The organism is Hoeflea sp. EC-HK425, assembly GCF_902498795.1.
GTDB lineage: Bacteria > Pseudomonadota > Alphaproteobacteria > Rhizobiales > Rhizobiaceae > Hoeflea > Hoeflea alexandrii.
The window spans coordinates 114,705-339,314 of record NZ_LR701572.1 but is presented as its reverse complement, the minus strand read 5'-3'; the positions used below and the strand labels follow the sequence as shown (position 1 = coordinate 339,314).

The 224,610-nt window shown below is 61.4% G+C and carries 215 protein-coding genes, 1 tRNA gene, 1 other RNA gene and 2 pseudogenes (2 of these 219 running past the window's edge); 108 read left to right on the top strand and 111 right to left on the bottom strand.

Annotated features, from left to right (window positions below):
• The 3 genes from SPHINGO391_RS04460 to SPHINGO391_RS04450 form a co-directional block, all read right to left on the bottom strand.
• Positions 1-326, bottom strand: the beginning of a protein-coding gene (locus tag SPHINGO391_RS04460) for an ABC transporter permease (protein WP_152007694.1). It extends 436 nt beyond the left edge of the window; the window shows 326 of its 762 coding nt (coding positions 1-326); it begins with the start codon at positions 324-326; its stop codon lies beyond the left edge, outside the window.
• Positions 323-1,249: an ABC transporter ATP-binding protein gene (locus SPHINGO391_RS04455; RefSeq protein ID WP_152007693.1), complete on the bottom strand. Its 927-nt coding sequence runs from the start codon at positions 1,247-1,249 to the stop codon at positions 323-325. Before SPHINGO391_RS04455 ends, SPHINGO391_RS04460 begins: the two co-directional genes overlap by 4 nt.
• A gap of 212 nt (positions 1,250-1,461) precedes the next feature.
• The gene (locus tag SPHINGO391_RS04450) at positions 1,462-1,926 is read right to left on the bottom strand and encodes an NUDIX domain-containing protein (protein ID WP_244615368.1); all 465 of its coding nucleotides are present in this window, start codon (positions 1,924-1,926) and stop codon (positions 1,462-1,464) included.
• 69 nt (positions 1,927-1,995) lie between these two features.
• On the opposite strand from SPHINGO391_RS04450, the gene SPHINGO391_RS04445 reads away from it, so the two are divergent.
• Positions 1,996-2,907, top strand: a complete 912-nt coding sequence (locus tag SPHINGO391_RS04445; protein WP_152007691.1) for a metallophosphoesterase — start codon at positions 1,996-1,998, stop codon at positions 2,905-2,907.
• Between the two features lie 180 nt (positions 2,908-3,087).
• Here the strand turns inward: SPHINGO391_RS04445 and SPHINGO391_RS04440 are convergent, their stop codons facing one another.
• The 3 genes from SPHINGO391_RS04440 to leuA form a co-directional block, all read right to left on the bottom strand.
• Entirely contained in the window at positions 3,088-3,813 is a 726-nt protein-coding gene (locus tag SPHINGO391_RS04440; protein ID WP_152007690.1) for a hypothetical protein, read from the bottom strand.
• A 153-nt stretch (positions 3,814-3,966) separates the two neighbouring features.
• On the bottom strand, positions 3,967-4,743 hold the full coding sequence (locus SPHINGO391_RS04435) for an alpha/beta fold hydrolase (RefSeq protein ID WP_193217185.1): 777 nt from the start codon (positions 4,741-4,743) through the stop codon (positions 3,967-3,969).
• 69 nt (positions 4,744-4,812) lie between these two features.
• Positions 4,813-6,519: a 2-isopropylmalate synthase gene (gene leuA / locus SPHINGO391_RS04430; protein WP_152007688.1), complete on the bottom strand. Its 1,707-nt coding sequence runs from the start codon at positions 6,517-6,519 to the stop codon at positions 4,813-4,815.
• 443 nt (positions 6,520-6,962) lie between these two features.
• Between leuA and SPHINGO391_RS04425 the strand changes: the two genes are divergently transcribed.
• Together SPHINGO391_RS04425 and SPHINGO391_RS04420 are read left to right on the top strand one after the other, a co-directional pair.
• Positions 6,963-7,235: a type II toxin-antitoxin system ParD family antitoxin gene (locus SPHINGO391_RS04425; protein ID WP_244615112.1), complete on the top strand. Its 273-nt coding sequence runs from the start codon at positions 6,963-6,965 to the stop codon at positions 7,233-7,235.
• Positions 7,232-7,531 (top strand): type II toxin-antitoxin system RelE/ParE family toxin, encoded by a 300-nt coding sequence (locus tag SPHINGO391_RS04420; protein WP_152007686.1) that lies wholly within the window; start codon positions 7,232-7,234, stop codon positions 7,529-7,531. The genes SPHINGO391_RS04425 and SPHINGO391_RS04420 overlap by 4 nt, the downstream gene beginning before the upstream one ends.
• Positions 7,532-7,544: 13 nt before the next feature.
• Here the strand turns inward: SPHINGO391_RS04420 and SPHINGO391_RS04415 are convergent, their stop codons facing one another.
• A complete protein-coding gene (locus SPHINGO391_RS04415) occupies positions 7,545-8,645 on the bottom strand; it encodes a hypothetical protein (RefSeq protein WP_152007685.1) in 1,101 nt (366 codons plus the stop codon).
• A 336-nt stretch (positions 8,646-8,981) separates the two neighbouring features.
• Between SPHINGO391_RS04415 and SPHINGO391_RS04410 the strand changes: the two genes are divergently transcribed.
• Together SPHINGO391_RS04410 and SPHINGO391_RS04405 are read left to right on the top strand one after the other, a co-directional pair.
• Positions 8,982-10,079 (top strand): carboxynorspermidine decarboxylase, encoded by a 1,098-nt coding sequence (locus SPHINGO391_RS04410; RefSeq protein WP_152011426.1) that lies wholly within the window; start codon positions 8,982-8,984, stop codon positions 10,077-10,079.
• 37 nt (positions 10,080-10,116) lie between these two features.
• Positions 10,117-11,358: a saccharopine dehydrogenase family protein gene (locus SPHINGO391_RS04405; RefSeq protein WP_152007684.1), complete on the top strand. Its 1,242-nt coding sequence runs from the start codon at positions 10,117-10,119 to the stop codon at positions 11,356-11,358.
• Between the two features lie 93 nt (positions 11,359-11,451).
• Here SPHINGO391_RS04405 and SPHINGO391_RS04400 read toward each other — a convergent pair whose 3' ends face one another.
• Entirely contained in the window at positions 11,452-11,946 is a 495-nt protein-coding gene (locus SPHINGO391_RS04400; RefSeq protein ID WP_280177921.1) for a GNAT family N-acetyltransferase, read from the bottom strand.
• Positions 11,947-12,130: 184 nt separating this feature from the next.
• Between SPHINGO391_RS04400 and rsgA the strand changes: the two genes are divergently transcribed.
• The gene (rsgA, locus tag SPHINGO391_RS04395; RefSeq protein WP_152011425.1) at positions 12,131-13,198 is read left to right on the top strand and encodes a ribosome small subunit-dependent GTPase A; all 1,068 of its coding nucleotides are present in this window, start codon (positions 12,131-12,133) and stop codon (positions 13,196-13,198) included.
• Positions 13,199-13,266: 68 nt separating this feature from the next.
• Here rsgA and SPHINGO391_RS04390 read toward each other — a convergent pair whose 3' ends face one another.
• From SPHINGO391_RS04390 to SPHINGO391_RS04380, 3 genes are all read right to left on the bottom strand, one after another.
• Positions 13,267-13,926 carry an ATP-dependent Clp protease proteolytic subunit gene (locus SPHINGO391_RS04390; RefSeq protein ID WP_280177935.1) on the bottom strand — a complete coding sequence of 220 codons (660 nt, stop codon included), beginning with the start codon at positions 13,924-13,926 and terminating at the stop codon, positions 13,267-13,269.
• A 102-nt stretch (positions 13,927-14,028) separates the two neighbouring features.
• On the bottom strand, positions 14,029-15,477 hold the full coding sequence (locus tag SPHINGO391_RS04385) for a DEAD/DEAH box helicase (RefSeq protein ID WP_244615111.1): 1,449 nt from the start codon (positions 15,475-15,477) through the stop codon (positions 14,029-14,031).
• A gap of 308 nt (positions 15,478-15,785) precedes the next feature.
• Complete coding sequence (locus SPHINGO391_RS04380; protein ID WP_244615110.1) at positions 15,786-16,886, bottom strand: DMT family transporter; 1,101 nt, start codon at positions 16,884-16,886, stop codon at positions 15,786-15,788.
• A gap of 163 nt (positions 16,887-17,049) precedes the next feature.
• On the opposite strand from SPHINGO391_RS04380, the gene SPHINGO391_RS04375 reads away from it, so the two are divergent.
• Positions 17,050-18,024 carry a threonine/serine dehydratase gene (locus tag SPHINGO391_RS04375; protein ID WP_152007680.1) on the top strand — a complete coding sequence of 325 codons (975 nt, stop codon included), beginning with the start codon at positions 17,050-17,052 and terminating at the stop codon, positions 18,022-18,024.
• Positions 18,025-18,080: 56 nt separating this feature from the next.
• On the opposite strand, the gene SPHINGO391_RS04370 is transcribed toward SPHINGO391_RS04375, so the two are convergent.
• From SPHINGO391_RS04370 to SPHINGO391_RS04350, 5 genes are all read right to left on the bottom strand, one after another.
• Positions 18,081-18,980: a cation diffusion facilitator family transporter gene (locus tag SPHINGO391_RS04370; RefSeq protein WP_152007679.1), complete on the bottom strand. Its 900-nt coding sequence runs from the start codon at positions 18,978-18,980 to the stop codon at positions 18,081-18,083.
• 5 nt (positions 18,981-18,985) lie between these two features.
• Positions 18,986-19,342, bottom strand: a complete 357-nt coding sequence (locus SPHINGO391_RS04365) for a cytochrome c (RefSeq protein WP_244615109.1) — start codon at positions 19,340-19,342, stop codon at positions 18,986-18,988.
• Positions 19,339-21,528: an anthranilate synthase gene (locus SPHINGO391_RS04360; protein ID WP_152007678.1), complete on the bottom strand. Its 2,190-nt coding sequence runs from the start codon at positions 21,526-21,528 to the stop codon at positions 19,339-19,341. Before SPHINGO391_RS04360 ends, SPHINGO391_RS04365 begins: the two co-directional genes overlap by 4 nt.
• Positions 21,529-21,748: 220 nt before the next feature.
• On the bottom strand, positions 21,749-22,537 hold the full coding sequence (locus SPHINGO391_RS04355) for a DUF1206 domain-containing protein (protein ID WP_152007677.1): 789 nt from the start codon (positions 22,535-22,537) through the stop codon (positions 21,749-21,751).
• The gene (locus SPHINGO391_RS04350) at positions 22,534-23,289 is read right to left on the bottom strand and encodes a phosphatase PAP2 family protein (RefSeq protein WP_244615108.1); all 756 of its coding nucleotides are present in this window, start codon (positions 23,287-23,289) and stop codon (positions 22,534-22,536) included. The genes SPHINGO391_RS04355 and SPHINGO391_RS04350 overlap by 4 nt, the downstream gene beginning before the upstream one ends.
• Before the next feature lie 186 nt (positions 23,290-23,475).
• Here SPHINGO391_RS04350 and SPHINGO391_RS04345 point away from each other — a divergent pair, with 186 nt between their 5' ends.
• From SPHINGO391_RS04345 to SPHINGO391_RS04320, 6 genes are all read left to right on the top strand, one after another.
• On the top strand, positions 23,476-24,252 hold the full coding sequence (locus tag SPHINGO391_RS04345) for a YHYH protein (RefSeq protein ID WP_152007676.1): 777 nt from the start codon (positions 23,476-23,478) through the stop codon (positions 24,250-24,252).
• Between the two features lie 164 nt (positions 24,253-24,416).
• Entirely contained in the window at positions 24,417-24,770 is a 354-nt protein-coding gene (locus SPHINGO391_RS04340; protein WP_152007675.1) for a DUF4342 domain-containing protein, read from the top strand.
• Positions 24,771-24,873: 103 nt separating this feature from the next.
• Entirely contained in the window at positions 24,874-26,403 is a 1,530-nt protein-coding gene (locus SPHINGO391_RS04335; RefSeq protein WP_193217184.1) for a pyruvate kinase, read from the top strand.
• Between the two features lie 191 nt (positions 26,404-26,594).
• Complete coding sequence (locus SPHINGO391_RS04330) at positions 26,595-27,569, top strand: L,D-transpeptidase (RefSeq protein ID WP_193217183.1); 975 nt, start codon at positions 26,595-26,597, stop codon at positions 27,567-27,569.
• A gap of 4 nt (positions 27,570-27,573) precedes the next feature.
• Positions 27,574-28,446 (top strand): extensin family protein, encoded by an 873-nt coding sequence (locus tag SPHINGO391_RS04325; protein WP_152007673.1) that lies wholly within the window; start codon positions 27,574-27,576, stop codon positions 28,444-28,446.
• Positions 28,447-28,622: 176 nt separating this feature from the next.
• Positions 28,623-30,080, top strand: a complete 1,458-nt coding sequence (locus SPHINGO391_RS04320; protein WP_152007672.1) for a hypothetical protein — start codon at positions 28,623-28,625, stop codon at positions 30,078-30,080.
• A 60-nt stretch (positions 30,081-30,140) separates the two neighbouring features.
• Here the strand turns inward: SPHINGO391_RS04320 and SPHINGO391_RS04315 are convergent, their stop codons facing one another.
• Entirely contained in the window at positions 30,141-31,820 is a 1,680-nt protein-coding gene (locus tag SPHINGO391_RS04315) for a formate--tetrahydrofolate ligase (protein WP_152007671.1), read from the bottom strand.
• A gap of 464 nt (positions 31,821-32,284) precedes the next feature.
• Between SPHINGO391_RS04315 and SPHINGO391_RS04310 the strand changes: the two genes are divergently transcribed.
• A complete protein-coding gene (locus tag SPHINGO391_RS04310) occupies positions 32,285-33,394 on the top strand; it encodes a histidine kinase dimerization/phosphoacceptor domain -containing protein (RefSeq protein ID WP_152007670.1) in 1,110 nt (369 codons plus the stop codon).
• 49 nt (positions 33,395-33,443) lie between these two features.
• On the opposite strand, the gene putA is transcribed toward SPHINGO391_RS04310, so the two are convergent.
• Positions 33,444-36,557, bottom strand: coding sequence for a bifunctional proline dehydrogenase/L-glutamate gamma-semialdehyde dehydrogenase PutA (gene putA, locus SPHINGO391_RS04305; RefSeq protein ID WP_152007669.1), 3,114 nt, complete (start codon positions 36,555-36,557; stop codon positions 33,444-33,446).
• Positions 36,558-36,670: 113 nt separating this feature from the next.
• Here putA and SPHINGO391_RS04300 point away from each other — a divergent pair, with 113 nt between their 5' ends.
• Together SPHINGO391_RS04300 and SPHINGO391_RS25330 are read left to right on the top strand one after the other, a co-directional pair.
• The gene (locus SPHINGO391_RS04300) at positions 36,671-37,132 is read left to right on the top strand and encodes an Lrp/AsnC ligand binding domain-containing protein (protein ID WP_152007668.1); all 462 of its coding nucleotides are present in this window, start codon (positions 36,671-36,673) and stop codon (positions 37,130-37,132) included.
• A 141-nt stretch (positions 37,133-37,273) separates the two neighbouring features.
• Positions 37,274-37,987 carry a LuxR family transcriptional regulator gene (locus SPHINGO391_RS25330; protein WP_152007667.1) on the top strand — a complete coding sequence of 238 codons (714 nt, stop codon included), beginning with the start codon at positions 37,274-37,276 and terminating at the stop codon, positions 37,985-37,987.
• Between the two features lie 49 nt (positions 37,988-38,036).
• On the opposite strand, the gene SPHINGO391_RS04290 is transcribed toward SPHINGO391_RS25330, so the two are convergent.
• The 7 genes from SPHINGO391_RS04290 to SPHINGO391_RS04260 form a co-directional block, all read right to left on the bottom strand.
• Entirely contained in the window at positions 38,037-39,149 is a 1,113-nt protein-coding gene (locus tag SPHINGO391_RS04290) for a DUF2333 family protein (RefSeq protein ID WP_152007666.1), read from the bottom strand.
• Positions 39,142-40,443: a DUF6638 family protein gene (locus SPHINGO391_RS04285; protein ID WP_152007665.1), complete on the bottom strand. Its 1,302-nt coding sequence runs from the start codon at positions 40,441-40,443 to the stop codon at positions 39,142-39,144. Before SPHINGO391_RS04285 ends, SPHINGO391_RS04290 begins: the two co-directional genes overlap by 8 nt.
• Positions 40,440-42,356: an AAA family ATPase gene (locus tag SPHINGO391_RS04280; protein ID WP_152007664.1), complete on the bottom strand. Its 1,917-nt coding sequence runs from the start codon at positions 42,354-42,356 to the stop codon at positions 40,440-40,442. Before SPHINGO391_RS04280 ends, SPHINGO391_RS04285 begins: the two co-directional genes overlap by 4 nt.
• Positions 42,357-42,360: 4 nt before the next feature.
• Positions 42,361-43,506 (bottom strand): hypothetical protein, encoded by a 1,146-nt coding sequence (locus SPHINGO391_RS04275; protein WP_152007663.1) that lies wholly within the window; start codon positions 43,504-43,506, stop codon positions 42,361-42,363.
• A 29-nt stretch (positions 43,507-43,535) separates the two neighbouring features.
• Complete coding sequence (locus SPHINGO391_RS04270) at positions 43,536-44,624, bottom strand: hypothetical protein (RefSeq protein ID WP_152007662.1); 1,089 nt, start codon at positions 44,622-44,624, stop codon at positions 43,536-43,538.
• A 194-nt stretch (positions 44,625-44,818) separates the two neighbouring features.
• Complete coding sequence (locus SPHINGO391_RS04265) at positions 44,819-45,217, bottom strand: cytochrome c family protein (RefSeq protein WP_210385762.1); 399 nt, start codon at positions 45,215-45,217, stop codon at positions 44,819-44,821.
• 139 nt (positions 45,218-45,356) lie between these two features.
• Positions 45,357-45,947 (bottom strand): thymidine kinase, encoded by a 591-nt coding sequence (locus SPHINGO391_RS04260; protein ID WP_152007661.1) that lies wholly within the window; start codon positions 45,945-45,947, stop codon positions 45,357-45,359.
• Positions 45,948-46,189: 242 nt separating this feature from the next.
• On the opposite strand from SPHINGO391_RS04260, the gene choX reads away from it, so the two are divergent.
• From choX to SPHINGO391_RS04220, 8 genes are all read left to right on the top strand, one after another.
• Positions 46,190-47,119: a choline ABC transporter substrate-binding protein gene (gene choX, locus SPHINGO391_RS04255; RefSeq protein ID WP_152007660.1), complete on the top strand. Its 930-nt coding sequence runs from the start codon at positions 46,190-46,192 to the stop codon at positions 47,117-47,119.
• Between the two features lie 67 nt (positions 47,120-47,186).
• Positions 47,187-48,041 (top strand): choline ABC transporter permease subunit, encoded by an 855-nt coding sequence (choW, locus tag SPHINGO391_RS04250; protein ID WP_152007659.1) that lies wholly within the window; start codon positions 47,187-47,189, stop codon positions 48,039-48,041.
• On the top strand, positions 48,038-49,099 hold the full coding sequence (choV, locus tag SPHINGO391_RS04245) for a choline ABC transporter ATP-binding protein (RefSeq protein ID WP_152007658.1): 1,062 nt from the start codon (positions 48,038-48,040) through the stop codon (positions 49,097-49,099). Before choW ends, choV begins: the two co-directional genes overlap by 4 nt.
• A 76-nt stretch (positions 49,100-49,175) precedes the next feature.
• Positions 49,176-49,937, top strand: a complete 762-nt coding sequence (locus SPHINGO391_RS04240) for an SDR family NAD(P)-dependent oxidoreductase (protein WP_152007657.1) — start codon at positions 49,176-49,178, stop codon at positions 49,935-49,937.
• A 16-nt stretch (positions 49,938-49,953) separates the two neighbouring features.
• Positions 49,954-50,700, top strand: a complete 747-nt coding sequence (locus SPHINGO391_RS04235; protein WP_152007656.1) for a DUF2470 domain-containing protein — start codon at positions 49,954-49,956, stop codon at positions 50,698-50,700.
• Positions 50,701-50,815: 115 nt separating this feature from the next.
• A complete protein-coding gene (locus tag SPHINGO391_RS04230; RefSeq protein WP_193217405.1) occupies positions 50,816-51,109 on the top strand; it encodes a metalloregulator ArsR/SmtB family transcription factor in 294 nt (97 codons plus the stop codon).
• 101 nt (positions 51,110-51,210) lie between these two features.
• On the top strand, positions 51,211-51,423 hold the full coding sequence (locus tag SPHINGO391_RS04225) for a heavy metal-associated domain-containing protein (RefSeq protein ID WP_193217182.1): 213 nt from the start codon (positions 51,211-51,213) through the stop codon (positions 51,421-51,423).
• A gap of 10 nt (positions 51,424-51,433) precedes the next feature.
• Complete coding sequence (locus SPHINGO391_RS04220; protein WP_244615107.1) at positions 51,434-53,674, top strand: heavy metal translocating P-type ATPase; 2,241 nt, start codon at positions 51,434-51,436, stop codon at positions 53,672-53,674.
• Between the two features lie 166 nt (positions 53,675-53,840).
• Here SPHINGO391_RS04220 and SPHINGO391_RS04215 read toward each other — a convergent pair whose 3' ends face one another.
• The gene (locus tag SPHINGO391_RS04215) at positions 53,841-55,793 is read right to left on the bottom strand and encodes a methyl-accepting chemotaxis protein (protein ID WP_152007653.1); all 1,953 of its coding nucleotides are present in this window, start codon (positions 55,791-55,793) and stop codon (positions 53,841-53,843) included.
• Between the two features lie 77 nt (positions 55,794-55,870).
• On the bottom strand, positions 55,871-56,476 hold the full coding sequence (locus SPHINGO391_RS04210) for a hypothetical protein (RefSeq protein ID WP_152007652.1): 606 nt from the start codon (positions 56,474-56,476) through the stop codon (positions 55,871-55,873).
• 363 nt (positions 56,477-56,839) lie between these two features.
• Between SPHINGO391_RS04210 and SPHINGO391_RS04205 the strand changes: the two genes are divergently transcribed.
• From SPHINGO391_RS04205 to SPHINGO391_RS04195, 3 genes are all read left to right on the top strand, one after another.
• Positions 56,840-57,793 (top strand): nucleoside hydrolase, encoded by a 954-nt coding sequence (locus SPHINGO391_RS04205; protein ID WP_193217181.1) that lies wholly within the window; start codon positions 56,840-56,842, stop codon positions 57,791-57,793.
• Positions 57,794-57,829: 36 nt separating this feature from the next.
• A complete protein-coding gene (locus SPHINGO391_RS04200) occupies positions 57,830-58,534 on the top strand; it encodes an SDR family NAD(P)-dependent oxidoreductase (protein WP_152007650.1) in 705 nt (234 codons plus the stop codon).
• A gap of 79 nt (positions 58,535-58,613) precedes the next feature.
• Positions 58,614-59,684: a Gfo/Idh/MocA family oxidoreductase gene (locus tag SPHINGO391_RS04195; RefSeq protein ID WP_152007649.1), complete on the top strand. Its 1,071-nt coding sequence runs from the start codon at positions 58,614-58,616 to the stop codon at positions 59,682-59,684.
• Between the two features lie 11 nt (positions 59,685-59,695).
• Here the strand turns inward: SPHINGO391_RS04195 and SPHINGO391_RS04190 are convergent, their stop codons facing one another.
• The 3 genes from SPHINGO391_RS04190 to SPHINGO391_RS04180 form a co-directional block, all read right to left on the bottom strand.
• Complete coding sequence (locus tag SPHINGO391_RS04190; protein ID WP_152007648.1) at positions 59,696-60,835, bottom strand: Gfo/Idh/MocA family oxidoreductase; 1,140 nt, start codon at positions 60,833-60,835, stop codon at positions 59,696-59,698.
• 90 nt (positions 60,836-60,925) lie between these two features.
• Complete coding sequence (locus SPHINGO391_RS04185) at positions 60,926-63,196, bottom strand: glycoside hydrolase family 9 protein (RefSeq protein ID WP_152007647.1); 2,271 nt, start codon at positions 63,194-63,196, stop codon at positions 60,926-60,928.
• Between the two features lie 133 nt (positions 63,197-63,329).
• Positions 63,330-64,166, bottom strand: a complete 837-nt coding sequence (locus SPHINGO391_RS04180; protein ID WP_152007646.1) for an alpha/beta fold hydrolase — start codon at positions 64,164-64,166, stop codon at positions 63,330-63,332.
• A gap of 203 nt (positions 64,167-64,369) precedes the next feature.
• On the opposite strand from SPHINGO391_RS04180, the gene SPHINGO391_RS04175 reads away from it, so the two are divergent.
• The 4 genes from SPHINGO391_RS04175 (at position 64,370) to SPHINGO391_RS04160 (ending at position 68,871) form a co-directional block, all read left to right on the top strand.
• A complete protein-coding gene (locus SPHINGO391_RS04175; protein WP_152007645.1) occupies positions 64,370-65,719 on the top strand; it encodes an NAD(P)-dependent oxidoreductase in 1,350 nt (449 codons plus the stop codon).
• A gap of 16 nt (positions 65,720-65,735) precedes the next feature.
• Positions 65,736-67,046 (top strand): NAD-dependent dihydropyrimidine dehydrogenase subunit PreA, encoded by a 1,311-nt coding sequence (gene preA, locus SPHINGO391_RS04170; protein ID WP_152007644.1) that lies wholly within the window; start codon positions 65,736-65,738, stop codon positions 67,044-67,046.
• Positions 67,047-67,236: 190 nt separating this feature from the next.
• Entirely contained in the window at positions 67,237-67,839 is a 603-nt protein-coding gene (locus SPHINGO391_RS04165) for a DUF2799 domain-containing protein (protein WP_152007643.1), read from the top strand.
• Positions 67,840-67,977: 138 nt separating this feature from the next.
• Positions 67,978-68,871 (top strand): YiiX/YebB-like N1pC/P60 family cysteine hydrolase, encoded by an 894-nt coding sequence (locus SPHINGO391_RS04160; RefSeq protein WP_152007642.1) that lies wholly within the window; start codon positions 67,978-67,980, stop codon positions 68,869-68,871.
• Here SPHINGO391_RS04160 and SPHINGO391_RS04155 read toward each other — a convergent pair.
• Positions 68,868-69,617, bottom strand: coding sequence for an AraC family transcriptional regulator (locus SPHINGO391_RS04155; protein WP_193217404.1), 750 nt, complete (start codon positions 69,615-69,617; stop codon positions 68,868-68,870). The two genes, SPHINGO391_RS04160 and SPHINGO391_RS04155, sit on opposite strands and share 4 nt — an antisense overlap.
• A 96-nt stretch (positions 69,618-69,713) precedes the next feature.
• Between SPHINGO391_RS04155 and SPHINGO391_RS04150 the strand changes: the two genes are divergently transcribed.
• Positions 69,714-70,250: a peroxiredoxin-like family protein gene (locus tag SPHINGO391_RS04150; RefSeq protein ID WP_152007641.1), complete on the top strand. Its 537-nt coding sequence runs from the start codon at positions 69,714-69,716 to the stop codon at positions 70,248-70,250.
• 25 nt (positions 70,251-70,275) lie between these two features.
• On the opposite strand, the gene arsH is transcribed toward SPHINGO391_RS04150, so the two are convergent.
• Together arsH and arsC are read right to left on the bottom strand one after the other, a co-directional pair.
• The gene (gene arsH / locus SPHINGO391_RS04145; RefSeq protein ID WP_152007640.1) at positions 70,276-70,992 is read right to left on the bottom strand and encodes an arsenical resistance protein ArsH; all 717 of its coding nucleotides are present in this window, start codon (positions 70,990-70,992) and stop codon (positions 70,276-70,278) included.
• Positions 70,989-71,393 (bottom strand): arsenate reductase (glutaredoxin), encoded by a 405-nt coding sequence (arsC, locus tag SPHINGO391_RS04140; RefSeq protein ID WP_152007639.1) that lies wholly within the window; start codon positions 71,391-71,393, stop codon positions 70,989-70,991. Before arsC ends, arsH begins: the two co-directional genes overlap by 4 nt.
• A gap of 238 nt (positions 71,394-71,631) precedes the next feature.
• Between arsC and SPHINGO391_RS04135 the strand changes: the two genes are divergently transcribed.
• Entirely contained in the window at positions 71,632-72,390 is a 759-nt protein-coding gene (locus SPHINGO391_RS04135; RefSeq protein ID WP_152007638.1) for an SDR family oxidoreductase, read from the top strand.
• A gap of 12 nt (positions 72,391-72,402) precedes the next feature.
• On the opposite strand, the gene SPHINGO391_RS04130 is transcribed toward SPHINGO391_RS04135, so the two are convergent.
• Positions 72,403-73,029 carry a TetR family transcriptional regulator C-terminal domain-containing protein gene (locus tag SPHINGO391_RS04130; protein ID WP_152011417.1) on the bottom strand — a complete coding sequence of 209 codons (627 nt, stop codon included), beginning with the start codon at positions 73,027-73,029 and terminating at the stop codon, positions 72,403-72,405.
• A gap of 263 nt (positions 73,030-73,292) precedes the next feature.
• Here SPHINGO391_RS04130 and SPHINGO391_RS04125 point away from each other — a divergent pair, with 263 nt between their 5' ends.
• The 13 genes from SPHINGO391_RS04125 to ade all read left to right on the top strand — a co-directional run bounded on the left by SPHINGO391_RS04125 (position 73,293) and on the right by ade (position 86,273).
• A complete protein-coding gene (locus tag SPHINGO391_RS04125; protein ID WP_152007637.1) occupies positions 73,293-74,621 on the top strand; it encodes an aspartate aminotransferase family protein in 1,329 nt (442 codons plus the stop codon).
• A gap of 2 nt (positions 74,622-74,623) precedes the next feature.
• Positions 74,624-76,114, top strand: a complete 1,491-nt coding sequence (locus SPHINGO391_RS04120) for a CoA-acylating methylmalonate-semialdehyde dehydrogenase (RefSeq protein ID WP_152007636.1) — start codon at positions 74,624-74,626, stop codon at positions 76,112-76,114.
• 14 nt (positions 76,115-76,128) lie between these two features.
• The gene (locus SPHINGO391_RS04115; RefSeq protein ID WP_152007635.1) at positions 76,129-76,416 is read left to right on the top strand and encodes a cupin domain-containing protein; all 288 of its coding nucleotides are present in this window, start codon (positions 76,129-76,131) and stop codon (positions 76,414-76,416) included.
• Positions 76,417-76,425: 9 nt separating this feature from the next.
• Positions 76,426-77,676 carry a Zn-dependent hydrolase gene (locus SPHINGO391_RS04110; protein ID WP_152007634.1) on the top strand — a complete coding sequence of 417 codons (1,251 nt, stop codon included), beginning with the start codon at positions 76,426-76,428 and terminating at the stop codon, positions 77,674-77,676.
• A gap of 49 nt (positions 77,677-77,725) precedes the next feature.
• The gene (locus SPHINGO391_RS04105; RefSeq protein ID WP_152007633.1) at positions 77,726-77,929 is read left to right on the top strand and encodes a hypothetical protein; all 204 of its coding nucleotides are present in this window, start codon (positions 77,726-77,728) and stop codon (positions 77,927-77,929) included.
• 135 nt (positions 77,930-78,064) lie between these two features.
• Complete coding sequence (locus SPHINGO391_RS04100) at positions 78,065-78,826, top strand: class II aldolase/adducin family protein (protein ID WP_152007632.1); 762 nt, start codon at positions 78,065-78,067, stop codon at positions 78,824-78,826.
• 76 nt (positions 78,827-78,902) lie between these two features.
• Positions 78,903-80,360: a dihydropyrimidinase gene (gene hydA, locus SPHINGO391_RS04095; RefSeq protein WP_152007631.1), complete on the top strand. Its 1,458-nt coding sequence runs from the start codon at positions 78,903-78,905 to the stop codon at positions 80,358-80,360.
• A 94-nt stretch (positions 80,361-80,454) separates the two neighbouring features.
• Positions 80,455-81,240, top strand: coding sequence for an ABC transporter ATP-binding protein (locus SPHINGO391_RS04090; protein ID WP_152007630.1), 786 nt, complete (start codon positions 80,455-80,457; stop codon positions 81,238-81,240).
• Between the two features lie 25 nt (positions 81,241-81,265).
• A complete protein-coding gene (locus tag SPHINGO391_RS04085; protein ID WP_193217180.1) occupies positions 81,266-81,715 on the top strand; it encodes a GNAT family N-acetyltransferase in 450 nt (149 codons plus the stop codon).
• Positions 81,712-82,599, top strand: coding sequence for an ABC transporter permease (locus SPHINGO391_RS04080; protein WP_152007628.1), 888 nt, complete (start codon positions 81,712-81,714; stop codon positions 82,597-82,599). Before SPHINGO391_RS04085 ends, SPHINGO391_RS04080 begins: the two co-directional genes overlap by 4 nt.
• The gene (locus tag SPHINGO391_RS04075; protein ID WP_152007627.1) at positions 82,596-83,465 is read left to right on the top strand and encodes an ABC transporter permease; all 870 of its coding nucleotides are present in this window, start codon (positions 82,596-82,598) and stop codon (positions 83,463-83,465) included. Before SPHINGO391_RS04080 ends, SPHINGO391_RS04075 begins: the two co-directional genes overlap by 4 nt.
• Positions 83,466-83,520: 55 nt before the next feature.
• Positions 83,521-84,489: an ABC transporter substrate-binding protein gene (locus SPHINGO391_RS04070; protein WP_244615366.1), complete on the top strand. Its 969-nt coding sequence runs from the start codon at positions 83,521-83,523 to the stop codon at positions 84,487-84,489.
• A gap of 83 nt (positions 84,490-84,572) precedes the next feature.
• Positions 84,573-86,273 (top strand): adenine deaminase, encoded by a 1,701-nt coding sequence (ade, locus tag SPHINGO391_RS04065; protein ID WP_152007625.1) that lies wholly within the window; start codon positions 84,573-84,575, stop codon positions 86,271-86,273.
• 22 nt (positions 86,274-86,295) lie between these two features.
• Here the strand turns inward: ade and SPHINGO391_RS04060 are convergent, their stop codons facing one another.
• Both SPHINGO391_RS04060 and rirA read right to left on the bottom strand, forming a co-directional pair.
• A complete protein-coding gene (locus tag SPHINGO391_RS04060; RefSeq protein WP_244615106.1) occupies positions 86,296-87,948 on the bottom strand; it encodes an alpha-glucosidase in 1,653 nt (550 codons plus the stop codon).
• 155 nt (positions 87,949-88,103) lie between these two features.
• Positions 88,104-88,562, bottom strand: a complete 459-nt coding sequence (rirA, locus tag SPHINGO391_RS04055) for an iron-responsive transcriptional regulator RirA (RefSeq protein WP_152007623.1) — start codon at positions 88,560-88,562, stop codon at positions 88,104-88,106.
• Between the two features lie 134 nt (positions 88,563-88,696).
• Here rirA and SPHINGO391_RS04050 point away from each other — a divergent pair, with 134 nt between their 5' ends.
• Complete coding sequence (locus tag SPHINGO391_RS04050; RefSeq protein ID WP_152007622.1) at positions 88,697-89,878, top strand: serine hydrolase; 1,182 nt, start codon at positions 88,697-88,699, stop codon at positions 89,876-89,878.
• A 7-nt stretch (positions 89,879-89,885) separates the two neighbouring features.
• Here SPHINGO391_RS04050 and SPHINGO391_RS04045 read toward each other — a convergent pair whose 3' ends face one another.
• From SPHINGO391_RS04045 to SPHINGO391_RS04025, 5 genes are all read right to left on the bottom strand, one after another.
• Complete coding sequence (locus tag SPHINGO391_RS04045) at positions 89,886-91,046, bottom strand: Mrp/NBP35 family ATP-binding protein (protein ID WP_152007621.1); 1,161 nt, start codon at positions 91,044-91,046, stop codon at positions 89,886-89,888.
• Positions 91,047-91,135: 89 nt separating this feature from the next.
• The gene (locus SPHINGO391_RS04040; protein ID WP_152007620.1) at positions 91,136-92,173 is read right to left on the bottom strand and encodes an AbrB family transcriptional regulator; all 1,038 of its coding nucleotides are present in this window, start codon (positions 92,171-92,173) and stop codon (positions 91,136-91,138) included.
• A 210-nt stretch (positions 92,174-92,383) separates the two neighbouring features.
• Positions 92,384-93,955, bottom strand: coding sequence for an EAL domain-containing protein (locus SPHINGO391_RS04035; protein WP_193217179.1), 1,572 nt, complete (start codon positions 93,953-93,955; stop codon positions 92,384-92,386).
• 296 nt (positions 93,956-94,251) lie between these two features.
• Positions 94,252-95,262: a glycosyltransferase family 1 protein gene (locus tag SPHINGO391_RS04030; RefSeq protein ID WP_152007618.1), complete on the bottom strand. Its 1,011-nt coding sequence runs from the start codon at positions 95,260-95,262 to the stop codon at positions 94,252-94,254.
• 87 nt (positions 95,263-95,349) lie between these two features.
• The gene (locus SPHINGO391_RS04025) at positions 95,350-97,689 is read right to left on the bottom strand and encodes a cytochrome P450/oxidoreductase (RefSeq protein WP_152007617.1); all 2,340 of its coding nucleotides are present in this window, start codon (positions 97,687-97,689) and stop codon (positions 95,350-95,352) included.
• A 109-nt stretch (positions 97,690-97,798) separates the two neighbouring features.
• On the opposite strand from SPHINGO391_RS04025, the gene SPHINGO391_RS04020 reads away from it, so the two are divergent.
• A complete protein-coding gene (locus SPHINGO391_RS04020) occupies positions 97,799-98,473 on the top strand; it encodes a helix-turn-helix domain-containing protein (RefSeq protein WP_152007616.1) in 675 nt (224 codons plus the stop codon).
• A 124-nt stretch (positions 98,474-98,597) separates the two neighbouring features.
• Here the strand turns inward: SPHINGO391_RS04020 and SPHINGO391_RS04015 are convergent, their stop codons facing one another.
• From SPHINGO391_RS04015 to SPHINGO391_RS03980, 8 genes are all read right to left on the bottom strand, one after another.
• Positions 98,598-99,284: a hypothetical protein gene (locus SPHINGO391_RS04015; RefSeq protein ID WP_152007615.1), complete on the bottom strand. Its 687-nt coding sequence runs from the start codon at positions 99,282-99,284 to the stop codon at positions 98,598-98,600.
• Entirely contained in the window at positions 99,277-100,581 is a 1,305-nt protein-coding gene (locus SPHINGO391_RS04010; RefSeq protein ID WP_210385761.1) for a glycosyltransferase, read from the bottom strand. The genes SPHINGO391_RS04015 and SPHINGO391_RS04010 overlap by 8 nt, the downstream gene beginning before the upstream one ends.
• A 93-nt stretch (positions 100,582-100,674) precedes the next feature.
• Complete coding sequence (locus SPHINGO391_RS04005; RefSeq protein ID WP_244615105.1) at positions 100,675-101,847, bottom strand: site-2 protease family protein; 1,173 nt, start codon at positions 101,845-101,847, stop codon at positions 100,675-100,677.
• Between the two features lie 99 nt (positions 101,848-101,946).
• On the bottom strand, positions 101,947-102,852 hold the full coding sequence (locus tag SPHINGO391_RS04000; RefSeq protein ID WP_210385816.1) for an NAD(P)-dependent oxidoreductase: 906 nt from the start codon (positions 102,850-102,852) through the stop codon (positions 101,947-101,949).
• A gap of 39 nt (positions 102,853-102,891) precedes the next feature.
• Complete coding sequence (locus tag SPHINGO391_RS03995) at positions 102,892-104,328, bottom strand: aldehyde dehydrogenase family protein (protein WP_152007613.1); 1,437 nt, start codon at positions 104,326-104,328, stop codon at positions 102,892-102,894.
• Between the two features lie 10 nt (positions 104,329-104,338).
• Entirely contained in the window at positions 104,339-105,889 is a 1,551-nt protein-coding gene (locus SPHINGO391_RS03990) for a trimethylamine methyltransferase family protein (protein WP_152011414.1), read from the bottom strand.
• Between the two features lie 76 nt (positions 105,890-105,965).
• Positions 105,966-108,413: an FAD-dependent oxidoreductase gene (locus SPHINGO391_RS03985; protein ID WP_152007612.1), complete on the bottom strand. Its 2,448-nt coding sequence runs from the start codon at positions 108,411-108,413 to the stop codon at positions 105,966-105,968.
• Entirely contained in the window at positions 108,410-110,857 is a 2,448-nt protein-coding gene (locus tag SPHINGO391_RS03980) for an FAD-dependent oxidoreductase (RefSeq protein WP_152007611.1), read from the bottom strand. The genes SPHINGO391_RS03985 and SPHINGO391_RS03980 overlap by 4 nt, the downstream gene beginning before the upstream one ends.
• Before the next feature lie 135 nt (positions 110,858-110,992).
• Here SPHINGO391_RS03980 and SPHINGO391_RS03975 point away from each other — a divergent pair, with 135 nt between their 5' ends.
• Positions 110,993-111,856 carry a LysR family transcriptional regulator gene (locus tag SPHINGO391_RS03975; protein WP_152007610.1) on the top strand — a complete coding sequence of 288 codons (864 nt, stop codon included), beginning with the start codon at positions 110,993-110,995 and terminating at the stop codon, positions 111,854-111,856.
• Between the two features lie 27 nt (positions 111,857-111,883).
• On the opposite strand, the gene SPHINGO391_RS03970 is transcribed toward SPHINGO391_RS03975, so the two are convergent.
• Positions 111,884-112,477, bottom strand: coding sequence for a ferric reductase-like transmembrane domain-containing protein (locus SPHINGO391_RS03970; protein ID WP_152007609.1), 594 nt, complete (start codon positions 112,475-112,477; stop codon positions 111,884-111,886).
• A gap of 196 nt (positions 112,478-112,673) precedes the next feature.
• The gene (locus tag SPHINGO391_RS03965; protein ID WP_280177920.1) at positions 112,674-113,801 is read right to left on the bottom strand and encodes an alanine:cation symporter family protein; all 1,128 of its coding nucleotides are present in this window, start codon (positions 113,799-113,801) and stop codon (positions 112,674-112,676) included.
• 100 nt (positions 113,802-113,901) lie between these two features.
• On the opposite strand from SPHINGO391_RS03965, the gene SPHINGO391_RS25075 reads away from it, so the two are divergent.
• From SPHINGO391_RS25075 to SPHINGO391_RS03950, 4 genes and pseudogenes are all read left to right on the top strand, one after another.
• Positions 113,902-113,997 (top strand): ATP-binding protein (locus SPHINGO391_RS25075; protein WP_244615365.1); only part of this gene is annotated, 96 nt, incomplete at its 5' end.
• Positions 113,998-114,141: 144 nt separating this feature from the next.
• Positions 114,142-114,270: pseudogene (locus tag SPHINGO391_RS03960) on the top strand (AlpA family phage regulatory protein); the annotation flags it as partial.
• 53 nt (positions 114,271-114,323) lie between these two features.
• On the top strand, positions 114,324-115,274 hold the full coding sequence (locus SPHINGO391_RS03955; protein WP_152007607.1) for a DNA-primase RepB domain-containing protein: 951 nt from the start codon (positions 114,324-114,326) through the stop codon (positions 115,272-115,274).
• Complete coding sequence (locus tag SPHINGO391_RS03950) at positions 115,271-116,251, top strand: AAA family ATPase (protein ID WP_152007606.1); 981 nt, start codon at positions 115,271-115,273, stop codon at positions 116,249-116,251. Before SPHINGO391_RS03955 ends, SPHINGO391_RS03950 begins: the two co-directional genes overlap by 4 nt.
• Before the next feature lie 572 nt (positions 116,252-116,823).
• Here SPHINGO391_RS03950 and SPHINGO391_RS03945 read toward each other — a convergent pair.
• Positions 116,824-117,078 carry a hypothetical protein gene (locus tag SPHINGO391_RS03945; protein WP_152007605.1) on the bottom strand — a complete coding sequence of 85 codons (255 nt, stop codon included), beginning with the start codon at positions 117,076-117,078 and terminating at the stop codon, positions 116,824-116,826.
• Positions 117,079-117,165: 87 nt separating this feature from the next.
• On the opposite strand from SPHINGO391_RS03945, the gene SPHINGO391_RS03940 reads away from it, so the two are divergent.
• The 5 genes from SPHINGO391_RS03940 (at position 117,166) to SPHINGO391_RS03920 (ending at position 121,502) form a co-directional block, all read left to right on the top strand.
• Positions 117,166-117,486 (top strand): helix-turn-helix transcriptional regulator, encoded by a 321-nt coding sequence (locus SPHINGO391_RS03940; protein ID WP_152007604.1) that lies wholly within the window; start codon positions 117,166-117,168, stop codon positions 117,484-117,486.
• A gap of 73 nt (positions 117,487-117,559) precedes the next feature.
• Entirely contained in the window at positions 117,560-117,760 is a 201-nt protein-coding gene (locus SPHINGO391_RS03935; protein ID WP_152007603.1) for a hypothetical protein, read from the top strand.
• Positions 117,761-118,304: 544 nt separating this feature from the next.
• Positions 118,305-120,272, top strand: a complete 1,968-nt coding sequence (locus SPHINGO391_RS03930) for a toll/interleukin-1 receptor domain-containing protein (protein WP_152007602.1) — start codon at positions 118,305-118,307, stop codon at positions 120,270-120,272.
• Positions 120,262-121,320, top strand: coding sequence for a hypothetical protein (locus tag SPHINGO391_RS03925; protein ID WP_152007601.1), 1,059 nt, complete (start codon positions 120,262-120,264; stop codon positions 121,318-121,320). Before SPHINGO391_RS03930 ends, SPHINGO391_RS03925 begins: the two co-directional genes overlap by 11 nt.
• The gene (locus tag SPHINGO391_RS03920) at positions 121,317-121,502 is read left to right on the top strand and encodes a hypothetical protein (protein ID WP_152007600.1); all 186 of its coding nucleotides are present in this window, start codon (positions 121,317-121,319) and stop codon (positions 121,500-121,502) included. Before SPHINGO391_RS03925 ends, SPHINGO391_RS03920 begins: the two co-directional genes overlap by 4 nt.
• A gap of 65 nt (positions 121,503-121,567) precedes the next feature.
• Here SPHINGO391_RS03920 and SPHINGO391_RS03915 read toward each other — a convergent pair whose 3' ends face one another.
• Both SPHINGO391_RS03915 and SPHINGO391_RS03910 read right to left on the bottom strand, forming a co-directional pair.
• Complete coding sequence (locus SPHINGO391_RS03915; RefSeq protein ID WP_152007599.1) at positions 121,568-123,211, bottom strand: serine protease; 1,644 nt, start codon at positions 123,209-123,211, stop codon at positions 121,568-121,570.
• A 14-nt stretch (positions 123,212-123,225) separates the two neighbouring features.
• Positions 123,226-124,113 carry a hypothetical protein gene (locus SPHINGO391_RS03910; RefSeq protein WP_152007598.1) on the bottom strand — a complete coding sequence of 296 codons (888 nt, stop codon included), beginning with the start codon at positions 124,111-124,113 and terminating at the stop codon, positions 123,226-123,228.
• A gap of 257 nt (positions 124,114-124,370) precedes the next feature.
• Between SPHINGO391_RS03910 and SPHINGO391_RS03905 the strand changes: the two genes are divergently transcribed.
• A complete protein-coding gene (locus tag SPHINGO391_RS03905) occupies positions 124,371-124,991 on the top strand; it encodes a TIR domain-containing protein (RefSeq protein ID WP_152007597.1) in 621 nt (206 codons plus the stop codon).
• Between the two features lie 198 nt (positions 124,992-125,189).
• On the opposite strand, the gene SPHINGO391_RS03900 is transcribed toward SPHINGO391_RS03905, so the two are convergent.
• Positions 125,190-125,266, bottom strand: a tRNA-Met gene (locus tag SPHINGO391_RS03900).
• A gap of 354 nt (positions 125,267-125,620) precedes the next feature.
• Here SPHINGO391_RS03900 and SPHINGO391_RS03895 point away from each other — a divergent pair.
• The gene (locus SPHINGO391_RS03895; protein WP_152007596.1) at positions 125,621-126,586 is read left to right on the top strand and encodes a Gfo/Idh/MocA family oxidoreductase; all 966 of its coding nucleotides are present in this window, start codon (positions 125,621-125,623) and stop codon (positions 126,584-126,586) included.
• 88 nt (positions 126,587-126,674) lie between these two features.
• On the opposite strand, the gene mnmA is transcribed toward SPHINGO391_RS03895, so the two are convergent.
• A complete protein-coding gene (mnmA, locus tag SPHINGO391_RS03890; protein WP_152007595.1) occupies positions 126,675-127,868 on the bottom strand; it encodes a tRNA 2-thiouridine(34) synthase MnmA in 1,194 nt (397 codons plus the stop codon).
• 249 nt (positions 127,869-128,117) lie between these two features.
• Between mnmA and SPHINGO391_RS03885 the strand changes: the two genes are divergently transcribed.
• Entirely contained in the window at positions 128,118-128,393 is a 276-nt protein-coding gene (locus SPHINGO391_RS03885) for a DUF1153 domain-containing protein (RefSeq protein WP_097105782.1), read from the top strand.
• Between the two features lie 205 nt (positions 128,394-128,598).
• On the opposite strand, the gene SPHINGO391_RS03880 is transcribed toward SPHINGO391_RS03885, so the two are convergent.
• Positions 128,599-129,057, bottom strand: coding sequence for a paraquat-inducible protein A (locus SPHINGO391_RS03880; protein WP_152007594.1), 459 nt, complete (start codon positions 129,055-129,057; stop codon positions 128,599-128,601).
• Positions 129,058-129,195: 138 nt separating this feature from the next.
• On the opposite strand from SPHINGO391_RS03880, the gene SPHINGO391_RS03875 reads away from it, so the two are divergent.
• Positions 129,196-129,474: a GNAT family N-acetyltransferase gene (locus tag SPHINGO391_RS03875; RefSeq protein WP_152007593.1), complete on the top strand. Its 279-nt coding sequence runs from the start codon at positions 129,196-129,198 to the stop codon at positions 129,472-129,474.
• 187 nt (positions 129,475-129,661) lie between these two features.
• Here SPHINGO391_RS03875 and SPHINGO391_RS03870 read toward each other — a convergent pair whose 3' ends face one another.
• Complete coding sequence (locus tag SPHINGO391_RS03870) at positions 129,662-130,018, bottom strand: flagellar export protein FliJ (RefSeq protein ID WP_152007592.1); 357 nt, start codon at positions 130,016-130,018, stop codon at positions 129,662-129,664.
• A 437-nt stretch (positions 130,019-130,455) separates the two neighbouring features.
• Here SPHINGO391_RS03870 and ctrA point away from each other — a divergent pair, with 437 nt between their 5' ends.
• Positions 130,456-131,157 carry a cell cycle two-component system response regulator CtrA gene (ctrA, locus tag SPHINGO391_RS03865; protein WP_097105788.1) on the top strand — a complete coding sequence of 234 codons (702 nt, stop codon included), beginning with the start codon at positions 130,456-130,458 and terminating at the stop codon, positions 131,155-131,157.
• A gap of 140 nt (positions 131,158-131,297) precedes the next feature.
• On the opposite strand, the gene SPHINGO391_RS03860 is transcribed toward ctrA, so the two are convergent.
• Complete coding sequence (locus SPHINGO391_RS03860) at positions 131,298-131,660, bottom strand: response regulator (RefSeq protein ID WP_193217177.1); 363 nt, start codon at positions 131,658-131,660, stop codon at positions 131,298-131,300.
• Between the two features lie 138 nt (positions 131,661-131,798).
• A complete protein-coding gene (locus SPHINGO391_RS03855; RefSeq protein ID WP_152007591.1) occupies positions 131,799-132,449 on the bottom strand; it encodes a histidine phosphotransferase family protein in 651 nt (216 codons plus the stop codon).
• A gap of 238 nt (positions 132,450-132,687) precedes the next feature.
• Here SPHINGO391_RS03855 and SPHINGO391_RS03850 point away from each other — a divergent pair, with 238 nt between their 5' ends.
• Together SPHINGO391_RS03850 and SPHINGO391_RS03845 are read left to right on the top strand one after the other, a co-directional pair.
• Positions 132,688-133,275: an EipA family protein gene (locus SPHINGO391_RS03850; protein ID WP_152007590.1), complete on the top strand. Its 588-nt coding sequence runs from the start codon at positions 132,688-132,690 to the stop codon at positions 133,273-133,275.
• A 194-nt stretch (positions 133,276-133,469) separates the two neighbouring features.
• Positions 133,470-134,834: a hypothetical protein gene (locus tag SPHINGO391_RS03845; RefSeq protein ID WP_152007589.1), complete on the top strand. Its 1,365-nt coding sequence runs from the start codon at positions 133,470-133,472 to the stop codon at positions 134,832-134,834.
• A 73-nt stretch (positions 134,835-134,907) separates the two neighbouring features.
• Here SPHINGO391_RS03845 and SPHINGO391_RS03840 read toward each other — a convergent pair whose 3' ends face one another.
• Together SPHINGO391_RS03840 and SPHINGO391_RS03835 are read right to left on the bottom strand one after the other, a co-directional pair.
• Complete coding sequence (locus SPHINGO391_RS03840; RefSeq protein ID WP_152007588.1) at positions 134,908-135,753, bottom strand: RNA methyltransferase; 846 nt, start codon at positions 135,751-135,753, stop codon at positions 134,908-134,910.
• Between the two features lie 2 nt (positions 135,754-135,755).
• Positions 135,756-136,151 (bottom strand): hypothetical protein, encoded by a 396-nt coding sequence (locus SPHINGO391_RS03835; RefSeq protein ID WP_152007587.1) that lies wholly within the window; start codon positions 136,149-136,151, stop codon positions 135,756-135,758.
• 113 nt (positions 136,152-136,264) lie between these two features.
• On the opposite strand from SPHINGO391_RS03835, the gene SPHINGO391_RS03830 reads away from it, so the two are divergent.
• Both SPHINGO391_RS03830 and rpoH read left to right on the top strand, forming a co-directional pair.
• Positions 136,265-137,248, top strand: coding sequence for an RluA family pseudouridine synthase (locus SPHINGO391_RS03830; RefSeq protein ID WP_244615364.1), 984 nt, complete (start codon positions 136,265-136,267; stop codon positions 137,246-137,248).
• Between the two features lie 165 nt (positions 137,249-137,413).
• Entirely contained in the window at positions 137,414-138,316 is a 903-nt protein-coding gene (gene rpoH, locus SPHINGO391_RS03825) for an RNA polymerase sigma factor RpoH (protein ID WP_152007585.1), read from the top strand.
• 1,085 nt (positions 138,317-139,401) lie between these two features.
• Here rpoH and SPHINGO391_RS03820 read toward each other — a convergent pair.
• Entirely contained in the window at positions 139,402-140,181 is a 780-nt protein-coding gene (locus SPHINGO391_RS03820; protein ID WP_152007584.1) for an ion channel, read from the bottom strand.
• Positions 140,182-140,270: 89 nt separating this feature from the next.
• Complete coding sequence (locus SPHINGO391_RS03815) at positions 140,271-141,170, bottom strand: AraC family transcriptional regulator (RefSeq protein WP_152007583.1); 900 nt, start codon at positions 141,168-141,170, stop codon at positions 140,271-140,273.
• A gap of 184 nt (positions 141,171-141,354) precedes the next feature.
• Here SPHINGO391_RS03815 and SPHINGO391_RS03810 point away from each other — a divergent pair, with 184 nt between their 5' ends.
• Together SPHINGO391_RS03810 and SPHINGO391_RS03805 are read left to right on the top strand one after the other, a co-directional pair.
• Positions 141,355-141,774, top strand: coding sequence for a hypothetical protein (locus tag SPHINGO391_RS03810; RefSeq protein WP_152007582.1), 420 nt, complete (start codon positions 141,355-141,357; stop codon positions 141,772-141,774).
• Between the two features lie 298 nt (positions 141,775-142,072).
• The gene (locus SPHINGO391_RS03805) at positions 142,073-143,134 is read left to right on the top strand and encodes an aminopeptidase (RefSeq protein ID WP_152007581.1); all 1,062 of its coding nucleotides are present in this window, start codon (positions 142,073-142,075) and stop codon (positions 143,132-143,134) included.
• Between the two features lie 314 nt (positions 143,135-143,448).
• Here the strand turns inward: SPHINGO391_RS03805 and SPHINGO391_RS03800 are convergent, their stop codons facing one another.
• Both SPHINGO391_RS03800 and SPHINGO391_RS03795 read right to left on the bottom strand, forming a co-directional pair.
• A complete protein-coding gene (locus SPHINGO391_RS03800; RefSeq protein ID WP_152007580.1) occupies positions 143,449-145,194 on the bottom strand; it encodes a hypothetical protein in 1,746 nt (581 codons plus the stop codon).
• A gap of 54 nt (positions 145,195-145,248) precedes the next feature.
• The gene (locus tag SPHINGO391_RS03795) at positions 145,249-146,547 is read right to left on the bottom strand and encodes an adenylosuccinate synthase (RefSeq protein ID WP_152007579.1); all 1,299 of its coding nucleotides are present in this window, start codon (positions 146,545-146,547) and stop codon (positions 145,249-145,251) included.
• 261 nt (positions 146,548-146,808) lie between these two features.
• On the opposite strand from SPHINGO391_RS03795, the gene SPHINGO391_RS03790 reads away from it, so the two are divergent.
• Complete coding sequence (locus tag SPHINGO391_RS03790; RefSeq protein ID WP_152007578.1) at positions 146,809-147,684, top strand: DMT family transporter; 876 nt, start codon at positions 146,809-146,811, stop codon at positions 147,682-147,684.
• A 675-nt stretch (positions 147,685-148,359) separates the two neighbouring features.
• Entirely contained in the window at positions 148,360-149,205 is an 846-nt protein-coding gene (locus SPHINGO391_RS03785; RefSeq protein ID WP_152007577.1) for an FRG domain-containing protein, read from the top strand.
• A gap of 163 nt (positions 149,206-149,368) precedes the next feature.
• Here SPHINGO391_RS03785 and SPHINGO391_RS03780 read toward each other — a convergent pair.
• Both SPHINGO391_RS03780 and SPHINGO391_RS03775 read right to left on the bottom strand, forming a co-directional pair.
• A pseudogene (locus tag SPHINGO391_RS03780) lies at positions 149,369-149,612 on the bottom strand (phosphoglycerate dehydrogenase); the annotation flags it as partial.
• A gap of 38 nt (positions 149,613-149,650) precedes the next feature.
• On the bottom strand, positions 149,651-150,559 hold the full coding sequence (locus tag SPHINGO391_RS03775; RefSeq protein ID WP_152007576.1) for a LysR family transcriptional regulator: 909 nt from the start codon (positions 150,557-150,559) through the stop codon (positions 149,651-149,653).
• A gap of 98 nt (positions 150,560-150,657) precedes the next feature.
• On the opposite strand from SPHINGO391_RS03775, the gene SPHINGO391_RS03770 reads away from it, so the two are divergent.
• Both SPHINGO391_RS03770 and SPHINGO391_RS03765 read left to right on the top strand, forming a co-directional pair.
• Positions 150,658-151,359 carry a DUF4386 family protein gene (locus SPHINGO391_RS03770; protein WP_152007575.1) on the top strand — a complete coding sequence of 234 codons (702 nt, stop codon included), beginning with the start codon at positions 150,658-150,660 and terminating at the stop codon, positions 151,357-151,359.
• Between the two features lies 1 nt (position 151,360).
• A complete protein-coding gene (locus SPHINGO391_RS03765) occupies positions 151,361-152,263 on the top strand; it encodes an NAD-dependent epimerase/dehydratase family protein (RefSeq protein WP_152007574.1) in 903 nt (300 codons plus the stop codon).
• Between the two features lie 105 nt (positions 152,264-152,368).
• Here SPHINGO391_RS03765 and serA read toward each other — a convergent pair whose 3' ends face one another.
• From serA to ybgC, 15 genes are all read right to left on the bottom strand, one after another.
• The gene (serA, locus tag SPHINGO391_RS03760; protein ID WP_152007573.1) at positions 152,369-153,964 is read right to left on the bottom strand and encodes a phosphoglycerate dehydrogenase; all 1,596 of its coding nucleotides are present in this window, start codon (positions 153,962-153,964) and stop codon (positions 152,369-152,371) included.
• A gap of 87 nt (positions 153,965-154,051) precedes the next feature.
• Positions 154,052-155,227, bottom strand: coding sequence for a phosphoserine transaminase (locus tag SPHINGO391_RS03755; protein ID WP_152007572.1), 1,176 nt, complete (start codon positions 155,225-155,227; stop codon positions 154,052-154,054).
• Between the two features lie 160 nt (positions 155,228-155,387).
• Positions 155,388-156,227 (bottom strand): outer membrane beta-barrel protein, encoded by an 840-nt coding sequence (locus SPHINGO391_RS03750; RefSeq protein ID WP_244615104.1) that lies wholly within the window; start codon positions 156,225-156,227, stop codon positions 155,388-155,390.
• Between the two features lie 232 nt (positions 156,228-156,459).
• Positions 156,460-157,311 carry an outer membrane protein gene (locus tag SPHINGO391_RS03745; protein WP_193217176.1) on the bottom strand — a complete coding sequence of 284 codons (852 nt, stop codon included), beginning with the start codon at positions 157,309-157,311 and terminating at the stop codon, positions 156,460-156,462.
• Between the two features lie 209 nt (positions 157,312-157,520).
• Entirely contained in the window at positions 157,521-158,873 is a 1,353-nt protein-coding gene (glmM, locus tag SPHINGO391_RS03740) for a phosphoglucosamine mutase (RefSeq protein ID WP_152007569.1), read from the bottom strand.
• Between the two features lie 173 nt (positions 158,874-159,046).
• Positions 159,047-160,984, bottom strand: coding sequence for an ATP-dependent zinc metalloprotease FtsH (gene ftsH, locus SPHINGO391_RS03735; RefSeq protein WP_152007568.1), 1,938 nt, complete (start codon positions 160,982-160,984; stop codon positions 159,047-159,049).
• 112 nt (positions 160,985-161,096) lie between these two features.
• Positions 161,097-162,344, bottom strand: coding sequence for a tRNA lysidine(34) synthetase TilS (gene tilS, locus SPHINGO391_RS03730; protein ID WP_193217175.1), 1,248 nt, complete (start codon positions 162,342-162,344; stop codon positions 161,097-161,099).
• Positions 162,345-162,468: 124 nt separating this feature from the next.
• The gene (ybgF, locus tag SPHINGO391_RS03725; RefSeq protein ID WP_152007566.1) at positions 162,469-163,371 is read right to left on the bottom strand and encodes a tol-pal system protein YbgF; all 903 of its coding nucleotides are present in this window, start codon (positions 163,369-163,371) and stop codon (positions 162,469-162,471) included.
• 166 nt (positions 163,372-163,537) lie between these two features.
• Positions 163,538-164,044 carry a peptidoglycan-associated lipoprotein Pal gene (pal, locus tag SPHINGO391_RS03720; RefSeq protein WP_152007565.1) on the bottom strand — a complete coding sequence of 169 codons (507 nt, stop codon included), beginning with the start codon at positions 164,042-164,044 and terminating at the stop codon, positions 163,538-163,540.
• A 166-nt stretch (positions 164,045-164,210) separates the two neighbouring features.
• A complete protein-coding gene (gene tolB, locus SPHINGO391_RS03715; protein ID WP_193217174.1) occupies positions 164,211-165,524 on the bottom strand; it encodes a Tol-Pal system beta propeller repeat protein TolB in 1,314 nt (437 codons plus the stop codon).
• Between the two features lie 18 nt (positions 165,525-165,542).
• Entirely contained in the window at positions 165,543-166,598 is a 1,056-nt protein-coding gene (locus tag SPHINGO391_RS03710; RefSeq protein WP_152007564.1) for a hypothetical protein, read from the bottom strand.
• 10 nt (positions 166,599-166,608) lie between these two features.
• Positions 166,609-167,061: a protein TolR gene (tolR, locus tag SPHINGO391_RS03705; protein ID WP_152007563.1), complete on the bottom strand. Its 453-nt coding sequence runs from the start codon at positions 167,059-167,061 to the stop codon at positions 166,609-166,611.
• A gap of 10 nt (positions 167,062-167,071) precedes the next feature.
• A complete protein-coding gene (gene tolQ / locus SPHINGO391_RS03700) occupies positions 167,072-167,788 on the bottom strand; it encodes a protein TolQ (protein WP_152007562.1) in 717 nt (238 codons plus the stop codon).
• Between the two features lie 243 nt (positions 167,789-168,031).
• Positions 168,032-168,790, bottom strand: a complete 759-nt coding sequence (gene map, locus SPHINGO391_RS03695; RefSeq protein WP_152007561.1) for a type I methionyl aminopeptidase — start codon at positions 168,788-168,790, stop codon at positions 168,032-168,034.
• Complete coding sequence (ybgC, locus tag SPHINGO391_RS03690; protein ID WP_152007560.1) at positions 168,790-169,263, bottom strand: tol-pal system-associated acyl-CoA thioesterase; 474 nt, start codon at positions 169,261-169,263, stop codon at positions 168,790-168,792. Before ybgC ends, map begins: the two co-directional genes overlap by 1 nt.
• Positions 169,264-169,388: 125 nt before the next feature.
• On the opposite strand from ybgC, the gene SPHINGO391_RS03685 reads away from it, so the two are divergent.
• Genes SPHINGO391_RS03685 through SPHINGO391_RS03675 form a run of 3 tightly spaced genes read left to right on the top strand, consistent with a single transcriptional unit; the run spans position 169,389 to position 172,362 of the window.
• Positions 169,389-170,609 (top strand): NAD-dependent epimerase/dehydratase family protein, encoded by a 1,221-nt coding sequence (locus tag SPHINGO391_RS03685; protein WP_152007559.1) that lies wholly within the window; start codon positions 169,389-169,391, stop codon positions 170,607-170,609.
• A complete protein-coding gene (locus SPHINGO391_RS03680; RefSeq protein WP_152007558.1) occupies positions 170,606-171,478 on the top strand; it encodes a glycosyltransferase in 873 nt (290 codons plus the stop codon). Before SPHINGO391_RS03685 ends, SPHINGO391_RS03680 begins: the two co-directional genes overlap by 4 nt.
• Positions 171,475-172,362, top strand: a complete 888-nt coding sequence (locus SPHINGO391_RS03675) for an NAD(P)-dependent oxidoreductase (RefSeq protein ID WP_152007557.1) — start codon at positions 171,475-171,477, stop codon at positions 172,360-172,362. The genes SPHINGO391_RS03680 and SPHINGO391_RS03675 overlap by 4 nt, the downstream gene beginning before the upstream one ends.
• 83 nt (positions 172,363-172,445) lie before the next feature.
• Here the strand turns inward: SPHINGO391_RS03675 and SPHINGO391_RS03670 are convergent, their stop codons facing one another.
• Positions 172,446-172,751: a hypothetical protein gene (locus SPHINGO391_RS03670; RefSeq protein WP_152007556.1), complete on the bottom strand. Its 306-nt coding sequence runs from the start codon at positions 172,749-172,751 to the stop codon at positions 172,446-172,448.
• A gap of 110 nt (positions 172,752-172,861) precedes the next feature.
• On the opposite strand from SPHINGO391_RS03670, the gene SPHINGO391_RS03665 reads away from it, so the two are divergent.
• Positions 172,862-173,470: a TetR/AcrR family transcriptional regulator gene (locus tag SPHINGO391_RS03665; RefSeq protein ID WP_152007555.1), complete on the top strand. Its 609-nt coding sequence runs from the start codon at positions 172,862-172,864 to the stop codon at positions 173,468-173,470.
• A gap of 90 nt (positions 173,471-173,560) precedes the next feature.
• Here SPHINGO391_RS03665 and SPHINGO391_RS03660 read toward each other — a convergent pair whose 3' ends face one another.
• The 8 genes from SPHINGO391_RS03660 to ruvC all read right to left on the bottom strand — a co-directional run bounded on the left by SPHINGO391_RS03660 (position 173,561) and on the right by ruvC (position 177,690).
• Positions 173,561-174,070, bottom strand: coding sequence for an NUDIX hydrolase (locus tag SPHINGO391_RS03660; RefSeq protein ID WP_152007554.1), 510 nt, complete (start codon positions 174,068-174,070; stop codon positions 173,561-173,563).
• Positions 174,067-175,104, bottom strand: a complete 1,038-nt coding sequence (gene ruvB, locus SPHINGO391_RS03655; RefSeq protein WP_152007553.1) for a Holliday junction branch migration DNA helicase RuvB — start codon at positions 175,102-175,104, stop codon at positions 174,067-174,069. Before ruvB ends, SPHINGO391_RS03660 begins: the two co-directional genes overlap by 4 nt.
• Positions 175,101-175,499, bottom strand: a complete 399-nt coding sequence (locus tag SPHINGO391_RS03650; RefSeq protein ID WP_152007552.1) for a type II toxin-antitoxin system VapC family toxin — start codon at positions 175,497-175,499, stop codon at positions 175,101-175,103. The genes ruvB and SPHINGO391_RS03650 overlap by 4 nt, the downstream gene beginning before the upstream one ends.
• Positions 175,486-175,752, bottom strand: coding sequence for a type II toxin-antitoxin system PrlF family antitoxin (locus SPHINGO391_RS03645; RefSeq protein ID WP_152007551.1), 267 nt, complete (start codon positions 175,750-175,752; stop codon positions 175,486-175,488). Before SPHINGO391_RS03645 ends, SPHINGO391_RS03650 begins: the two co-directional genes overlap by 14 nt.
• A 69-nt stretch (positions 175,753-175,821) precedes the next feature.
• Entirely contained in the window at positions 175,822-176,439 is a 618-nt protein-coding gene (gene ruvA, locus SPHINGO391_RS03640; RefSeq protein WP_152007550.1) for a Holliday junction branch migration protein RuvA, read from the bottom strand.
• A 7-nt stretch (positions 176,440-176,446) separates the two neighbouring features.
• Positions 176,447-176,857 carry a type II toxin-antitoxin system VapC family toxin gene (locus tag SPHINGO391_RS03635; protein ID WP_152007549.1) on the bottom strand — a complete coding sequence of 137 codons (411 nt, stop codon included), beginning with the start codon at positions 176,855-176,857 and terminating at the stop codon, positions 176,447-176,449.
• Positions 176,858-176,860: 3 nt separating this feature from the next.
• Positions 176,861-177,112, bottom strand: coding sequence for an AbrB/MazE/SpoVT family DNA-binding domain-containing protein (locus SPHINGO391_RS03630; protein ID WP_152007548.1), 252 nt, complete (start codon positions 177,110-177,112; stop codon positions 176,861-176,863).
• A gap of 71 nt (positions 177,113-177,183) precedes the next feature.
• A complete protein-coding gene (gene ruvC / locus SPHINGO391_RS03625; RefSeq protein WP_152007547.1) occupies positions 177,184-177,690 on the bottom strand; it encodes a crossover junction endodeoxyribonuclease RuvC in 507 nt (168 codons plus the stop codon).
• A gap of 144 nt (positions 177,691-177,834) precedes the next feature.
• On the opposite strand from ruvC, the gene SPHINGO391_RS03620 reads away from it, so the two are divergent.
• Positions 177,835-178,821, top strand: coding sequence for an LLM class flavin-dependent oxidoreductase (locus SPHINGO391_RS03620; protein WP_152007546.1), 987 nt, complete (start codon positions 177,835-177,837; stop codon positions 178,819-178,821).
• A 60-nt stretch (positions 178,822-178,881) separates the two neighbouring features.
• On the opposite strand, the gene SPHINGO391_RS03615 is transcribed toward SPHINGO391_RS03620, so the two are convergent.
• Entirely contained in the window at positions 178,882-179,628 is a 747-nt protein-coding gene (locus SPHINGO391_RS03615) for a YebC/PmpR family DNA-binding transcriptional regulator (protein WP_152007545.1), read from the bottom strand.
• A gap of 80 nt (positions 179,629-179,708) precedes the next feature.
• On the opposite strand from SPHINGO391_RS03615, the gene SPHINGO391_RS03610 reads away from it, so the two are divergent.
• The 4 genes from SPHINGO391_RS03610 (at position 179,709) to SPHINGO391_RS03595 (ending at position 182,266) form a co-directional block, all read left to right on the top strand.
• Positions 179,709-180,185 carry a GFA family protein gene (locus SPHINGO391_RS03610; protein WP_152007544.1) on the top strand — a complete coding sequence of 159 codons (477 nt, stop codon included), beginning with the start codon at positions 179,709-179,711 and terminating at the stop codon, positions 180,183-180,185.
• Positions 180,186-180,279: 94 nt separating this feature from the next.
• Positions 180,280-181,113 carry an MBL fold metallo-hydrolase gene (locus tag SPHINGO391_RS03605; protein WP_152007543.1) on the top strand — a complete coding sequence of 278 codons (834 nt, stop codon included), beginning with the start codon at positions 180,280-180,282 and terminating at the stop codon, positions 181,111-181,113.
• Positions 181,113-181,691, top strand: a complete 579-nt coding sequence (locus tag SPHINGO391_RS03600; protein WP_152007542.1) for a hypothetical protein — start codon at positions 181,113-181,115, stop codon at positions 181,689-181,691. Before SPHINGO391_RS03605 ends, SPHINGO391_RS03600 begins: the two co-directional genes overlap by 1 nt.
• 107 nt (positions 181,692-181,798) lie before the next feature.
• Positions 181,799-182,266 (top strand): DM13 domain-containing protein, encoded by a 468-nt coding sequence (locus tag SPHINGO391_RS03595; RefSeq protein WP_152007541.1) that lies wholly within the window; start codon positions 181,799-181,801, stop codon positions 182,264-182,266.
• A 63-nt stretch (positions 182,267-182,329) separates the two neighbouring features.
• Here the strand turns inward: SPHINGO391_RS03595 and SPHINGO391_RS03590 are convergent, their stop codons facing one another.
• Both SPHINGO391_RS03590 and SPHINGO391_RS03585 read right to left on the bottom strand, forming a co-directional pair.
• The gene (locus tag SPHINGO391_RS03590) at positions 182,330-183,154 is read right to left on the bottom strand and encodes a TIGR00282 family metallophosphoesterase (protein ID WP_152007540.1); all 825 of its coding nucleotides are present in this window, start codon (positions 183,152-183,154) and stop codon (positions 182,330-182,332) included.
• A 7-nt stretch (positions 183,155-183,161) separates the two neighbouring features.
• Positions 183,162-183,734 carry a 5-formyltetrahydrofolate cyclo-ligase gene (locus SPHINGO391_RS03585; protein WP_152007539.1) on the bottom strand — a complete coding sequence of 191 codons (573 nt, stop codon included), beginning with the start codon at positions 183,732-183,734 and terminating at the stop codon, positions 183,162-183,164.
• 242 nt (positions 183,735-183,976) lie between these two features.
• Here SPHINGO391_RS03585 and SPHINGO391_RS03580 point away from each other — a divergent pair, with 242 nt between their 5' ends.
• A complete protein-coding gene (locus SPHINGO391_RS03580) occupies positions 183,977-184,186 on the top strand; it encodes a hypothetical protein (protein WP_152007538.1) in 210 nt (69 codons plus the stop codon).
• 64 nt (positions 184,187-184,250) lie between these two features.
• On the opposite strand, the gene ssrS is transcribed toward SPHINGO391_RS03580, so the two are convergent.
• The 3 genes from ssrS to SPHINGO391_RS03565 form a co-directional block, all read right to left on the bottom strand.
• A non-coding RNA gene (gene ssrS, locus SPHINGO391_RS03575) (6S RNA) lies at positions 184,251-184,407 on the bottom strand.
• Between the two features lie 195 nt (positions 184,408-184,602).
• Positions 184,603-184,965: a cell division protein ZapA gene (locus SPHINGO391_RS03570; RefSeq protein ID WP_152007537.1), complete on the bottom strand. Its 363-nt coding sequence runs from the start codon at positions 184,963-184,965 to the stop codon at positions 184,603-184,605.
• Between the two features lie 66 nt (positions 184,966-185,031).
• Positions 185,032-185,304 carry a DUF4164 domain-containing protein gene (locus tag SPHINGO391_RS03565; protein ID WP_152011411.1) on the bottom strand — a complete coding sequence of 91 codons (273 nt, stop codon included), beginning with the start codon at positions 185,302-185,304 and terminating at the stop codon, positions 185,032-185,034.
• Between the two features lie 235 nt (positions 185,305-185,539).
• On the opposite strand from SPHINGO391_RS03565, the gene tkt reads away from it, so the two are divergent.
• From tkt to SPHINGO391_RS03530, 7 genes are all read left to right on the top strand, one after another.
• On the top strand, positions 185,540-187,531 hold the full coding sequence (gene tkt, locus SPHINGO391_RS03560; RefSeq protein ID WP_152007536.1) for a transketolase: 1,992 nt from the start codon (positions 185,540-185,542) through the stop codon (positions 187,529-187,531).
• Between the two features lie 47 nt (positions 187,532-187,578).
• The gene (gene gap, locus SPHINGO391_RS03555; protein WP_152007535.1) at positions 187,579-188,589 is read left to right on the top strand and encodes a type I glyceraldehyde-3-phosphate dehydrogenase; all 1,011 of its coding nucleotides are present in this window, start codon (positions 187,579-187,581) and stop codon (positions 188,587-188,589) included.
• A gap of 231 nt (positions 188,590-188,820) precedes the next feature.
• Complete coding sequence (locus SPHINGO391_RS03550) at positions 188,821-190,620, top strand: potassium/proton antiporter (protein ID WP_152007534.1); 1,800 nt, start codon at positions 188,821-188,823, stop codon at positions 190,618-190,620.
• 110 nt (positions 190,621-190,730) lie between these two features.
• On the top strand, positions 190,731-191,927 hold the full coding sequence (locus SPHINGO391_RS03545) for a phosphoglycerate kinase (protein ID WP_152007533.1): 1,197 nt from the start codon (positions 190,731-190,733) through the stop codon (positions 191,925-191,927).
• A 163-nt stretch (positions 191,928-192,090) separates the two neighbouring features.
• Complete coding sequence (locus SPHINGO391_RS03540) at positions 192,091-192,984, top strand: fructose bisphosphate aldolase (protein ID WP_152007532.1); 894 nt, start codon at positions 192,091-192,093, stop codon at positions 192,982-192,984.
• Positions 192,985-193,115: 131 nt separating this feature from the next.
• Positions 193,116-193,865: an SGNH/GDSL hydrolase family protein gene (locus SPHINGO391_RS03535; protein WP_152007531.1), complete on the top strand. Its 750-nt coding sequence runs from the start codon at positions 193,116-193,118 to the stop codon at positions 193,863-193,865.
• A 241-nt stretch (positions 193,866-194,106) separates the two neighbouring features.
• Positions 194,107-195,345 (top strand): MFS transporter, encoded by a 1,239-nt coding sequence (locus SPHINGO391_RS03530; protein ID WP_152007530.1) that lies wholly within the window; start codon positions 194,107-194,109, stop codon positions 195,343-195,345.
• Positions 195,346-195,395: 50 nt separating this feature from the next.
• On the opposite strand, the gene SPHINGO391_RS03525 is transcribed toward SPHINGO391_RS03530, so the two are convergent.
• On the bottom strand, positions 195,396-196,376 hold the full coding sequence (locus SPHINGO391_RS03525) for an NAD(P)H-quinone oxidoreductase (protein ID WP_152011410.1): 981 nt from the start codon (positions 196,374-196,376) through the stop codon (positions 195,396-195,398).
• A gap of 152 nt (positions 196,377-196,528) precedes the next feature.
• On the opposite strand from SPHINGO391_RS03525, the gene SPHINGO391_RS03520 reads away from it, so the two are divergent.
• Both SPHINGO391_RS03520 and SPHINGO391_RS03515 read left to right on the top strand, forming a co-directional pair.
• Positions 196,529-196,720, top strand: a complete 192-nt coding sequence (locus SPHINGO391_RS03520) for a DUF1192 domain-containing protein (RefSeq protein ID WP_152007529.1) — start codon at positions 196,529-196,531, stop codon at positions 196,718-196,720.
• Positions 196,721-197,180: 460 nt separating this feature from the next.
• Complete coding sequence (locus SPHINGO391_RS03515) at positions 197,181-197,699, top strand: DUF1465 family protein (protein ID WP_152007528.1); 519 nt, start codon at positions 197,181-197,183, stop codon at positions 197,697-197,699.
• A 153-nt stretch (positions 197,700-197,852) separates the two neighbouring features.
• On the opposite strand, the gene rpmE is transcribed toward SPHINGO391_RS03515, so the two are convergent.
• Entirely contained in the window at positions 197,853-198,074 is a 222-nt protein-coding gene (gene rpmE, locus SPHINGO391_RS03510) for a 50S ribosomal protein L31 (protein WP_152007527.1), read from the bottom strand.
• 203 nt (positions 198,075-198,277) lie between these two features.
• On the opposite strand from rpmE, the gene SPHINGO391_RS03505 reads away from it, so the two are divergent.
• From SPHINGO391_RS03505 to SPHINGO391_RS03495, 3 genes are all read left to right on the top strand, one after another.
• Positions 198,278-200,107 carry an ABC transporter transmembrane domain-containing protein gene (locus SPHINGO391_RS03505; protein WP_152007526.1) on the top strand — a complete coding sequence of 610 codons (1,830 nt, stop codon included), beginning with the start codon at positions 198,278-198,280 and terminating at the stop codon, positions 200,105-200,107.
• A gap of 128 nt (positions 200,108-200,235) precedes the next feature.
• The gene (locus SPHINGO391_RS03500; protein WP_152007525.1) at positions 200,236-201,144 is read left to right on the top strand and encodes a fatty acid desaturase; all 909 of its coding nucleotides are present in this window, start codon (positions 200,236-200,238) and stop codon (positions 201,142-201,144) included.
• 29 nt (positions 201,145-201,173) lie between these two features.
• A complete protein-coding gene (locus SPHINGO391_RS03495; protein ID WP_152007524.1) occupies positions 201,174-201,959 on the top strand; it encodes a PhnD/SsuA/transferrin family substrate-binding protein in 786 nt (261 codons plus the stop codon).
• Between the two features lie 48 nt (positions 201,960-202,007).
• Here the strand turns inward: SPHINGO391_RS03495 and SPHINGO391_RS03490 are convergent, their stop codons facing one another.
• The 6 genes from SPHINGO391_RS03490 to SPHINGO391_RS03465 form a co-directional block, all read right to left on the bottom strand.
• Positions 202,008-203,039 (bottom strand): peptidoglycan -binding protein, encoded by a 1,032-nt coding sequence (locus SPHINGO391_RS03490; RefSeq protein ID WP_152007523.1) that lies wholly within the window; start codon positions 203,037-203,039, stop codon positions 202,008-202,010.
• A 3-nt stretch (positions 203,040-203,042) separates the two neighbouring features.
• The gene (locus SPHINGO391_RS03485; protein ID WP_152007522.1) at positions 203,043-204,065 is read right to left on the bottom strand and encodes a MotA/TolQ/ExbB proton channel family protein; all 1,023 of its coding nucleotides are present in this window, start codon (positions 204,063-204,065) and stop codon (positions 203,043-203,045) included.
• Positions 204,066-204,173: 108 nt separating this feature from the next.
• On the bottom strand, positions 204,174-204,974 hold the full coding sequence (locus tag SPHINGO391_RS03480) for an inositol monophosphatase family protein (protein ID WP_152007521.1): 801 nt from the start codon (positions 204,972-204,974) through the stop codon (positions 204,174-204,176).
• 91 nt (positions 204,975-205,065) lie between these two features.
• Positions 205,066-205,629, bottom strand: coding sequence for an elongation factor P (efp, locus tag SPHINGO391_RS03475; protein WP_152007520.1), 564 nt, complete (start codon positions 205,627-205,629; stop codon positions 205,066-205,068).
• A gap of 121 nt (positions 205,630-205,750) precedes the next feature.
• Entirely contained in the window at positions 205,751-206,758 is a 1,008-nt protein-coding gene (locus SPHINGO391_RS03470; RefSeq protein ID WP_244615103.1) for a tetratricopeptide repeat protein, read from the bottom strand.
• A 50-nt stretch (positions 206,759-206,808) separates the two neighbouring features.
• Positions 206,809-207,462, bottom strand: coding sequence for a thiamine phosphate synthase (locus tag SPHINGO391_RS03465; RefSeq protein WP_152007518.1), 654 nt, complete (start codon positions 207,460-207,462; stop codon positions 206,809-206,811).
• A 92-nt stretch (positions 207,463-207,554) separates the two neighbouring features.
• Here SPHINGO391_RS03465 and SPHINGO391_RS03460 point away from each other — a divergent pair, with 92 nt between their 5' ends.
• The 3 genes from SPHINGO391_RS03460 to SPHINGO391_RS03450 all read left to right on the top strand — a co-directional run bounded on the left by SPHINGO391_RS03460 (position 207,555) and on the right by SPHINGO391_RS03450 (position 210,467).
• The gene (locus SPHINGO391_RS03460) at positions 207,555-208,331 is read left to right on the top strand and encodes a sulfite exporter TauE/SafE family protein (RefSeq protein WP_152007517.1); all 777 of its coding nucleotides are present in this window, start codon (positions 207,555-207,557) and stop codon (positions 208,329-208,331) included.
• A gap of 48 nt (positions 208,332-208,379) precedes the next feature.
• Positions 208,380-210,050 carry an acyl-CoA synthetase gene (locus SPHINGO391_RS03455; protein WP_152007516.1) on the top strand — a complete coding sequence of 557 codons (1,671 nt, stop codon included), beginning with the start codon at positions 208,380-208,382 and terminating at the stop codon, positions 210,048-210,050.
• A 159-nt stretch (positions 210,051-210,209) separates the two neighbouring features.
• A complete protein-coding gene (locus SPHINGO391_RS03450) occupies positions 210,210-210,467 on the top strand; it encodes a metalloregulator ArsR/SmtB family transcription factor (protein WP_152007515.1) in 258 nt (85 codons plus the stop codon).
• Between the two features lie 161 nt (positions 210,468-210,628).
• Here the strand turns inward: SPHINGO391_RS03450 and SPHINGO391_RS03445 are convergent, their stop codons facing one another.
• Entirely contained in the window at positions 210,629-210,805 is a 177-nt protein-coding gene (locus SPHINGO391_RS03445; RefSeq protein WP_152007514.1) for a DUF465 domain-containing protein, read from the bottom strand.
• A 212-nt stretch (positions 210,806-211,017) separates the two neighbouring features.
• On the opposite strand from SPHINGO391_RS03445, the gene SPHINGO391_RS03440 reads away from it, so the two are divergent.
• From SPHINGO391_RS03440 to SPHINGO391_RS03415, 6 genes are all read left to right on the top strand, one after another.
• Entirely contained in the window at positions 211,018-211,221 is a 204-nt protein-coding gene (locus SPHINGO391_RS03440) for a DUF465 domain-containing protein (RefSeq protein WP_152007513.1), read from the top strand.
• Between the two features lie 14 nt (positions 211,222-211,235).
• Complete coding sequence (purE, locus tag SPHINGO391_RS03435) at positions 211,236-211,736, top strand: 5-(carboxyamino)imidazole ribonucleotide mutase (protein WP_152007512.1); 501 nt, start codon at positions 211,236-211,238, stop codon at positions 211,734-211,736.
• Positions 211,733-212,830 carry a 5-(carboxyamino)imidazole ribonucleotide synthase gene (locus tag SPHINGO391_RS03430; protein WP_152007511.1) on the top strand — a complete coding sequence of 366 codons (1,098 nt, stop codon included), beginning with the start codon at positions 211,733-211,735 and terminating at the stop codon, positions 212,828-212,830. The genes purE and SPHINGO391_RS03430 overlap by 4 nt, the downstream gene beginning before the upstream one ends.
• A gap of 150 nt (positions 212,831-212,980) precedes the next feature.
• The gene (ykgO, locus tag SPHINGO391_RS03425; protein WP_003497670.1) at positions 212,981-213,106 is read left to right on the top strand and encodes a type B 50S ribosomal protein L36; all 126 of its coding nucleotides are present in this window, start codon (positions 212,981-212,983) and stop codon (positions 213,104-213,106) included.
• A 70-nt stretch (positions 213,107-213,176) separates the two neighbouring features.
• Entirely contained in the window at positions 213,177-213,782 is a 606-nt protein-coding gene (locus tag SPHINGO391_RS03420; RefSeq protein WP_152007510.1) for a hypothetical protein, read from the top strand.
• Between the two features lie 106 nt (positions 213,783-213,888).
• Positions 213,889-214,902 carry an alpha/beta hydrolase gene (locus SPHINGO391_RS03415; protein WP_152007509.1) on the top strand — a complete coding sequence of 338 codons (1,014 nt, stop codon included), beginning with the start codon at positions 213,889-213,891 and terminating at the stop codon, positions 214,900-214,902.
• Between the two features lie 39 nt (positions 214,903-214,941).
• Here SPHINGO391_RS03415 and pyk read toward each other — a convergent pair whose 3' ends face one another.
• A complete protein-coding gene (pyk, locus tag SPHINGO391_RS03410; RefSeq protein WP_152007508.1) occupies positions 214,942-216,381 on the bottom strand; it encodes a pyruvate kinase in 1,440 nt (479 codons plus the stop codon).
• Positions 216,381-216,776, bottom strand: a complete 396-nt coding sequence (locus tag SPHINGO391_RS03405; RefSeq protein ID WP_152011409.1) for a DUF1036 domain-containing protein — start codon at positions 216,774-216,776, stop codon at positions 216,381-216,383. Before SPHINGO391_RS03405 ends, pyk begins: the two co-directional genes overlap by 1 nt.
• 300 nt (positions 216,777-217,076) lie before the next feature.
• Between SPHINGO391_RS03405 and SPHINGO391_RS03400 the strand changes: the two genes are divergently transcribed.
• Entirely contained in the window at positions 217,077-217,859 is a 783-nt protein-coding gene (locus SPHINGO391_RS03400; RefSeq protein ID WP_152007507.1) for an N-formylglutamate amidohydrolase, read from the top strand.
• Positions 217,860-217,985: 126 nt separating this feature from the next.
• Positions 217,986-218,252: a DUF2312 domain-containing protein gene (locus tag SPHINGO391_RS03395; RefSeq protein WP_152007506.1), complete on the top strand. Its 267-nt coding sequence runs from the start codon at positions 217,986-217,988 to the stop codon at positions 218,250-218,252.
• 184 nt (positions 218,253-218,436) lie between these two features.
• Here the strand turns inward: SPHINGO391_RS03395 and SPHINGO391_RS03390 are convergent, their stop codons facing one another.
• Together SPHINGO391_RS03390 and SPHINGO391_RS03385 are read right to left on the bottom strand one after the other, a co-directional pair.
• Positions 218,437-220,221 carry a DUF882 domain-containing protein gene (locus SPHINGO391_RS03390; RefSeq protein WP_244615102.1) on the bottom strand — a complete coding sequence of 595 codons (1,785 nt, stop codon included), beginning with the start codon at positions 220,219-220,221 and terminating at the stop codon, positions 218,437-218,439.
• Between the two features lie 235 nt (positions 220,222-220,456).
• Positions 220,457-221,995 (bottom strand): sigma-54 dependent transcriptional regulator, encoded by a 1,539-nt coding sequence (locus tag SPHINGO391_RS03385; protein WP_193217173.1) that lies wholly within the window; start codon positions 221,993-221,995, stop codon positions 220,457-220,459.
• 203 nt (positions 221,996-222,198) lie between these two features.
• Between SPHINGO391_RS03385 and SPHINGO391_RS03380 the strand changes: the two genes are divergently transcribed.
• Positions 222,199-224,046, top strand: coding sequence for a M3 family oligoendopeptidase (locus SPHINGO391_RS03380; RefSeq protein WP_152007504.1), 1,848 nt, complete (start codon positions 222,199-222,201; stop codon positions 224,044-224,046).
• Between the two features lie 93 nt (positions 224,047-224,139).
• Positions 224,140-224,610, top strand: the start of a protein-coding gene (locus SPHINGO391_RS03375) for a homospermidine synthase (RefSeq protein ID WP_152007503.1). Its footprint extends 981 nt past the window's final position; only the first 471 of its 1,452 coding nucleotides appear in the window; the start codon lies at positions 224,140-224,142; its stop codon lies beyond the right edge, outside the window.

The following is a 224,610-nucleotide window of genomic DNA, read 5'->3' as shown; positions in this document are numbered from 1 at the left end:
GCCCCGACATAACCAAGCACGATCTCGACGAACGACACCGGGGCGGTATGCAGCTCGTAGATTGAGCCGAGGAACTTCGGGAAGTAGATCCCGAAGGAGGCGTTGGAAATGCTCTGGGTCAGCACCGAGAGCATGATCAGCCCCGGCACGATGAAGGCGCCGTAGCTGACGCCGTCGATCTCGTCGATGCGCGAGCCGATCGCGGCGCCAAAGACGATGAAATAGAGCGAGGTCGACAGCACCGGAGAAATCAGGCTCTGCGACAGGGTGCGGAAGAACCGCGCCATTTCGAACGAGTAGATGGATCTGACCGCCTGGAAATTCATGCCTTGTCCTCCACCAGTCCGACGAAGATGTCTTCGAGCGAGCTTTGCTTCGTTTCGATATCCCGCAGGACGATCCCGGCCTTGCTCAGATCGGCAAACAGCGACGCGATGCCCGTGCGCTCGCCATTGGCCTCGTAGGAATAGATCAGTGTCTGGCTGTCGGCGGCATACTCAAGATCATACCGGCTCAAGGCTTCCGGAATGGCGTCGAGAGCCTGCATCAGCTCGACCCGCAACTGGCGCTGGCCCATCCGCTGCATCAGCCTTTCCTTCTCTTCCACCAGCAGCAGTTCGCCGCCACGGATCACGCCGACCCGGTCGGCAATCGCCTCGGCTTCCTCGATGTAATGGGTAGTCAGGATGATGGTCACGCCGTCCTGCTTGAGCTGCCGGACGACGTCCCACATCTCCTTGCGCAATTCCACGTCGACCCCCGCAGTCGGCTCGTCGAGGAACAGCACTCGCGGCTCGTGGCACAAGGCCTTGGCGATCAGCACCCGGCGCTTCATGCCGCCCGACAACTCCATCGTCTTGGCGTCCTTCTTGTCCCACAGCGACAGTTTTTCGAGAATCGACTGCAGCAGCGCCGGATCGTTGCGCTTGCCGAACAGCCCGCGGGTGAAGCGCAGCGCGTCGATCACCGTCTGGAAAGGCTCGAGCGCGATCTCCTGCGGCACCAGGCCGATCAGCGAGCGCGCCTGCCGGAAGTCGCCCACCACGTCAAAGCCGCCGACCTTCGCGGTTCCGGAACTGGCGTTGACAAGGCCGCAGATGATCGAGATCAGCGTGGTCTTGCCCGCCCCGTTGGGCCCGAGCAGGGCCAGGATCTCGCCCTCGTCGATCTCGAGATTGACATTCTTCAGCGCCTGGAAGCCGCCGTCATACTGCTTGGATAAGTTCTGCACCGAAAGAATGGCTGCCATGATCTTCTTCTCAAAAAATGGAAATGAACGGCCGCTGCGAATTCTGCAGCATTGGCGGCGCAATAGACGAAAGTCGAGGTCGCTCACAATTAAGCGCTAAACCCGGGTGTTCAAGAGCGATGGGGCAAAGTCACGTCAAATCCTGTCAGCAGCTTTCGCCGGACAAGCAGTTTTTTGAGACCGGATCGTCCGGTTTCCGACATCAGGCCGCTTCACCAGGTTTCGCTGACCGGTATCCGTCCCGCAAGCTCCTCAAGCCGCCGCCGTGTCGCGGGCGTCACCCCGTCGGGCAGCGCATCGAGCGCAAAGAAGCCACTTTCGATGATCTCCCTGTCCGGACGTTTCGGCGCGGTTTGAGTAACGGTGCAGCGATAGAAGGCGACGTGATCGCGGCGGCTGGTGCCCTTGTTGAAATAGACCGCGAACAGCTCCGCCTGGCCGATCATCTCGAGATTGCCTTCCTCGCGGAGTTCCTTGACCAGCGCATCCTTGAGCGTTTCGCCGCGCTCGACACCGCCGCCAGGCATGTGCCAGCCCGGCACATAGGAATGACGCACCAGGAACACGCGGCCCCCTTCGTCGAACGCCGCGGCGCGGACGCCCAGCGTCATTCCGCGGGCAAGAGCGAACCAGCTGTGCACCACCCTGGTGACCAGCCGCGCCCGCAAGTTGCGCATTTCCGGTGGCCGCGATGCTTTTTCATCCGCGGCTTGCGGCGCTCTGGCAGGATCGCTATTGCTCACATCATGTTCCGACTTGCTCATATTTCCGACATCCATCTCGGCCCGCTGCCGCGGGTCACGCTGGCAGAACTCGCATCCAAGCGGATTACCGGTTATGTGAACTGGCATCGCAATCGCCGCAAGCACCTTTTTGGCAACACGCTGGAGAATGTGCTGACCGGCTTGCGCGAGGCTGCGCCCGACCATGTGGCGATCACCGGCGATCTGGTCAACCTCGCGACCCGGACGGAAATCGAGGTCGCCCGGCTCTGGCTCGAGACCCATTTCGATCCGCTCAAGACCACCCTGGTGCCCGGCAATCACGATGCCTATGTGCCCGGCGCCCTTGCCAGGGTGACCAGCCAGTGGCGGCCCTGGCTGCTCTCGGACACCTATGCGCCGGATCAACCGCTGTTCCCGAGTTATCGCCGCCGTGGCCCGGTGGCGCTGATCGGGCTGTCGACGGCCAATGCCACGCTGCCGTTCATGGCCACCGGCGACTTTGGCCACAAGCAAGCGCGCGCCGCCGGCAAGTTGCTCGAGCAGGCCCGTGAGGACCGGCTCTACCGGATCGTGCTGATCCACCACCCGCCGGTTCGTGGCGCAGCCCCCGCGCACAAGCGGATGCGCGGTATCTCCCGCTTTGCCAAGATGCTCAGGAAGCATGGCGCCGAACTGGTGCTGCACGGCCATACCCATCTCGACACGCTGCATTACCTCAAGGGCCGTGATGGCGAGGTGCCGGTGGTCGGCATAGCCTCGGCAAGCCAGGGACCGGGCGGGCGCAAGCCGCTCGCCGGCTTCAACATCTTCGAAATCGACGGCGGCCCGGGCGATTGGGAGACCATCCATCGCCGCATGCAGCTGGGCGAAGACGGCCCCGGCTTCGCGGAAAACCCGGCAAGCGTCATTGCCCTCGAAGAACGCCTCAGCTGATCAGGCTGCAGCCGCACCTGCGAAAGCCGGAACCCGTGTTGCGCAAGGAATTTCTCCGGAACGATCAGATAGCGCATTTGCGGCGAGTGTGTTTTCGAAGCAGAGGCTCTGGCCCGCAGCACAGCCAGCTGCACGCGCAGATGCCACTCCGTCACCTTTGATTTCAGGCCATGATCGGCTTCAGCCGATCATGGCTGAAATCCGGTCCCAGAAGGCCACGACCAGCGCGGCCGCACCGGCCACACAGCCGAGAATGAACCAGGACGTGCCAAGCACCAGGCCGGCTCCGCCGGTGCGCGCAGGTACGGAAGTTTCGGTCGGCCTGGTCTGGTCAGCCCTGGCCGCTTGCGGCGCAGCTTCGCTTGCCTGCGGCGTCGCAGGCTTGCGCAAGGTCTCGACGTCATTGTCAGGTTCGGTCCGGGGCATGGCGGGAGCGTCTGAGGCGGCTTCATCCGCGCTCTTGTGCCCGGCGGCACCGGCCTTCAGTTCCTCGAAATCACCCGCCAGGATCCGTTCCCGCTCGATCACCCGTTCGGCGATATAGCGGCTGACCGCATCCGCCGTCGCTGCCATGTCGCTGGTATCGGACATGATCACCCGGCCAAGCCGCGTGTCGCGGACAAAGCGGAACACCCTGCGGTCATGGCCCATGTGGACATGCGCCACCGCATCGATCCACAGCCGTGGCTGCAGCCCCTTGGAAAGGCCGAAGTCGAAGCGGTCGTCGTCAGGATCGATGTCGGCCAGTACCGGCCGGATTTCCTCGGCCAGCAGTTCCAGCCGGGCGCGGTCGGCATCACGCATGTCGACCACCACATCGGTGCGGTCGGCGGCAGAGATTTTCACGTCGCGAACGATATCCGACAGGCGGCGGTCATTCGATGGCGTCTTGGGTCGGTCGGTCATGGCATGGATCCAGGCGGAATCGGGGCTGGGAATTGGTTAACAACTCCTTACCACAGACCGGCATTGATGGCGACAATGCGGCAGCGCCCGATTGTGGACGTGGTAAAGACGCCAAATCCTGCTTTTCCGGCGTTTTCAAACCCCTCGGGGTCCTCAACCCTCGCCGCCGACCGCCTCCGTCAGCACCCGCACCACCGCATCCGGCGCTTCCTCGGGCAGCATGTGGCCAAGACCGGGCAGCACGTTGAAGGCAAACGACGCCGGCAGCGCCGATGGCTTCGGGCACGGCAGCACTGTGTCGCCGGTGCCCCAGATCACCGCAACCGGCATCGTGAGCGCCGCCAGCGCCTCGCCCGGCAGCACCCCCTGCCCCTGTTCCGGCCCGTCGGGGAACATCGCCCGGTAGGTCTCATCGAGCGCCTCGGTCTGGCCCGGTTTCGCGCGTGCCGCAGTGAAATGATCGATCACCGCCTCGGGTGTCACGAAATCCGGCGCCGACATCTCGTCGAGACAGCCGCGGATCTCGGCCTCCGTCGTGGCCTTGGCGTAACGCGCCAGCAGATCCGCATTGATCTCTTTTGCAATGCCGCCCGGCGCCACCAGCGTCAGCGACTTGACCCGGTCGGGCGCCCGCATGGCGATCAGCGCCGACACCGCCCCGCCCATCGAGTGACCTGCCAGATGGAACGCCATGACACCCGCAGCCTCAAGCCCCGCCAGGATCGCCTTCGCCATCCGCCCGGCGCCGCCGCGGCCATCGGAATTCAGCGAGCCGCCATGGCCGGGCAGATCGACCGTGATCACCCGCACCGTGTCGGGCAGTTCCGCCTTCACCGCATCCCAGGCCGATCCGTCGCCGCCAAAGCCGTGCAGCAGCACCAGCGGCGTGCCGGTGTCAGGCCCTGAAAAGTCCATGTGAAGTCCGGTCACGGCGCGTTCCTCCTCGATCATCGAAAAACCGCCGCGCCTCTCCAAGCGCAGCGGTCAATGGGTTCCATCTCAGCCCTTGGCTGCCAGCGCCCGGTTGGCCGCCGACATCACCGCCTCGAGCGATGCCGCCACGATGTTGGTGTTGACGCCCGCGCCATAGAGCTTGCCCGCCGGCGTTTCCATCTGCATGTAGCAGATCGCCGCCGCATTCGAGCCGTGCTGCATCGAGTGCTCGGAATAGTTCGCCACTGTCAGCTCGATGCCGAGATAGGTCGCAAGCGCGTTGACGAAGCCGTCGATGGGCCCGGTGCCGCGGCCTTCGATCCGCCTGGTTTCGCCATTGTCGGTGATCTCCGCCGAGACAACCCTGATCCCCTTGTTGTTGGGGTCCGTGTGGGTGTGGTGATCGACGAAGCCGAGCCGCGCGCCGGGCTGGTTGACATAGAGCTCCATGAAGCTCTCATAGATCCGCTTTGGCGGCAGCTCCACGCCCTCCTCGTCGGTAATCCGCTGGATCTCCTCGCGGAACTCCACCTGCAATGCCCGCGGCAGGTCGAGCCCGTAATCCTCCTTCAGGATATAGGCGATGCCGCCCTTGCCCGACTGCGAGTTGATGCGGATGATCGCCTCGTAGGAGCGGCCGACATCCTGCGGGTCGATCGGCAGGTAGGGCACTTCCCAGTCCGGCTTGTTGGCCTTGCGGATCGCCTTCATGCCCTTGTTGATGGCGTCCTGGTGCGAGCCCGAAAACGCGGTGTAGACCAGTTCACCGACGTAAGGGTGCCGCTCGCCGATCTTCATCTCGTTGGAATATTCAAACACCGCCTTGATCCGCTCGATGTCCGAACAGTCGAGTTCAGGGTCCACCCCTTGCGTGAACATGTTGAGCGCCAGCGCCACCACGTCGACATTGCCGGTGCGCTCGCCATTGCCGAACAGCGTGCCCTCGACCCGGTCGGCGCCCGCCATCAACCCCAGTTCCGTGGCGGCAATGCCGGTGCCGCGGTCATTGTGCGGATGCAGCGACACCAGCACGTTCTCGCGATTGTCGATGTTGCGGCACATCCACTCGATCTGGTCGGCATAGATGTTCGGCGTCGACATCTCCACCGTCGATGGCAGGTTCAGGATCAGCTTGTTGTCGGGGGTCGGCTGCATCACCTCGACCACGGCGTTGCAGATCTCCAGCGCCACTTCCAGCTCGGTGCCGGTAAAGCTCTCGGGGGAATACTCGAACCGGTATCCGCCGCCTGCCTTCTCCGCCATCTCCCTGACCATCTTCGCCGCATCGACGGCGATCTGCTTGATGCCGGCGACGTCCTTTTCGAACACCACCCGGCGCTGCAGCTCCGACGTCGAATTGTAAAAATGCACGATCGGCCGTGTGGCGCCTTCCAGCGCCTCGAAGGTCCGCGTGATCAGTTCCGGCCGGCACTGCACCAGCACCTGCAGCGACACGTCATCGGGCACCCCGCCCTGTTCGACGCACCAGCGGGCAAAATCGAAATCGGTCTGCGAGGCCGAGGGAAACCCGATCTCGATTTCCTTGAAGCCCATGTCCAGGAGCAGCTGGAACATCCGCGCCTTGCGGTCATGCCCCATCGGGTTGATCAGCGACTGGTTGCCGTCGCGCAGGTCGACCGAGCACCAGATCGGCGCCTTGGTGATCTGCTTGGACGGCCAGGTCCGGTCGGAAAGGTCCACCTGCGGGTAGGCGTGGTACTTTTGGGCTGCCTTCGGCATGCCCTTCGGTCCGGATGCGGTATGTGCGGTCATTGGTATCTCTCGTTTCCTGGCCCAATCCCGGGAGCCGCGTGTAGCGCGACATCGACCGGCCTCAGGCCGTCATGTTGCATTCAGGAAAAAATGTAAAGTCGAGAGAGGAGCAGGAGTGCCACGCGGCGGTTTCGACCGCCGGACGCTCCTCAACGAGCCCGGCGATCGCCGCTAAGCGCGAGAAGAAGAAGACCGCCGAGACGCGCATGCGAGAACGCCGCCGCCGCAAAGCGGGCGAAAGAGGTCTCGGAGGGGCGCGGGGTCGTGTTCATGGGCGGAGTGATACAGCGGGCGGGGCGGGATGGCAAGGGGGATGGAGCCGCGAGGTAACTTGCTGATGCGGTGTCGCCTGCCAAGACTGTAGTTTTTTCATTCCGCTGCTCATGAGTGCGTGGTATGATTTAGTCATACCGTGCGGTGTCCCATCGAAAGAAAGATCAATCTTGGACAAGCGAACGATCAGCCTGCCCGACGAGCATGCGGACTACATCGACCAGAAGGTTCGATCCGGCGACTACGCCTCGGCAAGCGAGGTGGTTCGCGCGGGACTTCGCGCTCTGCAGGAGCGAGACCGCGCCGTTGAAGACTGGTTGCGCAACCAGGTAGCGCCAACCTACGACGCCATGCTTGCCGACCCGTCGCGCGGCATTCCCGCGAAGTCCGTCTTTGACGATATCCGGGCCCTGCACGCCCGAAAGACAAATGGCTCCGAGTGAAGACGCGCGACGTCGTCTTTGCGCCGGAAGCTCGGGCGGATCTATTGGCGCTCTATGAATGGATCAATGCCAAAGCAAGCCCCGATGTCGCGATGGCCTACATCAACCGAATTGAACGGTATTGCCGCGAATTCGATCTCGCGTCCGAGCGCGGTCATCTCCGTGACGACATTCGAACGGGTCTTCGCATCATCGGCTTCGAAAGACGCATAACCATCGCCTTCATGGTCACAGATCAAGCCGTTACCATTCTCCGCCTGTTTTACGGCGGACAGAATTGGGAGAACGACATGTGACAGGAATCCATCCTCACGGCGCCGCCAACCGGAAACTCTCCACCGCCGCGCGGATGCGTTTTTCGCCCTTGGCGTCGCCGAGGAAGTGGTAGCCGACGACGGTGAAGCCGCGCTTCTTGTTCACCACATAGGCCGCGACGCTGCGCACTGTGGCGCCGTTGATCTCGCCCTGGTACTCGCGCATGATCCCCGGCGTCTTGGCCACGCCCACGCCCGGATGGTCCTTCTGCGGAACCGCAAGGCGGTCCTTCATGAAGAAGATCTTGTCGGCCAGCACCAGTTCCCAGGCGTTGGCGTACTCCTTCACCTTCGACGTCTTGTTCATGTCGACCACGAAGACGATGACGCCCTCGACCCGGTCTGGATGCTGCATGTCGACGGAATAGGGCTCGGACTGATCGGCCTTGTTCGACCAGATCGACGGCACAGCGATCCAGAAGTCGCGATCGGTGTTGTGCCGCCAGATCAGCGTCTCCTCGCTGCCCGGAGCCACGGCGTCAGGAACCTCGGTATCCTGGGCTTGACCCTCCGGAGCAGCGGGCGGCTGGGGGGCGGGTTGCTCGGGCGCGGGCTGTGACGAAACCGGCGGCGCGGCCGCGCCCGCGGCTTCGATCTGCAGTGTCGCCGAGCAGTTCTGGAACACCCGCATTTCCCGGTCGAAGCTCTCGTCGGGCGCCGAATACGACATTAGCAGGAAGGCGCGCGGCGTGGTTACCACCATCTGGATATGCCGGAAAGCGCGCTGTGTGTCCGCCGTGTCCAGCGCCGTGTAGCCGGCGACGAGATACGGCACCTGCTGTCCGGCAATCGGAGCGGTCCCCTCGTTCAGGATCCGGCCGTCAGGGGCGCGGAGAAGCTGTTGTTTGAGCGCTTCAAGCTGCCCGGCCACTGTCTTTTCCGCAGCCTTGTCCTGCTCGATCACCTGGATGATGATGGTCGCGTCCGGAGCCTTCGCACTGGTGAAGATCCGGTCGAAATTACGCGCCTGATCGAAGTCCCAGTCCGACGGAAACTCGCAGGAGAACCCGGCGACATCCTTGTAGGTCCGGAATGTCACGTCCTGGGCCATGCCGGCCTGCGCGCCGGCGATCACCAAAAGCGCCGCCATCAGCAAGCGCCAAACCATGTCCTTGCCTTGTGTACGCATCAGCGTCGACCCTCAAATTGCAGCTTTGCTATATTAGCAAGACAGAAAGGATCTCGGCATTGACCGAGGTCAATACATTCGCCACCAGCTTAGGACCCGTCACAGGAATATCGGCAGACCCGGCCCGCGCCGCCATGTTCAACCTTTGCCAACGCAGAGAAAACCTGGCTTTTTCGCCAAATTCCCGTTTCGGCCTTGCGTGTGACACCGGATTTTCCTAATTGCCCCTGACGCCCGGGCCTGCACGCCCGCGCGCAGACGCCCTTTCCCGTGAAGCCAGGATGCCCCAGGATGGACGAGACCGTGATCCAGACCCCCTATTATCTGATCGACAAGTCGAAGCTCCAGATCAACATGGAGAAGATCGCCCGGCTGCGCGAACTCTCCGGCGCAAAGGCGTTGCTGGCGCTGAAATGCTTCGCCACCTGGGGCGTGTTTGATTTCATGGCCGACTACATGGACGGCACCACCTCGTCGTCGCTCAACGAGGTGCGCCTTGGCCGCGAGCGTTTCGGCAAGGAGACACACGCCTACTCGGTCGCCTATGCCGATCACGAGATCGACGAAGTGGTCTCCCACGCCGACAAGATCATCTTCAATTCCATAAGTCAGCTGACTCGCTTTTCGGATCAGTCGTCCGGCATCATCCGCGGCTTGCGGCTCAATCCCGGCGTCTCGTCCTCGACATTCGATCTGGCCGATCCGGCCCGGCCCTTCTCACGGCTCGGCGAGTGGGATCTCAAAAAGGTCGAGCCGGTGATGCAGATGATCTCCGGCTTCATGATCCACAACAATTGCGAGAACGGCGATTTCGCCCTGTTCGACCAGATGCTCGGCGACATCGAGCAAAAATTCGGGCCCCTGCTGAAGAAGGCCGAATGGGTCAGCCTCGGCGGCGGCATCCATTTCACCGGCGCGGATTATCCGCTCGAACAGTTTGCCGAACGGCTCAAGCGCTTTGCCGGCGAGTATGGCGTGCAGATCTATCTCGAGCCCGGCGAGGCCTCGATCACCAAATCGACGACGCTGGAAGTCACCGTGCTCGACACGCTGTTCAACGGCAAGAACCTGGCCATCGTCGACTCCTCGATCGAGGCCCACATGCTCGACCTGCTGATCTACCGCGAAACCGCCAAGATCGAACCCAACAAGGGCGCTCACCGCACCATGATCTGCGGCAAGTCCTGCCTGGCCGGCGATATCTTCGGCGAGTTCGATTTCCCCGAGGAAGTGAAGATCGGCGACCGGATCTCGGTCCAGGACGCCGCCGGTTATACAATGGTCAAGAAGAACTGGTTTAACGGCGTGCAAATGCCGTCAATCGCCATCCGCGAACTGGATGGCAGCATCAGAACGGTCCGTGAGTTTGACTACGCGGATTTCGAACACAGCCTCTCCTGAGGCATCTGACGATTGGACACAGGAGTTAGTCCCCATCATGAAGAAGAACGTCCTCATCATCGGCGCCGGCGGCGTCGCGCAAGTTGTCGCCCACAAATGTGCCCAGAACAATGACGTGCTCGGCGACATCAACATCGCTTCGCGCACCAAGGCCAAGTGCGACGCCATTATCGCCTCGGTTCACGAGAAGAACGCCCTGAAGCAGGAAGGCGTGCTGGCGGGCCATGCACTCGACGCCATGGACATCGAGGCCACCAAGGCGCTGATCAAGTCGACCAACTCCGAGATCGTCATCAATGTCGGCACCGCCTTCCTCAACATGTCGGTGATGCGCGCCTGTCTCGACACGGGTACTGCCTATATCGACACCGCCATCCATGAAGAGCCAGGCAAGATCTGCGAGACCCCGCCCTGGTACGGCAATTACGAGTGGACCCGCGCCGACGAGGCCGCCGAAAAGGGCGTTACCGTCATCCTCGGCGCCGGCTTCGATCCCGGCGTCGTCAACGCCTATGCCGCACTGGCCAAGAACGACTATTTCGACAAGGTCACGGATGTCGACATCGTCGACATCAATGCCGGCAGCCATGGCAAGTACTTTGCCACCAATTTCGACCCGGAGATCAATTTCCGCGAATTCACCGGAGTGGTCTATTCCTGGCAGAACGGCGAATGGCAGACCAACAAGATGTTCGAGATCGGCAAGACCTACGACCTGCCCGTCGTTGGCCCGTCGAAGGCCTATCTTTGCGGCCATGACGAGGTCCACTCGCTGGCCAAGAACATGGATGGCGCCGATGTGCGCTTCTGGATGGGCTTTGGCGATCACTACATCAACGTCTTCACCGTGCTGAAATCCATCGGCCTCCTGTCCGAACAGCCGGTCAAGCTGGCCAATGGCGATGAAGTCGTGCCGCTCAAAGTGGTCAAGGCCTGCCTGCCCGACCCGGCATCGCTGGCGCCCGAATACACCGGCAAGACCTGCATCGGCGATTTCGTCAAGGGCACCAAGGATGGCAAGGAACGCGAGGTCTTCATCTACAACGTTGCCGACCACAAGGATGCCTACAATGAAGTGGGCAGCCAGGGCATTTCCTACACCGCCGGCGTTCCCCCGGTCGCAGCCGCCATGCTGGTCGCCACCGGCGAGTGGGATGTCAAGAAGATGGCCAATGTCGAGGAACTCGACCCGAAACCGTTCCTCAACATCTTGAACCACAACGGCCTGCCGACCCGCATCAAGGACGAGAACGGCGACCGCGCGCTGGATTTCTCGTAAATCAAGCTATCGGCTGCACCTTAGTCACCTGATATCAGGCGCAAGTTAAGCCCCCGTTGGTAATTCCGGCGGGGGCTTTTTTTCATGAAGCCGTTACCGCATGTGGCGGTAGACCAGCACCTCCGGCCCTGGGCGGTCCGGATCGAGTTCCAGCACGGCACCGAGCCGCTCGGCCAGCTTGCGCGAGCGGTGATTGCCGGGATCGATGTGGCTGACCAGCGTTTCAAGCCCGCGGACGGTGAAAGCCCAGCGGCGCATGGCTTCGGCCGCCTCGAAGGCATACCCCCTGCCCTCGGCACCCGGATAGACCATCCAGCCGAGCTCGTGCTCAGGAAACAGCGGTCCGTGATTGATGCCGACCTGACCCAGGCATTCCCCGGTTTCCCGGTCGTCGATCATCAGCGCGCCGCAGCCCAGGAGCGGCCATTGCGCCAGGTCGTGGCAGAACAGCCCCCAGGCCTCGGCCATCGTGTGCGGGCCTTCCATGTGGACCGCCCGGTCCGACATCATCAGGTTCGCATAGGCCGGCCAGTCCTGCATGGTCTGCACTCTCAGCCGCAGCCGTTCGGTCTCAAGTGTGGGGATCAAGAAGCAGGCCTCGCTTTTGTCTGCTGTTTTCCGCATGACGGAATCGTTTCCGCATCGATAGCATGGAATGCTATGATGAAAGCCTGTAGAGAGCGCCAGGCGCCGCAATGCAAGGCAGAACAAGCGCTGCAGCTGATATTCCGCATTCGAGTTTCAGGACCCGTGAGCATGAAAGCCATTCTTGATGACGCGTGACGCCACGCCGCCTGCCGGCAAGGGCGAAAGCCCCGTACAACAGGTCACGCCGCTCAAAAGCCTCGGCTGGCAGAATGTCTTCGCCCAGCAAATCAGTGTCGATGACATGCACGCGACGCCGCCGGTCCGAGTCACCGAGGTGCATCGCAGTGGATTGCGCGTGCTCGGCGAAGGCATCGACATGATGGTCCCGCCCCGTGCGGATGCCACCGTTGGCGACTGGCTGCTGCTCGATTACAATCTGCCAAGCGCAAGCCTGCTGCTGGAACGCAAGAGCCTGATCAAGCGCCGCGCCGCCGGTCACGACCGCTCGGTCCAGCTGATCGCCGCCAACATCGACACCGCCTTCATCGTCACCTCCTGCAACCTCGATTTCAACGTCGCCCGGCTCGAGCGCTACGTCGCACTCGCCTTCGACGCAGGCGTGACGCCGGTGATCCTCTTGACCAAATCCGATCTCTGCGATGACCCGGCGCCTTACATCACGGATGCCGAGGCGATTTCCGCCGATGTTGCGGTGCTGACGCTCAACGCCAAGAGCGACGAACCGGCATCGAAACTGGCACCCTGGTGCAAACCCGGCCAGACCATCGCCTTCCTCGGCTCCTCCGGCGTTGGCAAGTCAACGCTGACAAATTCGCTGTCTGTCAGCGAGGTCGCTGCCACGCAGGCGATCCGCGAGGACGACGCCAAGGGCCGCCACACCACCTCGCACCGCCAGCTCCACATCCTGCCCAATGGCTGCGCAGTGCTCGATACGCCGGGCGTTCGTGAGCTGCAATTGACCGATGCGGAAGAAGGCGTCGCGGAGGTCTTTTCAGATCTCGACGATCTGTCCACCCAGTGCCGCTTCAACGACTGCAGGCACGCGAGCGAACCCGGCTGCGCCATCCTCGCCGCACTTGAACGTGGTGATATCGACGAAGCGCGCCTGAGCCGCTGGCGCAAGCTGGTGGCCGAAGACCAGCACAACACCGCAAGCCTCGCCCAGCGCCGTTCGAAAGACAAGGCCTTCGGCAAGATGGTCAAGCAGGCCAAGAAGCTCAAATCGAAGTAAGGCCATCAACGCAAAAGCCCCGCCGGCTTGCACCGGCGGGGCTTGATAAGTCAGTCAGCGGACTCAGTTCAGATTTCGCTCTGATTGGTGATGATCTTGCCCACCAGGCCGTATTCCTTGGCGTCCTCTGCCGACAGCCAGTAATCGCGGTCGGTGTCGGCGGCGATCTTTTCGATCTTCTGGCCGGTGGCCTTGGCGAAGATCTTGTTGAGCCGCTCGTTCATCTTGATGATTTCGCGCGCCTGGATTTCGATGTCAGAGACCATGCCGCGGGTGCCGCCGGACGGTTGATGCAGCAGGAAGCGGGTATTGGGCAGGCAAAGCCGCTGCTCCTTGGGCACCGACACATAGATCAGCGCACCGGCGGAAGCGACCCAGCCGGTTCCGATGATCCAGACCTTGGGCTTGATGAAGCCGATCATGTCATGGATCGAATCGCCCGATTCGACATGGCCGCCCGGCGAATTGACGAAGATGCGGATATCGTCATCGCTGGCCGCGGCAAGCGCTGCAAGCTGGGCGCAGACCTTGTGCGCCAGTTCCTGCGTGATGCCACCGTAAATGAAGATCGAGCGCGATTTGAACAGGTTTGCTTCCGCTTCCTTGCCCAGCGGCAGTTCGGTCGTCTTTTCGTCTTCGTCGCTCATAAGCAGTCTCCGTGTGTTTGCATGTCTCGCAGATAGTACGATCCGGGCCACGAAACAATGGCAGAGCCGCGAATGGATCATCAACATGCAAACGGCGCCGCGAAAAATCGCGACGCCGTCCGGTTCTGGTTTGGAAGACGCCGATCCCACATCAGCGCCGGTCAAGGCTCAGGCGCGGCCCTGTCAGCCCTGCGCAACGGCCTTGTTGCCGCCCTGCTCGGGGCGCGGACGACGGTCACCGCTGCGACGGCGGCGGCGCGACTTGGCTGCCGGCTGGTCGCCGTTCTGGTTGGCTGCTGCGGCAGGTTGATGCCGGTTGGCGCCCGGCTTGCCGGCCTGCTGACCATTGGCAGGCTTTCCGCCCTGACCCTGGGCCTGCCGCCCACCCGGCTTGCGGCCCTGGCCCTGCGGCTTGGCGGCTCCCTGTGGCCGTGCACCCTGGCGCGGACGCTGGGTGCGGTTGAGCGGGGCAAAATCCCCATCCGGATCGGCCAATGCGTCGACATAGGTGCCTTCCGGCGCCTTTTCGACCGGGATCTCGGTCTTCAGCATCTTTTCGATATCGCGCAGCAGCGAACGTTCGTCCGGTGCACAGAAGGTCACGGCAGTGCCTTCGGCGCCGGCACGCGCGGTGCGGCCGATGCGGTGGACGTAGACTTCCGGAACATTCGGCAGTTCGTAATTGACCACCAGGCTGACGCCCGGCACGTCGATGCCGCGGGCGGCAATGTCGGTGGCGATCAGCACCGGCACGGTGCCGGCGCGGAAGCCTGCAAGCGCACGCTCGCGCTGGCCCTGCGACTTGTTGCCGTGAATGGCTGCAGCCGAGATGCCGTCGGCTTCAAGCCGCTTGGCGGCCTTGTCGGCGCCGCGCTTGGTGCGCGTGAACACGATCACCCGTTCGCCCTTGCGATCGCGGATCAGCGATGCGAGCGCGCCCATCTTCTGGGGCGTCTGGATGTGCATGACGGTATGCTCGACCCGGTCGGCGGTCTTCTTCGCCGGGATCACCGACACTTCCTTCGGGTTCTTCAGGTGGCGCGAGGACAGTTCGCGGATTTCCTTGGGCATGGTTGCCGAAAACAGAAGCGTCTGCCGGGTGTTCGGCGTCATCGCCAGGATGCGCTTGATCGCCGGCATGAAGCCGATGTCGAGCATCTGGTCGGCCTCGTCGAGGACAACGACTTCGATCTCGTTGAGCGACACCGCGCGCTGCTCGATGAGATCCATCAGCCGGCCAGGGGTGGCGATCAGAATGTCGACACCGGAAGCCAGCGCCTTGATCTGCGGACGGATCGACACGCCGCCGACCACGACAGTCGAGGTCAGGTGCAGCCTGCGGCCGTAATCCTTGACGCTGCGGGCGATCTGGGCGGAGAGTTCGCGGGTCGGCGCCAGGATCAGCGCACGGGCCTTCTTCGGCGCGGCCTTCTTGCCGGGCGCCAACCGGTGCAGGATCGGCAGCGAAAACGCCGCGGTCTTGCCGGTGCCGGTCTGCGCCAGGCCGATGACGTCGCCGCCCTCGAGCACAAGCGGAATGGCCTGCATCTGGATCGGTGTCGGCTTGGTCAGGTGAAGACCTTCAAGCGTATCGAGAAGGGCCTTGGAGAGGCCGAGTTCGGAAAACAACATGATATAACTTTCGAATTTTGGGCAATACGTCGGGGAGCGCCTGTGCGCTGCCATTCGCGGACCATGCCCGATAACAAATACCCGCCGTCTGCGATCAAACCGCAATCGGTGGAGTTCGGGTTGGGCGCATCGCCGCTGGCCGACGCGAAAATTTCAAGATGGATGTTAGGGGAAGTCAGAACACGCTCATCTCTAGGGAGGCGTGCAGCGGCCGAATGGGCCCCTATCCAGTTGGGTCTCTTAGGCCTGACAAATGCGGCCATGTCAAGGCGTGGCGCGGGATTTTCGCTGCGACGCAGCAAACAGGCTTAACGATTTGAACGCTTCTCACCTTTGACAGCGATGTTGGCCGCCACGCTGCGAATGGACTTGCCAGGTGTCAGCGCAATCGCCGCAATAACGATGGCGCAGGCGATCCACTGGGGAATTCCGACAGGTTCTGCAAAGGCGAACCAGCCGACCAGGAACATCGTCGGCAATTCGAAACTGCCGGCGATCGCCGTGCGGGCAGTACCGATGACGGGGGCAGCGACGGTGTAGAGCAATTGCGGAATGAGGGCGGACCCAAACGCAATGCCCGCGACCAGCCACCAGCCTGATACCGTGCCCGGCACGAGTGCCGCGACCGGGGTCGCTGCCATTAGCGGCAGAAGACCCATGACCGAGCCCAGACTGACCGCGGCAATCCGGGCCAAGGGATCGAGCACCGTGAGCTTGTGGACCAGTACATTGATTCCGAACCCGAACCCCAGCGGCGCGGCAAGGGACAGGATCAGCGCCGGCGCCTGTTCGGTCGCCACCGCTTCTGGAGACGTGGCCAGAGCCGCCGCCATCACGATCATCAGCGACGCCACGATGGCCCGCCTGCCGGGCGCATCCCCAAACACCAGCCAGGCGATCAGCAGCGTGAACACGGGATAGGTCATGTAGAGAATACCGGCGGTCGACACCGGCACGATTTCCACCGCACGAACATAGCCGACCCACCCGACGCCCATGCCGAGCCCCGCAAACAATCCCCAAGCGAGCGCTTTCCATCTTGCCCGGACGCGCCAGACAAACGGCAACAGCACGATGGCAGCAAAGGCATAGCGGAAAAACGCAATCGCATGCGGAGCCATGCCCTCCGCCGTCAGCGTCCGGGCAAAATAAGGAACCAGCCCGAAACCGACCGACGCCGCAATCACGCCCAGCGTAGCAAGTCCCGGTCCGAGCAGATGCGGATGGTCGGTGTTTTCGACGCTCATGCAGGTTGAGTAGCAGCCTGTTCCTGCCTGGGCAATCGCCTGCTCAGCGAGGCTCCGGTGCTGGTCGTCATCATCGAGCCGATTGCCCATCTCGCCGTCCTGGCCATCGCCAAGAACGTCTCCGGCATCGCCGGCAACCCGATGTTCAACAGCCGGCTGCACGGCCCCCCGCCGCCTGATACCGGCTTTCAAAGTGTCAACTCATCACGCCGCGCGGGAGCACCTTCCGCGCGGCGTTTTCATGTGAGTAGCAATCCAATTCGCTTGGAGAATCAGGCCTGCTGCCTATACGCTGCCGGCTTTCAGGGATAACGGGAAGTCTGACATGAACATCGAGATGATCCGCGCCGCGCGCGACCGGCTGGACGGTCATGTCCGCCGCACGCCGCTGCTCAATTCCCCGTTTCTCGACGAGATCGCCGGACGTCGGGTCTGGGTCAAGCCCGAATGCCTGCAGCACACCGGAAGCTTCAAGTTCCGCGGCGGCTGGTCTGCGGTCTCGGCCCTGTCACCTGAAGACCGGGCTCGCGGCGTCATCGCCTTTTCCAGCGGCAACCACGGCCAGGGCGTGGCTCTTGCAGCCGCCCGGCATGGCGCGCCTGCCGTCATCGTCATGCCGTCGGATGCGCCGAAGATGAAGATCGACAACACGGGCGCACTGGGCGCCGAAGTGGTTCTCTACGACCGGGCCACGGAAAACCGCGACGAAATCACCACGCGCCTTGCTGGCGAGCGCGGCCTGACCCTGATCAAGCCCTTCGATGAGCCTCTGGTCATTGCAGGCCAGGGCACCTGCGGCCTGGAGATCGCCGAACAGGCAGAGGAGAAAGGCATCGCCGGCGCCGATGTGCTGGTCTGCTGCGGTGGCGGCGGTCTCGCGTCGGGCGTCGCCCTGGCGCTCGAAGCCGAGGCGCCAGGCCTGCGCGTACGACCCGCGGAACCGGAAAGGTTCGACGACATGGCCCGCAGCCTTCGCTCGGGCAGGATCGAGCGCAACAGCGAGCTGTCGGGCTCACTCTGCGACGCCATCCTGACGCCGCAACCCGGTGAGCTAACGTTTCCGATCCTCAGACGTCTGGCCGGCCCGGGCATCGTCGTCACCGAGGACGAAGCGCAGCACGCCATGGCGCTGGCCTTTTCAAGGTTGAAGATCGTGGCTGAACCGGGAGGCGCGGTCGCACTGGCTGCTGCACTTTTTCACGGCGGCGAGATCGAAGGTGAGGACGTGATCGTCACGGTCTCAGGCGGCAATGTCGATGCAGAGGTGTTTCGCCTGGCGCTCGAGCGGTTTGGCAGCTAGTCGGGGCCGGCCCTCTTGCCGAAAACTCACGCACGCCCCGCCCCTGCCGAGATCGCTCAGCCCAGCACGACACCCTCGTCCTTGGCCTTGTGTCCCGGCTCGACATGGATGATCACCCGAATGCCTTCGACCTCGGTGCGAAGCGCCGTTTCCAGCCGGTCGCAGATCCGGTGCGATTCCTCCACGCTCATCGCGCCATCGACGACCAGGTGAAACTCGACAAAGGAGGCGCGGCCCGCCATCCGGGTGCGGATGTCGTGCGCCTCGATCGCGCCATGGGCCTCAGCCTTGATGATCTCCTGGATGCGCTGCTCATCGACCGGATCGATCGCCCGGTCCATCAGCCCGTCGACGGAGGACGCAATCACCTTCCAGCCCTGCCAGAGCACGTTGATGGCAACGATCAGCGCCAGCAGCGGATCAAGCCGCGGCTGATCGAAGGCCAGCGCCAGACCCAGGCCGAAGATGACGCCAACCGATGTGACTACGTCCGACAGGATGTGGTGGCCATCTGCCTGCAGTGCCGGCGACCGGTAACGGCGGCCAAAGCGCAGCAGCACCGCTGCCCAGATCCCGTTGATGACGGCAGCGCTTGCATTGACGGCCAAGCCAAGCACCGGCGCCTCGATCCGGCGCGGTTCCAGAAGCCCGCCGATTGCTTCATGGACAATCAGCAGCGCCGCCACGACAATCAGCACACCTTCGAGAACGGCGGAGAAGTACTCCGCCTTGTGGTGGCCGTAAGGGTGCGAGATATCGGCAGGTTTCTGCGCGTAACCGATGGCGATGAAGGCCGCCGTCGCGGCAATCACATTGACGATCGATTCAAGCGCATCGGAGTAAAGCGCGATTGAACCGGTCAGGTACCAGGCGACGAATTTGAGCCCCATCACCCCGAACGCAAGCGGAATGGACCAGAACGCCAGCTGGCGGATGGTTCGTGATGAGTGGGGCATGACGGCTAGTCCTGCAGGGACGCGATATAGGCGATGATGGCATCCATCTGTTCGGGTGTTGCGATGAACTCCGGCATGTCCGGGTGACCCGAATAGATCCGGCCGTCGGAGAAAGCTTCCTCCAGCGCGTCCATCGGAAACATGTCCGACAGTTTGCGGAAGGGCGGCGCCCCCTCATGCGGGCTGGCATCGGCTTCACCCACCGCATGACACTTGCCGCAATTGACCTCGACCAGTTGCCGGCCCTGATCGATCCCGTCGCCGGACTGGGCCCGCGCCGGTTCGCCCGGCAGCAGCAAGAGCATCGACGCCCCAAGCACCGCTGCCGCCACCAGCCTGTTCACGCCGCGTGCATCGATCATGCTGCCTCCACCTTTTTCCGCCGCGCCAGATGCGCGACCACGTTCTCGATCATCCTCATGCCGGCATCCTGGCCCAGCGTCATGATCGATTCAGGGTGAAACTGCACCGCCGCGATTGGCAGGCTTTCATGCTCGAACGCCATGATCACCCCGTCATCGGTCTCTGCTGTAACACGGAATTCCTTCGGCAATGTCGCGTAATCGGCGAAAATCGAATGATAGCGCCCGACCGTCACTTCCTTCGCCAGACCGGAGAAAATCACCCCGCTCGACGATACCCTGATGCGCGACGGTTTGCCATGCACAGGCACTGCCAGTTCGCGCAGGCTGCCGCCAAAGCTCTCCGCAAGCGCCTGCAGGCCAAGGCAGACACCGAAGACCGGCAGCTCGCGCGCCCGGATTTTCTTGATCGTGGCAGCACAATCGAAATCCTTCGGACTTCCCGGTCCCGGCGACAGCACCACCAGATCCGGCGCCACCCGGTCAAACACCTCGTCGGACACCGGCGAGCGCACTGTGGTCACCTTGGCCCCTGTCTGGCGGAAGTAGTTTGCCAGGGTGTGGACGAAGGAATCCTCGTGGTCGACAAGCAGGATCGAGGTGCCCTCGCCCACCTTTGCCGTTTCGCGGGTTCCCGAACCGGCATTGCCGAGCCGTGCATCGCGGATCGCCGAGAGCATCGCCGATGCCTTCAGTTCGGTTTCGGCTTCCTCTTCCTCGGGATTGGAATCAAACAGCAGTGTGGCCCCGGCGCGCACCTCGGCAATGCCGTCCTTGATGCGGATGGTGCGAAGCGTCAGGCCGGTGTTCATGTCGCCGTTGAAACTGACCATGCCAACCGCGCCGCCATACCAGGCACGCGGGCTCTTCTCGTTGTTTTCCAGAAACCGCATCGCCCAGAGTTTCGGCGCACCGGTCACCGTCACCGCCCAGGCGTGGCTCAGGAAGCCGTCGAACGCATCCATGCCATCGCGCAACCGACCCTCGATATGGTCGACCGTGTGGATCAGCCGCGAATACATCTCGATCTGACGGCGGCCGATGACCTTCACGGATCCCGGCTCGCACACCCGGCTCTTGTCGTTGCGATCGACATCCGAACACATGGTCAGCTCCGACTCGTCCTTCTTCGAATTGAGCAGCTTGAGGATCTGCTCGGAATCCGCGATCGCATCCTCGCCGCGCTTGATGGTGCCGGAGATCGGACAGGTCTCGATCCGCCGTCCATTGACCCGCACGAACATCTCCGGCGATGCGCCGACCAGGTATTCCTGGTTGCCCAGGTTGATGAAGAAGGAATAGGGCGACGGATTGATCGCCTTGAGCCGCCGGCTGATTTCCGATGGCCGCGCCTCGCAGCGCTCGAAAAAGGTCTGCCCCGGCACAACCTCGAACAGGTCGCCGCGCCGGAAACTCTCCTTGGCGCGCTTGACCAGCTCGGCATATTCGCCCGGCGTATGATCGCCGCGCGGTGGCATCCGGTCGGCGGGCTTGAAGGCTTCGGGCGCGATCTCTGCATCACGGCCTTCCGTGGTCATGCCGTCGAAGCTGAAATCATAGCGGTCGATCCAGGCCTTGGCGGCGTGGTGGTCGACGATCAGGATCTCGTCGGGCAGGAACAAGAGCAGGTCGCGCTGATCCTCGGGCCGTGTCAGCTTCGGCGCCACCGGGTCGAACTGGAACGCCAGATCATAGCCGAAGGCTCCGTAAAAGCCGATATTGCCGTCTTCGGCCGAATGGAACAGATCGACAATCACCCGTAGCACTGAAAACACAGTCGGTGCGCGCGAGCGTTCTTCCTCGGAGAAGACCCGGTCAGGCCTCGCGATCTCGATCTCGATCTTACGCGCGTCCTTGCCGGTGATTGCAAATTCCGCGTGCCCCTCGAGCCCCCCGGCCAGAATGGAAATCAGCGCCTCGCCACGGCCGTTATAGGCCTCGATTGTCAGCTTGCGCTCCCGCGACGAGATCCCGAGCGGCGGATCGACGATCGCCGTATCCCACCGGGTGTAACGTCCCGGATATTCGTAGTTTGACGAGAACACCGCGCCGCGGCGGCTGTCGAGCGCATCGATATAGCCCGATATGGCATCCGCGTAAGGGGTTTCACGCCGCCGCCGCGTGACCAAAACCCCGCCGCGCGTCTGGTAGTGCGCAGCCTTGTCCGAAAGTTCCGTCGTGCCCATGTTCAAGCTCCGTTTGAACCGGCCGGAACTCTCTTGGCCAGCGGGTCAAACAAAAAGCCGCCGGACCTTGAGGTCCCGGGCGGCTTGTTGATCTCTAACGCGCATGCGTGGTCAAGGCCGCCTAGAAGCGAACCCACCACCAATTCTTCTGTGCCACGTGCATCGTCATGAGGAAGTTCTTACCGCAGGCTTTATGCCGCTTCAAGTGGAGATACACAGCTCATGCATCTTCGACGTTGATGCGCCGCCAGATGCCCTCCGAAAAGGAATAGAGCGAAAACAGCAGGAAGCCCGTTCCGGTTGCCCCAAGCAGCCATGCACCAAGGGGAAGGCCGGCAATAAAATCAAGCGCGTCCGCCAGGCTGGCCCGTCCTTCCTGCCCGGCAAGACCATGGCGGAACAGCAGGAAGGCGATAACGAGGAAGATGATACCGCGGGCGCAAAGACCGCCGATCGCGGCAATGTCGATCCACCTCTTTGCCTCCGCCGAAGCCTCAATGTGGTCGCGGTACTTGCGGCTGACCGCCTTCCAGATATGCGCCCCGCCGACAACGACGAATATCGAGCTCAGGATCAGGGATACAGGTCCGGCCCCGATGAAGCCGGCAACCGTGCGCGCAAACCCGCCGCCGGATCCGTCTTGAGACGAAAACATCCCTCCCCACCACAGGGACAGGGCGTAGAGCATGAGCAGGCCATAGGTCGCAGCCGATCCCAGCAGACCGGCACGCACAGCCAGGCCGGAAGGCTTTACGCCGTGATCATCGGTATCGAAGACAGCCTGCACGATGCGCCACAGGCAATAGCCGGCAAGACTGACAATGAGCAGCGGCGCGAGGATGGCACTTGCCGTGGACTGTGTGAGGAACCTCACCGCATCCTTCGAATCGCCGCCGCTGCCGGTTGTCATGGCAGCGCTGACGATGAAGAAGGCGAGCACCAGGTAAACCAGACCTCGGGCGCCGTAGCCAAGACGTGCGAACGGCTTGAACCAGTCATGCCAGCTCATCGTGCATCCTCCGTTTGGCGCAGCGGCAGTGCCCTTGCCCTGCGTCTTTGCAAGACATGCACGATGAGCCAGGAAAAACTCGCCCAGGCAACACCGAGCGCCCAGCCGGCGGCCACGTCGCTCGGCCAGTGCACGCCGAGATAGACCCGGCTGACGCCAACCATCACGGCAACCAGCACGGCAACAAAAAGCACATAGACCCGGGCCCGCGCACTCTCGAGATAACCGATGACGATGGCGGCCAGTGTCAGATAGGCGACCGTCGTCACCAGCGCATGCCCGCTGGGGAAACTGGCTGTGTGAACCGCATCGAGATGATCCACAAGATCGGGCCGCGGACGACCGTAATACTGCTTGAGCGTCTGGCTCAACAGCGCACCGGATCCCACCGCCAGCACGGCATAAAGCGCCGCACCATGGCGCTTGGTGACGATGAAGAAGCCGGAAACCGCAGCCAGGGTCAGGATTATCAGCGGGTAGCCGCCGATCGAGGTGATCTCCAGCGCCGTCTCCTGCAACCAGGCTGGCCCCAGCGGTCGCGATGGGTCGGTCGCCTCCCGCATCATCAGGAACAGCATTTCATCCAGCTGCCGGATTTCGCCTTCAGCCATCTCGTCGGCAATTTCGATGAAGGCGTAGACGCCAAGCGTAACAACACCAAGCAGCATCACCGGCATGCGGTTGGCGTTGCCATTCTTGAGCCCGCGGACAAGCCATTCCCGCGCTGTTTGAACAATCGATTTTTCAGTCACTCACGCCCACCCCGGGATCTTTCTGTCGGGATCAACAACCCGCAAGCCGATGTTTCGTTCCACGAATTGCAGCATTCGCGCCCAAAACCTTACCGACACGTAACTTTCTCGCCACCGCGTGGAAAGGTTGGGGAGTTCATCTTCACCAGGTCCAGACCGGGACGCCAGATCAAAAAGGAGACCAGCATGGACCGTCCGTTATCCTATCTCGTCATCGCCGGTGTCACCATCATTGGTATTGTCGCAAGCGCCGTCGCGGCCGGGGCCGCATCCGGATCCGTTTCAATCACGAAAAGCCGTGGCAAGATCTGTATGACCTCGAACGGGTTGCCGGATCACGCCACCGGCAGATTTCCCAACCCGGGCAACCCGCACCGGATAGCGGCGCAATTCATCGAGGTCTGCGTTCCCGAGAACCCTGTCAAAACCTCCCGCGCCACCCAGCTCCGCGGCTCGACCGGCTTTGCACTCAACGGTGTCATCATCCGCCCCGGGACCGCCGATTATTACGATCCATCCTCGCGGCGCGGTTTCAGCCGAAATCCGGCCTCGGGCTGGAAACTCGACGGCAAGGGCGCGGGCGCCATGCTTGGCCTCGACCAGAACAATGCCCATGTCGATCACCGCGGGCTCTACCACTACCATGCCATGCCAACGGGCCTGCTCAAGGGCAACACCTCGACCCTGGTCGGCTTCGCAGCCGACGGGTTTGAAATCCACTATGTCGGCTCGAAAGCGAAATCCGGGTTCACGCTCAAACCCGGAAACCGCAGCGGTGGACCCGGAGGCCGTCACGACGGCACCTATCTGCAGGACTGGCAGTTCACCGGCGGAACCGGGACGCTCGACCAATGCAACGGCGGAAGGCTCGACGGCAGGTTCGTCTACTTCGTCACCGACAGCTACCCATACTTCCCCCATTGCGCCTGGGGCGAGATCAGTCGCGATTTCGCCAGGCCCTGAGGGCCGGCCGCGGCTGTCATGATGCCTTGTTGTCGTCGGGCTACAACTTCTTCGCTATTCCGGATGGCAGCTTCAGCCGATTGATCCCCATCAAGGCTCTCACTGAAGCAACCGTCTAAGGAAAAACAGTCTCAATCACCTTCAGGCTCACCAAGGAGAAATCCATGAACACGCAGGACGGCAAGGGAAAGAGAACATTCACCGAAGAAATCGAGGTGCTGGGCGACCAGCTTGTGCAACAGGTCAAGGATTTGCTCAACGAAGGCAATGTCCGGCAATTGCGGATCAGGGCGTCCGATGGTGATATCGTGCTGGAAACGCCGCTGACCTTCGGCGTCGTCGCCGGTGGCGCGGTGGCACTCGCCGCCCCGTGGCTGGCAATCCTGGGCGCCATCGCCGCCTTCGTGACACACGTCCAGATCGAGGTGGTCCGCGAAGTCGAAGAAGCCGATGCAGAAACGGCCGACACGGCGGATGAAGCGGCAGATCAACCGGCCGACAAGTCCGGCGGCGCCTGAGGCGGCAACCCTGTCGTCCCGGTGAAATCCTATGCCGTTGCCCCCCCGGGGCAAGGCATCCCATCAGAAAACCGTCGCCTCCCACCGGCCAGGAAAGACCGTCGTGACCGAACAAGCCAGCCTTTCACAGCAACCCGGTCCTGCAAGCGGACCAACAGCCGGAACTTCCGCCATCAAGGACTGTCGCTGCCTGCTGGCTGAATGCATCGAAAGGATCGAAACTGACAGCACTGCGATCTTCAAGGATTGGGAAAGTGAAATCGCGCGTCCGGTTTTCCGGCCGGGCGCGGAAAACCTCGCCTTCTACCTGGCCGCCCGCCAGTACGATCTGACGGGTCTTCAATCAAACCTTTCCGTGCTCGGCCTGTCATCGCTCGGACGCTCGGAATCCCATCTGCGCAAGTCTCTCGCCGCCGTCAGCGCAACGCTTGACGGGCTGTCCGGACTGCCCGCGACTTGGCCCGAACCGGCAGTTCTCGACGCAGGACTGGTGCAGATCACCAATGATCAGGCACGGTTTTTCGGCGACTATCCCGGCGGGCGCAATACCCGCATCATGGTGACAATGCCGCCACAGGGTGCCACCGACCAAGACTTTGTCGAACGGCTTATCGACGCGGGCGCCAGTTGCTTCCGCATCAATTGCGCCCATGACGGACCCGAAGTATGGGCGGCGATGATCGCCAACATTCGCGCCGCTGCAGCCAAGGCCCGAAGAACCTGCCCCGTGCTCATGGACATCGCCGGGCCGAAATGCAGGATCGAAAGCATTACGCCGCCAAAGGCAAAGCGCCTGTTTCGCGGCGACCGGTTCAGGTTGCTGGCCAGGCCGCCAGCGACGCCCGGCCGGCTGCCCGCGATCACCATCACCTTTCCGGAGATTGCCGCCAGGCTGCAGCCGGGACTGCAGGTCTGGATCGATGACGGCAAGATCGGCGCCCGGGTCGTTGAACTGCTTGAAGACGGCGCCGTGCTGGAAGTCACGGTGGTGGCCGACAAGGGCAAGAAGCTCAAGCTCGAGAAGGGGATCAACTTCCCTGCCATCGATCTCGAGATCGAGCATCTGACCGCAACGGACCTTGCCAACCTTCCGTTTGTTGCGGCCAATGCCGATATCGTCGGCTGTTCCTTCGTCCAGCGCCCCGAAGACGTTCGCGGCATGATGGCGGCGCTCAGGCAGCATCGCGGCGAGCGCCCGCCACAACCGCTGCTGCTGAAGATCGAGACCGGACTCGCAGTCCGCAATCTGCCCCGGCTGATTGTCCAGGCCGGGTCACATCATCCCGTCGCGGTGATGATCGCCCGCGGCGACCTGGCCATGGAAGTCGGCACCGAGCGCCTGTCTGAAGCCCAGGAGGAAATCCTCTGGCTCTGCGAAGCGGCGCACATTCCCGTGGTATGGGCGACGCAGGTGCTTGAAACGCTGTTGAAGACCGGCGCGCCTTCACGCGCCGAAGTCACCGACGCCGCCATGGGCCAGCGGGCAGAGTGCATCATGCTCAACAAGGGCCCCTATATAGCCGAGACGATCCGTTTTCTCGCCGGCATCCTGCGGCGCATGGACCGCCACCAGTTCAAGAAGACCGCGCGACTTTCGGCGCTGACATCCTGGCGCGGTCCGCAACCGCTGTGAGCCGGCTGCTTTTGCCGGGCCTCGCTCCCGTTCCCTCGTTTTCCCTCACCTGAACCAGGGGCACGGCGGATCACTTTGAAGCCTGCTTATCCCCACATGCATCTTTCTCGCCCTTCGTGCGTTGTAGCCATGTGACAGGCTTCGAGCATTTCCGACGACACGCCGTCACAGTCGCAACGGGAACACTGACGATGGACAGATTTCAGGTCATCCTGGCAATTGCCGCCGCCACATTTGCGGCGGCAGTGACATTCGCCAAGGCAAACGCCGCGCCCATGGATCCGGTGGCGATCAACGCCGCGACGTTTGCCGGTGAACAATTGCCCGAAGGCCAGAGCCCGCTGGCGGCAAAGTTGCAGATCCTGCTTGATCGGGCCGGGGCTTCGCCTGGGGTGATCGACGGCTATGCCGGTGACAATGTCGAGAAGGCGATCCGTGGCTTCCAACAGGTCAACCGGCTTCCTGCCGACGGCCTTATCGATGAGATGACGTGGAACACCCTGCAGGCCATGGGCAACGAAGTGATCGTCAGCTACACCATAACCGGCGCCGACGTCTCCGGCATTTCAGAACCCTTGCCGGACGACTATGCGAGGCTCGCCAGACTCGAGCATCTCGGCTATACCAGCGTCCAGGAAAAGCTTGCCGAACGTTTCCATATGGACATGGAATTCATAGCCGAGCTCAACCCCAACGCGGCATTCAGCGCCGGCGAAACCATTTTCGTCGCAGACCCCGGCAGCGACCAGAAGGCTGATATCGCCAGCCTTGTCGCCGACAAGAGCCAAGCGCGGCTTTTAGCATACGATGCCTCGCAAACTCTGGTCGCGATCTATCCGGTCACGATCGGCAGTGCGAGCACGCCATCGCCCAGCGGGACCCACACGGTCAACGCCATCGCCATTGACCCGACCTACAGCTACAATCCGGAAAACTTCGTCCAGGGCGACAACACCGAGCCGCTGACGCTTCCGCCCGGACCGAACGGACCGGTTGGCAATGTCTGGATCGATCTGTCAGAACCGACCTACGGCATTCACGGTACTCCGGAACCCTCGAAGATCGACAAGACCAGCAGTCACGGCTGCGTCCGCATGACCAACTGGGATGCCAACGAGCTTGCGCATCTGGTCAGCAAAGGTGTGACCGTCGAGTTCCGGGACTGAGAACATGCGCCGAGTGTTTTTGCTGCCCCTGATCGTGACGCTGTCCACGGGCGTAAAACTGCCGGAGACCGGCCCGGTTCCGGTTGAGAGCCCGCGCGGTGAGACCGCGAAGGGGAAAGCCGTCGCGGTTCCCGCGGTCTCGGCTCCTACAGTCCCGGTTCCCGAAGCAAAGCCCGATGGTGACACGTCAACGGCCAAACCACCCCTCGGCGCATTCGAGGAAAATCCCGACCAGTCCGGTCAAGCCGGATCCGCCGGGCAAGAAGCCGAAGAATCGGAAAACGCTGACAAGCTTCCCGTCATCAGTGCGCCGCCGGTCGATGAGGCCGCACTCGCCAGCTGCGAGGCCGAGTTGCGCAAGCTTGGTGCGGTCTTCGACAGGCAGGATCCGATCCGCGGCGAGAACGGCTGCGGCATTGAGGCCCCCTACAGCATCGAACAGATCGTCCCCGGCGTTTCCCTCTCACCCGCCTCGCAACTGCGGTGCCCGACCGCCCTCGCCCTGGCGCGCTGGATGGAGGGTGTTGTCGTTCCTGCGACCGAAGCCCTGCCGGCCGCTGTCACCCTTGCCCGGCTCAATCACGGCTCGACCTATGTCTGCCGGCGCCGCAACAACTCCGCCACCGGCAAGATGTCGGAACACGCCATCGGCAATGCCATCGACATCATGAGCTTCGAGTTCAAGGGACGAGACCCTATCCCGGTGTCGCCGCGCGCCGGCGACGGCACGGTGGAAGAAGCTTTCCAGCGTGCCGTGCGCGGCGGCGCCTGCCTGCATTTCACCACCGTCCTCGGCCCCGGCACCAATGCCAGCCACGCCGACCACCTGCATCTCGACATCATTAAGCGAAACCGCGGCTACAGGCTGTGTGAATAAGCGCGGCCAATGGGAGGGATTGCCCGCCAAATCTCCGTTTAACGCGGGCTTTCGATCCCGCCAATATGATTGAGAGGACGTTCCCAACATTGAAAATCATACACGTAATGGTAGCATTTTAGAAACGGTTGCGACATAGGCTGCGCCGACATCAAACCGCGCAATAGGAGACCGCCGTGAAGTGGGTCGCGATAATTTTATCAATCACCATACCGGCGTCGATTGTAGGATTTTTGAATCCCGATATTATTATTATCCTAATGTTCACCGGCATAGGAATACCGATAGCGCTTCTAATTATTGCAGCCCCCACAATATCTATATATACTATAATTTCTATTTGGATTTCCGTATTAATTAATTCCGAACGCACCAAGAAGATAACAATATCAATAATTTCTACAATAATTATATTATTTACGTTGCCAACAGCAATGAACCTAATAACCAAATCTTCTGCAACCACGGAATATATTTCGGGCGACTTCAACGACATTGCGCAGCCAATGAGTGCATACACAATTGCGGTTCGCCAGGACGTCGGAATTTACCCGGTGAAGGAAATCAAATGCGACGGGTTTTGTCTGCATGCGCTGTTGACCGGCGTCGCAGATAGAATTTTGATGTTGCCCACCAAACATCCCTTTGCTGATATCGATCCGGAATTGGAATTGCTCAGTTACCGTTTCGAAAAACGGGACAGCTGTCCCATCGTCAATATCAATCCAAACTCCTCCCAATTTTCATTGCCAAGAAAACCGGGAGACAATCGAAAACAGAAAAATGCTGCAGAAGAGGCCAGGCTTCGGATCAGCGAAGGTCAATGCCTTATCGAGGAGAAAGCCAGGCTGTCGGATGCCGACATCATTCTGTCGAGAGGACAATTGCACAGCGCAGATACCCGGAAAATCTACTCGTACTCGCTGACCGCAGATACATTTTCAGTTCATCGAATTACCGCACACATTCCTAACGTAAAAGGTGAGTTTGAACTGGTGTTCAGAAGCACGACGGGCCGATACATGCCTCTGTTCGCACCATTGATCCCGACATTTGTGAGCTCAGGACAGCTTAAGGTTAAACCAGGGTGGCTGAGAACCAAAGAAAGCCTGAAAGCTCCCCGTCAGGGAGCGCAGACTTCCGACTGGGTTTATTTTCTAACCGCCACTCTAGGCTTGGACCTGGAGCTGAAAACTGACGATCTAAATAAAAGATATCGCCAACTTATCAATGTGATTCTCGATAATATAAATCCGCCCAGCGCGGCAGACGTAAGCACAATCGAGTCCTATTTTCGTCAGCTTAACACCTGGAAGAAGCCCGGAATGGGTAAAGCCGACCATGATCTGATCTCCCGTATCATGGATAGGCCTGATTTCCCACCTCCGCCAAAATTGTATGCCGTTACCCGCAGGTTGATCGATGGCGGTGATCGTCAGCAGATGAACAATTGGGTTACGAAAATGATTGATCGCTATGAGTCTGGGCAGACATGGTCCGGTGACCTTCCAGTCAACTGGACCATGGGGATTGAGCGGATTCACGGTGGTCTGAAAGAAACTCCAGCCAACCATATGAAAGCATATTCTGACCAGCTTGCGAAACTGGCGTCCGAATTGGACATGCAAAAATAGACACTCGACATAGGCAGCGATTGCAAGTTGACCGGGCGGACACGCCGCCCGGAAACTCGTCTAGAACAGCCCTTCGATCTGGCCTTTGTCATTGAGCCGGATCTTTTCTGACGATGGCGTTCTTGGCAGGCCGGGCATGGTCATGATCTCGCCGGTGATAACGACGATGAAACCAGCGCCGGCCGACAGCCGTACCTCGCGGACAGGGACGGTGTGACCCGAGGGCGCGCCACGCAGATTGGGGTCGGTCGAGAACGAATACTGTGTTTTCGCCATGCAGATCGGCAGCTTGCCATAGCCCTGCGATTCCCATTGCCTGAGCTGCTCGCGCACGGATTTCTCGGCAATCACCTCGCCGGCGTGATAGATCGACTTGGCGATGGTTTCGATCTTGTCGAACAGCGGCATCTCGTCGGGATAAAGCGGCGCGAACTGCGCCTGGCCGGATTCGGCAAGTTCGACCACCTTGTGCGCCAGATCCTCGATGCCGGCTGAGCCCTGCGCCCAGTGCTTGCACAGGATCGCCTCGGCGCCGAGCGTCGCAACATAGTCCTTGACCGCCTGCACCTCGGCTTCGGTGTCGGTGACAAAATGATTGATCGCCACCACCACCGGAACGCCGAATTTTTTCACGTTCTGCACATGGCGGCCCAGATTGGCGCAGCCCTTCTCCACCGCTGCGACATTCTCCGGCCCGAGATCGTCCTTCTTGATGCCGCCGTTCATCTTCATCGCCCGCACGGTGGCGACGATCACCGCCGCATCGGGTTTCAGGCCGGCCTTGCGGCACTTGATGTCGAAGAATTTCTCTGCTCCAAGATCGGCGCCGAAACCGGCTTCGGTAACGACATAATCGGCAAGCTTGAGCGCCGTTGTGGTCGCCACCACCGAGTTGCAGCCATGGGCGATATTGGCAAACGGCCCGCCATGCACGAAGGCGGGATTGTTTTCCATCGTTTGCACCAGATTGGGCTGCATCGCGTCTTTCAGCAGCACCGTCATCGCACCATCGGCCTTGATGTCGCGGCAATAGATCGGCGTCTTGTCGCGGCGGTAGGCCACCACGATCGACCCCAGCCGCTGCTGCAGATCCTCGAGATCCCTGGCCAGGCACAGGATCGCCATCACTTCAGACGCCACCGTGATGTCGAACCCGGTCTGGCGCGGAAACCCGTTGGCAACGCCGCCGAGATTGACCACGATGTCTCTGAGCGCCCGGTCGTTCATGTCCATCACCCGGCGCCAGACGATGCGGCGCGCATCGATTTCAAGCTCGTTGCCCCAGTAGATGTGGTTGTCGATCATCGCCGAAAGCAGATTGTGGGCGCTGGTGATGGCGTGGAAATCACCGGTGAAATGCAGGTTCATCTCTTCCATCGGCACCACTTGCGCCATGCCGCCACCCGCGGCCCCGCCCTTCATGCCGAAATTCGGCCCCAGCGAAGCCTCCCGGATGCAGATCATCGCCTTCTTGCCGATGCGGTTGAGCCCGTCGCCAAGTCCCACCGTGGTGGTGGTCTTGCCCTCGCCCGCGGGCGTCGGATTGATCGCGGTGACGAGGATCAGCTTTCCATCCGCCCTGTCTTTCTGCCGCGCGATGAAGTCGGCGGAGATCTTCGCCTTGTCATGGCCGTAGGGAACGAGATCCTCAAGCGGAATGCCAAGCTTCTCGCCGATCTGCTGGATCGGCTTCTTGTTCGCCGCGCGGGCGATCTCGATATCGGTTTTGTACTCAGCCATGGTGTCGTTGTCCTCTTCCCGACCCGGCCACATCTCCCGTGCGGCCTTGGCCATGAATAGAAACCGAAAGCAGGCTTCATGCTTGCATGAAACGGGACGCGCAATGCGCCAATTGCGACACCGGTGGCCCCCACCGCCGGATCCGCGGCATCAAGGCGGCAAAAACCACCACATCAGGCTCCGCGCCCTGTCTTCAAGCAGCGCGCTTATCCGTCAGCCATTAATCCTGCAAACACAATGCAGGTTAAAGAACGTCGGACACAGATCGTGTATCACTCCCACCATTCGCACATTTGCCCCGAGGCTTGCATGAGAGTCCACCCGGCAGCGTGCTGCTGTCTCAACAGCGAAATCGGCACCACCCGGATACCGGCTGTAAGACATTGCCATTTGCGTCATTCATCACGTGAGCAGAAGCGGCACGCTTTCTGACCGAACTCGAGAATTTGAAAAAGGTATAAGTTATGAAGGCTCCCCTGCACCCCCGCCAGGCCGAACGATTGCAGGCGCTGCATGCCTACGAAATGCTCGACAGCAATCCCGAAAAGGATTTCGATGACATCGTGCAACTGGCGTCCTCCATCTGTGGAACGCCGATCTCCCTGATGAGCCTGGTCGATTCCGAACGGCAATGGTTCAAGGCATCGGTCGGCCTCGACATCAGCGAAACACCGATCGAGAACGCGATGTGTGCCCATGCCATTCTCGAAGAGGAATTTCTCGAGATCGAGGATACGCTGGGTGATGAGCGGATGAACGACAATCCGCTGTGCACCTCGGATCCGGATCTCAGATTCTATGCCGCGGCCCTGCTCAAGACACCTGACGGTCTGCCGATTGGCACCTTGTGCGTGCTTGACCGCAAGCCACGCAGCCTGACGCCGCTCCAGCGCGACACGATCAAGGTGCTGGCACGTCAGGTGATGGCTCAGCTGGAAATGCGAAAGGCGCTCGCAACCGCCGCCACCATGCGTCAGGAGGTCGACCACCGGGTGAAGAACTCGCTGCAGTCGCTTTCCGCCTTCGTCCGGATACAGGAGCGTCGGCTGCAAACGGAGGAAGCCCGGGTGGCTGTCTCCAAGATCATGACCCGTATCGATGCGGTCTCGACGCTGCACGAGTATCTCTACAAGACCGATGCCGGATCGAATGTAGATCTGGGCGTCTATCTCGAGAAGATCGTCGACTATTTGAGAGAAACCGCTCCGGCCAATGTCGAGATGGAATTCACGCCCGTTTCAATCACCGTCGGCTCGCAGCAGGCGGTCTCCGTCGGCACCCTGGTCAACGAATTTGTCGCCAACTCCTTCAAGCATGCATTTCCCGACCAGCGGAGAGGCGCTGTCAGCATCGCATTAGCAAAAACCGCATCGGGCGCGGTTTCTGTCACCTGTTCCGACAATGGCACCGGCATGACGCCGGATATCCCCAGCCAGTCTGGCGGCCTGGGCATGAAGATCGCCGAAATCGCCTGCATGGAGTTGAGGTGCGAGCTTGACCTGAAGATCTCCAATCAGGGCGTCACCGCCTCGATCGAGTTCACGCCCGAACCACGCCCCCAATACCGCAGCTGACTTCCCACCGCGCGGGGTTCCCCGACGCGGCCTCTCTTGGCGAGAACGGCTACCCGTCACCCATGGCGATCAACCCGGCATTGCCGCCGGCCGCTGCGGTATTGACCGAGACCGCCTGCTCGACCGCGAACCGCATCAGGTAGTGCGGACCGCCGGCCTTGAAACCGGTGCCCGACAGGCCTGATCCGCCGAAGGGTTGCGTGCCGACCACGGCGCCGATCATGTTGCGGTTGATGTAGACATTGCCGGTATCGAGCCGGTCGATGACCTTGCGGACCGTCGCCTCGATTCGGGAATGCACGCCGAGCGTCAGGCCGAAACCGGTGGCGTCGATCGCGTCAAGCACGGCGTCGAGCTTCTTCGCCTTGTAGCGAACCACATGCAGCACCGGACCGAAGATCTCGCGGTCGAGGGCTGCCGCATCCTTGAGTTCGACAATATGCGGCGCAAAGAACAAACCCTGGTTAGGCGCATCTCCGGCATAAACCAGTTTCTGGGTTTTCGAGATCGTTGCGATGTGGTCCGCGAGCATCTGGCGCTGGGCTTCGTCGATCACCGGGCCGACATCGGTCGACGGTTTCGACGGATCACCGAGCTTGAGTTCGCGCGCGGCCCCCTCGATCATCTCGATCATGTGATCGGCAACATCATCCTGCACGAACAGGAGCCTCAGCGCCGAGCAGCGCTGTCCGGCGGAGCGGAACGCCGACATCACCACGTCGTCGGCCACCTGTTCAGCGAGCGCCGTGGCGTCGACGATCATCGCATTGAGCCCGCCGGTTTCGGCGATGAACGGCACGATCGGACCGTCCTTGGCGGCAAGCGTGCGATTGATGGCGCGCGCCGTTTCGGTCGAGCCGGTAAAGGCCACGCCGCCGATCTTCGGATGCGAGGTCAGCGCCGCGCCCACATCGCCTTCGCCCGGCAGACACAGCAGCACGTCCTTCGGCACGCCCGCCTCATGCATGAGGCAGATCGCTTCATTGGCGATCAGCGGCGTCTGTTCGGCCGGCTTGGCGATCACCGCATTGCCGGCGGCAAGCCCTGCCGAGACCTGGCCAAGAAAAATTGCCAGCGGAAAATTCCACGGCGAGATGCAGACGAAGACACCGCGGCCGCGCCAGCCAAGCCGGTTTTCTTCGCCGGTCGGGCCGGGCATCGGCTGCATCTTCGCAAACATGTCGCGCGAGCGTGCCGCGTAGTAACGCAGGAAATCGACAGCTTCGCGGATTTCGGCAATGCCGTCATCGAGCGTCTTGCCAGCTTCGTTCGACAGCAGGGCCATGAACCGGTCGCGCCTGTCTTCAAGCAGATCGGCCGCCCGGTCGAGCGCCGCCGCACGGACACCCGAGTCTGTTCGCGACCAGCTCTTGAAGCCTTTCAATGCGGTGTTGACCGCCGTGTCGACATCCTTGGGATCCGTGAAACGCACCGTGCCTGCAACCGTTGACGGATCGGATGGCGAGCGAATCTCCTGCGCCGCACCACCTTTCAGCCCCGGTGCCAGCGGTCCGGCATCCACTGTACCGGCGGAGCGCCCCATGCCTTCGATGAGCGAGGTGAGCTGGAAGCGGTCACCGAACTCGACACCACGCGAATTCGGCCGGTCAGGATAGATCGCAAGCGGCAGCGGAATCTGACTGTTGCGGGCCGACTGTCCCCTGGAGATACCGAGCTTGGAGTCCGGCCGTTCCAGCAGCGATTCGATCGAAATGTTCCTGTCGCCGGCCACCGCCACGAAGGACGAGTTGGCACCGTTTTCAAGCAGCCGGCGGACGAGGTAAGCCAGCAGGTCACGATAACCGCCAACCGGGGCATAGATCCGGCACGGCACCCGGTCATTGCTCTTGCTCAGGCTCTCATAGACAACCTCACCCATGCCGTGCAGGCGCTGGAACTCGAAGCCACTGCGATCCTCCGCCATCTCCACGATGGTGGCGACGGTGAGCGCATTGTGGGTGGCGAACTGCGGATAGATCACATCGCGCAGATCGAGCAGCTGCCGCGAGCAGGCGAGATAGGACAGGTCCGTTGCAGCCTTCCGGGTATAGACCGCGTAGCCTTCGAGCCCGCGTTCCTGCGCCCGCTTGATCTCGGTGTCCCAGTAGGCGCCCTTGACCAGCCGCACCATCATCCGGCGGCCATGCTTGCGGCACAGACCGGCGATATGGTCGATCACCTGCGGCGCGCGCTTCTGGTAGGCCTGGATGGCGAGGCCGAACCCGTCCCAGCCGGCAAGCGACGGATCGGAGAAGGCGCGGTCGATCACGTCGAGCGACAGTTCGAGCCGGTCGACCTCTTCCGCGTCGACGGTGAAATTGAGGTCATGCGCCTTGGCCATCTGGGCGAGCTTGACAAGGTCCGGCACCAGTTCTTCCAGCACCTGCTCGCGGTGGGTGGCGAGATAGCGCGGATGCAGCGCCGAGAGCTTGACCGAAATGCCCGGACGGTCCGGCAGCTTGCGCCCGGCGGACACCTTGTCGGCAGATTTTCCGATGGCCGCGATGGCATCGGCGTAGGACTTGAAATAGCGCTTGGCGTCGGCGCGGGTCCGCGCCCCTTCGCCGAGCATGTCATAGGAATGGCGGAAACCCCGCGCCTCGTTCTTGGCGGCGCGGTTGAGCGCCTCGCCGATGGTTTCACCGAGCACGAAATGGTGCCCCAGGAACCGCATCGCCTGCCGCGTCGCCGTCCGCACCGTCGGCATGCCCATACGCTTGACCAGCCCGCGCATCACCCCTTCCGGCGTCTCGCCCGGCTTGATCACCCGCGCCGACATTCCGAGCGCCCAGGCGGAGGCGGACACAAACCAGGTATCGCCATGGCCTTCATGTTCGCTCCAGCCGCCTTCCTTGAGCTTGTCTTCGATCAGCCGGTCCTGGGTCAGCGCATCCGGCACCCTGAGCAGCGCCTCTGCCAGCACCATCAACGCCAGGCCCTCGCGGGTCGACAACCCGTATTCGCGCAGGAAGTCCTCAACCCCGCCCATCTGGCCTGAATCGGTGCGGATCGCCTGGATCAGCTTCGTTGCGCGCGCATCGATTGCCCTCTCCTGGGTACTTGTGAACGCCAGACGTTCACTGAATTCGCGGATCAGACGATCATCGTCTGGCGCGTGGGCGGCATGAAATGCGGTGAGAGCGGGCGCGGCAGTAGCGGTCATGGCATTTTCTCCGTGGATGCCGCAGCATAACGCTTGATGACTAGCGTTTCTCTCTATATTTAAGTCCAAGATACAATTTATTCTCTAGAAATTTGACGTATCAGGGGGACTAAATGAAGGAACTGGATCGCATCGACCGGAAGATCCTTCGCGCCATGCAGGACAATGGCAGATTGACCAATCTCGAGCTCGCCGACAAGATCAGCCTCTCACCCACCGCCACGGCCGAGCGCCTCAAGCGTCTTACCCGTGACGGCTACATCCAGGGCTACACCGCAAAGCTGTCCGCCGAAAAGCTTGACAGGGGCATGCTGGTCTTTGTCGAGGTCAAGCTTGACCGCACCACTCCGGATGTCTTCGACGCGTTTTCACAGGCAGTGCAGAAGTCCGACGACGTGATGGAATGTCACATGGTCGCTGGCGGCTTCGATTACCTGGTCAAGGCCCGGGTCAAGGGCATGGATGCCTATCGCAGCTTTCTGTCAGACGTCATTTTGTCCCTGCCCGGCGTTCGCGAAACCCACACATACCCCGTCATGGAAGAAGTAAAAAACACGGGCAAGCTGCCAGTCTGATTGAACCGTTACTTCATTCATAATAACATCGCCCGATGAATTCCCGGCAAAATAACGGAAAACCAGACCCCGCATGAACAGCCCGAAGGAACACTGGATCACTCATGTCGCGATTTGCGGTTCTGCGACGGCCGGGTTCTGATGTCCGACCACAACCACCTGCTGCAGGAATTGAGCACGATACGTACAGAAAGCGAATTGGTGTCCTTTCTGCGGGAGTTGTCGAGACACTTCGATTTTTCAGGCTTCATCCTTTTTACCATTCCAGCCGCAACCGACAAAGCCCTTAAGGGCCGCATCGAGCTCGCCGATTTGCCGCGCGGCATGATCGAGACCTACGACCAGCTCGGCCTGTTGAAGAGCTCGAAGATATTTCAGATGCTGCGTCGGGCAACCATCCCGCTCACGCTCGACACGCTGACATCACACGACACCCGGACAGCCGCAGAAGCGCAGACCGCAGCCGATTTCTTTAGAAGCTACAGCATCACCACCGCCGCCTTCTTTCCGGTCCACGGCCCGGGAGGCGCAAGGGCGGCTTTCAGCTTTCTGGGCGACCGCAATCAGCTCACCCATGCCGAACTTGGCGAAATGGGCATGTTCACCGCCCACGCCTACAACGTTTTCGCAAACCTCAGGAATGCTTCAAAGGCGCCTGAAGATCTGCTGTCGCCGCGCGAACTCGAAGCGGTGCACTGGGTGGCGAACGGCAAGACCTCCAGCGAGATCGCCTCCATCCTCTCGCTGTCCGAACACACGGTCAACACCTACATCAACAACGCCATCCGCAAACTCGACTGCGTCAACCGGACCCAGCTTGTCGCCAAGGCACTCAGGCTGCACCTGATCCACTAGAGCCGCATACCCCGACCTGGTTCAGGCGATCGGCTTGAATCCGCACCACTCAGCGATCGAGAATATCGCGCATTTCCACCAGGTTCGAACGCACCCGCAACAGGTAGAATCCCATCGTCGCCAGGTGCGACGGCATGATCCAGCTCGCTTCGTTGCCGTTCGAGATGATGAACGGCGTCATGTCCAGCGCCTGGCGAAGCTGCTCTCTGGCAACATTCCAGACAGTGCCGATGCGACGGTCGGCGAAAACCTCGCTGAAATCGGATTCCGTCGCGATCAGGATGCCGTAATAGGCATAAAGCTGGCCGTAGGTGAACCAGAACCTGTCATCAGCCCGTGTATCGAACCACCCCATGTCGCTCGCTTCCATCTGGCCGCGCAGGATATCGGAGGTGGAACCGATGTCGCCGGTAACCCGGTCGAGAAACTGCAGGAGATTGTCCGTTCGCGCATCGAACTGGCCGCTGCAATCAGCCATTTCCTTGTTGAAGGCGTCCAGCGATTCAATCGCTGTACGATGCCGTTCCGGCGTCGATGGTTGAATGAAGGGCGCCGAGAAGGTCAGCCACCAAGCATCTTCATTGTACGACATCGCCTCCTTGGCGTCCTGAAGATTCTGGTTGATCTGCGATGTGCCGCGCACCCGGCCAAGCCTGTCAGCCAGCTCGATCGTGGTCCGGCGGATGACCGTGTTGATACCGAGCTGGAAGGCGGCCTTGTTGTCCATGAAGGGTGTGTTCTTCCACGGCACACCGAAAAAACCGGCCTTTGACAGCGGATGCGAAGGAATCCATGTGTTCTGGTTGACGTTGAAATCAATCAGGCCCTTGGTCACTTCGACGATCTGCGAAGTCACGCAGCTGTTCGGGTTGGCGGCATCGACCGGCTCCCCGACAGTACCTGTCTTGACGCCTGCCTCATACTGCGCCGGATAGTCCGGGTTCCAGTTCACCCAGCGCTCCGCCACCCAGAGGAACTGTGCATAGCCGAAGACGATCGCCAGCAGCCCGATGATGATCGGCACACGGATCAGCCAGTTGCGCTGCCGGTACCATCGCCCGATCGCCACGAATGGCCAGAGCAGCGTCGAGACAACGACACCGATGCCACGGCCAATGGCGTGAAACACACGCTCGAAGAAGGCGATCACGGGATCAAGCATCGTCTTGGTATCCTTCCAGTCCGTAAAGCCGCGCCCTCAGCGCCGCCTTGTTGTTCAGATAGGTTTTCCCGAGCACATCCACAACATGAGTACGATAGCTTTCGGAATAGCCTTCATAAGCTTCGTAAAATCCCTGCTTGTCAAAGACGAAGCGGCTGACAAAGTCAAACGGCGCCAGCCTGGCCAGAAGCCGGTTGATTAGCCACTGGTCCGGATGCTCGGGCACTGCACGGCACAGCATCAGTCTCCTGTCCGCCCGTACCTCCCGCATTTTCACCTGCCCGGTGGAGGCAACCTCCCGCATTGCTTCCTGCAGGAACGGATAGATTCCCTCCTCGGCTATCAGCGAGGAATTGCGGTGCATCCATGTCTGCAGCCAGATCCTGTCGGTGCCGGCAAGATCGACCGACGGATCGGCGCGGCGAATGAGATCGTCTATTGCCATTTCCGCCCGGTGCACAAAAAAGCCCGATGGCTCGACCCAGGACGCCCGCGGCAATTGCAACCGCTCCGATTTCGACAGGTACTCGAAGATCCGGGCATGGTCGCGAATGTCGATATAGCTCACTTCCCACGGCCGCGAGCGCCGGAACCCCGGCGCGTGACTGTCGCAGATAACGGTGGTGGTCCGGTCATCTCGAAAGATGAAGACGCCACCGAAATGATTAGCCCAGTAGGATGTGTGCGGAAACACCAGCCTGTCCGGCACCAGAGCGTTCTGCCTGATGTCGCCGGTCTCGCGGGCAAGCTCGACCATCCTGTTGAGCATCACATCGTCGCGCCAGCCGTCCCGCGACGTCTTGAGCCGGTCGACAAGTCCGCGCAGTTCCGCGGCCTTGCCGAGCATGTTTTCCGCCGACATCACCCGGAAGCGAACCTGGTCGATCGACAGAAGGTCCTCCACCCCGGTGACCTGATCGACCGGCTCTTCGATCTCTCCGAACAGCGCGTCCTTGATCGTCACCGCGTGCACGGCGCGGCGATTGCCGTCGAAGAACTCGTGCATCAGGCCGGCGGTGTTGGAGAACTGCGTGTGGACCACCGGCAGGTTTTCCTGCTCCGGGGTCAGCACCACGAACCGCCGGTTGACGCCGTTCGGGTCAAGATACTGCACGTCGCCGAGCTCATCGGCGATTTCCGGCGAAAACCCGGTCATGTCGATGCGGAACTTTTCGAGCTTGGTTTCCGGCAGTCCGAACGCGGTGAGCGCCTTGTTGTAGCGCGCCACGAGATGCGGCTCCTCGACCGGCAGCAACCGTCCATAGATCAGTTCGTTTTCGACGAGCCGCTTCATTGTTGCCAGCGCCCGTCCCGCTTCATCTCCTCGATCTCGCGGATCGCGCGTTCGCGCTGACGCTCACGCCGGATGATGTCATCCACCGCGGTGGCGTCGGAGCGGTCGGTGTAGCGGAATTCGGAATCGGCGTAGCGGTTGATCTCCTGCAGCACCATGTCGATGGTGAACGGCTTGCGCAGTTCCGAAATCATCGCGACCTTCTCATCATAGGATTTGTGCATGAAGGCTTCCGGTGTCGCAAACCATTCGTCGGGCAGATCGATGTCCATCGCCCGCATCTTGATGGCGTCTGTGATGTTCTTGATCGCCCGGCCGGTAAAACGCGGTTCGGCCAGCTTGATGCGGTGCAGATAGGCGCCGATATCAGCGATGGTGCTGACCTTCCCCTGCTCGCTTTCGAACCGCTCCCAGACCGCAAGCAACCCCTCCTCCTGCGGCCGGTCATGGCCGTCGTAGGATCGCGCCACTGCCTGCTTTATTTCCTGGTTGGCGAAGAGGTCGTGCGATCCCAGCGGGATCGAATGGTTCTTGCCCGCCAGCAGCGCGAAGATGTCGATGTAGTCCTCAAGCGATTGCGGCCCGTCGACCAGCCAGCGCGCGCCGGCGCGCTGTCTCAAGGCATCGTCGACATTCTCCGGATAGTTGGAGAACATGCCGAAGCTGCAATTGCCGCGCACCACGGTCGAGGCACCGGCGAAGGCCTCCATCAGCACCGCGGTGACTTCCTGCTGGCCTGCCGACGCGCGGTCGTCCGAACGCTTGGCGGCAACCTGGTCGATGTCGTCTATGGTTCCGAAACCGATCGCCCGCGGGTTGAGCACATTGTCGACAAACGCCTTGCAGTTCTGCCCCGACTTGCCCTGGTAGGAGGAAATCTGGTCGACGCCGAAATTCTCGTAGTGGAACGGATAGCCCGCAACCTCGCAGTAATCATTGATCATGCCGGCCAGCATCTGGATCAGGATGGTCTTGCCGGTGCCCGGTGCGCCGTCGCCCATGAAGGTGAACAGAAAGCCGCCGAGTTCGACGAACGGATTGAGCTTTCGGTCGAAATCATAGGCCACGATCATCCGCGCCAGCCGCATCGCCTGGTGCTTGGCGAGATGGTTGCCGATGATCTCACCCGGTTTCTTGAAACTCATCACCAGCGGCTTGCGCCGCTGTCCCGGCGCCACATCGAAGCCGTCGAGGGTGAAGTTGTCGCTTTCCAGCCTGAGATGCGTCTGCGCGAAACTGCTCAACGCATCAAAGCGTGCCCTGCGGCTGATCAGGCCCTCGATCGCAACCCGGGCCAGAGCCCGGGCCCGGGCAATCATCGCAACCTCGTCCGGTGCACCCGAGATGGCCTCGTCCAGCGCCGCGACAATGGATTTCAGCGCATCCTGCGGCGTATCGAACTGGAAATCGGGCTCCTCGGTGTCGTTGGCCGGTTCGCTTTCGCCATCGACCGTCTGCAGGATGTAGGCCGCAAGTGTAAAAGCAGCCACGTAGGCCGAGGCGGACAGCAAGCGCTTGAAGCGCTCCGCCTCCTCGCCTTGCAGCGGCGCACCGGCATTGCGCGACTGCAGGCTTTCGAGATCAGTCTGCCGTGAGAACATCTCCGCCACCGCCAGCGCCACCGCAATCCCGCGCCGGGTGCGGTAAAGCAGCATGTGCTGCGGAATCGACAGCATCTGGTCATTGGCCCGGACAGATTGAATGGTCTTGCCGAACTCGATCTCCCGGGTGCGGCGCATGCCGCTGGTCGACACCGTTGAAACGAACCGCCTGTTGGTCCCCGCGAGCGGCGTCGACGAAGATCCGTCCTGCGCGACCAGCACGACAACGCGCGTCACCATCGACTGCGCCACCGACTGGTGCCGCGCGATGTCTTCCTCGGAAAGTGTCGTCAGCCCCGTTGTCTGGCTCATGATCTCATACCTCGCTGATGACCTGGTTGCCCGAAATCACATGCACGGTGAAGCCCGCGAAGATGGTTTCGGCCTCGCCCGACGCATACAGCGCCTGGTAGGCCTCGTGCGGAACCAGCGCATGCTTCTGGTAGGCGCTGACACCCTGACGTGTTGCCTCCAGATCGTCGGTTTCGATGTGATACTCGTCGCGCGCCGGCTCCGAACTCCACAGCCCGCGCTTGGCCGGGCGCTCCGCCTTGGAAAAGACCTCCTGCATGGTCCAAGTCAGCAGCCAGGCGTTTTCGTCCTTGCGCACCTTCGACAGGATCGTCGAGATCAGGTCGCTGTTCTCCGTCACCCCTGCCGAATAGAACGGCCCGAGCACGAAGCGGCGCAACTGCTTGGGATGCAGGTGTTCGAAATCGGCATCGAGATTCTGGGCGATCGTCACCGGCGACAGCGAATAGGCGCCGTTGCGTTCAGCCGAGGCGTCAAAGGCGCGGGCGAATTCGGGATTGAGCAGGCCGCCGACAGGAAGCGGGATATCGACATCGGGGTTGAGCTTGCCGTCCCTGGTCACCAGCATCTTCGAGATCGATTCGCTCGAATCCTCGATCGTTGCCATGTAGACCATCGGCAACGTCTGACTGCCATCGAACACACCCCAATGCACCACGTAGAAGGGGCGGCCGTTTCTCGGATTGACCGAGACCCTGATTGTCTCCGGAAGGATGAACGGCGCAAACACCGCATCCTTGCCGATGTCTTCCAGATAGAGCCGTTCGGCAATCTGTTCCTGAAGAGCCGCGGGAAATTCCTTGTGGCGGAGGATAAAGTCGGCCATCTCGGCTTTCAGCGTCTCGACGTCCGGGATCGCCGCCAGCCGTTCTTCCGCCGTCGCCCGGTCGTTCTCCAGCGTCAGCACGTTCTGGAACATCGGAAAGCCGCTGTCGGCCCGGCTGATGCGAAAGCGTTCGATGAACCCGACCCGGTTTTCCCAGGCCGAGAAGGTCGCTTCCAGCCGGTCGATATAGGGAAGCACCACCTGGCCGATCAGTCTGTGGGCGTAGAGCGGAGAATCGGCATCTGCAAGGTAGACCCGCAGCCCCTTAAGGGCCGCATGCATCGATCGGAAATAGGCGCCGGCGGCGCCGGTATCAGCCCGCATGACCGGCTCCCGGTTTCATCAAGGCGCGCTTAGGATTTCACGTAGTTGGCCGAATTGTGCTTTTCCAGAACTTCCGAGAAGCGCCGGGCGAAGGCATCGTCGGCAAGCTGCTTGCGGCGCTGGATATCCTGCGTCGACAGCATGTTTTTCTCATGCATCTCAAGAAGGTCGCCGATATGGCTCTGCGCCGCGGCACCGATACCGGCCATGGTCTCTTCCGCCGCGGTGTCGACGCGGCTTCCCAGCGTATTGATCTTGTGCGCAACATCCTGCTGGGCCGCGGTTTTCAGCGAATCCTCCAGCGCCTTGTAGAGCACGATGCGCTGTTCGGTATCGATGGTCAGCTTGTTGATCAGCGTGTTCTGGGCCGCGATCTGGTTGTTGAGCGAATCCACGAAGGTCTGGAACATCGAGGTGTAGCGCTCCAGCGTCTGGCTTTCGGCCAGCAGTTCCTGTTCCTTGGCCTGACGTTCATTGTATTCGGTGGCGAGCCTCGACCGCTCGCTTTCAAGATTGGTACGCGCTTTCTGATCCGTCGATGCCGCGATCTGGTTTTCGATGTCCATCAGCAGCGGATTGAGTTCCTCTATCCGTTGCTGCGTGGTTTCGAGATTGGCCATGGTCACCTTGCGGCGCTCGATCACCTTGATCAGGCTGGCCTCGGAAGTCTTGTAGCGGCTGTCGAGGATGTCCTTCTGGTCCTTCAGAATACCGGTAATCGTGTCGGATTTCTGCAACAGCTCCTGCAGATTGCCCGCAAGCGACATGTTGCGCACGCGGTCCGATCGCATCCGCTGCGCCCGCGCCTTGGAGAAGACCGCAACGAAGCGCTCCATCCCCGAAAAGCCCTTCATGCTTTCGAACTCGGCGCCGAACACATTGGTCGCATCCTCGAGCCCGATGATCAGGTCGGCAATGTTCGTCTCCATCATCCGCTGCTGGCGCAGGACGTCCTGGATACGGGCATTTTCGATGTCGAACTGGGGGTCGCCAAGTTTCGCATCCGCGTCCGAGAGCCTCTCCAGCACTTCGCCGGACACCTCGATCTTCGACCGCATGTCGTTGACGACGGATTTGGTCTTTTCGATTTCCGCGTCGAGCGCCTTGATACTGGCCATGTCCAATTCCCCTGTTTTCGCGCCCGTGAACCAAGGGCACCTGCAACCCGTCCAGTAGCGCCGGACACCATGGCTTTAGTAGCACCGGTTTGGTGCTCCGCAAACCTTAACCAGTCAGAACCTAAGTATTGTGAAGGCGAAAAAAAAGACCGTTCCCGAAGGAACGGTCTTTGATCTTTAAATTGCGGGGTGTCTTATTCCGCAGCAGACGGATCCTTGAGGTAAGCAATCACGTTTGCGACCTCATCATCCTTCTTCAGACCGGCAAAGGCCATCTTGGTGCCCTTCACCACGCCGCGCGGGTCGCGCAGATACGCGTCGAGTGCTTCCTCGGTCCAGGTCGGAACTTCCGCCGCGTGCTCGGTCATGGCTTTCGAATACTTGTAGTCTTCGACCGAAGCCATCGGGCGGTCAACGATGCCGACCAGGTGCGGGCCGACCCTGTTCTTGGCTTCGGTGGCCACGTGGCAGGCGGCGCACTTCTTGAACACCTTGGCTCCCGCAACTGCGTCACCATCGGCAAACGCCGCAGAAGGAGCCGCGAGGCCTACGGCAACAAGGGCGCCAAACATCATGGAAAGGGAAATGCGCATAAGACAGTCTCCGTTCGTTTCACTCAGGTCGCAGTGTTTATAGTGCAGATGGCGGCAAGAACAATCCTCTCCGCCGGCACTTCGGCCCGCAACCGGCCGGTTTCAGGCCGAAGCGAGACACTGAAACGCCATTATGGCGCTATTTGGGTACATCCGGATTCATCACGTCGTCCCAGTGACGGCGACAATAAGACACATACTTCTCGTTGCCTCCGACCTCGATCTGGGCACCTTCGCGGATCACCTTGCCGTTCTCATCGGTTCTTACAACCATGGTGGCCTTGCGCCCGCAATGGCAGATGGTGCGGACTTCGCGCAATTCATCGGCCAACGCCAGAAGCGCCTGGGAGCCCGGAAACAGTTGCCCGCGGAAGTCTGTTCGGAGCCCATAGGCCATCACCGGGATCTTCAGGCGATCGGCGACGCGCGCCAGCTGCCACACCTGGGCCTCTGTGAGGAACTGCGCCTCGTCGACAAAAGCGCAAGCGATTTCACCATCCGCCATGAGCCGCTTGAGGGTCTCGTAAAGATCATCCTCGGGCCGGAACGCGTGCGCCTCGCTGTCCAGTCCGATCCGGGATGCGATGCGTCCAACCCCGGCGCGATCGTCGAAGGCCGCGATGAACAGCACTGTCCGCATCCCGCGTTCACGGTAGTTGTAGGACGCCTGTAGAAGCAGCGTCGACTTGCCGGCATTCATGGTCGAATAGCTGAAGTAGAGCTTGGCCAAGATGAACTCCCGAAAACGTTCCCGACACCTGAGGCGCACCGGTTTGACGCCCGGAACCGCCAGGCTGAACGCTGGCCACCGGGGCTTTAATCTCTTGCCGGTCGGCGCGGCCGAATTCCACCCCTCAAGACCCGCTTTCAACAGCCCTTTTGCCCAGTCCTCAAAGATTTGAAGCCATTGCGGCTTGAGTTCCCGGTCCATAAGTGGTTGTTTCTGCGCTGGGAACACCGGAGAAACATATCATGAAAAAAACACTGACACTGTCATTCGCCGCAATTCTGCTGGCCGGAACTGCGACCGTTCAGGCCTCTGACGCCGAATCCTGCAAGAATGTTCGTTTCGCGGATGTCGGCTGGACCGACATCCAGGCCACCACCGCCGTCGCTGGCGTCGTGCTTGACGCCCTGGGATATACCCAGGAAGTTCAGGTGCTTAGCGTGCCTGTGACCTACCAGTCGCTGAAGAACAAGGACATGGACGTCTTCCTTGGCAACTGGATGCCCTCGATGGCCGCCGATGTGCAGCCATTCCTTGACGACGGTTCCGTTGAAACCGTGGCCCAGAACCTCGATGGCGCCGGTTACGGTCTCGTCGTCCCGACCTATGCTGCCGAGGGCGGGGTCAAGAGCCTGACCGACATCGGCAAGTTCAAGGACAAGTTCGACGGCAAGATCTACGGCATTGAGCCAGGCAATGACGGCAATCGCATCGTTCTCGAAATGATCGAGGATCCGGCCAATGGCCTCGATGGTTTCGAACTGGTCGAGAGCTCCGAAGCCGGCATGCTGTCGCAAGCGGAAAAGGCGCTGAAGAACGAGGAATGGATCGCATTTCTCGGCTGGACGCCACATCCGATCATGGGCGAGATGTCGATCGCCTATCTTGACGGCATGGGCGATTCAGGGTTCGGCGCAGCAACCGTCCACACCAACGTGCGTGCCGGCTTCATCGAAGAGTGCCCGAATGTCGGCAAGCTGGTCAAGAACCTCAACTTTTCGCTGTCGATGGAAAACCAGATCATGGACGCGATCCTCAAGGGTGAAGATGCCAATGATGCCGGCCTCGCCTGGCTCAAGGCAAATCCCGGTGCGGTCACGCCATGGCTCGACGGCGTGACCACCTTCGATGGTGGTGATGCCGCTGCGGCTGTCGCGGCAAAGCTGGGCATGTAAGACTGCTATCACGGCCCGGGACTGCCGCGCGCGGTCCCGGGCCGTGACTTATGTCGGGGGACAAGACATGGACGGAATGGCGGACTTCATCACCGCGTGGAAAATCCCGGTCGGGAAATGGGGCAGGAGCTTCTTCAACTTCCTCACCGACAATTTCGAATTTGTCTTTGATGCCATCGCCGACTCCCTGAAGTTCTTTCTTGATTCAATGATCGACGGCCTGCTTTGGCTGCCACCGTTGGTACTCGTCCTGGCAATCGCTCTGATCGGCTGGCGCATCCAGAAGTCATGGAGACTGGCGCTCGGGATCGTGCTCGGGCTGGTCTTCATCATCAACCAGGGCCTTTGGAAGGAAACCGTCGAAACCCTGGTTCTGGTGATTTCCGCCGCCTTCATGTCGATGCTCATCGGCGTGCCGATCGGTATCTGGCTGGCGCACCGTCCGCGGCTTTACACCTATGTCCAGCCGATCCTCGACCTGATGCAGACGATGCCCACATTCGTCTATCTCATCCCGGTTCTGATCCTGTTCGGCCTCGGCCTGGCACCCGGCCTCCTGGTGACCATCATCTTTGCCTCGCCGGCGCCGATCCGGCTGACCTATCTCGGCATCACGTCCGTCCCCAAGCCTATGGTCGAGGCGGGCCTCGCCTTCGGCGCATCGAAGCAGCAGCTTCTCAGGAAGGTCGAATTGCCCGCCGCCCTGCCGACCATCATGGCAGGTCTGACGCAATGCATCATGCTGTCACTGTCGATGGTTGTCATCGCCGCGCTGATCGGCGCCAACGGACTGGGCAAGCCGGTGGTGCGGGCGCTCAACACCGTCAACATTCCGCTCGGTCTTGAAGCCGGCATCGCCATCGTCATTCTCGCCATCATCCTCGACCGCATCTGCCGGGTACGCATCGGAGCCACATCATGAGTATCGATGCTGCGCGCGGTTCGGTCCGCATTGAGAATGTTTCCATCATCTTCGGTGACAACACCGCCGAGAGCCTGGCGCTTGCCGATGCCGGCAAGTCGCGCACCGAGATCCAGGAAGTGACCGGCGACGTGCTTGGCGTGCATGATTGCAGCGTCGACATCAACGAGGGCGAGATCCTCGTGCTGATGGGGCTTTCGGGATCCGGAAAGTCCACGCTTCTGCGCGCCGTCAACCGGCTCAATCCGATCAGCCGCGGCAAACTGACCGTTCACTGCGGCGAGGAGACTTTTGACGTCGGCGCCTGCGACGACAGGCAGCTCAAGCAATTGCGCATGGACACCGTATCCATGGTGTTCCAGCAATTCGGCCTGCTGCCGTGGCGCTCGGTCGCCGACAATGTCGGCTTCGGCCTCGATATCGCCGGCGTCGCCAAATCCGAGCGCGATGCGCGCGTGACCGAGCAACTGGCGCTGGTCGGGCTTTCCGACTGGGCCGACCGCATGGTCGCCGAGCTCTCCGGCGGCATGCAGCAGCGCGTCGGCCTCGCCCGCGCCTTTGCCACCGGTGCGCCGATCCTTTTGATGGACGAGCCGTTCTCTGCTCTCGACCCGCTGATCCGCAGCCGGCTGCAGGATGAGCTGCTTGAGCTGCAGTCGCGTCTCGGCAAGACCATCATCTTTGTCAGCCATGACCTCGACGAGGCCATGAAGCTTGGCAACCGCATTGCCATCATGGAAGGCGGCCGCATCATCCAGTGCGGCACGCCGCGCGAGATCGTCAATTCGCCCGTCAACAAATATGTTGCCGATTTCGTCGCCAACATGAACCCGATTGCGATGCTTACCGCCCGCGATGTCATGGCAGCCGGCAAGCCCGACGGCACGCGCGGCCAATCGCCGCTGTCCGCATCGGTCACTCCCGATACCCCGCTGTCTGACGTCATGGATGCACTCGCAAGGCGCGATGGGACCATCGGCGTGATTGACAAGGGCGTCGTGACAGGGTCCATCACTGCCGACGACATCGTCCGCGGCTTGACCCGGCATCGGCGTTGACCGCCTGACCCGGACGAGGTTCCACGGACAAGGCGACACGGATACATCACATCAGTCAAGTCAAGGAGACCAGAGTATGGAAGTGAAGGGCAAAGCCGCCATCGTGACAGGTGGAGGATCGGGTCTTGGTGCGGCAACCGCGCGGGCACTGGCAAAGGCCGGGGCAAAGGTCTCGCTGCTCGACGTCAATCTCGCACAGGCCGAGAAAGTGGCCGCCGAGATCGGTGGCAAGGCGATCGCCTGCGACGTTTCCAACGCGGCGGCTGCAGAAGCGGCACTCGCCGAAGCTGCCGAAGCCCACGGCGAAGCCCGCATCCTGATCAATTGCGCCGGGATTGCGCCCGCTGTCCGGGTCGCCGGACGCGACGGCCCGCATGATCTTGACCTGTTTCGCAAGGTCGTCGAGGTCAACCTCGTCGGCAGCTTCAACATGCTGCGGCTGTTCGCAGACCGTGCTTCCAAGCTCGAGCCGCTGGCTGATGGCGAACGCGGCGTGGTCATCTCGACCGCTTCCGTTGCAGCCTTCGACGGCCAGATCGGCCAGGCTGCCTATTCCGCCTCCAAGGGTGGCGTCCATGCCATGGCCCTGCCGATCGCACGCGAACTGGCCCGCTTCGGCATCCGCATCATGACCATCGCGCCGGGTATCTTCGCCACCCCGATGCTGCTCGGCATGCCGCAGGAAGTCCAGGACAGCCTGGGCGCCTCGGTGCCGTTCCCGTCCCGCCTGGGACAGCCCGAGGAATATGCCAGCCTCGCCATGCACATCATCGACAACGCCATGCTCAACGGCGAGACGATCCGCCTCGACGGCGCTATCCGGATGGCACCCAAGTAAAGGAAATCCGGTGACGATGAAGGAGCCCGTCAAAACCATTCGCGACACCGACGAGGAGGCGCGCCGCCTGGCGCGTCGCCTTGTCCGGGGGGCTCGGTTCGGCGCCATCGGCGTCCTTGAGCCGGAGACCGGATTTCCCTTCGCCAGCCGGGTGCTGACCGGCACCGACATCGATGGCGTTCCGGTGATACTGGTCTCTGCGCTATCGGTGCACACCGGCGCACTGACGGCCGATCCGCGCGCATCCCTGCTGTTCGGGGAACCGAAAAAAGGCGATCCCCTCGCCCATCCGCGGATCACCGTTCGCACCCGCGCCGAGCGCCTCGCCCGCGAGGATGTCGCCCATGGACGCCTGCGCGCACGTTTCATTGCCAGGCACCCCAAGGCCGCTCTCTACGCGGACTTTCCCGATTTCAGCTTTTTCAGGATGGTGCCCGAATCAGCCAGCCTCAATGGTGGCTTCGGAAGGGCCTTCCACCTCGACGCTTCCGACCTTTTGATCGCGTCACCGGCAGTCGAGGGGATCGCCGGGATCGAATCCGACGCCATTTCCCACATGAATGACGATCATCCCGACGCCGTTGATTCCTATGCCAGAATTCACGGAAAATCGAAAAAAACCGGGTGGAAAGTGTGTGGAATCGATTGTGCGGGGCTGGATCTCGCCCTCGGTGACGAGCTTTTGCGGGTCGAGTATGACGTTCCGCTCACAGACGCATCAAACTTGCGCTTCAAGCTTGCCGAACTCTCGCGTACGCTATGAAAAAATAGGGGTGTACATTAACCATTTTATGGTTGAAGTATGGTTGTCGAACTTTTTTGAGCATTTGCAGAATTTATTGAGACCGTCTTGAGCGGAGGGATTAGAGATAGCCATGATTGATACGCACCGTTTGGAAACCTACTCCGAAGAAGCAGCCGACCTTCTGGCGGCAATGGGCAATCAGAAGCGGATGATGATCCTTTGCAATCTGGCCAATGGCGAGATGCAGGTTGGTACGCTTGCAGAGAAGGTCGACCTGAGCCAGTCCGCGCTTTCCCAGCACCTGGCGAAATTGCGCACCCGGCAGCTGGTCAAGACCCGTCGCGAGGCGCAGGCGGTCTACTACTCGATCAATTCGGAGCCGGTCCTGCAGATGCTCAGGACACTGACCAGAATCTATTGCAACTGAGCTCACGAGTCTGATCCCGGAGTCGGTGCGCCGTTCGTTGCGGACGGCGCTTGACGATCCTGCATGCCGCGCCCCATATGAGGCGGGAAAGGATCTCCCTCATGACTATCTCACTACAGATCGACGGCATGCACTGCGACGGATGTGTCGGGTCCGTCAAAAAGGCGGCGGCGTCAGTGGACGGTGTTTCCAACCTCTCCTTGGATCTGGAGAGTGGAAAACTCACGGCTGACATTGCGCGGCCGGAGCTTGCCGAAACGCTCAGGCGCGTGATCGAGGATTGCGGGTTCGACGTGACCGGTGTGGCAGGCTGAGACCGGCCGGGTGACCGCCAAGCCTGACCATCTGACCTTCGACATTTCAGGCATGACCTGCGCAAGCTGTTCTGCCCGGGTGGAGAAGGTCTTGAGCCGCCAGCCGGGCGTTTCCGGGGCTCGCGTCAATCTGGCGCTGGAACGCGCCGATATCGAAGGCAGCGACCTCGATCCTTCCAGTCTCGCTGACGCCATCGGCAGGGCCGGGTTCGGCGCCGTGCTGCGCCGGGATGATTTCACCGCGCACCGCGATGCCGACGAGGCCCAGGCAGCGCTGCGGCGTGCCGATGAACGACAGACATTGCTGCGTCTGGTCACCTCCGCCCTGCTGACACTGCCCATCGTGATCGGCATGTTGCCGATGATGACAGGGCTTGGCGAGGCCTGGATCTCTCCCGCCTGGCAGGCATTGCTCGCAACCGGCGTGATGGCCATATCCGGAAGCCGGTTCTGGCGCGAGGCCTTTGGCGCGCTGCGCGGCGGGTCCGCCAACATGGCCGTGCTGGTAAGCCTTGGAACCGGTGCGGCCTACCTCTGGTCGCTGTGGGTGATGGTCGGCACTTGGGCCGATCCGCATGCGGGCCATGGCGATACGATGGCCTCGCATCTTCACTTTGAAGCGGCAGCCGTCGTTCTGACCCTCATCATGCTGGGCAAGTATCTCGAAGCGCGGGCCAAGTCAGGCGCTGCCGGCGCATTGCGCGCGCTCGGCCGGTTGCAGCCCGACACTGCAGATCTCAGGACCCCTGGCGGATCGATCAGCACGATTCCGGTCGAGCGCCTCGCCGCCGGCGATGTCATCGTGATCCGGCCGGGGATGAGGGTGGCCGCCGATGGCGTCATCCTGACCGGTCATTCCTCTCTCGATGAAGCCATGGTCACCGGCGAAAGCATGCCTGTCTCGCGCGGACCGGGAGACCCGGTCATCACCGGAACCACGAACAGCGAGGGCGTGCTCGAAGTCGAGGTCCGCGCGGTGGGATCCGACACCCGCCTTGCCCGGATGACCCGTCTGGTTGAGGACGCCCAGACCGGCCACGCTCCCGTTCAGAAACTCGTTGACCGGATCTCGGCGGTGTTCGTCCCCGTCATTCTTATCATCGCCCTGATCACCCTTGCCGGCTGGATGCTTGCGGGTGCGGGTTTTGAAGCGGCCATGGTGGCGGCCGTGGCGGTGCTGGTCATTGCCTGCCCCTGCGCGCTCGGCCTCGCCACGCCGACTGCACTGGTTGCCGGCACCGGCGCCGCTGCCCGGGCGGGTATCCTGATCAGGGACATCGAGACACTCGAGCGCGCCACCGATATTCGCCTGGTCGCCTTCGACAAGACCGGAACCCTGACCATGGGCACGCCCGAAGTGGCCGGGCTCAGTCCTGCAGAGGGCGCAAGCGAGGCGGAACTGCTGCAGCTTGCCGCATCGGTGGAGACCGGCAGCGAGCACCCGCTCGGCCGCGCCATCCTGAGCCATGCCGGGCAGCAAGGGGTCGTCATTTCCCAGGCAGACAACATCCGCGCTGTGCCCGGCCACGGGCTGGAAGGCACCGTTGACGGCCGGCTCGTCCGGGTTGGCTCCGAACGTTACCTCTCCGAAGCGGGCATCAAGACAGGCCGCGCCGGCAAAACCTTGGGGCAGGACCAGGCAGGAACCCTCGCCTGGGTCTCTTGCGGCGACCGGCTCGTCGGCGTGATCCGCCTGGCTGACAGGATCCGGCCGCAGACCCGAGAGGCTCTGGCGGAACTCTCATCGCGGGGTCTGGCCAGCGTCATGCTGACCGGCGACAATCAGGCCACAGCCCGGGCCATTGCCGCCGAGGCCGGAGTGAGCGATGTCCGCGCCGGTCTGCTGCCCGCTGAAAAACTCGATGTCATCCGCGAACTCGCCAGCAGCACCGGCGGGCATGTGGCATTTGTCGGAGATGGCCTGAACGATGCACCGGCGCTTGCCGCAGCCGATCTCGGAATAGCCATGGCCAGCGGATCGGACGCCGCCCGCGAGGCCGCCGCCATCACGCTGATGCGTCCGGACCTGCGCCTGGTGCCCGCGGCCCTCGATGTGGCTGCCAGGACCCGGCGCACCATCAGGCAGAATCTCGGCTGGGCCTTTGTCTACAATCTGATCGGAATCCCGCTGGCGGCATTTGGAATCCTGCCGCCCGTATTCGCCGGGGCGGCGATGGCCTTCTCTTCGGTCAGCGTCGTCACGAATTCGGCCCTGATGGCACGCTGGCGGCCGGGCTTTACAGACAACTGAGCGCCCGGTTCTCGGCTTGATTTTGCAGGACGCGGCAATTGCGCGACCAACGCCAGGCAATCACACTGATGTCCCGAGCAAGGCCAGTCATGGGATAAACAGCAAAAGACCCGCCTCCTGGAAGGCGGGTCTTTTTATGCTTGCTAGCTGATGCTGTGGGTCTTGATCAGAACTCTTCCCACTCGTCCTGTGCCACCGCGGCATTGCCCTGGCTGCGCATCTGGGGACGGGCCTGGCTGGACGCGGCAGCCGCAGGCTGACGCACTTGCGGCTGAGACGGCTGCGCCATCATCCTGGCTGTCTGATGCAGGGCTGCGGACTGGGCACTCGCCGATCCGTCGATCTTGAACTGGGAAATCAGCTCGCGAAGTTTTCCAGCCTCGGCCGCCAGTTCCGACGATGCGGCGTTGGACTGTTCCACCATCGCGGCGTTCTGCTGGGTGGTCTGGTCCATCGAGTTGACCGCCTGGTTGACCTCGGACAGTCCGGTCGACTGCTCCTTTGCCGATATCGCGATCGCGTCCATGTGCGTGTTCATGTCGGTAATGAAGCCGCCGATGGTGCGGAGCGCCTCGCTTGCCCGGCGCACCAGGTCGACACCGCTGGAAACCTCGGTAGAGGAGTTCTGAATGAGTTCCTTGATCTCCTTGGCCGCGTTGGCCGAGCGTTGCGCCAGTTCCCGCACTTCCTGGGCGACGACGGCAAAACCCTTGCCGGCTTCACCGGCACGTGCGGCCTCGACACCGGCGTTCAACGCAAGAAGGTTGGTCTGGAACGCAATCTCGTCGATGACCCCGATGATGTTGGAAATCTGCTTCGAGCTTTCCTCGATCCGGCGCATTGCGTCTTCTGCCTGACCGACCACTTCGGAAGACTGGTTGGCCGAGGAATTGGCCTGGGAGGCAACACCGCGGGCCTCTTCGGTGCGCTTGGTCGAGTTGACCACATTGGCGGTGATTTCCTCGACGGCAGCCGCGGTTTCCTCGAGTGCTGCGGCCTGGCGTTCGGTACGCTTGGACAGGTCGTCGGTGCCGTTGGCGATTTCGCGCGTTCCGGTTTCCATCATCGACACGCTGTCGGTGATGGATGCCATCGTCGTGCTCAACTGCTTGACCGACTGGTTGAAGTCGTGGCGCAGCGCTTCGAAGTCCGGTGCGAATGCCTCTTCGAGCTGGAAGGAAAGGTCGCCTGCAGCAAGTCTCTGCAAACCGGTTGCCAGACCGGACGTCGCGACTTTCAGGCGCGCGGCGGCATCGGCCTCGGCGCGTTCCTGCGCTGCGATGCGGTCGGCCTCGGCCTGCTTGCGGTTTGCTTCGGCTTCCGACTGCAAACGCTGGTTGGCAATACCGGCTTCGCGGAAGACCTGCATGGCTTCCGCCATCTTGCCGATCTCGTCCTTGCCGCCCTTTTCGATCTCTACATCAAGATCACCATTGGCGAGCTTCGCCGTGGCGTCGGCAAGACGGCCCAGCGGACGCGACACCAGCTGGAAGTTCATGAAACCCATGCCGGCGGCCATCAAGGCCACGAAGATCGAGGCCGCGAGGCTGATGAACTCGACAGCGCCAAGGGCCGACATCTGGTCACTTGAGGCAACAGCGCTTTTCTGTTGGATCGTGCTCACCAATCCACCAACCTTTGTGCCGAATTCGCCCAGAAGTTCCGAGCCTTCGCCGGTCAGTTCCAGCACGCGTGCCAGTTCGACGGTCATCGGATCACGCATCAGGCTGATCTGCCGTTCAACCACGGTCGTGCGCCATTCGTTGAGAACGGTTGCGGCTTCGCCGAGCACCGCCGTTTCACTGCTGGCATGCTCGGCGTAAAGTCCGTCGAGCTTGGTGAACTGTGCGTCGATCGCAGCACTGGTTTCCTGGTACGCGCTGACGAATTCGCGGTTGCCGGTCAGCAGGAAGTTCTTCACATGAAGATTGGCCTTGTTCACCTGGGTATTGAGGCCTGCCGTTTCCGCCAGCAGCTCACTCATCGTCTGGCTGTGCTTAACCAGCTCGTTCGCGGTCAGGGCCCGCATGTAGATCAGGCTGGAAGCGCCGATCGCGATGAACGCAAGGATGGCGAAAGCCGCAAATCCCTTCGTGCTGACGGAGATGTTCTTGAGCATGTTAAACGTCCTGTTGGGTCTGGGGTGGCGCGGCTTGAAGTGTCAGAAATGTGATGACGCTTCGTACCCGTGCTTGGTCACGCGCCGGCGGCGACACGCCGCTGGAGTTCTGTCAGATTGACTTCCATTGTCACGGCCCCGATGGATTCGCCGTTGTCGGTGATCGTGAAGCTGACCTGGCCGCGCCAGATCTTGTTCCCGTCATCCCACTCAGGTTCATCGATAAACAATGCATCACTGGAAACGTCATAGGTTTTCTGGAACTTGGCCTCGTCACCCTGCCAGAAGTCACCCGTGATCGAGCTCTGACCGACATTCAGGCCGTTGTGGTCCATGACGAAGATTTCGGCATACAAACCAAGCGATTGTCCCTGCAGCCGGGTGAGGTACACCGACAGCGGATTGGACAGCGTGGCGGCGATCAGCGGCTTGTCATCGCTCTCGCGCTCTTCGCGCCATTGGGTATCAAGAGCGTCAATCTGGTCCTGCGGAAGCTTCTTGAGACGCTCATTCTGCGCACCGATCGAAATTCGCACGATATCCGTCTCTATCCAGCTGCGCATCTCGTCCACCACTGAAGCGGTAATGAGGCTGTTTATATCTGGTTTGGCGGGTTCCGCGGATGCGGGCGAGATCAGCGCACAAATGGCGGCTGCGGCAAGTATACTTCTCGAAAAGCCCATGATTGTCTCCTTTTGTACAACTTCTGGACCAACTCCTTTAAAACATGGTTAAGCACTAATTTTTTTATTAGAGATTCATGAAAAGACAAACATGGCCGGCTTCGTGATCCGCAGCTGTGATATCGCGGCCAACCGGGCAGACACGCGACCGCTCATGCGAACAACGCATCCGGACCGACAGACAGACGGGCGTTATCCGGCGAGAATAACGCCCGTCAAGCGACGGCAGGGAATCCCTGCCATGCCGCCGGTCGCTGGGGAAAATGACCACCCAATCTTGCACCGGCCTTACCTTGCAGACGACCACACTTGTCGTGGCGCGCACACCGTGCCAATGGAAGGCGCATGCGAGAAGGACTTTCCATGAAGCACAAGATCATAATCGACACAGATCCAGGCATCGACGATGCCATGGCGATTGCCTACGCCGTGGCCCACCCCGACCTTGAGCTTGTGGCGCTGACCACCATTTTCGGCAATGTCCGGACCCACGAGGCGACCCGCAACGCCCTGGCCCTGCTCGACCACTGGGGTGTTGCAGCCGACGTGGCAGAAGGGGAGCACGCACCGGTTTCCATGCCTGCCAATGAACCAAGCTATCTGGTGCACGGCCGCAACGGCTTTGGCGAGGTTGATATCCCGGCCTCCAGCCGCAGCAAGCATGCCCTTGATGCCGTCGATTACATCATAGAGGCAACCAAACGACATCCGGGCGAGATCTCGATCTGCGCCGTCGGACCCCTGACCAACCTCGCCCGGCTGCTCGAGCGTGATCCGGGCGTAGTATCGCGCGTCAAGTCCGTTATCGTGATGGGTGGTGCCGTGCATCGCAAGGGCAATGTCACGCCCATGGCCGAAGCCAACTTCTGGAATGACCCGGACGCGGCAGATGCAGTCCTGGCGGCATCCTGGCCGCTGGTCCTTGCCCCGCTTGACTGCACCATGCCGGTGGTGTTCACGCCCGATTTCATGCAGGCCCTGGCAAGGGAAAACCCGACACTGGGAAAACCGCTCGCAGCCATGGCCGAATTCTATGCCCGGTTCTACCGGTCGCATCTGGGTATCGGCGGCTGTGTACCGCATGATGTCATGGCCCTGTCCTGGCTGACGGTTCCCGGCGCCTTCCGGCTGCAAAAGGGCGCGCTCGCCGTCATCACCGAAGGCCCCGCCATTGGCCAGACCCTGTTCCAGGCTGCAGGCACCCAAAGCCGCGCCCGTTGCTTTGATGGAAGACCGAACCATATGGTGATGGTCGACACGGACCCGGAAATGTTCATGGCCGACTACATGATGGTGATGACGCGCCACGCCGGCTGAATCCGTTCCGGTCGGCTGCGCCAGAGGAGCAGCGATTTGGACAGTTGGAAAAGCGATGGTCTGGCCGTGGTCGTCGGCAGCAGCGGCGGCATCGGCGCTGCGGTGATCGACGCCTTGCGCCAAAGCGGCGGCTTCGCCGAAATCGTGGGGTTTTCCCGCGGATCCCAGCCAGGACTTGATCTGCTCGATGAGCAGAGCATCTTCGAGGCGGCGAACACCATCAAGGCAAGGCAATCCGAACTTCGGCTGGTCTTCGATGCCACCGGTTTCCTGCATGGTGACGGGCTGTCTCCGGAAAAGGCGCTAAGCGCCGTCACGCCCGATCATCTGGCGCATGCCTTTGCGGTCAACACCATCGGGCCCGCACTGCTGATGAAGCACTTCCTGCCGCTGTTGCCCAGGCAGGGAAAATCGGTGTTTGCAAGCCTTTCCGCCAAGGTCGGATCGATCGGCGACAACCAGCTCGGCGGCTGGTACAGCTACCGCGCCTCCAAGGCGGCACTCAACCAGCTGGTCCACACCGCCGCGATCGAGCTGGCGCGGCGCAGACCCGAAGCCGTCTGCGTGGCGCTGCATCCCGGCACGGTCGATACCGGATTGTCGTCCGATTTCGCCAAGTCCGGGCTGAGCGTGCAGCAACCGGCAGACGCTGCCGCCCGCCTTCTGAGCGTCCTCGATCGCCTGACGGCTGCCGACACCGGCGGTTTCTTCGATTACCGGGGCGATCCGCTGCCCTGGTGATCGCCGGGTTTGGCCGACTGCATCGCCAGTCGGATCCGGCCTTTACCCGGTTTTCACCAGCCTTGGCCTATAAGCGGGCATGACCGAGAACACGACCATCCGCTGGGGCATTGCCGGCACCGGAACAATTGCCACGCAATTCGCCTCCGACATCGGCTTTGCCAGGGGGGCAACCTTGTCCGCCGTCTGCTCGCGCGATCTGGCGAAGGCACGGCAATTCGCCGTTCGTCATTCCGGCGTGGCTTCATTCGGCTCCCTGCAATCGATGATCAGTTCGGGCGAAATCGATGCGGTCTACATCGCCACCCCGAACGCGGTCCATCTCGCCCAGACGCTCGAATGCATTGCGGCGGGCATCCCGGTCCTGGTCGAAAAACCCCTGACCGCCAGCCTCGGCGAAGCCCTGGAGATCGAGAAGGCGGCCCGGGCTGCCGGAAGCTTCGTCATGGAGGCCTTGTGGAGCCGCTACCTTCCAGCCATCACCAATCTGCGCAGAGCCTTGCGCGATGGCCGGATCGGCACCATCCGCAAGCTCGAAGCGGATCTGGCCTGGAAGCACGACTACGATCCCGAAAGCCGCTTCTTCGACAAGTCCCAGGGCGGCGGCGCGCTTCACGACCTGGGGATCTACGCGATCTCACTGGCACGGTATCTTCTCGGCGACCCTGTAAGCGCCGACGCATCCTGGCGCGCCGCGCCCTCGGGTGTCGACATCGCATCGACCCTGCACATGCGCTTTTCAGGCGCCGAAGCCGAGATCCGCTGCGGTTTTAACCGACAGGGCTCGAACCGGCTCCTCATCGAGGGCGACAAGGGCGTGGTGGTGATCGCCGCTCCCTTCATCAAGGCAGAACGCTTTACGGTCTACCCCTCGCGCCGTCTCGCTGATCTGCTTGAACCCGGCGGCAACAGCTTGCCTGAAAAGCTGCGCCGCAAAATCTTCACCCGCTTGCCGCTGCCGGGCGTGGAGCGGCATGTTCACGGCTTTCAAGGCTCAGGTCTGCAGTTCGAAATCGAAGCCGCGTCCAGCGCCATCCGCCAGGGCCTCGGCGAGGAACCCGACAACCGCCTCGAGGACGCCATTGCCGCGCTGCGCGTCATCGACGCCGTGTTGGCCAAGCCCCCAGCGGCGCAAGACACCGCTGCCTGATTTCAAGGCCGCTAGAAATCGGAGCGCGGCCTGAAGTGACCCGCACCTTCGTTCAGTGTCAGCGCCAGTTCCGTCAGGTGCAGGGCTCGTCGGCCTGAAAAGAACGGCACCTGCCCGTTCGCAAGATCCGCCGCCATGGCGGCAATGCCCCGGGCAAAATCGATCTGCGAGGGAAACGAGGCAAGCTTGCCCGCCCTTGCCGGAGCCGGATAGGCAACAGGGCGCCCATGGGTCAGCCGCAACGGCAACACCCGTCCGCGTTTGCGTTCGAACCTGCCCGCAAGCCTTTGCAGCAGTGGCCGTTTTTCGTCAAAGCGGCTGAGATGCACCGGCGAGCGGTCATCCCACAGGTCCCGGACCACGATGGTCCCCTGCTCGCCGACAATGGTCAGCGACCGGTCGCGCGGTGCCGCAAGGCCGCAGGTCAGGCGCGCGGTCACGCCGGAGCGAAACGACAGGCACCCAACGGCGAAATCCGGGGCCATCGCGATGCCCGCGGCTCCCGGCCCCTTGTCCGGGAATGTCAATGCGGAGAAGGCCTGGCCTTCCTCAACGGCGCCGAACAGCGACACCAGCCAGGACAGGCCATAGCCCGCGTGCTCGAGCGTGCAGCCGACTTCGAACTCGTGCAGACCCGGCCATTTTGCCCCAGACAACGAGCGCCACTCCGTCCAGTTGTCCTTGAACACCGGCCCGTCTTCCATCTCCGCATAGGCCAGCCGTGGCTGACCGATGCGCCCGTCGGCAATCAGGCCCGCGACAATCTGCTGTGCATCGGAAAGCCCGTTGGCCGGAGCGCCGCAGACCGTCAACCCCAGGCGCTCGGCAAGCTCGATAACTTCGCGGGCTTCCTCGAACGTCATGCCCAGCGGTTTTTCGCAATAGACATGCTTGCCCGCATTCAGCGCCGCGCAGTTCAGCGCGAAATGGCTTTCGGGTGTGGTCAGATTGACGATGATCGCGGTCTCGCCATCGCGCAGGCATTCGTCCAGCGAACCGTAAGCCCTGACATCGTGAAAACGGCAGAATTCGGCAAGCCGCGGCGCATCGTGATCCCAGACCCCGGCAAGGCCGAGCTCGGGATGGTTGGCAAGCGTCGTCATGTAGTAGTCGGCGACGAAGCCGGCGCCGACAAGTGCAATCTTGGTCATGGGTCCCCAGGTCCCGGCCTGCTGTCGCCACCAGGCTAGCAAGGCCGCGTTAAGATGCGGTTGCCTTCATTTCTGTCGAAACTGCAAAGCTCATGGAGCATCGGCCAGAAAGGATGCGATCCAGGCCAGCGGCGCATTCCAGTTGATGGCGATTTCGTTGGTTGAAAACGACCGTGAATCATCGACATAACAGGCCTGTGGCGCACATCCGGAGAGTTTGCGGATGGCATAGTCATCGGCGAGCCCGCTGTTGGGTCCGCCCGCCAGCGCTCCCTTCGGAACAGCCGGATAGGATGGATCGACGGAGGCGGCAAACATGTTGGAATACTGCCGCTGGGCATAGAGCGTGCCGTAGCCGGTCACGTAGGAAATCCCCAGCGCGTTGCGCCCGAGAATGTAATCCATGCTTTCGCGCACCGCCTGCAGATAGCGCCGGTCGCCGGTGATGTCATAGGCCGTGGCGACAACAATCATGTTCTGGATCACCGACTGGTTCGAGCCCCAGCCAAATCGCTCGGGAGCGTACATAAAGCCGAAGGCTTCCTTGCGCTGGTCCCTCATGGAGGCTTCCGCCGCGTCCCGGACGGAAACCTGGACCGCCTTGAGATCCCGCTTCGGCAGCGCGGAGGGCACCGACGCAAGCTGCAGGCGCGCAAGAGCGGCCACCGAACGCCAGTCGAAGCCGTGCTCCTGGAACAGCGGCCCCGACCAGTGCGGCGACGCCTTGGCGCGCTCGAGCCAGACCGGATCGCCGGTGCTCAGGTACAGCTCCACGGCGGCCCAGTAGAATTCGTCGGAGACATCATCATCCTGGTAATCGCCGCCACCGAAGCTGCCGTCGGTGTAGGGCGCATAAAGCGCCGGATTTGCTTCCGCGGCGCGGTAGGCGCGAACCGCGGCGGCAAGCAGTGTTTCCGCGTATGGGCGATCAAATCCGGCAAACAGCCGCGCCCCTTGTGCCGCAGCGGCCGCCAGGTTGAGAGTGGCGGCTGTCGATGGCCGGTGCAACACCCGGAGCTCGCGGTCGCGGTGCGGCAGGACCGGCCCCACCGTCCAGCGGTTGCCGTGCACCTTGTGATGCGCCATGCCCGCCTGAGGCTCGCCCTCGGGAACCGTCATCGACAGCAGGAAATCAAGCTCCCAGCGCGCCTCATCGAGGATGTCCGGAACACTGTTTCCCGCTTCGGGTATGAGGGCCAGCCCGTCCGCAAGCGCCGGGGACGAGGCACGGCTGTGATGAAGCGCCCGCTCATAGGTTCCAAGCAGCTGCGCTGCGGCGATACCGCCATTGACCACATATTTGCCGAAGTCGCCTGCGTCATACCAGCCGCCGGCGACATTGAGCTTGTAGCCGCAGCTCCACGCCTCGCCGTAGACCTTGCGCGCCGTGCGGGTATCGACGCAGCCCACCGACGTGTCGCCCCGGTTGGGCGCCTTGCCCAGGTGCCCCGCCGGACGGCCATAGCCCTGCCCGGCCAGTTCCTCGCGGATTTCGATGCCGCTGCGCACCTTGTAGAAATAGCCGAGCGCATCGCGGCGCAGCTGGCCATAGGCCGTATCCGAAACCGAGAACGGCGGGCTGACGTCGTCGCCGACCACCAGCCGGTAGCCGTCGCCAGGGGTCCTCATGCCGCTGAAATCGATGATGTGCACATCAAGGCCCGAGGAGGGATTGCGGCCTTCGGGCCTGCTGAACCCGGATGCGACGGTCTCGCCAGAGGCGGCAATCATCCGCCATTCGACCCGCGCCTTGTCCTTGCGCACCAGGGTGGCGTGCTTGGGGCCGTCAGGGAAATAGGCGAACTGGTTGACGCGGATCGCAGACAGCGCGCCCGAAGCTGTGTCGGCCTCCGGCTCCTGGCCGGACTGCAGCGAGGCCGCGTGCAGACAGAACCGCCACGGCGTATCCGACCCACCGAGCTGAAAGACCAGCTGGGCGCTTGCATGGCTCTCGGCAGCGGTGAAGTCTTCGCTCAGCGTCTGCTGGCCACCGCGAATGCTGCGCGTGATCTCGCCTTCCGCGGTCCATGGCTCCTCGGCCTTCTGCGCCAGCGCGCGCATCGGCCCGCCCGGATCGCCCGACACCGTGATCGACAGACGGTACCGCTCGCCCTTTGTCAGGCTGAGCCCGTTGAACCCGAGGATCGCATCCCAGGGCTGGGCTGCCCCGCCGGCCACCTGACCGCACAGCGAACCGGGCCGGTACTCGGCCTTTACGTTCGGAGTGGCCCACCATTCGCCGGCAAGCGTCGATTGGCCAAAGGCCGGATCAGGCAGCATTTCATCGGCTGCAGCATGTGCGGGAATGGCGGGGACCGCCAGCAAAGCAAGGAGGCCCGTCATGGCCCTGAGGTGCGTCATCGCTGTTTCCGGATTTTTTGATCGGAAAATGTGGCTGCCCTGATGGCCGCCATGGCTAAGCTCTTGCAACAAAATTAGGGTGTTGCCGTGAACAAAGGCTTAATTGCGCTCCCTCCCCCGACTTTCCATGCTTTCAGCCCTCCAGTCCGAGAAAGGCACGGCAGAGCGGATGCTCCGGATCGGAGAGCCCGTCAATCACGTCGAAATGGTGCTTGCCGGCTTCTTCGCAGATCTGCATCGGGGTCTCGAACCCGCGCCACATTTCGTAAAGCGCCCGGTTCTGCCGGACGAATTCCGGCCGCTCGTCGGCCCCCACCCAGGCCATCACCGGGATCGGCGCCAGCGGAGCGAGCAGCACCGGGCTTTCCGTTTGTGCTTCGGCCGCATCGGTATTCAGGATGTCGTTCATCTCGGTGCGCATCAGCGGACGCAGATCGTGAACGCCGGAGATCGAGGTGACTCCAACGATGCGGCTGAGGACTTCCGCTGGCAGCAAGGGGGTTCCGCTGATCATCCGGGTCACAAGCTGGCCGCCGGCGGAATGGCCGGTAAGCCGGATCGGGCCGGTCACCTCCTGTGCCGCTGCACCGATGGCCGCGGCAATTTCCCTGGCAATCCCGGAAATGCTGTTGTCCGGGCAGAGCGTATAGCTCGGCATCGCCACCGCATACCCATGCGCCAGCGGCCCCGAGGCCAGATGCGACCAGACCGACTTGTCAAACGCTTTCCAGTAGCCGCCATGGACAAACACCGCCAGGCCCTTGGGCGTGCCTTCAGGCAGAAACAGGTCGAAACGATTGCGCGAAGCCGGCCCGTAGGCGAGATCCAGTCGCGCCCTCCCCGCATTTTTCAATTCGTCCCGAAAGCTCTCCGCCATCGCCGTCCAACGAGGTGGAAAATCAGCTGCACCGGGGATATGGGCTCCATTCGCATAGGCATCGTCGTAGTCCGTAATTGGGTAATCAGTCACTTCAGGCTCCTTGGTTCTCAGCATATTTACCGGGCTTCAGCCGAAGCGCAATGTTGACAGTAAAAGTCAAATTTTGATCAATTGATAAAAAATTTGACCTTTTGATAAAACCGTTTCATTCTTTCAAAACTGCGGCGGCAAGGGCACCGGTGAGTTGCCCAAAAAAGACCGCAGACGAGGTTCTCGCAACGAGAGGGGTTCTGATGACTGTGTCCGAGACGAGCGATGTGAAGGCGAACCGGCTTTCCAGCGCCGAATATGCCGACAATTTTTCCGACATCCATCCTCCATTGACGCCGCACGAGGCGCTCGTGGAAGCCGACAGATGCTATTTCTGTTACGATGCGCCGTGCATGACCGCCTGCCCGACGTCCATCGACATTCCGATGTTCATCCGCAAGATCCAGGCCGGCAATCCGGTCGGCTCCGCAAAGACCATCTTCGAGCAGAACATCATGGGCGGCATGTGCGCCCGGGTCTGCCCGACCGAAACCCTTTGCGAAGAAGTCTGCGTGCGCGAGACCGCTGAAGGCAAGCCGGTCAAGATCGGTCTGCTGCAGCGCTACGCGACCGATACCTTCATGGAACGCGAACAGTCCCATCCCTTCACCCGGGCAACCCCGACGGGCAGGAAGATCGCCGTCATCGGCGCCGGCCCCGCGGGCCTGTCCTGTGCGCACCGGCTGGCAACACTCGGCCACGACGTCACCGTCTACGAGGCCCGAGAGAAAGCCGGCGGCCTCAACGAGTACGGCATCGCCTCCTACAAGACCACCAATGACTTTGCCCAGGACGAGGTCGACTTCATCCTCCAGATCGGCGGCATCACCATCGAGAATGGCAAGGCGCTCGGCCGCGATGTCACGCTCGAGCAGCTGACCGCGGATTTCGACGCGGTGTTTCTCGGCGTGGGATTGCCCGGCGTCAATGCGCTCGGCGTTGACGGCGACGACGCGGCCGGCGTGATCGACGCCGTCGATTTCATCGGTGTCCTGCGCCAGGCAGATGATCTTTCACTGCTCGAGGTCGGCCGCAGGGTCGTTGTCATCGGCGGCGGCATGACCGCGATCGATGCCGCCATGCAGGCCAAGCTGCTGGGAGCCGAGGAGGTCACTGTCACCTACCGCCGCGGCCAAGAGCACATGAATGCCTCGCTCTACGAGCAGGAACTGGCCCAGACCCACGGTATCGCCATCCGCCACTGGCTGATGCCGAAGAGCCTTGAAGTTTCGGGTGGCGCTGTCTCGGCGATCACGCTTGAAAAGACTGCGCTCGATGCATCAGGCAAGCTTGCCGGCACCGGCGAGACCGTCACCATCCAGGCCGACCAGGTCTTCAAGGCCATCGGCCAGACCCCGGATGCCGGCCCCCTTGCAGGCGTTTCGATCACCCTCGAGAAAGGCCGCATCAGCGTCGATGAAAACCGGCGGACCTCGCATCAGAAGATCTGGGCCGGCGGCGACTGCGTCGCCGGAGGCGAAGATCTCACCGTGGTCTCCGTCGAAGACGGCAAGATCGCCGCTGAAAGCATTCACAAAGCCCTGATGGCTTGAGGAAGGAAAAGATATCATGGCTGACCTTTCCACCAATTTTCTCGGTATCAAATCACCCAACCCTTTCTGGCTGGCTTCTGCGCCGCCGACCGACAAGGCCTACAATGTCGAGCGCGCCTTTGAAGCCGGCTGGGGCGGCGTCGTCTGGAAGACGCTCGGAGAAGCCGGCCCGCCGGTCGTCAATGTCAACGGCCCGCGCTACGGCGCGATCTGGGGACCGGATCGCCGTCTGCTGGGTCTCAACAACATCGAGCTGATCACCGACCGCGATCTCGAGATCAATCTGCGCGAGATCACGGAGGTCAAGAAGCGCTGGCCCGACCGGGCGATGATCGTGTCGATCATGGTGCCGTGCGAGGAGGCAAGCTGGAAGGCCATTCTTCCGCGCGTCGAGGACACCGGCGCCGATGGCATCGAGCTCAATTTCGGCTGTCCGCACGGTATGAGCGAACGCGGCATGGGTGCGGCCGTCGGCCAGGTGCCCGAATACATCCAGATGGTCGCCGAATGGTGCAAGCAATATTCGAAAATGCCGGTGATCGTGAAGCTGACGCCCAACATCACCGACATCCGCTATCCGGCGCGCGCTGCAAAGGCAGGTGGTGCCGACGCGGTATCGCTGATCAACACCATCTCCTCCATCGTTTCGGTCGATCTCGACAATTTCGCGCCGATGCCGACGATCGACGGCAAGGGCTCGCATGGCGGTTATTGCGGTCCTGCGGTCAAGCCGATCGCCCTCAACATGGTGGCCGAGATTGCCCGTGACGCCGAAACCCGCGGCCTGCCGATCTCAGGCATTGGCGGCGTCCAGACATGGCGTGATGCGGCGGAGTTCATTGCGCTCGGTTGCGGCACGGTTCAGGTCTGCACCGCAGCGATGACCTACGGCTTCAAGATTGTCCAGGAAATGGCCCAGGGCCTGTCCGACTGGATGGACGAGAAGGGCTATGAGACCATTGCCGACTTCCAGGGCCGCGCGGTACCGAATGTCACCGACTGGCAGTATCTCAACCTCAACTACATCACCAAGGCGAAGATCGACCAGGACCTGTGCATCAAGTGCGGCCGCTGCCACATCGCCTGCGAGGACACCTCGCACCAGGCAATCACCTCGATGGTCGATGGCGTCCGGCATTTCGAGGTGATGGACGACGAGTGCGTCGGCTGCAATCTCTGCGTCAATGTCTGCCCTGTCGATGATTGCATCACCATGGTGCAGATGACCGAGGGATCGGACCCGCGGACCGGCCAGTCGATCAACAATGACTACGCCAACTGGACCACACACCCCAACAACCCGATGGCAAAGCAGGCAGCCGAATAGCGCCTGCCATTCCAGTTGCTCACGAAAAGCAGACCGGCCGGGAACAACGGCCGGTCTTTTTTGTGAAGTAATGCCGGTGCATCCGGCCGTTCGACGTCGGTGCAGGTGATAAAACCACCTGATTGGTTGTCTGGAAGTCAGCCAGTTGCTAACAAAGTTCCAGGGACTGTCTACTGCCTTGGGGATAATCATGAGACTGTATTCTGTACTTGCTCTTCTTGCCTGTCTGGTGCTGGCCTCATGCCAGACCATGTCCAAGGAGGAGTGTGCGGTTGCCGACTGGCGCGTGATCGGCGAACAGGATGGTGCCGCCGGCTATAATCCGCAGGATCGCTTTGCGCGGCACGTCAAGGCCTGCACCAGAGCCGGTGTCGCTGCCGACCAGACCGCCTGGTATCAGGGTTATCAGCAGGGCCTGCCCCGCTACTGCACACCGCTCAACGGCTTGAGTGTCGGCAGCCAGGGCAAGACCTACGCCAATGTCTGCCCCGTCAATCTCGAGACAGGCTTCCGCGAAGGCTACGAACTCGGACGTCTGCACCATGAGAAGAAGCGCGAGATCTCCAGTCGGGAATCGCGCATCCGCAGCCTTGAGCAATCCATCCGCGACGATGAGAAACTGTTGGCTGAAGGCACCGAGGACCGCCGCGCGGTGGAACGGCGGATAGATGACAACCGCCGCACCATCCGGGATCTCGATCGCGACATCGGCCGGATGGAATCCGATCTGCGCCGCATCGAGGACGACATGGAGGATTTCCGTTACCGCGTGGTACCGTTCTCGCAAGGCTAGGACCTGCCGCCTTGTCTCCGTATTCTCTTTCACATGGGTTTTCGCTCCGCGCGATGGCGCCTGCCGGCTGACCGGAACCCCAACTGCTCGGCACGTCGTTGTGGCGCTGCACAAAACACATGATTACCGGGTCTGCGTATGCGTAACACTGACACTCTGCCGACGGTTCGCCGGATCACCCTGGCACTGCTTCTCATCCTTGGATCACTGCTGCAGGGATGCACGGGAATCGGGACTACCGACAAAGGTGTGAAACCCGCCAGGGCAAGCCTTCAGGCCTGCTGCACCAGCATGGAAGACTATCCGCGCTGGTATGTGGACATGGCGCGCACCGTCGCCCCGGCGCTCGGCACCGTGTTGAGCCATGTGTCCTGGCGCAGCGGCTATCTCAGGTCAAAGCAGGCCGCGCAGGAAGCGGTCATGGACGTCCTGCAGCCGCTCGACATCGTTCTGGTCAGTTCCAAGGGAAAACGCTCGGGCCAGATGATTCCGGGACTCTTCGGCCATGCCGCGATCTATCTCGGCACCGAACAGGAACTGCGGCACCTTGGCATCTGGTCTGCGCCGGAAGTTGAACCGCACCATGCGAAGATCCGCGCCGGTCATGTCTTCATCGAGGCAGATGCCGAGGGCGTGCATCTGTCGAGACCCTCCATCGTCCTCAATACCGATGCGGTCGCAGTCCTGAGGCCGCGAATTGCCAATATTGAGCGGCGCCGCAGGACAGCGGTCGATTTCTTCGCGGCCATGGGGATGAAGTTCGACTTCCTGTTCGACGTCGATTCCCCCGACTGCACCTTCTGCACCGAACTCATCCACAGGACCATGCCGCAGCTCGACCTGCCGATCATGGAAATCTACGGCGTCCGGACCATCATGCCCGACAGTGTCGCCGTTGCAGCCATCCGCAGGCGCGGCGGCACCCTCGCCTTTGTCGGATATGTCAAAGCCGACCGCTCCAAATGGAAGCAGGGCTCGATCCGTGAACTGGCAAACGACATCGGCAGCCATTGGGCCGATCGCCAGCGTTAGACTGTGGCCGGCTGCTCGCCCGCGATGCCGCGCATCGCCAACGGTTTCTGCCCGTAGTGCTGCCGAAAGGCCCTGGCAAAACCCTCCGGGGACCGGTAGCCGTAGCGCCGCGCGACAGCCTCGACCCGGTCTCCCTTCTGTAGGTCCTGCCGGGCCAGCGTCAGCCGCCAGCGCCTGAGATAGGCCGCCGGTGTTTCGCCGACCACCGCAACAAAGGTCTCGGCGAAACGGCTGAGCGAGAGCCCCGCGATGACCGCGAGATCGTCATTGCGCCAGTCCCGTCCGGGATTGCCGTGAATGGCGACGATCGCCCGGTTCAACCTTGCATCCGAAAGCCCCGAGAGCAGACCCGGCCGTGTCGAGCCAGCTTCGATTTGCGCCCGCAGCAGCCGGACCACCATGACTTCGCCAAGCCGGTTGACGACCGAAGCGGACCCGCAACGCGCCGCCGCGAGTTCCGAGTGCATCAGCCGGACGAGACTGAACGCTTCCGCATCCGCGGAGAGGTCAAAGCAGATCCTGTCGGGCAGTGCCGACAGCAGCGGATTTGACGCTCCGCCCCACGCGACGGCGGCAGCGAACAGGACCGTGTCCGGGTCAAGGTCAGCCCCGACGCCGGCACCACCAAACCAGACAACACCGGGAGTGCCGTCTTCGCGGCCGGTTACCACCATCGTTGCCGCGGCCAGGGCCACGGGCTTCACTTCCAGCGTGAAGCGCTCCATCAGCGTTGTCAGTCTGTCCATTTGGCTCATGTCGGCGTTTCGGTCAGTTTAATCGGATTTTTTTGACTTTATTTCCGCTATGCTGAAATCACAACCCCGATGTGAAAGGCTTTACCCATGCTGCTTCCCCGCCAGAAAACCCCGGATCTTAAACTCCCGACGCTCGATCACGGCGAATTCGACCTGACCACCGATGCGTCGGATCGTGGCACGGTGATCTGCTTTTACCGCGGGCTGCACTGCCCGATCTGCGCCACCTACCTCACCGAGTTTCAGAAACGGGTTGCAGATTTTGCCGAGCGCGGCGTGGCCACGATCGCCATCAGTTCCGACGGCGAGGAACGCACCCGCCAGATGGCTGAGAAGATTGGTGCCGACACGCTCCGGTTCGGCTACGACCTGCCCTTGGCCAAGGCGCGCGAATGGGGGCTCTACATTTCCACTTCGCGCGGCAAGACTTCGATCGGCATCAAGGAGCCTGCGTTGTTCTCCGAACCCGGCCTGTTCATGGTCACCCCGCAGCAGACGCTGTACTACGGCTCCGTGCAAACCATGCCGTTCGTCCGCCCGCATTTCTCGGAACTGGTCGGCGCACTCGATTTCGCCATCAAGAACGACTACCCGGCGCGCGGCGAATACACCGGCGCGGTATAATCCCGTCCAGGGATGAATGACGGCGCTAGATCGAGCGCTGGTTGACCCGCAGGGAAAGCGCCTCGGCGCTTTCCACCCGTTCGGAGTAGCGGTCGACGAGATATTCCGACCGTCCGCGCGTCAGCAGGGTGAACTTCATCAGTTCCTCCATGACATCGACCATGCGGTTGTAGAACGGTGACGCTTTCATCCGCCCTTCCTCGTCGAATTCCGCGAACGCCTTGGGCACCGATGACTGGTTCGGGATGGTGATCATCCGCATCCAGCGGCCCAGAACCCGCATCTGGTTGAGCGTGTTGAAGCTCTGCGATCCGCCGCTGACCTGCATCAGTGCCAAAGTCCGCCCCTGAGTTGGCCGCACGCCGCCGATCGGCGCCAGTGGCAACCAGTCGATCTGCGTCTTCATCACCCCGGTCATCGCACCGTGCCGCTCCGGCGAACACCAGACCTGGGCTTCCGACCACAGCGACAGCTCGCGCAGTTCCAGGACCTTGGGATGGCCTTCCGCCTCGTCGGAGACGAGAGGCAACCCGGCGGGATCAAATATTTTGACCTCGGCGCCGAGTGCTTCGAGCACGCGCTTGGCTTCCAGTGTCAGGAACCGTGAATAGGATCGCCCCCTGAGCGACCCGTAAAGCATCAGCACCCGCGGCGGGTGGCCGGGCTCGCCCGGCAGTGAAAGCGTATCCAGGTCCGGACGCTGAAAGCTGTCCGGCTCGATGTTCGGCAGGTCCTTGGTCATGGGGCGGTAATCACCTCTCCGTCTTCCTTGGTGTAGGTGGCGCCGGGCGCGACATCGAGAAGCGCAAAGACCGCCTCCGATGGACGGCAAAGCGCTACCCCCTTCCGCGTGCAGACGATCGGTCGGTTGACCAGAACCGGATGCTCGAGCATTGCATCCAGGATCACCTCATCGCTGACCGTCGGATCGGTCAATCCCAGCTCCTCCGCCGGAGACTTCGACACCCTCAGCGCCTCACGCGGGGTCAGGCCGGCGGCGGCAAACAGGGCCTGCAATTGCCCGCGGGTCCAGCCGGTCTTGAGATATTCGATGACCACTGGTTCGCCGGCAAACGCCCTGATGATTTCAAGCACGTTGCGCGACGTCCCGCATCCGGGATTGTGGTAGATGACAATGCTCATGATCGGCTCCTGCACCATTGGCGTTGATCGGGTCGCCTTAGCGCATGCGGCGGGACAATGCCAGACTTATATCAAGCATTCTTGATAGCTCAATCGCGGGCAGCCCCCTGTCCGGACCGCCTGTCCCGATTTTCCAGGCGCCGGGGATCCCGGCAACTGATCGCGCAGGAACCCGGCCCGGCATCTTGATTACCCGCGCCATCAATTGCACAAGGTTGACCGGACAAAGGAGACCATCATGAGCATTGATCTGACCGGCAAGACTGCATTGATCACCGGCGCCAGCCGCGGCATTGGCGAGGCAGCGGCCCGCATTCTCGCAGGCTATGGCGCCAATGTCGTTCTCGCGGCGCGGTCGAGTTCCGACACCGCCCGGATTGCGGCCGACCTTGGCGAAAGGGCGCTTGCCGTAACCTGCGACGTGGCAGATTACGGCGATCTCGACGCCGCGGTGTCAAAGGCGGTGGACCGTTTCGGCAGCCTCGACATCCTTGTCAACAATGCCGGCGTGATCGACCCCATCGCCCGGATCGAGGAGTCCGACCCTGAAGCCTGGGACCAGGTCGTCGATATCAATTTCAAGGGCGTCTACCATGGTCTCCGGGCTGCGATCCCGGTGATGAAGCGTGGGGGCGGCGGCGTCATCATCAACATCTCCTCGGGAGCTGCCACCGGTGCGCTTGAAGGCTGGAGCCATTATTGCGCCACCAAGGCCGGGGTCCTTTCGCTCACCCGCTGCGCCCATGTGGAATGCGCGGCCGACAATATCCGTGTGGTCGGCCTCTCGCCGGGCACCGTGGCCACCGACATGCAGCGCTCGATCAAGGACTCCGGCGTCAATCCCGTGAGCCAGCTCGACTGGTCCACGCACATCTCGCCCGAATGGGTCGGCGAAGCCATCGCCTGGCTCACCACGGACGCGGCGCGCCCATATGATGGCGATGATTTCTCGTTGAAGACCGAAGAGGGACGCCGCGCTGTCGGGCTGATCGACTGACTGCCTCCAGCCTCAGCCTTCGAGTGGTCGCGGTGCTGCGACCGTCTTTTCATTCGGTCGCAGCCCCTCGAGAAACAGCGTCTCGAGATAGCGCGCAGCATCCTCGAACCGGCCCGCGGCACCGCGGTCCGGGCCGAGGATGACCTGAACCTGGACATCGAAATCGGCATAATGCTGCGTGGTTGACCAGATCGAGAAAATCAGGTGGCGGGGGTCGACCGGATTGATCTTTCCGGCCTTCATCCAGCCCTTGAGCACTTCCGCTTTTTCATCGACCAGCGGCTTGAGTTCGCTTTCCAGGAGCCGCTTGATCCGCGGTGCACCCTGCAGAATCTCGTTGGCAAACAGACGGCTTTCGCGCGGGAAATCACGCGCCATCTCGAGCTTGCGGCGGATGTAGGATTGCAGTTCCGGCAAAGGATCGCCAACCGCATCAAGCTCCTGCAGCGGCTCGAGCCATTTGACCAGAAGACGGGCGATCAGCGACTCGTAGATGTCCTGCTTGCGCCGGAAGTAATAGAGCAGGTTGGGCTTGGACATGCCGGCATGTTCTGCGATCCGGTCGATCGTCGCACCCCGAAATCCATGCACCGAGAACTCTTCAAGAGCGGCGTCGAGGATGCGCTCCTCGTTCTCCATCTGAATGCGGGTCTTGCGTTGGGTTTCGGTGGCCCTTGCCTTCAAGTCATGTGCTCCATTTCATTCTCACGACTGGCGGCAATCCGTTGCACCGAAGCTGTTGCGCACAACGCCGAATTTGCCTTGACCGGGTGATTGACCCTGATAGAGTTTTATCAAACAGTCAATATTTCGCAACAAAGCACTGTCGGCGGATACAAGCCACGTGAAGTGGCACTTGACTGAAGGATCGGGAACCCCACGCGTCAGGAGGCGCACCAGCCATGTCAAACCGGCTCAACACAACCCCCAATGATCTGCGTGCGTTCTGGATGCCGTTCACCGCCAACCGCCAGTTCAAGCAGAACCCGCGGATGCTGGTCGGCGCAAAGGACATGCATTTTACCGCCTCCGATGGCCGCAAGATCCTCGATGGCACGGCGGGGCTGTGGTGTGTCAACGCAGGCCATTGCCGCCCGAAGATCACCGAGGCGATTGCCCAGCAGGCAGGCGAACTGGACTACGCGCCCGCTTTCCAGATGGGCCATCCGAAGGCTTTTGAGCTGGCCAACCGCCTGGTCGATATCGCCCCCGATGGCATGGACCATGTGCTTTTCACCAATTCCGGCTCTGAGTCGGTCGAAACCGCACTGAAGGTGGCGCTCGCCTACCACCGGGTGAAGGGCAACGGCTCCCGCACCCGGCTGATCGGCCGCGAGCGCGGCTATCACGGCGTCAATTTCGGCGGCATCTCGGTTGGCGGCATCGTTACCAACCGCAAGATGTTCGGCACGCTGCTGACCGGCGTAGATCACATGCCGCACACCCATCTGCCTGCGCAGAACGCCTTCACCAAGGGGCAGCCCGAACATGGCGGCGACCTGGCGAGCGAACTTGAGCGCATCGTCACCCTGCACGATGCCTCGACCATTGCCGCCGTCATCGTCGAGCCGGTGGCGGGCTCCACCGGCGTGCTGATCCCGCCGAAGGGCTACCTCAAGAAGCTGCGCGAGATCTGCACAAAGCACGGCATCCTCTTGATCTTCGACGAGGTTATCACCGGCTTCGGCCGCCTCGGCTCGCCGTTTGCTGCCCAGCACTACGATGTCATGCCGGACATGATCACATCCGCCAAGGGCCTGACCAACGGCGTCATCCCGATGGGCGCAGTCTTCGTCACCTCCGAGATCCACGACGCCTTCATGCAGGGCCCGGAGCACATGATCGAGTTCTTCCACGGCTACACCTATTCGGGCAACCCGATCGCATCCGCCGCAGCGCTCGCAACGCTCGACACCTACAAGGAAGAAGGCCTGCTGACCCGCGCTGCCGAACTGTCCCCCTACTGGGAGGAGCAACTGCATTCGCTGAAAGACTGCCCGCATGTCATCGACATCCGCAACACCGGCCTGATCGGCGCTATCGAGCTCGATCCGATTGCCGGCGAGCCGACCAAGCGCGCCTTCTCGGCCTTTCTCAAGGCCTATGACGACGGCTTGCTGATCCGCACCACCGGCGACATCATCGCGCTCTCCCCGCCCCTGATCATCTCGAAGGATCAGATCGACGAATTGTTTGAAAAACTGCGCACAGTGCTCAAAGGGGTCGCGTAACCATGCAGATCATTGAAAACGCCATCGGCGGCAAGCTGACGATTTCCGGCTCGGACCGCAGGTCCCCCGTCTTCAACCCGGCGACCGGCGAACAGATCGCCGAACTGCCGCTCTCGACGGTCGAGGAAATCAACGCGGCCGTGGCCAACGCCAAGGCGGCCCAGCCGGCCTGGGGCGCGATGCCACCATTGAAGCGCGCCCGATTCATGTTCAAGTTCAAGGAACTACTTGACCGCCACGCGAGCGACATCGCCCGCGAGATCAGCCGCGAGCACGGCAAGACCCATGACGATGCACTCGGTGAAGTCACCCGCGGCATCGAGGTGGTGGAATTTGCCTGCGGCATCCCCAATCTGCTCAAGGGGGACTTCTCCCGCAATGTCGGCCCGGGCGTCGATTCCATCGCCGACCGCCAGCCGCTCGGTGTCGTCGCCGGCATCACCCCGTTCAACTTCCCGGCCATGGTGCCGATGTGGATGTATCCGATCGCGGTCGCCTGCGGGAATACCTTTGTCCTCAAGCCCTCCGAGCGCGATCCCTCCGCGCCGATGCTGGCCTGGAAACTGTTCCAGGAAGCAGGCTTTCCCGAAGGCGTGCTCAACATCGTCCATGGCGACAAGCTTGCCGTCGATACGCTGCTCGATCACCCCGATGTCAAGGCCATCAGCTTCGTCGGCTCTACCCCGATCGCCCAGTATGTCTATTCGCGCGGCACCGCCAACGGCAAGCGCGTGCAGGCGCTTGGCGGTGCCAAGAACCACATGGTGATCATGCCCGACGCCGACATGGACCAGGCCGCCGACGCGCTGATGGGCGCAGGCTACGGCTCCGCCGGCGAGCGCTGCATGGCGATCTCGGTCGCGGTTCCCGTGGGCGAGAAGACCGCCGACGCGCTGGTTGCCAAGCTCAAGCCCCGTGTCGAGGCGCTCAAGATCGGGCCTGCCACCGACGAGACGGCCGAAATGGGCCCGGTGGTGACCAAGATGCATCAGGAAAAGGTGCTGGGCTACATCGACCAGGGGGTCAGCGAAGGCGCCGAACTGGTGGTCGATGGCCGCGGCTTCTCGCTGCAGGGCTACGAGAACGGCTACTTCGTCGGCGGCACGCTGTTTGACCGCGTCACCACCGACATGACCATCTACAAGGAAGAGATCTTCGGCCCGGTGCTCTCGGTCGTCCGCGCCGGCAGCTTCGACGACGCCGTCAAGATGATCAACGACCACGAATACGGCAACGGCACCGCGATCTTCACCCGCGACGGCGACGCCGCCCGCGCCTTCTCAGATTCCATCGAGGTCGGCATGGTCGGCGTCAACGTGCCGATCCCGGTGCCGGTCGCCTACCACTCCTTCGGCGGCTGGAAGCGCTCGCTGTTCGGCGATCACTCGATCTACGGCCCTGAAGGCGTCCGCTTCTACACCCGCCTGAAAACCATCACATCGCGCTGGCCCAACGGCATCAAGTCCGGCGCGGTCTTCACTTTCCCGAGCTGAGCCCGAGCTGAACCATGACACGCGAACCTGCCAACGCAACAACCCTGGTCGATGACGACCGCGTCCGCGTGACGCGCTTCGATTTCGCCCCCGGGGCGGAGACCGGCTGGCATGTTCACGGTCATGATTATGTCGTCACCCCGGTGACCGAATGCGTGATGCTGCTCGAGGAGCCGGGCGGTGGCACCCGTGAAGTGACCATGGCGCCGGGCGAGGCCTATCGCCGTCCGCTCGGTGTCGAGCACAATGTGATAAATGCCGGAACAAGGCCGATGAGCTTTGTCGAAGTCGAACTGAAATAGGAGACCACCATGTCCGCACCCGCAGCAAACCTCCGCATCAACCCCGACCGGCTGTGGGACTCGCTCATGGAGATGGCCAAGATCGGACCGGGCGTCGCCGGCGGCAACAACCGCCAGACCCTGACCGACGAGGACGGTGAAGGCCGCCACCTGTTCCGCAAGTGGTGCGAACAGGCGGGGCTCACCATGGGTGTGGACACCATGGGCAACATGTTCATGACACGGCCCGGCACCGATCCCGATGCGCTGCCGGTCTATGTCGGCTCTCACCTCGACACACAGCCCACTGGCGGCAAGTATGACGGCGTGCTCGGCGTTCTGGCCGGCCTCGAGCTGGTGCGCACGCTCAACGATCTCGACATCAAGACCAGGCACCCGATCGTAGTGGTCAACTGGACCAACGAGGAAGGCACCCGCTTTGCCCCTGCCATGCTGGCCTCGGGCGTATTCGCCGGCGTGCACGAGCAGGACTGGGCCTATGACCGGGTCGACGCCAAGGGCAAGCGCTTCGGCGACGAGCTCGAGCGCATCGGCTGGAAGGGCGACGAGGAGGTGGGCGCGCGAAAGATGCATGCGCTGTTCGAGCTGCACATCGAGCAGGGCCCGATCCTCGAGGCCAAGGGCAAGGATATCGGTGTCGTCACCCACGGCCAGGGCCTGCGCTGGGTCCAGTGCACCGTTACCGGCAAGGAAAGCCACACTGGCTCGACCCCGATGCCGATGCGGCTGAACGCCGGCCGCGGCCTCGCCCAGATCACCGAGCTGGTGCACCAGATCGCCATGGACAATGCGCCCAACGCGGTGGGCGCCATCGGCCACATCGACATCTACCCCAACTCCCGCAACATCATTCCGGGCAAGGCGGTCTTCACTATCGATTTCCGCAGCCATGAACTCGATACGCTCAATGGAATGGTCGACCGGCTGATGGCCGAAGCGCCGAAACTCTGCGATGCCCTGGGCGTCGGATTCGAGGCCGAGATCGTCGGCCAGTTCGACCCGCCGGAATTCGACCATGGCTGCGTCAAGGCGATCCGCGACGCCGCCGAGCGGCTTGGCTATTCCCACATGGACATCATCTCCGGCGCCGGCCATGACGCCTGCTGGATTAACCGCGTGGCGCCCACCGCAATGGTCATGTGCCCCTGCGTCGACGGCTTGTCGCACAACGAGGCCGAGGAAATCACCAAGGAATGGGCCGGTGCGGGCTGCGATGTTCTCATGCATGCGGTGGTGGAAACCGCCGGGGTGGTGGAATAGCGCAAATGGCCTTATATTGGGACATCCTCAACCGACTGGAGCCACGGCCATGTCGCCGTCAACTGAAGACCTTGTGCTTGAGCATCTTCGCGCCATTCGCGCGACTCAGGACAAGCACTCGGAAGACCTGCGGGAAATCAAAGGTCGGCTCGGCATTATCGAAATGCAATACGCAAACCTGTCGAACCGGCTCGACCGGATGGGTGAACGCGTTTCCCGTATTGAAATGCGGCTTGGCCTCATTGAGGTCTGAGACATCCCAAGGCCAGACGTCCCATCCTTCAGTCGCGCTGATCCTCTCTCCTCTACATTCGAGCAGTCCCCCTACCCCTGACCTTACCCCTCAAGGGGGATGGGGAATGGCTAATCCACAGCCCGAGGTAATGTCATGAACACATCAGCCAAAGTCGTGTCCCTCGAGAACTCCGAAGAGACTCAGCTTCGCATAGACCTTGCAGCCGCTCTTCGGCTCGCTGCCTATTATGACTGGCACGAAGGCGTCGCCAACCATTTCTCGGCCGCAGTCTCGCCCGACGGGAAAAAGTTCCTGATGAACCCGCGCTGGAAGCATTTCTCGATGGCCAAGGCCAGCGAAATGCTTCTGATCGACGCTGATGATCCCGACACCATGAAGCGTCCCGATGCGCCCGATCCGTCGGCCTGGTCGATCCACGGCGCCATCCATCGCCGCGTGCCGCACGCCCGCGTGGCGCTGCATCTTCATCCGCCGCACGCTACCGCGCTCGCGGGCCTGAAAGATCCCTCGATCAAGCCGATCGACCAGACCACGGCCCGGTTCTTCAACCGGCTGGCGATGGACATGGATTTTGGCGGCATCGCCAATGACGAGGCGGAAGGCGAACGCATCGCAGCCACCATCGGCAATCATTCCAACGTCATGATGGCCAACCACGGCGTCACCACGGTCGCCCGCACCGTGGCCGAGGCCTTCGACGCCATGTACCATCTCGAGCGCGCCGCCCGCACCATGGTGCTGGCCTACTCGACCGGCCAGCCGCTCAACGTGATGAACGACGAGTTGGCTGAATCCGTGGCGCGCGAATGGGAGGTCTACAAGGACGCCGAATTCTCGCATTTCGAGGAAATGAAACGCGTGCTCGACCGGGAAAACCCCGGCTATGCCGACTAGACGATCAGCATCTTGAGAAGGCCGCATCAAGACGGCTGATCAACACACGAATTGGAACAGCAAGAGGACGTGCATCATGAGCACCACCGTCATCAAGAACGGAACCATCGTCACCGCCGATCTGACCTACAAGGCGGACGTGATGATCGAAGGCGGCGTCATCACCGCCATCGGCCCCAACCTGGTGGGCGACAAGTCGCTCGACGCCACCGGCTGCTATGTCATGCCCGGCGGCATCGACCCGCACACCCATCTCGAAATGCCGTTCATGGGCACCTACTCCGCCGATGATTTCGAAAGCGGCACGCGCGCGGCGCTGTCCGGCGGCACCACCATGGTCATCGATTTCGCGCTCCCCTCGCCCGGCCAGTCGCTTCTCGAAGCGCTGACCATGTGGGACAACAAGTCGACCCGCGCCAATTGCGATTACTCCTTCCACATGGCGATCACCTGGTGGGGCGAGCAGGTGTTCAACGAGATGGAAGCGGTGGTCAGGGATCGCGGCATCACAACCTTCAAGCACTTCATGGCCTACAAGGGCGCGCTGATGGTCGATGACGATGAAATGTACTCCTCGTTCCAGCGCATCGGTGAACTGGGCGGCATCGCCATGGTCCACGCCGAGAACGGTGACGTGGTGGCCCAGTTGCAGCAGAAACTGCTCGCCGAAGGCAACAACGGCCCGGAAGCACACGCCTATTCGCGGCCGGCGGAAGTCGAGGGCGAGGCCACCAACCGCGCCATCATGATCGCCGACATGGCCGGCACACCGCTCTATGTCGTGCACACATCCTGCGAGCAGAGCCACGAGGCCATCCGCCGCGCCCGTCAGAAGGGCATGCGGGTCTGGGGCGAGCCGCTGATCCAGCATCTCACGCTGGATGAGAGCGAATACGCCCATCCCGACTGGGATCATGCGGCCCGCCGGGTGATGAGCCCGCCCTTCCGCAACAAGATGCACCAGGATAGTCTCTGGGCCGGCCTGTCGGCGGGCTCGCTGCAGGTGGTCGCCACCGACCATTGCGCCTTCACCACCGAGCAGAAGCGCTACGGCGTCGGCGATTTCACCAAGATCCCCAACGGCACCGGCGGTCTCGAGGACCGCATGCCGATGCTCTGGACCTACGGTGTCGCCACCGGACGGCTGACCATGAACGAGTTCGTTGCCGTCACCTCGACAAATATTGCCAAGATCCTCAACTGCTACCCGAAAAAGGGCGCGGTGCTGGTCGGAGCGGATGCCGATCTGGTGGTCTGGGATCCGGAGAAGTCCAAGACCATCACGGCCGGCGCCCAGCAGTCGGCGATCGACTACAACGTCTTCGAGGGCAAGCACGTCAAGGGCCTGCCACGCTACACGCTGACCCGCGGTCACGTCGCTGTCCATGATGGCGAAATCCGGACCCAGGAAGGCCACGGCAAGTTCGTCGCCCGCGAACCGGTCACCCCGGTCAACAAGGCGCTGTCCTCCTGGAAGGAACTCACCTCGCCGCGCAAGGTCGAACGCTCGGGCATCCCGGCGACCGGGGTATAATGGCATGGTCCTTGCCAGCATCACCTTTGGCGCTGGCAAGGACTGACACAAGGCAATTCTCGGGGGAATGCAATGAAACAAAAAGCGGCAACTCATGCCTGAGACAGTGATATCTGCCCAAAAACTGGACCTCACCTTCGAGACCAATGACGGCCCGGTGCATGCGCTCAAGGATATCACGCTCGATATCACTGAGGGCGAGTTTGTTTCGCTGATCGGCCCGTCGGGCTGCGGCAAGACCACCCTGCTCCGGGTTATTGCCGATCTCGAGCAGCCGACCGGCGGATCGGTTTCGGTCAATGGCCTGACGCCGGAGCAGGCCCGCCTCGCCCGCGCCTATGGCTATGTGTTCCAGCAGGCAGCACTGCTGCCCTGGCGCACCATCGAGGACAACATCGCCCTGCCGCTGGAAGTGATGGGCCTTGATGCCGCCACCCGCACGTCGCGCATCAAGTCCAACCTGGAACTGGTCAACCTGTCCGGTTTCGAGAAGAAGTTCCCCTGGCAGCTGTCGGGCGGCATGCAGCAGCGCGCCTCCATCGCCCGCGCGCTCGCCGTCGAACCGGACATGCTGTTGATGGACGAGCCGTTTGGCGCGCTCGACGAGATCGTCCGCGATCATCTGAACGAGCAGTTGCTCAAGCTCTGGGCGAAGACGAAAAAGACGGTGGTCTTCGTCACCCACTCGATCCCGGAAGCGGTGTTCCTCTCGACCAAGATCGTGGTCATGAGCCCCCGTCCGGGCCGCATCTACGAGATCATCGATTGCAGCGCACTGGGCACGGAACGGTCGCTCGATATCCGCGAAACGCCGGAGTTCCTCAAGATCGCCCATCAGGTTCGCGAAGGTCTCAAGGCAGGGCACAGCTATGATGACTAGCGCTGTCCGAAGCCGGGGTAGAGAGATGTCGCTACGCTACGCCACCGTGGCCGATCTTCCGGTCTGCGCGGCCATTATCAATGACTATATCGACGCGACGGAATGGCTTCCGCGCACGATTGATCACGCGGCTGTCGAGGCGCTGTTCGTTCCGGCCTTGCTGGAGACCCGCACCCTGTTCGTGGCGGCGGAAGATGGCGAGATCCTTGGCTACCTCTCCATGAGCAATGACGGCTTTGTCCCGGCGCTTTACTTGCGCCCCGATGCGCGCGGAAAAGGCGTTGGCAAGATGCTGCTCGACGCGGCCAAGGCGGCACACCCGGAGGGACTCGAGCTCACCGTGTTCGAACGCAACACCCAGGCGCTGCGTTTTTATGAACGGGAAGGCTTCCAGGAGGATTTCACCCGTCGTGACACCGCCACCGAGGAAGGCATTCCGACGCTGTGGATGCGCTGGCCGGGAGAGGCTGCATGAGTGAGCACAGCCTTCTCCACGACAAGATCCTGCCCATCGGCACCGTGGTGCTCGCCATCATCGCGCTCTGGTATGCGGCGGCCGTCTTCCTCAATACCCCCTTCGAGCGCGACCAGGCGCAACGTGCGGGAAACACCATCAGCTTTTCTGAGATCCTGCCGCGCACCATGGCCCAGGAACGCCCGGTGCTGCCGGCTCCTCACCAGGTCTTTGCGGAACTGTGGGACACCACGGTGGGCAAGAGCATCACCTCGAAGCGCAGCCTCGTCTACCATTCCTGGATCACCCTGTCCTCGACCCTGCTCGGCTTCCTGATGGGCACCGTGCTCGGCGTGGCGCTTGCCGTCGGTATCGTCCATTACCAGACGCTTGACCGCTCGCTGATGCCGTGGATCATTACCTCGCAGACGATCCCCATCCTGGCGATTGCGCCGATGATCATCGTTGTGCTCAATGCCGTAGGCATCTCGGGTCTGCTGCCGAAGGCCACGATCTCGATGTATCTCTCGTTCTTCCCGATTGCGGTCGGAATGACCAAGGGACTGCGTTCGCCGGAAGTCATGCATCTCGACCTGATGCGCACCTATTCGGCCACCGCTTCCCAGACCTTCTGGAAGCTTCGCCTGCCCGCCGCTGTGCCGTTTCTTGTCACCTCGATGAAGGTGGCGATCTCGATTGCACTGGTCGGCGCCATTGTCGGTGAACTGCCGACCGGCGCCGTTGCCGGCCTCGGCGCACGCCTGCTGGCCGGTTCCTACTACGGCCAGACCGTACAGATCTGGTCGGCTTTGCTGATGGCCGCCGCACTTGCCGGGATCCTGGTCATGACCGTCGACATCATCGGAGCCTGGGTCAATCGGCGCATGGGAGTGAAGCCGGCATGAATGGTCCCTTTCTCACGGCAATCGCGTTCTGGCTCGCGGCCTGGGCAGTCAACATCTGGCTCGCCCGGCTCAAACCCTCGAGCCCGACGGTCGCAAACCTCGTCAATGTCCTCATCCCGGTGCTCTTCGGTGCCGCGCTGATCGCGCTGTGGGAAGGCGTCACCCGCGGCTTCAACGTGCCGAGCGTGCTGCTGCCCGCCCCGTCGATGATCTGGGGGCGCATCCTGACTTCCACCCACATCCTCTGGGCGGATTTCCAGCAGACCTATCTCAAGGCGGTGATCGCCGGTTACGTCATGGGATGCGGCATCGGTTTTCTCACCGCCATCCTGGTCGATCGCAGCCCGTTCCTGCGCAAGGGCGTCATTCCGGTCGGAAACCTGGTCGCCGCCCTGCCGATCGTCGGCGTTGCGCCGATCATGGTGATGTGGTTCGGCTTCGACTGGCAGTCCAAGGCCGCCGTCGTCGTCGTGATGACCTTCTTCCCGATGCTGGTCAACACGGTGGCGGGCCTTGCTGCCACCGGCTCGATGGAGCGCGACCTGATGCGAACCTATGCCGCAACACGCTGGCAGACACTGTTCAAACTGCGGCTTCCCGCAGCAATGCCTTTCATATTCAATGCACTCAAGATCAACTCGACTCTGGCGCTAATCGGGGCCATTGTCGCGGAGTTCTTCGGCACCCCGATTGTCGGCATGGGCTTCCGGATTTCCACCGAAGTCGGGCGCATGAATGTGGATATGGTCTGGGCCACGATCTTTGTCGCGGCACTGGCCGGGTCGCTTTCCTACGGGCTGATTGCGCTCGCGGAAAGGGCCGTAACTTTCTGGCATCCGTCCTACCGGCGCAGAGCCGGTGCATAACAAGACGGAGCCTCAACCAGAGGAGAATGGCATGAAAAAGACGATCTCAATCACAATGGGTCTGGCGCTTTCGCTGATGGCCGGATCGGCGCTCGCTGCCGACAAGCTGACGCTGCAGCTCAAATGGGTCACCCAGGCACAGTTCGCCGGCTACTACGTCGCCAAGGACAAGGGCATGTATGAAGCGGCCGGCCTCGATGTCGAAATCAAGCCGGGCGGTCCCGACATCGCTCCTCCGCAGGTCATCGCCGGTGGCGGCGCTGACGTCATCGTCGACTGGATGCCTTCGGCGCTTGCCAGCCGCGAGAAGGGTGTACCGCTGGTCAACATCGCCCAGCCGTTCAAGTCCTCGGGCATGATGCTGACCTGCCTCAAGGAAACCGGCATCACCTCGCCTGCCGACTTCAAGGGCAAGACGCTGGGCGTCTGGTTCTTCGGCAACGAGTACCCGTTCCTGTCCTGGATGAGCCAGCTCGGCATCCCGACCCAGGGCGGCGATGACGGCGTCGAAGTGCTCAAGCAGGGCTTCAACGTCGACCCGCTGATCCAGAAGCAGGCCGACTGCGTCTCGACCATGACCTACAACGAATACTGGCAGGTCATCGACGCCGGGATTTCGGCTGACGATCTCATCACCTTCAAATACGAAGAAGAAGGCGTCGCCACCCTTGAGGACGGCCTCTACGTTCTCGAGTCGAGCCTCGAAGATCCGGCCATGGTCGACAAGCTTGCCCGCTTCGTCAAAGCCTCGATGGAAGGCTGGAAATGGGCCGAGGAAAACCCGGACGAAGCGGCCGAGATCGTGCTCGAGAACGACGCCAGCGGCGCCCAGACCGAAAAGCACCAGAAGCGCATGATGGGCGAGATCGCCAAGCTGACCGCCGGCTCCGACGGCACGCTTGACGAAGCCGACTACCGGCGCACGGTCGACAGCCTGCTGTCGGGCGGTTCCGACCCGGTCATCACCAAGGAACCGGAAGGCGCATGGACCTCCGCTGTCACCGACAAGATGAAGTCCATGTAATCACCCGTTTCGGGTAAACTGGACCGGCCGGCTGCAAAGCCGGCCGGTTTTTGATTCGGACCACTCGACAAGAGGAACCAGCAATGAGCAGCACACTTGGCGACATGATTGACCAGGGTCAGGGCAAGGCACCGGCCGACATCGTGCTCAAGGGCGGCAAGCTGTTCGACCTGACCATCGGGGCTTTGCGCGAAGGCGACATCGCCATATGTGGTGACCGCATTGTTGGCACGCTGGAAACCTATTCGGGGGTAGAGGAAATCGACATCTCCGGCAGAATCGTGGTGCCGGGCTTCATCGACACCCATCTGCATATCGAAAGTTCGCTCGTCACCCCTCACGAGTTCGACCGCTGCGTCTTGCCGCGCGGCATCACCACCGCGATCTGCGATCCCCACGAGATCGCCAATGTAATCGGCGCCACCGGCATCCGCTATTTTCTCGACTGCTCGGAACAGACGATCATGGACATAAGGGTGCAGCTCTCGAGCTGCGTTCCCGCCACCCATCTCGAAACAGCCGGCGCGCGCCTCGACATCGAGGACCTGCTGCCGTTCCGCGACCACCCCAAGGTGATCGGTCTCGCGGAGTTCATGAATTTCCCTGGCGTCCTCTCGAAAGACCCCGCCTGCATGGCCAAGCTCGAGGCCTTCCAGGGCGGCCATATCGACGGCCATGCGCCGCTCTTGCGCGGGCTTGGGCTGAACGGCTATCTCGCCGCCGGCATCCGGACCGAGCACGAATCCACCACCGCCGAGGAAGCGCTGGAGAAGATGTCCAAGGGCATGCATGTGCTGGTGCGTGAAGGCTCCGTGTCGCGCGATCTCGACGCGCTGATCCCGATCATCACCGAGCGCAATTCGGCTTTCCTGGCGCTCTGCACCGACGACCGCAACCCGCTCGACATCGCCGAGCACGGCCATCTCGACTACATGATCCGCCATGCCATCGCCAAGGGCGTGGAACCGCTGGCGATCTACCGCGCCGCCTCGATTTCCGCCGCCCGCGCCTTCGGGTTGCGCGACCGCGGCCTGGTCGCACCGGGCTGGCGCGCCGACCTCGTGGTCCTCGACAGCCTGGAAGATTGCAACGCGCAAATGGTGTTCTCCGCAGGTCGACTTGTCACCGACGCGCTGTTCGCCACGCGCGCCACGACCGAACCGGTCGGCACCGACAGTGTGCGAGCACCAAAGGTTGAGGCCGCCTCCTTCACGGTGCGCAAGAACAGAAGTTCGACACCGGTCATCGGCATTGTGCCCGGCAAGATCATCACCGAACGGCGCGACCTCGATCTGGTCATCGACAATGGCGAGAAGCAGATCGATCTCGCGCGCGATATCCTCAAGATCGCCGTGATCGAGCGTCACGGCAAGAACGGAAACATCGCCACCGGCTTCGTTCAGGGTTTTGGCCTCAAACGCGGCGCCATCGCCTCGACCATCGGCCATGACAGCCACAATATCTGCGTGGTCGGTGCATCGGAGGCCGACATGGCCGCAGCCGCCAACCGGTTGAGCGAAATTCGCGGCGGCTTCGTCGTCGCTGAAGGCGGCAAGGTGGTTGCCGAAATCGCCCTTCCGGTAGCGGGCCTGATGAGCGACCAGCCCTATGAAACCGTGCGCGAGACCCTGATCCCGCTACGCAAGGCGGCGAAATCGCTCGGCGGCACGCTCGACGAGCCCTTCCTGCAGCTGGCCTTCCTGCCGCTGCCGGTTATCCCGCATCTCAAGATCTCCGACCGCGGCATGATCGATGTCGACGCCTTCGAGATCATTGACCCGTAACCGGCCCGGTCCGAAGGATGGATCAGACCAGCCGGGCGCAGAATACGTCGAGGCCTTCGAGCATCACGGTGCCGCCTTCATGGCCCGGCGCAAATCCCGGCATCCTGAGGATTTCGGCAATCTGCAGGTCCGAAGATGGCGTCCACTCGACCGGTTCACGGCCCAGATTGAAGACGAACAGCAATCGCTCGTGTCCTTCGCCCCTGATGAAGGCAAGCACATCCCCATTGGTTTCGAGAAAAGCCATCGGCCCGTCGACAAGGCAGGTGTGTGACTTCCGGAAGGCCAGCGTCTGGCGGTAATGGTTGAGCAGCGAACCGCTTAGATGGTCCTGCTGGTCGACCGCCTGCCTGAGATGGCTTTCCGGGACGGGCAGCCAGGTGCGCGGAGCATCGGAAAACCCGGCATGGGCGGCGTCCTTCTCCCAGACCATCGGTGTGCGGCAGCCGTCGCGCCCCTTGTAGGCCGGCCAGAAGCGGATCCCGTAGGGATCGGTCAGATCCTCGAAGGCGATCTGGGCTTCTTCCAGCCCCAGCTCCTCGCCCTGGTAAAGGCAGATCGATCCGCGGAATGAGGACAGCATGCTGATCGCAAATCGGGCCAGATGCTCCGGGTCGTCGCTATCCCGCATCCAGCGCGACACGTGCCGCTCCACATCATGGTTGGAGAAGGCCCAGCACACCCAGCCGTCCTGCACCACCGACTGGAAATTGGCGATGCTGCGGCGGAAATGGTCGGCGGAAAACTCTCCACCCAGCATGTCGAACGTGTAGCACATGTGCAGCTTGTCGCCGCCATTGGTGTAGGCGGCAACCGTCTTCAGCGACCGGCGGCCATCCCCCACCTCACCCACCGTCGTCCGGCCTTCGTATTCGTTGAGCAGCGCGCGCAGCCGCTGCAGGAAGACGATGTTTTCAGGCTGGGACTTGTCATAGAGGTGGTCCTGGAAGCCGTAGGGATTGGTGTCGGGCGCATCGACCCCCATGAAGTTGCCGTCTTCCGCGTTCTTGGACAAGGGCGGGTTGTCGCGCAGATGCTTGTCATGGACATAGAAATTGACCGTGTCGAGACGGAAACCGTCAACGCCGCGGTCCAGCCAGAACCGCACCGTGTCGAGAATCGCATTCTGCAGATCAGGATTGTGAAAGTTCAGATCCGGCTGCGAGGCCAGGAAATTGTGCATGTAGTATTGCCGCCGGACCGTGTCCCACTCCCAGGCCGGTCCACCGAAGATCGACAGCCAGTTGTTGGGCGCAGTGCCATCGGGCTTGGGATCGGCCCAGATGTACCAGTCGGCCTTGGCGTTGTCCCGGCTCGACCGGCTTTCCCTGAACCAGGAATGCTGGTCGGAGGAGTGCGAGATCACCTGGTCGATGATGATTTTGAGCCCGCGGGCATGGGCCAGTTCCACCAGCTCGTCAAAATCCGAAAGCGTGCCGAACATCGGATCAACATCGCAGAAATCCGAAACGTCATAGCCGAAATCGGCCATCGGTGACTTGAAGAACGGAGACAGCCAGATCGCATCCACACCCAGCGACGCAATGTGATCGAGCCTCCTGATGACGCCGCGAAGGTCGCCGATGCCGTCGCCCGATGTGTCCTGATAGGATCGAGGATAGACCTGATAGATGACACAGCCGCGCCACCAGTCCGCTAAAATTGTCTCGCTCACGGTCTGCTCCCTTCCGGGACGCGGGCCCCTGCGGGTGATCATTCTTCTAATCGTTTAAAACAGCGGATTTGCGCTGACAAGGTCCCGGGCAAAGGACCGCGGGAAAAGACCGGTGCCCGTTAAAACCGTCCGGGAAAGGGCAAGGCAGAAGGTGATCAGGCTGCCGGTACGGCCGATTTTTCCTCGAGGCCGAGCAGGAAGTTGATCGACGGACGCGATTTGACCAGATCATCGATGGAATAGCCTGCCAGCACCTCGAAGAAAGCTCCCAGAGCCTTTCTCAGTGCAGCATTCAGACCGCACGAATCCACCAGAGGGCATTCGGTTGCGTCGTTCTCGAAGCACTCCGCCATGGCAAAATTGTCTTCCGTCACCTTCACCACATCGAGCAGCGAGATCTTTGCGGCTTCCCGGCCAAGCCGAATTCCACCATTGCGTCCACGCACTGATTCCACCAATCCTGATTTGGTCAGCGGCTGCAGGATCTTGAACAGGAAAAGCTCGGAGACCGAGTAGGCCTTGGCAATGTCGCCAATCCGGCTCAGCGGCGCATCATTGGCGGCACAATACATCAGGATCCGCACCGCGTAATTGGTTTGGCGTGTCAACCGCATTTTCCGACTCCAGTCATCAGGCTCCGCTTCCAATCGGAAGAGTTAGCAGTTTAGAATGCTTCCAGAAAAAGGAAACCCTTTCATTCAAGTTTTTGTCGCTTGCCGGCAGAAAGTCGTAAAACAAGAGGATACGCATGGCGAATGCAGCACAATTCGAGATATTGAACGGTTTTGCGCGTGAAACGATAACTCTGGCCAACTGGCGCACCCGTCCCTACAGCTTCTGGGCGTTTCGAAATGTGGCGGAAATGGTCCGCTCCGCCCGGATCAGGACCAACAGCCCCGCGCTTCTGCCGCCGGTCGCGGAAAACCCGGAGCTGCTGGCGCGCCCGGCAAGCCTTGGTGCAAGCCAGTCGGTTGCCGATCTGCTCACCGGCAGCCAGGCCGACAGTTTCCTGCTTTCCCGGGACGGTCGCCTGATCTGCGAATGGCACGCGGACGGGGTTGATCGCAGCGATCCGCATCTGGTGTTCTCGATCTCCAAGTCGATCACCGCGCTGGTCGCCGGCATCCTTGAAGACCAGGGCCTGCTTGATCCCTCCACACCCGTCGGCAAGCTGGTGCCGGAGGCGGGCAACAGCGCCTATGCGGACGCCACCGTGCAGCATCTGCTCGACATGCGCGTCAGTCTCGATTTTGACGAATCCTACCTCTCAGAGCTGGACTATGCCCGCTACCGCCGCGCCATGTCCTGGAATCCGCCCTCACCCGAGGGCGGCGACGAGGCCATGCTTTCGTTCCTATGCAGCCTTAAAAAGGCGCCGGGTGAGCATGGCGGCGACCACACCTATCTCTCGCCCAACTCGGATATGCTCGGCATCGTGCTGGAACGGGTGACCGGCGAGCGCTTCCCGGATCTCTGCTCCCGGCTGCTCTGGCAGCCGCTCGGCGCGACGGCCGATGCCTTCATAACGGTTGATCCCGAAGGCGCGCCGCGCACCGCCGGCGGCGTTTCCTGCCGGCCACATGATCTCCTGGCGCTTGGACAGATGCTGGTCGATGGCGGCAGCGCGAACGGACGCCAGATAGTCTCTGAACGCTGGATCGCCGACATGCAGCAGAACGGCGATGCCGATGCATGGATGCGCGGCACCCAGGCCAGTTTCCTCAAAAAAGGCCGCTACCGCAACAACTGGTACCAGGTCGGTGGCGGATCGAACGCATTTCTCGCCGCGGGCATCCACGGCCAGTTTCTCTATTGCGATCCGGACACCGGCACGGTGATCGCCTGCACCTCGTCACAGCACGAACCGCAGACCGACGGGCTCGACCAGGCCCTGCTTGCGATGTTTGCACATCTCTGCCGGGAGCCTTAAACCGGTTTTACTCGAAAACGATCTCGGGCATCTCCCGCCCGCCTGCGCCCGAAAGTTCGTCAAGGCGGGCACGAACCTTGGCCGCGATCTCGAGGTAGACCTTGGCGTGCGGCCCGTCTGGCGCCGTGGCCACCACCGGGCGGCCCGCGTCAGAGGTCTCGCGGATCGGCATAGACAGCGGAACCTCTCCCAGGAACGGCGTGCCGATCCGGGCCGCCTCGTCACGGGCGCCGCCATGGCCGAAGATGTCATGCCGGCCGCCGCAATCGGGGCAGACGAAATAGCTCATGTTCTCGACGATGCCGAGCACGGGCACGCTGACCTTGTTGAACATGTTGAGCCCCTTGCGCGCATCGATCAGCGCAAGATCCTGCGGCGTCGAAACGATGACCGCGCCGGCCAGCGGTACATTCTGCGCCATCGAAAGCTGGGCGTCGCCGGTGCCCGGCGGCATGTCGACAACCAGCACGTCGAGCTCGCCCCAGGCCACTTCGCGCAGCATCTGGTTGAGCGCCGACATCACCATCGGCCCACGCCAGATCATCGGCGTGTCTTCCTCGACGAGGAAGCCCATCGACATGACCTTCAGGCCGTAATTTTCCATCGGCTTGAGCATCCGGCCTTCGAGCTGCTCGGGACGTCCATTGATTCCCAGCAGCCGCGGCATCGAGGGGCCGTAGATATCGGCATCGAGAACGCCGACCTTGAGGCCGGTCGCCTGAAGGCCCAGCGCCAGGTTGACTGCGGTCGTCGACTTGCCGACACCGCCCTTGCCCGAGGCAACGGCGATGATGGTGCCAATCCCCGGAACCCCCGCCTTGGCTCGCCCTTGTGGCTGCGCTGGCTGTGCGGGCGCATGCGAATGCGAATGCGCTGCCCTCTGCGGTGCGGGTGGAGGCGTCGACGGTCCGGATCCCGGTTCGCGGCTGGCGGTCAGGGCCACCATGGCACCCTTGACGCCCGGCACCGTCTTGGTGGCGCGTTCGGCGGCCTCACGCAGCGGTTCGAGTTCCTGCGCGCGCGCGGCCGGAACGGTGAGTGAGAAATAGACCTTGTCATCGGCGACGAAGATCTCCGACACCAGTCCGAGATCCACTATGTTGCTCTCGAGATCAGGCCCCTTGACCGATTTCAGCTTCGCCAGAACCTCTTCTTTGGTCACGCTCACCTTGCACTCCAATGTTTGTCGTTACAGACCACTCCCACATAATGCGGATGGTCTCGCAATAAAATGGCGCGACGCCGAAAAAACCGGACTCAGTCCTCATCCCGCCGGGCGCGCAGGACAAAGATGGGGACAATCGCCGTCAGCATCAAAAGCCGCGCCACGTGGTGGCTGGCCACGAAGGTCGGATCGATGCCGAGGATCACCGACATTGCTGCCATGGTTTCAAGTCCTCCCGGCGCAAAGGCGATCAGAATGGCAATCAGGTCCATGCCGGTGATCCAGTGGGCAATGACCGCAAAGACCGCGGCGAGAGCAACACTGAGCACCGTGACCAGAACACCTGCACCCAGCGACCGGCGCAATTGCGGCCAGGTGACGCCGGAAAATCGCGACCCGATAAGACCTCCGAGCGAGACGAAGGCTGCGGCCGCCAGCCAGTAATGCATAACGCCGCTGACCAGCCCCGTAGCATGCCCGAGCACCGACACCAGCATTCCGCCGATCAGATAGGCAGCCGGCAATCGAAACCGCGCAAGGACATATCCGGCAAGCGCGGCGGCAATGATCATTGCAAGAAGCGGCACCGCTGCGGTTTCAGGCGGAATGTCCGGCGGCTGATCCGGCATCTCTCCGCTGAGGGATACAACCACCGGCGCCAGCAGCGTCAGAGCCAGAACCCGGATCGACTGCACGATGCTGACCATCTTGAGATCCGCCTTGGCGCCTTCGCTCAGACCGAGCACATAGCTCAGATGGCCGGGTGAAGAACACAGAAATGCCGTCGTGCCATCCATCCCCCAGAACCGCACAAGCAGCGCTGGCGTAAGCCAGATGATCGCAAGCAGGCTGGCAGCCAGCGCCGCAAGCGTGACCGGCCAGGCCTGCATCGCGTCGAACACGTCCGGCGTAACGCCCTGTCCGATTGTCAGCCCGAGGATGATGAACACCACATCGCGCGCACTCTGCGGAGGAGCGGCTGTCCTGATGCCCGCCAGCCCGGCAAGCGTGACCGCAATTGCCGGACCGGTGAGGAACGGAGCGGGAAAAGACAGGGCGTAGGTAAGCGCCGCGCCGACTGCCGCGATTCCGAAAGTCAGCAATGGAATCCGCCAGGCTTCCGCCGTCATCCGCCTCAATTCCTGTCAGGGTTGCGTTCATCCCAATGCATGTCGCGTTCAAACGGATCCGTTCACACGACAACGTACATGCATTCGATCAAAGTGTTACAGCGTTCTTTGCGCATCCAATCGGGTGCGCAAAGAACGCTGTAACCGCTCCGGCAGAACCATGATGCTCAGCCTGAGCATGGTTGGCAAACAGCCCCGGGGCCAGCCCGCTCAGGCAACCCGCGAGTTTTCAGCATCGGCCGCAGGCTTGTTGCTGTAGTCCAGCCGCTCACGCGCAATGCTCTCGAGAAACACCGGTTTTCCAAAATAGTAGCCCTGGAAACGGTCACATCCTGCGGCGTTCGCGCGCAACAGGTCGTCCTCGGTCTCGATGCCCTCGGCGACGACATTCTTGCCGGACCGCCGCGCGATTTCCACCACGGCGCTCACAAATACATCTGTGACGTGGTCCGTCCCGAGCGCGCAGATATAGCTCTTGTCGATCTTGATGACATCATAGGGAAGCGCGCGCAACTGGTTGAACTCGGAGTAGCCCATGCCGAAGTCATCGAGCGCGATGCGGAAGCCCGCATCCTGCAAGGCCGAAATCTGGCTTGCGATCCGCTCATTAGCTGCCAGCGATGCACTCTCGGTGATCTCGAGCACGATCCGGCGCGGATCAGTTCCGGTTTCAGCGAGGATAGACAGCATCTTCTCCTGGAGAGCCGGCATTGCGATCTGGTTGGCCGAAAGGTTGACGCTGACCTTGACGTCCGGCAGCCTGGGGAGGTCTTCGCAGACCTGCCGCAGCACGTAGTTGCCGATCTCGCCAATCATCAGCGCCCGCTCCGCAACCGGGATGAACACATCCGGCGGAATGACACCCCTGAGCGCATGCCGCCAGCGCAGCAGCGCCTCGAACCCGATCAACCGGCCATTGACATCAACGATCGGCTGATACGCCACCCGCAGATGCCTCAGCAACATTGCTGCCCGCAATTCGCGAACCAGCGCCTTCTCGTTGCGGATGTCGGTCAGCATGTTTTCCTCAAACAGCGTCGAACAGGCGCGGCCGCCCTTCTTCGAGGCATAAAGCGCCATGTCCGCATTGATCACCAGCGAGCTCCAGGTTTTGCCATGGTCCGGGGCAAGCGCGATCCCGATCGATGACGAGACGGAGATTCGTTGCGCACCGATGTCTACTTTCGCGGCCAATCCGGCCGCGAACTTGGAACAGGCTTCATGTGCCCATTTGGCCGTTATCGGATCCGAGTGCTCGATCAACACCGCAAACTCGTCACCGCCCAGGCGGCCCACCCGGGCGCTTGGAAAATGGGCCCGGAGTGTCTCTGCAACGAAGATCAGCACCCGGTCCCCTGAAGGGTGACCGTGGGTGTCGTTGACCTGCTTGAAATGGTCGACGTCCACGAGGAAAAGCGCAAAAAACCTGCTCTTGGCACGTGCCTCCAGCGCCTGCTTGGCTTCGGAAACGAATGTCTCACGGTTGAGAACATTGGTCAGAACATCCCGCTCGGACTGTGCGAGAAGATTGTGGTAGCGCCTTCCAAGCGTGCGGATCTTGCCCCTCAGGTCGACATGCGCAATTGCAAGGTAGATGATGACAAGAGAAAGCGCACCGATGATGGCCGCATCGAAGTTTTTGGTGAAGAACTCGTATGTGTAGTCCGCATTCCGGAAAAAGAACTCAAAAACCACGACAAGTGCAAAAAGTCCGAAAACAATTGCTGAAAAACTGACCTCGGTACTCCAGTCAAACCACCTCTTTTGCAACTTTCTAGACATATGAACAGCTCCGCCGCCGAATGGGTGCCGGACGCAATATGCCCGGCACATAAAGTCAGTTAACAGGGAGCCCTGGCGCAAGAATCCGGGCGAAAAGTGCGCACCGGTCCAGCAATAGCAGGGCTGTCCCCAAATCCATGTCCGCATCATGCGCTGCAACAGACTATCCGACGCCTGTTAACGGAGAACGAACAAACGCTTGCAATTGTTGAAAAATCTTCAGTCAGTGCCTGCAATCAAGTCCGCAGGAGTTTGCGCCATTCATCCGATCCAGACCGAACTATGATGCACAGCCGCTAGCGCTTGACACCGTAGCTTTCGTAGGTGGCATCCAGAAACTGTCGGGCACAGGCCGCCCAGGAAAATTCGAGCGCCCGGGCGCGGGCGTCGTCTTTGGAAAGATCGAGGCACGCCATGGCCGCCTTGTGCAGATCCGTGTCGACCTCACCCGCGCCGCTTTGGCCGATAATGTCCTTCGGTCCGGTGACCGGATAGGCCGCAACCGGCACGCCGGACGCCAGCGCTTCCAGCACCACCAGACCGAACGTATCGGTCAGCGACGGAAACACGAAAACGTCGCCCATGGCATACAGAGCCGCCAGTTCGGGTCCTGACTTGGCGCCGGTGAAGGTGACCTCGGGATATCGCGCCTTGAAGTCCGCAAGCATCGGACCGTCGCCAACCACCAGCTTGCTTCCCGGTAGATCCATGGCGAGAAACGTCTCGACGTTCTTTTCGACCGCCATCCGCCCCACGTGGACGAACACCGGCCGGGGCAGATCGAGAGGCTTGGGATAGCCCGGATGGAACAGCTCCGTGTCCACGCCCCGCGACCAGATATGGAGGTTGGTAAATCCCTTTGCCGCGAGCTCGGCGCGCAGGCTTTCGGTCGCCACCATGCAGCCGCGCCCGGCATTGTGAAACCAGCGCATGAAACGGTAGAGCCAGCTTTCGGGGATCGGATACCGGGCCGAGACATATTCGGGAAACCGTGTGTGGTAGCTCGAGGTGAAGCCGTTGCGTTTGAGCGCTGCCCGTCTGCCGAGCAGCCCCAGCGGCCCTTCGGTCGCGATCTGGATGAAATCCGGATTGGACGCCTCGATCCGGCGGGCAACACGGCCGGGTGTTGCCAGCGCCAGCCTGATTTCAGGATAACCCGGCAAGGGAACGGTGTGGAATTCCGCCGGCGAGAGAATGTCGATCTCGATGTCGAACTGCTCGAGGTCCCGCACCAGGTTCTCGATCGACCGCACCACCCCGTTGATCTGCGGGCGCCAGGCATCGGTGACTATCAGCAGTTTGGGCATCACCGTTCCGCCTGGTCGATTGGACTGTATGAAGCGTTCACCCCCTGATAGTCGCGCCGCTGCCTCCGCGCAACATCGGCGGAGAAATCAGAGCGCCAGCCGCAGCTTCTGTCCCTTGGCCCGCGAGCAGCAGGCCATCATTCGTCCGCCCTCGGCGCGCTCGGAAGCCGACAGCACCCGGTCGCGATGATCGACCCCGCCTTCCAGCACCCGAACCTCGCAACTGCCGCACAATCCCTCTTCGCAATCGCTCGGCACGTCGATGCCCGCGGCACGCACCACCTCGAGCAATGTCTGCCCGGCAGGCACCGTGAGATTGAGATCCGAATCCTCGAGCTCGATCTCGAACGCCACATCGCCGGGCTGCGCCGCGCCGGAAGCCTCGCTGACGAACAGCTCGCTCCGCAACGTGCCGTCCGGCAGATCCGCGCACAGTTCGCCGAGGGCATCGAGCAGCCGGGCCGGACCACAGGCGTGAATGCGCGCCCCGGTATCAGTGCATTCCGCGACGACCCCGGCGAGATCGGCCCGGCTTCCCTCCTCCGAGACATGCAGCAACGCCCGCACTCCATGCTCTGCTAGCAGACGTTCGGCAAAAGCCATCGCCGTGCGCTTTCGTCCGCAATAATGCACCGTGTAGTCCCGCCCGAGCTGCTTGAGCCGGTCGGCCATGGCAATGATCGGCGTGATGCCGATACCGCCCGCGATCAGCACGTGACGGTCCGCCTGCTCCTCGAGCCGGAAATAGTTCTTCGGTCCGCGCAGCCGCAGCGTCATGCCCTTCGTGACATTGTCATGGATGAAGCGCGAACCGCCGCGGCCCTGATCTTCCCGCAGCACGGCTATCGTGTAGCCGGGGTCGGACGGATTACCGCAAAGCGAGTATTTGCGGGAGAAGTCTCCCGCGATCAGATCCACATGCGCACCCGGGCTCCAGGCCGGCAGGGCAAGCCCGTCCGGATCTTCCAGATGCAGGATCTTGATCCCCTCCGCCGCCTCCGTGATATCGGCGACGCGAACGGTCCGCGCGATCTCCTTGCTCGACGGCGCCCCGATGGGAAACGAGACCCGGCGACCCTTGATCGACGGATCGGACCGTTCCGGATTGAGTGACGGATCCCATTCGACCAGGAGCTGTTGCGGGCCCCGGAAGGCAAGGTTTGGCAGATAGCTGAATGTCTGGTCATCCACGAGGCGCATGTGCGGCAGGCGCCGGGACAATTCCTCGATGAAGATCCGCATCTCCAGCCGGGCGAAGTTCTTGCCCATGCACTGGTGGCTGCCGTAACCGAAGGTCAGGTGCTCGGCGGCGCTGTCGCGGTAGATGTCGAGGAAGTCGCCATTCTCGAAATGCCGGGAATCATGGTTGGCCGAGGCGCTGACGATCAGCAGCTTGGCTTCGGCGGGAATCGCCACGCCGGCGATCTCGGTGTCGCGCGTCGCTCTCCGGCGCCAGGCAACAACCGAGCCCTCGAGCCGCAGGCATTCCTCGATCGCGTTCGGGATCAGCTCCGGATTTTTGCAGATCCGCTCCCAGACCAGCCGGTCCGACAGCAGCAGCTTGAGCGCATTGGTGCTGGCGAGCGACGTGGTTTCATGCCCGGCGACAATGATCGCCATCATCATCGAATGAAGGTAGGAATCGGTGACCACCTCCGGAATTTCGGCATTCATCCGGATGGCATGATGCATCCAGCCGGTGCCATCCGGTTCCCTGCGCATCTTCTCGAGCACGGTCCCGGCATATTGCCAGAACCGGCCGACCGCATCGGCAACCTTCAGCTGCTGTTCCGGCGACGGCTTGCCCCAGGTGTTGACCGTATGCGCAACCGAGAATTCCTTCAGCGCATCCATGTCCTCTTTCGGAACGCCGAGAAAATGCAGCGCCACCGTCAGCGGGATCTCCCACAGCATCGCCTCGACAAGGTCTACCCGCCCCGCATCGACGAAGGCGTCGACCTTCTCGCGGGTCAGTTCCCGGATCATCTCTTCCTTGGCGGCAAGGTTCTCGGGCAGGAAATGCTCCATCAGCACCCGCCGCCGCTCCATATGCGCCGGCTCGTCCTCGTTCACCAGGGTCCGGTTCATCTGGTAATTGTAGCGCTTGAGCGTCTCCATCGCCTCGTCGCTCGGCGGCACCACCCGTTCAAGCGCGATCGAGGGCGAGAAGGTGACGTTGTCACGGAACACCGCCTTGACGTCCTCGTAGCGGCTGACCACCCAGTAGCCGAGCTGCGGGCTGAAAAACACCGGCTCCTGGTCCCGCGACCATTGCAGCGCCGCGGCCGGGTTCGCCAGGTACTCGGCGGCAAACGGATCGAAAGCCTGCGCCTGCGTCGAGACCGGGCATCCGCCTGGAGCGGCGTGGACCGGACAGCCTGACGGTGTCTGCAAATTGCTTTCTGTTCCGGCCAGACGATCCGTCATGCCTTGCTCCGTTTACTAATAGTGCACATTATGTTCTATATTTGTAACTCACCAATTGTCCCGTGGTCAACAAACCCCCTGGTCAACGCGCCCGAAGGCAGGAGATCGAATGAGCACTTTGCAAACCCTGTCCCGCGGGCTCCAGGTTCTGGAGATCGTCTCCCGTTCCTCCACCGGCCTTTCAATTGCCGAGATCGCGCAGGTGCTGGGCGTCCACCGGGCGATTGCCTATCGCCTTGTCTCAACCCTCGAAGAGCACTTGCTGGTCGTGCGCGACGGTGAGGGCCGCATTGGCATTGGCGGCGGGGTCGTGGCACTCAGCGAGCGCTATCAGCCGCAACTGCGCGCCGCGGCGCAGCCGGTTCTCAGATCCCTGGCCGAGGCAAGCGGCGGAACGGCTTTTCTCTGCATCGCCCAGGGCGATGAATGCGTGGCCATCGAGGTGGCCGAACCGGAAACACCATTTTTGAAGGTGTCCTACCGCGTCGGCAGCCGGCACCCGGTAACCAGAGGGGCAGCAGGCCTGGCCATTGCCATGCAGCGCGCGCCACGGCGCACCGACACTGAAGACCTCCAGGCCGCAAGGCGCGACGGCTTCGCGCTCACACACGGACAATTGCAGCAAGGCGCCATCGGCGTGGCGGCACCACTTGCGCGCACCGGCCGCACCGGCCTCAGTGCCGAAGCCTGCATCGGCGTTGTCGCCCTGCACGCGCTCGATACCGAACAGGCAGCATCTGCTGTGCTCCAACACCGCGACCGGCTTCTGGCCGCCTTGTCCTAGAGCAGTTTCAGCGAAAGCGGGAACCGGTTTCGCGTCCGGAATTGCACAAAACGATAGGTTCGGGCATCTCCGGTGATTCCGTTTTCACCCGCAATGATCTGGACTCCGCAAGCTTGGCAGCCGCTCAGTCGTGCGGCATCCCGGGAAGCAGCTCGTGGGCTTGCCGCTCGACCGCATCCATCGCCTGGCGCACGATCTCTTCCATCGGCATGGCGCCACCCTCGTCCACCTTGTGATCCAGCTCGATCCTGTCCCCGACAGCAACCGCAACCCGGGAAAACGGCAAAGGCAGTTCCTGCTTGTCCCAACGGGATCTCATCACGATCTTGCGCGAACTCGCCACCCCGATAGGCGCCAGCACCACGCCGTGAACGGCACTGAGCGTAAGCGCACCCGAACGGATGCGGTGAAGCGGGCCGATGGGGCCGTCAAGCGCCAGGGCAATCAGGCTGGCGTGTCCCTTGACCTGGGCCACCAGCGCCGGGAATCCATGAGCGTTGACATCGGCCGGAAGCAGAACCGGCCGGTAGCCGAACCGCTTGCAGATCTCGCCGATCACCCTGCCGCGAAACGAGTCGATGGTAATGACCACTGCATGCTTGCCTTTCGCCAGCGGGAACAGCGGCAGGTATTTGCCGTGCCAGAACACCGCAAGCACCTGTCGGCCATCGGCCATGTAAAGGTCCAACCTCTCGAGTTGTGACGTCTGTTTGCGAAGCGTCGTGCTCCAGACCCGCAGGATGGCGACCATGACCCCGGCGACCAGACCCACCGCCATGGCAGTCGCGATCTGCCGCCAGCGCTCACCCATCCTTCGTGCCCGCCATGCCGTCCTCGCCCGGCATCACGGCATCGGCAGCCGCATGGGCAAGATTGCCGATGATATCCATTTCCTTTGCAAGCGCCCGCCTGACGCGCGCCCAGAGGCTGTCTTCATGAACGGCACGGACCTGAGTGCGCTTGAGCACCTCCAGGTAATAGTCCCGGGTTCGCGCCACGGTCCGTTCGATCGTGTAAGCCGCTGCGGTCTCCCGCGCGGCCTGTTTCAGGGTCTGAAAGTCTCGCGATCCTGCAGTGCCTGCAACGTCCCAAAGCGCAACGGCAAACCCGGACGCAGAGGTCCCCGCATCAAGCAGCCGGCCATTGACACGGTCGGTGACAACATCACGTGCGCCTGGCGCATCCAGCGCAACCACCGGGCACCCGGCGGTCATCGCCTCGACCAGCACCAGACCCTGGGTTTCCGACAGCGACGAGAACGCAAAGACATCCATCGCCGCATAGGCGTCTGCCAGCGCATTGCCCCTGAGCACTCCGGCAAAATGGGCCCGGTCCTTCATTGCCGCCCGTTCGAACGCCTCCGCCATGCTTCGCCGCGACGGACCGTCCCCGACGACGAGCACATGCGCCTGAGGCGTTCGCCGAAGGAACTGCAAAAGCGCATCGGTCAGAAAACCGAGATTTTTCTCGGGCGCCAGCCGGCCGACATGGCCAACCGCGAAGGCCTGCTGCGGTATCGCCAGATCGACGCGGCCACGGCTTGCCACGCCGCTGCCGAAAGCACGCGCATCGACCCCGGTCGGCACCACGCTGACCGGGGCGGCGACACCGTGCTCGGCCAGGAAATCTGCAATGCTGGCGCTCGGCGCGATCACCCCGTCGCAGAGATCGCAATAGCCAAGCGAAAGATTCAGCGCCAGGCGCTTCAGGAGGTCCGAATCCTGGGCGACATAGTGCCCATAAAGTTCGTAACGCGTGTGATGAGTAAACACGACCGGGACATTGAGATAGCTTGCGGCGCGCAGCGCCGTGTCCCCCAGGAGAAACGGGTGATGGCTGTGAATGATATCCGGATTGAAAGCCTCCGCCGCCTTTGCAAGGCCGGGTGACAGCGGCAAGGGCACGGAAAAATCACTCCCCGCGAAGTGCTGCACCGCCGGCATCCGAAGCACCCCGGCTTCCTCGCACGGCATGTTTTCGAATTCCGGCGCCACCACCATAACCTCGTCACCGGCTTGCCGCAGGCCTGCCGCCAGTTCGCTGACGCTGCGCGCCACGCCGCCGACATGCGGCGTGTAGGTGTTGGTGAACATCAGTATCTTCATCATCCACCCTTCATTGGCCGGCGGCAGAGCGGTCCCCTCGCCAGATCCGTGCCACCGTCCGGCAATCCGGCACCGCCATGATACTGCGCTCGGCTCTCAAGCCTTTAGCCTGGTGCCGATCTCCTGTTCCAGCGCCATATGATGCATCAGGTCCGAAAGCGAGATCACACCGACCAGCCGCCTGCCCTCGACAACCATGAGCTTGCGTCGCGAGCTTTTCATCATGAACTTGAAGACTTCGTTGAGAGGCGTGTCGGCGGCTACCGTGTTCTCGGCTTCCGCCGGCACCAGGATGTCACGCACAGGCCGCCCGCCCCATTCCTCTCTCTCGAACCTGCGCACACCGGATGTATCGGCGTATCCGATCAGCGTCTCGCCGGAAAGCACCGGCACGAAGCTGACACCGTGACGCAGCATCACATCGTCGACAAGCTCGGCGATTGTGGCCTCGGCATCGATTGTGTGAAGCGTCTCGCTCATAAGCTGTTTCGCGGTCTTGCCGCGCAGCGCTGCCTTGACCAGCAGGTTCTGATAGCTGCCATTGGAGGCATTGAGAATAAAGAAGCCGATCAGGATCTGCCAGAACCCGCCGATACCGCCACCGGAAAACACGGCGAGCGCGCCGGTCAGCATCAGGAACAGCCCGAACACCGTGCCGATGCGGCTGGAAATGCGGGTGGCCTGCAACAGATCTTGTGTCACCCCCCAGATCAGAGCCCTGAGCACCCTCCCGCCATCGAGCGGAAATGCCGGGATCATGTTGAACACCGCAAGCACCAGGTTGATCAGCGCCAGGTAGCCGAACACGGCGCCGGCGTAACTGCTTCCTGTCTGGGGTGCGGCAAGCGTCGCGGCGCCGTAAAACAGCGCCGCGAGAAACAGGCTCATCAGCGGCCCGGCAATGGCAATCAGGAATTCCGACTTGGGATCGTGCGGCTCTTCCTCAAGCTCCGCCACACCCCCGAAGATGAACAGCGTGATCCCGCCAACTTTCAGCCCATAGGATCTTGCCACCAGCGAGTGCGACAGCTCGTGCAGGATCAGCGAGATGAACATGCCGAGCATCGCGATGATGCCGAGCGCCGTGTAGAACGTCGCCGTCTCGCCCGGCAGGGCCGGCGGGAAGTAGGACGTCGAAAGGCTCCAGACAATCAGCGCTGCGATCAGGAGCCAACTCGGATCAACCTTGAGCTTGAAGCCGAAAATCTCGAACAGCTGCACCGCATTCTTGAACATGATGTCTCCCGCCTGAGCGCTTGTCAGGGTCATCATGCCTCATCGGAGACGGTGGCGAATTGATCGACATCATACCGGCCCGACGATTGCGTCGAAGCTGCAGGGGCGCAGGACGGCCGAAGGCCCCTGCGGCTATTCCAGTTTGGCGGGAAACCCCGGCGCGCGCAGGTCGGTGCCCAGACGGTCTTCGAGCAGCTTGGCGATCATCGGCGACTGGGCGTTTCCGCCATAGGCCGCCTTGGCCTCGACATAGGTCTGTTCGGTCATCGAGGCGAGTTCCAGCGGCACACCGAACTCCCGCCCGAACTCCATGGCGAAGCCGAGATCCTTGAGCGCAAGGTCGATGTTGAAGGCAATATCGTAGGAACCGTTCAGGATCAGCGCACCCTCGGTCTCGTGCACGAAGGAATTGCCCGACGATGCCTTGATCGCCGCCCAGGCCTGGCCGAGGTCGAGGCCACCGCGCTTGGCCAGCATCAGCGCCTCACCGCAGGCCTTGAGATGAATGAAAGCCAGCATGTTGGTGATCACCTTGATGATCGAGGAATTGCCCAGCGGCCCCATGTGGAAGATCTGGTTGCCCATTGCTTCGAGCGCCGGCAGGTGCAGGTCGAACAGGTCCTTGTCGCCGCCCGCCAGCATGGTGATCTGGCCCTGGGCTGCCAGATGCACCCCGCCGGTCACCGGCAGTTCCATGGTGCGAACACCCTTTTCGGCGGCGATTTCCCCGAGCCGCAGGATCTCATCCCGGCCGAGCGTCGACATCTCGATCCAGGTGGCGCCGGATTTTGCGGTGGTCAGCACCTCCATGAGAACCTTTTCCGACACTGCCGGCGACGGCAGGCAGGTGACGATGGCGTCGCAGTCGCGCGCCAGTTCGGCCGGGCTGTCCGCCCAGACGCCGCCCATCTCGACATGCCGCTTGCCGAGCGATGGATCGAGATCGTTGACCGTGACCTTGAAGCCTGCCTTGAGCAGGCTCACCGCCAGATGCCCGCCAAGATTGCCCAAGCCGATGAAACCATAGCGCATGGTGATACTCCTGAGAATTTGTGTGAGATGAGGGGATAAGCCGCCCTAGCCGTGGCCGATCAGCGCCTTGGTTTCGAGGTAATCACGCATGCCCCAGTCAGCATATTCGCGGCCGTTGCCGGACTGCTTGTAGCCGCCGAACGGCGCAAACAGATCCCAGTCGGGCGAGTTGATGTGGACCTGGCCGGCCCGCATCTGCCGGGCGATGGCCCGCGCATGCTCAAGCTCGCCCGATTGCACGTAGGCGGCAAGCCCGTAGACCGTGTCGTTGGCAATTTCCACAGCTTGTTCTTCACTGTCATAGGGCATGATCGAAAGCACCGGCCCGAAGATTTCCTCGCGCGCGATCCGCATGTCGGGCGTCACCCCGCCGAACACCGTCGGCCTGACATAGTAGCCCTGGCTCAAACCCTCCGGCCGGTCTCGCCCGCCGGTGACCAGGATGGCGCCATCCTGGATGCCCGAGGCGATCAGCGCCTGGATCTTGTCATACTGGACCTGGCTGATCACCGGTCCGAGATTGGTGGCGGGATCGCGCGGATCCCCGGTCACCAGCTTCTCCGCAGTCTCTTTCGCAATGGCCAGGGCCTCGTCGTGCCGCTCCCGCGGCACCAGCATGCGCGTCGGCGCATCGCAGGACTGGCCGCTGTTGGCAAAACAGCCTTCGACGCCGCCGGCTACTGCGGACGCCAAGTCGGCGTCTGCCAGGATGAGATTGGGCGATTTGCCGCCGAGCTCCTGCGCCACCCGCTTGACCGTATCGGCCGCGGATTTGGCCACCAAGATTCCCGCCCGTGTTGATCCGGTGAATGAGACGATGTCGATATCCGGATGGGAACTCAGCACCTGGCCGACACCCGGCCCGTCGCCGTTGACCAGGTTGAACACGCCTGCCGGCACTCCGGCCTCATGCAGGATCTCGGCAAACAATATGCCGCTCAATGGCGCGATCTCGCTCGGCTTGAGCACCACCGTGCAGCCCGCCGCCAGAGCTGGCGCCACCTTGCAGGCGATCTGGTTCATCGGCCAGTTCCACGGCGTGATCAGACCCGCAACCCCGATGGCCTCATGCACGATCAGTGTCGAACCGCGCTGTTCCTCGAAGCTGAACGCCTTGAGCGCGGTCATTGTCGCCTCGATATGGCCCAGTCCTGACCAGGCCTGGTCGGATTTCGCCATGGCCAGCGGCGCGCCCATTTCCGTGCTGATCGCCTCCGCGATCTCGTCAAGCCGGGATTCATAGACGTCGCGGATCCGCCCCAGGAGCGCCAGCCTGTCGGCAGCACTCCACCCGCTGAAGCACGGGAACGCCGCCCGCGCGGCGGCGATCGCTTTTTCCGCATCTGCGGATGTGCCGAGCGGCACCTTGGCGACGCTCTGTTCCGTCGCCGGATTGATCACGTCGATCAGCGTTGCGCCTTGAGAGGGAGCAACCCACTCGCCGTTGATGTAGAACCGTCCGAGATTGCCGTAATCGGCCATCGTTCAAACCTCACACATAGATTTTGAAGGCCGCCCGGATTGCCGCGTCGGTGGCAGGATCGAACAAAGGCCCCGTGGACTGCGAAAGAATCCGATTCTTCCGCTCGATTGCCTTTTGTACCAGATCCGGCTTGCCGATTTCAGCCCATTCCTTCGGGCTGGTGCGGTCGGCGACCGCCGGGTAGACATATTCGGTCTGCATCACGTTCAGCGTCTGGGGGTGGCCGAGGTAGTGTCCGGGGCCTTCCAGGCACACTTCCCGCATCGCTTCCAGGCTGACGCTGTCCTCGGTAACATCGATGCCGCGCACGCATCTGAGCACCTGGCCCAGCAGATCGTCGCCGAGCACCAGCGATTCCAAGCAGAACCCCAGCAGCGAGGCATGCATGCCGACCGCTTCATAGACCATGTTGAGACCGCTGAGACCCGCCATCGTGTTGGAGATTGCCTGCTCCCAGCCCGCCTGCATGTCGGGCAGCTTGGAATCCGCAATCCCTGCCGCAGCCCCACCGGGCAGACCGTAAAAGCGGTGCATCTGGGCGCAACCCGCCGTCAGCAGCGCCTGCTCGCCCGACCCGCCCGACATCGCGCCCGAGCGAAGATCGGAGACGAACGGCCAGGTGCCGAACACCGCCGGATGACCCGGCGCCATGGCGTTGACATAGACAACGCCTGCCAGGCATTCGGCCACGGCCTGCACGATTGCGGTGGCGAGCGGCGCCGGCGCCGTGGCGCCCGCCTGCCCGGCTGACAGGAGCAGCACCGGCATGCCGGCGCGAATGCATTTCTCCATGGTGATGCAGCTCTCTTCCGCGAACTTCATCGGCGGAACCACGAAGCAGTTGGAATTGGAGACGAACGGACGCGCCCGCCAGGCTTCCTCGCCGCCGGAGATCATGTGAATGAGATCCATGCAGCCTTCGAAATGCGATGGATCCGAGAAGCTGGTGCCGACATGCTTGGTGGTTCCGGCACAGCAGGCATAGAGCGTGTTGACGTCCATCTCGAAATTGTCGACCACGTCACGGCAGACCATGGCGCGCTGGAAGAAATGCACATTGTCGAGCGCGTGGGTCAGCCGCGCCGCGTCATAGAGATCCTGCGCGGTGGATTCGCGGTAGTTCCGGTTCTCGATATCGACCACATGCACCGCCGCACCTGCCGTGCCGAAATGCACCCTGGTTCCCGACAGGTCGAGATCGAATTTCGGGTCCCGGCCAAACAGCACCAGATCCTTCTTGGCCAGCGCCAGCATGTCCTCGACCAGCGCGCGCGGAAACCGGATCCGCCCGTCATCTCCGAGGATGGCCCCGGCCTTGGTCATGATCTCGACGCCCGATGGCGGAGCCTGCGACAGGCCGATGGTTTCCAGCGCATCGAGTGCGGCTTCGTGGATGCGAAGCACATTGGCGTCGGTCAGCGGCGAATACTGCCCGCCGCTCATGCCCGGCCGGATCGGCCTCAGGTTTTCGGCCAGTGGCGCCGTCCTGACGGCGACGCGCCCGGCACGGCCACCCGAGCGGCGACCCTGCCTTTCGAGAACCGGCGGTTCGATCGGCATTTCTGCCAGGGTTTCAATTGCGGGTTCGATTACAGGTTCCATCGCGGTCTCCAGGAGGTCCGAAGTAAAGGTCAATTCACATCCGGACGCGGAGCGCGCCGGGGTCGTACAGGGGCTTGAGGGACGCAATCGCGGAGTGGCGTTCCCCGGCGATCTCGATTTCGTAGGTTGAGGCGAGCACATCCTCGGCGCTCTCGCCCGCGCACGGTACGTAGCCGAGCCCGATGGCGCCGCCGAGATGGTGGCCGTAATTGCCCGAGGTGATGATTGAAACGATCTCGCCGTCGCGCACGATCACCTCGTTGTGGAACAGCAGCGGTTCGGGATTCTTGAGCTGGAATTGCACCAGTCTCCGGGCAAGCCCCTGCTCGCGCTTGGAAAGCACCGCGTCGCGGCCGATAAAGGCGCCCTTGTTGGTCTTTACCGCGAAGCCGAGCCCGGCCTCGAGCACGTGGTCCTCGTCGGTGATGTCATGGCCGAAATGCCGGAACGCCTTTTCGATCCGGCAGGAATCGAGCGTGTGCAGCCCGCAGAGCTTGAGCCCGTGACCGCTTCCCGCGTCAGCCAGCGCCTCGAACACATGCGCGGTCTGGTCGGAAGAGACGTAAAGCTCCCAGCCCAGTTCGCCGACATAGGTGACCCGGTGCGCACGGGCGAGCCCCATGCCGATCTCAATCTCGCGCGCCGTACCGAACGGATGCGCCTCGTTGGAAAAATCATTCGGGCTGACCGCCTGGAGCAGAGACCGGGCATTCGGCCCCATCACGCAGAGCACGGATTCCGCAGCCGTGATGTCGGTGATCACCACGAACTCGTCGCCGAGGTGCCGCCGGAGCCAGCTGAGATCACGCTGCAGCGTCGCGCCCGGCACCACCAGCAGGAACGCCGTCTCCGACAACCGCGTCACGGTCAGGTCGCACTCGATGCCGCCTCTTGTGTTGAGCATCTGGGTGTAGACGATCCGCCCCGGCTCGACATCCATGTCGTTGGCGCAGAGCCGTTGCAGATAGGCAGCCGCATCCCGCCCCTCGACCCGGATCTTGCCGAACGAGGTCATGTCGAACAGCCCGACCGCCTCGCGCACAGCCAGATGCTCGCGCTTCTGGTTCTCGAACCAGTTCTGCCGCTTCCAGGAGTACTGGTACTCCCGCGCCTGACCTTCATCCGCGAACCAGTTGGCCCGCTCCCAGCCGGCGACTTCGCCAAACACCGCACCGCGCGCCTTCAATTGCTCATGGATCGGCGAGCGCCGAACACCGCGCGCCGTCGCCATCTGCCGGTAGGGATAGTGATCTGCGTAAAGCAGGCCGAGCGTTTCGGTGACGCGGCTCTGCAAATAATGCCGGTTTTTCTGGAACGGCTGTGCCCGGCGGATGTCGACTTCCCACAGGTCGAACGGCGGCTCGCCGTCATTTATCCATTGCGCCAGCGCAAAGCCTGCGCCGCCCGAGGAGACGATGCCGATGGAATTATATCCGGCGGCAACCCAGTAGCCTTTGATCTCCGGCGCTTCGCCGAGATAGTAGCGGTCATCCGGAGTGAAGCTCTCCGGCCCGTTGAAGAAGGTGTGGATTCCGGCGGTGGCGAGAAGCGGCAGCCGGTTCACCGCCTGTTCGAGGATCGGCTCGAAGTGATCGAAATCCTCCGGCAACTGGTCGAAACAGAAATCCTCACTGATCCCATTCATGCCCCAGGGCTTGGCCACCGGCTCGAAGGCGCCGAGCAGCATCTTGCCGGCGTCTTCCTTGTAGTAGGCGCATTCGTCCGGCACCCGCAGCACCGGCAGCCGCGGCAGACCCTCGATCGCCTCGGTGACAATGTAGAAATGCTCGCAGGCATGCAGCGGAAGCGTCACGCCGGATTGGGCGGCGAGATCGCGGCCCCACATGCCGCCGCAATTGACCACAAGGTCGGCAGCAATCGTGCCGCTCTCCTCACCCTGCTGCCAGTCGACGCCGGTGACCTTGCCCCCTGCGGTGTTAACCGAAGTGACCTTCACCCCCTCGATGATGCGCGCCCCGTTCTGGCGCGCGCCCTTGGCCAGCGCCATGGCGATGTTGGCCGGATCGCATTGCCCGTCGAGCGGCAGGTGAACCGCGGCGGTGACGTCGGAAATATTGAGATGCGGATACATCTTCAGCACCTCGTCGGGGCTGATTTCCTGCACGTCGATATCGAACGCTCGCGCCAGCGAGGCCTGGCGGTAGATCTCTTCCTTGCGCGCTTCCGTCAGCGCCACGGTTATCGAGCCGCATTGGCGCATGCCGGTGGCAACACCGGTTTCCGCCTCGAGCTTGACGTAGAGGTCAGCCGAGTACTTGGCGAGCCGTGTCATGTTGAGTGAAGCCCGCAACTGCCCGATCAGCCCGGCGGCGTGCCAGGTGGTGCCGCAGGTCAGCTGCTTGCGCTCCAGAAGCACGATGTCGGTCCAGCCGAGCTTGGCCAGGTGATAGGCCACAGAGCAGCCGGATACCCCGCCGCCGACGATGACCACGCGCGCGGTTTGAGGAACAGACACACTCATGCCCGCAGTCTTTCATTGTTGGGATCCCACAGAGGCTCGTCTGCCTGTACCGTGGCGGCAAAGCGTTCGCCGAAGATCTCGACTTCGAGCCGTGTGCCGGGCGCGGCGAGATCCGCGCGTACCATGCCGAGTGCGATCGATTTGCCGATCCGGTGCCCCCAGCCGCCCGACGTGGTTTCGCCCACCACAATGCCGTCATGCCACAGCGTCGACATGTAGGGCGCGTCGCAGTCCCCGGCCTCGATGATCAGCGTGACGAACCGCTTGGAGACACCCTGCTGCCTTTCGGCCTCAAGCGCCGGCTTGCCGAGGAACTCCGGCTTGTCCCATTTGACGAAGCGGTCGAGGCCGCCCTGCAGCACGGTGTAATCGGTCGAAAGATCGCCCTTCCAGGCGCGGTAGCCCTTCTCGAGCCTGAGCGAATTGAGCGCGAACATGCCAAAGGGCTTCAGACCATGCGGTTCGCCGGCCTTCATTACCGCATCGAAGATCTTCGGCGTATCCTCGACCTTGGAATGGATCTCCCAGCCGAGCTCACCGGCAAAAGACACCCGCACCAGCTGGCACCAGATGCCATCGACCTGCGCCGACTGATGCGTAAGCCAACCCTTACTCAAATCCGCATCGGTCACGGCGGACAGGATCTCGCGCGATTTCGGACCGGTCAGGATCTGGCAGGAGAACGCTTCGGTGACATCCTCGACCGCGATGCCGGAACTCGCGGGAAGGTGCTTCGTCAGCCATTCAAAATCATGCAGCTGCGCTGTCGCCGCGGTAATCAGGAAGAAGAAATCCTCGTCCAGCGCCATCAGCGACATCTCGGTGACGATGCGGCCCTTGGCATCGGCGAAATAGCCAAGTCCTATCCGGCCCCGTTTCGGCGCCATGCCGGTGATCAGCGAATTGAGCCAGTCGCGCGCGCCGGGTCCCTGCACCCTGAACCGCGAGAATCCGGGCAGGTCGAGAATGCCGGCCGCATTGCGCACCGCCAGGCATTCCTCGCGCACCGCCCCGAACCATGAGCCCTCGCGCGCCCAGGTCTGCGTCGCCTCTTCGCTTGTGTCGTCGCCGGACCGCGCATACCAGTTGGCGCGCTCCCAGCCATTGTAGGCGCCGAACTGGGCACCGAGCGCTGCCACCCGGTCATGCACCGGCGAGAGCTTCTTGTTGCGGCCCGCCGGCCAGGCATGATGCGGGAAATGCATGCCGTATTCGTGGCCATAGACCTCCATGCCCTTGGCGATGGTGTAGTCCTGGTCACAGAACGAGGTGAAACGGCGTGGGTCGCACGACCACATGTCCCACTCGGTCTCGCCCTCCATCACCCATTCCGCCAGCACCTTGCCGGCGCCGCCACCCTGGCAGATGCCGAAGGTGAAGACACAGGCCTCGAACGCATTGGGCACACCCGGCATCGGCCCGATCAGCGGGTTGCCGTCCGGCGTATAGGGGATCGGCCCGTTGATGTTCTTGGTTAGCCCGGCCGTACCCAGCAGCGGCACCCGCTCGCAGGCGTCGTTGATGTACCATTCCAGCCGCTCGAGATCGTCCGGATAGAGCTGGAATGAGAAATCCTCGGGCATCGGGTCGTCGGGCGTGACCCAGTGCGCCTTGCAGTTGCGCTCGTAGGGGCCGAGGTTGAAGCCGTTCTTCTCCTGCCTCAGATAGTAGGAGCTGTCGACATCGCGCATCAGCGGCAGCTTGTGCCCGGCTTCCGCCGTCCAGGCGGCCACTTCCGGCACTTCGTCAAACAGCATGTACTGATGGCTCATCACCATCATCGGCACATCCCGGCCGAACCATTTGCCGACTTCGCGGGCATAATAGCCCGCGGCGTTGACCACGTATTCGCAGCGGATCTCGCCCTTCTCGGTCGAAATTACCCATTCGTCGTTTTCACGGCGCGCGCCGGTGGCCGGGCAGAAGCGGTAGATCTTGGCACCGAGATCCCGCGCTCCCTTGGCCAGCGCCTGGGTCAGCTGTGCCGGATCGATGTCGCCATCATTGGGGTCGTAAAGCGCCCCGGTGAGATCATGGGTCTCGGCAAAGGGGTAGCGTGACTTGATCTCGCCGGGCGAGAGAATGTCGAGATCCATGCCCTGGTAACGGCCCATGCCGACCACCCGCTGGAACTCCCTGAGCCGCTCCTTCGAATGACCGAGCCGGATCGAGCCGGTGACGTGGTAGTTCATCGGGTAGTCGACCGCCGCCGCCAGCCCACGGTAGAGCTCGGCCGAATAGCGCTGCATGTTCATGATCGACCAGGAGGAGGAGAATGTGGGCACATTGCCCGCCGCATGCCAGGTGGAGCCAGCCGTCAGCTCGTTCTTCTCCAGCAGCACGCAGTCGGTCCAGCCGGCCTTGGCCAGATGGTAGAGCGCCGAGACGCCAACCACGCCGCCACCGATGATGACAACCCGTGCATGCCCTGCGATCTCGCTCACCCGTCTTCTCCCTCAGTTCGATCGGTCCGGAGCGAGTATCAAGCCCGAATTTTGAGTTCGCAATCAGGCCCGAACAGCATTATTAATCGACAAACTCGATTAGGGTGCAGGGCAACAATTTCCGGGAGGCAAGCCATGCAGATCGAATTGCTGGAGACGTTTCTCGATCTCATGGAGACAAAAAGCTTCAACCGCACTGCGGACCGGTTGAACCTGAAGCAGTCCACCGTGTCGGCCCGGATCAACACGCTCGAGGCCATGCTCGGCAAGAAGCTGTTCACCCGCAGCCGCGCCGGCACCCAGCCGACGCCTGCCGGACACCGGCTGCTCGACCATGCCCGCGCGCTGCGCCATCAGTGGAACGAGGCCCGACGCTCGGTGGCAAGCACCGGCAATTTCGACCAGTCGATGCGGATCGGCATCCAGCATGACCTTGCCTCCAACCACATTGCCGATTGGGTCGCGGGGTTTCGCACCATCCTGCCGAAGGCCGCCTTCTACATCGATCTCGATTTCTCCAACCAGATGAGCGTCGACCTGCTGGCCGGGGAACTCGATCTGTCCATTCTCTACACCCCGAAGAACCTGCCGGACCTTCATAACGAACTCATTGGCGAGGTCGGTTACCGGCTGATCAGCTCCAAGGCCCGGCGGATCGCGGAGATAGAACCAGCCAGCTATATCTTCACACGCTTCTCCCCGGCCTTCGAGAAGGTGCACAACCCGATGATGGCCGATCTTGCCGAGGCGCCGCTGTCGAGCGGCCAGAACATCACCGTCTGCGGCCTGCTTTCATCGCTTGGCGGCTCGGCCTATGTGCTCGAGGAATCCGCCAGCGAGATGGTGGCGTCGCAGGGCTTCGACTATGTCGACGACGCGCCGCGTATCCCCCAGGGCGTCTATTGCGCCATGCATCTGCGCAACCGTCATTCGCATGTCCACCGGCGCCTGCTCGAAAGCGTGCGCCGGCAACTGGCAGCCGACCCCGGGCGGGGTTGAACAAATGCCCCACCAGACTGGGCCAGGCTAGGCAGCAACGCCCTGCGCGGTGCGGCCCGAAAGGTTCTTCCAGATCCGCCAGGCTTCCAGCGCCGCCAGCGGCAGGAAGTTGACCAGCGCCGGCCCGAGATTGTCGTGCACGAAGATCCAGTGCACGAGCGTCAGCACCGCCGCCGGATAGACGAACCGCTGCAGCGTCTTCCATTTCTTGAGCAGCCAGCGCTGTGAAATGTTGTTGCTGGTCAGGCCGAGCGGCACGAAGATCGCGAATGCCAGCCAGCCGGTCCAGATTCCCAGTTCCATGAACTCGGCCAGCATCGGCGCCAGCGCGCCCTTTTCCATCACGTAGACAACCAGGTGAAGCACGGCGTAGAGAAAGGCCGCCACGCCCAGCGCGCGGCGCCGGCGCATCAGCCAGTTGAGCCAGCCGGCCTTGGGAAAGATCATTCTGAGTGGCGTGATCATCATCGCGATGATCATGAAACGGGCGGAAAATTCGCCGGTAGGATGCAGCAAACCCTCGGCCGCGCCCGGATCCGAAGACAGCGTTATCATCATCGGCAGCGCCGGCAGGGCGAGCAGCGCCCAGAAGAAGTATCGTGAGGAGAGTATGCTTTTCACGGTTCGAGTCCTTTCCGATCTGTCTCCCAATCCATTTCCTGCCTTACCCCCGTACGCAGACCGCTCCAAGTTAAACTCCTGTAACAAAACGCCGTGAACCATCCGCCGAAGACAAAACGGCGCCAGCGCTGCTGCGCTGACGCCGCGAGATGAAAGGGATGCGTCTCCGCACCCCTCGCTGTGGCAATCATGCCATCTAGTGCTTGAACTTCTTGATCTCGCCTGCGCTCAGCCGTGAGGCATAGGAACGCAGTTCCTTTTTCACCAGGCCCATCAGGAAGTAGAGGCAGAAGATGTTGACCACGGCCATGGCAAAGATCGCCGCATCGGAGAAGTCGATGACCGGCCCAAGGCTGGCTGCAGCCCCGATGACAATGAACACGCAGAAGATGATCTTGAAGGTCAGCTCCGAGTTCTTGCCTTCCCCGAACAGGTAGGTCCAGCTCTTCAGCCCGTAATAGGACCAGGAGATCATCGTCGAGAAGGCAAAAAGCACCACGGCGATGGCCAGCACGTAGGGGAACCAGCTGATGGCCGAACCGAAAGCCGCCGAGGTCAGGGCCACGCCGCTCACATCCCCCACGGTGGCGATTGCGGATCCGGCTTCGTTGAGCTGGTAGAGCCCGGTCGCCGGATCGACGATCAGCTGCTGCGAGATGGTGATGACCAGCGCGGTCATCGTGCAGATCACCACCGTATCGATGAGCGGTTCGAGCAAGGACACGAAGCCTTCGGTGATCGGCTCCTTGGTTCTGACCGCCGAGTGGGCGATCGCCGCGGAGCCGACACCGGCCTCGTTGGAGAACGCCGCCCGCTTGAAGCCCTGGATAAGCGCGCCGACGAAACCACCCGCCACACCCAGTCCCGTAAACGCGCCGGCAAAGATCTGGCCGAACGCCCAGCCGATCTTGTCATAGTTCACCAGCAGGATGATCAGTGCCGCGCCGACATAGAGAATGCCCATGAACGGCACGATCTTCTCGGTCACATTTGCAATCGACTTGATGCCGCCGACAATCACCGCGAACACAACCGCCGCAAACACCAGCCCGGTTATCCAGCCCGGATAGTCGCCGACAATGCCCGAAATCTGCGCATGCGCCTGGTTGGCCTGGAACATGTTGCCGCCACCGAACGCACCGAGAATGCAGAAGATCGAAAACAGCACCGCGAGGATCTTGCCGCCGGGAAGACCCAACTCGCTGAAACCCTTGGAGATATAGTACATCGGACCGCCCGAAACCGTGCCGTCCTCGTACTCGTTGCGATACTTGACCCCGAGCGTGCACTCGGTGATGAGAGCGGCGGTGCAAAAGTCGGCCATGGTAGCGGCGGAATAGTCCGGCCGCGGGCGGAGTAAAATCCGGCCACCTATTTTCCTTCTGCGACGAATGCAGGAGGGCTTGGGGATCTACACCGTGGANGCACTGCTGGATCGTATTACCCACCACGTCAGCATCCTCGAGATGAACGGCGACAGCTATCGTCTCGCCCAAAGCCGAGCCCGAAAGGCCGGCTGAAACCCTCCGGAAATCGCCGCGCGCGCATGAGACCCCCACTCGGGCTACGCCCTCGCGGCAGCCTCATGCGCGCACAAAGAGTGGCCGATTTTTGCGCCGCCGCCTGGCCGGGTTTTACTCCGCCGTTGACACAGGTGGGAGCACGCAGGCCGCTTTCCGCGCCGTATTCGTATGGCAGGAACCAGCGTCGCCTGGCTCAAATCCGAGATCGAAGCGTGGATCAGTGAGCGTGCTGTCGAGCGCGCCCATCACCACTACGCCGATCCCTACTAATCGAGGGGCCTAAGCGCCCCTCACACTTCCAAGATTTTGAAGAGGATACGAACATGCGTAAACGCGTGAACGATAACGCACGCCCTCGCAAAGGGCACCCCTACGCCTTCAAGGACTACGATGACGATGGCAATATCCATCAGAGCATGGTGGGCTTTCTGGAAAACATCTGGAAAGGAGCACGCAGCGATAGCTGCTTCTTTCTCGCAACCACTAATCCCGAAGGTTATAAATGGCGCGACTATGTCGTCCATGGCGACAACATCACGGTCGGCTTGAACAGATTCTTCCGTCAATATTCGCGTTGGGATCACAATCTCTATTTCTGCCCCAATCCATTCTCTAAGGATCGCAGAAAGAAGGAATTCGCGCGGCCCACACGGCTTGGCTGGTGCGATATGGACGATAGCGATCCCTACGCCTACCGGCCTGAGGCGAGCTTGGTCTGGGAGACATCGCCCAAGCGCTATCAAGGAATATGGCTATGGGACGGCTGGCATAACGTCGAAGAAGCTGAAGGTTACTCACGCTCTCTTGCTAATCGGCATGGTGGCGACGATGGCTGGACGATCACCAAGATGGTGCGTGTGCCCGGCTCGGTAAACCACAAACCCCAATATGAGGAGCCGTTCGTTCAGTTAGTTCATCGCAACTGGAACAGGCTCGCGGGTCGCCCACCTTTGCCTGAAATTGCTAACGCAATGGAGGCCGGCAAGTTCGTCAACCCTGATGTGCATGACGCCAAGCAGGTGCTCGACAAATACAAGAGCAAGCTGCACGCAAAACCGCGGTCATTGATCAGGCACACACGCGTGATGGAGAAGGATCGCTCATCCTGCATCCATCTTGTGATAGCGAGCCTGCACGAAGCCGGTGCGTCACCTGACGAGATCGCCAGCATCATGTGGAATAGTCCCTACTTCACCGAGAAGCACGGCTACCACATTGATCGGCTCGATGGCGAAATCTCGCGCATCACATCAAAGCTGGAGGTCTCGAAATGACCAGAAAGATCTCCACAAAACGGCGCAATACTCGATCCCCAAAGAAGAAGCCGGTGCGATCTCTGGCATCCACAGGGTTGCAGACTTTCACGGCGAATGACCTGCAAACGATGGACTTTCCTCCCCTCAACTTTTTCGTCGAGGGGTTGATCCCCGAGGGTTTAACATTGCTGGCTGGCAAGCCAAAAATGGGCAAGTCATGGATGGCGCTGGATTTGGCAATGTCGATTGCGAGCGGCACCAAAGCGCTGGGGGAGCGAACGACAAAGAAAGGTACCACACTCTACTGCGCACTTGAAGACAACCAAAGGCGCTTGCAACGACGTATACGCCATAACTATGGAAACCAAGACGCATGGCCGTCAAACTTTCATATGGCAACCCAATTGAACAAGTTTGATCAGGGTGGACTTGAGCAGCTTGAAGAGTGGATTGACGAACATCGTCCCAGCTTGGTCATCATTGACACATTGGTTTGCATCAAGCCCAAATCGGACAAAGGAAACGGGTACGACGCTGACTATGGAGCGCTCGCGCCCCTGCAAGAACTCGCAGGCGAGTATGGCATCGCCATCGTCGTCATTCATCATCTACGCAAACTGAGGGGTGATGACCCATTGGACATGGTGTCGGGAACCACAGGATTAACTGGGGCCGCTGACAGCATTCTTGTTCTTGATCGTAAAAGCCACGGCACGACCCTTTATGGTCGTGGTCGGGAAATGGAAGACATAGACATCGCCATGCAGCTCGAAGATGGACTTTGGCAAATCTTGGGTGACAGCGACGCCGTGAAAATCTCGAGTGAGCGTAAAGCGATTATTGAGGTGTTGGAAAACGCCGAGAAACCGATGGGGCCTAAAGCCATTGCAGAAGCGTTGGATCAGCCCGAAGACAATGTGCGTCAACTACTGACAAGCATGGCAAGGGATGGCGAAGTCAAAAAGGAGGGGCGCGGAAAATACATCACGCCATAATTTGAGCATGTGCGATCACTTCGATCACTAAATCACTTTGGCGACTTGATGTGATGATGTGATCGAAGTGATCGGCAACGAGCGCATTAGCAAAAATCGGCTAGCAGTCCAAAACCTTGGCAGTCTAAATGCCTGCTTGTCCGCGCTCGGGGAGGTCGCGAATAAAAAAACGCCCTCCCCCATCCCCCTTGTGGCCGAATGTTTTGCAGTCCGCCGATTGGAGCCGGTCATGGGCATAGAGACCGACACGCTGACATATGATCAGCCTATCGGACACACGCCCAGCGCCAAATACACAATCCAATCAACAGCTCCATTTCTCCCTTCACCTGTGGCTGCTCTTGCTGGGTGACAGGTGGGCATCATTTCTGGATTTTGGAATGCGTATTGGTGTCGTTCTGCCCGCGAATGCGACGACAACACGCCGAGGCGCACAATTGAGCCAGGACGCGCGTTTCAGTCGTCGCCGGTAGTGACCCTCGGTAAATCACGCCACCGGCGCCACTGGCTCATTGCAACGCCGCCGCGTACGCGATTGTCTGCGTAGAGTGCCGGTTAGTTACAGGTGGTCCTCAGCGTTCCGTTTTCTCAGCTTGATCTAGCGTAAGCCTCGGCTGACGGTCCGTTTGCTCTATGTGCCCGTCAACGGGCGTGAGGGCGATGAAGTCCGCATCCGCTCTGTCCGCCGATCTCCGGCGATGGCGTGTCAGCAGGTGAATGATGCCAAGCACGAATACGGTTGGCGTAAGGATGATCACCGTCTTGATGTAGTCGGACGACGACTGAAACGTGTCGAGCAAATCGGCGAGAAAATTGTAGTCATCCATGGCAGAACCTTGAACCACGATTTGTCGGTAGTAAGCACGCCAGATTGTACATAGACGTGTGGTTATTGTCAGGAACATTTTGTTCGCATGGACTCATTTGCGAATAACCTGCGAACACGCGCCGAGCAACTCGGCATATCGAACGCTGAAGCTGCGCGGCGCGCCAACCTCAGCGAACGCCGATATGGGAATTATGTCAGCGGTCGCCGCGAACCCGATCTTGCGACGCTGGTGCGTATTGCTCAGGTGTTGGAAACCACACCCAACATGCTGCTGGGCTTTGATACAGCACCAAGCGCGGACACCTTGCGCTCAAAAATCAATTCAGCTGTATCGGCGTTGGAGGAAAGCGACAAAGAAGTCGTTGCAGCATGCGCCGAGGCCATCGTGAAATTGCGCTCTCGTTGATCCAGGATTTTCCCTGACAACCTCTTTGTGGTCGTCTTATTGGATAGATCGTCCAACCACAAAGGAGACGATCATGTCCGACATCATCACCCTCAAGCAGCTCTGTGCTGAACTGAAGATTGACCCACGCGAAGCCCGCGAACGCCTGCGTGCTGCGGCTCGGGATGCGAAGAAGCACCCCGAATTGGCGAAGCTGCATAAGCCCAGAGCACCTTGGAGCTGGATCAAAGGTTCGGCCGGGGAGAAAGAGGCGAGGACAATTCTAAAGCCATGAAATCCTGGCTATCACACTGATCCAAAATTGCCTTCAGAAATGCGTTGCTGGCAAACCTTACTTTCCACGCATTTTTTGCCGCGCATTTTGCCTTAAGCAGCAACCTCTCAATTAGCATTTATCGCATCGCTGGTCCCTGCAATGCACAAGACAATCACTCGTCCGGCCCGCGCCTGACAGGCAGCGGTTCGCAAGTGTCGCAGCGCAGCTCTGATATACCGGACTTAAACCGAGACTGTTGCAGTTTATCGGGTTGTATTTCTGAGATCGTAACAATAATATAGGTATCTAGAAAAGTCGATTTAACCCTCGATTTTATTGAACGAAAATGGAATAGCATCAAATAAAAACGACTACTGAGCCCACGATCCTGAAGTTGTATGTTACATTGTCGAACGCACACATCCAACTCATCAGGCAGAATTAATGGCGACGTTACAGTAATGTATAATTTTGAGCGCCCATTCAATAAATATTGATCACTATGTTTGTATATTCAGCCAATTTGAAGAATCTCTCCATCGATTAAGAGAGTATTAAATCAATGAAATACTGGGGCTTCATCTCATACAGTCATGCCGACAATCACGCCAAAAATCGGAATTGGGCATCGTGGATACATAAGGAAATTGAACGGTACGAAATCCCAACCGATTTGGTTGGAAGCAAGAACAAGTACGATGAAATAATTCCCAAGAAAATTTATCCCATCTTTCTCGACAATTCTGAATTGTCCACAGATATCAGCCTCGATCAATCGATCCGATCAGCCCTTGATGCTTCACGAAACATGATTGTTTTGTGTTCCCCACATGCAACGAAGAGTCGTCACGTCGTCGCGGAGATTGACTATTTCATTTCGTTGGATCGAAAAGAGAGAATCGTTCCAGTTGTCCTTGCCGGTCACCCTGAACGGCAAACATGTTTTCCGTCACCGTTGTTGGACGGCCCGAATGACGAGCCGTTGGCAGCAGATTTCAGGACCACCGACGGTTCGCAAGGCTTTACCTCGCTTGCAGCATACCGAGAAAGCCTCGCGCAAGACAAAGCAGTCCCAGCGTCGGAAATCACGCGGGCTGCTGAGGAATACGAGCAAAGGTCCGAACAAGCCAAGCTAAGGATCATCTCGGCCATTCTTGGCGTTTCCTTCGAACAATTAGCCCAAAGGGATAGGAATTATCGGATCCAGGTCGAAAGGCGAAAAGCCCGTGTGTTGCGCAGATGGGTCAGCTTAGTGTCCGTACTAGGTATTGTTGCGATTGCGGCTGCAGGTATCGCCAACGACAGACGCATCGAGGCAAACCACGCCCGGTCCGATGCCGAGGATCTTGTCGAGTTCCTGCAAAACGACGCGCATAGCGAACTGTCAAAGCTGGGACGCCTCGACATTATGGAGTTGCTCAACCGCAGGGTTTTCAAATATCTCGACAATAACGACGCTACTCTTTCGGGATTTCAGCAGCGAGTAAAGGCTACGGCTGAATATCAATTGGGTATGGATGCTCTGGCGCTAGGCAAGGCCGAAGTCGCTCAGGAGCACCTGCGGCTTGCAATTTCTGCCTCTCAACACGCCGCGGAATTGGATCAGCGCGTCGATTGGCTGGATATCGCCGCGATAGCAAACTGGCGTTCGGCATCGATCGACTACCAATACGGTCGCTTGGACAGCGCCATCACGAAGCTAAACGCTGCTAGCAAATATGCGGATCGGGTTCTGGCTCTTGACCCAGACAATACTCGTGCGCTGGAAGCATGGTACGGGCACGCTTACGAATTTGCCGCCATCAAGTCAGATCAAGGCGACCAGGAAGCGGCGTTGGTGGATCTTCGGGAGTTGATCGCCTGGTTCGAAAACCGTCGCATGGAAAACGACCGAGCAACAGAGCCTGACCATGTAAACCTCTATGTAAAAGTCAGCAGAGTATCCGACATTGCCGGTTTGCGGCAGGAAGCATTCGAGGCCGCAGTAAGCGCCGTGCAACTAGCTGCACAACTGGGTGTTGGAGACGCCGCAGATGCAGTCAAAGCCGAAGCAAATATGCAATTGGCGCGTATGCATGAATTAAGCAACAACACGTCTGCTGCCAGTAAGCAGCTAAATCGAGCGTTTTCCACAGTGACTCTCCGCCTAAAACGAGCGCCAGACTCGATGCAAGCATTAATCCAGGCAATTGAAGTGAAGCGACTTCTTGCGACTATCCAGCAAAAGGACGGTGCCATTCGCCAAGCGTTGCAGACCCTGGCTCAAAGATCGGAATACGCTCGCCGTTTGCACCAATTGGATAGCCTCGCGCCATATGGTATTCTAATTTTGGTTGAGTGTTTAACCTTCGAAGCATCCCTTTTGGATGCAGAGAACCAGATGGAAGAGGCCACGCGCTTACGCCGAGAAGCTTATGCAATGCTGCAGTACGCCATCAACGCCGACATTTCGGATCCTGCCGAAGTTTCGTGGCAAGCCAAAATCGACGCTTTGACGAAACTTCTGGAAGGGTCTTCAAATGGTTTCTAATAGTAGCGTATTGAAATCCACCGCCTTTTGCATTCTCGTTTCTTGCGGGTTGACGTTTGGGTTACCAGCTGTCGCTCAGTCAGGAAATGTTCCCAACATCGAAGATATTGAAATGCGGCCCGTTCTCAAAGGGAAGAAAAATGACTTTCCATGGTTCAATGAAAGGTTCGGACTCTCCTGGTTTGAGCTAGAATCTGCATACTCAGAGCAGGAGATAGATGCCTTCCTAGCGCGTTGGCGGTCGACCTTTCCAGACGACCCAGAGGCATGGATCAGTTCGGCCAATTGGAATTGGCGGAAATCGCAAGTCGAAATGATGTTCCAAGCCAATCCTCAAGGGGGCTTTTTTGTCACCGAGGAAACGATAGACGACGAGACATTCGGCATAAGAAGAGCTGATGGCGGGGAAGGCGATCAGTCAAGTTTCGTCACAGGAGGAATCTCCACCGATAAGAACCGGTACGCTCATGCTTTGGCCCTCTACGTTGAAGGCCTAAAAAAATTTCCGAATCGTGTCGACCTGCACGAGATCATCGCAAATTTTCATATCCATTTCGGCAATTATGCTGAGTTGATCAACCATCTAGAACTTATGCCATCCAAATTGCGAAACACTGAAATTCCGTTGGAACAAGCGAACTATCAGCCCGTACAGCGAAACAAGGACGAGATCATTGCCGGGATCTTTCACAGGGTTATCATTGAGCTGATGGAAATCGGGGAAGCGAAGAGCATAGAAACGTTTTTGGAAACGGCGCAACTGATGACTCGAGCAGTACCAAAGAATCCGGTCGCGTGGACGAACCTCGTCAATGCCCAGTACTTCATGGGCAATAAGCGCGGCGCATATAGTGCAGCGCAGCGCGCTCACGCGCTCGCACCCGAAGACGAGATCATCGTCTGGAATCTTGCTACACTTAGTCTCGACTTGGGTTTACGAGCCGAAGCGATCGAGCACAACAATTGGCTCATAAACAACGCGAGCGATCCAAATCTTTTGGAGCGTGCGCAGGCGGAACTTGAATTGATGAGTGTTGGATCGAAATGAACCAAAATGAAACTGCTGAGCTATCCGATATGTTCATCTTGCAGGGCATTCCTGCGCATATTCGTTCCGACAACAGCCAGGAATCCATGACCAAGGCTCATGGGGGACTCGATGGTGCCAGTCGGTTTCAAGACAGCTTACATCATGCCGGGCAGCCCGTGGTGGATGAATGGCTTTGCTGACCATCACAACACACACCATATTTGCTCTACTTATTTAACACTTATCACATTGGCGGGCGGCATTCTTATTTGTTGTTATCCTTTTCGATGGCCCGTCGAATAGACTCAATCCAAATACCTTCATTGGCTGCATAGGTGCCCAATTTCCCATTGAGCTGACGCATCTCATTCGAACCAGAATGATGCAATCCAATCGCCTTCCAGTTTCCATTGAATACCGGACTACCTGAACTCCCTCGCTCGGTTGGGGTACGATAATGAACCATTCCCGGCCCAGCATTTGAATCATCGCCATAGACAACCAAATCGTAATCGAGCAGTTCATTATCCTCGAACGAAAAACTGATCTCATTCCCGCCCGGATGCCCAATAATGTAGACCCGGTTTTTCTTGTCCTCGCCTAACTCAGGCAATGCTTTGGTGAAGCCGATTTGTTTCATTTCCCCAGGCAGAGGCTTGCTCAGCTTTAGAATGGCGGCATCGTGTTGATTGCTTGGTGATTGCCAAACAACATTTTCTACATCCACACCAGTCGTTCTAAGGTCATCTTCTTGAGCCAATTCAAAGCGAACTTTCGCGTCGGATGGACCAATTGCTCCTGGTTCCGGCGGTTCACTAACTACATGGGCATTAGTCAGCACATAAAGCTCATCACCCCAATCTTTATTAAAGTCGCTGCCCTTAATCAGGAATCCCGTACCGATCCCCCGCCCACCGGTCGATATTAGTGCAACAGATTTAGCGGCATTGATGCCCATTTGCAGCCAACCATACGTTTTTGCACCAATGTCACCGAGAACCTTTTCAAATTCGACTTGCGGAACTGACGACATTAATTGAAGCGCTGCATTTGAAACGGTCAGGTTGCCACCGGGCAAACTCAGCAGTTGTGCGCTCAGGGGTGCCAGAATATTTTGGCCTTCGGGCGTTCGATCGAGCCCATACATTGTAGCCAGTTGCCGCACAGTTCCCGCAAGAGCGAACGAATCGATGTCAGCCCGCGCAACGTACATCTGAAACCAAACTGCAGCGTCATCCAACCTACCGTCTGCAACCAGAGCCTCCCCCGCTGTGGCTATGTCCCAAGTGGGTCTGGTGTCCTCTGGAGTTGCTTTTATTGCTGAGAAGATTGAACTGGCTGATTCAAGCGCTGAGCGCCTTTCACTATCCTCAAGGGCAAATCCCCTGTCCCAATAGGCAACAGCCACACGATTGATGCCTTGATAGTAGGCATCAGGATGTTCACGGTACACTCCCGCGTAGCTTTCATAGCTCTGAACGATCGCTTCGCGAGCTTCGACATCACGAGTGCCGCGAGCAGCTACAGCGATGTCCTTCCAGGCCCGTCCGAGAACACCGCGTGCATCCAACTGCTCCTTTTCCTCAATGTCTGCCCTAGCAGTTAACTTTTCCAAAACGCCAATAGCCGCAGTAGGAGCGCCAGCTTCGATTAGTGCTTGGGCATACTGTCGGTAAACCTGCGCATCGTGACAACCATCCAAAATGATGCCTTGTGCGGCGCGAAGCAAATGTGAAAAGCGGCGATGACGCCTTAGACAGGCAAGAGCTTTTCTCGCTGGAGATGCTTCAATTGATCCTGGTTGCCGCGCCAGTTCGGATACAAAGCGGTCGATAGCCCTGTCTAAAACTTTAATGTCATCAAGTGCCGAGGCGCTGCAAAGATCATCAATGAGGGAACCAAGTGGCATTTTCCATGCCCCCGTTACTCAAGCAAAGCCTGAATTGCGCCACACACATGCTCGCCCCGCATATACCCCCCGATATCATGCGGAGTTCGTCCATTGTTTCGCTGCTTAGTATCCTCGATGACTGGGACACCATGGTTCCGGTAATCGCTTGCAAGGTAGGGATCTAGGCGAGAAACAACATCAAACGGATCAAAGAAATTCATCCAGTTCCCTTTTAGTCTGTCCGAAGGGAACCCATCGTCTCGAGTCCATTCTGGATGAAGCCTGTCTTGCACCTCGTCGATACCCAGCGGACTGCCGAGCGTGATAAAGTGATCCACCGATGGGCAATTGGGAACGCGTTTTAGACAGTCATAAGCGATAACAGTCCCCATGCTGTGCGAGACAACAATATGCGGTCCGCTCTTTTGCTTTCCTACTTCAAGCGCTTTCACAAAACGCTTTCGGATTTCAGCCTGAACCCTGTACGTTACACCGGAACGCGGAGAAAATTCTTCATTAAAGAGATAGTGATGGACGTCCCTTAGGAAGGCTTCCATAAAGGTCTTCTTGATTGGCCATGGCAGCGGAATACGCTCTAACTCGTGGGCCATGGTGCCATTAACCGCATCAAATCCTTCGTCGCCTAAAGTCAGATTTCCGTCTTCTTCTACTCCCAAACGCTGCCTGAAGGCAGCAAGCCAAGCCCGCTCCTCAGCAGTCGTTGCTCGCGATGCTGGTATCCGGAATTCACCTTCAGGAGCGAACTCAAGCGCTTGTTCCTCAGGAGCTGCAGACTCGTGCATTGTGATGGGATCTGGCGTTTCATAGAGAACGTCAGCCCAATAAACCATATCGCAGCTTACACCGGCGGCATCTAGATCAAACGGACTAGAAGCACTCGCGAGCGCCGACTTCCACATACGTAAGAGCTCTTCCTTCGGAGGCTTGTTCAAGATTCCATGTATGAACGTCACGTGCGGCACAACTAACTCCACTTATTAGGCAAACATCAACTATTGCGCGAACATGTGAAAATGTCTATCCATTTTCGAATGCGTTTGAGCATCCTAGGTGCATGACTGCATGGAGTAGTTTGCACCGAAGATTGGACCAGCAGATATTAATGCTGGCTTCCGACCAATGCCAAATTGCAATTCGAATATTGGGAACATACCGCATGACCAAAGCCTTTGTAAGCTTTCACCACGGGAATGATCGGCCCTACAAGGAACATATCTGTTGGCTAGCGAGCGAGTATGGTGCGTTCGAAGACCTATCTGTGGAAGTTGGAGACATCAATGAAAACCTTCCAAATCAGACAATTCGGCAAATAATCCGAGATGAATATCTGCGTGACAGCGAGGTCACCATTCTACTTTGCGGAACTGAAACGAGGTACCGGAAACACATTGACTGGGAACTTAAGTCCAGCATGATTGACGGCAGGATAAACCGGCGATCCGGCATTCTGGTCATAGATTTGCCAACAACTTCGACAACAAGTTGGCATGCAGGACTTCCCGGAGAAAAGGAAGCTATCTACCCTGAATACAAAGGCGGCTGGACTTCACTGGAAACGAAATCTGACTACCAAACTCGATACCCCTATTTATCCGAACGAATTATCGACAATTTGATGAACCCAAATGTGCAAATGTCAGTCGTCCCGTGGAGCAAAATTGAAAACAACCCTAGTGCATTACGCTTTCTCGTAGACACATCAGCTGCGGTTGCAGCAAGCAATAAATATGACCTAAGCTTACCAATGCGGATGCGTGATCATAATCCCTTTGCATGAGAAGCCTCGAATTTAGCATAACCCCAAACCGCTTCGACCTACCGCCGATTAAAGTGAATCCGAATGGACTAACAAATTACCCCACGCCATCGCATTCAAGCGCACGCGTTTGTCACCCAGAATGACACCCCGGGCGCTCCACGCGCCAGAATGCCCACCGGGCGCGAGACCTAACCAACTGCAATTTTTAGGAAAACTTGGTAGCGGGAGAGGGACTCGAACCCCCGACACGCGGATTATGATTCCGCTGCTCTAACCAGCTGAGCTACCCCGCCGCCAGCGGCCGATTGTTATCGGGCCGGACGGGCGGCATATAAGGTGCGGCCTGCTCCGGTGTCAAGCGCCGTTCGGGCTTTTCTTGCCTTCTCGCTGATCTCACCGCAGGCAGGGCCAGCCGCGGCTAGTTTAATGCGGATTTGCCGTTGGCCTTGCAGGGCTGAACCGGCGCCTCAGGACACCGTGCCGTGCCGCTGCGGGGCGGACGCTTGTCCGCTCTGCCCCACATTGCCGAAGCTCGCCCACCTCGCCCCCTTGCCTCGTCTTGCCCCACCTCGTCTTGCCTTGTTTCGCCATCGGGTCTAATCCCCTCAGCCAAGGACCTCGAGAAAGAAAACAGGAAACGCCCTGCCATGCAAAGCGCCCCCGCCCCCAGGATCGCCGTCGTCGGATGTGGTTACTGGGGCACCAACCATGCCCGTACCTTTGCCGAACTCGGCGCGCTTGATGCCGTCTGCGACCGTCATCCCGACCGGGCCGGCCAGCTTGCCGGCGTCCATTCGGTCAGGGCCATGACCATCGAGGAGGTTCTCGCCGATCCCGAGATCGACGGCGTGGTGCTGGCCTTGCCGCCGCAATATCATGCCGACCAGGCCATTGCAGTGCTGGAAGCCGGCAAGCATGTGCTTGTGGAAAAACCCATCGCGCTGTCGGTCGCCGATGCACGGCGTGTCGTTGATGCGGCTTCGAAGTCCGGCCTGGTGGCCATGACCGGCCACGTGCTGCGCTTCCATCCCGCTTTCGAGGCGCTTGAGGCGATGATCCGGGCCGGAGAGCTCGGCGCCGTGCGCTACATCCATTCCCACCGGGTAGGCCTGGGCAAGTTTCACGCCGAGAACGACGCGCTTTGGGACATCGCCCCGCATGATCTGTCGCTGATCCTGGCGCTGACCGGGGAAAAACCGATCAGTGTGCGCGGCGTCGGCTCGGCCATGCTCAACCGGCTGTCGGATTTCGCCCATCTGCACCTGCAGTTCGCCAGCGGCGTGCGCAGCCACGTCTTTGCCTCCCGGCTCAATCCCTACCGCGAACGCCGTCTCACCGTCATCGGTTCCAAGGCCATGGCGGTGTTCGACGATGTGGCGCCTTGGAACCAGAAGCTCGCAGTCTATCGCCACAAGCTGTGGGAGGACGACAATGGCTGGCAGTCGGAAATGGTCGATCCCGACTATGTCGATCTTCCCGACGGAATGCCGCTGACGCGCGAATGCGCCCATTTCCTCGACTGCATCCGCACTGGGGAGGAGCCCCGCACGCCGGTCGCCGACGGTCTGGCGGTCATCGAGATCCTGTCGGAAGGCACAGTGCGCCACGACTGAGGCTTGCAGCGGCGGCAACACCCCCCGCAGGAAAATGGCAGCAGGCGATTTTCCTGGGTTCGCTGCGACCAGCCTCAGGCGCCAACCCTCAGGCGGCGGGCTGCAACAGGCTCGACAGCATTGCCTCGGCCGCCGCTGAGCGCTCCGAGTGATCGATGAATCCGCCGCCGAACACCCGCGCCTCGTCACCCGGGCCCGAATAGAGCACGCAGGCCTGCCCCGGGGCCACGCCGGCCTCGCCTTCAACCAGCTCGACCGAAACCTCTCCAGTCTCGCCAAGCCGGACAATCGCCGGCCGCGGCGGGCGCGTCGAGCGCACCTTGGCAAAGCAGGAGAGCCCCTCGGGGCCGGTCTCGGCAAGCGGCATGTCGCCAAGCCAGTTCACATCGCGCAGGATCAGCCGGCGCGTATCGAGCGCTTCACGCGGGCCGACGATCACCCGCCGCGAACGGGCATCGAGATGCACCACGTAAAGCGGATCGCCGGTGGCCACGCCCAGGCCCTTGCGCTGGCCGATCGTGTAATGAACGATGCCGGGATGCTCGCCGAGCACCCGCCCGTCGATATGGACGATGTCGCCGGCCAGCGCTGCATTCGGCTTCAGCTTGGTGATCACATTGGCATATTTGCCCTGCGGTACGAAACAGATGTCCTGGCTGTCGGCCTTGTCGGCGACGATCAGCCCCATTTCCTCGGCCAGTTCCCGGGTCCTGATTTTTGGAAGTTCGCCGAGCGGAAAGCGGACATAATCGAGCTGCTCCTGGGTCGTGGCGAACAGGAAATAGCTCTGGTCGCGGTCAGAATCGACCGGCCGGTACAGCGCCCGCCGGCCGGGATTCTCCGGCGACGGGTTGGCGCGCGAGCGGATATAGTGACCGGTCGCCAGCGCGTCCGCTCCCAGATCCCGCGCGGTGGCCAGCAGATCGGCGAACTTGACCGTCTGGTTGCAGGCAACGCAGGGGATCGGCGTTTCGCCAGCCACATAGCTTTCGGCAAACGGGTTGATCACCGCTTCCTGGAAACGTTTTTCGTAGTCGAGAACGTAGTGCGGAATGCCGAGCGTTTCGCAGACGCGCCTGGCATCATCAATGTCCTGGCCGGCGCAGCAGGCGCCGGCACGGTGCACCGCCGCACCATGGTCATAGAGCTGCAGCGTCACGCCAAGCACATCATAGCCCTCGCGGGCCAGAAGCCCCGCGACGACCGAGCTGTCAACGCCGCCGGACATGGCGACCACCACCCGCGTATCGCGCGGGTCCTTATCAAAATCGAGACTGTTCACTGTCTTCCCCGGCATTCAACAGCGTTCAAGGCGCTGATCAAGCGGTTGCAAAAACGTCCCTGGGGACCTTCCCATTATAGTGTCTGCAGCCGCGCTCAACAAGGTGCCTGCCCAACCGCGCGCAATTCGGCCGGACCGCGCAGACCGCCTGTGCCAAAACTTACCAAAACCTTGCCGGCCCCTTAGCCAATTTTTAAATCCCCGCCTGTAGTCTCTGCTCGATAGGTCTTGAGTGTGTAAGAGAGTCCAATGACCGAAATGGTTCGACCACGTGTCAAATATGTCATCGGCCCCGATGGGAGTCCGCTGACAATCGCCGATCTGCCTCCTGCCAACACCCGCCGATGGGTGATCCGCAGAAAGGCCGAGGTAGTGGCTGCAGTTCGCGGCGGCCTTCTCAGTCTCGAGGAGGCCTGCGAGCGCTATACCCTGACAGTTGAGGAGTTCCTCTCCTGGCAGTCATCGATCAGCGATCATGGCCTCGCCGGCCTGCGCACGACGCGCATCCAGCAATACCGGCATTGACCAGGCCCGGCCACGGCCGGGCAGCCTGACCGGCAACGCGTGAGCGCAACAGCATATCCCCTGCCCCAGGCGCGGCCCGACAGGGCTGCGACAGGCACCGCTTGTGCTCGACCGCGGCGCCGGCCGGGCGCTCCACCTCAAAATCTGCCCCCCATCGACAACACCGTTGATGATCGCTCTTGCGCGGCGCCGGACAGCCACCATGTCAGGCCCTGTCCGGCCCACCTGCCCGACCGGCCAGGCTGTGGGCGATGGCCGCCAGCAATGCCGATCCGCCATAAAACCACAGTCCCGGCTGCGAAAACGCCTCGGCTAGTCCGCCGGTCTTGGCTGCCACGATCACCAGCGCCACCAGCACCACGTCCATCAGCGACCAGCGGCTCAGATGCGGCAGCAACCGCATGGCAAGGCCTGAGCCGCGCGCAAGCCCGACGGCCTCGGCGGAAATCGCCACCAGCTTGACCACCGGAAACACCACCGAAACCAGCCCGACCACCACCGCCAGGACCGGGTCATCGCCGGTCCACAGCGTCGCGATGACGCCGAGCAGCGATGGCGACTGGTTGAAGAAGTACAGCGTCTCGAACCGCATCAGCGGAAGCACGATCCCCAGTCCGAAACACAGCGGTGCAAGCACCAGCGTCAGGGCAAGCAGCAGTCGCATGCACTCGTTCTCCTGTTCAACCCCGGTCCCGCCGGATCCCGAATTTGGTTCCCTGGCGGGCTGCCATGCATTAGCCTGTGCCGACCGTACCGGTCCTGCTTAAAGGACTGCGGCCGGGATTGGCAATCAGGAGCGCACATGCAGATCACCGAGGAAAATGGCCCCACCGGCGGGCGCTACATTGCCAGGCTGGAAGGGACAGAGGCGGAAATGACCTTTTCGCGCGCCTCGCCCACGCTCATCATCATCGATCACACCGGCGTACCTGACGCGTTGCGCGGCAAGGGCGTCGGCCAGGCCCTGGCGCTTCACGCCGTCGAGGCGGCACGCGCCGGCGGCTGGAAGATCATCCCGCTCTGCCCGTTCTTCAAGGCCCAGGCCCAACGCAACCCGGACTGGCGGGATGTGATTTCATGAACCGGCATAAGCTTGCCGGCTGAAACAGGTCAGCACATCGACAGGATGAGCGGGCTCGAACGCGCATCTTGCACCTAGCCCTGCAGAGCGGCCGCAGCCACCCCCAACACAAACGAAAGGCGCGGGCAAGCACCCGCGCCAGGCCTGACGGCCATTCTCGATAAAACCGGCCGTGACAGCCGGAGGATCAGACCGCGCGGTTCGAACGGTGCCCGGCGTCGCGCACTTCCAGTGCGGCTGCCTTGTCGTATTCGGCCTGCGCTTCCTCGAGCGCCAGTTCGGCCGCATCAAGCTGCACCTTCAATTCCTTGATGGAAGTCTGCAGATTGTCGGACCGCTGGCGCGCGGCTTTTGCAAATGTTGGATAGGCGAAATGGGAAGGATCGGTAATGCCCGCCTTCTTTTCCTCGGCGGTGATCTGGTACTCCAGCTCGGCTGCCATTTTTTCCATTTCAGCCATCATCAGCTGGATCTGCCCAAGCTGACGGGTTTTCTCGTTGACCTGAAATTGCTTCAGGCGAACATGGCTCTCACGCGACTTCATACGCAATACTCCCGTGATGCGAGATCCCGGTTAATGAAACTCGTTACACTGGCCACATGCCAGTCCCGATGTGCAAATAATGACCACGACGTTAACTTTTTGCCCGTCGCGGTAACCATTCGTTTACGGGCATCGTTAATACTAACTCTCATGGTTTAAGGCGGGGTAAACGGAAAGCATGATTTTTTCACCCGCCATTCCGGAGTCCTTTGAATCACTTGGAGCCATTTCTTGATGTGTTGAATCAAGAAATTCTGAGAGTTTTTTTGGAATGAAATCAGGAGTCTGCCAGTGATAATTAACATTGTGATAGTGGTTGCCTAACCTGATCAGAATTTGTTAACCATTCCATGGCAGCCTCCAAATCAGGCAACGACTGGATCCGTATCGCGTAAGTGGATCTCAAAAACCTTGCGGCGGCGGAAAAGGGGATAAATATGCGGGTTCTACTGATCGAGGATGACAGCGCCACAGCTCAGAGCATCGAGTTGATGCTGAAGTCTGAAAGCTTCAACGTGTACACCACGGATCTGGGCGAAGAGGGCGTCGATCTCGGCAAACTTTACGACTACGACATCATTCTGCTCGACCTCAATCTTCCGGACATGTCCGGATACGAAGTCCTGCGGACCTTGCGGCTTTCCAAGGTCAAGACACCGATCCTGATCCTCTCCGGCATGGCCGGCATCGAGGACAAGGTTCGCGGTCTCGGGTTTGGCGCCGATGACTACATGACCAAGCCGTTCCACAAGGACGAATTGGTGGCACGCATCCATGCGATCGTGCGCCGTTCCAAGGGACACGCCCAGTCGGTCATCACCACCGGCGACCTGGTGGTCAACCTCGATGCCAAGACCGTCGAGGTGGGATCGCAGCGTGTGCACCTGACCGGCAAGGAATACCAGATGCTGGAGCTGCTTTCGCTCCGCAAGGGCACGACCCTGACCAAGGAAATGTTCCTCAACCACCTTTATGGCGGCATGGACGAGCCGGAGCTGAAGATCATCGACGTCTTCATCTGCAAGCTGCGCAAGAAGCTTGCGACATCCGCCGGCGGCAAGAACTACATCGAAACCGTATGGGGCCGGGGCTACGTTCTCCGCGAACCCGACGAGAACGAGATCCTCGAAAGCGCCTGATCTTCCCTCCCCTTAACGGGATTGGGCCTTGAAACAAAAAACCCGCCGGACCGGCGGGTTTTTTGCTGTCTGCCGAACTGGTCGACAGCTCGGGAATACGAACGGTTCTTCTTGCTCTCTTTGCGAATTCTGTGGATCGGTCAGGCAGCCGCCGCGTAGGGCGCAAAAGCTTCCGTCAGGCTGCGCCGGTCGAATGGCTTGAGCAGGAAATCATCGGCTCCGGCTCGCTTGCCCGCCATCATCTGCTTGAATTCCTTTTCGATCATCAGATAGAAAATGCGCACATCCTTGCCGCCTTCCATCTGACGAACCGACGAGATCAGGTCCAGCGCACCGGTCATGCCTGCATCGACGCAGAGGATATCGGGAAGCTGCGCATCACACATGATCATCGCCTCTCCGGCGTTCGACGCTTCGATCACGAGATAATCAAGCCCGGTCAGGATGCGCTTGGCAACCTTGCAAATCACGGCGGAATCATCGGCGATCATAAAGCGGCGCATGGCACGTCTCCTCTGGCGTCTTTGGGACGCACCGATTTGCCGGTGCGTCCTCATTACCCAGGAGACTAGCCGAAACCAGCGAAGATTTCGTAATCAGACAGGCTTAACGGAGCGTTGCCGCCCGTTCGGCTGCCTGTGTCAGCCCGCGGCCTTCGGCTCGGCGGTGAACACCACCTCGTCCGCATTGGCCGAGCAGGACAGGGTCAGCCCTGCCTCGTCTGCGAGCAGCACCGTGTAATAGGGCTGGATCGAATGGGCATCGATCGCCTCTTCGATGTTGCCTGAATAGATCTCGAGAAACTTTGGCGGCACCCGCACCATCTTGCCCCTGCTGACCAGCCGGAAACGCGGCTCGGTCTCCGGCGTCTCGATCGTGACGTGGATCTGGCCGCCGCGCGGAATCGCGCCGTAAGCGACGAGAAACAGGTTGAGCAGCAGCTTGACCTGGTTCTTCGGAATGATCGCCCGCGGACCGCTCCAGCTGACTTCGGTCTTCTTGTCGGCCGACACATAGTCGATCACCGCCTTCTCGGCCTCTCCGGTATCGATCGATGCTCCGACGGAGCCCGAAGCGCCAAAGGCAAGCCGGGCAAACTTGAGCCGCACCGAGGCGTTGAGCGCGCTGGTACGGATCAGGTCCATGGCATCGGCGTCCGCACCCCCCTCGTCGAGCAGCTCCAGCCCGTTGTTGATCGCGCCGACTGGCGAGATGATGTCGTGGCAGACACGGCTGCAAAGCAGCGCAGCTAGGTCAGGACCTGCCAGGGTCAGGTTGTGATTTTTCGACATCAAGAATCTCCTCTTTGTGCCCCGCGCGTCGAATCGGCTGGGCAGCAAAATCGCACCGGGTGCAGTTGTTCGCAAGCGCTTGAGGCAAGAAGCCGGTTATTGGCCGCTTGCCGCAAGGCGCCTGAACGATCTCGCCCTAAAGACACCACATTTGGTAAACTGCTTATTAAGATCGCCGCGCCACAATGTGCTCAATCTTTCCTGCGGTATATACCGGCCAATCAACGGAGTGGACCTCATGATCGCGTCCCGCCTTTGCCTTCGCGCATTCGCCACTTTTTTCCTCGCAGCCCTGGTCATCGCCGGAACGGTGTCCGGCACCCGGGCCCAGTCGGCAAATTCCTCGCAGTACGACATGCAGGAGATCATCGACGCCGGCCATGGCTTCTTCGGCTCCACCTCCGGAGGCCTCGCCAAGCTTGTCGAGAAGGTGTTCCAGTCCTACGGCCTGCCGAACGGCTATGTGCTTGGCCAGGAAGCCTCCGGCGCCCTGATCGGCGGATTGACCTATGGCGAAGGCCAGCTTTACACCAAGAACGCCGGACAGCACGACGTGTTCTGGCAGGGGCCTTCGCTCGGCTGGGACTATGGTGGCGAGGGCAACCGCACCATGATGCTGGTCTACAACCTGCCCAGCGTGGAAGGCGTCTATGGCCGTTTCGGCGGCGTTTCGGGCTCGGCCTATGCGGTTGCCGGCCTCGGCATGACCGTCCTCAAGCGCGGCGGCATTCTCGTGGTTCCGATCAGAACCGGCGTCGGCGCAAGGCTCGGCATCAATATTGGCTACCTGAAGATGACACCGACACCGACCTGGAATCCGTTCTAGACAGGTTGAACCGGAAACTGGACTCAAGCGGCTGGAGACGGCCGCTTTTTCTTGAAATGATCTTCCATACACTGCGCCAGCCATGAGCTCATTCTGCGCTTGACGCTTGCCGATCGGGCGCCGCCATGCTTAATGCTTTTGCAAGTTTTGGCCGGAGGCGTCTTGAGCCCGGCATGTGACTGTGTGGATACGGTGTGATCGAGTTTGTCCTGTTATTTGCGCTGGGTTTTCTGGCTGCCGCTCTCGTTGCGCTGATCGTCGCGCCGATCATCCACCGGCGCGTGGTCAGCCTGACCGAGCGCCGCATTCGCGCCAGCGTGCCACTGTCGGTGGCCGAGATCCGCGCCGAAAAGGACATGGCGAGAGCCGCCTATGCTGCCGAAAATGCCCGCCTTTCCGTCGATCTCAAGCACAATCGCGACCAACTCACCGAAAGTGTCGCGCGCGGGACCCGGCTGAGCAACGAGCTGGTTGCCATCCGGGCCGAGAAACTCGACGCGGTGAAAACAATTGAGGAGCAGGAATCCAGCATCCGCGACCTCAATGCCCAGATGCATGATCGCGACGCGAAGATCACCACCCTGACCGGAAATTTTTCCGACGCCGCGCGGCTCGCCGAGGCCCGCAAGCACGAAATCGCCATGCGCGACGATCAGATCAACCGCCTTGGCTCCGAAATCGAGGAACTCCGCATCGATCTGGTCACACTCGACACGGAAGCGGAAAATTTCAAATCCCAGATCCGCGAACTCCGAACCGAGCGCAACCAGTTGCGCGAAGCCCTCAAGGACGCCGAGGCAACCAGCCGCGATCTTGAAAACCGGCTGAAGAGCAATGACGAGCGGCTGACGCAGAACGACGAAAAGCTCGCCAAGACCATCACCGCGCTGACCGATCGCGAGAATGCGCTCGAGCGGCGGATTGCCGAAGTCGACCGGTTCAAGAAGAAGAACCGCGAATTGTCCGACGAGTTGCGGGCCACCAAATCGGCGCTGAAGGAAGCCAACAGCCAGGCCAAGAAGGCAGCCGCTGGAACCAGAAGCCAGCCGGTGACGCCGGCAAGCCCCAGCGCTGAGGCCGCAGGCAGCGAGGAGGCGGCCGCAAGCGAACCAGCCGAGGAAACCGCAGCTTCGGCACATGAACCCGCAACCGTTACCGCCGCGGCCCGGCCGAGCGCCGAGATCCACGAGATCGTCCGCGAAAAGCCTGACGGAACCGCCAGGCCAGCGGCAGCGCAGGCTGCGGCGAAACCATCTGCCCCCCCCGCCGCCGAGCAGGCCGACACCCTCAGCGACGATGAAAAGGTCGATCGCCTTCGCGCCCGCCAGGCAGCCCTGATCGAGCGACTGCTGAAGGCCGACAAGGGCGACAACGACGCCGCTTTACGCCGCGAAATCGCGATGGTTGCGGCCATGATGGTGGAACTGACCGCAAGCAGGGATGGCGGCGCATCGCCGATCCACAACATCCTCAAGGGCAGCGAAGACGCTTCGCAAACCCAAGGCGACGACCCGAGCCTCGCCGCCCGCTCAAGGGAACTGCTGTTCGGAAACCGCTAGAACTGCGACGTTGACCGGACCTGGTCCGCGGCAACATCCCAGCCAGCACTGCAGCCTGACATGAAGAAGGCTTCTAGGCGCTCGTCCGGCCCATCCGCGTGGCCGCATGCCACAGCGCAATGCCGCTCGCCGTCGCCACGTTGAGGCTGTCCATACCCGGCGCCTGCTCGATCCTGAGCGTCCGGATCCGGCTGACAAGGTCTGCGGGCAGTCCCTCCCCTTCCGTTCCGGCAAGCAAGGCCAGCCGTCGGCCCGGCTCAAAGCTGCTCAGCGCCCCGGTTCCGCGCGGCGACAGCCCGGCAACTTCGAAACCGTGCGCGGAGAGCGCCGACACCATCTCCCCGATCGAACCGGCCCGGCAGAACGGAACCCTGAGCGCCGCCCCGACCGAAACCCGGATCGCCTTGCGGTAGAGCGGATCGCAGCAGGAGCTATCCAGCACCACGCCGTCAGCGCCAAACACCCCGGCATTGCGGAAGATACCGCCGATATTGTCATGATTGGCAATGCCGCAGGCAGCCACCAGCAAAGCCTTTTCCGGCAGGCCCGACAGGAATTCCTCGAACGAGCTTGCCGGCAGATGCCGCCCGACAGCCAGGATGCCGCGATGCATGGCAAAGCCGACGGCGGCATCGAGCACCTCGCGGCCCGCAACATAGACCGGGCATGCGGGATCGATCCGGCCGAGAACGTCGCCAAGCCCGTCGACGCGGTTTTCAAGGATCAGCGCCTTCTCGAGCACGAACCGCCTGGACCCGGCCTCGGCATCCATGAGCGCCTGCAGCACCACCCGGCCTTCGGCGATGAAGCGGTCGCCGCGCCCGGCCAGGTCACGGTCGCGCATCGCGGTGAACTCGGCAATGCGCGGATCCAACGGATCCTCGATCCTGATCAGCCGGGCCGGGCTTTCGGAATGCATGATCAGCGGGTGATCACGACGATGTCGCTGACAATCCGCCCGACCGCAATGTCGTGAACGATAACGCGCCGCGAACCGTCGGCGGCCCGGCCGAAAAAGCCGATCCGGTTGCCGTCGAGCGACACGCTTTCGACGACGAACCCGGCCGGCAGCGCCGCCACGCCCTCCACCGGCGCATCGGAGGGAACGCTGCCTGCCGAGCCTGCCACCTGCGCGGTACCCGCCGCCGGGTCGTCGGCCTGCGTGAATTTATAGACAATCGCGCCCAGCACGGTCATAAGACCGATGAACATGATGCCGATCGACACGGCCAGCAGCCGGACCATCTTGCGCCGGACTTTTTCCATCTCTGGATCAAGCGGCTTCTCGTCGAGATCGTCCTCGTTGATTTTCGACATTTCCATTCCTTGCCGGGCGGACCCTGATAGTGAAGAACGCGACATCGTTTACCGAAGCCGACAGCGATAGGGAAGCCCAAGATGCCGATCAGGGCCAGCCGGGCGCCCAGACCCTGGTCGCCGGCGAAGATGCCGAGGGCCGGCTCGATGCCTGGCTCGCAGCCGAACTCGAGCCGGACCTGTCGCGCAGCCGCATCAAGGCGCTGATCGAGGCGGGGGCTGTGACCGTCAACGGCGTGACTGCCAGGCAGGCCAAGCACAAGATCCATCCCGGAGACCGGGTCGAACTCGAGATGCCCGAACCGGAAGATCCCGATCCCGTCGGCGAGGACATTCCGCTCGAAATCCTTTATGAGGACGACGACCTCATCGTCATCAACAAGCAGGCGGGGCTGGTGGTCCATCCCGGCGCCGGCAACTGGACCGGAACGCTGGTCAATGCGCTGATCCATCATTGCGGCGACAGCCTTTCGGGCATCGGCGGCGTACGCAGGCCCGGCATCGTCCACCGGCTCGACCGCGACACCACCGGGGTGATGGTGGTGGCCAAGAACGATCTCGCCCACCGCCACCTGGCCGAGCAGTTTGCCGACCACGGGCTGACAGGGCCGCTCGAACGCGCCTACCAGGCCATCGTCTGGGGCAAGCCGCAGGGGCTCAAGGGCACCATCAATGCCAGCCTCGGCCGCGCTCGGGACCGCATCCGACGCGCCGTGCGCACCGACCACGGCGACGATGTCCGCCACGCGGTCACCCACTATCTGGTCTGCGAGCGTTACGAGGAAAAACCCGACGGCACCTGCGCGGCGACGCTGGTGGAATGCCGGCTCGAGACCGGCCGCACCCACCAGATCCGCGTCCACATGGCCCATATCGGCCATCCGCTGATCGGCGACCTCGACTATGGCGGTGCCTTCCGCACCAAGGCCAACCGGCTGCCCGAGGAAGTCCGCAACGTCGTCAACGCCTTCCCGCGCCAGGCGCTGCATGCCTTCCTGCTGGTGTTCGAACACCCGACCAGCGGCGAAACCCTGCGTTTCGAGGCCCCGCTTCCCGCCGACATGGAAGCCTTGCGTGCGAGCCTTGCAAGCCTCTGAGAGCGGTCGCCCGCCTCGGATCACATCACCGTGATACCGGTTGCACCTTGAACCCGGCTTTCGCCACAATTAAATGCCATGTCAGGGCAGTTCGGGTGCGATGTTCGGTCCGAACCTGCCGGCTTGCCGCAAGGAAGCCGAAAATCGGGATAAGGGGGTGCTGTCATGGCCCAAGTCAAATTGCCGTCCATTTCCGCGGGCGAAAACGGTCTCAATCGCTATCTTGCCGAAATCCGCAAGTTCCCGATGCTGGAACCGCAGGAAGAATACATGCTGGCCAAGCGTTTCCTCGAGCACGAGGACACCAAGGCCGCCCACAAGCTCGTCACCAGCCATCTGCGCCTGGTCGCCAAGATCGCCATGGGCTATCGCGGCTACGGCCTGCCGATCGGGGAAGTGATCTCCGAGGGCAATGTCGGGCTGATGCAGGCTGTCAAGAAATTCGATCCGGAGCGCGGCTTCCGGCTGGCGACCTACGCCATGTGGTGGATCAAGGCCTCGATCCAGGAATACATCCTCAGGTCCTGGTCGCTCGTCAAGATGGGCACCACCGCCAACCAGAAGCGGCTGTTCTTCAACCTGCGCAAGGTCAAGAGCCGCATCCAGGCCGTCGAGGACGGAGACCTCAGGCCCGACCAGGTGGCCGAGATCGCGACCAAGCTTAACGTCAGCGAGGAGGAGGTCATCTCGATGAACCGCCGCCTCTCCGGCGATGCCTCGCTCAACTCGCCGATCCGCGCCAGCGAGGGCGAGTCCGGCCAGTGGCAGGACTGGCTGGTCGATGAATCCGACAGCCAGGAAGACATGCTGGTCGAGCAGGATGAGCTCGAAACCCGCCGCGCCATGCTCAAGAGCGCGCTCGGCGTACTCAACGAGCGCGAAAAGCGCATCTTCGAGGCCCGCCGCCTGCGCGACGACCCGATCACGCTGGAGGATCTCTCCACCGAGTTCGACATTTCCCGCGAGCGCGTCCGCCAGATCGAGGTCCGGGCTTTCGAGAAGGTCCAGGACGCCGTCCAGAAGGCTGCCGCCGCCCGCGAAAAGGCGCTGGTCACCGTCGAGGACTGAGGCTCGCTGCATGGCGAAACATTCAAGACCCCGGACGCGGAGACGCTTTCGGGGTTTTTTGTGTGTGCTCCAAAGTCGTCGTCCCTTCCACTGCCCCCTCACCAACAAAATCTGCGACTTATCTGCGCTAAGACGGCGATTTTGTATCCTCTCCCACGAGGGGCGAGGAGAGGGACACGCGCTGTCTGCGATCCTCCCTCTCCCCTTCGTGGGAGAGGAAGTAATTTCAGCATCTTAGCGCAAGCTAAGTGCTAGAAATTGCAGGTGAGGGGGTTGGCGCCCTTCCCTGCCCCTCCATCCCACGGCAAAATCCCGCGCGCGAAAAACTTCGCCGGCGGCATGGGAGCAGTCTCGGTTTCCGGAACTTGTCCGGACTCGTGGGGCGCGGGCAACGGCCCGTGGTGGTTGGAAGAATGTGGCTTGGCGCGTTCACCCGCGCCCCACCGGCAAGGGATGCCCGCGCCTTCCGGGCGCGAGGCCGGCCCTCCTTCCCGCAAAGCATCCCGCAAGCCCTGGGCGGTCTCGTCACGTTCGGCCCTTCGGGGACCGAACCCGCCCTCTCCCACCCGCGCCGCGGAAAAACTCCACCCGGCGCGGCAGGGACGTGTCAGGCCAGCGTCGGGGGTGACGCCGCATCGGCCCGGGGGCCCGGCCGGCCCTCAAAACCATGCGGATCGGACGCCGCCGGCTGCACTCCAATCCAGAAGGCAACCGGTTCCGGCCATTCGCGCGAAACGCCCTTGCGTCCATCCACCCCGATGGAACAGGCGCCCGCGCTGGCCGGGGCAAAGCTTCGCAAGCTTCCGGCCCGCAGGTACGGCTCCCGCCAACCGGAACTCACCGCCTCCCGCCGGCCCGGGCTCCGTGGGCCCCGGCCATCCGTTCAGGACGGAAGGCACGACAAGTGTGGCACGGGGCGGGAGGGTGTGGAAAAAATCTCCGGTTTCGCCCGGAACGTTCGGGCCGAGAGGCGACAACGGGCGAACAGCCGATATCCTTGCAATAGGCTTGATAGCCCATCGCGGGAAAAGAGCGGACCGTCACATCCCATGCAGCGGCGCTCAGGACCGGGGCATGCAGACCCCTCACATCCCGGTTTCGCCTTCCGTCTCGATCTTCAGCGGCTCACCGCAATGCTTGCAGTGGATCGCATCCGGTTCGTGCCGGTTCAGGCCGCATTCCGGGCAATCATACTTGACCTTGGACGGCTGGAAGATCGCACGCGCCAGCTGCACGAAAAGCGCCACGCCCACGACCATGATGAACACCGACAACAGCTTGCCGCCCGGCGTTGTCATGGTGATGTCGCCGAAGCCCGTCGTCGTCAGCGTCGCCACGGTGAAATAGAGCGCATCGATATAGCCCGCGACACCGGCCTGCTCGTCGAAAGCCAGAACGAAAACCAGCGACGTGATCACGAAGATGAAGACGAACAGGTTGACCGCGGCGAGGACCGCGTCCTCGTGACGGCGAAAGAACAGGCTCTCGCGCCTGAGGTCTCGCAGCAGATGATAGGCGTGGATCAGGCGCAAGCCGCGCAGCACCCGCAGGAAAGCCAGATTCTCGGCAAGCAGCGGTCCGAGCAGCAGCGACGCGACCACGACGAGATCCGCAAGCGTGTAGATCCGCGCAAGCTCCCGCCGCCGGTTGTCCGATATCCAGAACCGGGCCGCGAGGTCCAGGAGAATGAGCACGCCGAGACCGGCGTTCACCGCCATCATCATAGGCGTCATTGGCAATGCAGCGGTTGCGATGAAATAGGCGATCGTCAGCGCGTCGAAGACGACGAGCCCGTAGCGAAACCGCCGCGCGCCCTGGCTTCGGCCGGTGTAGAGCAACCTGATCGTTCTGTGCAATTCTTCCATGTTTTCAACATGCCACACCTTGCCGGCGGGAACCAAGTGCCGGAAACCGGCATGGGTGCGGACAAGTCCGGAGCCAAACTCGCACCTTTCTAGTGTTTACTCAGGCTTGCTGGCTCCGCAGCCTTTCGCAGACGCGGCGGATGACCGAACTCGCGCGAAAATTCGCGGCTGAACTGCGTCGCGCTCTGATAACCGACGTCGAGAGCGACGTCGGTCACGGTCTTGTTTCCTCGCTCCAGCAATCGGCGCGCTTCGAGGATACGAAGGATTTTCTGGTATTGAAGCGGCGAATGTCCCGTCACGGTCTTGAACTGTTGATGGAAGGCCGAAAGGCTCATGGCTGATAATGCTGCAAGCTCACTGACAACCAAACGCTCGCGGTAATGGTCCTGAATGTGGCGGACTGCGTGGGCGATGCGCCCGGCGTAGCCATCGAAACGCAGTACCTCTCGGAGCATCCCGCCATGATGCGACTGCAGCAGTCGAAAAACGATCTCGCGATGTATCAGGGGCCCCAACACCTTCGCTTCGAGCGAACGCTTGCGAATGGCCAGCAATCGTTGCATCGCCTCAATCAGCGCTTCATCCGCCTCTCCAGCGTCGATGCAGCTTGTCGTTGAGGCTGGCGCAAGCTCATGCGCGACTTCCACGTAAAGACTTTGGATCGCGGCAATATCGAGCCGCGTCACCAGAGCCAGGTAAGGGTGCTGTTGTGTCCCCTCCACGACCCTGGTCGTCACCGGGACGTCGTGGCTGACGATCAAGGCGCTGCCAGGCCGCATCTCGATGCGTCTCGGTCCGATGACAATTTCCTTGCGGCCCTGCAGCACAAGGCAAAACAGGGGTTCATAGACCTGCCTATCCACACTGTCGGATGCCTGATCGCACACGATTGCAAGGTTGAGCCCCTGGATCAGATTGATCGACGATCCGGGATCAAGTTCCGAAAGCGCACGGTAAGTATCTGATATTAAGTGATCCAGAGACATGGCAGTGGGTTCCTTAGCGCCGTCTGATCATATGAGAGCAATTGCTCTGGTTCTACAGAAATCCTCAAGCATGGAGAATCGGGCAGAACATCAGGATAAATAGGCATGCTCCCGGTGATGGCGATCTTGTACAACAATCGTATTCGCCTTTCCCGTTACTTTTTCCCGCACGTGAGAGCCCGCCATGCAAAAGCTGACCGATTTGAAATTCCTGTTCCTGGCGGTTGCCATACTGGAGTTCTTCTATTTCGCCGCCGCAATGATGCCGCCGTCCATCATCCCCGTGCTGACGGGCTGGAACTTGAGCCCGGACGGACATTGGATTGTAAAGATCACGGGACTTGCTCTCGGCACCATGGGATACTTTGCATGGATATTCCGGCACGACCCGCATCTCGGTGTCGCGAAAGGCCTGGCTTTTTATCAGATGGCGAGTGCGACGGCGGACTGGGTCATGTGGCTGGTGATGCGAGACCAGGGAATTTTTGACAATGGCCTGGCGCAAACGACGGTGACCGCTGCGATCGTGTCACACTACTTTTTTGGAGTTTGCCTCATCCTGGCAATCAGGAAAAGCCAGGGCGGCGCAAGAGTATCGCAGTAACAGCGGGAGGCACATGGCGCCGATACATTTGTTGCCCGCTTGGCTTGAACGCGCCCGCAGCCCGGCTTTGACGCCGCAACGAAACCGGCAATGGCGGGCTGCATCCCTCCCTTGGGTGACAATGCTGAATGGCCGCTGAGCGCCCAAAGCGCCAGCGGCCCGCCGCACCATCCTGAACTGACCGAGGCCCGCCCGGCCACTTGCCCAAACCCGCCCGCCGCTTTACCAATGACCCGTCACCGCCAGCCTCTCGCGCCACCGGCGCCGGGGGGCATGAAAACAACCCGCCGGGCATACCGTGAAGCGCAGCCTCTTACTCCCCCTGCTCCTGACCGCCCTTGCGCTGGCCCTCTCCGGCTGCATCGGGCCCGGCTATTATGCAGAATCGCTCAACGGGCATCTCAATCTCATGGCGGCGCGCAAGGATGTGGCGCGGCTGATTGCCGATCCGGCGACGCCCGGCGCCCTGCGCGGACGGATGCAGACGGCAAGCGCGATCAGGCAGTTCGCCAGCGACGAGCTCGATCTGCCCGACAATGCGAGCTACCGCTCCTATGTCGATCTCGGCCGGGACTATGTCACCATCGCGGTGTTCGCGGCGCCCGAATTCGCGTTGGCGCCTCTGGTCAAGTGCTTTCCGGTGTTCGGCTGCGTGCCCTACCAGGCCTTCTTCTCGCTCGACACCGCGCGCAAGACCGCCTCAGGGCTCCGCGAGGACGGCCTTGATGTGCATGTCTCGGGCGTCACCGCCTATTCGACGCTGGGCTTTACCGCCGACCCGCTGCTCTCCACCATGTTCCGCGATGACGACGCCTACCTGGCGGCGCTGATCTTTCACGAGCTCGCCCATCAGCGCCTCTACGTGAAGGACGACAGCGCCTTCAACGAGGCCTTCGCCGTGGCCGTGGAAACCAGCGGCGTGCGCAGATGGCTGCGCGCGGCGGACGATGGCGAGGGCTTGCGCCGCTACGAGGCCGCCCGCGCGCGCAATGCCGATTTCCTTTCCCTGATCGCGCAAGCGCGCGAGGAGCTGCACGCGGTCTATGGCGGCCCGGGCACCGCTTCCGAAAAACGCGCAGGCAAGCAAGCCGCGATCGAGCGGCTGCGCCAGCGCCACCGGCAGATGCGGGACACGCGCTGGGGCGGTTATGACGGCTATGATGCCTGGTTCGAGGCGCCGATCAACAACGCCAAGCTCGCCGCCACCTCGGTCTACAACGACCTGGTGCCGGCCTTCCTGCGCCTGTTCGACCTGTGCGGGGGCGACTACCCGCGCTTCTACACGGCAGTGAAGCGGCTGGGCGCGCTCGACAGGTCGGAACGAGCTCAAGCGCTTGAGGCAGCAAAGGCGTGTGAGTGACGGGCAAGCAGGCGGTCAAGCAGCGTGCGAGCCAGGCTCTGAAAGCCCCTTCCCCAAATCCCTCGTCACAAAACAGGAGGAGCTTGACCCGGCCTCGCCAGCTTGCCCGATTTCGGACGTTCAACCTGCAAAGATGTAAGCGTTGGGGGCACGGGATCAGCGGCACACCCGGCCCCTCCCTCTTGTGTGGAGGGGTCTAGATCCACGTTTGGACCCGGCCGGTTATCCGGATCTGCAAATTGCAGTGTCCTTGGAGATCGATCGGCAGCCCTCCGATCTCCCCGCAAACGGGGAGACCGGCGGCAGCGCTACCCTCAGTTCTGCGGTTCGGCGCGCGCCCAGGCGTCGAGCGCCTGGTTGAACACCTCGGTGCCCGAAGTGCCCTTTTCCAGCGTGATCAGCGCCTGGCGGCCATTGGCGTAGACCACCGGGATGTCGATCCAGCTGCGGTCGCGCAAGAGCTCCACATTGGTGCTCCGGGCTTCCTCGAGATCGTTGAGCGCCACCATGTAGAAATCCTGGGTGATCTTGGCCGGCACCGCGATCAGCGGCGTGCCCTGGTCGGCCTCGGTCTGCTTCAGCGCGATACGCTGCAGCTGGTCGATCGAGCCGCCGTCGAACTCCGCCGGCAGGGCGAAGACGATTTCGACCAGGTGGCTGGCGGGCAGCGACGGATCGGTGTTGCGCTTGATCGTCAAGAGCGCGGAAAGCCCCTTTTCCGGATTGTTGATCTCGCCGCGGATCACCTGCTCGTCAGGCCCGTCGCCCGACGGCTCGCTGACCAGGGTCCAGACCACGGTGCCCGGCTTGACCTCGAGCTGCTGCTGGCCGAGACGCTCCTCGTAAAGGATCATCTTCTGCTGAACGCCGAGCGGCTGGGCATCGGGCGCGGTGGCGTCTTCCGGTGCCACGGCCGCATCGGCGGTGGCGGCCTCGGCAACGCCTTCATCTGCAGGCGCCGGATCGGTCAGCTCGGCCACCGAGCGGCCCTCGACGGCATCGCTGCCGGCCGGGCCGGGCGCGGGACCGGCATCGGTTTCGCTACCGTCCGGGTTGAGCCGCTGGGTGAACTTGCCGTCCTCCGCGGGAACCGCCTCTTCGGTCAGCGCGGTTTCGACCGGCGCCGTCTCCTGCGCCGGTGCGGGAGTCTCGGCCGCGGTTTCCTCGGCCGCAGGCTCGGCATCCTCGCTGGCAACCGGCGTCTCCGCCGTGGTCGAGCCGAACAGCGCCAGAACCGTGTCCTTGTAGAGGAAGCCGCCGGCGGCAACCGCGGCTGCGAAGATCACGATGAGAAGGATCGCCAGCAGGCTGCCCCCCCTGCCGGACTTGCCGCTCGCGCGTCCGGCCGAGGCAGGCGCGTCGCGCCGCGGGGAATCATCGAGTCCGAACACCTCGTCATGCGCCTCGTCGACCAGGTCCGCCGGGCGGCGGGCAGGTTCCGGCGCGGGCACATAGGCTGGCTCGGGCGTATAGGCTGGCTCGCGCGCATAGACCGGTTCCGGTTCCGGCGGCGGGCCGGGCTCAAGCTCCGGATAGGGCTCGTTCAGCGGATCATAGGCCGGCGCATCCTCATAGGACCGCGAAGGCTCCGCCCGGTCGGGATAGATCTCGTCTTCGGGCTCGTGCACCGGCGGCGCGACAGGCTCCGGTTCCGGCGCGACAGGCTCCGGTTCCGGCGCGACCGGCGGTGGCGGTGGCGGTGGCGCGACCGGCTGCGGCGCAGGCTTCGGTTCGGGTTTCGGCGCAGGTGCTGGCTTGGGTTCGGGCTCGGTGACGACGGGGCTTTTCTCCACCATCGATTCAAGCTCGGCCATCAGCGCGTCGGCTTCGTTCTCGTCGGCGGGCAGCGCCTCGGCGTGCTCGCTTTCGACCTCGTCGATGGCCGCACCGAGCTTGTCGAGCTGGCGGGCGATCACCTCGTCCGATGGCGGCGGGTTGATCGCTTCCAGCTGGCGGCGGATGGCGGCCCGCGCCTTGTCATAGACCTTGGCCCGGTTCTCCGGCGTATTGCTGGGCAGGCTATCGACCGCCTTCCGGATGACTGCTACAAAATCCGCCATGCTCTACCCTGGTTTGATCTCACAAAGCGCTCCAAATCACGCGAGTGCGCTAACCTAGTCTTCAAACGGGTCCGTCACAAGTATGGTGTCGTCCCGCTCGGGACTTGTGGACAGAAGCGCCACCGGCGCACCGATCAGCTCCTCGATGCGGCGGACATACTTGATCGCCTGCGCCGGCAGGTCGGCCCAGCTGCGCGCGCCGACGGTGGTGCCCTTCCAGCCCTCGATGGTCTCGTAGACCGGGGTGACGCGGGCCTGCGCGCCCTGGCTGGCCGGCAGGTGATCGATCTGCGTGCCGTCAAGCTCGTATCCGACGCAGATTTTCAGCTCTTCGAGGCCATCAAGCACGTCGAGCTTGGTCAGCGCGATGCCGGTGATGCCGTTGACGGCGACTGACTGCCTGACCAGCGCCGCGTCGAACCAGCCACAGCGGCGCTTGCGGCCGGTCACCGTGCCGAATTCATGGCCGCGCTCGCCCAGGAACTGCCCGGTCTCGTCGTGAAGCTCGGTCGGGAACGGCCCCTCGCCCACCCGCGTGGTGTAGGCCTTGGTGATGCCCAGCACATAGCTCAGCGACCCCGGGCCCATGCCCGAGCCCGCCGCCGCCTGGCCGGAAATCGTGTTCGAGGAGGTGACGAAAGGATAGGTGCCGTGGTCGACATCGAGCAGCGTGCCCTGCGCGCCCTCGAACAGGATGCGGGCCCCGGCGCGGCGCTTCTTGTCGAGCAGCAGCCACACGGTCTCGCGGAACGGCAGGATGCGGCTTGCCACCGAGGTCAGCTCCTCGAGGATGGTCTCGACCGAGAATTCCGGCTGGCCCAGCCCGCGGCGCAGCGCGTTGTGATGGGTGAGCAGACGGTCGACCTTGGCCGGCAGCGTCTCGAGATTGGCGAGGTCCATCACCCGGATGGCGCGGCGGCCGACCTTGTCCTCGTAGGCAGGCCCGATGCCGCGCCGCGTGGTGCCGATCTTGGTGCCGGAATTGGACGCCGCATCCTCGCGCAGCGCGTCGAGCTCGCGGTGCAGCGACAGGATCAGCGTGGCGTTGTCGGCAATACGGAGGTTCTCGCCGTCGATGACGACGCCCTGTTCGGCCAGCCGGTCAATCTCGCTCACCAGCGCATGCGGATCGATCACCACGCCATTGCCGATGACGGCGAGCTTGCCCGGACGCACCACGCCCGAGGGCAGCAGCGAGAGCTTGTAGACCTTGCCGTCGATGACCAGCGTGTGGCCGGCATTGTGGCCGCCCTGGAAGCGGACCACCACGTCGGCGCGCTCCGACAGCCAGTCGACGATCTTGCCCTTACCCTCGTCACCCCATTGCGACCCGACGACAACCACGTTGGCCATGAAAACCCCTTGGAAAATGGCCTCTCGCACGAGGCCCGGAAAACAAAACCCGCGCATGCATACAGAACTGGGCCGGCAAAATCGACCCTTGGACACACAGTTCAGGCTTTTTTGCGTGACAATTTCCCCGCATCCCGGCAATCAGGGGCGGCGGCATTCCACAACCCGTCCTTTTTGCCGCGCAATCGGCTGCGAGCCGGCCGGTTCCGGCCCTGAAACCGGTCGTGGCAGCCCCTGCCCGGCAAACCCGAAAGAGCCATCTTGATCCTGCGCGCCTACCTGTTCCTGATCATCACGGCCTTGTCCTGGGGCGGCAACGCGGTGGCGGGCAAGATGGCCGTCGGCCACATCTCGCCGATGCTGCTGACCTCGGTGCGCTGGGGGCTGGCGCTGACGATCCTGCTCGCGTTCACGCTGCCGCAGGTGCGCCGCGACATCAAGGTGATCCGCGCCAACCTGCCCCTGCTTGTCGGTTACGGCGCGGTCGGCTTCACTTCGTTCAACATCCTGCTCTACTCGGCGCTGGAATACACCACGGCGATCAACGTCGCCATCGAGCAGGCGGGCATGCCGATGGTGATCTTTCTCGCCAATTTCATCCTGTTCCGCATCCGCGTGACCCCGGCCCAGATCGTGGGCTTCATGCTCACGCTCGCGGGCGTCGCCATCACCGCCTCGAGCGGCAGCCTGACGCGCCTGATCGGGCTCGAGCTCAACCGCGGCGACGCGCTGATGCTGCTCGCGGTGCTGTGCTATGGCGGCTACACCGTGGCGCTGCGCTACAAGCCGCAGCTGCACTGGCAGTCGATGATCACGGTGATGGCGGCCTCGGCCTTCCTCACCTCGCTGCCGTTCTCAGCCTCCGAGGTCATGCGCGAGACGGTGATCTGGCCCGACACCACCGGCTGGCTGGTCGCAGCCTTTACCGCGATCTTCCCCTCGCTCGTCGCCCAGGTGCTGTTCATCAGGGGCAACGAGATCATCGGCTCCAACCGCGCCGGCATCTTCATCAACCTGGTGCCGATCTTCGGCACGCTGCTCTCGGTGATGATCCTCGGCGAGATGCTGCATCTGTATCACGTCGTCGCGCTGGGCCTGGTGCTGGGCGGGATCTGGCTGTCGGAGCGGGGGAAGTGAGTGGGGTGGGTGCAGATTTCCCTACATATTGGCAATCCAAATGTTCAGAGAACAAATCCATATTAACGATGCTCCGCATCAATTAGGAGGTACGATCCATGAAATGCGCTATAGGAGTACTTGCCTTAACGTTGCTTACATCGTCGGCACATGCGACCCCATGCGAGGTAGCCAACATCTTGTTCGGGCCAATTAAGTTCGACATCATCAAATACGATGGATACGAGACGGCCGTAGTTCGGTCTGCCACCTTTGACGATCCTAGTAAAAACTTCAGAGCGATACTGGGAGAAATCACCGTAGACAGAGGGTCATTTGCGGTTCGGAACACTGAACATGTCGTTGTCGGCGCGATATCTCCCGAACTTCGAATTGAGAGTTTGGATGACACTTGTGACAAATCCGCTGTCATCGAATTCGTAAAAGCAAAGAGAAACACCTATATAATTTTGAATGGCGACACTCCAGTCGGCACTATGGAGGGTAGATTTCCGATTAATAGCTTTGGAGTAGATTAATCAAAAAAACTCCAAACTCAGTACATTTTATAGAATCGATCACATTTTCATTTCCACTATGATCTGATGATGTTATATTTTCTATTCAAACGAAATTCGTCATACCAACAAACGAGATGCTATAACGATAAACCTATAATTGGGGAACCTTCTTGCTATGCCAAAAAATACACTAGAAGCTGGAAGTGTGACTACGTATCTTGAGAAGGTTTTTGAGCTTCGCAAAATGACGGGGGGGGCTCGATGCTATAGAGGTGAATCTGACGCAACTTGGCAATTAAAACCGTCCATCTTGCGGGGCGTGCGCTCCGATGCAGAAAGCCATATTTTTAGCGAGCTGATGCTTGAAGCGCCGACCGAGTTCAGCAACGATAGGATGATGTTCGATAAGCTGGTGCGTGCCCAACACTACGGCTTACCGACACGTCTATTAGACGTATCCCTAAACCCACTAGTCGGACTATACTTCGCTTGCAACGAGAAGCAACACCATGACAAGGACGGCACAGTCAGAATATTCAGTTTTATTGACAAGCGCGTAAAGTTTGCTGATAGCGACACGATAAGCTTGATTTGCAATCTCGCACGTCTTTCGGATGCTGAGCGTAGCGAAATTTCAAAGGCCAAAATACGACATAATGATGACGTTGAAGCATTCCGCAGTATCCCTGCCATTGAGCGGCTATTGCAATTCGTAAGAGTGGAAAAACCATACTTCGTCAACCTAATCGAACCGAGTGACCTTTTCCGGTACTTTTTTGTCCACCCGGTCAAGAATAACCGTCGCGTCATAGCTCAGTCGGGGGCTTTCATTGCCGCCGGACTACTCAAGTACAAGTCACCTTCCAGTTCTGTGAGTTACAAACTCAATACAATCAAAATAAAATCTACAGAAAAGGGTAAAATTCTTAATGAGCTTGATTTAATAAACATAAACTCAAGGACGATGTTCACGGAAGTCGAATTCGTATCAAAATACATTAAGAACAAATGGACTTTATAGATATTATATATTTCAATGATAATAAATAATGATATTGAAATATGCCGCCAAATACAGTAACGTGGAGTTTAAACGCAAGACGAATTATCCCTACTTCTTACTATTCCCCCCTAAACCCTCAGGCTCCGGGAGGCGGCCAATTCATTCATGCATTCGCGTCGTCTCAGTCCACGTTGAACACCAGCGGCTTCGCCTGCTTGATGGCGTGGTGAGCGGTGAGCTTGGCGAGCACGTCCTGGCTGACCAGTTCGTCGACAGAAAGCAGCGCGATGGCGTTGCCGCTTTCCTTTTCGCGGCCGAGCTGGAAGTTGGCGATGTTGACGCCGGCGTCGCCGAGCGTCGAGCCCATGAAGCCGATCATGCCGGGCACTGTTGGCGATGTAGATCATGTGCTGGCCGACTTCCGCGTTCCTTCTCGCGGTCAGCAGGGCTTCGCCGCCACCCCTCACCCCATCTGTGCCTTCAGCTCGGCGCTCAGGTGCGTGGCGATGTGGTCGTAGGCGCGGCGGACGCGGGTGCTGGTCTTGAGTTCGCTGTGGCAGGTCAGCCAGACCGGGAGCGTGAAGCTGGGTGTATCGGGCAGCACCCGCACGAGATCGGGCCGCGAGCGGCCCTGGAGGAGCTGCGCGACGCCGATGCCGCAGCCGGCGGTGAGCAGCTGCCAGGCGGTGAAACGGTCGTCGCAGCGGTAGCGCAGGCTTTCCCGGTCGGTATCGAGGCCGAGCGTTTGCAGCCCCTTCAGCACCTGGCCGTCGGCGTCGCCGCCGATCAGGTCGTGAGCGGCGAGATCGGCGACTGATGCGGGCGTTCCGCGCCGGTCGAGATAGGCGCGCGTGGCATAGAGCCCGAAGCCCAGCTCGCCGAGCTTGCGGGCGATCAGGTTGGACTGGGTGGGCCGGAACATGCGAACCGCGATATCGGCTTCGCGCAGCAGCAAATTGGCCTCGGCGTCGCTCGGGACCAGTTCGAAATCGATCTCCGGCTCTTCCCTGGCAAGCCGCTCCATCACTCTTGGCAGCAGGAACCCCGACACGCCTTTTGAGGCGGTGATGCGCACGGTGCCGACGATCGCCTGGTCGCGCCCCGCCGCGACCGAGGCGAAGCGGTGCGCCGCCTTCGTCAGATCGGCCGCATGCGCAAAGAGCGCAACCCCGGTCTCGGTCAGCGACAGCCCGTCGCCGCGCCGCACGAATAGGGTGACGCCGAGCTCGGCCTCGAGCGTCGAGATGTGACGGCTCAGGGTGGCGGGACTGCCGCCGAGCGCCTTCACGGTTGCGGCCAGCGACCCGTGTTCGGCCACCTGTGCAAAGGACTGGATCAGCTGCAGTTTCGGCAGGCGCTCGTGTCTTTTCATTTCAAAAATGGAAGTCTCTGTTCCGATATCCGCGATATCGTTCTGATTTTGATACTGCTAGCAAGGATCAGATGCAATTGATTTGATCGGAGCATGCCATGACGACTTCCAGGTCCCTGTTCATTGTCGGCGGTCTCGTCGTCGCCGAAGCTGCACTTCTGTTCGTGCCGCTCGCCATTCTCGGCGCGGCGATCAGCTGGCCCGACAGCCTCGATTTCGCCCCGTCCGAGGCGCTGCCGCTGATCTTCGATCAGATCGGCCAGGTGCGGCTCGGCTACGGCATCTACCTCGTCTATTCGCTCGCCTGGGCCCTGATCGGCCCGGCGATCGCCTGGATGGCGCTTGGCAGGAACAGGCAGATGGGGCCGCTGTTTGTCACCGCGGTCGCCCTGATCTGCGTCTCGGCGCTGGCGCGCGCGATCGGCATCATCCGCTGGCTCACCGCCTCGACGCTGCTGGCCGAAAGCTATGGCGCGGCAACGCCCGAGCTGCGCCAGACGATCGACGTGATCCAGTCCGCGGTCAATGCCTGGGGCGGCGCCATCGGCGAGATCCTCGGCGTCTCGCTGTTCACCGTCGGCTGGCTGATCGCCGTCTCGCTGATCATCCTGCGCAATGACGGGCTGCCGAAAATCCTCGGCTGGGCCGGCCTGATCGTCGCGCCGGTGCTGGCCTCGCCGGTGGTCGAGCTGTTCGGCATGGAGGCCAGCATTGCCCTCTCGACGACATCGATCCATCTCTGGCTTTTCGCCACCGGTTTCACCATGATCGGCATGGCTCTGTTCGGAAAGGGACACTGACATGGGATATCATGCGGTTCTTGGCGGCGATGGCGCCATCGGCGGCGCCACGCTTCAGGCGATCAAGGCAAGGGGGCTCGACGGCAAGGCGCTGACACGCGCCGACGCCAACGCCATGAAGGCCGATGAGCTGGTCAGGGTTCTCGACGGTACGGACGTGGTCTACAACTGCGTCGGGCTGCCCTACAATTCCGCGCTCTGGACCACGGGCTTTCCGGCGATCTCCAATGCCCTGGTCACGGCCTGCGAGAAGGTCGGCGCGAAAATCGTCTATTTCGACAATGTCTATCTCTACGGCCCGGCGCCTTTGCCGGTGCCCTTTGATGAGGAGACATCGCGCAACCCGCCGTCGCGAAAGGGCAAGGCCCGCAAGACCGCCGTCGAGATCGTCATGGCCGCCCATCGCGCCGGCCGGGTCAAGGCGACAGTCGGACGTGCGGCGGATTTCTACGGCCCCGGCGCGCTCAACTCACCCTTCTACATCAGCTTCCTCGAAAACATGCTGAAGGGCAGGCCGCCGCAAGTCGCCATGCCGGAAGGCCCGGTTCACACCTATGCCTATACCGGCGACATGGGACGCGGACTGGTCGAACTGGCGCTCGACGAGGGCGCCTGTGGCGAGGAATTCCACTTGCCCGTCGGCCCGGCCGTGAAGGTGTCGGAGATGGCGGCGCTGTTCAACAGGGAGCTCGGCACCGCGCTCAAGGTGACCCATATCCCCGACATCGTCCTGCGCGGCCTGTCCCTGTTCAAGCCGCTGATCCGGGAGGTTCATGAAATGAGCTACCAGTTCAAGACCGACTATATCATGTCGGACGGAAAGTTCCGGCAGCGCTATCCCGAATTTGCTTCGACGTCATACGAAGACGGCGTTGCCGCGATGGTCGCGCATTTCCGGGCATGAGCCTTGTGCCCGTAGTGCCACCCGAAGCATGGCTGGACACAAAACCGCCCCCCGGAACACTTAGTCCCGGGAGGCGGCCTGTCCGGTCCCAGAGTGCCGGCCGTCTCAGTCCACGTTGAACACCAGCGGCTTGGCCTGCTTGATGGCGTGGTGGGCGGTGAGCTTGTCGAGCACGTCCTGGCTGACCAGTTCGTCGACATAGAGAAGGGCGATGGCGTTGCCGCTTTCCTTCTCGCGGCCAAGCTGGAAGTTGGCGATGTTGACGCCGGCGTCGCCCAGCGTCGAGCCCATGAAGCCGATCATGCCCGGCACGTCGGTGTTGGCGATGTAGATCATGTGCTGGCCGACTTCCGCGTCCATGTTGATGCCCTTGATCTGGATGAAGCGCGGCTTGCCGTCGGAGAACACGGTGCCCGCGACCGAACGGGTCTGCCGTTCGGTGGTCACGGTCAGCTTGATGTAGCCGTCATAGACGCCGGTCTTGTCGCGTTTGACCTCGGAGAGCACGATGCCCTTCTCCTTGATCATGATCGGGGCCGAAACCATGTTGACGTCGGCCACCTGGTTGCGGATCAGGCCGGCGAGCAGCGCGGACGTCAGCGCCTTGGTGTTCATGCCCGCGGTGACGCCGTCATAGAGGATCTCGATTTCCTTGATCGGGCTTTCGGTGACCTGGCCGGCAAACGAGCCGAGCACATCGGCAAGCCGGATGAAGGGTTTGAGGATCGGGGCTTCTTCCGCCGTAATAGACGGCATGTTGATGGCGTTGGAAACCGCGCCGCGGACGAGATAGTCCGACATCTGCTCGGCCACCTGCAGCGCCACGTTTTCCTGCGCTTCCGTGGTGGAGGCGCCCAGGTGCGGGGTGCAGACGACGTTGTCGAGGCCAAACAGCGGGCTTTCGGTGGCGGGCTCGGTCTCGAACACGTCGAAGCCGGCGCCGGCGACATGGCCGGATTTGATCGCTTCCGCCAGGGCCGCCTCGTCGACCAGGCCGCCGCGGGCGCAGTTGATGATGCGCACGCCGGGCTTGGTCTTGGCCAGCGCCTCCGCATTGAGGATGCCGCGGGTCTTGTCGGTCATCGGAACATGCAGCGTGATGAAATCGGCGCGTGCCAGGAGCTCATCGAGCTCGACCTTGGTCACGCCCATTTCCTCGGCCCGCTCCTTCGACAGGAACGGATCATAGGCCAGCACATGCATGCCGAGCCCGATGGCCTTCTTGCAGACGATGCCGCCGATATTGCCCGCGCCGATGACGCCAAGCGTCTTGCCGGTGATCTCGACGCCCATGAATTTCGACTTTTCCCACTTGCCGGCCTGGGTCGAGGCGTCGGCGGCGGGCAGCTGGCGGGCGACGGCGAACATCAGCGCAATCGCGTGCTCGGCGGTGGTGATCGAATTGCCGAAGGGCGTGTTCATGACGATGATGCCGCGGCGCGAGGCAGCCGGGATATCGACATTGTCGACGCCGATGCCGGCGCGGCCGATCACCTTGAGATTGTCGGCGGCAGCGATCAGCTTTTCGGTCGCCTTGGTCGCCGAGCGGATCGCCAGGCCGTCATACTGGCCGATGATTTCGAGCAGCTTTTCCTTGTCCTTGCCGAGCTTCGGCATGAAGTCGACTTCGACGCCGCGATCGCGGAAGATCTGGACGGCTGTTTCCGACAGGGCATCGGATACGAGTACGCGAGGTGCCATGATGGCCTCCATTGAGAGTAACTGAAGAAGGGAGTTGGGCAGCCGGACCGCACCGGGGACAGCCGGTGCGGTCACGAGGGCGTTGGATCAGGCGGCCTGCCTGAGCGCGGCCTTTTCCTGGGCGAAGGCCCAGGAAAGCCACGGCATCAGCGCCTCGAGATCGGAAGTCTCGACGGTGGCACCGCACCAGATCCGAAGACCGGCGGGGGCATCGCGATAGGCGCCGATATCGAGCGCCACACCTTCCTTGTCGAGACGCGAGACCAGCGCCTTGGCGAACGCCGCCTGCGCGTCGGCGGGCAGTGCGGTAATCTCTGGGTCGGCAATCACCAGGCATACCGAGGTGTTGGAGCGGGTTTCGTCGACCTTGGCGAGGTTGTCGATCCAGTCGTTGTCAGCCACGAAGCGGTGCAGCACATCGGCGTTCGCATCGGCGCGCGCCATCAGGCCCTTGAGGCCGCCAACGCTCTGAGCCCAGGTAAGCGCGTCGATATAATCCTCGACGCAGAGCATCGACGGCGTGTTGATGGTTTCGCCGACAAAGATGCCCTCGATCAGCTTGCCGCCCTTGGTCATGCGGAAGATCTTCGGCAGCGGCCAGGCAGGAACGTAGCTTTCCAGCCGCTCGACGGCGCGGGGGCTGAGGATCAGCACGCCATGGCCGCCCTCGCCGCCCAGCACCTTCTGCCAGGAGAAGGTAACGACATCGAGCTTGGCGAAATCGAGATGCTGCGCAAACGCCGCGGAAGTTGCGTCGCAGATGGTCAGGCCCTGGCGGTCGGCGGGGATGAAATCGGCATTCGGGACGCGCACGCCCGAGGTGGTGCCGTTCCAGGTGAAGACCACGTCGCGGTCGAAATCGATCGTCGAAAGATCCGGCAGCTCGCCATAGGGCGCGGTGATCTTGCGCACGTCATCGAGCTTGAGCTGCTTGACCACGTCGGTGATCCAGCCTTCGCCGAAGCTCTCCCAGGCCACCATGTCGGTGCCGCGGGCGCCGAGCATCGACCACATCGCCATCTCGACGGCGCCGGTGTCCGAGGCCGGCACGATGCCGATGCGGTAGTCATCGGGCACGCCAAGGACCTCGCGGGTCAGGTCGATAGCCTGTTTGAGTTTGGATTTGCCGATCTTGGCCCGGTGCGAGCGGCCCAGAGCCGCGTCAAGGAGCGCTTCGGGCGTCCAACCGGGACGCTTCGCGCAGGGACCAGAAGAAAAACGGGGATTGGCCGGACGCAGGTCCGGCGTGGGTAGGTTCGTCATAATGGCTATCCTTCCAGATAGTGGCCCCTCGTTGGGGAGGGGTGGCCCACTGACCGGGTTAGTCCCGAGCCGATCCGAAGTCAAGCGGCATTATGCGGCGCACCATATGAAAAAGGGCGGAGATGATCCGCCCTTCTGGATGTCTGTGGAGCCACTGCGCCTACCAGAGCGAGTAGCGCAAACCGACCCGGACCTCGTGCTTGGCAAAGCCCTTGTCGACAACCTGGTAGCCTGCGGCACCGGCTGCGATATTGGTTGAATCGAAAGCCGCCTGGTTGCCGGAACCGATCTTTGAGTACTTGTAGCCCATGTCGAGCTTGATGTTGCGCGAGACATCATAGGAGACGCCGGCCATTAGCGCGTAGGTGAAGCGCCAGCTGTCGGCACCGATGCGGGTTCTGTCGGTGGCGGGGGTAGCGCCACACACATTACCGACAGCCGAGACACAGCTCACGTCATTGTTGTACAGCTCCCAGGCGACCCGGGTCACACCGGCGCCGGCACCTACATAGGGAGTGAAGCCGACAAAGGTGCCCAGATCCACATAGCCGTTCGCCATGAAGCCGTACTGATCAAAACCCTGTGTATCGGCGCTGGCGCATTGCCCGGTCGCCTTGCCGGCGCAGGCGGCTGTCGAACTCGTCGCGCCGGAAAACGTGCCCTTGGTGAAATCGAAGGTCAGGTCGCCACGAAGATAATCCGTGAAATTGTAGCCGACACCCAGGGACCCGGACCAGTCGCTGTCGAGACTTGAGGAATCATACGCTGTGCTTGTGTAGGTGGACGGAGGACCGGCGCTGAACACCGAATAGCTTGTCGCCGGGCCACGGGTCTGGACCGAGTAGCCGAGATCGCCACGGAGATACCAACCCGACCCAATCTCGACCGGCTTGGTCACCGGCAGTTCCTTGGCATAGAGGATCTCATCGAGATCCGCCGCATGGGCAGGTGCTGCAAGCCCCATCAACGTAGCAAGTGCGGTTCCAACAGCAAGTCGCATGAACATAGCCAAAATCCCTTCAATTGATCCGGCCCCGCTCGAATGCGTCCCGAATACGTGTGAAGGTCACTATGGCCACGACTGGTTAAGTCTCGGTTAAGCATGTTTATTAAGCATGTCTGTTAACCGGTTTTCCGGGCCGTGCCGGCATTTCTGCAGGCAACGAAAAACCGCCCGGCTGGAAGGCCGGGCGGTTTGAAGCTGATGGACTACGAACCGGTTGCCTGGAGGCTTACTTGTAGACCGCCGGCATGATCGGTGCAGGCTCGATGTAGACTTCCTGCTCGGCGCAGCCGCCGAAGCCGTAACGAAGACCGCCGCGCACCTCGTGCGAGGAGATGCTCTTGTGGTAGCCTTGGTAGCCCTGGCTGGTCAGGCTCTTGAACATCGCGCCGCTTGCCATGTTGCGGTAACGGTAGCCGACATCGCCCTTCAGGTTGCAGGTGATGTCAACCGAGGCACCCGCCATGAGAGCATAGGTGAAGCGCCATCCCTTTGCGCCGCCGTGGTTGAAGGACGGATCGCAATTGCTGGAGTTGCCGGTCTGGCAGGAGGTGTTGTTGAGGTCGTCCCACTTCACGTGGGTACCACCGACACCGGCACCAGCGTAGAAGGTGAAGCGGCCCTTCTTGTAGAGGTCGACATAGGCGTTTGCCAAAAGACCGAAACCGGAAATGCCGGACAGGTCGGTCGAAGTACAGGCCGTCGCCACACCACAGCTGCCGGTGGTCGAGCCCCGGAACTTGGCCTTGGAGAAGTAATCCAGCGTCACGTCCGTGCGCAGCCGCTGATTGATCTGGTAACCGACACCGCCGCCAATGCTGTAGGATGTGCGAAGCGACGCGGTGGTGAACGGCGCATAGGTGCCCAGGCCGCCCTGCAGGAAGTCGACGCCCCGGAGCTTGTTCCACGAGTAGCCGACGTCGCCGCGCAGGTACCATCCGCCAGACGACTCGACCGGATGTGAAACCGGCGATTCATAGATCGGCGCGTCGATGATCGGGGGAGGCAGCACGTCAGCCGCACCAGCTACGCCTACACCGGCTAGCACCATGGCCGCGCCGGCCAGGAAAATCTTTCTCATGATTGGCTCCATCGTCGAGACATGCGCTGTCGCCGGTTCTGGTGACAACACTCTTGTTGGTTCGTGATGGAGAATGAAGCAGAAAGGTTAAAGCGCGCTTAACCACATCTATTTACCAAGAATCGCCAAAATACAGAAAAAAACGTCCCCACGACAGTTCCCGCAAGAACTGTCGCCGGCCTGCCGGACGAATACTGCCTGAGCAAAGGTCAGGCGGCGTTGCGCACACCGGAAATCACATTGATCAGCTGGTCGACAACGGTTTCGATCATCTCGCGGTCGTCGCCTTCGGCCATGACCCGGATCAGCGGTTCCGTGCCGGAAGGCCGGATCACCAGGCGGGCGGAGCTTCCCAGTGTCGCTTCGGCTTCGGCAATGGCCGACTTCACCACTGCGTCGTTGAGCGGATTGCCGCCCGAATGCCGGACGTTCTTGAGCACCTGCGGCACCGGTTCGAACCTGCGGCAGACTTCTGAAACCGGCCGCCCCATCCGCTGCACGCAGGCCATCACCTGCAGAGCAGCAACCAGGCCGTCTCCGGTGGTGGCGAAATCCGAAAGCACGATATGCCCCGACTGCTCGCCACCGACGTTGAAATCATGCTTGCGCATATGCTCGACCACGTAGCGGTCGCCGACCTTGGTGCGCGCCAGCGACATGCCGTTGCCTTCAAGGAAGCGCTCGAGGCCAAGATTGGACATCACCGTGGCGACGATGCCGTTGCCGCGCAGCAGACCGTCAGCAGCCCAGGATTCGGCAATCAGCGCCATCAGCTGGTCGCCGTCCACCACCGCGCCGGTCTCGTCGACGATCAGCACCCGGTCCGCGTCTCCATCCAGCGCAATGCCGATATCGGCGCGCACTTCGTGCACCTTGCGCGACAGCGCAACCGGATGGGTCGAGCCGCAATTGAGATTGATGTTGGTGCCGTTCGGCTCCTCGCCGATGGCGATCACATCCGCACCCAGTTCCCACAGGGCTGCCGGTGCCACCTTGTAGCCGGCGCCATTGGCGCAATCGATGACGACGCGCATGCCCGCAAGCGTGATGTCCTTGGGCAGGGTGCGCTTGGCGAATTCGATGTAGCGGTCATGCACACCGTCGACGCGTTTGGCGCGTCCGATCGCATCGGGGCGCGCGAGCTGCAGATGGATGTCCTCATCCATCAGCTCCTCGATCCGGTGCTCCAGATCATCCGACAGCTTGAAGCCATCGGGACCGAACAGCTTGATGCCGTTGTCCTGATAGGGATTGTGCGAGGCCGAGATCATCACGCCGATATCGGCGCGCAGCGAGCGGGTCAGCATGGCCACGGCGGGTGTTGGAATTGGCCCGAGCAGGAACACATCGAGGCCGGCCGCGGTAAAGCCGGCCACCAGCGCGTTTTCGATCATGTAGCCCGACAGCCGGGTGTCCTTGCCGATCACCACGCGGTGCCGGTGATCGCCGCGCCGGAACAGGTTTCCGACCGCAATGCCCACCCGCATTGCCAGATCCGGCGTCATGGGCGCCTTGTTTGCCTGGCCACGAATACCATCCGTGCCGAAATATCGCCTGCTCATGGAAAGCCCCCGGTAGTGTCCCGACTGTTTGTTTTTGTATCCCGCTTGATCCAACACATCGGCACAAGAATACAATCAGATTTTGTTACAGATCGTTGCAATACACACAAAACAGCCGCCAAACGGCGGCTGTCAACACATCTCGGGGGTTATGGTTTACGCCACGAGCGCCTTTACTGCGGCTGCGGCTCGAGCCCGGCATCGGGCTCATCACCCTTCTTGCCGGCCCCGCCCTTCTTTGCACCGGCGGTCGGCACGGCCGTTCCACGGGTCGGCGGCGTATCGTCGCCGATGTCGCGGGAGGGCTTCTCGCCGCGGATCAACGCCTGGATTTCATCGCCGGTAAGCGTTTCGTATTCGAGCAACCCTTCGGCGATGGCGATGAAACCCTTCTTCTTCTTGGTCAGGATTTCCCGGGCTTCATTGTAGGCCTGATCGATAAGACGGCGGATTTCGCTGTCGATCTTCTGCGCCGTGGATTCCGAGACATTCTTCTGCTGGGCAACGGAATGGCCGAGGAACACTTCCTGCTGGTTTTCGCCATAGGCGACCTGGCCGAGTTCATCGGAGAAGCCCCACTCGGTTACCATTGCACGGGCAAGCTTGGTTGCCTGGACAATATCGGACGAAGCGCCGGAGGTGATGTTTTCCTTGCCGAAGGTCAGTTCCTCGGCGACACGGCCGCCCATCATGATGGCGAGGCGCGAAACCATCCACTTGTAGCTCATCGAGTAGCGATCGGCCTCGGGAAGCTGCATCACCATGCCCAGCGCACGGCCGCGCGGGATGATCGTCGCCTTGTGCACCGGATCGGCCGCGGCAACGTTGAGCGCCACGATGGCATGCCCGGCTTCGTGATAGGCCGTCAGCTTCTTTTCTTCCTGGGTCATGGCTGTCGAGCGCCGCTCGGCACCCATCATCACCTTGTCCTTGGCATCTTCGAACTCGGCCATGGTCACAAGCCGCTTGTTGCGGCGGGCAGCAAGCAGCGCGCCCTCGTTGACCAGGTTCATCAGATCCGCGCCGGAGAACCCGGGCGTGCCGCGGGCCAGAACCTTGAGATCGACATTCGGCGCCATCGGCACGTTGCGCACATGCACCTTGAGGATCTTCTCGCGGCCGTTGACGTCAGGCAGCGGCACAACGACCTGGCGGTCGAAGCGGCCCGGACGCATCAGCGCCGGGTCGAGCACGTCCGGACGGTTCGTGGCCGCAATCAGGATGATGCCTTCATTGGCTTCAAAGCCGTCCATCTCGACGAGCAACTGGTTGAGAGTCTGCTCGCGCTCGTCATTGCCGCCGCCAAGGCCTGCGCCACGATGGCGGCCGACAGCGTCGATTTCGTCGATGAAGATGATGCACGGCGCATTCTTCTTGGCCTGCTCGAACATGTCGCGGACACGGCTGGCGCCAACGCCCACGAACATTTCGACAAAGTCGGAACCGGAAATGGTGAAGAAGGGAACATTGGCTTCGCCGGCGACGGCGCGCGCTGTCAGCGTCTTGCCGGTGCCGGGAGGGCCCACAAGCAGAACGCCGCGCGGGATCTTGCCGCCGAGCCGCTGGAATTTCTGCGGATCACGCAGGAACTCGACGATTTCCTCGAGGTCCTGCTTGGCTTCATCGACGCCGGCCACGTCGGCAAAGGTCACCCGGCCATGTGCCTCGGTCAGAAGCTTCGCCTTCGACTTGCCAAATCCCATGGCGCCGCGGGAGCCGCCCTGCATCTGCCGCATGAAGAAGATCCAGACACCGAGGATGAGCAGGATCGGCAGCCAGGAAATCAGGTACCCGACGAGTGTGTTGGAGCTGTCGACCTCAGGCCGCGCAGTGATCGACACGTTGCGTTCGTTCAGGCGGTCGATGAGACCGGAATCTCCGGGCGAGTAGGTCTGAAACCCGGTCGCGGAGTCGGTATAATTGCCCGAGATCCGCTCGCCGACGATCGTCACGTCACGGACCCGCCCCGCATCAACATCCTTGAGGAACTGCGAATAGGCGATGTCACGCCCTGCAGTGCGCTCGCTCGGACTCTGGAACATGTTGAACAATGCGATCAACAGGAGCGCGATGATTGCCCAAAGGGCAAAATTGCGGAAGTTGGGATTCATGCTCTTCCTCGGGATCAAGGTCTGCAGCCACCGGCGCGAGACCGAATTAAGAATAGTCAATCTACAACATAGGAGCCTGAGGGTGTCTTGCCAAGGCTGGCAGCGGCGTTTGTCATTCCGCTTTCGTCGTCTCGCCGACAGCTTGCTTCATCGCGGCAGGCCACGGACACGCCGGAAATGGCCTCAACCCGGCCAATCGCGCCACTGCCTGTGCCACCGGCAGCTGGTAGACCGGCAGGATGCGCGATGCGCGACCGGCCAGCGCCTGACAGATATAGCCACCAACGACGCCCTCTTCGATAGTCAGGATACGCTGTGAGGCGCCATTATCGCGGCCAAAACAAGGCATGATCCCATGTTCTCCGCCACCGGCCACCTTGAGCGCCGTGCTCCGCGAGAGATTGCGGATCTCAAAGCGCCTGTCCCAGATGCCGGTCTCCCCCGGCTCCAGCACCAGCTTGCCGATGTCGCGGTTTTCACGCCGCAACACAAGGTGGCCATTCAACCGCCGGATCAGCACCCGCCCGAGATTGGTCGCGGCCCCCTCCCCGCCCTTGGCTCCTGAAGCGATGAAGCTTGCAAGCGTCGCTTTGCCGCGCCTGTCGAGCGGTCGCGCCGCCCCGCCGAGCCAGTCAATCAGGGCTTCGAGGGCCGCCATGGCGGGATCGGACGGATCATGCGCCTCGCATCGCATCCGGAGCAGCCCCGCCGCATCGACATGACACCGCTCGTCGATCAGACCGGCTGCCTGCCGCGCAAGACGCGACCGCCGGGCCGCGATGTCCGCCCCGTCCGATCCTTGCCGCAGCGCTGGATGGTCCGCAAGCCGGGCCCGAACCCGGACCCTTTCAAACCGCGGATCCTGATTGGAGGGATCCTCGATCCAGTCAGCCGCGCCGGCTTCGCGCAGGAACTGGCGTACCTGCTCCCGGTGACAGTCGAGCAGTGGCCGCAGGACCCACATGCGTCCGTCAAACAGCGTGGCCGGCGGGATGCCCGCAAGGCCGGGCGCTTTTTCCGAGGTGCTTCGGGCCTGCCGCATCACCAGCGTCTCGTTCTGGTCGTCGCGCGTGTGCGCTGTCACCATCGCCGAAAGACCAAGCCTTTCGCACGCCTCCGCAAGCAGACCGTACCGGGCGGCACGGGCCGCCGCCTGCAGCCCCGTCACCGGCTGGCCGCTTTGCCACCTGAGCGTTTCATGCCGGATACCGAGCCGCCGGCAGCGGGCCTTGACCCGCCGCGCCTCCTCTGCCGATCCGGCCCGCAATCCGTGATCCACGGTCAGTGCGACCAGTTTTTCAGGGCGCATGACCGCGGCGAGCCCGATCAGCAGACCCAGCGAATCCGATCCGCCGGACACGGCGACGCCAAGCGGCCGGCGGTCAGTCAGGCTTGCACAAAAACGTCTCAGAAGCTCAAGATATGCGGGCGGCTGTGCCGCGGTGTCTCCCGAAAGATCTGACTTTGCGGGATCGGACAAGAATTCAGCAGCTCGCCAGCTGCTGTTCTTCGCTGACCTTGGCGCGAACCGCTGCGGAAGCGCCCGGATAGCGGATCAGCACCTCGCGCAGTGTCGCACAGGCCGTCTCGCGATTGTCGAGCTTGGCCAGCGACATGCCCAGCTTGAGCAGGGCGTCGGGACCCTTGTCGGCGCGGGGAAACTGCTTGTGTGCGTCGAGAAAGGTTTTGGCCGAATCCTGATAATGGCCTTGCGAATACTGCGCCTCGCCCAGCCAGAACATTGCATCCGCGGCCCGGGGATCTTCCGGATTGTTCGCCAGATAGTCCGCGAAAACCTGCTCGGCAAGCGCGTAATCGCCGGCCAGCATATGATTGTAGCCGGCCTGGTACATGTCTTCGGGAGAAGACAGCGAAGCCGTTTCGCTGCCGCCATCCATCGGTTCGATGATGCCGCCGATAAGGTCGCCATTGTCATTGAACCGGATGGTTCCGAGATCCGTCGCAGGCGCACCAGGCCCCTGGGTGTCCGGGGTGGTCGACGCGGTGCTCGACTGCTCGATCCCCGGCTGGGTGACCGCCGGGCCGGCATCTCCACGCTGATTGCCGGTCTTCTCAAGCTCCTGGAAGCGGAACTCGTTGTCCTGCTGCATCTGGCGCATCTGCTCCTGCATCTGCAAGAGCTGGAATCCCAGCTCCTCGATGCGGCCATTCAGCCCGCGGACCTGCTCCTCGAGCTGTCCGATCCGGAAGACCGGATCTCCGCTCTGCGCCAGGATCACCGGCGCGCGGAGCGTCTCCGGAGCATCGATGGACGCCGGCGGCACCGGTGCTTGTTGCGAAAATGCGGAAAGCAGCGGCGCGGCACCCACGGGATATGCAAGTGCGCTGATCGCCGCCGCAGCTAGTAGTCTGGAAATGGATTTCATCGGCCTGACCTCATGACGCGGGACATGTGCCCGGACAACTCGAATAACGCATGGCAGGACCCCAAATCAACGCACAAACCGGCCAAACTATGGTGAAAAGCACCTGACACAAAAAAGATGGCGGCCCTGAGACCGCCATCCTGCATTCAACGTCCGCTATCTGCGGTCAGCTTCCGGCGCCGCCGAGAACAGTGACTGCACGCCGGTTCTGCGACCAGCAGGAGATGTCATCGCAGACCGCGACCGGACGCTCCTTGCCGAACGATATCGTGTTGATGCGGTTTGCAGCCACGCCACGGGTCGAGAGATACTGCCGTGTGGCAGCGGCGCGGCGCGCACCGAGCGCGAGGTTGTATTCGCGGGTGCCGCGTTCGTCGGCATGGCCTTCAACGGTGATCTGATAGTTCGGATACTGGTTGAGCCACTGCGCCTGACGATCAAGCGTCGCCGCAGCATCAGCGCGGATGACCGAAGAGTCGGTGTCGAAGAAGATCCGGTCACCGACATTGACGGTGAAATCCTGCTGCGTGCCCGGGGCTGCGTTCCCCGCAAGGCCGAGATCGGCGGCATTGTTGGGCAGATTGTTCTTTTTCGATGCGCAGCCTGTCAGCATGAGCGCAGCAAAAAGCGCGATCATCGCCGGGTTGCGGGCAAGTTCTTGCATGCGGCGCATGGCCGGACTCCTTGGAAGTGTTTGGTTGACCGTTTGTAACCGGTCGCGGTTAATCGGCGTTGAACAAAGACAGTTAATTTTTCATCATTTTCGTTCCTGATTGCAGCGTTTGAACGCACAATGAGGCGCAAAGACGGCGAAATCCTGCCGTTTTCAGGATCTACCCCTACTCCAGCAAGGGCGACCAGGCCGGGTCCGACGCATAGCTCGGCGTGCTGACCAGTTGCTCGTTGTAGCCGGTCAGGTCGATCGAGTAGATCTGCGGACCGCCAGCCCCCGCGGGCTGGCGAAAGAACATCAGCACCCGCCCGTTGGGGCTCCATGTCGGCCCCTCATTGTGAAAGCCGGTGGTCAGGATGCGTTCGCCGGACCCGTCGGTCTTCATCACGCCGATCGAGAACTTGCCGCCCGACTGCTTGGTGAAGGCGATCAGGTCACCGCGCGGCGACCAGACCGGCGTTGAATAGGATCCGTCCCCGAATGAGACACGCCGCTGGTTGGAGCCGTCAGCACCCATGATGTACAGCTGCTGGCGTCCGCCGCGGTCGCTCTCAAAAACGATCTGGTTGCCATCGGGCGAGTAGGACGGCGAGGTGTCGATGGCGGCGGTGTTGGTCAGCCGCGTCGTCTGCCGCGAGCGCAGATCCATGGTGTAGATATTGGCGTTGCCATCCTGCTGAAGGCTCATGATCACCTTCTGCCCATCCGGCGAGAACCGCGGCGAGAAGGTCATTCCCGGGAAGTTGCCGACCAGTTCGCGCTGACCGGTTTCCAGCTGCAGCAGGTAGACCCGCGGCTGGCCGCCCTCGAACGACATGTAGGTGATTTCCTGCCGGCTTGGCGAGAACCTTGGCGTCAGCACGATGTCATTGGCATTGGTCAGCATGCGCAGATTGGCGCCATCCTGGTCCATGATCGCCAGTTGCTTCTGGCGCGCGGTCTTCGGACCACTTTCCGATACGAACACGACCCGGCTGTCGAAATAGCCCTTCTCGCCGGTCAGCCGCTCGTAAATGGAATCGGCGATGATGTGCGCCACGCGCCGCCAGTTCTCGGGCCGCGTGAAGAACTGCTCGCCCGAAAGCTGCTGGTTCGCAAAAGTGTCCCACAGCCGGAACTCGGCCCGCAACCGTCCATCGGCCTCCCGCGCCAGCCGGCCCGTGACAAGCGCCTGCGCATTGATCACCCGCCAGTCCTGGAACCGCGGCGCTGCATCTGGATTGGAAATCTTCTCGATGAAGGCGGCCTTGTCGATCGGCGCAAACAGCCCCGACCGCTTCAGGTCGGCCGAAACAACCGCTGCGATCTGCGCACCCAGCTCGTCGTTCGAAATGAAATCGGTAATGGCGATCGGCAGCGGCTCGACATTGGCGCGATTGATGTCGATTTCCACCACGGCGCGCGCCGGCCCGGCCGTGAGCAGCAGCAGTGCTGCAACCATGGCCAGGGGAACGCCAAGAATGTGATTGATCATTTTCATAATGCAGCCTTTCAGCGCTTAGAACATCTGGCTGGGATCGAAGTTGACGATCACTTCCGCCCATGAATCATACTTCTCTTTCGGCAACTGGTAGGGCTGCGCCCTGAGAACCGCGCGACGGGCGCTGCCCGACAGCGTACCACGGGTTCCAGCCGAACCGCCGCTGGCCGATACATCCGGTTCACCGATGATGTTGCCGGCCGGATCAAGCCTCATCTTTACCGTCACCCGCACATCGCCGCCATCGGCCATGCCCGGAATGATGTTCCAGTACTTCTGGATCTGTCCGCGCAGCGCATCCATCTCGCTCTGGCTGAGCGTGTTGCCCCGGGTTGTCCGGGTGCCGCCAAGCGAAGCGGTTTCGGTCGACCGCTTCGCGCCGCCACCCGCGGCATCCTGCTTGTTGAGCAGCGCTGCCACCTGATCGGCATTGAAATCGCTCTCCTTCGACGAGGCGGTTTCCTGCGCGGGCTTCGGTGCAGCCTCCCTTGCCGGCTCCGGACGGGTTTGCGGCACCGGTCCGGCACTCGGCAAGGCAGCAAATTGCGGTTCGGCCGGAGCCGCCTCGGTGATCGCTTCAGCCACCGGATCAGGCGTCGTCTCGGCCGGCAGCGCCGCGACATCGACCGGAGCCGGTGTCGGTTCCGCCGGCTTTTCAGCCGCGGCCTCTGGCACTGGGTCGGGTGCCGGCGTCGGCTCGGCCACCGGTTCCGGCACTTCTGGTGCAGGCTTCGGGGCCGGCTGTTCTGCAGGTTTGGGCGGCGCTTCCGAAACCACTTCCCTGGGGCTGGGCGTGGCCGCCGCGCTGGACGTCAGATCAACCGAATTGTCTCCGGCGTTTTCCGCGTCCGGCACCGGGTCGGGACGTGACGTCGGCGTTGGCGCAGCCCTCTCGGCGATGGGCGCGGTTTTCTCACCCTGCTGGATCTGGGTGATCTCCTCGACCGGCACGATGCTGACGGGAAACGATTCCACATCCGCGACCTCAAGCGTCCGCGGCGCGGTGAAGGACGACAGCGCAGCCCCGAGCACCAGCACATGCAAAACCGTAGATGTCGCCAGACTTCCCTTCATCAGCGCGCCGTCAACTGTCCTGTTCCTGCAGCGTCACCAGGCCGAGGTTCTTGAACCCGGCCGCGGAAATACGCGCCATCACCTTCATGACGGTGCCGTAATCCGCATTGGTATCGCCGCGCACATAAATCCGTTCATCATAACCGGTGGTGGCAATCGCCTCGAGCTTGGCCACCACTTCGTCAACTGCGATCTCGGTTTCCTGCAGGAACACCTGACCCGACGAATTGACCGAAACCGTGATCGGCTGGGTCTCGGAATTCAGCGCCCTGGCCTCGGTCTCCGGCAGGTCGATCGGCACGCCCACGGTCAGAAGCGGCGCGGCCACCATGAAGATGATCAAGAGCACAAGCATCACGTCGACGAATGGCGTGACGTTGATTTCGCTCAGAAGCTGCTTGCGACGGCCACGTCTGCCGCGACGCGAACCGCCGCCCTGGCCGCCTGATACGGACATGCCCATTCCGCCCCCCCTATTCCGCGGCCTGACGGGCGTTCATCCGCTCGTCGATCTGCCGCGACAGGATTCCGGAAAACTCGTCGGCAAAACCTTCCATCCGCGCGGACAGCTTGCCCGCATCGGAGGAAAACTTGTTGTAGGCGATCACCGCCGGAATCGCCGCAAGCAGACCGATCGCGGTGGCAAGCAGTGCTTCGGCAATGCCCGGCGCCACCACGGCAAGATTGGTGGATTTCGATCCGGCGATGGCCTGGAACGAGGTCATGATGCCGACCACGGTGCCGAACAGCCCGATGAATGGCGCGGCCGATCCGATCGACGCCAGCGAGCCGAGCCGGGATTCCAGAGCTTCCGCCTCTCGCGCCAGCGCCACATCCATTGCCTTGTCGATCCGCATCTGCAGACCGATTGGCGACTTGGCGCCGCGCTCGAAAGACTTTTTCCACTCGCGCATGGCCGAGACGAAGATCGCACTCATGCCCGACGATTTCCGGTCCGACAGGGTCCGGTACAATTCCTCAAGCGACTGCCCCGACCAGAACACCTGCTCGAACTGGTCGAGCTGGCGCCGGAACTTGCCGAACGAGATCCATTTGTCCGCGACAATGGCCCAGGTCCATATCGATGCACCGATCAGTCCAAGCATCACCAGCTTGACCACAAAACCAGCCTGCATGAAGAGCGACCAGAGCGTTACGTCGCTGGTTGCTGCAAGTCCAACCTGTTCCATTCAATTAACCCTCGAATCCAAACGCCCGGCTTCATTACCGGGCGGCCAAGACGTCACTTTTACCGGGAGACCAGAAGTGAGCGATTGCCGCCTAACCACTTTCATTGTCTTCTCGCGGTCAAATTTGGTCAAAGGATGGCGCACGCGATCCGCGCAATCCTAATGATTTCTCTAATAGATTATTATGGTTAAGGCTTGGTTAGGATTCGGATCCGGTTGCGAGGCAGCCTCCGGCGCCTTCCATCAGTCCGGAAGCGTGAGGATGATCGGGCCGTTGCGGCTTGCGACAACGGTGTGTTCGAACTGAACCGTCAGCGCGCGTGGGAGGGAGTAGAGCGTCCAGGCGTCATTTTCATTGTCGCCGTCTTCGGCCAGCGTTGCTCCGAAGGACAGGAACGGTTCTATGGTGAACACCTGTCCATCCTGTATCAGGCGCTTCTCGCGACGGTCCGGCCAGGTGGCAATCTCCTCGGGCTCGTCGTGCAGGGACAGGCCAACACCGTGGCTCGCAAGGTTGCGGATCAAGGTATAGCCGTTCTTCTTTGCAAACCTGCCGACGGAGTCGCCGATCGCCGCATAGCGCGCGCCACTCTTCACCTGGGTGAGACCAGCGGAGAGTGCTCTTTTACCATCCCGCAGCAAACGCTGGGTCTTGTTGGCCACCGGTTCGATGCCGAAGGATGCGCCGGTGTCGCCGAAATAGCCGTCCTTGAGCGCGGAGACATCGATGTTGATCAGGTCCCCGGCCGCGATCACACGGTCCCCCGGAATGCCGTGAGCGACCTCTTCATTGATCGAGATGCAGGTCGCACCGGGAAAATCATAGCAGAATTCCGGTGCCGATTGCGCCCCGTGAGACTCGAGGTACCGTCTTCCGATCCCGTCGAGTTCACGTGTCGTCATGCCCGGCTCCATTGCCTTTGCCATGACCTGTATCGTATTGGCGCAAATCTTCCCGATCTCGCGAAGCTTTCCGAGTTCATCGTCCGAGGAAACAATCACTATGCCTGCTCCTCGGCTGGCTTGTCCTCCGGACCGGAGCCGGCCAACCGCTGCATCAGCGTTTCCGGCAGCCGTCGCGCCCGGCCGAAACCGTTGATCACCGCCACAGTCACCTCTGCAGACGCCAGCACTTCATCCTCACGCCTGATCACCTGGCTGAGCAGCATCCGTGCCCCCCGCACTTCTGCCGGCGTCGTCTCGATGGTCAGCACATCGTCCATCCGCGCCGGAGTCCTGAAATCGATCTCCATCCGCCGGACCACGAAGGCAACCACATCCGCGGGATCGCTCTGCGCATGCAATTGCCCCTGCGAAACCCCGAGAAGCCGGATGAAGTCCGTGCGGCCGCGCTCGAAGAAATGCAGATAGCGGGCATGATAGACGAAACCGGAAAAATCCGTGTCCTCGTAATAGACACGCTGCGTCAGCCGGTGGCTGCCGTCCTGCATCTGTCCCGAAAGCGATATGTCCATGTTTCCGGCCTGCCCGATCCTCTGCGCACTTGTCCACAACCCGAAGATGGGTTTGAGACAATCGTGTTTCTGTCATAAAACCGATCTATCAGGATGAAAACCATGCAGGCACAGGAGAATCATCGATGAAGATTGCAATCATGGGCGGCGACGGGTTCGTCGGCTGGCCGACATCACTGCATCTTTCCAATGCCGGGCATGAGATCCACATCATCGACAACCTGTCGCGACGCTGGATCGACACCGAACTCGGAGTACAGTCGCTCACCCCGATGGATTCGATCCAGGAGCGCACCCGCATCTGGCACGCCGAGACCGGCCGCAAGATCCATTTTCACCTGATCGACATGGCACGCGACTATGACGTGCTGAAAAACTGGCTCGCCAAAGAGCGCCCCGACGCGATCGTGCATTTCGCCGAACAGCGCGCCGCGCCCTATTCGATGAAGACCGACCGGCACAAGAACTACACCGTCAACAACAACGTCAACGCCACCCACAATCTGCTCAATGCGATGGTGGAGCTCGATCTCGATGCGCATCTGGTACATCTGGGTACCATGGGCGTCTACGGTTACTCGACAGTTGGCGCGGCGATCCCCGAAGGTTATCTGCCGGTCGGCATCGACACGATGGCCGGCGAGACGGTGAAGCAGGATATCCTTTATCCATCCAATCCCGGCTCGATCTACCACATGACCAAGTGCCTCGATCAGCTGATCTTCCAGTTCTACGCCAAGAACGACAATCTGCGCATCACCGACCTGCATCAGGGCATCGTCTGGGGCACCCATACCGATCAGACCAGGCGTCACGAGCAACTGGTCAACCGCTTTGACTATGACGGCGACTACGGCACCGTGCTCAACCGCTTTCTTATTCAGGCCGCCATCGGCTATCCGCTCACCGTGCACGGCACCGGCGGCCAGACACGCGCCTTTATCCATATCCAGGATTCCGTGCGCTGCATCGAGATCGCGCTTGAGAACCCGCCGGAGCGCGGCGCCAAGGTCGAGATATTCAACCAGATGACCGAAACCCACCGGGTCCGCGATCTGGCCAAGATGATCTCCGGAATGACCGGTGCCGACATTGCCTGGCTGCCGAACCCGCGCAAGGAAGCTGCCGAAAACGATCTTGTTGTCCGCAACGAGAAGTTTCTCGGCCTCGGACTTGAGCCGACGACACTGAAGGAAGGCTTGCTGGAAGAAGTCGTCGACGTGGCGAAGAAATTCGCCTACCGCGTCGACCGTTCGCGTGTACCGGCGGTGTCGGCCTGGACCCGGGATATAGCCAATACGATCAACCGCGACCCGGAAGGCAAGGCGCTCAAATCCGTTTCATGAGCACCGAAAGCCCCCTGCCTTCGGGCCTGACTGCGAACAAACCGGCCGCAAGCGACCGGGCCTATGTAACGCTCATCACCAACGCGGACTACGCCATGGGCGCGCTGGCGCTTGCCCGGTCGATCCGGCACACCGGTACGGATGCCGACATCATGGTTCTGCACACCGGCGGCGTCGATGCTTCGGCGCTGGAACCACTGTCGGAACTCGGCTGCCGCCTGGTCCGGACCGAGCTGCTAGACACATCCGATGGCTTCAATGAGCGACATGCCCGTGGCAGGCTGCACGCCGATGCGCCCTTCACCAAGGGGCGCAAACCGGCGTTTCACTCGCCGCTCGACAATTTCTGCAAGCTCAGGCTCTGGCAGCTGACGGACTATCGGTCCTGCGTCTTCATCGATGCCGATGCACTGGTGCTCAAGAACATCGACAAGCTGTTCGACTATCCCGAATTCTCCGCTGCCCCCAATGTCTACGAGACCTTGCGGGATTTCCACCGGATGAATTCCGGCGTCTTCGTTGCCAAGCCGTCGCTCGAGACCTTCGCCGCCATGTTCGAGATGCTGGACCAGCCTGACGTGTTCTGGCGGCGCACCGACCAGACATTTCTCGAGACCTTCTTTCCCGACTGGCACGGGCTGCCCGTCACCATGAACATGCTGCAATATGTCTGGTTCAACCTGCCGGACTTATGGGACTGGAAACAGATCGGCGTGCTGCACTACCAGTATGAAAAACCCTGGGAGGCCGACCATCCCAAGGCCGACAGGCTGCGGCCGCTGATCGATCTCTGGCATGCATTTCACGAGGGCAAGGCAATCCCCGAGATCGCATCGCTGCAGAATCCTTCCGGTTTGGACGAGACATGAAGGTCCTGGTTACCGGCGGCACGGGTCTGGTCGGGCGTTACATCGTCGAGACACTGCTTGATGCTGGTTACGATGTGACGGTTGCGGGCAGGACGCCGCCTGCCAATGACCTGTTCCCCAAGGCCGTCGCCTTCCGCCCCGCCACGCTCGATCCGGAAGCCTTCGACCAACATCTCTGTGCCGGGATCGATGCCGTTGTCCATGCCGCCTTCGACCACCTGCCCGGACGCTATCGCGGCGGAGAGGGCGATGATCCGGACCGCTTCCGCCGGCTCAATCTCGATGGCAGCATCCGGCTGTTCGAAGCCGCGAAGAACACCGGTGTACAGCGCGTGGTGTTCCTCTCAAGCCGCGCGGTCTATGACGGTGTGGCGCCGGGTACGCCACTGACGGAAGACCTGAACTTGAAGCCCGCTTCGCTCTACGGAGACATCAAGCTTCTGGGGGAACAGGCGCTCGCGGCCCTGAATGCGCCGGACTTCACCACCTCGAGCCTGCGCCTCACCGGCGTCTATGGTGATCTCAGACCGAACAAGTGGGACGACCTGTTTGCTGACTACCTGGCCGGACGCCCGGTCGAGGTTCGCGCCGGAACCGAAGTGCACGGCCGTGACGCCGGGCAAGCCGTGAGGCTGATGCTGGAGACGGATGCAGACAAGGTCGGCGGACAGAGCTTCAATGTCTCGGACATCGTCACCGACACGCACAAGATCCTCGCCTGTGTGAAAGCGGAAAACGGATGCGATGTGCCGCTACCCGCCCCCGCGGCCCGCGAGGACGTTGCAGCGATGACGACGGACAAGATCCGCGCTCTCGGCTGGCAACCGGGCGGACAGCCACTGCTCGCCGCGAGCATTGCCGAACTGGCTGCCCGATTCCGTTAGAACTTGGCCGTCCACAGGATCCAGGCACCCCAGGCGGCGACGGGCAGCGTGACCGGGAATTCCAAAAACCATGTCGCCACTGCTCAGAACTTCAACTGTTCGGCGACTTCGATGGTTCCGCCAAGCGAGAAGATCGGATTGCGGCCTGCGATTTCCAGCGCCGCCTCGATATCGGCGGCTTCGACCACGGTGTAGCCGGACAGAGGATTTCCCGCGGTTTCCTCCTGTCCCGGGCCCGTCAGAAAACGGGACTTGCCGAGGCCCGCGCCCGGGTCAACAAGCGCGTCCCCCAACTCGCCCATCCAGGTATTCCAGGCCTCCATCATTTTCGCTCCCTCTTCGGGTGATTTCGGCATGCCGCCGCGAAACGCAAGCAAGTACTGGCTCATATCGTGATTACTCCCTGTTGCTTTACAGCCAGGATGGCGGGCTCCAGAATATGTTCAAGAACATATTTTGATTCCGTGCTTTTTGTGCCGGGAACACAGGAGACTGCGCGATGCCCTACCCCAGTGACCACAAGCAGAAGACGCGCCAGCGGATTGTCGAAGCCGCAAGGGTGATGTTTAACCGGCGTGGTTACGACCAGGTCAGCATTGATGAGATCATGGCCGAGGCCCAGCTTACCCGCGGCGGCTTCTACGCTCATTTCCGCAGCAAGGAGGAGCTCTTCGCGGAAGCAACCATCAGCTTCCTGGGCGGACGCGGCGCTGAGTGGCGCCGGGAAGCCGGGATCAATCCCGCCGTGCGCGAAGCGCTCAATGCGCGCCGTATGGTGGATGCCTATCTTTCGCGCGAGCATCTGGAGGACAATGACGGCCAATGCCCGTTGATCGCCTACGCCACCGATGTCGCCCGTGCCGGGCCGCAGGTTCGTCAAAGCTATCAACGACTGGCGGAGGCCATGACTGGCCTCTTCGAGATGAATCTCGACGGCGAAGAGGATGAGCGCAGGCGCCGGGCATTGTCGATGACGGCCCTGTGCGTGGGAGGCATGATTCTCTCACGCGCCCTCAAGGACACCCACATCGGCGAGGACATCCGGGCAGCGGCGCATCAAGCGGCGACGGATATCTGGCACGACGGCGCCGCCGTTGCAGCGGAATGAAACCAGTGCGGAGGCACTGCAGCATTGCCGGCAGGTTCTGGTCCGAAGCTCGCACGCATCATGTCGCCAAGCATGCTCAATGCCACGGGTTCAGAGCACGCCGTCGTCCCAGACGACATGCTCCGTGGTGTCCGGCAGGACCTCGATCCGGTCCGCCAGGAACACCGGCGGCAATGGCAGCGCCGCGAGGCTATCGCGAGTCGCCGACACCCATTTGAATTCGAGCCGGTTCTTGCCGTCGACAATCTCGTGGATGATCCTTCCATCCGTCGAAAACGGGAAGTCATGCGGCAGGTCCATCAGGTAGTACCAGCCGATCTCGTGCCAGGCACGGCCTTCGAAATCGAAGAAATTCTCCACCAGGAAAACCAGCCGTCCGACGCTGACCTCGATGCCGAGCTCTTCGCGCATCTCGCGTACGAGCGTCGCCCGGCTGTCTTCGCCAAGTTCCGCGGTTCCGCCGGGAATGGTCCAGAACGGCTCGTGCACGGCACGGTGGATCAACAGCTGGCCGTCGCGCAGCGCCAGTCCGGCGACGCGGGCATTGAAGCGCCGGCCCTCGTCGTTAAACCGGATCGTACGGCGTGTTGGCTGTGTCATTCGTCTTCGAACAGGCTGGCCTGGGTGGCGGCAAGGTCCTTTGGCGGATTGAGCCCCATATGCCCCCATGCCCGCGCGGTCAGCACCCGGCCACGCGGCGTGCGCTGCAGGAATCCCTGCTGGATCAGATAGGGCTCGATGATGTCCTCGATGGCATCGCGTGGCTCAGACAATCCGGCGGCAATCGTCTCGATTCCCACCGGCCCGCCACCGAAATTGCGCACGATCATGTCGAGATAACGCCGGTCGAGCTGGTCGAGCCCGATGCTGTCGACCGACAGCCGGGTCAGCGCCTCGTCGGCGATCTGACGGGTCACGGCTTCCGCCTTGGCCACTTCCGCGAAATCGCGCACCCGCCTGAGCAGACGCCCGGCGATACGCGGCGTGCCGCGTGCCCGGCGGGCAATTTCCAGCGCACCGTCATCGGTCATGCCGAGCCCCATGATCCGCGCCCCGCGCCGTACGATAAGCTCGAGCTCCTCGACCGTGTAGAACTGCAGCCGCACCGGAATGCCGAACCGGTCGCGAAGTGGCGTGGTCAAAAGCCCCAGCCGCGTGGTCGCCGCCACCAGAGTGAACCGCGACAGATCAATCTTGACCGAGCGCGCCGCAGGCCCCTCGCCGATGATCAGGTCGAGCTGAAAATCCTCCATCGCCGGATAGAGGATTTCCTCGACCGCCGGATTGAGCCGGTGGATCTCGTCGATGAACAGAACGTCACGGTCTTCGAGGTTGGTCAGCAGCGCCGCGAGATCCCCGGCCTTGGCGATCACCGGACCCGACGTCGAGCGGAAATTGACGCCCAGTTCCTTGGCCATGATCTGCGCCAGCGTGGTCTTGCCAAGCCCGGGAGGCCCGACAAACAGCACATGGTCCAGCGCCTCGGCCCGTCCCTTGGCCGCTTCGATGAACACTTTCAGGTTGGCGCGCGCCTCGGCCTGGCCGGTGAATTCATCCAGAGTTTGAGGCCGCAGGGTCGTATCGACATCCTCGCCGCGCTTGTCCGGGGAGATCAGGCGATCGGGCTCGCTCATGCCAGAAGCTCCATACCAGGGACAGATTGGGCGGCCTTGCGGTCGAACGTCATCGTCGTTTCACATCCATTCGCGCTGTTGAGTCCGGCAATGATGACATCAGAGAAGTCCGGATGCGGCGATTTCAGCCACTCGCTCCAGCCGTCCATCTGCATAGTCTCCGGCACCTTGATTTCCACTGTGTCGAGCAGCCCAGCCACTTGCTTTCGGGCCGTCGCCCGGTCGGTCTTGTAGATTCGCTCGAGCACCCAGATGGTTTCGGCAACCACAATCGGATTGACAAACAGCGGCCTGTCGGGACCGCTGGCCTTCACCAGCCGGACCGCAGCGTCGAACTGTTCGGGATCATCCCGCGTCAAGAGCCGGACGATGACATTGGTGTCAATCCCGATCATGCGACCGCTCGTATCGGTCGGAGACAGACTCGCCGATTGCCTCGTTCATGGCTTCGACGGACACCTGTTCGCGGTCTGGTTCAAAAAGGACACCTGCGAAATCGAGGGCGCTCCGGTTCTTCGGCACCAGCACCACCTTACCGTCGACGAATTCATAGCCGATGCGATCGCCCGCCCCAACTTTCAGATATTCACGAACCTCGATCGGGATCGTTGTCTGGCCTTTGGTGGTAATCTTTGACTCCACCCCCATGTCCTTGCACTCCCATTGAATCCTTACATTTTAAAATAGTAAGGCCCTCCCCAAAAAGCAAGGAATTCGCTACCGTGCCAGTTCCTTCAACCCCAGCCTGATCAGCTTGGCTGAATCCGGATCGTCGCCGGCCAGCTTCATGGCTGCAGCCACGGCATTGGCGGCCTGGTCGCGCGAATAACCGAGATTGGACAACGCCGAGACGGCATCGGCCACCGGCGCGGAGGCAACGCCCTCGCCCAGTTCCTGCTTCAGCCCCATGGCTCCGCCGGCATCGCCGCCAAGCGCCGGCGCCTTGTTCTTCAGTTCGGCAACGATCCGCTGCGCCACCTTCGGCCCGATGCCCGGCGCCCGCGCCACCGTCGCCTTGTCCTGCAGCGCGATCGCATTGGCGAGTTCGGATGCCGTCAGCGTCGACAACACAGCCAGCGCCACCTTGGCGCCGACGCCCTGGACGCTCTGCAGCAGCCGGAACCATTCCCGCTCCAGCGCGCTCTCGAAGCCGAACAGCCTCAGCTGGTCCTCGCGTACATAGGTCTCGATGAACAGCACCGCCGCCTCGCCAACCGAGCCCAGCCGCGACAGCGTCCGCGAAGAGCAGAACGCCACGTAGCAGACGCCGTGCACGTCGATCAGCACATGATCCTCGCCGATTTCCTCGATGCTGCCCTTGAGCTTGCCAATCATTGAACTCTCACGAATGGGTGTCTGGCGCGATCACGTCGACACCGGGAAAATAGGTTCTGTAACCACGAGGATCACGCGTCAGGACCGAATAGCCGCGCACGGCGGCATGGGCGCCAATGAGAAAGTCTGGAAGCACTTTCTCCTTCTCTCCGCCCCGCAGCCGGTAGAGCCGGAAGGCCTGGCCAGCAGCATAAGCCGCCTCCCAAGGCAGGTTTTCCCGCTGGAACTCTTCGAAATCCAATGCATCCATAGCCGCATCGTAGGTCTCGTAGCGGACACTGAACTCGGAAAAAACGATCGGGTTGATCACCAGTCCCCGTTCAAAGGCTTGCATCAATGCCGTCCGCGACCATTGCGCCCAGTCCGGATCGCTGACCGCCACATCCACCAGTACATTGGTGTCGACCAGCACCCGCATGTCTCACCGGTCCCGTGTTATCTGCATCAATTGATCGGCGTTGATCGATTGATCCCCGGTTCCTTCGAGTTTGCGCAATGCCTGCATGAAACGCTCCAACCTCGCCCGGTTGGCCTTTTCCGCCTGCCGGTCGGCTGCCGCGATGATCAGCCTTCCTCCATCAAAATCCACCGTCACCTCGGAATTCGGAGCAATCCCGGCCCGTTCCCTTAGGTGTTTGGGGATTGTGATCTGGCCCTTTTCCGACACACGCATGATATTCACTCGGTTAGAATTTATCAGAAATTGTCAGAATTGAGTGAACAAGTCAAGAACATGACGCTGACTCACTCAGCCGCCATCCGCCACTCCGGCGATGTGCGGTGATGCGCATGACAGATCGCGATCGCCAGAGCATCGGCGGCATGATCGCTGTCGAAGGTGGCTTTCGGGATCAGCATCTTGACCATCATCAGGATCTGCTTCTTGTCGCCATGCCCGACGCCGATCACCGCCTTCTTGACCGCGTTCGGCGCATATTCTGCAACCCTCAGCCCGGCGCGCGCCGGTGCCAGCATGGCAATGCCGCGCGCCTGCCCGAGCTTCAGCGTCGCGGTGGCATCCTTGTTGACGAACGTGTTCTCGACCGCCGCCTCGAACGGCTGGAACTGGTGCAGCACCGTCTCCAGTCCATCGTAGAGCTGGTTCAGCCGCGAGGCGAGATCGAGCTTGTTGTCGGACTTGACCGTACCCGAGGCGACAAAGCGAAGCGAGTTGCCCAGACTGTCGATCACGCCCCAGCCGGTGTTCCTCAGCCCGGGATCAATCCCGATTATCCGAATCGCTTCTTTCATGAAAAAACCCTAGCTTCATGCGTCAGACCATTCCATCGAAATGTGAACAAACCAAAAACAAACGTCCTCTGGCGAAATCGCTTTGGCAATGCGGGCACGACTTCCTACATTGGGCCGACAGTGCACCGGAACCGAAAGACATTCATGACCGCCTTTTCCATTCTCGATCTCTGCCCCATCGTCGAGGGCGGCACCACAAGAGACGCACTCGCCAGCACGCGGCATATGGCCAAGCAGGCGGAGGATGCAGGCTATACCCGTTTCTGGCTGGCCGAACATCATGGCATGAAGGGCATCGCCAGCGCCGCCACGTCTTTGGTCATAGCCGAGGCCGGCAATGCCACAACCACCATCCGCATCGGTTCGGGTGGCATCATGCTGCCCAATCACGCGCCGCTGGTCATCGCCGAGCAGTTCGGCACGCTCGAGGCGCTGTTCCCGGGCCGTGTCGACCTCGGCCTTGGCCGTGCGCCGGGTACCGACATGAACACCGCCCGCGCGCTGCGCCGCAACCTGGAAGCAGGAGCCAACAGCTTCCCCGACGATATCATCGAGTTGCAATACTATCTGGGCGAACCCGATGAACGCATGCTTCTCGCCGTACCCGGCGCCGGTTCGCACGTGCCGCTCTGGATCCTCGGATCCAGCATCTACAGCGCCCATCTCGCGGCCGCGCTGGGGCTGCCCTATGCCTTTGCCTCGCATTTCGCACCCGACATGCTGATGGAAGCGCTCGACATCTACAGGAGCAAGTTCACCCCGTCGGCGCAACTCGACGCGCCTTACGTCATGGCTGCAACCATGGGCGTGATGGCGGATACCGATGCGGAGGCCAACCACCTGTTCACGACGCTGCAGCAGACTTTCGTCAACATGCGCCGCAATGCCCGTGGCAAGATGCCGAGGCCAATCGACACGATGGACGGCTTCTGGAGCGAGATGGAACAGATCGCCGTCGAACACACCTTGCGCTACGCCGTGGTCGGCGGCCCGGAAACCGCGTCGCGCAAGATGCAGGATTTCATCGCCGCCACCAAGGCCGACGAGATCATGATCTCCATGCCGATCCATTCCATCGAGGCCCGATTGCAATCCGTGGAGCTGTTCGGCGCCATGCGGTCCGCCCTTTGACCCATGAAAAAACCGCCGGTCGCAAAACCGGCGGTTCAAGATTGGCAGCGACAGGCCCGGTCAGGCGGACAGTTTCGCCATGACCTCGTCGGAAACCTCGAAATTGGCATAGACGTTCTGCACGTCGTCGTCGTCATCCAGCGTCGCGATCAGCTTGAGCACGGAGAGCGCCTTGTCTTCATCGACAGGAGCCGACGTCTGCGGCTTCCACACCGCCTTGACCGATTGCGCTTCGCCAAGCGCCTCCTCGAGCGCAGTCGACACCTCGCCGATATCCTCGAACGCGCAGAGAATGACGTGCTCCTCTTCTCCGCTGGTCACATCCTCTGCGCCGGCCATGATCGCGGCTTCCATGATCGCGTCGGCATCGCCCGCGTCCACCGGATAGATGATTTCGCCCACGCGCGAGAACATGAAACCGACCGATCCGGTCTCGCCAAGCGCGCCGCCGGACTTGGTGAACGCCGCGCGCACGCTCGATGCGGTGCGGTTGCGGTTGTCAGTCAGCGCCTCGACGATAACGGCCACGCCGCCGGGGCCGTAGCCCTCGTAGCGCACTTCCTCGTAGTTCTCGCTGTCGCCGCCGGTAGCCTTGTTGATGGCGCGCTGGATGTTGTCCTTGGGCATCGACTGTGACTTGGCATTCTGGATTGCCAGTCTCAACCGCGGGTTCATCGCCGGATCCGGCGAGCCCATCTTCGCAGCGACAGTGATTTCGCGCGCGAGCTTGGAGAACATCTTGGAACGGACGGCATCCTGCCGTCCCTTGCGGTGCATGATGTTTTTAAATTGTGAATGGCCGGCCATAACGCCTCTGTTCTTTGCTCTGGAATCTGGTTTGGCGCGTTATAAGGTCCTTACCCCGTTTCGTCCAGAAGGTTCAGACCATGCAGAAAACCGCCATACCACCCCTGCCTCTGACCGGTGGATGCCAGTGCGGCCGCATCCGCTACCGGATGCTCGCAGCTCCTCTGGTGTTCTATCTCTGCCATTGCACCGAGTGCCAGCGGCACACTTCCTCGGCCTTCGGCGAAAGCCTCCGGTTCAGGCGTGAAGACATGGAGGTCGATCCCGGGCTGGTCAGCGTCAGCCGCATGAGTGAATCCGGCAAGGAGCGCCAGGGATGGTTCTGCCCCGACTGCGGCGTGCGGATCTGGCATGGCACCAATGGCTCGCCGGAGATCAACATCAAGGCCGGCACGCTCGACGACACGTCCTGGCTGGTTCCGGCCGGGCATATCTGGTGCCGGTCTCGCCAACCGTTCATGAGGATAGCCGAAGATGAACTCAGTTACGACGCCCAGCCAACCGACGGCTATGAAGCGCTGAAGCTGCGCTGGGGCGAGATGACAGGCGCGCTTTGACCATGCTTGGGGTATGGCGCATCGAATTGCCCCTTTACCTTGGTTGGCCGCGCTCTAAACTCCTAGTGTGAGACTGTTTCACGGAGCCGCCGTCATGCACCGTTTCAAGGCCTTCATTCTCGTCGCCGCAGCGTTCCTTCTTGCCTCACCGGCGAGCGCGCAGGAAAGCCAACGCCCCTTCAGCCAGTGCCTGGCAGTGGCGCAAAGCCTGCCCGGCGTGACTTACGCCAACCTCACCCCCGAGGATCTCGACCTGAAGCCAGACCGGGCCGCGGCCGGAACGGGAGAAGTCGAGATCAGCTTCGCCGGCCACTCGACCTATGTCATCACCACACCCGGCGGCATCACCATCGCGACGGACTACAACGGATGGGCGGGCAACGTCGCTGTCCCGGACGTCGTCACCATGAACAAGGCGCATTCCTCGCATTTCACCCTGTCGCCGGACGAGCGGATCGGGCATGTGCTGCGCGGCTGGAATTTCGACGGCACACCGGCCGATCACGATGTGGTGGTTGATGATGTCTATATCCGCAACGTCACCACGGACATCCGCAATTTCGGCGCCATGGAGCCCGATGGCAATTCCATCTTCATCTTCGAGGTCGCGGATCTGTGCATCGGGCATCTCGGCCACCTGCATCACCCGCTGGAAGACCGGCACTTCGCCCAGATCGGCCGCCTCGACATCGTCATGGTCCCGGTGGATGGCGGCCTGACATTGAGCCACACGGCAATGACCGGAATTGCCCAGCGTCTGCAATCCTCGATCCTTCTGCCGATGCACCGCCGTGGCGCGCCCCTGTCGAGCTTCATCGAGATGATGGGCGACAAGTTCGCAACCGACTTCGTCAATGACACCGGCTTTACCATTTCGGCCCGCACATTGCCGCGCCAGCCGACAATTCTTGTTCTCAGGGGCGTTTGATGCTCGACCGCCGGCGTTTTTTGATCACGGCCACAGGTTTCCTTTCGATCGCGGCGGCCCCCTCCGTGCGGGCCGAGACCTCCAGTGAACGCGCCAGGCTGTTTGCGGCGCTGAAAGCTGCAGAAACCGAGCGCGAGGGACGTCTCGCAGAGAGCGCGATATGGCAATGGTGGTTCGACCAGGCGCCCACGATCGACGTCCACGAGGCAATAGACTTCGGCATGAAACGACGCAGCAGCTACGACTACGAGGCGGCCGAAGAGGCCTTCGACAAGGCCATCGACCTCGCGCCCCAGTATGCCGAGGGCTGGAACCAGCGCGCTTTTGTCCGGTTTCTGCGTGACAATCCGGACGGCGCCCTGTCGGATCTGGAAAAGGCGGTCGCGCTTGAACCCGATCATTTTGGCGCCTGGTCGGGAATGTACCATGTCCTGATGCGCATGGGCCGCACCGAGGTCGCCGTCTCCGCTCTGACGCGCGCGGTGACAATCCATCCATGGATCCAGGAACGCGGACTTCTGCCTCCGGATCCGGATGCCAAGAGGCCTGTTGTGAAGGGCAAGCAACAGGAGCTGTGAAGCGATCCTCGAGCCTGCCCGCAAACCGCGGGTGGCTTTGGCTGATTGACATGCCCGGAAGCTAACCGCTATCGCTTTGACAGCAAACCTGCCGGGAGGGAAATACCATGCGTTGGATCGTTCTGGCCGCAACCCACGGCTTCATGCTGGCGGCAGGTTTTGCGCTCGGGATCTATCTCCTGCCGATCATCACAGCCCCGCCTTCGCCGGACCAGGCCATGCTCGAAGAGAGTGCGGCCTCCGCGCTTTATACCGCGGAATTCAGCCGCGATCTCAGGGGAAGCGATTTTCTGCACTGGGGCGAAGGCACGGTCAGCGTTTCACCCGAGCGGATCACCCACCGCGGAAGCCTGGCGCCCGGCCCGGACTACAAGCTTTACCTTGTGCCTGAGTTCGTCGAGGATGAAGCCCAGTTCGAGGCCATCAGGAACGAAGCGGTCCGCATCGGCGACATCAAGACCTTCGACGGGTTCCTGGTCGATATCCCGCCGACGGTCGACATCGAATCCTACACCACCGTCCTGGTCTGGTGTGAAACCTTCGGCGAGTTCATCAGCGCTGCCAGATACCGCTGAGCGCAAGCGAGCCGACGGAGAAACCTCCGTTGCCTCCTTGACCGGCGATGTGACCGGCCGGCTCTAGCTCCAGAACTCCGGGTATGTTTCGGCTAGGCGCGGCCCGATCCTGAGCGGCGCGATCTTTTCGGCCAGCCCGGTCCGATCGGAAATCTCGACGGCGACGCCGCAGATCGTTGCCGGTCCCGAAGCCACCTCGAACCGGCCCTTCGGGATCTTGGAGACGAACCGGTTGACCGGTTCTTCCTTGTCCATGCCGATGGAGGAATCATAGTCGCCGCACATGCCGGCATCGGTCAGATAGGCTGTGCCGCCATTCAATATCTGTGCGTCGGCGGTCGGCACATGCGTGTGGGTTCCCACCACGAAGCTCGCCCGCCCGTCGACGAAATGCGCAAAGCAGAGCTTCTCGCTGGTGGCTTCCGCGTGAAAGTCGAACACCACCGCATCGGCCACTTCGCCCAGCGGGCACGCGGCGAGGATAGCTTCGCCGGCGGCGAACGGATCGTCGAGATCGGGATGCATGAACACCCGGCCCATGATGTTTGCGACCAGCACGCGCGCGCCGTTGCGCGCGATGTAGAGGTTGGAACCCCGTCCCGGCGTTCCGGCGGGATAGTTCGCCGGCCTGAGGAAACGGTCGTGCCGGTCGGCATAGACCAGCGCCTCGCGCTGATCCCAGACATGATTGCCGGTGGTCACAACATCGGCGCCGGCATTGAGAGTTTCGAGGAAGATTTCCTCGGTGATGCCGAAACCGCCCGCGGCGTTCTCACCATTGACGATGACGAAATCCAGCTTGTAATCGCGGATCAGGCCGGGAAGGCGGTTCCAGACCGCGGTGCGGCCGGATCGTCCGACCAGATCTCCAAGAAACAAAAGACGCATTCGCCCTCTATAGAGGTTGCGAAAACGAGCGCAAGCCTTGCTCTGTCAGGATCATGTCGAGGGCCACGTCATGATCATCCGCCGGCAGCGCCTCGACCTCCTGGACCGAGAAGGCGGCTCCGATCAGCGCGGGCGACTTGCCTTTGGCCCTGAGCCTTGCAATTGCCCTGTCATAATGACCGGCACCGTAGCCCAGGCGGTTGCCACGCGCATCGAAGGATGACAGCGGCATCAGCAGCAAGTCCGGATCGATCACCTCGGCCTCCTCGCCCGGACCGGATGTGCCGAAGCCGGTCTTGACGAGATCCGCGCCCCGGACGAAATCGCGGAAAACGATCGTCTCCCGGTCCAGCACCACCGGCAGGCAAAGCCGGGCGCCGCGCTCGCGCAGACGCGACAGCAACGGCCGGAGATCAGGTTCCGACCGGATCGGCAGGTATCCGGCAATCACGGCTCCCGGATCGAAGGAGAGCGTTTCCGCGACATCCACCATCGCAAGGCTCATCTCGATCCGCTGTTCCGGTGCCAGCGCATCCCGCCTGGCCAGAACCTTTGCCCGTATGCTTGCCTTGCTGTCCATCACCTGCTCCGTCGAAACCCAACCGCGGGCGGCGTAGGCTGCGCGCTGCCGCACGTCAATGGCTTCCGGCCATCCGGTCGCCCCGCGGCAGTCGATAGCATTTTAAGGATGCACTTCATCCCCCGTATACGACATCTGCGCTTTTCAATTGCCGTCGCAGGCGAGACAAGGCTATTCCCGGACTGCTGCTCGACAGCAGCTATGCTCATATTTTATTTGAACAATTTGTTTTACGGACAAAGATGACGGACTCCACGGATAGATTGACCCATTCCGAGAGAGCGTGCCTGCAATCGGTGGCACGGGGACTGGACCCCGAGGCAACGATTGACCCGGATGGCAGCCAGGCAGGAAGCGCCCGCAAGCATCTCGAATCCGCGCGCCGGAAGCTGATGGCAAGCACAACCATCGAAGCGGTGGCGCGCGCCCTGAAGATGGGACTGATCGAATAGGCAGGAAGTGTGCAGCCGTTGCAGAAACGCCCCGGTTTCCGAGCCGTCAGACCGTCAGGTGAAGGTGCGATCCACGGCAACCGATGGATTTATTGATCCTGGGAACCTACAACGTAGGTGGGCGCCATATGTCCGGACCCACGGGTCCGGTCAGGGACAGCTCCCTTTGGATCAATTAAGGCCCCAGGGATTACGTATCCTGTCGAGAGGCGCAGACCGCTTCCGCTATATAGGTCATGCCGGGCCCAACTCCAATCGGCAAATTGCGGCCCGGAGCATTAAACCGCTGATGTGATGAAGACGGCCTGGCCGCAAGCACTTCAAGACCCTTGCCGGCATGGCGATGCACCTGAAGACCGCTCCTCACAAGATACGTGCGGTTGATCGGTTTCAGGCACAGACCCCGGCTCAGCCCCTCAGGCGCGTCCGGAGAGTTTTCCCGCGATCTGCTCGATCTTGCCGGTCACCTCCGAAAGCGCCTCGGCCAGATCGTGGTCTGTCTTGTCGACCTGGCTCAGCGCGTTGTCCCTGGTCTTTTTCAGGGTGTCGACCTCCGCCTCAAGCCCGCGCATCCGGCGCTGCAGCTCGTGCAACTCATCCATCACCATGATCCCCGCCATCACCGTGATCCGCAAATCGCCAATTTCGCCGAACTGGTTCTTCAGATGCCCGACATAACGGTCAAACCGCCCGGCGAGATCGCTCAGGTGCTCTTCCTGCCCCTCTTCGCATGCCATCCGGTAGGTCTTGTTGTCGATGGTAACCGTTACCTGCGCCATTCAACACGTCCTGTTCTTGCACGGCCTTGCGGGATCGAAGGCTGATGAAAATTGATAAACTATGCCTTAGCGATCCAGAACCGCCCTGATCGTTTCCATGGCAGTCACCAGACGGCGGGAGACTTCGCGGTTGGCTTCCTCGAGGCGGTTGGCCCTGTCCTGGGACTGGTCAAGTTCCAGCGCTATGCGTGTGCGATCCTCGATCATCCGGTCCAGTTCAGCCGCCGCCTCTGTCGAACTTCGGCTCGCTTCAACCTGCCTGTCAACCTCATTATCGAGCTGATTCAAGGCATTTTTCAGTGCCTCAAGTGCGGATTGTACTGTCTTTTCAACCGGCATCATCAGCTTCCCTGGATCTGGACTACAAGCCGAATCGCTTGAATTCCGGATACTTGTGAGCACGAGTTTACGCATCAGCCGAACAGGGCGTCAACAAAACCGCCTTTTGCATCCCCAGCCGTTTGCGGCCAAGCCATTTGTTGACTCCGGCGAAGCAACTGCTATGTGTGCGCGGCCTTCGGTCCGGACTAGTTCAAGCCCGGACCTGACATGAACGCGACCAGGCGGAACCATCATGATTTCACGCGAAAAACACGACCGGATGGCGAATGCAATCCGGTTTTTGTCTATGGATGCTGTAGAGAAAGCCAAATCCGGGCATCCCGGCTTGCCGATGGGCGCTGCCGATATCGCCACGGTGCTGTTTTCCCGCTATCTGACCTTCGATCCGAAAAAGCCCGACTGGCCCGACCGCGACCGCTTCGTACTGTCCGCCGGCCACGGTTCTATGCTGATCTATTCGCTGCTCTACCTGCTCGGATACGACGACATCACGCTCGACGACATCAAGAATTTCCGCCAGCTGGGTTCGCCCACCGCCGGCCATCCGGAATATGGCCACGCCGCCGGTATCGAAACCACCACCGGCCCGCTCGGCCAGGGCATCGGCAATGCTGTCGGCATGGCCATGGCAGAGCGCAAGCTTGCCGACGAGTTCGGCTCCGACCTGGTTGAGCACTACACCTATGCGCTTGCCGGCGACGGCTGCCTGATGGAAGGCATCAGCCAGGAAGCGATTTCGCTGGCGGGCCATCTCAAGCTCAACAAGCTCATCGTCTTCTGGGACAACAATTCGATCTCCATCGACGGTCCGGTATCGCTGACCGACTCGACCGACCAGCTGGCCCGTTTCGCGGCCTCCGGCTGGAACACACTCGACATCGACGGCCACGACCCCGACGCGATCGCACAAGCCATCGAGGCCGCGCAGAAATCGGACCGGCCGACACTCATCGCCGCAAAGACCGTGATCGGTTTTGGCGCTCCCAACAAGGCCGGAACCAGCGGTGCCCATGGCTCGCCGCTTGGCGACAAGGAAATCGCCGGCACGCGCAAGGCGCTCGGCTGGGCCGAAGAGCCTTTCGTCGTTCCCTCCGACATCCTTGACGCATGGCGACTTGCCGGTCTGCGTTCGGTCAAGGACCGGAAGGCCTGGGAATCCCGCCTTGCCGAGGCGGAAAATGATGTCCGCCTGGCCTTCGAACGCCGGATGAACGGTGAACTGCCTGGCGAATTCGAGCCGGCGATCACTGCCTACAAGAAGAAGCTCGCCGAAGACCTGCCGACCGTCGCCACGCGCAAGGCATCGGAGATGGCGCTGGAAGTGATCAACGGAGTGGTTCCCGAGACCATCGGCGGGTCCGCCGACCTGACCGGGTCCAACAACACCCGCACCAGCCAGACCAAGGCGATTACCCCGGATGACTTCTCGGGCCGCTACATCCATTACGGCATCCGTGAGCACGGCATGGCCGCGATCATGAACGGCATTGCGCTGCATGGCGGCCTGATCCCCTATTCCGGCGGCTTCCTGATCTTTTCCGATTACTGCCGTCCGTCGATCCGTCTGGCGGCACTGATGGGCATTCGTGTGATTCACGTTCTGACCCATGATTCCATCGGCCTTGGCGAGGACGGACCGACCCACCAGCCGGTTGAACACATGGCGGCGTTGCGCGCCATTCCGAACCTGCTGATGTTCCGCCCCGCCGACGCCGTCGAAACGGCGGAATGCTGGGAAATCGCGCTCGAGCAGGCAAAACGTCCCAGCGGCATTGCCCTGACCCGACAGAACCTGCCGACCGTCCGGACCGATTTCACCGAGGAAAACCTCTGTGCCTATGGCGCCTATGACCTGGTTTCGGCCAGCGATGCCGAGGTGACGATCTTCGCCACCGGTTCCGAAATTGAGATCGCGCTGGAAGCCCGGCAGATGCTTGAGGCGAATGGTCACACCACCCGCGTGGTCTCGGTGCCCTGCTTCGAGTTGTTCGAAGAGCAGAGCATGGAGTATAAAAAGGCCGTTATCGGGGATTCCAGGGTCAAGATCGCTATCGAGGCGGGCATCCGCCAGGGATGGGACCGTTTCATCGGTTCCGACGGCCTGTTCATCGGCATGAGCGGCTTCGGCGCATCGGCACCTTACAAGGAACTCTACGAGCATTTCGGCATCACCGCCGCGGCCGCAGTGGCTGCGGTCGAAGCCCGCTTACATGACGAAGCCTGATCCCTTGCAGGGACAGGCGTACTCGGACCCCAGGACGGAGAACTAACATGAAGACCAGGATTGCCATCAACGGATTTGGCCGTATCGGCCGCAATGTTGTGCGGGCCATTTACGAATCCGGCCGTACCGATATCGACATCGTGGCGATCAACGATCTCGGTCCGGTTGAAACCAACGCCCACCTGATGCGCTGGGATTCGGTGCACGGAAAGTTCCCCAAGACCGTTGAGGTTGACGGCGACACGATCCGCATCGAAGGCGGCGACTCGTTCAAGGTGTTTGCGGAGCGCGATCCGAAGAACCTGCCCTGGGGCGATCTCGGTATCGACATCGTCATGGAATGCACCGGGATTTTCACGGCACGGGAAAAGGCTGCCTTCCATCTGGAAGCCGGCGCCAAGCGCGTCCTGGTCTCGGCCCCGTCCGCGGGCGCCGACAAGACCATCGTCTACGGCGTCAACCATGATGTGCTGACCAAGGACGACCTCGTCGTCTCCAATGCGTCGTGCACCACCAACTGCCTGGCGCCCGTCGCCCACGTCCTGCACAATGCCATCGGCATCGACAAGGGCATGATGACGACGATCCATTCCTACACCGGCGACCAGCCAACGCTCGACACCATGCACAAGGATCTCTACCGCGCCCGCGCTGCCGCCATGTCGATGATCCCGACCTCGACGGGCGCCGCCAAGGCCGTCGGCCTGGTGCTGCCGGACCTCAACGGCAAGCTCGACGGCATGTCGATCCGCGTCCCGACCCCGAATGTCTCCGTGGTCGACCTGAAGTTCATCGCCAAGCGCGACACCTCGGTGGAGGAAATCAACAAGGCCATCCGTGAAGCTGCTGACGGCGCTCTCAAGGGCGTACTGGGCTACACCGACGAGCCCAATGTCTCGATCGACTTCAACCACAACCCGCATTCCTCGGTCTTCCACATGGACCAGACCAAGGTCATGGACGGCAACATGTGCTCGATCCTGACCTGGTATGACAACGAGTGGGGTTTCTCCAACCGCATGGGCGACACCGCGGTTGCAATGGCGAAGCTGATCTGACGACCCTCTGCCGGGTCACGCGGCAACGCAGGCCCGGCCAAACACCTGAACATACTGGCGCCACCGTTCGAAGGGACGGTGGCGCTGGTGATTCAACACCATGGATGACTTGAGCCGGATGTCACGGCAGCCATGCGTGAAGGATCATTGATCGGCCCGGTCCGTGCCTCCATACTTGTTGGCAGAACAAAGACCTGACCGCAGCAATCAATCACGGACAAGGGGTGACGGTTGGACGCTTTCTATCTGGTGACGCTTGCCTCGATGGCGCTCATTCTCATTGCTGCCTTTTCCAGCCTGCTGGCGGAACGCTTCGGAGCACCGTTGCTGTTGCTCTTCCTTCTCATCGGCCTGCTTGCCGGTGTCGACGGGCTGGGCATCGACTTCTCCAACAACTCCGCCGCCTACATGCTGGGGTCGATTGCCCTGGCAATCATCCTGTTTGACTCCGGCTACGGCACATCGCTGCACTCCTTCAGACAGGCCTCCGCCCCGGCGCTGACGATGGCGACCATCGGCGTATTGTTGACTGCGGTTCTGTTCGGCATCGCCGCTCGATTTCTGCTCGGGTTCACCTGGCTTGAGGGCCTGCTGATCGGCTCCATCGTTGCCTCAACGGATGCGGCGGCCGTATTCTTCCTGCTGCGCACCGGCGGCATCAACATCCGTGACCGGGTCCGTTCCACGCTGGAAGTGGAATCCGGCACCAATGATCCGATGGCGATCTTTCTTACCAGCGCGCTGGTCGGCATCATGGCCAGCGGCGAGGACCTCGGTGGAGCCGGGCTTGAGTTACTGGTTCTGTTCATCGAGCAGATCGGTCTGGGTCTTGTCGTCGGCCTCGCCGGCGGCGTTCTCATCGTCCAGATCATCCGTCGGGTTCCGGTCGAGCGCGGACTGGCTCCGATATTCGTACTGGCGCTGGCGCTGCTGGTCTTTGCCGCCACGTCGGCAATCGGAGGCAGTGGTTTCCTGGCGGTCTACGTCGCCGGGATCTACGCAGGCAACAAGAAGATCCAGCCCAAGGCATCGATCATGCGCTTTCAGGAGGGTATGACCTGGCTGGCCCAGATCGTCATGTTCCTGGTTCTCGGGCTGCTTGCGACACCGTCCCAGTTCCCGCAGATCATCCTGCCCGCCATCGGGCTTGCGGTGTTTTTGGTCTTCATTGCCCGCCCGCTTGCCGTCTGGGCATGTCTGCTGCCCTTTGACTTCACCCAGCGAGAGACCGGGTTTGTCGCCTGGGTGGGTCTGCGCGGCGCGGTTTCGATCCTCCTCGCCATCCTGCCCATCCTCGGCAATCTCGAGAACGGCCAGCTCTATTTCAACACAACCTTCATCGTGGTGATGGTATCGCTCGCCATCCAGGGCTGGACGATCAAGCCGATGGCCCACAGGCTCGGCCTGATTGTCCCTCCACAAATCGGCGCCATCGACAAGCTCGAGCTTGATCTCCCCGGCACCGCCAGTCACGAGCTGCTTGCCTACAGGGTGGTGGCGGACAGCCCGGTCCTGCGCGGCGAAAGAATCCCCCGCTGGGCCCGCCCGTCACTGGTCATCCGCGACGGCAAGTCGATGCGCTATCAGTATGCCGGGCGGCTGCGCGAAAACGACCAGGTCTACCTGTTCATCGCCCCTGGCTTTTCCCGTCTGCTCGACCGGCTGTTCGCCTCCAAACTCGCCGTTAGCGAAAATGACAACGAGTTTTTCGGCACCTTCACAATCGATCCGTCAGGAAAGTGTGAGGAACTCGATGCCGCCTACGGGCCGGGTCTTCTTGCCGAGGCTGAGAAATCGCTGACCATTGCCGAACTGATGGAACAGCGGCTTGGCGGCAAGCCGGACTACGCCGACCGGGTCAAGATCGGGCGCATCGTTCTCATCGTGCGCGACACCCAGGAGAACGGCCTGATCAAGACCGTTGGCATCTCGCTCGAACCGGTGGCACCCGCAACACGGCTGCCGCTGTTCCTCAATTTTCGTGAAATCCTGCAAATGGCCCGGGATTTTGCCGGAAGGCGAAAGGGTTGAGGCAGGAAGCCGCGACGGGTATTTGCGTCCCCGGCTTGCGTCGTGACACATCCGGTGTAATCTCCGCGCCGAAATCCCGCCAGACCCCAACTTGACGATCGGAATATGCAATGACCACTTTCAAGACACTCGATGATCTGGCCGATCTTTCCGGCAAGCGCATTCTCCTGCGCGTCGATCTCAATGTCCCGGTCAAGGACGGCAAGGTCACCGACACGACCCGCATCGAACGTGTCGCTCCCACGATCATGGAACTGTCCCGCAAGGGCGCCCGCGTGATCCTGCTTGCGCATTTCGGCCGTCCAAAGGGCGAGGCCGTGCCGTCGATGTCGCTCGGCCCGATTGCCGGCATCGTCGAGAACGTTCTCGATCACCGGGTCCATTTTGCCGCCGACTGCATCGGCGAAGCCGCCCAAAAGGCAGTGGAAGCAATGGTCGATGGCGATGTGCTTCTGCTTGAGAACACGCGCTTTCATGCCGGCGAAGAAAAGAACAACCCCGAGTTCGCCAAGGCGCTGGCTGAAAATGGCGACATCTTCGTCAACGACGCCTTTTCAGCGGCCCATCGCGCCCACGCCTCGACCGAGGGCCTGGCCCACCTGCTGCCAGCCTTTGCCGGCCGGACCATGGAAGCGGAACTGGTCGCGCTTGAGAAGGGTCTCGGCAAACCGGCACGGCCGGTTGTCGCCATTGTTGGTGGCGCCAAGGTTTCCACCAAGATCGACCTCTTGCAGAACCTGGTCAAGAAGGTCGATGCGCTGGTGATAGGGGGTGGCATGGCCAACACCTTCCTTGCCGCTCGCGGCATCGATGTCGGCAAGTCGCTGTGCGAACACGATCTCGCAGAAACCGCCAAGACCATCGAAGCCGAAGCATCCAAGGCCGGATGCGCAATCGTCCTGCCGATAGACGGCGTTGTCGCGCGTGAGTTCAAGGCCGGCGCCGACAACGAGACGGTCGACGTCTCCGCAATCCCCGCTGATGCCATGATGCTCGACGTCGGCCCCAAGTCCGTCGAGGCCATCAACGCCTGGATCACAAAGGCTGACACGCTTGTCTGGAACGGTCCGCTCGGTGCCTTCGAGATCCCGCCCTTCGACGCCGCGACCGTATCTGCGGCGCAGCATGCCGCCCGCCGCACCCGGGAAGGCCTGCTGGTCTCCGTTGCGGGCGGCGGCGACACAGTGTCCGCACTCAATCACGCGGGTGTGGCTGCAGACTTCACCTATGTCTCGACTGCCGGCGGGGCATTTCTCGAATGGATGGAAGGCAAACCGCTTCCCGGTGTTGATGTGCTGAAAGTCTGAGGAGGGTCAACCGGCCTCGCCCGCGTTAACTCTGGTTGGCTTTCCCCAACCCATTTAAACGATTGAATTTTTTTCAATCGATTCAAGCTGCATCCAGGCTATTTTCTCTCTGTCGCGGCATCTGATAAAGGAGCCGCGAGACAGAGACAAACAGGGGTAAGGCATGATGAACTCGACCATGGCGAAACAGATGGCGGAGAAGGACGGCTTCATTGCCGCGCTCGACCAGTCGGGCGGCTCCACGCCAAAGGCGCTGAAACTCTACGGGGTTGCGGAAGACGCCTACGCCAATGACGAGGAAATGTTCGCGGCTATCCATGCCATGCGGGCCCGCATCATCAAGTCGCCTGCCTTCACCGGCGAGAAGGTCATCGGCGCAATCCTGTTCGAGCGCACCATGGACGGCGAGATCGACGGCGTACCAACCGCCGATTATCTCTGGAACAAGCGCGGCATTGTACCGTTCCTCAAGGTCGACAAGGGCCTGCTCGACGACCAGAACGGTGTCCAGCTGATGAAGCCTATGGACGGCCTCGACGCGCTGCTCGACCGCGCCGCGGCCAAGAACATCTTCGGCACCAAGATGCGTTCGGTGATCAATGCAGCCGACAAGGACGGCATCGAGGCGATTGTCGCCCAGCAGTTCGAGATCGGAGCGCAGATCCTCGGCCACGGGCTGATGCCGATCATCGAACCCGAGGTCAACATCAAGATCGCCGACAAGGCCGAGGCCGAAGAATTGCTGCTGGCCTCGATCCTCCGTCATCTCGACCAGGCGCCCGCCGGACAGCAGATCATGCTGAAACTGTCCCTGCCGACAGTTGCCAACCTCTACAAGCCGCTGGTCGACGACCCGCGTGTGATGCGTGTCGTGGCATTGTCGGGCGGCTACTCCCGCGATGACGCCAACCGTCTTCTGAGCACCAATGACGGTGTGATCGCATCCTTCTCGCGCGCGCTGACCGAAGGCCTGTCGCATGGCCAGACGGATGCCGACTTCGACGCCACGCTCGCCGCAACCATCGACAGCATCTTCGAGGCCTCGCGCAAGGCCTGAACACCAGACTGAGAAAACCCTCGTCAAATGGCTGGGTTTCAACCCGCCGCGGCAACGCGGCGGGTTGCATTTTGCAGTGATCCCATTGTCTAAGGCTGTATGCTGAAGCCATGGGAGACACGACCAGAACCATGAACACTTTCCTTGCAGGTCTCGTCAGTTGGGTGCTGGTGCCGGTCGCCGTGGCCAAGGGTCTTGGCGTACGCAGAATCGTGCCGCGGCTGCCACCACCCCGCGGCCGTCCGATGGGACAGGTCGGCCAGGGCAGCGCGGAGATCAGGATTCTGGTGGTTGGCGATTCTTCCGCCGCCGGTGTGGGCGCCGACCGGATCGAGGATACGCTCGGTCCGCAGCTCGCCGCGATCCTCGGCAAATCAACCGGCAAGACCGTTGCCTGGCGCAATGCCGGGGCCAATTCCGCGATTGCCGCCCAGGTGCGCGATCATATGGTCCCGCATATCGAAGAGCGTGATTTTACCCATGTGATCCTGGCTGTCGGCACCAATGACGCGAAGAACTTTGTCACCAGGTCCGCCTTCAAGAAAGGGTTCGGCGGCTTGCTTTATGCACTCCATGCCCGCTGGCCGGAAGCCAGCGTCTACTGGTCACCGGTTGTTGCGATGGCGGATGTGCCTGCGTTGCCGCCGTCTCTCGCATATATCCTCGGTCTGCGCGCACAGATTATAAACGCCATCGGCACGCAGCTTTGTCGCGAGCGAACAGCCACCCCACTGGATCCTCTTCCTATCGAAGGGGCCGAAGGCTTCGCGATAGACGGCTTCCATGCCAACGCACTGGGCTACAGGCACTGGGCCGAGCACATTGCCCGGATCATTCTGGCCGAAACACCAGCGCCATCATCATCGCAAAAATCAGAATAAGCGCGATTTTCCACACATCGCTGCGCCGTTTGAGGCCGGGAAGACCGAACGGCTTGATCAAATGCAGGGACATGGCCACGAGAACCAGGACCAGCAGGATTTTTGTCGACATTCATTCCGCCTTTTTCACTTAAGCCATACACCTGTCATGATCCTGGTCAATCAGCTAGGCTTGACGAATGCGGGGCAATGATTCCCGGTTCATCGCAATCCCGAAACACTTTTTGCAAACCGGATTACCATGCGCAGCAATCTCCTTCCCGTTCTCTCGTTGCTTCTGGGCACGGCCTTTCTACTGGCAGGCAATGGTCTTCACGGCCTGCTGCTGCCAATGCGCGGATCGGCGGAGGGCTTCTCGCCGACATCGCTCGGTCTTCTGGGTACCGCCTGGGCAACCGGCTTTGTTCTGGGCTGCATCTTCTCGCAGCGGCTGGTCAGGCGTATCGGCCATGTGCGCGCATTCTCGGCCTTTTCGGCGACTATTGCCATCATTGCGCTCCTCACAGGCCTGCTGGTCGATCCGGTAAGCTGGATCCTGCTGCGTGTCGTCACCGGCTTCTCCCTGGCCGCGGCCTTCATGATCATCGAGAGCTGGCTCAATGAACGCGCCACCAACGAGACCCGCGGTCTCATCTTCTCGCTCTACATGACGGTGACCTATGTCGCCATCGTCGCCGGCCAGATGAGCGTCGCTTTCGGCGATGTCACGCAGACGACGTTCTTCATCATTGCAGGCATACTTTACTGCCTGGCGCTTCTGCCGACGGCCGTATCGACGGCATCGAGCCCGGCACCGCTGAAGGAGGTCAAGCTCGATCTGGGCATGATTTACCGGAACTCACCGGTCTCGTTCATCGCGATCCTGCTGATCGGCGTCGCCAACGGCGCTTTCGGCACGCTCGCGCCGGTCTTCGGTGCCGATGTCGGGCTGAGCACCTTCACCATCGCCACGATGATGTCGATCACGATATTTTCCGGAGCCGTCATGCAGGTTCCCGCCGGCCGCGTCTCCGACCGGATGGACCGGCGCTATGTCCTGGCGGGCCTCGCAGCCATTGCCGGTTTTTCAGGCCTCGCCATCACCCTCATCAAGCCTGATGGTCTCACCATCCTGTTTGGGCTGATTTCGCTTTACGGGGCGATGTCCTACACCCTCTATTCCATCACCGTGGCGCACGCCAACGACTTTGCCCCCAGCGACAAGTTCGTGACCGTATCCGGCGGATTGCTACTGCTCTACGGTGTCGGCACCATCATCGGGCCGCTTCTCGCCGGCCTTGCGATGGCCACGGAGCCACATCTTCTCTTCGTCGTCACCGCTGTCGCGCATCTCGGCGTTGCCGGCTACGCCCTGTTCCGGACCCGGGTGCGCGCGGCCATTCCAGTCGAAGAGCGCGAGAACTTCACCTCGACACCTTCCGCCCGCGCCGCCACGCCTGAATCGATCAATCTCGATCCGCGCGCCACGCCGGACGCCTAAGCTGGCAGGCGCTGGGGTCTGTCGATTGCCTGGCCTGTTCGGGACCAGCTTCAGCTCATGTCGAGCACGATCTTGCCGATATGGTCGCCATCCTCCATCCGCCGGTGGGCGGCAGACGCCTGATCCAGCGGAAAGATCGAATCCATCACCGGCAGCACTTTCCGCTCGCTCAGCAGCGGCCAGACATGCTTGCGCAGTTCCCTGGCGATCTCTGCCTTGAAGGCTACGTCGCGGGCCCGGAGCGTCGACCCGGTATGGGTCAGGCGCTTCGTCATCAGCAGGGCAAAATCTGCTTCCGCCTTGCGGCCACGCAGGAAGGCAATCTGAACGATACGCCCCTCGACTGCCGCAGCCTGGTAATTCCGGGTGATATAGTCACCGCCGACCATATCCAGAATGAGATCGACGCCCTTGCCGCCCGTGGCCTCCTTGACCGCCTCGACAAAATCCGTTTCGCGATAATTGATCGCAACATCGGCCCCCAGCTCCCGCATCGCCGTGCACTTGGCCTCGGAACCAGCCGTTGCCAGCACCGTTGCGCCAAACGATTTCGCGAGCTGGATGGCGGTCGTGCCGATGCCGGAGGTTCCACCGTGCACCAGGAAGGTTTCCCCCGATTTGAGCCCGCCGCGCTGAAACACGTTGTGCCAGACGGTGAAGAAGGTTTCGGGGATTGCCGCCGCCTCGGTCATGGTCAGCGCCGCGGGGGCCAGGAGCGCATTCGCCTGATCAACCGTGCAATACTCAGCATAGCCTCCACCCGCCACCAGCGCACAGACCTGATCACCAGGCTTGAAGCCGTCAACGGAAGCACCGACCGCCTCAACCTCGCCAGCAATCTCCAGCCCCGGAATATCGGAAGCACCCGGCGGCGGCGGATAAGCCCCTTGCCGCTGGAGGCAGTCAGGGCGGTTCACCCCGGCGGCGGCAACCTTGATCAACAGTTCGGTCTCACCGTGCGCGGGCTTGTCGCGCGTTGTCAGTGTAAGAACCTCGGGGCCACCCGGTTCCCGGATTTCGATTGCACGCATCACGTCATTCTCCTGCTCACACTTTTCCACAACTTAGGCACGGGCTAGGATGACGGCAATGCCATTGGATGATGTGGATCGGAACAATACACGGGAAATCCCGGATTGTGCGTATACGGTCCACGCGAGCACCAGAACGGGAGAACAGAACCATGTTTGCAGACGACGAGAGTCCCAAACCGAAGCAGCGGCATGAAATCGGCTGTGACCTCAGCTTCCTGTCGGCTGGTGAACTGGAGGAGCGAATCGGCCTCCTTGAGGATGAAATCGAGAGGCTGAAAGCAGAAAAAGCGTCGAAAACATCAAGCCGGAGCGCTGCCGAGAGCTTTTTCAAGTCAAAATAGGCCATATGAAGCAAGGCCTTAGAAAATTAGTACTGGCTGTTAAGCTTCGGTTAAGCTTTACAAGTCTTTACTATACACATCCAGGCTTCCTGGATTTGACAGTCTGACTTGAGGTCACACTGTTTGACGCCTCCCTGTTAAACTCTTGAGAGCCGCTGATGCGGCTCTTTTTTTGCCTTGATACTGGCCGGCAATCGCTCCTATGGTGAAGCCGTATCACGCCTATGGTTTGCGCGGGCGGCCTTCCCGGCCCGCCGCGAAGACTGCGGATCGCGCTCAAAAGTGGCGTATCCCGGTCCGCAACACAGGTGTTTTTACCGCCATTTTGGCGTTAACCTTTTCTTAAGAATAGACTTGCCGGAAGCGGGCCTGCGGTCCATTCTATTCCGGCAAGACAGAGAGTTCTCTGCCCCTGTACAAGCCGCCTACCCAGTATTTTGTAATCAGGAATTTCCGGCCCATGTCTGAAACCAGCCTCAACACCGTCAATCTCGCCGATCACATGGCCAATTCGGCCCAGTTCAAGGCGCTCTATGCCGAAGGAATGGGACTGGTTGAGGAAACCGCGAACTATCTTGACGGCCCCGGCCGCGCGGCCTCGAAGGGCCTGCCACGCCTGGCAGGCGTTCTGTATGCGGCGGAATCCATGCGGCTGACCACCCGCCTGATGCAGATGGCGTCATGGCTGCTGCTGCAGCGGGCCGTCAACAATGGCGAGATGAACCGCGACCAGGTTCTCGCCGAGAAGAACAAGGTGCGCCTGGATAGCTTCAATTGCGACCGCACTGCCCAGGGCTGGAGCGACCTGCCGGACGCATTCAAGGATCTCGTCGAGCGCTCGCTGCGCATTCAGAACCGGGTGGCGCTGCTCGACCGCGAAATCTACCGCCCGGCGGAAGCCGCGGCGCTGAAGCCGGACAACGAAAACTCCGTCCAGGCCCAGCAACACTTGCTTCAGACGGTCTTCAGCAAGCGCTGAAGCCAGTCGTCAGCACCGATGTTACCTGCAAAGCCCGCGGCACGGTCTGCGGGCTTTTTGCATGCGCATGGCAGTGATCGGCCGGATTGAAATCCGGACAACAAAAAACCCGCCGGGACCGGCGGGTTCTGTTGTCGGCAATTGCCGTACGTCTTAGAGGCTGAGGCCTTCGAAACGCTTCTTGAACTTCGAAAGACGGCCGCCACGGTCCAGCATCTGCTGGTTGCCGCCGGTCCATGCCGGATGCGACTTCGGGTCGATTTCGAGGTTCATGGTGTCGCCTTCGGCACCCCAGGTGGACTGGGTCATGTATTCGGTGCCGTCGGTCATGACCACCTTGATCATGTGATAATCGGGATGGATGTTCGCCTTCATCTTCTTTGTCCTGCCGTTGGGAGGCCCCTGCGCAGCGATGCTTGCGGCATTTTGGCCAAACACATAAATGAAGCCGGTGTCCCTAGGAACAACGACTTCCCAATTCGATGGCGAGCCTATACATGAAGGCATTGGCGATAACAAGGGCCGTGTCCGTTTTTGCAGGTCAGCCAATAAGGTGAGTACGCATACCAGGAGCAGACGTGGCTGAACAAACCGATACACCCAAGACGGCTCGCCTGTCGGTGCGGCCACTCGCCCGGCTCTTTCCCTACATCACCCGGTATCCGCATCTGGTTGTCGGCGCGCTCGTCTTCCTGCTGCTGGCCGCGGTGACGACCCTGACCCTGCCGATGGCCGTGCGCCGGATGATAGACCATGGCTTTTCCGCCCAGGATGCGGGCTTCATCAACACCTACTTCTCGATGCTCGCAGCCATTGCCATCATGCTGGCGCTGGCCTCGGCCTGCCGCTACTATTTCGTCATCACCCTGGGCGAGCGCGTTGTGTCCGACATCCGCCGCGATGTTTTCGATCACGTCACCCAGCTGTCCGCGGCCTTCTACGATGCCAACCGCTCGGGCGAAATCGTCTCGCGGCTGACCGCGGACACCACCCAGATCAAGTCCACGGTCGGAGCCACCGCGTCGCTGGCCCTGCGCAACACGATCCTGTGCATCGGTGCCGGCGTGATGATGTTCATCACCTCGCCAAAACTGTCCGCGCTGGTTCTGGTAGCCATACCCGTTATCGTCTTCCCGATGGTCGGCTTCGGACGCAAGGTTCGCAAACGCTCCCGTCTCGCCCAGGACAGCCTCGCCGAGGCCATGACCTTTGCCGGCGAAGCCATCGGTGCAACCCGCACCGTGCAGGCATTCAACACCGAAGCCCGGGCCCGCACCCGTTTCAGCCAGGCCGTCGAAGCCGCTTTCTCGGCAGCGCGCCAGTCCATTCTCGCCCGCTCGATTCTCACCGGCTTCGCCATTGCCATGGCGTTCGGCTCCGTGGTGGCCGTGCTATGGTACGGCGCACAGTCGGTGCTCTCGGGTGAACTCTCACCCGGTACGTTGGGCCAGTTCCTGCTCTACTCGGTCTTTGCCGCGGGAAGCCTTGGCGCCCTGTCGGAAGTCTGGGGAGAATTGTCCCAGGCTGCAGGAGCCGCCGAACGCCTGAGCGAACTGCTTGATGAGGTGCCTGAAATCCGTGCGCCGCAGGCACCCAAACCCCTTCCCTCGCCGGCCATCGGCGACATCCGCTTCGATGACGTGCATTTCGCCTATCCGTCCCGGCCTGACACGTCAGCACTCACCGGAGCGAGCTTCCACGTCCGACCCGGAGAAACGGTCGCGGTGGTCGGCGCATCCGGCGCCGGCAAGTCGACCTTGTTCTCGCTCATCCTGCGCTTCTACGACACCAGCGCCGGAACCGTGCTTGTCGACAATGTCGATGTCCGCGAAGCCGACCCGGCCGACGTGCGCTCCCGCATCGCCCTGGTCCCCCAGGACGTGACGATTTTTGCAGGCAGCGTTGGTGATAACATCGCCTTCGGCAGGTCGGACGCGAGCCAGGCCGACATCGAGGCCGCGGCCGAGGCAGCCCAGGCGCACGAGTTCATCATGGCGCTCGACCAGGGATACGACACGCCGGTCGGCGAACGCGGAATCACGCTGTCGGGCGGCCAGCGCCAGCGGGTGGCAATTGCCCGTGCGATCCTGCGCGATGCCCCGATCCTGCTGCTTGACGAGGCGACCTCCGCGCTCGATGCGGAAAACGAGAAACTGGTGCAGAAGGCCCTTGAAGGGCTCATGCTTGACCGCACCACGATTGTCATTGCCCACCGTCTGGCGACAGTGCTGCGGGCCGACCGCATTCTGGTCATGGACAAGGGCCGGATTGTCGAGGAAGGCACCCACGCTGAGCTTGTTGCCCGCGGCGGGCTCTACGCCCGTCTGGCCAGGCTGCAGTTCGAGCATGGCGCCGAAGCCCTGACAAGCGACGCTGCTCTGACGCTCGAATCGACAGCCGGCAAATAAATAGCCGGCGGCATTCTTGTGAAACCCGTCAAATCAGGATAATTCTCTGGCGTTCGTCTGGAAGCCACGCGGAGGAAGGGACCTCTGTCCGCGGGCTATAACGGGAACATTCAGAAGGTGTATCCACAATGCGGAATGACGCGGAGTGGCGGACCCTGCTGTTGGCAGGAGTTTGCTATGCTGTGTGGTTGTTGCTGGCGTTCGGATGGGCTGACCTGCCGGACATTCTTCGTATCCTGCTGCTGATCCCCGTGATCACGCTGCATTCCTCGCTGCAACATGAATTTTTGCACGGTCATCCATTCAGGAACCAGAAGTTAAACGATCTCTTGATCTCACCGCCAATTGGAGTGCTGGTACCCTACCTGCGCTTCAAGTCCTGCCATCTCACCCATCACATCAATGAAAACATCACCGATCCCTATGATGACCCGGAGAGCTACTATCTCGACCGGGACATCTGGGCGACGATACCCAAATGGGTCCGGGGCCTGCTCATTGCCAACAATACCCTTGTCGGCAGGATTACCATCGGACCGGCGCTTGCCACGGTCGGCTTTCTGCGCAGCGAATTCGTTCGCACCCGGGCCGGGGACACCCTCATCCCTAAGGTATGGCTGCGTCATTTTCTGGCAGTAGCCTTGCTGTTCTGGCTGATCGGCACCTATGGCAGCCTTCACCCGGCGGGCTATTTCATCGCCGCCTATTTCGGTATGGGCCTGTTGATGGTGCGCTCCTTCATCGAGCACCAGGCGGTGGAGAAAGCCAACCAGCGCTCGGTCATCATCGAGACCCGGGGACCGCTGAGCCTCTTGTTTCTCAACAACAACTTCCATTCGGTGCATCACGCCTATCCGTCGCTCGCCTGGTACCGGATTCCCGCGTTCTTCCGGGAGAACCGGGCGCGGTTCCTGCGCATGAACGGCGGCTATCGCTACCAGAGCTACTGGGAGGTCTTCCGCCGCTTCGGCTTTCGGCCCAAGGAGCCTGTGGCCTGGCCGATAGAGCCCCGCAAGCGGCGGGACGGCGGCACTTGAATGGCTCACCAACAGCAGGAGGCAGCTCTTTGACAGGTGCTGTCTCCCTGCCCATGTATGACTGGCCGGAGGTCCGTGAGGCGACTGACCGCCTCTGGGTGACCATCCAACGGGAATTGACGGAACGCGGCATCGACGCGCCCGAGTCTCTATTGCGCTGCGCCGATCCGGAAGCGCTGTGGACCGACCCTGCCCTGCTGCTGTCCCAGACCTGCGGCTACCCCTACGCCACAATGCTGGCCGGCAAGGTGGCGCTCATTGGCACCCCGGCGCATGCCGTCACCGGCGCAGCCCCCGGAAGGTATTTCAGCGTGCTCGTCGCCCGGAAGGGTGAAGCGCCGCGCGATGCCGGCAAACTCGGAGAAAGGCGCTTCGCCTACAACATGGCTCAGTCCCAGTCCGGTTTCGCTGCACCTGCCAGGCTGCTTGCCGCAACTGGTCACGCATCCCTGCCGGAACCACTTGAAACCGGCGCCCACCGGGCCTCCATTTGTGCCGTGGCTGAGGCCCGGGCCGACTGGGCGGCAATCGATGCCGTCACCTGGGAACTGGCCAAACGCCATGAACCAGCCGCAAGCGATCTGGTTGTCTTTGCAACAACGCCACAAACACCGGCCTTGCCGTTGATCACCGGCTCGAGGAATTCAGAGAAAGCCGGGGCCATCGCCGATGCAGTGGAGGCGGCCATCGCGGCGCTGGAAACTGAGGTTCGCAATACGCTGTTCATCACCGGACTGACGCGTTTCAGGCCGGCGGACTATGCGCCGCTTTCAGCACCCGTGCCGGCGCGCCAGGCATTTCCGAACCTTGCATGAAACCCGCTGTAGATTGAACGTCGCTGGGACAGGCCCCGAGCAACACGATCAACGTTCGGTCAGCTTGAGCTCGATGCGGCGGTTGGTGGCGCGGTCCTGGTCGGTATCGCCTTCGGCAATCGGCTGGAACTCGCCAAATCCGGCAGCCACCAGACGGTTGGCCGGCACGCCCTGGGTGATCAGGAATTTCACCACCGACGTTGCGCGCGCGCTGGAAAGCTCCCAGTTGTCGGCATAGCGGCCATTGCCCGACAACGGCACATTGTCGGTATGGCCGTCTACCCGCAATACCCAGTTGATTTCATCGGGGATCTCGCGGGCAAGCTCGATGATCGCCTCCGCCAGCTTGGCCATCTGCTCCGTCCCGGCCGGGTTGAGCTCACTGCCACCCGACGGAAACAGCACCTCCGACTGGAAAACGAACCGGTCGCCAACCACCCGCACATCTTCGCGGCTCGCCAGGATCTCGCGCAAGCGGCCGAAGAAATCGGACCGGTAGCGGTTGAGCTCCTGCACCCGCTGCGCCAGCGCGACATTCAGGCGACGTCCGAGGTCGGCGATCTTTGCCTGGGTTTCGCGGTCCTTGGTTTCGGACACTTCCAGCGCGTCTTCAAGCGCGCCGAGCTGGGTTCTGAGGGCTGCAATCTGCTGGTTGAGCAGATCGACCTGGTTGAGCGCCCGCTGCGAAACCTGCTTCTCCGCGTCCAGCGTTTCCGTCAGCGTCCCGATCCGGGCTTCTGCCGCTTCACTTGCCCCCGATCCGCTCGCCAGCAGTTCCTGCAGTCGAGAGCGGTCGGACTCCGATTCCGAAAGCGAAGCCTGAAGGTTGGCCAGCGTATCCTCCAGATCCTGCTTGCCCGAACGCTCCAGCGCCAGCAGCTGAGTCAGTTCGTTGATCTGGCTGTTGAGCCGGTTGAGCACCTGGTCCCGGCCGGATATCTCGCGCGACAGGAAAAACTGCGCCAGAACGAACACGGTGAGCAGAAACATGATGGCAAGCAGCAGCGTCGACAGCGCGTCGACAAAGCCCGGCCAGTAATCGACCGTGCGCTCGCGCCGCCGGTTTCGTGCCAGCGCCATGGCCTATTTTTCCCCGATCTTGTCGGACAGCTTGTCGAGGGTCTCGCGCATCCGCCGCGATTCCACCTGTTGCGCCTCGATCCAGTCGCGGAGCATCTGCTGCTCGTTGCGCATGTTCTTGACCAGTCCCTGGATGCCTTCCGCAAGGCTCGCCATCGCCGCCGTGGTGCGTGGGGTCATGCCGGATTCCTGCGACATCTTCTGCATCCGCTCCGACAGCATCCGGATCTCTTCGGTGGTTCCGGCGCTTTCAGCCGGCATCACCATGCCCGAATCGAGATCCGTCATCGTCGACAGCCAGTTTTCAAGCTCGGTGTAGAAGCGGTTCTGCGCCCGGCCCGCCTGCAGGTCCAGAAAGCCCAGGATCAGCGACCCGGCCAGACCGAACAGCGAGGACGAAAACGCTGTTCCCATGCCGTCGAGCGGCGCCGACAGGCCGCTCTTGAGCGTCGACAGAACGTCCTCGGTACCGCCGCTCCCTGGATCCAGCGACTGGATCACCTGGTTGATCGAACCGATCGTGCCAAGCAGGCCCCAGAACGTGCCGAGCAGCCCGAGGAACACCAGAAGACCGATCAGATACCGCGAGGTGTCGCGGGATTCGTCAAGCCTCGTGCCGATCGAATCGAGGATCGAGCGCAGCGAGGACGTCGACAGCGCCATTTCCTGGCGACGACCAATCAGCGCCCGCATCGGCGCCAGCAGCACCGGGTCGCGCCCGACCTTTTCCGCGTCACCGGTGGCCCGCAACGAATTGACCCAGCGCACTTCCGGACGCAGCCTGAGCACGTGGGTGAACACCAGAAGCACACCGACGGCGAGAACCCCGACAATCAGCCCGTTGAGGCCCGGATTGGCGAGAAAAGCCGTCTGGATCTGCCGGTAGAGAATGGCGGCAACAAATCCGGAGAGGATCAGAAAGATCATCATGCTCCAGAAGAAAACCAGCGGGCTGGAAAGCTTGTGCGGATCCGCTCCGCTGCCGTCTTCGGAGATACCCCATCCAGACAATGTCAGTTTCGCCATGCGCTGTCCGTCCCGGCCCTTGCACCAAATCAGAAGATCAGGCGGAGACTAACCGATATTATGGCGGAAATGAAAGCACGCTTTCAAAACAACGCTGTGACGAAGCCGTCAGGCCTTCGGAACGGGTCTTTGAACCAGGTCCAGAACGCCCTTGAGGATGTACTCGTTGCCCGCAGCCACGGATCTTGAGCCGAACATGTCTGTTCCGCCCGCGGTATCGGCGACAAATCCGCCCGCTTCCCGGATCAGGATAATGCCCGCCGCCATGTCCCATGGCTCAAGCGGGGATTCCCAAAAGCCGTCCAGCCGGCCGGCGGCGACATAGGCCAGATCCAGCGCCGCGGCACCCATCCGGCGGATGCCCGCGCATTCGCCCATGACATGGCGCAGCTCGACCAGGAACTTGCCGTGATGGCCGCGGCCAAGATGCGGAACCCCGGTGCCAATCACCGCATCCGACATCGCCTTGCGTCCGGCAACCCTGAGGCGGCGGTCGTTTAGAAATGCCCCGCCCCCGCGCTCGGCCGTGTAGAGCTCGTCCGTGGAGGGGTTGTAGACGACGCCCGCGACGATCTCGCCGTTGCGCTCGAGCGCGATCGAGACCGCGAAATGCGGCATGCCGTGCAGAAAGTTGGTGGTGCCGTCCAGCGGGTCGACAATCCAGCGGTGAGCCCCGTCGGTGCCTTTTTCCTCAACGCTTTCCTCGCCCATGAAGCCATAGGTAGGACGCGCGCGCATCAGTTCGGTCTTGATGATGTTTTCGGCCTTGCGGTCGGCCTGGCTGACATAATCGCCAGGCCCCTTGAGCGAGACCTGCAGGTTCTGCACCTCGCCGAAATCGCGCGCGAGCGAGCGACCGGCCTTGAGCGCCGACTGGACCATCACATTGAGAAGGGCTGAACGCGCCATCTGTCTTATTCCTTGGTGTCGGCAAAGCGCGGATTGATCGCGCCATGGACCGTTGTCTCAGGGCTCAAGGGAGCAGTGACCTGTGACCGGCTCAGTCGGCGCGGCGCAGATAGGTCAGTTCGTTGGTGTCAACGACCACCCGTTCCCCGGCGGAAATGAACGGCGGCACCAGAATGCGCACACCATTCTCGAGCGTTGCCGGCTTGTAGGACGATGCCGCGGTCTGTCCCTTGACGACGGGATCGGCCTCGGCAATCTGCAGCGTCACGTGATCCGGCAGGGCGATGCCGATCGGGCGCTCTTCATGCAGCTCGACGGTCACCATCATGCCGTCCTGCAGGAAGGCGCGGCGGTCGCCGACAAAGTCCTTCTGCAGTTCAAGCTGCTCATAGCTTTCCAGATCCATGAACACCAGTGCTTCACCCTGCTCGAAAAGGAACTGGAAGTCCTTCTGTTCCAGCCGGATGCGCTCGACGGTCTCGGAAGCCCTGAACCGCTCGTTGAGCTTGGTGCCGTCGATGAGGTTCTTCATCTCGACCTGGTTGAAGGCGCCACCCTTGCCGGGCTTGACGGCATTGGTCTTCACAACCGCCCACAGGCCGCCATTGTGCTCAAGCACGTTGCCGGGGCGAATTTCATTTCCGTTGATTTTCATGAGAGCGTTCCGCGTCGAGCTTTGTCCGGGCCCGGTTTTCGGCCCCGCTTGGCGGCTTCAAGACCACAAAAAGCGCAGCTTTTCAAGTCTGCCCCTTGGCAGGCGGACTGATTGGGCGAAATCAGCGCTTGCTGAACTTGTTCGCCGCCTCGATCGCCTGTTTCTGCTCTTCTTCGGTCAGCCCCTGATAGAAGTCATCAAGTCCCCGGTCATTGAAGCCGGCGCGACGCGAAATGATGTACCATTTTGCCGCTTCGATAGGGTCGCCCCTGGTCCCGATCGCGTTGATGTGCAGCACCGCCATCCGGTTCTGCGCAACCACATTGCCGCGCATGGCAGCCACCTGCATCCAGCGGAAGCCGGCCTCGTAGTCCTTCGGACCGCCAACGCCGTCAATCAGCCAGATCGCGTAGTCCAGCTGTGCGGTCTCATAGCCGGCTCGTGCCGCCTTTTCCATGAACGCCCGCGCACGCGCGCGTTTTTCGTCCGGAACGCCTTCGGTGTTGCTGTAGATCTGGGCCAGAGCGTACTGCGCATCGGCAATACCTTGCTCGGCAGCCTGCTCGAAGTAGGGCAGTGCCTCGAGCACACCTGCATCGCCGGGCTTTTCCGAAACCAGTATCTGTGCATGATTGAACTGGGCGAAAGCATTCCCGGCATCCGCGGCCTTCTTCATCAACTCTTCGGCCTTGGCCCGGTCCGCCTCAACATACTTGCCCTCGAGCAGCATCACCCCATACTTGAACTGCGCGGAAGCATCGCCAGCTTCGGCGGCCTGCCTGTACCAGAAGGCCGCATCATCCATGCTCCGCGCCACGCCCAGCCCGGCGGCGAACAGTTCCGCAAGCAGGGTCTGCGCAGCCGGGTCCCCGAGTTGGGCCCGCGGCAGCGCCAGTTCCATTGCTGTCAGATAATACCCGCGCTGAAAGGCGCCGAACGCGCGGGAAGTGGCGTCGGTCGCAGGCTTGGTCTCCTGGCCATTCCCTTCCTGCGCGGTCTCGGCCTCCACCGCGGCCTCTGCCTCGGTTTCTGAAGGAGCCTCATTGCCCGCAGTCTGGGCAGCCGAAGGCCCGCCGACAAGTGCCAGCATCAGGACCAGGGACAGCAGACGAAACAATTGCGGGATCATGGCATTCAGCTTGCGTAAGGCACTATTGCCGGGGTCGGACATCCTCGCCATTATGGGCCGAACCGTGGCGCTTTTTCGTCAAGGACGGCATTGATTTCGGCGACAATCCGCGCGGCATTGGCCGGATCATGGAAAACGGCTTTGGAAAAGGCGATGAACTCGGCTCTGGTTTGCGCCATCTCGTCCACGAACGCGATGCTGGTCCCTCCCATCAACAGGCAGGGGATCTCGATCATGTCGGCCCACCATTCCGCAAGCGCGCTGTTCTTGGAATGCGGTTCCGGTTTGATATCGCCATCGATTGATCCGAAAATCACATAATCGGGCTGCGCCTCGCCGATGGAAAGCGCGGAATGGCGCTCGCGCGCATTGCCGCCGCCGACAATCAGCCCTGGCGCGTATTTCTGAACCGCTTCGGCCATCGCCGTGGGCCCAACCTCGATATGCAACCCGTCGGTCCGCACCCGCCCGGCAACCCGGGAATCTCCAGCGACAAGGGCTGCCGCACCTGCAGCCTGGATCACCGGAACAAGGGCCTCGCACCGCTTCTGGAAGCTCTTTTCGTCCAGATCGTGCTGCGGAATGATGACGGAAGCCACATCGCCGCCACGCAGTGCATCCCCCGTCAGCCTCGCCAGTTCGGCGGCATCGGCAATGTCGGGTGTCACAAGGACGAGACGGCAGCGGTCGATCTTGTCGGTCATGGGAATTCCTGTTTGGGCCGGCGCTTGAAGCCGATATGGCCAATTTGCTCCAAACGGGATAGACCGGCGCGACACAAGGATCAACTGCCCCGATGATGACAGACCCGTACTTCTACGCCGCCGCCATTCCGGCGGTGATCATGGTAGGCCTGTCCAAGGGTGGCTTCGGCGGCGCCATGGCATTGCTTGGAGTCCCGCTGATGGCACTGGCGATTTCGCCAGTCCAGGCCGCCGCCATTCTGCTCCCGATCCTGATTGTCATGGACATCGTCTCTTTATGGACCTGGCGCGGCAACAGCGACAACAAGACCCTTGTCATCATGCTTCCAGGCGCCTTGCTCGGCATCGCCATCGGATGGGCGACTGCCGCCTGGGTCACCGCACCGATGGTCCGGCTGATCGTCGGCACCGTGGCACTGTGGTTCGTCATGCGTTACGTGGCGCAGAAATTTGCGGCCGCCCGCAATGGCGGCACCCCGCTCCCGCGGGGGCACCGGCCGGTCGAGGGCACGCTGTGGGGAACGCTTGCCGGGTTTACGAGTTTCGTTTCCCACGCTGGCGGTCCACCTTACCAGATCTACACATTGCCGCTTCGCCAGGACCCAAAGATCTACACGGGAACGAGTGTCCGCTTCTTTGCCATCATCAACGCCATCAAGCTGGTGCCCTATTTCGCGCTCGGCCAGTTCGACATGACCAATCTCTCCACCTCGCTGGTGCTGGCGCCGCTGGCACCGGTGGCAACGCTGGCAGGTGCTTTCATCGTCAGGCGCATGAAACCCGACATTTTCTACCCGTTCATGTACGTGATGGTATTCCTTACCGCGCTCAAACTGATCTGGGACGGCACCGCTCATCTATTGGCCTGATGACAAGCCCGCATTCTGATGATTTGATGCCGCCCTGTCCCGGACACGATGCATTGGAACCTGACCTTGAGCGCCAATCCCTACGAAACCGATCTTGACCGCAACCCGGCCAACTACCAGCCACTGACGCCGCTGGCACATCTTGAACGCGCTGCGCTGATCCATCCCGATCACCTGGCCATCATTCATGGTACGATGCGCGTCACCTACCGACGCTTCCTCGAGCGCTCGCGACAACTGGCCAATGCATTGACCGATCTCGGAATTTCAAAGGGCGACACCGTCTCGGTGATGCTCTCGAACACACCGGCCATGCTTGAAGCCCATCACGGCGTGCCGATGATCGGAGCCGTGCTGCACTCCATCAACACCCGGCTTGATGCCCAGGCCATTGCGTTTCAGCTTGATCACGCCGAGTGCAGGGTTCTGATCGTCGATCGCGAGTTTTCGGCCGTCATGGCCGAAGCGATCGCCCTGGCCCAGGTCAACCCGGTGGTCATCGATTATGACGACACCGAGTACCCCGAGGATGCACCCTTCCCGAAAGGCGCCCGCATCGGCTCGCATGACTATGAGGAGTTCGTCCTCGCCGCGTCCCCCGAGTTCACGCGGACCCTGCCCGCCGATGAATGGGAGGCCGTTTCGCTGAACTACACGTCCGGCACCACCGGCAATCCCAAGGGCGTTGTCTACCATCACCGCGGGGCCGCCATGATGGGGTATTCAAACGTCATCGCTTCGGGAATGGGGCGTCATCCCGTGTATCTGTGGACCCTGCCGATGTTTCACTGCAATGGCTGGTGCTTCCCCTGGACGCTCGGTGTCGTTGCAGGCACCCATGTCTGTCTTCGCTGGGTTCGCGCCAAGGCCATGTATGATGCCATCGCCGATCATGGCGTTACACATCTTTGCGGCGCGCCGATCGTCATGTCGACGCTTCTCAACGCGCCCGATGACGAGAAGCGCGAGTTTGACCAGACCGTCAGCTTCAACACTGCCGCGGCACCGCCCCCGGAGGCCGTTCTGGCCGGCATGGCCGATGCCGGTTTCGAGGTTGTCCACCTCTATGGCCTGACTGAAACCTACGGTCCCGCCGTCGTCAACGAATGGAAGGCGGAATGGTCCGAGCTTGACCGTGGTGCCCGCACCACCAAGAAGGCCAGGCAGGGCGTCCGCTATCCGGCGCTGGAAGACCTCGCGGTAATGGACCCCGAAACCATGGAGAAAGTGCCGGCCGATGGCGAAACCATCGGCGAGGTCATGTTTCGCGGCAACATCGTCATGAAGGGATATCTGAAGAATCCTGCGGCCAGCGCCGAGGCTTTCCGGGGCGGGTGGTTCCATTCGGGTGACCTCGGGGTCATGCATCCGGACGGCTATCTGCAGCTCAAGGACCGCTCGAAGGACATCATCATCTCGGGAGGCGAGAACATCTCGTCGATCGAGGTCGAGGATGCACTCTACAAGCATCCCGGGATCATGGCTGCAGCGGTCGTCGCCCGCCCCGATGACAAATGGGGAGAGACGCCTTGCGCCTTTGTCGAGCTTCGGCCCGGATATGATCTGAGTGAAGAGGACGTGATCGAGCATTGCCGCAGCCTGCTGGCCCGGTTCAAGTGCCCGCGCACGGTGATCTTCCATGAAGTCCCCAAGACCTCGACCGGCAAGATCCAGAAATACCTGCTGCGCGACGAGGCGAAGACGCTAGGCTCTGCATGAATTGACCCTTCGGCAAGTCAATATCATCGTGAGCACAGGAATTGATTGATTCATCAAAGCTTCACCGGATTTAATCAGCTTGCAGCCCAATAGAACAAGGCCGTTTGCAGTGCACACAAAAGACTTGCCGGGCCGGAGTCTTTTATCTAGCTTGCATCCATGACCATGGATGCTTTCCAAGCCATTGCTGATCCGAACAGGCGTTATCTCCTTGAGGAGTTGCGGCGCCAGCCAAGAACAGTCAATGAATTGGCGGAAGGCCTGCCGATCAGCAGGCCGGCGGTCTCGCAGCATCTCAAGGCGCTTCTCGACAGCAAGCTGGTAACGGTCACCAACCAGGGCACACGCCGGATCTACACCGTGAGAACCGAGGGCTTCATGCATCTCAACCTTTGGGTCGACCAGTTCTGGTCCTGAGCTGATCAGTGACCCGTCTCGGCGCCTCCGGCACGACAGGTCGGTGCGATTGAGGGGATGAGCCCTGCCATGGAGTTCACCATGGCCAAAACCACATTTCAAAAACAAAAGACGCGGGAAAATTCCCGCGCCTTCGTCATCCTCGTGTCATGCAAATCTGGTCAGTGTTGGGTGTCGGCCTTCAGGCGCTTGATCTCATCCTTCAGCCGGAGCTTGCGCCGTTTGATATCCACGATCATCTCGTCCTGGACGGATGGTCGGGCTTGCACCGTGCGGAGTTCTGCCTCCAGTTCGCCATGCTTTTTCTCAAGTGTGGCAAGGTGAGCATCAATCGACATAAGCGACTCCTTTGTTGGAATGCGCCGGCGCCGGAGCACCGGTGCAAATCGTTAGTGGACACTAAAGAGTGTGCCATGCCTTTTTCGATTTGTCGAAGATGATTTCTTGAACAGGGATAACTTCCCGTTACACCTGTTTTTGTGGTACGAGCGCCGCCATGAAACCCGGACCGGACCATGCGCCGGCAGGGTGCGTAAAACGGGGAAACTGCATGTCCGATCAGGAACAGGCGGAGCTTCGCATGCTGGTGGCGCGTCTGCGTCACGAGCACGAAGACTTCGACGTAGCCATCAATGCAATGATTCAGACTGGCTGCGACCAGCTTCGCATTCAACGCATGAAGAAGAAGAAGCTGGCGATCAAGGACAAGATCACCGAGATCGAGGACCAGATTATACCGGACATCATAGCCTGACCGGGGAGTAGCCTATGACAAAGCCCGAATCACCCAAGGTCGCCGTCATCATGGGCAGTCAATCAGATTGGCCAACCATGAAACACGCGTGCGAGATACTCGACGAGCTCGGCATCAGCCACAAGCCGTTGATTGTTTCGGCTCACCGGACACCGGACCGTCTGGTTTCCTTTGCCAAGAATGCCCGCTCAGAAGGCTTCCAGGTAATCATTGCCGGCGCCGGGGGTGCTGCCCACCTGCCCGGCATGACCGCTGCCTTCACTCCTCTGCCGGTTTTCGGCGTTCCGGTTGAATCCAAGGCCTTGTCCGGCCAGGACAGCCTGCTGTCCATCGTCCAGATGCCGGCCGGCATCCCCGTGGGAACGCTGGCGATCGGCAAGGCCGGCGCCACCAACGCAGGGCTGATGGCAGCCAGCGTCCTGGCGCTCGCAGATGAAGACCTGGCGCATCGCCTCGATGTCTGGCGACAGGCCCGAACCGACGCCGTGGCCGAACAGCCAGTGGATCAGTCATGAGCTCCGAACCACTCGCACCCGGCGCAGTCATCGGCATCATCGGCGGCGGCCAGCTCGGCCGCATGCTTGCCATGGCTGCGGCCCGGCTGGGGTTCAAGACCATCGTTCTCGAGCCCGACAGCAATGCCCCTGCCGCCCAGGTCGCCAACACCCAGATTGTCGCAGATTACGATGATCCGGAAGCCCTCCAGCAACTGGCGGATCTGTGCGATGTCGTCACCTATGAGTTCGAGAACGTCCCGGTCAAGGCGGTTCAATGGCTTGAGGCACGTGTTTCCGTCAGGCCAGGATCGAAGGCTCTCGAGGTCGCCCAGGACCGGCTGCTGGAAAAGGCCATGGCACGGGAACTCGGCGCGGAAACAGCACTGTTCGCGGCAATTTCCGAGCGCGGCGATCTGGATGAGGCCATGGATATCACGGGGCTTCCCGCGGTCTTGAAGACAACCCGTCTGGGCTACGACGGCAAGGGACAGGCGAAACTCCTGCGCCCCGAGGACGCCGACACGGCCTTCGAGGCCATGCTCGGCCAGATGGCCATCCTCGAATCCTTCGTTCACTTCGAATGCGAGGTTTCCGTTGTCGCCGCCCGCGGCCTGTCGGGCGAAGTCCGGGCCTATGACGTCGCTGAAAATGTGCACCGCAATCACATCCTCCACACCTCGACCGTTCCCTCCGGCCTCGGACCGGAAGTCCAATCGGAGGCGCTGGAGATCGCTGCGGCGATCGCCCGGCATCTGGACTATGTCGGCGTCTTCGCGGTTGAGTTCTTCGCCGTCCGCGAGGGTGCCCGGCACCGCCTCCTCGTCAACGAAATTGCCCCGCGCGTTCATAATTCGGGTCACTGGACCGAAGCTGCATGCGCCATATCGCAGTTCGAGCAGCATATCCGCGCAATCACCGGCCTGCCGCTCGGAGATCCCCGGCGTCATTCCGATTGCGTGATGGAGAATCTGATCGGCGCCGACATCGGCAGGACTGCCGAACTGGCCGGAGAGCCGGATGCGGTTTTGCATCTCTACGGGAAGGCTGAAGCCAGACCCGGGCGCAAGATGGGCCATGTCACCCGGATCAGTCCCAGCACGACGCGGTCATGAGCCCGATCAGGACGGGAAAAAGCCCTGCCGGAGTTGACAGCAAATGCCCAAACAGCTACATGCCGTGCCAACCGATGAGCGCGTCCTTGGCTGGCGCGCTTTTGATTGAATAGGCGGCGTTTCCGCCCCGACAACTCGCGGATCAGAACAATGAAGATCAAGAATTCGCTTAAGGCGCTCAAAGCTCGTCATCGTGACAACCGTCTGGTTCGTCGCAAGGGCCGGGTTTACATCATCAACAAGCAGAACCCGCGCTTCAAGGCTCGTCAGGGCTGAAGCCGAAGGCCTCCCGGCCTTCACATAATTTTGCATTTGATATTTGGCGCAGACGGACTAGCTTTCCGTCATGCGCCATTTTTCGTTTTCCGGATTTATCCCCGTTCTCCTCGCCATGCTCCTGGTTGGCGGTTCCGCTGACATATCCGCTTTCGCCCAGAACAGGGCCGAAGCCGACACGGCGTCGGTTCAGCCAGCAGACAGCCTCGACACGCTGTTTGCCGAACTCAAGCGGGAACGAGACGAGAGGCAGGCCAAGCGGATCAGCGAGCGTATCTGGGCTGAATGGCGCGATTCCGGCAGCGCGACGGCAAACCTGCTGATGCAATGGGCCGACAAGGCGGTGACGGACAAGAAGAACAGCCTTGCGCTGGACCTGCTCGACCAGGTCGTCGTGCTGATGCCCGACTACGCGGAAGGCTGGAACCGGCGGGCGACGCTGAATTATGCGATGGGCAATCACGACAAGTCGATGGCCGACATCAGCCGTGTCCTGGCGCTCGAACCGCGCCATTTCGGCGCAATCTCGGGCATGGCCGCCATCATGGCGGCTGCGGGAAACGACGAACTCGAATTCAAGGCCTGGGAACAGATGCTGGAGATCTATCCGGCAAACCGGCAGGCGCAGGAAAGGCTCGGCGAGCTTGCAGACAAGCTTTCGGGCAGCAGAATCTGAAACTTTTCCCCTCCGGCATCCGTAAGGAGCCAGGAAAGCCCCAAACGATTTTCCCATTCATTGGCAGCACCTTCCCATGCTCGCATCAAGACCGGTCCGCACTTCCATGATTATTCTGCTCTCCATTCTCGTCCTGCTCCTGGCAGGTCTCGCCATCTGGACCAGGGCAAAGGCGCGCGACATCGAGGCACAGCACCCCGCGACGGGGGAAATGATCGATGTCGGCGGTTACAGCCTGCACGCCGTGCATGTTCCGCGCCCTTCCGGCGCCGACCTTCCTGCGCTGGTGTTCATTCACGGCGCCAGCGGCAACCTGCTTGATCAGCTGGTGCCGTTCCAGCCGGAGTTGGAAGGCCGCGCCGAGATGCTGTTCATTGACCGGCCCGGCCATGGCTGGTCCGAGCGCGGCGGTGCTGCCAACGACACGCCCGACGGCCAGGCCGCAGCCATCGCCCGCGCGATGCAGGCCAAGGGCATCTCCAGCGCCATCATCATCGGCCATTCCTTCGGCGGCGCCATAGCGGCGAGCTTTGCGCTCGCCCATCCCGAGATGACCGAGGGTCTGGTGTTCCTTGCACCTGCGACCCACGCCTGGCCCGGCGGCATTGCCTGGTATTATGGGCTGACCCGCACACCGGTGATCGGGCCACTGTTTGCCAACACCATTGCGCTACCGGCCGGACTGACCCGGCTTGAAAGCGGTTCGGCCTGTGTCTTTGCGCCCAATCCGAAACCCGATGACTATGTCAGCAAGACTGCACCGGCCCTTGTGCTTCGGCCCCAGGCTTTCCGCTTCAACGCCATCGACGTCGCCAATCTGAAACCCTATGTCACCCGCGTCGCATCGCGATATTCGGAGATTGCAAGCCCGACCGTGATCATCACCGGCGACAGTGATTCGGTCGTTCTTGCCCACATCCACTCCGAAGGCCTTGCCCGTGACATCGAGGGCTCGGAACTCGTCTGGATCCGCAATCTCGGCCACAAGCCCGACCATGTGACAACGGATCTTGCGGTCCGTGCCATTGAGAAGGTCGCAGGCCTTGAAGTCGACCTGAAGGCCGCAGCGGCACGGGCGGAAGCCTCCCTGGCAGAGGACAGCGCCGTCTGCCAAGGTTAGGCTTGTGCCGTCAGACTGATGAAGATGGCCTGCCGGTTCTCAGATGCCCGTCATCCCGTCGGAACCGATATAGGCGATACGCAGCATGTTGGTTGAGCCCGGCGTGCCAAGCGGCACACCGGCGGAGATGATTATACGGTCCCCTGGCTTCCCGAACTCCTCGCGGAAGGCAATCCGGCAGGCGCGATCCACCATGTCGTCGAGATCGGTGGCATCCTGGGTGACGACGCAATGCAGCCCCCAGACCACCGACAGCCGCCGTGCCGTCTGGATCACCGGTGAAAGCGCGATCACCGGCACCTGCGGCCGCTCACGCGCTGCACGCAGCCCGGTATTGCCCGAAGATGTGTAACAGACGATTGCCGACAGGTTCAGTGTCTCGGCAATCTGGCGTGCCGCCAGCGAGATCGCATCCGCACCGGTGGCGTCCGGCTGCGGGCGCTGGGAATAGATGATGCCGGGATAGTTCGGATCGCGCTCAACCTTGCGGGCAATCGAGGCCATGGTCTCGACAGCCTCGACCGGGTAGTCGCCGGCAGCCGACTCCGCCGACAGCATCACCGCATCGGCGCCTTCGAACACCGCCGTGGCAACGTCGGAGACTTCGGCGCGGGTCGGAACCGGTGCAGAGATCATCGATTCGAGCATCTGGGTGGCGACGACCACCGGCTTGCCTGCCTTCCGGCAGGCGCGGGTAAGCTGCTTCTGGATGCCGGGCACCGATTCGATCGGCATTTCCACGCCGAGATCGCCACGGGCAACCATCAGCGCATCGGACAATTCGATGATCTCGTCGATGCACTCAAGCGCCTGCGGCTTCTCGATCTTCGACATCAATCCGACCCGGCCGCGGGCGATCTTGCGCACCTCGGCGAGATCTTCCGGCCGCTGGATGAAGGACAGCGCCACCCAGTCGACATCGTTCACCGCGAGCACTGCGTCCAGGTCGCTGCGGTCCTTCTCGGTCAGCGCGCCCACACCGAGCGTGGTGTCCGGCAGGCTGACGCCTTTACGGTCGGAGATCTTGGTGCCGCTGACCACCTTGCAGACGATCGAGGTCTTGTTTGATTCGACCGCCAGCAGCTGCAACCGGCCATCGTCGATCAGCAGCCGGTGTCCGGGCTGAACCGCCTCGAGAATTTCCGGATGCGGCAGATAGACCCGGTTCACATCGCCCGGGAGGTCCTGGTCGTCCAGCGTGAAGGTCTGGCCAGGTTTCAGCGTCACCGATCCTTCGGCAAACTTGCCCACCCGCAGTTTCGGCCCCTGAAGATCGGCGAGGATGCCAATCGGGCGTCCACAGTTCTTCTCCACCGCCCGGATACGGCCGACCAGGGTGCGCATCAGCTCATGGCTCGAATGGCTCATGTTGATGCGGAACAGATCCGCACCTGCTTCATGGAGCTTCTGGATCATCGCCTCGTCCGACGACGCCGGTCCGAGCGTGGCGAGGATTTTTACATTGCGTAGGCGCTTCATCAATTCTGGCTTTCTGGCGCTTCCGGGGCATCCGATAACTGGACCATCCAGCTGCCTTGTCTCCCGGTATCGTACTCTTTGAACCCCACGCGCTGAAAACCACGGGCGAAACAATCCTCTACACCGACAATGCGGAATTCATTGTCGGCGACGCACATGTTGATGTCCCCCGCCCAGCGGCCACCGCCGCCGGCATCCTCGGCATAAAGATAGTAATATCGCGAGCCGAGCTGGCCCTCGATCAGGGTCGCGCAGGAATTGGCGGGAATCTGCCACCAGCCCTCGGTCACCCAGCCTTCCGCCGTGCGATAACCGATCGCGCCGCCGACCAGCGATTGAGTTCCGTTACAGACCCGGAAGTCAGCTCTCGCGTCCTGCGCCGAGGCGAGCATCATCGCTCCGGCAGTCAACGGAATGAGCGCAGCGAATCTGACGATGAGGAGATAGGCTTTTGGCAACTTGCGAAACAACAATTTCGGTCAGTCTCCACTCTCGATTTGTGCTTTGCTTTTTGCGCCGGGGGGCCATGAAAGTCAACGAAGGACGATAGACTAAAGTCAAGAACGCCGCCCGCCATGCCTCCGCATTCCATTCTTCCTCACAGACTGCATGATTCGGGCAGTTGCTCGTAGACCAAGCCTGTGCAATTGATCCCCAACCCCTCATACTTTTCAGATCCGGTTCCGAAATCCGTCATGCCAGGCTTCCAGCCATTTGAAATCCTTCCCGGCGATCCAAGCCACGCATTGGTAATCCTGGCCGACCACGCCATGAACCGGTTACCGGCCGAGTATGGCGATCTGGGATTGCCTGCCGAAGCATTCTCACGTCACATCGCCTACGACATCGGCGTTGAGGACGTGACCCGCAAACTCTCCGCCAGGCTGGGCGTTCCCGCAGTGCTGGGCTGCTTCTCCCGCCTGCTGATCGATCCCAACCGCGGTGAGGACGACCCGACCCTGATCATGAAGCTTTCAGACGGCATGGTGATTCCCGCAAACCATCCGCTCTCCGCCGGAGAACGCGAGCACCGTCTCAACCTGTTTCACCGGCCCTATCACGATGCCGTCGCGACCGTGATTTCCGAAACCTGGCGCAAGTCCGGCAAAGCGCCGCTGGTGATTTCGATCCACTCGTTCACCCATGCCTGGAAGGGCGTTCCCAGACCATGGCACGCAGGCGTTTTGTGGGACACGGATCCGCGTGCGGTGCGTCCACTGATCGATGCGCTGAGTATGGATCCGGCGCTGATCGTCGGCGACAACGAGCCCTATGACGGGGCACTCAGGGGCGACACCATGCACCGGCATTGCTCGATGACCGGCCTTCCCCATGCCCTGCTCGAGATTCGCCAGGACCTGATCGGCCATCCCGAAGGTGTCCAATCCTGGGTCGACCGGCTGGCGCCGATCCTCACGGATCTGACCGCACAGCCGGGCATCCACGAGGTCGAATTGCATGGTTCGCGGGTGGTGTGACGCGCGCCCGCCTCAGACCGGGATTATTCCCCGGGTATGGCGCAAACACCCTTGACCCGAAGCCTCGCTTTGGGCACTTGAAGCCTCACGAACATCACCCCTCGTTGTCCCTACAGGAGAGACCTCATGTCTGATGCCGGCGCAGTCGCCCGCGACCAGCTCCGTTCGATCGTCGAACGCATTGAACGGTTGGAAGAAGAAAAGAAGACCATTGCCGACGACATCAAGGATGTCTACGGCGAGGCAAAGGCCAACGGCTACGACGTCAAGGTGCTGCGCAAGGTCGTCGCCATCCGCAAGCAGGACCAGAACGACCGCCTAGAGCAGGAAGCGATTCTCGATACCTACCTGCATGCTTTGGGTATGGCGCCCGAGCCGGAAGACGCAATCTGACCGGACACGCCTCACTCCTGCGGGAGTGACAGGCCGTGAGACCTTCATGTAAATCCAAAAGCCGCGCATTGTCCGATGCGCGGCTTTCTTGTTTCTTTCCCAAGGGTAAGCCGGCAAGGCACACCGGGAAAAGCCGGACAGGAAATCAGGGTGCGGTACGGCGCAATCTGCGGCGGTACATGCCTCAGTCGCCGAATCGGGCCACCGTGATGAAGTTCACCGCCGATCCGGTGAACTGGCTGTGCGGAAGCTCTCCGCCATCAGGGGAAAATCCGTTTGCATAGACCACTTTGGGCGCTTCCCTCAGCTGCGCGCCGACAAACCTGCGCGGCTTTCCGGGTTCCGAAGCCATGGTCTTCATCCGGTCCTGGGCAAGGGCCCATTTCGAGATGATCCTGTCGGTCAGCATGGGTTCGGTACGGATCGAGCTGCGTTGCGGCTGCTCCGCGGCAATCGAGGCTGTCGGACGGGCGCCCTTGCGGGCGGAGGAGGCGCTTGTCGAAAGGCTGCCGACCCGACCGCCGCGCGAGACAGGCTCAAGCGAGGCCACCTCGATTTCCCGCGACGCGGTTACCGGAGCCCTGTCACCGGCGCGCTCTCCCGGCCTGCGGATCGGAAGCGGAATAAAGTCTTCCGCCGAGGGCAGAGTTGCAGCTGCTGCAACCGGCCCACCGTTCTGCGCGTCTGCGGCCCGGTCAACCAACGCGGCGGCAATCTGCAGATCTTCCGCGGCCTGTTCCGTGGTACCGACCTCCATGCGGGCCTTGATCAGGTTCGGTACCGGCAAGGCGGCCAATTCCACCGCTGCGGGTTGGGCTTCATTTGCAGGCTGGCTCGACCGTTCACTGAGCAGTTGCGGTATTGGCGCGCGAATCGAGGCCAGGTCGACAAGCCCGGACTGGGCTTCAGGCTCGAGCGCCGGGGCCGCAACCTCGGCATTTGCGGCGGCGGCAAACGCGTTGATTTCGCTCTGCGCCGGCAAAACGGGATTGGGCGGAGCAAGTGCCGCCACCACCACCGGCTGCGGCTCTTCGATGACCGGCCGCGCCACAGGAACCGGCGGCTGCAAAGGCAAGACCAGGGCAGTCTCCACGGCAGGCGCGACCTGCGCAGGTGCATCGAGAACCCCTGGCAGAGCGGCAACCTCCGTCTGTGGCGGAGCCGGGACCGGCTTCGGCGCAGATGCGACGGCATCTGGTTCTTCATCCTCGTCACCACCGCCAAACAGGGCGGCAAGCAGACCACCGGAACGTTTGCTGTTGCCGGAATCGCCGCTGCTGGTCGAGACGATGGCTCCGCCGCGCCTCTTGTAATCGGCAAGCGCGGTCTGGTAGCCGGGCAAAGGCTTTCCGTCCGGTGGCAGGTGCAGGGTCTTGCCATCCGGAAACAGCTTGACCAGTTCCGGCCTGCTCATCCGCGGCCATGCACGCACACCGGCAACATCGAGATGGACAAAGGGCGATCCGGATTTCGGATAATATCCAACCCCGCCGCCCTGCAGCTTCATGGCCGTGGCGCGAAGCTTGCTCAGGCTGACGCCGGGGATGTAGAAATCCATTGCCTTGCCGAGCGTGTGCTGGCTTTTCTTGGCTTGGCCGCCGCGTGTCCGCCGCAGCATGTCGTTGGTCGCCGGAGACCGGTAGGCAGACACGACATTGATGTAATCACGCGCGCCGACCTGCTGGTAGACCTCCCACACCAGATCGAACAGCCTCGGATCCATGTTCGTCGGCTCATTGCGCCGCCAATCCCTGAGGAACCGGTTGAGCTTGTTCAGCCCGGCCTTGTCGTAACGGCCATTGCGTTTGAAAACGATCTCGGCCTTTTCCTTGGTGTGGATGTAGTAGAGCTTGAGAGAACGGGTCTCGGCAAAGGCTTCAGGCGCGGCGGCAAATCCCGCACAGGACGCGATGACCGCGATCAGGAGGGCACGCAGCGTAGCGATGCGCGCGATGTGCCAAAAGCGCACATTGCTGCGACAAGCAGCCGTAGGCAGTACTGATACTGTTTTCAATGTCGCCAATGCTGTCCCCGGACGCCGGAAAACCGTTACAGATCACCATTTGGTGATCAAATGCGGTGACACAATGGCAACCGCTGCCACGCATCGCTGCAGGGACACTTATAGTGAATGATCACTTAACAGGGAATGAAGCAGATCAAACAGGCAACACTATTTTCCTTACCAGGTGGAAATCACCCGCTCACGCCGCCTCCTGATCCGGATCGTCCGGGTTGATCGCGTAGTCCTTGAGCTTCCGGTAGAGCGTCGAGCGGCCGATGCCGAGCCTGCGGGCAACCTCGCTCATCTGTCCGCGATAGAACGACAAGGCAAACCGGATCAGTTCCTCCTCGACTTCCGCAAGCCTCCGCACCTCGCCCTCCGGCGTCACGGCGTTCACCGCCGGCATGCCCGTGTCGACCGGAAAGCTCGGTTCGGCGAGAACCGGATCGGCAGTGGGGTCGGCGTGAGCGGCTTCTTCCCGCTGCGCCAGTCCCGGACCCTGAGGTGCCTGCAGAGACACAGCCTGGGTTTCGTCTCCGGCTTCCAGCCCATCAAGCTTGTAGCCGGGAATCTGCGCGGCAATCTGCGGGAACAGGTCGGCGGTCAGCGTTTCGCCGTCGCACAGCACGATGGCCCGGTGAATGGCGTTTTCAAGTTCGCGGATATTGCCGGGCCAGTCATGTGCGGTCAGCAGCGCCATCGCATCCGGAGCGATGCTCCGAATCCGCTTGCCGCCGATGGCACCCGCAAATCGCTCGGTGAAATGACGCACCAGCTGCGGAATGTCTTCCTTGCGCTTGCGCAGGGCCGGAACATGGATCGGGAAGACATTGAGCCGGTAGTAGAGATCTTCCCTGAAACGCCCAGCCTTGACCTCTTCGATCAGATCCTTGTTGGTCGCCGAAATCAGCCGGATGTCAACCTTCCTGGGCATCCGCGAACCGACGGTCTCGATCTCGCCCATCTGCACGGCGCGCAACAGCTTGACCTGGATTTCGAGTGGCAGTTCACCAACCTCGTCAAGGAAGAGGGTACCGCCATCAGCTTCGGTGAATTTGCCCGCATGGCGTTCGGTTGCGCCGGTGAACGCTCCCTTTTCGTGTCCGAAAAGAATGCTTTCGACAAGATTTTCGGGAATTGCCCCGCAATTAACGGTCACGAACGGTTTGTTGCGCCGGATGCTTTCGGACTGAATCGCATGGGCGATCATTTCTTTGCCGACACCCGACTCGCCTTCGAGAACCACCGGAATGGTCGACGCCGCAGCCCGCTTTCCAAGCGAGATCACCCGTTCCATGGCGGGGCTTGCCGCCACGATGCCATTGAAGCCGACGTGACGCGGCGAGGGAATTTGGGAGGAAGTGATCCGCGCGGCCTTCAGCGCGTTGCCAAGCGCCAGGGTCAGTCGTTCCGGCGATACCGGCTTGACGACAAAATCGAATGCACCTGCGCGCATCGCCTTGACCACGGTCTCGATACCGCCCTGCCCGGTCTGCACCACCACGGGAATGGTGTTGCCGACCGCCGAGAGCCGTTCCAGCACTTCGAGCCCGCCCATTTCCGGCATCATCAGATCGAGCACAACTGCCGCAAGTTCGTGATCGGGCTCCACCAGGCGGGCGAGAGCCGACCGGCCCTCGTTTGCCAGTTCGACCTCGTAGCCTGCTTTTTCCGCGGCCGCCTTGAGCAGGCGGCGCTGAACCGGGTCGTCATCAACTATCAGAATTCGTTTGGACACGGATCTCGTTTCCTCATTCCCGGTGGAGTCATCAAGGGGTCTGACCATCCCCGGACAATGGCAGCAAAGGCTGAAAAACGGATTTCGAGAAATGTTTGCATTTTAATCGTCGCTGCCGGTAAAACCGGGTGGCGCCTGGCCGGCGCCATTCGATGACCTATTTCCTCACGGGTCCGACACCGATCTTGAAAGAGAGTGCCCTGATGCCGAAATCAATTCTGGACCACGCACCCGTTCGCGCCCCCGCAACGGCACATGGCACGGATTCTCAGCTTGGGACCCTTCCGGGCTGGAACCTGAGCGACCTCTATCCCGGTCCGGAATCCGCGGAATTCAAGACCGACCTGGCCGCAGCCCGGACCGGCGCACAGGCCTTCGAGGCCCGATGGAAGGGAAAGATTGCCGAAGCCGCGGCGAACACCGGGGATGAAGGCCTTGGCGCGGTGATCGAAGCCTATGAGAAGCTTGAAGAACTGATGGGGCGGATCATTTCCTATGCCGGCCTGGCTTACTTCACCAACACCTCCGATCCCGCGATCGCCAAATTCTACGGCGATGTGCAAAGCACGATGACGGATATCAGCGCCCATCTTCTTTTCTTCGCGCTCGAACTCAACCGCATCGATGACACGCTGATCGAGGAGAGCCTCGGCAAGGACCCGCGCGCCGCCCGTTACACACCCTGGATCCATGATCTCAGGCTGGACAGGCCCTTCCAGCTCGAAGACCGGATAGAGCAGCTATTCCACGAAAAATCGATGACCGGGCACGCCGCCTGGAACCGGCTTTTCGATGAGACCATGAGCAGCCTCGAATTTACTATTGATGACCAGGCGCTGCCGCTAGAAGTGACGCTGTCTCTGCTGCAGGATGCCGATGGCGCCAGGCGCAAGAAGGCAGGCCTTGCTCTTGCCGAGACGTTCAAGGCAAATCTGCGCACCTTCACCCTGATCACCAACACGCTGGCCAAGGACAAGGAAATCTCCGACCGCTGGCGCGGCTTCGAGGACATCGCCGACAGCCGTCACCTGGCCAACCGGGTCGAGCGTCCCGTCGTCGATGCGCTGGCACAGGCGGTGCGCGAGGCCAGCCCCCGGCTGTCGCACCGCTACTACGCCATGAAGGCCTGCTGGCTCGGGCTCGACAAGCTCGAATTCTGGGATCGCAACGCACCTTTGCCCGAGACACCCCGCGAGACAATTGCCTGGGACGCGGCCAAGAACACGGTGCTTTCGGCCTATCACGGCTTTGCGCCCGAAATGGCCGACATTGCCCGCCGGTTCTTCGACCGCAGCTGGATCGACGCGCCGAGCCGTCCGGGCAAGATATCCGGTGCCTTCGCCCATCCCACGGTTCCGTCGGTGCACCCCTATGTGCTGGTCAATTACCTCGGCAAGCCGCGCGACGTGATGACGCTGGCGCACGAACTTGGCCACGGCGTGCATCAGGTGCTTGCCGGCGATCAGGGCGCGCTGATGTCGTCAACGCCCCTGACGCTGGCCGAAACGGCGTCCGTGTTCGGTGAGATGCTGACCTTCCGGGCCTTGCTGGCCCGCACCACCGACCGTCGCGAACGCAAGGCGATGCTGGCCCAGAAGGTCGAGGACATGATCAACACCGTGGTGCGCCAGATTGCCTTCTACGAATTCGAACGGCGTGTGCACACCGCTCGCCGGGAAGGCGAGCTGACCTCGGAGCAACTGGGCCGGCTCTGGCTCGACGTCCAGTCGGAAAGCCTCGGCCCGGCGGTGAACCTGTCGGAGGGGTACGAGACCTTCTGGGCCTATATCCCGCATTTCATTCACTCGCCGTTCTACGTCTACGCCTATGCCTTTGGCGATTGCCTCGTGAACTCGCTGTACTCGGTCTATGAGAAAACCCCCGACGGTTTCCGCGAACGCTATTTCGACATGCTCAAGGCCGGCGGGACCAAACACCACTCGGAACTTCTCGCTCCGTTCGGACTTGATGCATCGGATCCCGGGTTCTGGAACCAGGGTCTTTCGATGATAGAGGGAATGATCGACGAGCTCGAAGCCATGGATGGCTGACTTGTCTGATTTCGCTTTATTGTAACAGCGAAGTATGGTTTAGCCGCCGCTACCGCCGCAGATGGCTGCAGCGCCATTTTTGGAGCGAATGACATGTCCCAGCAGGATTATCCGGTTTACGCGGAAATCACCGGCCCAATCGTGATGATAGGGTTTGGGTCCATCGGCCGCGGCACGCTTCCGCTCATCGAGCGCCACTTCAAGTTCGACAAGAGCCGCATGGTGGTGATCGATCCGCGCGACGACGCCGGCGACATGGAAATCCTGGCCCAGCACGGCATCCGTCATATCAAGGCGCATGTGACAAAGGACAATTACAAGGAGCTGCTCAAGCCGCTCCTGACCGAAGGCGGCGGACAGGGTTTTTGCGTCAACCTTTCCGTCGACACCGGTTCGCTTGACCTGATGAAACTGTGCCGCAAGCTCGACGTGCTCTACATCGACACCGTGGTCGAGCCTTGGCTCGGCTTCTACTTCGACAAGAACATGAAGAACTCCGAGCGCACCAACTACGCGCTGCGCGAGACGGTTCGCCACGAGAAGAAGAAAAATCCCGGTGGCACC

Excerpts from the sequence above, each read along its gene's own strand:
- SPHINGO391_RS04160 (WP_152007642.1), top strand. The coding sequence starts at position 67,978 with ATGCGTAACACTGACACTCTGCCGACGGTTCGCCGGATCACCCTGGCA.
- SPHINGO391_RS03965 (WP_280177920.1), bottom strand. The coding sequence starts at position 113,801 with ATGGCCGACTTTTGCACCGCCGCTCTCATCACCGAGTGCACGCTCGGG.
- SPHINGO391_RS04110 (WP_152007634.1), top strand. The coding sequence starts at position 76,426 with ATGTCCGCACCCGCAGCAAACCTCCGCATCAACCCCGACCGGCTGTGG.
- SPHINGO391_RS04285 (WP_152007665.1), bottom strand. The coding sequence starts at position 40,443 with ATGAAGCGGCTCGTCGAAAACGAACTGATCTATGGACGGTTGCTGCCG.
- SPHINGO391_RS04215 (WP_152007653.1), bottom strand. The coding sequence starts at position 55,793 with ATGCTCAAGAACATCTCCGTCAGCACGAAGGGATTTGCGGCTTTCGCC.
- SPHINGO391_RS04290 (WP_152007666.1), bottom strand. The coding sequence starts at position 39,149 with ATGCTTGATCCCGTGATCGCCTTCTTCGAGCGTGTGTTTCACGCCATT.
- SPHINGO391_RS03460 (WP_152007517.1), top strand. The coding sequence starts at position 207,555 with ATGATGACAGACCCGTACTTCTACGCCGCCGCCATTCCGGCGGTGATC.
- SPHINGO391_RS04105 (WP_152007633.1), top strand. The coding sequence starts at position 77,726 with ATGTCGCCGTCAACTGAAGACCTTGTGCTTGAGCATCTTCGCGCCATT.
- SPHINGO391_RS03485 (WP_152007522.1), bottom strand. The coding sequence starts at position 204,065 with ATGGCGAAACTGACATTGTCTGGATGGGGTATCTCCGAAGACGGCAGC.
- preA (WP_152007644.1), top strand. The coding sequence starts at position 65,736 with ATGGCTGACCTTTCCACCAATTTTCTCGGTATCAAATCACCCAACCCT.
- SPHINGO391_RS03420 (WP_152007510.1), top strand. The coding sequence starts at position 213,177 with ATGCGCCATTTTTCGTTTTCCGGATTTATCCCCGTTCTCCTCGCCATG.
- SPHINGO391_RS04150 (WP_152007641.1), top strand. The coding sequence starts at position 69,714 with ATGCTGCTTCCCCGCCAGAAAACCCCGGATCTTAAACTCCCGACGCTC.
- SPHINGO391_RS03440 (WP_152007513.1), top strand. The coding sequence starts at position 211,018 with ATGTCCGATCAGGAACAGGCGGAGCTTCGCATGCTGGTGGCGCGTCTG.
- SPHINGO391_RS04270 (WP_152007662.1), bottom strand. The coding sequence starts at position 44,624 with ATGGCCAGTATCAAGGCGCTCGACGCGGAAATCGAAAAGACCAAATCC.
- SPHINGO391_RS04310 (WP_152007670.1), top strand. The coding sequence starts at position 32,285 with ATGAAGGCTCCCCTGCACCCCCGCCAGGCCGAACGATTGCAGGCGCTG.
- SPHINGO391_RS04040 (WP_152007620.1), bottom strand. The coding sequence starts at position 92,173 with ATGACGGCGGAAGCCTGGCGGATTCCATTGCTGACTTTCGGAATCGCG.
- hydA (WP_152007631.1), top strand. The coding sequence starts at position 78,903 with ATGAGCACCACCGTCATCAAGAACGGAACCATCGTCACCGCCGATCTG.
- tolQ (WP_152007562.1), bottom strand. The coding sequence starts at position 167,788 with ATGGAACAGGTTGGACTTGCAGCAACCAGCGACGTAACGCTCTGGTCG.
- ruvA (WP_152007550.1), bottom strand. The coding sequence starts at position 176,439 with ATGATTGGCAAGCTCAAGGGCAGCATCGAGGAAATCGGCGAGGATCAT.
- SPHINGO391_RS04280 (WP_152007664.1), bottom strand. The coding sequence starts at position 42,356 with ATGAGCCAGACAACGGGGCTGACGACACTTTCCGAGGAAGACATCGCG.
- tolR (WP_152007563.1), bottom strand. The coding sequence starts at position 167,061 with ATGGGCATGTCCGTATCAGGCGGCCAGGGCGGCGGTTCGCGTCGCGGC.
- SPHINGO391_RS03940 (WP_152007604.1), top strand. The coding sequence starts at position 117,166 with ATGGACTCATTTGCGAATAACCTGCGAACACGCGCCGAGCAACTCGGC.
- SPHINGO391_RS03545 (WP_152007533.1), top strand. The coding sequence starts at position 190,731 with ATGACCACTTTCAAGACACTCGATGATCTGGCCGATCTTTCCGGCAAG.
- serA (WP_152007573.1), bottom strand. The coding sequence starts at position 153,964 with ATGGCACCTCGCGTACTCGTATCCGATGCCCTGTCGGAAACAGCCGTC.
- SPHINGO391_RS03765 (WP_152007574.1), top strand. The coding sequence starts at position 151,361 with ATGGGATATCATGCGGTTCTTGGCGGCGATGGCGCCATCGGCGGCGCC.
- SPHINGO391_RS04375 (WP_152007680.1), top strand. The coding sequence starts at position 17,050 with ATGAACATCGAGATGATCCGCGCCGCGCGCGACCGGCTGGACGGTCAT.
- ybgF (WP_152007566.1), bottom strand. The coding sequence starts at position 163,371 with ATGAAATCCATTTCCAGACTACTAGCTGCGGCGGCGATCAGCGCACTT.
- SPHINGO391_RS03815 (WP_152007583.1), bottom strand. The coding sequence starts at position 141,170 with ATGTCTCTGGATCACTTAATATCAGATACTTACCGTGCGCTTTCGGAA.
- SPHINGO391_RS03620 (WP_152007546.1), top strand. The coding sequence starts at position 177,835 with ATGACCGCCTTTTCCATTCTCGATCTCTGCCCCATCGTCGAGGGCGGC.
- SPHINGO391_RS04385 (WP_244615111.1), bottom strand. The coding sequence starts at position 15,477 with ATGTTGTTTTCCGAACTCGGCCTCTCCAAGGCCCTTCTCGATACGCTT.
- SPHINGO391_RS04015 (WP_152007615.1), bottom strand. The coding sequence starts at position 99,284 with ATGGGTGAGCGCTGGCGGCAGATCGCGACTGCCATGGCGGTGGGTCTG.
- SPHINGO391_RS03850 (WP_152007590.1), top strand. The coding sequence starts at position 132,688 with ATGATCGCGTCCCGCCTTTGCCTTCGCGCATTCGCCACTTTTTTCCTC.
- SPHINGO391_RS03515 (WP_152007528.1), top strand. The coding sequence starts at position 197,181 with ATGTCTGAAACCAGCCTCAACACCGTCAATCTCGCCGATCACATGGCC.
- ruvC (WP_152007547.1), bottom strand. The coding sequence starts at position 177,690 with ATGAAAGAAGCGATTCGGATAATCGGGATTGATCCCGGGCTGAGGAAC.
- SPHINGO391_RS03985 (WP_152007612.1), bottom strand. The coding sequence starts at position 108,413 with ATGAGTGTGTCTGTTCCTCAAACCGCGCGCGTGGTCATCGTCGGCGGC.
- SPHINGO391_RS03795 (WP_152007579.1), bottom strand. The coding sequence starts at position 146,547 with ATGGCCAACGTGGTTGTCGTCGGGTCGCAATGGGGTGACGAGGGTAAG.
- SPHINGO391_RS03910 (WP_152007598.1), bottom strand. The coding sequence starts at position 124,113 with ATGTGGAAGTCGGCGCTCGCGAGTGCTTCTAGTCCGTTTGATCTAGAT.
- SPHINGO391_RS04080 (WP_152007628.1), top strand. The coding sequence starts at position 81,712 with ATGAGTGAGCACAGCCTTCTCCACGACAAGATCCTGCCCATCGGCACC.
- SPHINGO391_RS04240 (WP_152007657.1), top strand. The coding sequence starts at position 49,176 with ATGGAAGTGAAGGGCAAAGCCGCCATCGTGACAGGTGGAGGATCGGGT.
- SPHINGO391_RS04450 (WP_244615368.1), bottom strand. The coding sequence starts at position 1,926 with ATGCGCAACTTGCGGGCGCGGCTGGTCACCAGGGTGGTGCACAGCTGG.
- SPHINGO391_RS03405 (WP_152011409.1), bottom strand. The coding sequence starts at position 216,776 with ATGATGCTCGCCTCGGCGCAGGACGCGAGAGCTGACTTCCGGGTCTGT.
- SPHINGO391_RS03580 (WP_152007538.1), top strand. The coding sequence starts at position 183,977 with ATGACGGACTCCACGGATAGATTGACCCATTCCGAGAGAGCGTGCCTG.
- ctrA (WP_097105788.1), top strand. The coding sequence starts at position 130,456 with ATGCGGGTTCTACTGATCGAGGATGACAGCGCCACAGCTCAGAGCATC.
- SPHINGO391_RS03950 (WP_152007606.1), top strand. The coding sequence starts at position 115,271 with ATGACCAGAAAGATCTCCACAAAACGGCGCAATACTCGATCCCCAAAG.
- rpmE (WP_152007527.1), bottom strand. The coding sequence starts at position 198,074 with ATGAAGGCGAACATCCATCCCGATTATCACATGATCAAGGTGGTCATG.
- pyk (WP_152007508.1), bottom strand. The coding sequence starts at position 216,381 with ATGAAGCGCCTACGCAATGTAAAAATCCTCGCCACGCTCGGACCGGCG.
- SPHINGO391_RS03610 (WP_152007544.1), top strand. The coding sequence starts at position 179,709 with ATGCAGAAAACCGCCATACCACCCCTGCCTCTGACCGGTGGATGCCAG.
- ykgO (WP_003497670.1), top strand. The coding sequence starts at position 212,981 with ATGAAGATCAAGAATTCGCTTAAGGCGCTCAAAGCTCGTCATCGTGAC.
- ade (WP_152007625.1), top strand. The coding sequence starts at position 84,573 with ATGAGCAGCACACTTGGCGACATGATTGACCAGGGTCAGGGCAAGGCA.
- SPHINGO391_RS04300 (WP_152007668.1), top strand. The coding sequence starts at position 36,671 with ATGAAGGAACTGGATCGCATCGACCGGAAGATCCTTCGCGCCATGCAG.
- SPHINGO391_RS04195 (WP_152007649.1), top strand. The coding sequence starts at position 58,614 with ATGACCGAGAACACGACCATCCGCTGGGGCATTGCCGGCACCGGAACA.
- SPHINGO391_RS03870 (WP_152007592.1), bottom strand. The coding sequence starts at position 130,018 with ATGAAGTCGCGTGAGAGCCATGTTCGCCTGAAGCAATTTCAGGTCAAC.
- SPHINGO391_RS03975 (WP_152007610.1), top strand. The coding sequence starts at position 110,993 with ATGCAGATCGAATTGCTGGAGACGTTTCTCGATCTCATGGAGACAAAA.
- SPHINGO391_RS03650 (WP_152007552.1), bottom strand. The coding sequence starts at position 175,499 with ATGATCGGGATTGACACCAATGTCATCGTCCGGCTCTTGACGCGGGAT.
- SPHINGO391_RS04085 (WP_193217180.1), top strand. The coding sequence starts at position 81,266 with ATGTCGCTACGCTACGCCACCGTGGCCGATCTTCCGGTCTGCGCGGCC.
- SPHINGO391_RS03535 (WP_152007531.1), top strand. The coding sequence starts at position 193,116 with ATGAACACTTTCCTTGCAGGTCTCGTCAGTTGGGTGCTGGTGCCGGTC.
- SPHINGO391_RS04100 (WP_152007632.1), top strand. The coding sequence starts at position 78,065 with ATGAACACATCAGCCAAAGTCGTGTCCCTCGAGAACTCCGAAGAGACT.
- putA (WP_152007669.1), bottom strand. The coding sequence starts at position 36,557 with ATGACCGCTACTGCCGCGCCCGCTCTCACCGCATTTCATGCCGCCCAC.
- SPHINGO391_RS04050 (WP_152007622.1), top strand. The coding sequence starts at position 88,697 with ATGGCGAATGCAGCACAATTCGAGATATTGAACGGTTTTGCGCGTGAA.
- SPHINGO391_RS03935 (WP_152007603.1), top strand. The coding sequence starts at position 117,560 with ATGTCCGACATCATCACCCTCAAGCAGCTCTGTGCTGAACTGAAGATT.
- SPHINGO391_RS03915 (WP_152007599.1), bottom strand. The coding sequence starts at position 123,211 with ATGCCACTTGGTTCCCTCATTGATGATCTTTGCAGCGCCTCGGCACTT.
- SPHINGO391_RS04330 (WP_193217183.1), top strand. The coding sequence starts at position 26,595 with ATGGACAGATTTCAGGTCATCCTGGCAATTGCCGCCGCCACATTTGCG.
- SPHINGO391_RS03430 (WP_152007511.1), top strand. The coding sequence starts at position 211,733 with ATGAGCTCCGAACCACTCGCACCCGGCGCAGTCATCGGCATCATCGGC.
- SPHINGO391_RS03905 (WP_152007597.1), top strand. The coding sequence starts at position 124,371 with ATGACCAAAGCCTTTGTAAGCTTTCACCACGGGAATGATCGGCCCTAC.
- SPHINGO391_RS04035 (WP_193217179.1), bottom strand. The coding sequence starts at position 93,955 with ATGTCTAGAAAGTTGCAAAAGAGGTGGTTTGACTGGAGTACCGAGGTC.
- SPHINGO391_RS03775 (WP_152007576.1), bottom strand. The coding sequence starts at position 150,559 with ATGAAAAGACACGAGCGCCTGCCGAAACTGCAGCTGATCCAGTCCTTT.
- SPHINGO391_RS03445 (WP_152007514.1), bottom strand. The coding sequence starts at position 210,805 with ATGTCGATTGATGCTCACCTTGCCACACTTGAGAAAAAGCATGGCGAA.
- SPHINGO391_RS04210 (WP_152007652.1), bottom strand. The coding sequence starts at position 56,476 with ATGGGCTTTTCGAGAAGTATACTTGCCGCAGCCGCCATTTGTGCGCTG.
- rsgA (WP_152011425.1), top strand. The coding sequence starts at position 12,131 with ATGACGCGTGACGCCACGCCGCCTGCCGGCAAGGGCGAAAGCCCCGTA.
- SPHINGO391_RS03990 (WP_152011414.1), bottom strand. The coding sequence starts at position 105,889 with ATGCCGATCGAACCGCCGGTTCTCGAAAGGCAGGGTCGCCGCTCGGGT.
- SPHINGO391_RS03645 (WP_152007551.1), bottom strand. The coding sequence starts at position 175,752 with ATGGGGGTGGAGTCAAAGATTACCACCAAAGGCCAGACAACGATCCCG.
- SPHINGO391_RS03885 (WP_097105782.1), top strand. The coding sequence starts at position 128,118 with ATGACCGAAATGGTTCGACCACGTGTCAAATATGTCATCGGCCCCGAT.
- SPHINGO391_RS03400 (WP_152007507.1), top strand. The coding sequence starts at position 217,077 with ATGCCAGGCTTCCAGCCATTTGAAATCCTTCCCGGCGATCCAAGCCAC.
- SPHINGO391_RS03750 (WP_244615104.1), bottom strand. The coding sequence starts at position 156,227 with ATGCGACTTGCTGTTGGAACCGCACTTGCTACGTTGATGGGGCTTGCA.
- SPHINGO391_RS03685 (WP_152007559.1), top strand. The coding sequence starts at position 169,389 with ATGAAGATTGCAATCATGGGCGGCGACGGGTTCGTCGGCTGGCCGACA.
- SPHINGO391_RS03835 (WP_152007587.1), bottom strand. The coding sequence starts at position 136,151 with ATGTCGAAAATCAACGAGGACGATCTCGACGAGAAGCCGCTTGATCCA.
- efp (WP_152007520.1), bottom strand. The coding sequence starts at position 205,629 with ATGAAAATCAACGGAAATGAAATTCGCCCCGGCAACGTGCTTGAGCAC.
- SPHINGO391_RS03945 (WP_152007605.1), bottom strand. The coding sequence starts at position 117,078 with ATGGATGACTACAATTTTCTCGCCGATTTGCTCGACACGTTTCAGTCG.
- gap (WP_152007535.1), top strand. The coding sequence starts at position 187,579 with ATGAAGACCAGGATTGCCATCAACGGATTTGGCCGTATCGGCCGCAAT.
- SPHINGO391_RS04340 (WP_152007675.1), top strand. The coding sequence starts at position 24,417 with ATGAACACGCAGGACGGCAAGGGAAAGAGAACATTCACCGAAGAAATC.
- SPHINGO391_RS04115 (WP_152007635.1), top strand. The coding sequence starts at position 76,129 with ATGACACGCGAACCTGCCAACGCAACAACCCTGGTCGATGACGACCGC.
- SPHINGO391_RS03880 (WP_152007594.1), bottom strand. The coding sequence starts at position 129,057 with ATGCGACTGCTGCTTGCCCTGACGCTGGTGCTTGCACCGCTGTGTTTC.
- SPHINGO391_RS04365 (WP_244615109.1), bottom strand. The coding sequence starts at position 19,342 with ATGATCGATGCACGCGGCGTGAACAGGCTGGTGGCGGCAGCGGTGCTT.
- SPHINGO391_RS03920 (WP_152007600.1), top strand. The coding sequence starts at position 121,317 with ATGAACCAAAATGAAACTGCTGAGCTATCCGATATGTTCATCTTGCAG.
- SPHINGO391_RS03770 (WP_152007575.1), top strand. The coding sequence starts at position 150,658 with ATGACGACTTCCAGGTCCCTGTTCATTGTCGGCGGTCTCGTCGTCGCC.
- SPHINGO391_RS03660 (WP_152007554.1), bottom strand. The coding sequence starts at position 174,070 with ATGACACAGCCAACACGCCGTACGATCCGGTTTAACGACGAGGGCCGG.
- SPHINGO391_RS03450 (WP_152007515.1), top strand. The coding sequence starts at position 210,210 with ATGACCATGGATGCTTTCCAAGCCATTGCTGATCCGAACAGGCGTTAT.
- SPHINGO391_RS03530 (WP_152007530.1), top strand. The coding sequence starts at position 194,107 with ATGCGCAGCAATCTCCTTCCCGTTCTCTCGTTGCTTCTGGGCACGGCC.
- tolB (WP_193217174.1), bottom strand. The coding sequence starts at position 165,524 with ATGAAAATGATCAATCACATTCTTGGCGTTCCCCTGGCCATGGTTGCA.
- SPHINGO391_RS03455 (WP_152007516.1), top strand. The coding sequence starts at position 208,380 with ATGCATTGGAACCTGACCTTGAGCGCCAATCCCTACGAAACCGATCTT.
- SPHINGO391_RS03490 (WP_152007523.1), bottom strand. The coding sequence starts at position 203,039 with ATGGCGCTGGCACGAAACCGGCGGCGCGAGCGCACGGTCGATTACTGG.
- SPHINGO391_RS03665 (WP_152007555.1), top strand. The coding sequence starts at position 172,862 with ATGCCCTACCCCAGTGACCACAAGCAGAAGACGCGCCAGCGGATTGTC.
- SPHINGO391_RS03675 (WP_152007557.1), top strand. The coding sequence starts at position 171,475 with ATGAAGGTCCTGGTTACCGGCGGCACGGGTCTGGTCGGGCGTTACATC.
- SPHINGO391_RS03895 (WP_152007596.1), top strand. The coding sequence starts at position 125,621 with ATGCAAAGCGCCCCCGCCCCCAGGATCGCCGTCGTCGGATGTGGTTAC.
- SPHINGO391_RS03680 (WP_152007558.1), top strand. The coding sequence starts at position 170,606 with ATGAGCACCGAAAGCCCCCTGCCTTCGGGCCTGACTGCGAACAAACCG.
- SPHINGO391_RS03855 (WP_152007591.1), bottom strand. The coding sequence starts at position 132,449 with ATGTCGAAAAATCACAACCTGACCCTGGCAGGTCCTGACCTAGCTGCG.
- SPHINGO391_RS03875 (WP_152007593.1), top strand. The coding sequence starts at position 129,196 with ATGCAGATCACCGAGGAAAATGGCCCCACCGGCGGGCGCTACATTGCC.
- SPHINGO391_RS04165 (WP_152007643.1), top strand. The coding sequence starts at position 67,237 with ATGAGACTGTATTCTGTACTTGCTCTTCTTGCCTGTCTGGTGCTGGCC.
- SPHINGO391_RS04090 (WP_152007630.1), top strand. The coding sequence starts at position 80,455 with ATGCCTGAGACAGTGATATCTGCCCAAAAACTGGACCTCACCTTCGAG.
- SPHINGO391_RS03395 (WP_152007506.1), top strand. The coding sequence starts at position 217,986 with ATGTCTGATGCCGGCGCAGTCGCCCGCGACCAGCTCCGTTCGATCGTC.
- SPHINGO391_RS04185 (WP_152007647.1), bottom strand. The coding sequence starts at position 63,196 with ATGACGCACCTCAGGGCCATGACGGGCCTCCTTGCTTTGCTGGCGGTC.
- SPHINGO391_RS03605 (WP_152007543.1), top strand. The coding sequence starts at position 180,280 with ATGCACCGTTTCAAGGCCTTCATTCTCGTCGCCGCAGCGTTCCTTCTT.
- SPHINGO391_RS04455 (WP_152007693.1), bottom strand. The coding sequence starts at position 1,249 with ATGGCAGCCATTCTTTCGGTGCAGAACTTATCCAAGCAGTATGACGGC.
- SPHINGO391_RS04030 (WP_152007618.1), bottom strand. The coding sequence starts at position 95,262 with ATGCCCAAACTGCTGATAGTCACCGATGCCTGGCGCCCGCAGATCAAC.
- SPHINGO391_RS03755 (WP_152007572.1), bottom strand. The coding sequence starts at position 155,227 with ATGACGAACCTACCCACGCCGGACCTGCGTCCGGCCAATCCCCGTTTT.
- SPHINGO391_RS04265 (WP_210385762.1), bottom strand. The coding sequence starts at position 45,217 with ATGCGCATTTCCCTTTCCATGATGTTTGGCGCCCTTGTTGCCGTAGGC.
- SPHINGO391_RS03600 (WP_152007542.1), top strand. The coding sequence starts at position 181,113 with ATGCTCGACCGCCGGCGTTTTTTGATCACGGCCACAGGTTTCCTTTCG.
- SPHINGO391_RS03570 (WP_152007537.1), bottom strand. The coding sequence starts at position 184,965 with ATGGCGCAGGTAACGGTTACCATCGACAACAAGACCTACCGGATGGCA.
- SPHINGO391_RS04235 (WP_152007656.1), top strand. The coding sequence starts at position 49,954 with ATGAAGGAGCCCGTCAAAACCATTCGCGACACCGACGAGGAGGCGCGC.
- choV (WP_152007658.1), top strand. The coding sequence starts at position 48,038 with ATGAGTATCGATGCTGCGCGCGGTTCGGTCCGCATTGAGAATGTTTCC.
- SPHINGO391_RS03635 (WP_152007549.1), bottom strand. The coding sequence starts at position 176,857 with ATGCGGGTGCTGGTCGACACCAATGTACTGGTGGATGTGGCGGTCAGC.
- SPHINGO391_RS04440 (WP_152007690.1), bottom strand. The coding sequence starts at position 3,813 with ATGACCGACCGACCCAAGACGCCATCGAATGACCGCCGCCTGTCGGAT.
- SPHINGO391_RS04075 (WP_152007627.1), top strand. The coding sequence starts at position 82,596 with ATGAATGGTCCCTTTCTCACGGCAATCGCGTTCTGGCTCGCGGCCTGG.
- pal (WP_152007565.1), bottom strand. The coding sequence starts at position 164,044 with ATGCGCCGCATGCAAGAACTTGCCCGCAACCCGGCGATGATCGCGCTT.
- tkt (WP_152007536.1), top strand. The coding sequence starts at position 185,540 with ATGATTTCACGCGAAAAACACGACCGGATGGCGAATGCAATCCGGTTT.
- SPHINGO391_RS04130 (WP_152011417.1), bottom strand. The coding sequence starts at position 73,029 with ATGGAGAACGAGGAGCGCATCCTCGACGCCGCTCTTGAAGAGTTCTCG.
- SPHINGO391_RS03860 (WP_193217177.1), bottom strand. The coding sequence starts at position 131,660 with ATGCGCCGCTTTATGATCGCCGATGATTCCGCCGTGATTTGCAAGGTT.
- SPHINGO391_RS03810 (WP_152007582.1), top strand. The coding sequence starts at position 141,355 with ATGCAAAAGCTGACCGATTTGAAATTCCTGTTCCTGGCGGTTGCCATA.
- SPHINGO391_RS03470 (WP_244615103.1), bottom strand. The coding sequence starts at position 206,758 with ATGATCCCGCAATTGTTTCGTCTGCTGTCCCTGGTCCTGATGCTGGCA.
- SPHINGO391_RS04370 (WP_152007679.1), bottom strand. The coding sequence starts at position 18,980 with ATGCCCCACTCATCACGAACCATCCGCCAGCTGGCGTTCTGGTCCATT.
- SPHINGO391_RS04155 (WP_193217404.1), bottom strand. The coding sequence starts at position 69,617 with ATGGACAGACTGACAACGCTGATGGAGCGCTTCACGCTGGAAGTGAAG.
- SPHINGO391_RS03995 (WP_152007613.1), bottom strand. The coding sequence starts at position 104,328 with ATGGCCGATTACGGCAATCTCGGACGGTTCTACATCAACGGCGAGTGG.
- SPHINGO391_RS04205 (WP_193217181.1), top strand. The coding sequence starts at position 56,840 with ATGAAGCACAAGATCATAATCGACACAGATCCAGGCATCGACGATGCC.
- SPHINGO391_RS04120 (WP_152007636.1), top strand. The coding sequence starts at position 74,624 with ATGCAGATCATTGAAAACGCCATCGGCGGCAAGCTGACGATTTCCGGC.
- SPHINGO391_RS04125 (WP_152007637.1), top strand. The coding sequence starts at position 73,293 with ATGTCAAACCGGCTCAACACAACCCCCAATGATCTGCGTGCGTTCTGG.
- ybgC (WP_152007560.1), bottom strand. The coding sequence starts at position 169,263 with ATGGACATATCGCTTTCGGGACAGATGCAGGACGGCAGCCACCGGCTG.
- SPHINGO391_RS04315 (WP_152007671.1), bottom strand. The coding sequence starts at position 31,820 with ATGGCTGAGTACAAAACCGATATCGAGATCGCCCGCGCGGCGAACAAG.
- SPHINGO391_RS03840 (WP_152007588.1), bottom strand. The coding sequence starts at position 135,753 with ATGCATTCCGAAAGCCCGGCCCGGCTGATCAGGATCGAGGATCCGTTG.
- SPHINGO391_RS03540 (WP_152007532.1), top strand. The coding sequence starts at position 192,091 with ATGATGAACTCGACCATGGCGAAACAGATGGCGGAGAAGGACGGCTTC.
- SPHINGO391_RS03785 (WP_152007577.1), top strand. The coding sequence starts at position 148,360 with ATGCCAAAAAATACACTAGAAGCTGGAAGTGTGACTACGTATCTTGAG.
- arsC (WP_152007639.1), bottom strand. The coding sequence starts at position 71,393 with ATGAGCATTGTCATCTACCACAATCCCGGATGCGGGACGTCGCGCAAC.
- SPHINGO391_RS04405 (WP_152007684.1), top strand. The coding sequence starts at position 10,117 with ATGAAGAAGAACGTCCTCATCATCGGCGCCGGCGGCGTCGCGCAAGTT.
- SPHINGO391_RS04175 (WP_152007645.1), top strand. The coding sequence starts at position 64,370 with ATGACTGTGTCCGAGACGAGCGATGTGAAGGCGAACCGGCTTTCCAGC.
- SPHINGO391_RS04390 (WP_280177935.1), bottom strand. The coding sequence starts at position 13,926 with ATGATCCATTCGCGGCTCTGCCATTGTTTCGTGGCCCGGATCGTACTA.
- arsH (WP_152007640.1), bottom strand. The coding sequence starts at position 70,992 with ATGACCAAGGACCTGCCGAACATCGAGCCGGACAGCTTTCAGCGTCCG.
- SPHINGO391_RS03745 (WP_193217176.1), bottom strand. The coding sequence starts at position 157,311 with ATGAGAAAGATTTTCCTGGCCGGCGCGGCCATGGTGCTAGCCGGTGTA.
- SPHINGO391_RS03565 (WP_152011411.1), bottom strand. The coding sequence starts at position 185,304 with ATGCCGGTTGAAAAGACAGTACAATCCGCACTTGAGGCACTGAAAAAT.
- SPHINGO391_RS25330 (WP_152007667.1), top strand. The coding sequence starts at position 37,274 with ATGTCCGACCACAACCACCTGCTGCAGGAATTGAGCACGATACGTACA.
- SPHINGO391_RS03525 (WP_152011410.1), bottom strand. The coding sequence starts at position 196,376 with ATGCGTGCAATCGAAATCCGGGAACCGGGTGGCCCCGAGGTTCTTACA.
- SPHINGO391_RS03415 (WP_152007509.1), top strand. The coding sequence starts at position 213,889 with ATGATTATTCTGCTCTCCATTCTCGTCCTGCTCCTGGCAGGTCTCGCC.
- SPHINGO391_RS03955 (WP_152007607.1), top strand. The coding sequence starts at position 114,324 with ATGCGTAAACGCGTGAACGATAACGCACGCCCTCGCAAAGGGCACCCC.
- SPHINGO391_RS04070 (WP_244615366.1), top strand. The coding sequence starts at position 83,521 with ATGGGTCTGGCGCTTTCGCTGATGGCCGGATCGGCGCTCGCTGCCGAC.
- SPHINGO391_RS04135 (WP_152007638.1), top strand. The coding sequence starts at position 71,632 with ATGAGCATTGATCTGACCGGCAAGACTGCATTGATCACCGGCGCCAGC.
- SPHINGO391_RS04190 (WP_152007648.1), bottom strand. The coding sequence starts at position 60,835 with ATGACCAAGATTGCACTTGTCGGCGCCGGCTTCGTCGCCGACTACTAC.
- SPHINGO391_RS04355 (WP_152007677.1), bottom strand. The coding sequence starts at position 22,537 with ATGAGCTGGCATGACTGGTTCAAGCCGTTCGCACGTCTTGGCTACGGC.
- SPHINGO391_RS04360 (WP_152007678.1), bottom strand. The coding sequence starts at position 21,528 with ATGGGCACGACGGAACTTTCGGACAAGGCTGCGCACTACCAGACGCGC.
- SPHINGO391_RS03800 (WP_152007580.1), bottom strand. The coding sequence starts at position 145,194 with ATGGCGGATTTTGTAGCAGTCATCCGGAAGGCGGTCGATAGCCTGCCC.
- SPHINGO391_RS04025 (WP_152007617.1), bottom strand. The coding sequence starts at position 97,689 with ATGACGGATCGTCTGGCCGGAACAGAAAGCAATTTGCAGACACCGTCA.
- SPHINGO391_RS04275 (WP_152007663.1), bottom strand. The coding sequence starts at position 43,506 with ATGCGGGCTGATACCGGCGCCGCCGGCGCCTATTTCCGATCGATGCAT.
- choX (WP_152007660.1), top strand. The coding sequence starts at position 46,190 with ATGAAAAAAACACTGACACTGTCATTCGCCGCAATTCTGCTGGCCGGA.
- SPHINGO391_RS03500 (WP_152007525.1), top strand. The coding sequence starts at position 200,236 with ATGCGGAATGACGCGGAGTGGCGGACCCTGCTGTTGGCAGGAGTTTGC.
- glmM (WP_152007569.1), bottom strand. The coding sequence starts at position 158,873 with ATGAGCAGGCGATATTTCGGCACGGATGGTATTCGTGGCCAGGCAAAC.
- SPHINGO391_RS03520 (WP_152007529.1), top strand. The coding sequence starts at position 196,529 with ATGTTTGCAGACGACGAGAGTCCCAAACCGAAGCAGCGGCATGAAATC.
- SPHINGO391_RS03930 (WP_152007602.1), top strand. The coding sequence starts at position 118,305 with ATGAAATACTGGGGCTTCATCTCATACAGTCATGCCGACAATCACGCC.
- SPHINGO391_RS04225 (WP_193217182.1), top strand. The coding sequence starts at position 51,211 with ATGACTATCTCACTACAGATCGACGGCATGCACTGCGACGGATGTGTC.
- SPHINGO391_RS04345 (WP_152007676.1), top strand. The coding sequence starts at position 23,476 with ATGGACCGTCCGTTATCCTATCTCGTCATCGCCGGTGTCACCATCATT.
- leuA (WP_152007688.1), bottom strand. The coding sequence starts at position 6,519 with ATGACCGCACATACCGCATCCGGACCGAAGGGCATGCCGAAGGCAGCC.
- SPHINGO391_RS03670 (WP_152007556.1), bottom strand. The coding sequence starts at position 172,751 with ATGAGCCAGTACTTGCTTGCGTTTCGCGGCGGCATGCCGAAATCACCC.
- SPHINGO391_RS03465 (WP_152007518.1), bottom strand. The coding sequence starts at position 207,462 with ATGACCGACAAGATCGACCGCTGCCGTCTCGTCCTTGTGACACCCGAC.
- SPHINGO391_RS03590 (WP_152007540.1), bottom strand. The coding sequence starts at position 183,154 with ATGCGTCTTTTGTTTCTTGGAGATCTGGTCGGACGATCCGGCCGCACC.
- SPHINGO391_RS03820 (WP_152007584.1), bottom strand. The coding sequence starts at position 140,181 with ATGGAAGAATTGCACAGAACGATCAGGTTGCTCTACACCGGCCGAAGC.
- SPHINGO391_RS03630 (WP_152007548.1), bottom strand. The coding sequence starts at position 177,112 with ATGCGTGTGTCGGAAAAGGGCCAGATCACAATCCCCAAACACCTAAGG.
- SPHINGO391_RS04010 (WP_210385761.1), bottom strand. The coding sequence starts at position 100,581 with ATGATGAAGATACTGATGTTCACCAACACCTACACGCCGCATGTCGGC.
- rpoH (WP_152007585.1), top strand. The coding sequence starts at position 137,414 with ATGGCCCAAGTCAAATTGCCGTCCATTTCCGCGGGCGAAAACGGTCTC.
- ftsH (WP_152007568.1), bottom strand. The coding sequence starts at position 160,984 with ATGAATCCCAACTTCCGCAATTTTGCCCTTTGGGCAATCATCGCGCTC.
- choW (WP_152007659.1), top strand. The coding sequence starts at position 47,187 with ATGGACGGAATGGCGGACTTCATCACCGCGTGGAAAATCCCGGTCGGG.
- SPHINGO391_RS03615 (WP_152007545.1), bottom strand. The coding sequence starts at position 179,628 with ATGGCCGGCCATTCACAATTTAAAAACATCATGCACCGCAAGGGACGG.
- SPHINGO391_RS04445 (WP_152007691.1), top strand. The coding sequence starts at position 1,996 with ATGTTCCGACTTGCTCATATTTCCGACATCCATCTCGGCCCGCTGCCG.
- SPHINGO391_RS03480 (WP_152007521.1), bottom strand. The coding sequence starts at position 204,974 with ATGGCGCGTTCAGCCCTTCTCAATGTGATGGTCCAGTCGGCGCTCAAG.
- purE (WP_152007512.1), top strand. The coding sequence starts at position 211,236 with ATGACAAAGCCCGAATCACCCAAGGTCGCCGTCATCATGGGCAGTCAA.
- SPHINGO391_RS03585 (WP_152007539.1), bottom strand. The coding sequence starts at position 183,734 with ATGGACAGCAAGGCAAGCATACGGGCAAAGGTTCTGGCCAGGCGGGAT.
- SPHINGO391_RS03595 (WP_152007541.1), top strand. The coding sequence starts at position 181,799 with ATGCGTTGGATCGTTCTGGCCGCAACCCACGGCTTCATGCTGGCGGCA.
- SPHINGO391_RS03925 (WP_152007601.1), top strand. The coding sequence starts at position 120,262 with ATGGTTTCTAATAGTAGCGTATTGAAATCCACCGCCTTTTGCATTCTC.
- ruvB (WP_152007553.1), bottom strand. The coding sequence starts at position 175,104 with ATGAGCGAGCCCGATCGCCTGATCTCCCCGGACAAGCGCGGCGAGGAT.
- rirA (WP_152007623.1), bottom strand. The coding sequence starts at position 88,562 with ATGCGGTTGACACGCCAAACCAATTACGCGGTGCGGATCCTGATGTAT.
- SPHINGO391_RS03710 (WP_152007564.1), bottom strand. The coding sequence starts at position 166,598 with ATGAAGGGAAGTCTGGCGACATCTACGGTTTTGCATGTGCTGGTGCTC.
- SPHINGO391_RS04325 (WP_152007673.1), top strand. The coding sequence starts at position 27,574 with ATGCGCCGAGTGTTTTTGCTGCCCCTGATCGTGACGCTGTCCACGGGC.
- SPHINGO391_RS03380 (WP_152007504.1), top strand. The coding sequence starts at position 222,199 with ATGCCGAAATCAATTCTGGACCACGCACCCGTTCGCGCCCCCGCAACG.
- SPHINGO391_RS04020 (WP_152007616.1), top strand. The coding sequence starts at position 97,799 with ATGAGCACTTTGCAAACCCTGTCCCGCGGGCTCCAGGTTCTGGAGATC.
- SPHINGO391_RS04005 (WP_244615105.1), bottom strand. The coding sequence starts at position 101,847 with ATGACCCTGACAAGCGCTCAGGCGGGAGACATCATGTTCAAGAATGCG.